This is a genomic window from Pararoseomonas baculiformis (assembly GCF_017813395.1).
Taxonomy (GTDB): Bacteria; Pseudomonadota; Alphaproteobacteria; order Acetobacterales; family Acetobacteraceae; genus Roseomonas; species Roseomonas baculiformis.
The window spans coordinates 279,789-458,340 of record NZ_JAGIZB010000001.1 but is presented as its reverse complement, the minus strand read 5'-3'; the positions used below and the strand labels follow the sequence as shown (position 1 = coordinate 458,340).

The window sequence follows — 178,552 nt, the reverse complement described above, 5'->3', positions numbered from 1 at the left end:
ACAGCGAGGTTGATACACCCGATCCCATCCCGAACTCGGCCGTGAAACACCCCAGCGCCCATGGTACTGCGTCTTAAGACGCGGGAGAGTCGGTCGGCGCCAGGCCACCAGACCAGATCTGTACACGACAAACACAAAACCCGCTCAGCCCTACAAAGGCCGAGCGGGTTTTCGCGTGAGAGGAAAGGACGCGCTGAGGCGGACTGAAACGGCGTGCTCATCTCTGTCTCGTGATCCGCACCCTCATATGTTATGAACCTAGAGGGCGGTGCGGGCTGGGGCGTCGATAATGCAAGCTAAGTTGGCGGATCATGAGTTGCGCGTGGTCCTCCCTCCCGGTGAGATCCGCAAGAGCGGCAATGTCACCGCACAGCCTTTCAGCATCCAGGGTCCGCTCCTGATCACGGTGCGCCGCTTTGGCGACCATCGCGGCTACTTCATGGAAACCTATAGCCGCCCGGATTTTGAGGCGGTGGGTGTTCCCGATAGCTTCGTCCAGGACAACCAGTCTCTCTCCGCTACCCCGGGCACGCTGCGCGGGATGCATTTCCAGCTTCCGCCTCGTGCCCAGGGCAAGCTGGTGCGCGTGCTGCAGGGCACCATCCTCGATATCGTGGTCGATATCCGTCGCGCCTCGCCGAGCTTCGGCCAGCATATCGCCTGCCAGCTTTCCTCCGATTCGGGCGAGCAGTTCTATGTGCCCGCCGGCTTCGCGCACGGCTTTGTCACGCTCGAGCCGGACACCATCGTCGCCTACAAGGTCACGGACACCTATGCGCCGGAGTGCGACCGCGGCCTGGCCTGGGACGATCCCGACCTGGCGCTTCCCTGGCCCGATCTCCCCGGCGGCCCTGTCCTCTCGGACAAGGATCGCCGCCACCCGCGCCTGCGCGACCTCCCCGACGCTTTCTGAGGCTCCATCCCCATGCGCGTGATCGTCACCGGCGGCGCCGGCTTCATAGGTTCGGCCCTCGTGCGGCTGCTCGTGCTCGAGCTCGGCCATGAGGTGCTGGTGATCGACAAGCTCACCTATGCCGGCGATCGCCGCACCATCGCCGGCTGCGAGGGCCGTCCCGGCTTCTCCTTCCTGCAGGCCGATATCTGCGATGCCGAGCGCATGCGCACCGCCTTCGCCGATTTCGCCCCGGATGCGGTGATGCACCTTGCGGCCGAGAGCCATGTGGACCGCTCCATCGCCTCGGCAGCACCCTTCATCCAGACCAATGTCATGGGCACCTTCAGCCTCCTGGAGGCGGCGCGGAGCCTCGTGGCCACCTATGACGAGGCGCGCCGCAAGGCCTTCCGCTTCCTCCATGTCTCGACCGACGAGGTCTTCGGCTCCCTCGGCCCGACCGGCGTCTTCACCGAGACCACGCCCTATGACCCGCGCTCGCCCTACTCGGCTAGCAAGGCGGGCTCGGACCATCTCGCCCGTGCCTGGCACGAGACCTATGGGCTGCCCACCATCATCACGAACTGCTCGAACAACTACGGCCCCTACCACTTCCCCGAGAAGCTGATCCCGCTGGTCACCCTCAACGCGCTCGAGGGGGTGCCGCTCCCGGTCTATGGGGATGGCAGCAACATCCGCGACTGGCTCTTCGTCGAGGACCATGTCCGCGCCCTCGTCGCCGCCGTGACCAGGGGCAGGGTGGGTGAGACCTACAATATCGGCGGCCGCTCCGAGCGCACGAACCTGCAGGTGGTCCACGCCATCTGCGACACGCTCGACCGCCTCCGCCCCGCGGATCGCCCCCGGCGCGAGCTGATCACCTTCGTCGCCGACCGGCCCGGCCATGACCGCCGCTACGCCATCGACCCGGGCAAGGCCGAGCGCGAGCTGGGCTGGCGCTCCTCGGTCACCTTCGAGCAGGGGATCGAGCGTACCATCCGCTGGTACCTGGAGAACGAGGCCTGGTGGCGCCCGCTGCGCGAGAACAAGTACAGCGGCGAGCGCCTCGGCCTCCTGCCCGAGCCGGCCAAGGGCGCGGCCTGATGCGCATCCTCGTCGCCGGCCGCACGGGCCAGCTCGCCATCGAACTGATGGAACGCCTCCCGCGCGACGGCCACCAGCCCGTCGCCGGGGAAGCCCCGGAGCTGGACCTGACCGACCCCGCCTCGATCGCGCGCGCGGTCGAGGCAGCGGCGCCGGACGTCATCATCAACGCCGCCGCCTACACGGCCGTGGACAGGGCCGAGAGCCAGCGCGACCTCGCCTTCGCCGTGAACGCCACCGGTGCCGGCCTCCTGGCCGAGGCCGCCGCGCGGCGCGGCATCCCCTTCGTCCATGTCTCGACCGACTATGTCTTTCCCGGCGATGGCGGCGCGCCCTATGCCGAGGACGCGCCCACCGGCCCGGTGGGCGTCTATGGCGAATCCAAGCTGGCAGGGGAGAGGGCGGTGATGGCCGCCAATCCCCGCAGCATCATTCTCCGCACCGCCTGGGTTTGCAGCCCGCATGGCGGCAACTTCGTCAAGACGATGCTGCGCCTGGGCCAGGAGCGCGCGCTCGTCTCGGTCGTGAGCGACCAGCAGGGCGCGCCCACCTTCGCGGCCGACCTGGCGGATGCCATCGCCCGCATCCTTCCCCGCCTTGCGGATGCGAAAGCCGGGGATGAAGGCCTTGGCGTCTTCCACCTCACCGGCGCACCCCACACCAGCTGGCACGGCTTCGCCCAGGCGATCTTTGCCGAAGCCGCCGCGCGTGGCCTGAAGACGCCGGAGCTGCGCGCCATCACGACCGCCGAATACCCCACCCCCGCGCGCCGCCCGGCCGACGGACGACTGGATTGCGGCCGCATCGCACGCATCCACGGCATCCAGCCGGCGGACTGGCGCCAATCCCTCTCGCGCTGCCTCGACGCGCTTATCGGGCCGATGGAGAAGACCAGGGCATGAAGGGCATCATCCTCGCCGGCGGCAGTGGCACGCGCCTCTATCCGGCGACCATGGCCGTCTCGAAGCAGCTCCTGCCCGTCTTCGACAAGCCGATGATCTACTACCCGCTCTCCGTCCTCATGCTGGCGGGGATCCGGGACATCCTTCTCATCTCCACCCCGCATGACCTGCCGCTCTTCAGGCGGCTCCTCGGCACCGGCGAGCAGTGGGGCATCCGCCTCACCTATGTGGAGCAGCCCCGCCCGGATGGCCTCGCCCAGGCCTTCATCCTCGGCGAGGAATTCCTGGCCGGCTCCCCCTCCGCCCTCGTGCTGGGGGACAACATCTTCCACGGCCATGACCTGGACGACCGCATGGCCGAGGCCAAGGTGGAGGGCCCCGGCGCCTCCGTCTTCGCCTACCGCGTGGCCGATCCCGAGCGCTACGGCGTGGTGGAGTTCGACGAGGCCCAGCGGGCCGTCTCGCTGGAGGAGAAGCCAAGGTCACCGCGCTCGGACTGGGCCGTCACCGGACTCTACTTCTATGACGGACGCGCCTCCGCGCTCTCCCGCTCCCTCAAGCCCTCCCCCCGCGGGGAACTCGAGATCACCGACCTCAACCGCCTCTACATGGAGGAGGGTTCGCTCCGCGTGATCCGCCTCGGCCGCGGCTATGCCTGGCTCGACACCGGCACCCATGACAGCCTGCTGGAGGCTGGCGAGTATGTCCGCGCCATCGAGAAGCGCACGGGCATGAAGATCGCCTCGCCCGAGGAAATCGCCTGGCGCCAGGGCTTCATCGACGATGCCGCCCTGCGCGGCCTCGCCGCGAAGCAGAACAAGAGCGGCTATGGCCAGTATCTGGAAAACCTCATCGGCCAGGGATGAGGGCCACGATCGGCGCACGGCCTCGCTTGACCTGCATGCAGGACTGTATGCAGGCTGGCGGGGGCCATGAACGACTCCTCCCCTCGATCCGCGGACCGTGTGCATGAGCAGGTGAAGGCCATGGCCGTCACCTATCGCCTGCGCCCGGCCGAGCGGATCAACGAAGTGGAGCTGGCCCGCCAGCTCGGCGTCAGCCGCACGCCCCTGCGGGAGGCGCTGAACCGTCTCGCGGCCGAAGGTTTCCTGACCACCGAGCCGAATCGCGGCTACACCGTGCGTCCGCTGGACCCCGCGCGCGTCCTCACCCTCTACGAGTACCGGGCGATGCTGGAGACCGCCGCCCTCCGCCTCGCCTGCGAGCGCGCGGATGATGCGGCGCTCGCCGAACTGGCCGGGTTCGCCGCCCTTAGCCGCGACACGCCGGAAGAGGATACCGAAGCCCTCCGCCTCCTCGCCCTCGACGAAGCCTTCCACGAACGCATCGCCGCGCTTTCCGGCAATGAGGAGATGCTGCGTTCCCTCCGCTCCCTGAACGAGCGGATCCGCTTCATTCGCTGGATCGACATGCGCAAGGGCCGCCGCGCCGCGACGCAGGAGGAGCATGGCCGCATCACCGCCCATCTCCGCGCGCGGGATGCCGAGGCGGCCGCGGCGCTGATGCAGACGCACATCGCCCGCCGCCTGGACCAGATCACCGATACGATCCGCGCCGGCTTCGCGGAGATCTACACAGGCAACGCCCTCGCCGCGCAGGCTCTGGGCGAGGTCGCCTGAACATCGCTCTCAGCCAGAAAGGACACCCCATGCGCGCCGTCTTCGTGGATGCCAGCCCCTCCCTCGGCGCCGTGACGGAGCGGCTGCACCGCGCCACCGACATCCCCGTGCAGGTGAACCAGCAGCCCGACATCACCTCCGAGCAGCTTCCGGCACTGCTGGGCGATGCGCAGATCGCCATCATCGACCACACTCACCTGCCCACGGCCATCGCCAAGCAGTGCAAGGGGCTGAAGCATGTGGTGTTCCTGGGCACCGGCGCGCGCAGCTACATGAACCCGGAGGAGCTGGAGGCCGAGTGCGGCATCCAGGTCCATATCATCAAGGGCTATGGCGACACGGCGGTGGCCGAAATGGCCTTCGCCCTGATGTGGGCCGCAGCCAAGGGCCTGGCCTTCATGGATCGCGGCATCCGCGCCGGAAAGTGGCTGCGCACCGATGGCATGGAACTGACGGGCAAGACCGTGGGCCTCATCGGCTTCGGCGGCATCGGCGCGGAGATGGCGCGGCTCTGCAACGGCGCGGGCATGCGCGTGATCGCCTGGAACCGCACGCCGCGCGCCGCGGAGGGCGTGGAGTTCGTCGAACTCGACACGCTGCTGGCCGAAAGCCATGTCGTCTCGCTGCATCTGCTGCTGAACGACGAGACGCGCGGCTTCCTCTCGGCCGGACGCATCGCGAAGATGCGCAAGGACGCCATCTTCGTGAACACCGCCCGCGGCGCCATCACGGATGAGGCGGCGCTGGCCAAGGCCGTGGAAGCCGGTGCGCTCCGTCATATCGGCCTGGACGTTTATGCCGAGGAGCCGCTGCCCGCCGGCCACTTCCTCTCCAAGGTGGAGAACGCGACGCTGGCTGCCCATTCCGCCTTCCGCACGCCCGAGGCGAGCGACAACCTGATCGAGGCCGCCCTCGAGCATTGCCGCCGCATCGCGCGCGAGGCCTGATCGCCATGGCGCGGCATGTCGCCGTCATCGGCTGCGGCATCGAAGGCGCGGCCAGCGCGGTGGAGCTCCTCCGCGCCGGCCATCGCGTGACGATCATCGAGCCGGCGGAGCCCGGAGGCTCCCAGGCCGCCAGCTTCGGCAATGCGGGCTGGCTGTCCTCCCACTCCGTCCTGCCGCCCAGCGCGCCGGGCCTGTGGAAGAAGGTGCCGGGCTTCCTGCGCGATCCGCTCGGCCCGCTGGCCGTGCGCTGGAGCTACTTCCCCAAGGCGTTGCCCTGGCTGCTCCGCTATATCGCCGCCGGTTCCACCGAGGCGAAGCTTCTCCGCATCGCTCAATCCCTGCGCCCGCTGCTGAAGGACAGCCCCATCCTCCATGCCGCCCTGGCGAAGGAAGCCGGCGTCCCCGAGCTGATCGAACACAAGGGCCTGATGAATGCCTGGCACAGCCGCGCCGGCTTCGAGGCCGAGGCGATGGGCTGGCGTATCCGCCGCCAGGTCGGCATCACCTGGACGGAGCTGGAAGGCGAGGCCCTGCGCGCTGCCGAGCCTGACCTGGACCCTGCCTATACCTTCGCCGTGCTGACGGAGGAGGCGGGCCGTTGCCTTTCCCCGGGCCGCTACGTCGCCGCCCTCGCCGCCCTTGCGCAGCGGAACGGCGCGGAACTCCGCAAGGCCGCCGCGACCGGCTTCCGGCTGGAAGGTGGCAGGCTGAAGGGCGTCACCCTGTCCGACGGCAGCATGCTCGCTTGCGATTCCGCCGTGATCTGCTGCGGCGCCCGCTCCGCGCCGCTCGCCGCCCAGCTGGGCGATCCTGTGCCGCTGGAAACCGAGCGCGGCTACCACGTCATGCTGCACGGGGTGAATGTCGGCCCGCGCCATTCCATCGGTCTCGGCCCGGCCAAGATGGTGGTGAACCCGATGGCCGATGGCCTCCGCGCGGCGGGGCAGGTGGAGATCGCGGGGCTGGAAGGCGCGCCCAACTGGAAGCGCGCCGAGATCCTGCGCGACCACCTGCTGAAAGCCTTCCCCGCCCTGCCGAATCCCTATCCGGCGGACCGCGTCACCACCTGGCTCGGCCATCGCCCGAGCACGCCGGACGGCATGCCTGTCCTTGCCCCCGCAAGCGGCTGCCCGGATGTGATCCATGCCTTCGGCCATGGTCATGTCGGGCTGGTGGCAGGGCCGCGCACCGGGCGTATCGTGGCCCACCTCCTCTCCGGCCAGGCGCCGGAGATCGATATCGCCCCCTTCGCCCCCACACGCTTCCGCTGAGGCGCCCATGACGGCCATCCCCACCACCTCTCCCCGGCGCGGCGTCGCGAAGGGCGGCAAGGCCATCTATGGCGCGCCGCTCGGCATCCTGATGCTTGAGGCCCGCTTCCCCCGCATCCATGGCGACATGGGCAATGGCGGCACCTGGCCCTTCCCGGTGCTCTACCGCGTGGTGCGCGGCGCGAGCCCGGAGAAGGTGGTGCTGAACGGCGCGAACGGGCTGCTGGATGCCTTCCTGGAGGCGGCCGCCGATCTCGTCTCCCTTGGCGCCGAGGCCATCACCACCAATTGCGGCTTCCTCTCCCTCTTCCAGAAGGAACTGGCCGCGCATGTGTGCGTGCCCGTCGCCACCAGCTCGCTGATGCAGGTGCCATGGGTGCAGGCCATGCTGCCGCCGGGGCAGCGCGTCGGCCTCGTCACCGTCTCCGGCTCCTCCCTCACGCCGAGGCATCTCGAAGCCGTGGGCGTGCCACTCGATATCCCCATGGAGGGCACGGAGAGCGGGCGCGAGTTCTTCCGTGTGCTCATCAAGGCCGAGAAGGACGACATGGATGTCGATCTGGCCGAGCAGGATGTGGTGGAGGCCGCCCAGCGCCTCGTCGCCCGGCATCCGGAGGTAGGCGCCATCGTGCTGGAATGCACGAACATGCCGCCCTATGCCGCAGCCGTGCAGCGCGCCACGGGCCGTCCGGTCTACGACATCTACTCGATGATCACCTATTTCCACGCAGGCATCCGCCCGCGGGACTTCGCCATCCGCTGAAGCCGGGTGCGAGGGGGGTCAGTGCAGGACCCCATTCGGCCCGATGCGGGGGCGCAGCATGGCATGCAGTTCCGTGGGGGACAGGGCTGGAGGCTTCGCCTCACCCCATCGCCGCGCCTCGCCCACGGCCGGCAGCACGGGGCGGATCAGCGCGGACATGGTGGGCCGGCCCTCGGCATCGCGCAGCATCGAGACATAGTTCTGCACCCACACCATGCTGCCATCCGCGCGCACATAGCGTTTCACGATGGTGAATGGCTCGTCCTGCTTCCGTAGGCGGTCCAGCTTCTGCCCATTCCCCGGCCAGTCCTCGTAATGGGTGATGTCATGGATGCCGCGTTCCAGCAGCGCACGCACGTCCAGCCCGAGCAGATCGCACAGCACCCGGTTCACCTGGGTGATGCGGCCGGTTTCGTCAGCCAGAGCCTGTCCGAATGGCTGGTTGATCAAATGTTGCGTTCCGAATCGCGCAACGGACGATCCATTGCGTGAGGCAAGGGTGTGAACGCATGAAACCACGTCAAGTCACCAAGGGAACCCGTGGCGGCGTGCCCGGTTAACCACCGGCGGTCTGATGCGCCAGCGCAGCAGCAGGAGGAGAGCTCATGCCCCGGATCCAGGGCGCGATCGTCGTGATCGCCGGCGCATCCAGCGGCATCGGCCGCGCGACGGCCCAGCGCCTGGCGCGCGAGGGCGCCAGGCTCGTTCTGGCATCCCGCCGGCCGGACACGTTGAGGACGGTGCGCGAGGAATGCGAGCGCCTGGGCGCTGAGACCATCGCCGTGCCCACCGACGTGACCGACCCCGGCGCCCTGCGCGACCTGGCGGAAGCCGCGCTCAGCCGCTTCGGGCGGATCGATGTCTGGATCAACAATGCCGGCGTGGGCGTGGTTGGAACCTTCGAGGAGGTGCCGATCGAATCCCACGCCCAGGTCGTGCGCATCAACCTGCTCGGCCAGGTGAACGGCGCCCACGCCGTGCTGCCCGTTTTCAAGCGCCAGCGCCACGGGGTGATGATCAACACCCTCTCCATCGGCTCCTGGGTGCCCACGCCCTTCGCCGCCTCCTATGGCGCGGCAAAGGCGGGGCTGCGCGGCTTCACAGAGTCCCTGCGGGGTGAGCTTCAGGACTGGCCGGGGATCCATGTCTGCGATCTTTACCCGGCGGTGGTGGACACGCCGGGCCTGCGCCACGCCGCCAACCACAGCGGGCACCGCATCGATGCGGGCGGCCCCATCGCCTCGCCCTTCGAGGTAGCGGAGACGATCGTCTCACTGATCCGCCGCCCCCGCTCGGCGGCGCCGGTCGGCTGGTCCGCCCAGCTGCTCCGCATCGCCGCCACCCTCGCGCCCACCCCGGTTCGCTGGGCAGCAGGGAAGGCGATGAAGAAAGGCCTCTCCAGCGGCCCGAGGGCGGCGCCGACGGAAGGCAATCTCTTCTCCGCTCCCCGCGACCATGGTGTCTATGGTGGCTTCCGGAGCGAGGCAGCCATCCGGATTCCCGCCAAGGCCTGGCTGGCCGCGGCCGGGATCATCGGCTTCTGGTTGGCCCGGAGACGCTGAAAGGACGCCCTTTGGAGATCGACATCCCCGAGATCCGCGCCGAGGTGGAGGCCGCCTTCGCCCGCTATGAGCAGGCCCTGGTCACCAATGACGTGCCGGTCCTGGAGGAACTGTTCCGCGATGCGCCCGAGACCATCCGCTACGGCGCCGCGGAAAACCTCTATGGCATGGAGGAGATCCGCGCCTTCCGCCGCGCACGCCCCGCCATGGGGCTGGAGCGCCGGCTGGAGCGCACGGTGATCACCACCTTTGGCCGCGACTTCGCGGTGGCGAACACCATGTTCCGGCGGGAGAACGCGCCGGGAAGGCTGGGCCGCCAGAGCCAGAGCTGGGTGCGCTTCCCCGAAGGCTGGCGGGTCGTCGCCGCGCATGTGAGCGTGGTCCCGGAATGAACGGGCCGGGGGAGGCGATCCCCCGGCTATCTGTTCCCCACGGCCCGGCGCCTATTCGGCGGCAACGGTCTTCTGCGTCTGCACGCCCAGCCCATCGATCCCCAGGCGCATCACCTGGCCCGGCCGCAGATAGGCGGGGGGCTTCATTCCCATGGCCACGCCGGGCGGCGTGCCCGTGGTGATGATGTCGCCGGGATGCAGGGTGATGAACTGGCTGACATAGGAAACGATGGTCCGCACATCGAAGATCATCGTGCGCGTCGATCCATCCTGCATCCGCCTGCCATCCACCTCCAGCCACATGCCCAGGTCCTGCGGATCCGGCACCTCGTCGGCCGTCACCAGCCAGGGGCCGACGGGACCATAGCCATCCGCGCTCTTGCCTTTGTCCCAGGTGCCGCCGCGCTCCATCTGCCACTCGCGCTCGGACACGTCGTTGCAGATGGCGTAGCCCGCCACATGCTCCAGCGCCGCCTCGGGCGAGACGCGCCGGGCGAGGGTGCCAATGATGATGGCCAGTTCCACCTCCCAATCCGTCTTCCGGCTGTCCGGCGGGATGGCCACGTCGTCATCCGGCCCGGCCAGGGAGTTGAGGGATTTGAGGAAGACGATCGGCTCCTTCGGCACCGCCGCGCCGCTCTCCGCCGCATGGTCGGCATAGTTCAGCCCGATCGCCACGAAGTTGCGCGTGCCCCCGACAGGTGGCCCCAGCCGCATGGTGGGCGAGACCATCGGCAGCTCCTCCGTATTCACCGCCGCCAGCCGCGCGAGGCCTTCGGGGGAGAGCACGTCGCCGGCCAGGTCCGGCACCACGCCCGAAAGGTCGCGGATCACCCCATCCGCATCCAGCAATCCCGGTTTCTCGGCGCCGGGCGCGCCAAATCGCAGCAGCTTCATCGCGTCTGTATCCGTTTTCCTGTCCTGGCCGCCTGTCGCCCCGCCCTCAGGCGAAGCTCTCCTCCAGGAAGACCTGCACGGCCTGGAAGAGCGCGCCCCGGTTGCGCTCCAGCATGATCGAATGCGTGCCCTCGGCCAGCATCACCAGCCGCTTGCCCGGAGAATTGGTGAGGAGCGGGAACAGCGTCGTCGCCATGGAAGGCGGCGTGTCCCGGTCCCATTCGCCCAGCACCAGCAGGGCCGGGACGGTGATCTTCGCGGGGTCGTAGAAGGGCCGCCCGGCATCCCAGTGTTCGCGCAGGTCCTGCAGCACCCCGTTCGGCGCCCGCAGCACGGAAGGAACCTGGCGCGATCCCTCGGGGTCGGTCGCGAAGGTCGCATCGGCCCAGTATTCGTACCAGCCCGGCGGGATGAGGTTGGCCCGCTTGTTGTCCGGCACCCCGTTCATCCAGCGCTCACGCGCCTGGGCGCGCGTGACGGTGCGATAGGCGGGAAGCGGGCCTTCCGGCACCGGCACGGCGCCCCGTTTGTTCGGATCCCGCAGCCAGAGCGGCGCGTAGAGCACCAGCCGGTCCACCAGGGCGGGATTGTCGGCCGCGAAGCGGGAGACGAGGGTCGTGCCCCAGGACCAGCCGATCAGCCCGGTCTTCGCCACCCCGCGCGCCTCGCGGATATGCTTCAGCGCCACGGCGATGTCCGCCACCGCCTGCTCGCCCCGCGTGGGCGGCGGCGACTGGTCCGCGGGCGGACGGGTGGAGCGGCCATAGCCGGTCAGGTCCAGGCTCCACACATCGAAGCCCCGCCCGGCCATGTAGTCCATCCAGGACACGCCCGAGAGAGGCAGGTCGAAGGTGGTGCTGGCCGGGTAGGTGGCGCCATGAACGCAGAGGATGGTGCGGTCCGGCCGGGCCGGCGCCTGCGCCTCCGGCCGCTTGTTCCGCAGGTAGAGCTGCATGCCCGGCTCGCGGCCGGGGATCAGCATCTCGTCCATCACCACCCCGGCGGGCTGGGCACTGGCCGGATGGATGCCGGCGGCGAGGGGCAGCAGCATGGGCGATGCGAGCACGCTACGGCGGGCGATGCGGCCTGGACGGGCCATGTGAGCTCTCCCCTTGTCGTCGCCAGGGCTGGTTCGGCATGGCCGCCCCTGATCGCCCCTGAAGTTACACCCGCCGGGGAGGGGCGGCCAGCAGCCCCCCCGGGCCGGTCGTCACCCTCCCACGGGCGGCTGGACCAGCCGTGGTGCGCCCCGCGGGTTGAGCGGCGCCGCGAGCGGCGTGGTGCCCGGCACGGGCTGGAAGGTCCCCTGGCGTTCCGCCGGCACGGGCGCGCGGGCCAGCATGCGCCACAGGGCGAAGCCCAGCACCAGCCCGGCGATGATGGCGGCATAGGCGAAGAGCCCTGGCGCCCCCAGCACCGACATGGCGGTGGAACCGGCCAGCGGGCCCGCCGTGGCGCCCGCCGAATAGGCCAGCACCAGCCCGCCGCTCGCCGCCACCCGCTCCTGCCGCCCCAGGTGATCGTTGGTATGCGCCACGCAGAGCGGATAGAGCGCGAAGGCGAAGCCGCCGAACAGGGCCGCCGAGGCGAGGAGCGCGCCCTGGCCTTCCCGGGCGAGCAGTGGCACGACCATGGCGGAAGCCGCCAGCGCGGCCAGCGTGCCCGCGATTACCCGCCTCCGGTCGAAGGCATCGGAGAGGCGCCCGAGCGGCCATTGCAGCAGCACGCCGCCGAAGATCACCGCGCTCATGAACAGCGCCGCCCCCTGCGCCTCCAGCCCCGCCGCCGCGCGGGCGAAGACCGGCCCCAGCGCATAGATGGCCCCGAGGATCAGCCCGCTGCCGATCGTGCCCACCAGCCCGAGCGGCGATGCGGCATAGAGGCGCCGCGCGGGCAGGGATGCCACGTCCGGCATGATGGGCGGCGCCTGGCGCGTCAGCGCCACCGGCAGCACGGCCAGCGAGACAAGGATCGAGACGAGCATGAAGACCTGCGGCCGCCCCGGCCCCTCGTCCAGCCCCAGCAGGAACTGTCCCACCGCCTGGCCGGAATAGAGGCAGATCATGTAGGCGGCGAGGATCTTGCCCCGCGTGGCCGGCGTCGCCCGGTCGTTCAGCCAGCTCTCCACGCAGATGAAGATCCCGGCCATGCAGAAGCCCTCCGCCATGCGCAGCGCCGCCCAGGGCAGCGGATGGCCGATGAGCGGATAGGCCAGGGCAAGCGCCGAGACCGCCGAGGCGAAGGCGCCGAAGGCCCTGATATGCCCGGCCCGCGCCACCAGCCTGTAGGCCAGCAGGGATCCCAGGGTGAGCCCGGCGAAATAGGCCGCCATGATCAGGCCCGTGGCGATGCGGGGCGTGCCCAGCGCATCCAGCCGCAGGCTGACCAGCGTGGCCAGCGGCCCGTTGCCCAGCATTACCAGCGCCGCCCCGGCCAGCAGGGCGGCCACGGGGCGCAGGCTTCCCGCAGGCGCCCCGGGCGCGTCCGGCTCCGTCACACCGCCTGCCCGGCCAGCTGCCGGTAGGCGAGGTGGCGCTCATACTGCGCCAGCACATCGGCGATCAGCACCTCGCGCGGCTGGCCCATCATGTCGTAGCCCTGCCCGCCTTCCCGCAGGAAGACCTCCGCCTTGAAGTAGCGGTCCCGGCTGGTGGCATAGGTGCCGCGCTCGAAATAGGCGAAGCTCGGCAGGGCATAGCCGCGGGCGCGGATGCCGTAGCGGAACTCATCGGGCGTGCCCGGCATGGCCGCGAGGCCGACGCGGTCCTCCTCACGCCGCATCGCGGTGTCCACCCCGCGACGCCGGAGCTCCTCGCACACCGCTTCCAGCGAAGGCGCCACCACCTCCGCGAGATAGCGCTGCACCTCGGCCCGGGATGGGTGGTGCAGGATGGAGTGCAGCTGCCCCTGCCAGCCCTGGTCCGGCGCGATCCGCGCGGGGGAGGCGTGCTGTACGCTCTGGCGCAGCGCTTCGGTCCGCAACGCCTTCAACAACCCGTAGCAGATGACGAGCATCACCACGGTGAAGGGCAGGGCGCTGGCGATGGTCGCGGTCTGCAGGCTTTGCAGCCCCCCGGCCGAGAGAAGCACCGCCGCGACCAGGCCCGAGAGCAGCGCCCAGAACACGCGCCGCCAGACCGGTGTCTCCTCCGAGCCGCCCGAGGTGATCGTGTCGATCACCAGCGCCGCGGAGTCGGCCGAGGTCACGAAGAAGGTCACCACCAGCAGCGTCGCGAGGGCCGAGGTGAGGGTGGCGAAGGGGAACTGCTCCAGGAAGGCGAAGAGGGCGAGTGGCACGCTGTTCGCCACCGCTTCCGAGACCGCCGTGGTGGCGCCGGTGAGCTGGAGCGAGATGGCGGTGTTCCCGAACACCGTCATCCAGAGAAAGGTGAAGCCGGTGGGGACGAAGAGCACGCCCAGCACGAATTCGCGGATGGTGCGCCCGCGCGAGATACGCGCGATGAACATGCCCACGAAGGGCGACCAGGAGATCCACCAGGCCCAGTAAAACAGCGTCCAGCCCGCGATCCAGTCATTCGGCTCATAGGCATAGAGCATGAAGGTGCGCTCGAAGAACCGGTCGATATAGCCGCCGGTGTTCTGCACCAGCGCCTGCAGCAGGAACACGGTCGGGCCCGCCACCGCGACGAAGACGAGCAGGATCGCGGCGACGGCCATGTTGAACTCGCTGATGCGGCGGATGCCGGCATCCAGCCCCATCATCACGGAAATCGTGGCGACGCCGGTGATCGCGGCGATCAGCAGCACCTGGACCAGCAGCGTGCTGGGAAGGCCGGTCAGGTGGTTCAGCCCTGCATTGATCTGCAGCACCCCCAGGCCGAGCGAGGTGGCCACGCCGAAGATGGTGCCCAGCACGGCGAAGATGTCGATCGCCTGCCCGATGGGGCCATGAATGCGGTCCCCGATCAGCGGGTAAAGCGCGGAGCGGATGGTCAGCGGCAGGCCATGCCGGAAGCCGAAATAGGCGAGCGAAAGGCCGATCACCGCATAGATCGCCCAGGCGTGTATGCCCCAGTGGAAGAAGGTGATGCGCATCGCGGCGCGCGCCGCTTCCACCGTCCCGCCGTCGCCGATCGGCGGGGTGGTGAAGTGCATCACCGGCTCGGCCACGCCGAAGAAGACCAGCCCGATGCCCATGCCCGCGCTGAACAGCATGGCAAACCATGAGCCGTAGCTGAAATCCGGTTCCGAGTGATTGGGCCCGAGCCGCACCTGGCCATGGCTGCTCAGGGCGAGATAGAGCACGAACACCACGAAGACGGCGACGGAGAGCAGGTAGAACCAGCCCAGGCGGCTGAGGATCCAGCTCTGGGCCGCGGTGAAGATCCGGCCCACCGTCTCGGGCGCGATGACCCCGAACGTCACGATGATGGCAATCAGCACCGCCGAGAGGATGAAGACCGGGCCCAGGGCCCGCGAACCGGCGCTCCGCGCGGCTGGTGATGGGTCGGACATACGTGTTCCACTTCGAGATAAAATCACCCCGCGACCCGGTGCATGACCGGGGCGGGGCGGTGGAGCCGGCGGGCCTGATGGCCCTTTCATGCCAGGGCAACGCAGCAGGCGCGGTTTTGTTGATGTGCCCTTCGGAACGTTGCGTGCCGGTTTCCGCAGGAGCCCTGCGCGGAGCGGAACCGTGCTCCCCCCGGCCATGCATGGCTGGAAAGGGCGGGCTGCGGTTACATTCCCTTCATGATCGAGGAAGCACAGCGGCGGAGCCCCTGGTGGGCGGAAATGCGGGCCACGCTGATCCTCGCCTGGCCGATGGCGCTCACCAATCTCTCGCAGATGGCGCTGCTGGCCACGGATGCCGCCTTCCTGGGCCATCTCTCCACCGAGGCGCTGGCGGCCGCCACGCTCTCCGGCACGCTGTACTGGACCATGCTGGCGCCGGGCTTCGGCTTTTCCTTCGCGGCGGCGGCCATGCTGGCGCAGGAACGGGGGCGGCGGGTGGGCCATGTGCGGGCGATGCGGCGCACGCTGCGCGCCGGCGGCTGGGCCGCCCTGCTGGCGGCCCTGCCGGGCATGGTGCTTCTCTGGCACGGCGGCGCGGTGCTGCGGGCCCTGGGGCAGGAGCCCGGCCTGGCGATCCATGCCCAGGAATTCCTGCGCTTCGTGCTCTGGGGCATTTTCCCCTTCTGCCTGTTTCTCACGCTGCGCGGCTTCATGGCGGCGATGGAGCGGCCCTGGCCGCCCCTGCTCATCGGCGTGCTGGCGGTGCCGCTGAACGCGCTGCTGGACTGGGTTTTCATCTTCGGCCATCTCGGCGCCCCCGCCCTGGGCGTGCAGGGGGCCGGCATCGCCAGCGCCGGGGCCAATCTCTTCATGGTGGTTGCCCTGGCCCTGTTCATTCTCCGGGACAGGAAGCTGCGGCGCTACCGCGTCTTCGGGCGCTTCTGGCGGTTGGAGGCGGGGCGGCTGCTGCGGGTACTGCGGCTCGGCCTGCCCGTCGCGGCCCAGATGCTGCTGGAAATTGGTCTGTTCAGCGCGGTGGGCCTCGTCATGGGGCCCTTCGGGGCGCAGGCGGTAGCGGCCCATGCGATCGCCCTGCAGATCGCCAGCACCACCTTCGCCATCCCGCTCGGCCTTTCCCAGGCAGCCACGGCCCGTGTGGGCCTGGCCATCGGCGCGGCCCGCCCCAGGGCGGCCTGGCGCGCGGGCTGGACGGCCATCGGGCTCTCCACCCTCTTCATGGGGCCGATGGCGGCGATGATGCTCCTGGCTCCCGGGGCGCTCACCCGCATTTTCCTGGACCCCATGGCCCCCGGGGCGCCCGAGACCGCCGCCCTGGCCGGCACGCTGCTCCTCTTCGCCGGCCTGTTCCAGCTGAGCGACGGCGTGCAGGTGGTGGCGGCCGGCGCGTTGCGCGGGCTGCATGACACGCAGGTTCCCATGGTGATTGCCGGCCTGGGCTACTGGGCGCTTGGCTTCACCGCCGCGCTGATCCTCGCGCATCCCCTGGGCTTCGGCCCGGCAGGGATCTGGGCCGGGCTGGTGATCGGGCTGGGCGGGGTGGCGGCGGCCCTGACCTGGCGCTGGGCCCGGCTCTCACGGCGCGGCGGCTTGACGGCCGGCCGCCGCCTTGCCCCCATCCCTGCATGAGCACCGCCCCGATCTGGAAGAAGACCGCCACGCCGGAGGAGCTGAACGCCCGCTCCGGCGATACCGCGCATGGCCATCTGGGCCTGCGTTTCACCGAGATCGGGCCGGATTATCTCCGCGCCACCATGCCGGTGGATCATCGCCACGTGCAGCCCTGGCGCGTGCTGCATGGCGGCATCTCCACCGTGATCTCGGAAACCCTGGGCAGCACCGCCTCCTTCCTCGCGGTGCCCGAGGGGTTCCGCGTCGTGGGCATCGAGATCAACGCCAACCACTTCGCAGCGGTGCCGGAGGGGGAAACGGTCACGGCCGAGTGCCGCCCCTTCCACACCGGCCGGACCACCCAGGTCTGGCAGACCGAGATCCGCCGGGCGAATGGCCGCCTGGCCTGCGTCTCCCGCCTCACCTGCGCCGTGCTGCCGGAATAGGGCCGGGACAGGGGCGGCGAGGGGCGAGGCGATCCGGTGGCGATCAGCGCCATCATCGCGAACCTCCCCATCCCCGGCTTCGTCCTGCCGCGGCTGCCCCAACCACCAGGGGCCCCCTTCCGTAACCCCGCGTATCGCGGGCATGCGCCCGGGAAACCCTGGCGCGGGCCGGATGCTTCCTGCGGCGTCACCGGCGAAGCCGCTGACGATGGAGGTCCCACGATGCACAAGCCCACGCTCCTGGCCGCAGCCCTGGCCCTGACCAGCGCCGCCGGCATGGCCCTGGCACAGCCCGCCCCCGGCACATCCACCGCGCCGACGCCCCCGGCGAACCAGGCCCAGACCCAGCCTACGGCGCAGGGCCAGGCCCAGCCCACAACGCAGGGCCAGACCCAGGCCCAGCCGTCCGCCGCGGCCACCCCCTCGCAGTCCGGGCCTGGCCAGCGTGGGCCGGGCGCCGAAGGCGGCGGGTCCGGCATGGTGGATGGACGTGGCCCCGGTTCCGAGGGGCGTGGCCCGCGCATGAGGGAGGGGAGCGTTCCAGGGCCTGACGGCCACGCCCCCTGGATGATGGGCCCCTATGCCTATCAACACGGGGGCATGATGCATCCCCATCACCGCCCGCCCCGCCCCTCCCGCGCGGCCAGCTTCCATGTGGAGAGCGGCAACTCCGAGGTGCATGTCCGCTGCGCCGAGGGCGAGCCGACCCGCGCCTGCGTCGATGCCGCCATCGTGCTGCTCGACAAGCTGGCGACCATGCCGGCCCGCTGAGGTCGGGCCCCGGGCTCAGCCAGGGGCCGGGCATCTCCCGGCCCCTGCTTGCGTCATCGTGATCCCGTCGCAGGGCAAGCCGGCAAGGCGGGGATGCTAGGGCAGGCAGGCGCAGCGGAACCGCCCGCTGCCGGAACCGGAGGACGATCCGATCCGCCTGCTCCCGATCCTCGCAGCCCTGCTGGCTGCCAGCCCCGCCATGTCTCAGGCCCAGCACCAGGCCGGGGCACAGCCTGCCCCGGATGGCATCCAGTGGGAGGATGGAAAGCCCAGCCTGCGTCTGGGGGCCTTCACCCTGGAGCCCCTGGTGCGGCTTGATGCGGATGCCGGTTCCTTCTTCGGCCAGGACCGCACGGGAGGCTATCGCAGCGGCGTCAATCTCCGCCGCGGGCGCCTGGGGCTGGAAGCCGGGCTGGGGGAGGATTTCACCGCCCGCTTCATCTGGGAATTCGGCGGTTCCAGCCCGAACGACTACAACAACATCTACGAGGCACAGCTCGCCTATACGGGGCTGGGCTGGGGCACCATCCGCATCGGCGCCTTCCAGCCACAGCACCTGCCCGAATATGCCGGATCTTCCTTCGACCTGCCCTTCATGGAACGGGCCGCCATCTCCAACATCGCGGCCAGCCTGGCGAGTGGCAGCACGCGGCTGGCAGCCGGGCTTGAGGCGCGTGGTGGCTTCGGGGAAGGGGGGGCGCGGTGGAATGCCAGCGCCTATCTCACGGGCGGCGTCGCCTCCACCCCGCATGACCACCGGCAGCGCGGCGTCGCCGGCCGCGCCGTGGCGCTGCTGCCGGAATGGTCCGGCCTGCAGCTGCAGGTCGGGCTGAACGGCGCGGCCCAGTTCCACCCTGGCACCAGCCCGGGGCCGGAAAGCATCCGCCTGCGGGACTACCCCGAGCTGCGCATCGATTCCCGCCGCTTCCTGGACAGCGGCACCATCCGCGCCGGCAGCGCCTGGGCCGCAGGCCCCGAGCTCGCTGGCCGGATGGGGCCGCTCTATGTCGAGGCCCTGTGGCAGCGCGTGGAAGTGGATGCGGCCACCGGCCCCGCCCGCCGATACGAGGGCTGGTATGCCGAAGCGGCCTTCCCACTCCTCGGCAAGCCCCGCGAGCGCTCGGACGAAACCGGCATCTGGAAGCGCCCCAAGCCCGATGGCGGTATGGGTGGGTTGGAACTGGCCGCCCGCTACAGCGTCGCGGATCTGAGGGACGGGGACGGCGGCGCCCGGCAGGATATCTGGACCATCGGCCTGACCTGGTTCCCGACCGACAAGCTGCGCTTCGGGATCCAGTACGAGAATGGCCGCACGAAGCTGGCGGATGGAAACCGCGACTTCCAGGCCGTCGGGCTTCGCGCGGCCTTCAATCTCTGATGCCGGGTTCCCGGAGTGGGTCCTGCCCTCTCCGGACCTCACCCGCCAGGGGCCCTGCCGCGCGGCGCGGAAGGGCCCGGCTCAGCAGCCGCCGGGAATGGCTTCCAGCGTTTCCAGCCGCCCGTTCACCGAGAACTCGCCGAAATCCATGTTCAGCTCGTCCGCCACGCCGTTGGCGTAGTAGCGCAGCCCCACCTCGTAATCCGGGGATGAGGCGCCGCCGCCATTGCTGTCCTTGCCGAAGAAGGCGATCCGCATGCGGCCGCTTTCCTGGTTGGCCAGCAGCGGGAAGCGCGCCTTGGCGTCCGCATCCCGGCCCCATTGGGAGAGGATGGTGGTGCTGTCCTGCGCCCCGTCATCGCTGGTGCCGTCCATCAGGGGCACGTTGAGGATCCGCTGGTTGGCCCGCGCGGCCTCGATGGCGCGGATGGTGTGCGCCATGGGCAGCAGCGTGCCCGCCGGCAGGGTTTCCTGCGAGGGGCGGGGGTTTTCATAGGTGGCCGTGCCGGAGCCATCGGGCTGCAGCACCGCCTCGCCGGAGACGCGGTTGCTGACCGCCCCCGCCGTCATCTGGGTGAGGGAGAAGCGCAGCCGGCGCCCGTCCTTGCTTTCCCAGGTGGAGTAGTCCGAGGCGGTTTCGAGCGTCTGCCCGTCCCGGTCCTGCAGGCGCATGGTCAGGCGCTGGCGGCTGGCCCAGCCATCACAGGCGTCCAGCACCTCGAAGAGCATCGCGCCCTCGGCCCGCGCCACGTCCGAATTGTCCCGCGCCTTGTCGAAGCTCAGGCGATAGGCGGCGCGGTGCGCCACCATGTCCTGGGCGCCGGGCAGGGCGGCCGGGGCCTGGCTGGCCACCGGGGCGGTAGGCTGGGCGGGGGCCGGCCCGGCAAGGGCCAGGGCCGCGCCCAGGGTGAAGGTTGCAGCGAGGAAGGAGCGCAGGCGCATCGAGGAGCCTTTCCGGTTCGCCTTCTGACTTAGGCGTTCTTCGGCGCTGTTGCACCCTTCGCCGCATCCTTCGCGGGCGGAAGGTCCGGCTTGATGTGCAGTTCCTTCCAGCGGCCGGGCTCCACGGTGCTCGGCGCCCCCATCATCAGGTCCTCGCCCTGCTGGTTCATAGGGTACATGTTGACCTCGCGCAGGTTCGGCTCCTCGGCCAGGAGCATCACGATCCGGTCGATGCCGGCCGCCATGCCGCCATGCGGGGGGGCGCCGTAGCGGAAGGCGTTCAGCATGCCGCCGAACCGCTCCTCCACCGCGCTTTCCGGGTAACCCGCCATGCCGAAGGCCTTCACCATGATTTCGGCCTTGTGGTTGCGGATGGCGCCCGAGGCCATTTCATAGCCGTTGCAGACGATGTCGTACTGGAAGGCCGGGATGGTCAGCGGGTCCTGGCTCTCCAGCGCCGCCATCTCGCCCTGGGGCATGGAGAAGGGGTTGTGGGAGAAGTCGATCTGCCCCGTCTCCTCGTTCAGCTCGAACATCGGGAAATCGACGATCCAGCAGAAGCGGAACACGTCCTTCTCGATCAGTTCCAGTTCCTGGCCGATGCGGGTGCGGACGGTGCCGGCGAACTTCGCGGCCTCATCCACCTTGCCGGCCGCGAAGAACACCGCATCCCCTGGCCCGATGCCGCAGGCGGCGCGGATGGCCTCCACCCGCTCCGGCTCCAGGTTCTTGGCGATCGGGCCCTTCGCGCCCTCGGCGTCGAAGGCGATGTAGCCCAGGCCCCCGGCACCCTGGGCCCGCGCCCACTCGTTCAGCTTGTCGAAGAAACCGCGCGGCTTGCCGCCCGCGCCCGGGGCCGGGATGGCGCGCACCACGCCACCCGAAGCCGCGATCCTGGCGAAGAGCCCGAAGCCGGAGCCGGCGAACTGCTCCGTCACGTCCCGGATGATCAGCGGGTTGCGGAGATCCGGCTTGTCCGAGCCATAGTCCAGCATTGCCTGGGCATAGGGGATGCGGCGCCAGGGGCCCTCATCCATCCCGCGCCCCGCGGCGAAGGCCTCGAAGGTGCCGCGCATGACGGGCTCCATGGTCTGGAACACGTCCTCCTGCGTGACGAAGCTCATCTCCACGTCGAGCTGGTAGAACATCAGCGTGCGGTCGGCCCGGCCCGCCTCGTCGCGGAAGCAGGGGGCGATTTGGAAGTAGCGGTCGAAGCCCGCCACCATGGTCAGCTGCTTGAACTGCTGCGGCGCCTGGGGCAGCGCGTAGAATTTGCCGGGGTGCAGGCGGGCGGGGACGAGGAAGTCGCGGGCTCCTTCCGGCGAGCTGCTGGTCAGGATCGGTGTCTGGAACTCGTTGAACCCGGCGGAGATCATCCGCTCCCGGATGTCATGGATGACCCTGGCGCGAAGGATCATGTTCCGCTGCAGGCGCTCGCGCCGCAGGTCGAGGAAGCGGTAGCGCAGCCGCATCTCCTCCGGCGCGTCGTCATCGGTGGCCACCTGGAAGGGCAGGACATCGGCGGCGGACTGCACCACCAGTTCGCGCACGCGCAGCTCGATCTCGCCCGTGGCCAGGCGCGGGTTCACGGTGGAGGGCTCGCGCGCCACCACCTCGCCGGTCACCGTGATCACGCTCTCCGGCCGCACGCCATCGGCGGCCGCGAAGACCTCGGAACCCTGCGGGATCACGCACTGGGTCAGGCCGTAATGGTCGCGCAGATCGATGAAGAGCAGGCCGCCATGGTCCCGCTTGCGGTGCACCCAGCCGGAAAGCCGGACGGTCTGGCCGGCATCGGCGGCGCGGAGGGCGCCACAGGTATGGGTGCGATAGGCGTGCATGGGGCAGGGAACCTGAACTGGCTTTGGGGTCTGGGAATGCGTTCGGGGCGGCAAGAGGGGCAGGCAGCCTCCCCCTGTCAACCCCGGAGCAGCACCCGCCCCAGGCCTCAGGCCCGCCCGGCCGTATCCACCAGCAGCAGCGGGTCCACCTTCAGCTTCGCCAGGGCCCGGCGCCACTTCGCGTCCTGGTCCTCCTCGGTGAAGAGGATGGCCTCGTCCGGGGAGACGGATAGCCAGGCGTTATGGGCGATCTCGCTTTCCAGCTGGCCCGGGCCCCAGCCGGCATAACCCAGGGCCAGCAAGCCCTGGCGCGGACCCTCGCCGCTGGCGATGGCCTTCAGGATGTCCACGCTGGCCGTGAGGGCGAAGCCGCCCTCGATGGTCAGGCTGCCCTCGCTGGACCAGTCCTGGGTATGCAGGACGAATCCCCGGCCGCCCTCCACGGGCCCGCCGGCATGCAGCCGGATCCGGCGCTGGGGCGGGATGGGGGTGACGTCCAGCTGCTTCAGCAGCTCGTCGAAGGTCAGGTTCTCGATGGCGCGGTTCAGCACGATGCCCATCGCGCCCTCGGGCGAGTGGGCGCAGAGGCAGATCACGCTTCGGGCGAAGCGCGGGTCCTCCATGCTGGGCATGGCGATCAGGATCTGGCCGCCGAGCCAGCCCTCCTCCGCCGGGCCGGGCTTGGCCATGCGGGAAAGCTGGATGGGAGGGGCCTGCTCCTCCTGATCATCCATCTCCTCGAACTCGTCCTCATCCTCGATCGGGGGCGGGGGAGCCTTGTCCTTCGTGCGCCGGGTCATGACCGGAAGATGGCGGCAGGGAAGGGGTGCTGCAACCCGCTTGTGCCGCATTGCGCAGCCGCGTGTTGACAGGAAGGGGAAACGGGCGCCGAAACTGCCCCCCTGTTCCTGAGGACCCCCATGCCTATCCAGACCGGCGACGCCATTCCCTCCACCAAGATCATGCAGGCCACCCCGGAAGGCCCGAAGGAGGTGGACACCGCCACCCTCCTCGGCAGTGGGACCGTGGTGCTCTTCGGCGTGCCGGGGGCCTTCACCCCCACCTGCTCCGCCCGCCACCTGCCCGGCTTCGTCCAGCAGGCCGCGGCGCTGAAGGCCAAGGGCGTGGACACCGTGGCCTGCGTCTCGGTGAACGACGCCTTCGTCATGGCGGCCTGGGGCCGTGACCAGGGCGTGCAGGACGAGTTGCTGCTGCTGGCCGATGGCTCCGGCGCCTTCATCAAGGCCCTGGGCCTGGAAATGGACCTGACCGCCCGCGGCATGGGCGTGCGTTCCCAGCGCTTCGCCCTGGTCGCGAAGGACGGGAAGGTGAGCTACCTGGGCGTGGAGCAGCCGGGCGCCTTCGAGGTGAGCAGCGCCGAGGCCGTGTTGGCCAAGCTATGAACAACCCCGCCAACTGGGGCCTCTTCGCCTGGCAGGCGGGCTGGGTCTTCACCCTGCGAAGCCTGGACCTGATGGCCCGCCCCGATAGTTCCGGGGCGGAGCTGGCCCGGATGGCGATCGAGAAGCAGAAGGCCTTCGCGGATGGCTGGATCGCGGCCGGACATGCCGCGATGCGGGGCGAAAGCCCGGCCGCGGTGATGGAGGCGGCGGCCAAGCCGGCCCGCCGCCGCGTTTCCGCCAACCTGCGGACGCTGCGCCGCAAGGGTTGAGGCGCAACCCGCCCTCGGTGCCCGGCGCTTCATCGGCTCCGGCACACAAGGAGCGGCGGGATGGTCCTTCAGGGCAAGCGGGCCTTCATCACGGGCGCGGATTCCGGCATCGGGCAGGCCATCGCGGTGGCCTTCGCCCGGGCGGGGGCGGACCTCGCCATCACCTTCCACACGGATGAGGCGGGCGCGGGCGAAACCGCCCGGCGTATCGAATCCGCGGGCCGGCGAGCCTTCACCACCCGGCTGGACGTGATGGATTCCCGTGCGGTCGATGCGGCCTTCGATGCTGCCCGCAGCGCGCTGGGCGGGCTGGACATCCTGGTGAACAATGCCGGCAAGGGCATGGGTGGCAAGAAGCCCGTGGCCGAGCTGGCGGATGAGGATGCGGAAGTGGTGATCCGCACCAACCTCTTCGGCCCGCTCTGGTGCTGCCGCGCCTTCCTGCGCGGCAACCCGCCGGAGGGCAGCAAGATCATCAACATCACCTCCGTCGCCCAGCACCTGCCGACGGATGAGAGCGCGCCCTATGGCATGTCCAAGGCCGGGCTGGGCTCGCTGGTCCGCAGCCTTTCGGTGGAGCTGGCACCGAGGAAGATCAACGTTGTGGGCATCGCTCCCGGTCTGATCCAGACCCCCATGACCCAGGAGCGGCTGGACGACCCCGCCAAGCGCGAGGCCTCCTTCAAGGAAATCCCCTGGCACCGCGCCGGCCAGCCAGAGGAGATCGCCAAGCTGGCGCTGTTCCTGGCCAGCCCCGATGCCGAATACATCACCGGCCAGACCGTGGTGATGGATGGCGGGCTGACGATGAACTGGGGCGGGGCCTAGATGGCCCCGCCGAGGCATCAGGCCTTGACGACGCCGCGATAACGGTAGCGGTCGCTCATCGGGCCGGTATCCAGCCCCGTTACCGCGGCGCGGGTGACAGAGTTCTCGATCAGCTGGAAAAGCATCACGAAGGGGCTCTCGCGCTGGCTCTCGCGCTGCAGCTCCTCATACATCGCGGTCCGCTTCGCGGCGTCGGTTTCCTTTCGCGCCGCCAGGGTGCGGGCGCTCAGCTCGGGGATCGGCCAGCTCGCCCGCCAGGCGAGCGTCTTGTTCCGGGCATCCTCACCATTGTCGGTGTTGATGAGGAAGGCCTCGGCATTGGTGTTCGGATCGAAATAGTCGCTGCCCCACTGCACCAGCGCGATCTCGTGCTGGCGCGCGCGGGTGCGGCTGACCACCTGCCGGCTGTCGCCGGGATTCATCCGCAGGCGGATGCCGATCTGCGCGAGATTGGCCTGGATGGCCTGGGCGATGTCCATGAAGGGCGCCTCGGCCGTGAAGTCGAAGCTGGCCTCGAAGCCCTCGGCCAGGCCAGCCTTGGCCATCAGCGCCCGCGCGGCCGCCAGGTCCTGCCGGAAGGGCGTGTCGGCCAGCGCGCCGGGCAGGCCCTGCGGCAGGAAGCTCTGGTTGATCGCGTAGGTGGTGGGCACGATGTTCCGGCGAATGCCCTCGTAGTCCACCGCCATCTTGATGGCCTGCCGCACCTCCGGCCGGGCGAATGCCTGCACCTTCTGGCTCAGGGACAGGTACATCACGCTCGCCCGCCGCTGGGCGTGCAGCCTGTAGCGCGAATCCTCCGAAACCTGCCGGATCTGCTCCGCCCCGAGATTACGGACGATGTCGAAATCCCCGCGCTGGAGGCCGAGGAGCTGCACGGAAGGATCAGCCACGTGGCGGATGATGACGCGACGTGTCGCGGGCGCCTCGGTGGCGTGAGGGTTCGCCTCCATGACGATGCTCTCATTCGCCCGCCAGGCGCGCAGCATATAGGGGCCGGAGCCGGCCGTATTGGCCTTGAGCCAGGCATTGCCGAGGTCATCGCCCCGGGCATTGCCCATGGCCGCCGCCTTCTCGATCACGCTGCCGACCACGGCGGACAGGCAGAAGAGCAGGAAGCTGGGCGCCGTCGGCTCGGCGGTCTCGAGGACCAGGGTGCGCGGATCGGTCGCGCGGATCCGCTCGGCCACGTTGTCCCGGGTGAAGCCGAACTGGTTGATGATGAAGGCGGGCGACTTGTTGAGGATCACCGCGCGCTGGAGCGACCAGGCGGCGTCCTCCGCGGTGACGGGCTTGCCGGAGGCAAAGCGTGGGCCGTCCTTCATCCGGAAGGTGAAGCGCCGGCTGTCATCCGACACGGCCCAGCTCTCGGCCAGCTCCCCGGTCAGGCGGGCCGGGTCGTTGTTCGGCGTGGTCACCAGCTTCTGGTAAACATTGCCGCAGATCTCGGCCCCGCTCCATTCGAAGCTCTCACCGGGATCGACGCTGGTCAGGTCGCTGATCTGCTTGGCAACGACCAGGACGCCGGCGGGGGTCTGCGCGAAGGCGGGACCGGCCTGGTGCAGCGCCGCGCCGACGGCGGAGGCTTGCAGGACGGCACGTCGGGTCAGCGGCATTTTATGATCTCTCCCGGAACGACAGGGGATAGTAGCGGCCGGCAGGGTGGGGGCAAGCGCGCAAGGCTCGCCCCTTCCGCGTCAGCGCAGCGGCGAATCCGCCGGCACGCCCTCGGGCAGCTGGCTGCCGCTGCGCCAGCGATGCGTGCCGGAGCCATAGGCGACGATCTTGCCGTCCGGCCCGCGCACCTCGGTGCTGGTGAAGAAGATGTTGCGGCCGGCGGTGACCACCCGGCCCTCCGCCGTGATGCGCCCCTCTGTCACCTGGCCGGTGAAGCGGGTGTTCAGATCCAGCGTCACGCCGCGCCGGACATTGCCGGGCACGGTGCAGAACATCCCGGCATAGGCGCCGGCCTGGTCCACCAGGGCGAGCAGCACGCCGCCATGCAGGACGCCGCTGCGGTTGAAGTGCTTGCGCTCCACCACCAGGGCCAGGCGCGCGAAGCCGTCGCGCCATTCATCCACGGTGATGCCGAGAAGGTCGTGAAAAGGGGCGGTGTCTTCCATGGCCCCGTGCGTATCGCGGTTCAGGCGATCTGCAAATCCTGCAGCGCCGCTTCCAGCTCCTGAAAGCTGGGCATATAGGCGGAAGGGGCCATCTTCCGCCCGGTTTCCACGGAAACCTGCGGCGCGTTGCCGTGCAGATGCGCCACCAGCACGGCGCGGATCACCTCGAAATACTTGGTTTCCTCATCCACCACCCCCTTCAGCCGGGCGGCCATGGGGCCCATCACGCCATAGGCCAGCAGCACCCCCAGGAAGGTGCCCACCAGCGCGCCGCCGATCATGCCGCCCAGCACGGTGGGTGGCTGGTCGATGGAGGCCATGGTCTTGATCACCCCCAGCACCGCCGCGACGATCCCCAGCGCAGGCAGCGCATCCGCCATGCTCTGCATCGCGTGGGAGGGGTGCATCTCCTCCTCCTTCAGCTTCTTCAGCTCCCGCGCCATCACATCCTCGATCTGGTGCGGGTCATCGGCATTCATGCCGACCATCCGCAGGTAGTCGCAGATCATCGCCACGGCGTGGTGGTTGGCCTTGATCTTCGGGAACTTGTTGAAGGCCGGGCTGTCCTCCGGCTTCTCGATATGCGCTTCCAGCGCCATGGCGCCCTTGGTCTGCACCAGCCGCACGAACCAGTAGAGCAGCGACAGCATCTCCACGTAGTCGGACTTGTGGTAGCGCGCGCCCTTGAAGATCTTCCCGAAGCCGGCGAGCGTGTGCTTCACGTCATGCATCGAGTTGGACATGACGAAGGCGCCGACCGCCGCGCCACCAATCATCAGCCCTTCCAGCGGCAGGGCGTGCAGGATGATGTCGAACTTGCCTCCGGCCAAGGTGTAGCCGCCGAAGACCGTGACCATCATCAGGACGAAGCCGATGACCGTGGTCACGGTGCCGGGTTCTCCCGCAGCAGCAGCACGGAGACGCGGCGGTTGGCGGCGTTCTGCGGGTTCTCGGGCATCAGCGGCTCGCGCCCGGCCAGGCCAGTGACGCTGCGGATGCGCGCTTCCGCCACGCCGCCCTCGGTCAGGAGGCGCCGCGTGGCATTGGCGCGCTCGGCCGAGAGATCCCAGTTGGAGCGTGCCCCCGGGCGGAAGGGGGTGGCATCGGTATGGCCGGTGATGGCCACGGCATGCGGCACGCGGTTGATCACCGCCGCGACCTTGGCCAGCAGCGCGCGGAGCTTTTCCGATGGCGCATTGCCGCCCAGGGCGAACATGGGTTCTCGTTCCCCGTCCAGCAGCTGTATGCGCAAGCCCTCGGGCACCTGCTCCACCCGGAGCTGGCGTGCCAGATCGGCCAGGGTGGGGTCTTCCCGCACCGCGGCCCGGATCTGCTCGGCCATGCGGTCCATTGCGTCGCGCTCGCGCCGTGCCAGCTCCTCCCGCAGCGCCTCGGCGGAGGCCTGGGCGAGCCCTGCCTGGTTCTCGCCGGGGCCAGTGCCGGGGGGTGCGTGCTGCGCCATCAGCCGCGCGGGGGTGGCGATCTCGTCATCCCCCTTGGGCCCCTCCCGCCGCTCCACCGGGCTGGCGGGGCTGTCGCTGTCATCCTCCTCCAGGTCGAAGATGACGGGGCGCGGGCCGGTCTCCACACGCATGGAGGAGGCATTGGAGGCGAGCTGGCCCGATTCGTTCGGCGTGCGACCGCCGAAGGGCTGGCCGGAGCCGCTGGCGCGCTGGCCCATGACATTGGTCGGGTTGAAGTAGTCGGCCAGGCCGCGGCGCTGCTCCTCCGTGGTGGCGTTCAGCAGCCACATCAGGAGGAAGAAGGCCATCATCGCCGTGACGAAATCGGCATAGGCGACCTTCCAGGCGCCGCCATGATGGCCGCCTTCCCCGCCCTCCTCCTTCCGGATGACGATGGTCGTGCCTTCGCCCCTGCCTCTCGCCACGGCCCCGCACCCGCTGCCCGGGTGCAGGGTGACTCCGGGACGTTAAGGCGCGGTTGATGCCGCGCCCTCAGCCGCGGGGAAGGCAGGCCTCGGCCAGCAGGCGGAAGGCGGCGGCGCGGTGGCTGATGGCGTGCTTCCGGGCCGGATCCATCTCGGCGAAGCTCTGGGCCTCGCCGGCGGGCACGAAGATCGGGTCGTAGCCGAAGCCCTTCTCCCCGCGCGGTGGCCAGACCCATTCGCCATGGGCCTCGCCCAGGAAGGCCTCCACATGCCCATCCGGCCAGGCCAGGGCGAGGGCGCAGGAGAACCAGGCCTTCCGGTCCGGCGAATGCCGGGCCAGCCGCTCCACCTTCGCCATCGCGGCGGCATAGTCCCGGGTGCCATCCGGCTGCTCCGCCCAATCGGCGGTATGGACGCCTGGCGCGCCGTCCAGGGCTGCGACGGAGAAGCCGGAATCATCGGCCATGGAGACCATCCCGCTCGCGCGGGCGGCGGCCAGCGCCTTCAGCGTGGCATTGCCGATGAAGCTGGTCTCGGTCTCCTCCGGCACGGGCAAGCCCAGCTCGCCCGCCGTCACCACCTCGATCCCGTGCCCGGCGAGCAGCGCGGCATTCTCCCGCGCCTTGCCCGCATTATGGGTGGCAAGGCAGAGGCGCTTCTCCGCCAGCAGCCGGCGTGTCACAGCCCCACCGCCACGCGCTGGGCCGCGAAGAGCTCCGCCGTGCCCTTGCGGGCCAGGGCGAGAAGGCCTGTCAGCTCCGCCTCGGAGAAGGGCGCGCCCTCGGCTGTGGCCTGGATCTCCACGATCCCGCCGGTGCCGGTCATGACGAAATTGCCATCCGTATGGGCGCTGCTGTCCTCGGCATAGTCGAGGTCGAGCACCGGCTTGCCCTGGTGGATCCCGCAGGAAATGGCGGCCACCTGGTCCCGCAGCGGGTTGGTGGACATGATGTTGGAGCGCATGCAGTGCTGCAGGGCCAGGTGCAGCGCCACCCAGGCGCCGGTGATGGCGGCGCAGCGCGTGCCGCCATCGGCCGTCAGCACGTCGCAATCCAGCACGATGGACACCTCGCCCATCGCCTTCAGGTCGGTCACGGCGCGGAGCGACCGGCCGATCAGGCGCTGGATTTCCTGGGTGCGGCCGGACTGCTTTCCGCGCGCCGCCTCGCGGTCGCCGCGCGTATGGGTGGCGCGGGGCAGCATGCCGTATTCGGCGGTGACCCAGCCCTGGCCCTTGCCGCGCAGGAAGGGGGGCACACGTCCCTCGACGCTGGCGGTGCAGAGAACCTCGGTCACGCCCATGCGGATGAGGCAGGAGCCCTCCGCGTGGCGGGCGAAGCCCGGCTCGAGCTTCAGCTCCCGGAGCTGGTCGGCGGCGCGCCCTGAGGGGCGAGCCCAGGCGGGGATGTCGGACATTCGGCGGGCCTCTCCTGGCAGGGAGGCGGGAGGAACACGCCCTGCGCAGCCCCTGTCAACGCCACCTCCGCCGCGCCGAGATCGGTGGGCGGCAGCCAAAGGGTCAGCATGGTGGCCCACGCCCCGGCGGAGGGAAGCCCGCGGCCGCCCCCGTTCCTCTCGCTCCCGCTCCTGTCCCGCGTGTCGCCCATGGCGCCCTCCGGCATACAGGCCCCTATTGGGCAGCCCCGCCTGAGACAGAAGAATGTCCCGGCTGTGACGGAATGTGGCAGCACGAGCTTGCGATCTGCTGAATGAAATCGGCTGCAAGTTGTTGTTTGCCGCGGCGTGGTGCGGATAAGCCACGGGAAGCCTTCGCCATGGATACGCTGCGTTGACGCTGCCCGGACCGCTCCCTAGCTTCTAGGGTCCAGAACCGTCACGGAGTGCAGGCACCGAATGGGCGCCCAGCCCAACCAGCGACCCGGCATCATTCCCCCCAAGGCCAGCCCGGCCGGCGTTTCCCTGCCTGGCCTTGACAGCCGCAGCGCGTCCATCCTTCGCCAGGTGGTGGAACTCTATGTCGAGACCGGGGAGCCTGTCGGCAGCCGCACCCTGTCCCGCCGCCTGCCGCTCTCCCTTTCTCCCGCCACGATCCGCAACGCCATGGCGGATCTGGAGGAGGCAGGGCTGCTCTACGCGCCCCACACCTCCGCCGGCCGCCTGCCGACCGAGCGCGGGCTTCGCCTCTTCGTGGACGGGCTGCTGGAATTCGGCGACCTGACCGAGGATGAGCGCGAGGCGATCGCCATCCGCTGCGCCGCCTCCGGCCGCTCCATGCAGGACACGCTGGCGGAGGCGGGGCAAATGCTGTCTGGCCTGGCCGGCGCCGCGGGCCTCGTGGTCGCGCCCCATGCGGAATCCAACATCCGCCATATCGAGTTCGTCGCCCTCGGCCCCGGCCGCGCGCTGGTGGTGCTGGTGGGCGACCGCGGGCAGGTGGAGAACCGCATCATCGAGGTGCCGCCCGGCCTGCCTGCCGGCGCGCTGGCCCAGGCGGGCAACTACCTCAACGCCCGGCTGAACGGCCGCACGCTGGACGACACGAGAAGCCTCGTCGAGGCCGAGATCGCGGCCAACCGCACGGCGCTGGACACGCTGACCAACCAGGTGGTCCAGTCCGGCCTCGCCACCTGGGCGGGCGGGGGAGGGGGCTCGCTCATCCTGCGCGGCCAGTCCCGCCTGCTGCAGAACCTGGACCAGGCGGCGCGGGTGGCGGAGATCCAGTCCCTCTTCGACCGGCTGGAGGCGCAGGAGACGATGCTGCGCCTGCTGGAACTGGCTCAGCGCGGCCAGGGCGTGCAGATCTTCATCGGCGCCGAAAGCGGCGTGTTCGACACTGCCGGGCTGTCGATGGTGGTGGCGCCCTTCCGCAACGGGCAGGAGAAGATCGTCGGCGCCATCGGGGTGATCGGGCCGACGCGGATCAACTACGGGCGCGTGATCCCGGTGGTGGATTACACGGCCCAGGTGATCGGGCGGATGCTGGGCTAGGGCCCTCGCGGGCGGAGGCCACGCCTCCTCCCGCCTGGGCGCCGTCCCCTTGCCGCGTCACATGGTTCCAGCAAGCCGTTCCGCCACCGGCTTCCATTTCTGGCGCTCGGCCGTCATGAACGCGGCGAAGGCCTCGGGCGTCATGGTCTCGACATCCATCGTCTGGTCGCGCATCCGCGCGGCCAGCCCCGGATCCCGCAGGGCCTTCTGCAGCGCGCCGGACATCCGGGCCACCACTGGATCCGGCAGGCCGGCCGGGCCCACCACGCCGTACCAGGCCGTGGCCGAGAAATTGACCAGCCCCGCCTCGTGCATGGTCGGGACATCCGGCAGGGCCGCCAGCCGCGTGGAACCCATGGTCGCGATGGGGGTGATCCGCCCCTCCCGCATCATGTTCGCCCCCGAACCGGTGGTGACCAGAAGCTCAAGCTGCCCGCCCAGCAGGTCGCGCAGGGCCGGGGCGCCGCCGCGATAGGGCACATGGGTCAGGCTGATGCCGGTCACCTCCTGCAGCAGCTCCCCCGCGAGGTGCTGGGTGGTGCCACTTCCCGCGCTGCCATAGTTCAGCCGGCCTGGCGCGGCCCGCGCAGCGTCCAGAACCTGGTCCAGCCGCGTCCAGCCGAGATCCTTCCGCGCCGCCAGGATGTTGGGCGAATGGGCGGCGAAGCCGATCGGCGTGAAATCCTTCAGCGGGTCGAAGGTGAGGGAGCGGAACAGGATGGGGTGGTAGGTCATCGGCCCCGTGCTGCAGAGCAGGAAGGTGTGGCCATCGGTTGCCCGCGCCACCTGCTCCGTGCCGATATTGCCGGCGGCGCCCGTGCGGTTCTCCACCACCACGGTCTGGCCAAGCTCGGGCCCCATCATCTGCGCCAGGTCGCGGGCGAGCTGGTCCGCCGCGCCGCCCGGCGCGAAGGTGGCGATCAGGCGGACAGGGCGGTTCGGCCATTCCTGCGCCAGGGCGGATCGCCTCGTCGCGGGCAGGGCGAGCAGCCCGGCACCTGCCAGGACATGCCGACGATTGAGCATCAGGTCGTCTCCTCCAGCACGGCGCCGCTGAGCAGGCCGGCGCGCAACGCATCGCCCGCCCCGCGGGCCGGATCCTCCATCGCGGAGAGCAGCGCCGCCGCCCCCTCCGCCATCCCGCCGCCATGGACCAGGCAGTCCTCCGCCTTGGCGAGCAGCTCGGCGCGGCTCAGCGGATCCTCGGCGCCGCCGCGCAGCGCATGCCGGCGCAGGGACAGCACGGGGCCATCCAGGAGCCGCACCGAAACCTCCGCCCAGCGCGGCAGCAGGGCGCCCTCGGCCTCGTCGGCCGTGACGCGGGGGAGGAAGGCCTGCAGCGCCGGCCGCCGCACGGCGGCGTCCGAAAAGGTCGAAAGGCGCGGCGCGCCATCCGCCAGCGCGGCTGCCATCGCGTATTCCATGGAGAACTTGGCATCGAGGCCGGTTGCCGGCCGGTGGTGGATGAGCGGCGCCAGGGCGCCGGGCGAGGCGTGCACATGCACGGCCGCCACATCGGCCAGGCCCAGCCCATGCGCTGCGCGCAGGTCCAGCACCGCGTCCAGCGCGCGGTGGGTGGCGTAGCAGAGCGGGTATTTCTTCACCTCCAGCCCGTGCCGGAGAAGGGCGCCGCCCAGGGCGGGCAGGACCAGCGCGCCGCCGCCAAGGCTTGCGAAGCCCATGGCGCCGTCCAGCGCCTCCGGCGCCGCGTCGAAGCCCAGCTGGGCCAGGCGCGCGGCGCGCAGCCCGGCAAGGTTGGCGTTCCCGGCCTGCACCGACTTCGCCATGGTCCCGAAGCTGGCGCGCGTGCCCGCCGCCTGGGTGACGGCCAGGCCGATCGCATGCGCCGTGCAGATGGCGTCGAGCCGCAGGAGCCGGGCGCAGGCCGCCGCGGCGCCGATCGCGCCGATCGTTGCCGTGCTGTGCCAGCCCTTCGCGTAATGCGGCGCGGCCATGGACACCGACAGCGCGGCGATCACCTCGAAGCCCGCGGCATAGGCGATGGTGACGTCCTCGACCGACAGCGCCTCCGCCTCGGCCAGGGCGAGAAGCGCCGGCAGCATCGCGACCGAGGGGTGGCCGCGCATGACCGAGGTGACGTCGTCGAAATCGAGGACATGGGCGATGACGCCATTCGCCCAGGCTGCCTCCTCCTCCCGCACGCCGGTCGCCTCACCCGCGGCCCAGAGGGTGCAAGGGCCCTTCCCCTGCTGCTTGGCCCGGAGCATGGCGAGGCGCGCGGCCGGTTCGTCCCGCGCGGCGATGCCGACGGCGACGGTGTCGAGGATCGCGCGCGCGACAAGCTCCCGCTCCGCCCGCGTGACCCGGGCCGCATCGAGCCCTGCCACGAAGGCGGCGAGTTGACGCGTGGGCGTGGCCGCCGCGCTCAACGCCGGGCCGCCCCGCTGCCATGCAGGGTGGCAAGCAGCGCCAGGCGGCGCTCCGCAACCATTGTCGGTGTCACCCGAGTCCCCGTTTCCTCTGTGCTGCCTTCCGTTTCCCGGAATGGCGCCGGACATGCGCCAAGCAGTTCTTGACCCCCTGCATGGACCGGGAGTAGCCCTGAGGCAACAAATATCTCATTCGCACTGCGATTTTTGCTGCCCCGGAGGCGCATCGCGCCCCGCGCCGGCCCGGGCGGCACAGGTCCAGGCGGCACAGGAGGAAGCCCGGTCATGCGCCATGCCGCGAAGACGCTCGGCCCAACCACGCAATGCCGGGTGCGGCCGGATGGGGACGCCGTCCCCGATCGCGGCCGGGAGGGCTGATCCGATGAGCGGCTCCATCACCCGGGCGCTCGGCGCCTTCGTCAGCGGCTTGCGGCCCGAGGCCATCCCGGCGGAGGCGGCGTCGGTCGCGCGCACCGGTTTCGTGGATTGCGTGGGCGTGATGATCGCCGGCCGCGACGAACCGGTGGTCGGCATCCTTCGCGACACGCTCGGCGTGGCCGGGCCGAAGGGCGAGGCGGCCCTCACCTTCGGCCCGCTGCGCGCGCCAGCCCCGGAGGCGGCCTGGATCAACGGCACGGCCGCCCATGCGCTCGACTATGATGACGTCGCGCTGCGCGGCCATCCCAGCACCGTGCTGGTGCCCGCGATCCTGGCCGAGGGGGAGGCGCTCGGCGCGACAGGTGCCGAGATGGTCGCGGCCTATGTGGCCGGATACGAGGTGTGGGCGGAGCTGACCGCGCATGACCAGGATTACCATCACGAAAAGGGCTGGCACCCGACAGGTGTGTTCGGCGCGGTCGGTGCCGCCGCCGCCTGCGCCCGGCTTCGCGGGCTGGATGCGGATACGGCCGCGCAGGCCATCGCGCTGGGCGCCTCCCAGAGCGCCGGGCTGGGTGCCAATTTCGGCACGATGACCAAGCCCTTCCATGCCGGGCGGTCGGCCCATGCGGGCGTGATGGCTGCGCGCCTGGCCGGGGCCGGGATGACGGCCTCGCTCGACGCCATCGAGCATCCGCGCGGCTTCCTCTATGCCATCTCGCCGCGTGGCCGCACGCTGAATCTCGATGGCCCGAACCCGGGCTTCGGGAGCGAGTTCCGGATCCTTGAGCACGGGCTGAGCATCAAGAAGTTCCCGATCTGCTACTGCGGCCACCGCGCGACGGACGCGATGCTGGCGCTTGTCGCCCGCCGCCCGATCCGGGCGGAGGACGTGGAGGCGATCGAGGTGGTGATCAGCCGCGCCCATGCCGCCGTGCTGCGCAACGCGCTGCCCCAGACCGGGCTGGAGGCGAAGTTCAGCGCGCAGTTCGACATGGCCTGCGCGCTGATCGCCGGGAAGGTCGGGCTGGTGGAACTGTCCGACGGTTTCGTGCAGCGCCCCGATGTGCAGGCCCTCATGCGGCGCGTCACCGTCATCCCAACCGACGAGGCGGATCCCAACCTGCCCGGCTACGCTCCAGCGGATGTTGTTCGCGTCCGGCTACGCAGCGGCGAGCAGATCGAGGAATCCGTGCGCCGGGCCCGCGGGCACGCGACACTTCCGTTGAGCGATGCCGAGCTGCGGGCGAAGTTCATGGACTGCCTGGCTGCCGCCGGCGAGGGCGCGCGCGCGGAGGCGCTGTTCGAAAGGCTGAACGGCATCGCATCCCTGGGCGCGGCGAAGGAACTGGCCCGCGCTGCCTGACCTGCGGCGCTTTGCGGTTTACAGGCCGGCGATCCGCTTATAACCTTTTCGATATGCGAGAGAATAACTCGCACAGAGAATAAAGCGGGTTGCCGGCGCGGCGGCCCTGGCACCGGGAGAAGAGCTTGTTCCAGCAAAGGCTGCCCGCGACCTGCATCCTGCGGCGTTTCCGATGAGCGGGCCGCTGGCCGGACTTCGCGTGATCGAGGTCGGCGTCGCCATGGCCGGCCCTTTCTGCGCCATGACGCTGGGCGACTTCGGTGCGGAGGTGGTGAAGATCGAGCGCGTGGGCGCGGGCGATGACAGCCGCTCCTGGCCGCCGCATTTCTCCGGCGCCATGGGCTATTATTTCGGCTCGGCGAACCGCAACAAGCGCAGTGTCGCGCTGGACCTCAAATCCGCCGAGGGCGCCGCCGTCGCGCGCCGGCTGATCGCGGGCGCCGATATCCTGGTGGACAATTACCGCATCGGCGCCCTGGCCCGCGCCGGCCTGGACTGGGAAAGCCTGCAGGCCGAGAATCCGCGCCTCATCTACTGCTCCATCAGCGGCTTCGGCGCGAGCGGTCCGCGGGCTGCGGAGCCGGCGAACGATCTTTTCATGCAGGCCTATGCGGGCGGCATGAGCATCACCGGGGAGGAAGGCGGCGGCCCGGTGAAGATGGGCATGTCGGTGGCGGATATCGGTGCCGGGATGCTCGGCACGATCGGCGTGATGATGGCCCTGGAGGCGCGGCACCGGACCGGGCGTGGGCAGCGCGTGGACACCTCGCTGCTCGAAGGCCAGATGTCGATGCTCGCGCATTTCGTGACACGCTATTTCGCCTCCGGCGAGGTGCCGGGCCCGAGCGGCAGCGGCGCCCTCACCAGCCCGACCTACCGGGCCTTCAAGGCGGCTGACGACTGGATCGTCATCTCCGCCTTCAACCAGCGCATGTGGCGCGGCCTCTGCGCGGCGCTGGAGCGGCCGGAATGGGTGGATGACCCGCGCTTCAGCGATGCGGCGCGCCGGGTTGCCAACCGGGCCGAGCTGATCGGGCTGATCGGCGGCGTTGTGGCGACGAAGCCCGTCGCGCAGTGGGAAGTCCTGCTGAAGGCGAACGAGGTTCCGTGCTGCCCGATCAACCGCCTGGACAAGGTGGTGGCCGAGGAACAGGTAGCGGCCCGCGAGATGGTGGCGGAAATCGACCTGCCCGGCCTCGGCGCCATGCGGATGGCGGGGCTGCCGGTGAAGCTCAGCGAGACGCCGGCTGCGATAGCCCTCCCGCCGCCGCGGCTTGGCCAGCACACGGCCGAGGTCATGCGTGCGGTCGGCTATGCCGAGGCGGAGATCGAGGCGCTGGCATCGCGTGGCGTGATCGGCCTCGACGAAGGCTGGCGCGAGGGCGACCTGCCCCGGCAGGCCGGATAGGCGCCAGGGCGGGAATGAACGGGAGGATGGATCCGGAATGCCGCTGCTGACGGACGAGGTGCGAGCCTATATCGGGCGGGAGGGCGAGCCCTTCCTGGCCTGCGACGCCATAGAGCCCGGCGCGGTGCGCCGCTACGCCCAGGCCATCATGGACCCCGACCCTGCCTATGCGTCGGCCGAGGCGGGCGCGCGCTACGGCGGCGCGGTTGCCCCGCCCCTCTATCCCTCCTTCATGTTCCGCACCCCCTTCGGCGCACCGGACGTGCTGACCGAACGCGCGCATGATCCTGACTTCGATGGCATCGTCATGGGCGTGGGCAACGGGTTGCCCGAGCTTCCGCTGCACGGCCTCGCGCTGCTGAACGGCGGGGCGGAGGTGGAGTTCTTCGCCTATGCGCGGCATGGCGAGCGCGTGCTCCAAAAGTCCCGGTATGCCGATATCCAGGAGAAGGAGACGCGGTCAGGCCCGATGCTTCTCGTGATCATCGAAACCGAATTCACGACCGAGGCGGGCCAGCTGCTGCTGCGCGCGCGCAAGACCATCATCCGGCGGTGAGCAGCATGCGCGAGAGACTGGATTTCGAGGACGTCTCCATCGGGGACATGGTCGCCCCGCTCGGCAAGGGGCCCCTCACCACGCCGCATCTGATGCGCTGGTCCGCCGCGATGGAGAACTGGCACAAGATCCATTACGACCAGCCCTTCGCGACGGGGCATGACAAGCTTCCGGGCCTGCTCATCAACGGTTCGCTCAAGCAGCAGTTCATCGCGCAGCTCCTGAAGGAATGGGCGGGGCGCGAGGGCTGGGCCTGGAAGGTCCGGTTCCAGTTCCGGGCGATGAACCTCGCCGGCGAAAGGCTCTCCATCTGGGCGAAGGTGACAGGCAAGCAGGAAACGCCGGATTACGGGCTGGTCGAGCTTGACGTCGGCATCACCAACGAGAACGGCGTTGAATCCACGCCGGGTTCCGCCGTGGTCGCCCTGCCCTATCGGGGGCGCCCGGCCGTTCCCTATCCCTTCGTGCCCCCCACATCCGGTTGAGGCCGCCGGATCCCAGGAACCGGTGAATTCCTTGACCGGCCAGGACCCGCGCGCCTACCGTGATGCCAAGAATAGAGCAGTCGCTCTGCGAATAACGGCGGCAAGGCCGGTGCGCAACGAGGGCCAGGCCTCCTGACCTCCCATAGCGGGAAATGCCATGAACTTCGGATACACGCCTGAACAGGAAGAACTGCGGAGGCAGGTCGAGGCCTTCGTGCAGGAGCATGTCACGCCCGATGTGCTCCGGGACAAGGAAGCGCAGGACGACGTGATGCGCGGGGGAACGGGCGACCCCTTCGGCTCCCATATGCGGGAACTCTACCGCAAGCTTCTTGACCGCGGCTGGCTCGGCATCGCCTATCCGAAGGAATATGGCGGCCAGGGCGGCGACCGCATCAGCCAGTACATCGTCGAGGAGGCCTTCATGCGGGTCGGCCTCAACATCAGCCTCAGCGGCAGCGGCGCGCCGGCGATCATGGCCGCCGGCACCGAGGAGCAGAAGCGCTACTACATCCCCCGGCTCATCAGCCGCGAGATCACCTTCGCCCTTGGCTTTACCGAGCCGCAGGCGGGCGCGGACCTCGCCGGCCTCCGCTGCCGCGCGACACGGGATGGCGACCATTTCGTGATCAACGGCCAGAAGATCTACACAACCTCGGGCCATCTCTCGACGCATATCTACCTGATGGCGCGCACCGACCCCACGCTGCCGAAGCGCGAGGGCCTGTCCATCTTCATTTTCCCGCTGGACACGCCGGGCGTGACCGTGCGCCCGCTCTGGTCCATCCAGAACAATCCCCGCGCGCCGCTGGGCACAACCTATGGCGAGGCGCGGACGAACGAGACCTTCTTCGACAATGTGCGCGTGCATGAGAGCACGCTGCTGGGCGGGGAGAACAAGGGCTGGAAGGTGGCGGCGGACGGGCTGAACCTCGATCGGGTCGGCGCCTTCCGCTACGTCATGTCCGTCCGGCGGGACGAGGATATCGTCAACTGGCTCAAGGAGACGAGGCTCGAGGGGTATGCCGACAACCCCGCGATCCGCGACAAGGTGGCGGAGCTCTGGACCGAGGCGCAGGTTTGCCGCCTGATGACGATGCGCAGCATGTCCATCGTCCAGCGCGGCCGCGATTTCAGCTATGAGGGCGCGGCGGAGAAGGTGTGGGCGCCGGAGCACGGCGTGCGCACCACGGAAGCCATCACGCAGATGCTCGGGCCCTATGCGCAGCTTCTCAGGGGCTCCCCGCATGCGGTGGAGGAGGGCGTCTTCGCGCATAACGTCCTCGGTGCCTTCCAGTCGGGCGTCAATCATGGCGGCGTCCAGATCATGCGGGACCAGGTGGCGCGCCGCGGCCTCGGCATGCCGGGCCCGCGCCGGCAGAAGGCCGCGGGCAACTAGACGCACCGCCCCAGACAGAACGGGATGATGGACCACTGACATGGATGTCCTGCTGACCGACGAACAGGAAATGGTGCGCACATCGGCGCGAAGCTTCCTGGACGGGGAATGCCCGCCGCAGCTCGTGCGTGCCATGGAGGCCGACCCGCTCGGCTATCCCCCCGACCTCTGGCGCAAGGCGGCGGAGCTGGGCTGGCAGGGAATCTCGCTTCCCGAGGCCTATGGCGGTTCCGAAATGCCGCTGGTCTATCTCGGCCTGATCCTGCAGGAGGTCGGCCGCGCCGTCGCGCCGCTTCCGCTGCACAGCACCTGCGTGGCCGCGCTGACGATCGCCGAGGCCGGCACCAGGGCGCAATGCGAGGCCATCCTGCCCGCGGTGGTGGCCGGGGAGCAGGTGCTGACCTGGGCCTTCGCCGAGGAGGATCCGCGTGCACGGCCGGAAGCGGTCACGATGACCGCCACTGCCGAGGGGGGGGACTATGTCCTCTCGGGCCGCAAGATGTTCGTGGACAACTTCGTCGCCGCGGACAAGTGCCTCGTCGTCTGCCGCACGGCGCCGGCGCGCGGCAGCAACGCGGGGCTATCGCTTTTCATCGTGGATACGAAGTCCGACGGCATCTCGCAGACGCCGCTCGTGACGACGGCCAAGGACAAGCAGAGCGAGGTCCTTTTCAACCAGGTCCGTGTTCCCGCCGCGAACATGATCGGGCGCGCGGACGAGGCATGGCCGATCGTCGAGCGCATGCTGGACAGGGCGACGGCCCTGCTCTGCGCCCAGATGCTGGGCGCCGCGCGAAAGGATGCCGAGCTGGCGATCGATTATGCCAAGATGCGCGAGGCCTTCGGCCAGCCGATCGGTGCCTTCCAGTCCATCCAGCATATGTGCGCCGACATGGTCATCTGGATCGATGGCGGCGAGCTACTCACCTGTGAGGCGCTGTGGCGCATGGATGAGGGGCTGCCGCACAGCGTCGAGGTGTCGCAGGCAAAGGCCTTCTGCAACGAGAAGTGCCTGGCCTCGGCGCGCAACGCGCAGATCATCCATGGCGGCATCGGCTTCATGATGGATCTGGACCTGCACCTTTGGTACCGGCGCGTGGCCGCCTGGGGCATGCGGCTCGGCACGACCTATGAGCATCGCGCACGGATCGCGGAAGCGCTGATCGACCGCCCCGGCCATGTCGTTCTCGGCCAGCCCGTTCCGGTGGAGCCGGTGGCCGCGGAGCCCGAGCGGCGCGTGGCCTGAACCGCTTTCCGCGGGGCCGGCGCACAGGCCGGCCCCGCGGCGCGTGTTCCGCGTCAGGTGCGGATATTGGCCTTCTTGATAATCTGGACTAGCTTCGCGACCGAGGTGTCGAAGCTGACCTTGGTCTGGGCCGGGTTCATCGGCTCGGCGGGAACGAATCCCTGCTCCTCCAGCAGCTTCCGCAGTTCGGGCTCGCGCAGCGCCGTCGTCACGGCCTCGTTCAGGCGCTGCAGGCGGTCCGCCGGCACGCCGCTTGGCGCGAACATCACGTTCATGCTCACGCATTCATAGCCCGGCACGCCGGCTTCCTCGATGGTGGGCACGCCGGGCAGCGCGGAAAGATGCTGCGTTCCCGTCAGGCCAAGGGGGCGCAGGCGCCCGGCCTCGATGGCGGGGATGGCGGGCGGGATGGTGCAGAAGCTCATGGCCACGCGCCCGCCCATCACGTCGTTCAGCCCGGGGGCCGTGCCGTTATAGGGGATATGCACGCTTTCGACGCCGGTCAGCATGTTGAACATCTCGGCCGCCAGGTGCCCGGCGCCGCCCACGCCGAAGGAGGCGTAGTTCAGTTCCCCCGGCCGCTGCTTCGCATAGGCGATCAGCTCCTTCACGGTGCGCACAGGAAGCGAGGGGTTCACCACGAGCAGATAGGGCACGATGGTGAGCACCGCCACGGGAACGATGTCGCGGTCCGGGTCATAGGGGGTACGTGTTCCCAGATGCGGCATCAGCGCGAGCTGCGTGCCGCCGGACAGGACCGTGTATCCATCGGGCGTCGCGCGCGCGACATACTCCGTGGCGAGCATGGTGGAAGCGCCTGGCCGGTTCTCCACCACCGTCGGCTGCCCCGTGACCTGCGAGAAGCGCGTCCCGAAGGCCCGCGCCATCAGATCCACCGAACCACCGGGCGTGTAGGGCACGACAAGACGGATCGGGCGGTTGGGGAAGGCCTCCGCCTGCGCCTGGGCTCCTGCGGCATGTCCCAGGCCGGCGAGGCCCGCCAGGGCCACGAGGTTGCGTCGGTTGAGCATGAGGGCGTCCTCTCCTGATGGCCGCGCATCCTTCGATGGATGCTTCGGCGTCTCCCGCCCGCTTTCATTCGCGGGACGAGTAGGCTGTTTGAAATTCAGATTGCCTTGTTTGGTGCGGAGTGTTCAATGGCCTTGCGCGGCCCGTTCCGGCATCAGGGCGGATCCTGCCGCGTCACCGGCTCCAGGCATGCGGCGCAAGAACACGGGGAACACTTCCATGTCCGACCTTCCGAAGCGCGTTCACATCCAGGAGGAGGGACCGCGCGAGGGCTTCCAGATCGAGCCGGGGCCGATCGCGACCGCCGACAAGATCCGCCTGATCGAGGCGCTGGCCGAGACCGGGCTCGACCACATCCAGGTCTGCTCCTTCGTCAGCCCGAAGGTGGTGCCGGGCTGGGCCGACGCCGAGGATACGGTTGCCGGCTTCAGGGCGAAGCCGGGTGTGCGCTACACCGCGCTGTGGTTCAATGAGAGCGGCCTGAACCGCGCGCTGGCCTTCCGCGACAAGCTCACCATCGCCGGATCTATCTCGCTGACGGCGTCCGAGGGCTTCACGAAGAAAAACCTCAACCGTACCCATGCCGAGAACCTCGCGGCCATGCGCAAGCAGACCGCGCTCCACCTCTCCCATGGCGTGCCGGTCCGCCGCATCGGCGTGATGGCGGCCTTCGGCTGCAACTACCAGGGCGACATCACGCCCGCGCAGGTGATCAGCACGCTGGAGGATGGCCTCGCCATCGCCGCCGAGGCCGGGGCCGAGATCACCGATTTCTCGCTGGCGGACACGATGGGCTGGGCCATGCCGGGGCGGATCGAGCGCGTGATCGGCGAGGTGCGCGCACGCTGGCCCGAGAAGAACATCACGCTGCACCTGCACGACACCAGGGGCCTCGCGGTCGCCAATGCTCATGCCGCGCTGAAGATGGGCATCGACCGGTTCGATGCAACCGTCGGCGGCCTGGGCGGCTGCCCCTTCGCCGGGCAGAAGGGGGCGGCAGGCAATATCTGCTCGGAGGAGCTGGTGCTGCTCTGCCACGAGATGGGCATCGAGACCGGGGTGGATCTCGATGCGCTGATCGAGGTCGGGCGCATGGCGGAAGCCATCGTCGGCCACCAGCTGCCGAGCGAGCTGATCCATGCCGGCAGCCTGGACGCCTTCCGCCAGGCTGCCTGAGGAGGGGCCGGGGCGGTGCCCCGGCCCGCCTATTGCGGAACGAGGCCCAGGGCGCGCACGACCTCGATCTTCTCGGCATTGTCGCGCCGCGCCTGGGCGGTGAAGGCTTCCTGCCCGGCATAGAGGATCGGCTCGCCGAGCCGGCCCATCACGGTCCGGAAGGAGCTCTCCTCCGTGCCCTGGCGGCACAGGGTCTCAAGCCGTTCCGTGATCGCGGCCGGCGTGCCACGCGGCACGGTGATGCCGGAGAGGACCGGCTGGAGGGTTGGCAGACCCAGCTCGCGCGTGCTCGGGACATCCGGCGCTGCGGCGCTCCGCTGGTCCCCGAACACGGCGAGCAGGCGCACCGGCTTGCCCCGCGCGCCGCCCACCGTGCCCATGCCGAAATCGAGCCGGCCGCTGAGCATCTCCGGATAGATCGGCGTCTCTCCGCGGAAGGGCACGTCGGTCACGCGCAGCGACAGGCCGCGGACGATGTTGGCGAAGGAGATGTGCCCCAGGCTGTTGGTGCCGAAATGCCCATAGGTCATCGTGTCCGGCCGTGCACGGATGGCCGCGATGAGCTCGGGCATGCTGCGGAAGGGCGATGTCTCCGCCACGCTCACGGCAAGGACGTTCTCGAAGACCTTGCAGACATATTCGAAGGAATCGACCGTGAAGGGCACGCCGCGCACGGTATGGGAAGCGGTGGTGATGGGCGTGATGGGGCCGAAGCCGATGGTGTAGCCGTCGGGCCTTGCGCTGGAGACCGCCTGGGCCCCGACGATGCCGGAGGCACCGTCGCGGTTGATGACCACGAAGCGTCCCTCGGACAGGTCCGACATCGCCTGCGCCAGGGCCCGCCCGATGGTGTCCACCACGCCGCCTGCCTGCCAGGAGACGACCATCTGCACCGGGCGGTCCGGATAGGGCGCGGCGGGCTGCGCCGCCGCCCCGCCACAGGCCGCGACGCAAAGGGCTGTTCCGAGGATCGCCCCCAGGATGTTCTTCATGCGCTTCTCTCCCTTGGCGGGGCCTTAGGGCCCCTTTCATTTGCTTGACGCGCTTCTGCTTACAGATGTCTTCGCGCAGCTCGGCGGGCCGCGCTTCCTTCAGCCCTCTGCCACCACCTCCGACGCGATCAGGGCGGCGATCTCGGCCTCGTCGTAATCCGCCTCGGCCAGGATGGCCCGGCTGTCCCCTCCCACGGCCGGGGCGGGGCGCCGCACCGATCCGGGCGTGGCGGAGAGGCGCGGCGTGACATCCGGCATCACCACCTTGCCCAGCTCCGTGTCCGCCACCGTGCGGAACACCCCGCGCGAAACGACATGCGGATCGGAGGCAAGCTGCGCCGCGTCGTAGATCGGGGCGGCGGTCACGCCTGCCGCGTCCAGCGTCGCCCAGGCCTCCGCTGCGCTGCGCGAGGCGAGCCAGGCGGTGATCGCGGCGTCGAGCGCCTCCACATTCGCCATGCGCGCGCTGTTCGTCTCGAAGCGCGGGTCGCGCTTCATCTCGGGGTGCCCCATCGCGTCGAACAGCTTCTCGGCCATGGACTGCATGGGCGCCGAGATGGTCAGCCAGTTTCCGTCACCCGTACGATAGGTGTTGCGCGGCGCGGCGGAGCTGCCGCGGCTGCCGGTGCGGCCACGCACCGTGCCCGTCAGCCCCTGGAGCAGCGCGTCGGCCCCGAACATTGCGACCATCGGTTCCAGCAGCGAAAGATCGACAACCTGTCCGCGGCCGCCGGCTTCCCGTGCCCGCACCGCCGTGACCGTGGCGAAGGCGCCCATCATTCCCGCGACCATGTCGGCCAGCGGGAAGCTCGGCAGCAGGGGCGGGCGGTCAGCGAAGCCGTTGCGCGAGGCGAAGCCGGACAGGCCCTCGATCAGCGAGCCATAGCCCGGCCGCATCCGGTAGGCGCCCGTTTGCCCGAAGCCCGAGATGCGCAGGATGACGAGATCCGGGTGCCGCTGCAGCAGCAGCTCCGGCCCCAGGCCCCAGCGCTCCAGCGTGCCCGGGCGGAAGCCTTCCACCAGCACATCGGCCCGGGCGATCAGCCGCTCCAGCACCGCGCGCCCCTCGGGGCTGCGCAGGTTCAGCGCGATGCTGCGCTTGTTGCGGCCATAGACCTTCCAATGGGCGCTCACCCCATCGGCGATCCAGGCGCGCAGCGGGTCGCCCGGCCCCGGTTCCTCCACCTTCACCACCTCGGCGCCGAAATCACCGAGCAGCATGGTCAGCACATTGCCGCAGACGAGGCGGGACAGGTCGAGCACCCGAAGCCCCTGGAGAGGGCCCCCTTCCGCCGTCGCGATGGTCCCGGGAAGATCGTTCATCAACCGCCCTATCCTGCGAAGAACGGCTCGGGCACGCCGCGCACGCCCAGCCCGCGCAGCGCGAAGACCGCGCCGGCCAGGGGCTGCCGCGCCCGCTCCACCTCGTTCAGGAAGACGGTGCCGGAGGTGACGTAGAGCACATCGAGATCCGGCCCGCCGAAATTGCACATGGTCGGATGGGAGACGGGCAACCGCACGATGCGGTCCAGCCTTCCTTCCGGATCGAAGCGCCCGACCGCGCCATCCCCGATCAGGGCACACCAGTAATATCCTTCCGCATCGAAGGTGGCGCCGTCCACGCGCCAGGGCAGGCCGGCCGTGGAGAGGAAGACGCGCTTGTTGCTGATCCGCCCGGACTCCATGTCCAGGTCGTAGCGCCACATCGTCTCGCCGCGGCTGTCGCCGAAGATCAGCGTCCGGTCATCCGGGCTGAAGGCCATGCCGTTGGAGACGATGAAGCCCGTATCCATCCGCTCGCAGGAGAAGCCCGGATCGAGCCGGTAGAGCGATCCACCCGGGTTTTCGTCCCCGGGATCGCGAGAGCCGCACCAATAGCGGCCGCGCCGGTCGCAACGGCCGTCGTTCAGGCGGTTCTCCGGCCGGTCGGGCTCGGGATCGAGGACGGGCGTGATCGCGCCGGTTTCCAGGTCGATGGTGGCGAAGCCCTGCTTCAGCCCGGCCAGCACGCCGCCGCCCTGGCGGAAGACATAGGACCCGATATTGCTGGGCATGGGCCAGCGGCGGGCCGTGCCGTCCGTTTCCAGCCGCTGCAGCGAGGGGCGGCGCGTGTCCACCCAGTACAGGCGCTGCTCCACGGGGTGCCACATCGGGCATTCCCCGACGAGGTCGCCGCCCTGGTGTGCCACCTCGATCTCGGGTTGCGGAAGTTTGGGCATGGGCTCGCCTTCCTGGCGCTAGGGGGCGCGGGCCGGCTCGATGCCGGCCTGCCAGGTGGAGGGACGCCCGCCGAAGCCGGCGCTGTCGCGCTTCTCGAGCCAGTAGCCATAGGCTGGCGGGATCGCGGCGAAGGCGTTGCCGACGCCCAGCTTCTGGGCGGCGTCGAGCGACCAGTTCGGGTTGTGCAGCATCTCGCGCCCGATCGCGACGAGATCCGCGCTGCCCTGCTGCAGGATCGCTTCGGCCTGGTCGGCATGCACGATCAGCCCAACCGCCATGCTGGCGATCCCGGCCTCGGCCCGCACGCGGGCGGCATGGGGCACCTGGTAGCCATAGCCCGGCCGGTCCGCCGGATCGACGATGGAGCGGGGCGTCATGCCGCCCGAGCTGCAATCGATCACATCCACCCCCTTGGCGCGCAGCACGCGGCAGAGGGCCACCGTCTCCTCGATCGAGCCGCCATCCTCATCGATGGCGGAGACGCGGAAGAACAGGGGTTTCTCGGCCGGCCAGTGGCGGCGCACCTCCTCCACCACCTCCACCGCGAAGCGCATCCGGTTCTCAGGGCTGCCGCCATATCGGTCCTCCCGCCGGTTGGCGGCGGGGGACAGGAACTGGTGCAGCAGGTATCCATGGGCGCCATGCACCTCCAGCACGTCGAAGCCGGCGCGGTGGGCACGGCTGGCGGCGGCGCCCCAGCACGCGACCATGTCCTGGATCTCGGGGATGCTCAGGGCGCGCGGGACCGCGGCGGCGGGGCTGGCCGCGATGGCGCTGGGCGCCACGAGCTCCCACTCCGCCCCGTCGTCCAGCCCGGGGTGGCTGGCCAGGGGGGCGCGCCCTTCCCAGGGCACGGAGTTGCGGGCCTTGCGGCCGGAATGGCCGAGCTGCAGTCCGATTGCCGCGCCATGCCCTTTGACGAAGCGGGTGATCCGCTCCAGCCCGGGGATGAACTCATCCTTCCAGAGCCCGGGATCGCGCGGCGTGGTGCAGCCGCGCGGATCCACCTTGGTCGATTCCATGAAGACCAGCCCGGTGCCGCCGGCGGCGAACTTCCCCAGGTGCATCAGGTGCCAATCCGTGACATGGCCCCGCTCGGCGGCATAGGTCAGCATGGGGGAGAGGACGATCCGGTTCCGCAGCGTGAGGCCACGCAGCGCAAGCGGCTCGAAGAGCAGGGGGGCCTGCGGCATGGGCGTGATCTTTCCTCCCGCCCTTCCCGCCGCCTGGGCGCGGCACGGAGGAAGGGACAATCCAGCTCTTTTTTATTCGCTGTGCGAATGCTATAGTCGCTTGCTGCGATGTTAGCCACGCGATCGGCCGGGCGTAAACCGTCCCGCGCCACATTCCCGATCCGGAGACCCCGTTCTTGGCCCGCACCAAAGCCGCCCCTCCCCAGGCCGACGAAGCCAAGGACCGCCAGTTCGTCACGGCCCTGGCGCGCGGGCTGCAACTTCTCCAATGCTTCACGCCCGACCAGCCCGAGCTGAGCGGCTCCGACCTGGCGCGGATGACGAAGCTTCCCCAGCCGACCGTCTGGCGTCTCTGCCACACGATGCTGGAGATGGGCGTGCTCGTGACGGTGGCGGGTGAGAAGCTGCGCCCCGGCCTCGCGGCACTTCGGCTGGGCCACAGCGCCATTGCCGGGCTCGGCATCGCGGAGGTGGCGCGGCCGCATCTTCAGGAACTCGCCGATGCCTTCGAGGGCGCCGGCGGCCTCGCGGCGCGCGACGGCGTGGACATGGTCATGCTGCAGCGCTGCGAGAGCAACAACCGCCTGCTGTTGAATCTTCGCGTGGGCTCGCGCGTGCCGCTTTCCAGCTCGGCACTGGGCTGGGCCTGGCTGGCCGGCGTGTCGGACGAGGAGCGCGCCCGCGCCATCGCCGAAATGGAAGCAAAGGACGGGCCGCGCTGGGAGAAGGCGCGGGCCGGCTTCGCGCAGGCCCTGGCCGAGTACCGGGCGCGCGGCTTCATCATCAACAACGGGGTGCTGCACAAGGGCTACAACACCGCGGCCGCACCGCTGCTGGGGCCGGACGGCTCGGTGCCCTACGCCATCAACTGCGGTTCCGCCTCGGTGACCCTGAGCGTGGCACGGCTGCGATCCGATGTGGGGCCACGCCTGGCGGAGCTTGCGGAAGCGTTGCGGCACGCGCTGACCCGGCAGGAGATGAAATCGCAGTCGCGCCTGCTCATGTCCTGAAGTGGTGATCCCGGGCCAGGGCGCCAGCCATGGCCCGGGGCACTCAATCCTCCACCGTGCCACGGAGAGGCGGGGCGTCGCGCTTCGCGCCCGGCTTGATCTCGGAAGCCTCCTTCACCGGCACCGTGGCATGGTGGCCGGCCGGCCCGTGGGAGGCTTCGTCCGCGTGGTCCGGGTTCTTGTAGTCCTGCGGATCCAGGCCCGGCCCGGAATCGTCGCCATTGTCATCGCGCAGCGGATCATGCTGCCCGACGCTGGAGGGGCGGGCATTCTTCGTCTCCGTGCCCCAGTTCTCCAAATCCCCGGGAACCCTGCTCTTGCGATCCTCGGCCATGCTCACCTCCTCCATCTCTCCCGGAGGGAACGCCCCGGGAGGGGAGGGGTTGTCCCCGCCACCGGTCAGGCGGCCGGGGCAGGCTCCGCCGTGAGGGCCGTGAGGACCGCGCCGCGCAGGCTGTCCAGCTTGCGCTCGTTCTCCACCTTCAGGCCGAAGAGATCCTTCACGTAGAAGACGTCCACCGCCCGCACGCCATAGGTGGTGACATGGGCGGAGGCGATCTGCACGCCCTGGGCGGATATGGCGGCCGTCACGTCATGCAGCAGCCCCGGGCGGTCGCGGCCATTCACCTCGATCACGGTGTGGGTGTTGCTCGCGTGGTTGTCGATGACCACGCGGGGCGGCACCGTCACGGCGCGAAGCCGGGCGGGCTCGCGCTTCACCTTGCGGATCTCGTCCATGATCCGCATCCGGCCCGAGAGCGCCTGCTCCACCATCACCGAGAGCCGGGCGAGGCGGTGCGGGGCGTCCAGCGCGCCGCCGGCCGCGTCCTGCACCCAGAAGGTGTCCAGCGCCATGCCGTTGGTCATGGTATGGATGCGGGCATCCACGATGCTGGCCCCGGCCACGGCGAGCGCGCCCGCGATATGGCTGAACAGCCCGGGATGGTCGGCCGTGTACACCGTCACCTCCGTCACCGCCCGGTCCTCCAGCACCTCGGTGCGGACGGTCAGCGGCGCGCCGGTCGCCTCCGCCTCCCGGATCATGGAGGCGTGGCGGGCATGGGTTTCCGGGTCGAAGGAAAGCCAGTAGCCCGGGTAGCCCAGGCCGAGAAAATGGTCGATCTCCGCCTGAGGGCGGCCCTGCAGCGCGGCCGAGGCCGCCTCCCGCGCGCGGGCCACGCGCACGTCGCGCTCGGGCACGGAAAGCCCGCCGGCCAGCACCTCGGCCACGCGCCAGTAGATCTCGCGCAGCAGGGTGGCCTTCCAGCCGTTCCAGACCTTGGGCCCGACGGCGCGCATGTCGCAGACCGTCAGCACCAGCAGCAGGCGCAGCCGCTCGGGCGATTGCACCACCTCGGCCAGGTCCAGGATGGTCTTGGGATCGTCGATGTCGCGCTTGAAGGCGGTCTGGCTGACCAGCAGGTGGTTCAGCACCAGCCAGGAGACGGTCTCGGTCTCCTCGGGCGAAAGGCCGAGGCGGGGGCAGAGCTCCTGGGCGATCCCGGCGCCCAGCTCCGAATGGTCGCCGCCCCGTCCCTTGGCGATGTCATGCAGCAGCACGGCGGCATAGAGGGCGCGGCGTGATTGCAGCTGCCCCACCAGCTCCGAGGCCACGGGGGCGATGGTGTCCAGCTCCCCCCGCTCCAGCGCGTTGAGCACGCCCACCGCCTCGATCGTGTGCTCCTCCACGGTGAAGACGTGATAGGTGTCGAACTGCATCAGCCCGACGATGCGGGCCCATTCCGGGATGAGGCTGGAGAGCACCCCGGCCTCGTTCAGGGCGCGCAGCCAGCGGGCGCTCTGCTTGCCGGCCAGGATATCGAGGAAGAGGGTGTTCGCGGCCGCCTGGCCGCGCAGGCGCGTGGCGTAGCGCGCATTGCGGATGAGGGCGCGCAGGCCGAGCGGATGGATCTCCAGCCCCCGGTCGCGCGCGAAGCGCATGATGCGCAGCATCACCGCCGGGTCGGCCGCGATGTCATGGTCCGGGGCGAAGAGGATCTTGCCATCCGCCAGGGTCAGCCCGGCCTGGCGCATCGCCTCGTCCGCGGCGGGCTGCAGGGCGGGCATGCCCAGCGCCGCCCGCTCGATCGCCGGCTCCAGCAGGCGCTTCAGCCGCACCACCTCGCGCGCGGTGAGGAAGAGGTGCTTCATGAAGCGCTCCACCCCGTCCTGCTTGCCATGGCGGGTGTAGCCCATGCGGGCGCCGACCACGGGCTGCAGGTCGAAGGTCAGGCGCTCCTCGGCCCGGCCGGTGACATAGTGGAGGTGGAAGCGGACGGACCAGAGGAAGGACCAGGCGCGGCGGAAGGCGCGGGCCTCCTGCGCCGTCAGCAGCCCGCCGCCCGGGCTCTCGGGCCCGACCATCTGCCACATCTTCTCGACGCCGAAGGCATAGCGGGCCAACCAGTACATGGTCTGCAGGTCCCGCAGCCCGCCGCGCCCCTCCTTGATATGGGGCTCGACCAGATAGGGGCTGTCCCCGTAGCGGGCATGGCGCAGGCCGCGCTCGATCTGCTTGGCGTGCAGGAACTGGCCCAGGCCCCATTCCTGGCGGGCGGCGGTGAAGGCGTCCTCGAAGCGGGCATAGACGCCCTGGTCGCCCTCCAGGAAGCGGGCATCCAGCAGGGCGGTCTGGACCGTGGTGTCGGACCTTGCGTCCTCGATGCATTCAGCGACTGAGCGGGTGGCATGCCCGACCTTCACCCCGAGATCCCAGAGCAGGTAGAGCATGAACTCCACCGCCCGGCGCCCGGCCGCGTCCAGCGGCGCGTCGGAGACGAAAAGAAGGTCGATATCCGAATAGGGCGCCAGCGTGCCGCGGCCATAGCCGCCCGTGGCCGCGAGGGCGAAGGCGGGGGCCGGCCCTGGCCCGGCGGTGGCGGCCAGGCTGTAGCGGAGGATGGTGGCGATCAGCCCGTCCATCTCGCTGGCCAGGGCACGCGCGGCCACGAGGCCCGGCAGGTTCTCCTGCTCGAACCGTTCCTGCATCCCGCCCTGGATGCGGCTGAGATGACGGCGCAGCAGCCCCAGGGCCGCGTCGCGGGGGGGAGGCGGGGCGGAATGCAGCCCCTCGAGCCCCGGTAACGTCGTGGCCGGGGCTTCGGCGGCGCCGAGGCCAGCAGTGTTCATTCGACGGAAGATAAGGAGTCGCGCTGCGGCGCAACAGCCATCCCGTGACCCGTAAGCATGGATTTCAGCCGGTAGAGGGCTTCCAGCGCCTCGCGTGGCGCCATCGCATCAGGGTCCAGGGCTTCCAGCGCCTCCCGCAGGGGATCTGGGTCCGGCTCCGGGCGGGCGGGGGAAGGACCGGGGGCGTGATTCCGGGCCGGGGCGGCGGCGAAGAGAGGAAGCTCGCCGGAGAGCGGGTCCAGCCCCCGGGCGCGTTCCTCCAGCGAGGCCAGCACCGCCTCTGCCCGCCCCACCACATCCCGGGGCACGCCGGCAAGGCGGGCGACATGCAGCCCCCAGGACCGTTCCGAGGCGCCGGGGCCGACCAGGTGCTGGAACACCACCTGCCCCCGGTGCTCCCGCACCTTCATGGCGGCGGGGGCGAGTTCCGGCAGCTTCCCGGCCAGCGCCGTCAGCTCGTGGAAATGGGTCGCGAAGAGGGTGCGGGAGCGAAGCCGGTCATGCAGCGCCTCCAGCACCGCCCAGGCGATGGCGAGGCCGTCCCAGGTGGCGGTGCCGCGCCCGACCTCGTCCAGCACCACGAAGGAGCGGGGGCCGGCCTGGTTCAGCACGGCCGCCGTCTCGCTCATCTCCACCATGAAGGTGGAGCGGCCGCCGGCGATGTCGTCCGCCGTGCCGACGCGCGAGAAGAGCCGGTCCACCAGCCCGATGCGTGCCGATTCGGCCGGCACGTAGAGCCCGGCCTGGGCGAGGACGACCATAAGGGCGTTCTGGCGGAGATAGGTGGACTTGCCGGCCATGTTCGGGCCGGTGAGGAGGCAGAGGCGGCGGCCCGGGGAGAGATCGGCGTCGTTCGGCACGAAGGCGGGGCCGCGGTTCCGGCGCAGCGCGGCCTCCACCACGGGGTGGCGGCCCTGGGCGATGCAGAAATCCGGGCGATCCGGCATGTCCGGCCGGCACCAGCCGCCGGAGGCCGCCAGCTCGGCCGAGGCGGCATGGACATCGATCTCTGCCACGGCCCGTGCCGCCGCGGCGATGGCGGGCGCGGCGTCCAGGCAGAGCTTGCGGAGATGGCGGATCACCAGCGCCTCCCGGCGCGAGGCCTCGTCACGCGCCTGGGAAAGCCTGCGGTCGAGATCCGTCAGCGCGCCGCAGGTGAAGCGGTGGGCACTGGCCATGGATTGCCGGTGCACCGGGGCCATGGGGCCGGGGGCGGGCTTCTGCCGTAGCAGGATCTCGCCGGCCGCCGCCGGAACCTCGGCCAGGAAGCCGAGCTGCTGGTGGTGGCGGATCTTCAGGCTGGCGACGCCCCAGGCCTGGGCCAGATCCATCTGCAGCGCCAGGATGGCGCCGCGCGCATCGTCCCGCAGGCGGCGGAGCGCATCCAGCTCCCCGTCATAGCCGGGGCCGACCACACCGCCATCCTCCAGCCTGGCTGGCAGCTCCCCGGCCAAGGCGCGGTCGAGCTCGGCGCGGGGGGAGTTCCCCGGCACCAGGGCCTGGCCTGCTGCCACCAGGAGGGGCGGGATGGGAGGCACGCCCGCAGCGTCCCGCAAGGCGGCCTGCATGGCCTCGGCGCGGGCGAGGCCGTCGCGCAGGCTGGCGAGGTCGCGCGGGAAGAAGCGCTCGACGGAAAGGCGGCCCAGGGCGCGGGCCATGTCCGGGGCACCCTTCAGCGAATCCCGCAGCGCGGCGCGCACCGAGCCGGCGGCGAGGAGAAACGCCACCGCATCATGCCGGGCGGCGATCGGGGCGGCCTCGGCCAGGGGGCTGGCGAGGCGGGCGGCCAGTTCCCGGGCCCCGGCGGCGGTCAGCGTCCGGTCCACGGCGCCCAGCAGGCAGTCCTTGCCGCCGCGCTCGGCCTTCAGGATCTCCAGGCTGCGGCGCGTGGCCGCATCCATCCGCAAGGTGCCCTCGCCTCCGCGCGCCTCGGGCGGGGCCAGGCGGGGGAGGGTGCCGCCCGAGGCGCCGCGCACATAGTCCAGCGCCATGGCCAGCGCATTGGCCTCGCCCTCGGTGAAGCTGCCGAAGGCGGAAAGGCTCGCCACACCCCAGGCCTCGGCGGCCAGCCTTGCGCCGTCCCGCGGCGGGGCGGCCTCGCGCACCAGCCCGCCCAGCGGGGTCAGCGCATCGCCGGCGGCCAGGGATCCAGGCGCCACCACCTCGGCCGGGTCCAGCCGGGCGAGAAGGGCGCCGAGTTCGGCCGCCGCCACGCTTTCCGTGCAGACATGGCCGGTGGAGACATCCAGCCAGGCGGCGCCGACCCGCTCCGCCCCCTCGGGCGCCAGGGCCAGCAGCCAGGAGGGGCGGGCGCCCTCCAGCAGCGCCTCCTCCGTGACCGTGGCGGGGGTGACGATGCGCACCACCTCCCGCCGCACGGCCGGCGCCTTGCGGGCCTTGGCGGCCTCGGGTGTCTCCATCTGCTCGCAGATGGCCACCCGGAAGCCACGGCGGATGAGGCGGGCGAGGTAGGCTTCCATGGCATGCACGGGCACGCCGGCCATGGGCACGGGCTGGCCCTGGTGTTCCCCCCGGTGGGAGACGGCGAGGCCCAGCGCCTCCCCGGCCGTCGTGGCATCGCCGAAGAACAGTTCGAAGAAATCGCCCATGCGGAAGAAGAGCAGGGCATCGGGATGCGCCTGCTTGGCGGCGAACCACTGGGCCAGTGCAGGGGTCGCGCCGGCCGGATTCGGGATGGGGGCGCTGGGGATCGGCGGGACGGAGTCCATGGGAGGACTCCTAGGTTGGGGCGCGGGATCGGTCCAGCAGGCCCTGGCCACGCCCCTCGCAAAGCTTGCGGCCTGTGGCACCCGGAGGGCAGGCTTCGTCCAAAGGCCCGGCGAGGGGGCACCGAGAGGAGATGTTCGGGATGAATCGGCGAAGCCTGCTTCGCGCCGGTGCCGGCGTGGCGTTGATGGGTGGAACGGGTGGCCTGGCCGCCCCGGCGCTGGGCCAGGACATGCGCGCGCGCACGCTGCGCTTCGTGCCCCAGGCGAACCTGACCAGCCTGGACCCGGTCTGGACCACCGCCACCGTCACCAGCAACCACGGCTACTACGTGTTCGACACGCTCTATGCCGTGGATGCCCGGAACCGCCCCCAGCCGCAGATGGCCGAGGGACATGAGGTGCTGGATGACGGCCGCCGCTGGCGCTTCCGCCTGCGGGAGGGGCTGCGCTTCCATGACGGGGAGCCGGTGCGGGCGGCGGATTGCGTGGCCAGCATCAAGCGCTGGTCGGTGCGCGACCCCTTCGGCCAGCTCATGGCCCGCCGGGTGGAGGAGTGGCGGGTGATCGACGACCGCAGCTTCGAGGCGCGGCTGAGCCGGCCCTTCCCGCTGATGCTGGATGCGCTGGCCAAGCCCGATGCCAGCGTCTGCTTCATGATGCCGGAACGCTTGGCCGCGACGGAATCGACGCGGGCGGTGACGGAGATGGTCGGCTCCGGCCCCTATCGCTTCCTGCCCGGCGAGTACAATTCCGGCTCCCGCGTGGTGTATGAGAAGTTCGACGGCTACGTGCCGCGCCAGGAACCGCCGGAGCGTGCCTCGGGCGGCAAGGTCGCGCATATGCAGCGGATCGAGTGGCACGTGATCCCCGATGCCTCCACCGCCGCGGCGGCGCTGAACAATGGCGAGGTGGACTGGTGGGAGCGCCCGCTGTCCGACCTGCGCCCGATGCTGGCCCGCAACCGCGAGATCCGGCAGGAGATCCTGGATGTGGAGGGCCGCATGGCCCTGATGCGGCTGAACTGCCTGCAGCCGCCCTTCAATGACGTGCGGCTGCGCCAGGCCGTGCGGCTCTCGGCGATCCAGGAGAACTACATGCGCGCGGCCCAGGGGGATGACACCTCCGTCTGGACCGATACGCGCAGCCTCTTCCCCAAGCGCACCCCCTACTACAAGGATCATCCGGACCTGATGCCCGGCAGCCTGGACGCGGCCCGGGCGGCGCTGCGGGAGGCGGGCTATGCGAACCAGAAGGTCGTCATCATCAATCCCACGGATTTCCCGGATATCGGCCCGCTGGGCCAGGTGACGAACGACGCGCTGCGCCGGATCGGGATGAATGTGGAACTGGCCGAGAGCGACTGGGGCACGGTGATCCAGCGCCGCAACTCGCGCGAACCCGTGGAGAGGGGCGGCTGGAGCATCTTCCACACCACCGGCACCTCCAACACCTATGGCAGCCCTGCGATGTCGCCGCTGATCCGCGGCCAGGGCGAGGCCGGCTGGTTCGGCTGGTGGAAGAGCGACAAGGCCGAGGCGCTGACGGCGGAGTGGCTGGATGCCCCGGACGAGGCGGGCCGTGCCCGGGCCGCGGAGGCGCTGAACCGGCTGGCGCTGGAGGAGGTCTCCACCGTGCCGCTGGGCCAGTTCACCATCCGCACGGCCTTCCGGCGGGACCTGACCGGGCTGCTGGAGGGCAGCACGCCCTATCCCTGGAGCGTCCGGCGGAGCTGAGGAAGCGGCGGGGCGGCTTCGTCCCGCAGCGCAGCTTCCGCAGTGCAGCATGCAAAAATCTCGCCGGGTTCATTCCCGTGCGGACAACGGCACGCTAAATGCGGCGGTCCTGGCGCCCAGGAATGAGTTGGACAGCGGGAGATTGACGATGGACGACGCGCGCCGCACCGGATCCGGGGATTCCCGCACCGCCCGCATCACCCGTGAGGAAGCGCTGGCGCTCCACGCCGAGGGCAAGCCCGGCAAGCTGGAGATACGCCTCACCAAGCCGCTCGCCACGGCGCGCGACCTGTCCCTCGCCTACTCGCCAGGCGTGGCCGAGCCCTGCCTGGAAATCCACCGGGACCCGTCGCTCGCCTATGACTACACGGCCAAGGGCAACATGGTGGCCGTGATCTCCAACGGCACGGCGGTGCTCGGCCTCGGCGATCTCGGCGCGGTGGCCGGCAAGCCGGTGATGGAGGGGAAGGCGGCGCTGTTCAAGCGCTTCGCCGACGTGGATTCCATCGACCTCTGCGTCGATGCCTATGACGTGGACGAGTTCGTGAACTGCGTCCGCTTTCTCGGCCCCTCCTTCGGCGGCATCAACCTGGAGGACATCAAGGCCCCAGAATGCTTCGTGATCGAGCAGCGCCTGCGCGAGATCATGGACATCCCGGTCTTCCATGACGACCAGCACGGCACGGCGATCGTCGCCGCGGCGGGGCTCATCAATGCCTGCCATCTCACAGGCCGCGACCTGAAGACCACGAAGCTTGTCATCAACGGCGCGGGCTCGGCCGCCATCGCCTGCGCCGAGCTGCTGCGCGCCATGGGGATGCGGCCGCAGAACATCATCATGTGCGACACCAAGGGCGTGCTCTACCGCGGCCGGGTGGAGGGCATGAACCAGTGGAAATCCGCCCATGCCGCGGAGACCGAGGTCCGCACCCTGACCGAGGCGCTGCGCGGTGCGGACGCCTTCTTCGGCCTTTCGAAGAAAGGCGCGGTGACGCAGGAGATGGTGAAGGCGATGGCGGACCAGCCCATCATCTTCGCCATGGCCAACCCGGACCCGGAGATCACCCCGGACGAGGCGAAGGCCGCGCGCCCGGACTGCATCGTGGCCACCGGGCGCTCCGACTACCCGAACCAGGTGAACAACGTCCTCGGCTTTCCCTTCATCTTCCGCGGGGCGCTGGATGTGCGCGCCACCACCATCAACGAGGCGATGAAGATCGCGGCCGCCGAGGCGCTGGCGATGCTGGCGCGGGAGGACGTGCCGGAGGAGGTGGCGGGGGCCGGCGGTGGCGCCGGGCTGCGCTTCGGCCCCGAATACATCATCCCCCATGCCTTCGACCCGCGGCTGATCTCCCGCGTGTCTCCCGCCGTGGCGAAGGCGGCGATGGAAAGCGGCGTCGCCCGCAAGCCGATGACCGACCTGCAGCAATATGCCCGGTCGCTCGCGCAGAAGCTGGACGCGGCCGGCGGCGCGCTGGAGGCGATCACCGAGCGCGTGCGCCAGAACCCGCGCCGCGTCGTCTTCGCCGAGGGCGAGGAGGAGAAGACGATCCGCGCCGCGATCGCCTTCCGCAACGCCGGCTATGGCACGCCCATCCTGGTCGGTCGCGAGGACCGGATCACGGCGACGGTGGCCGCGCTCGGCGTGCCGCTGCCGGATGGCATCGAGCTCCACAACGCCGCGCGGTCCGACAGCAACCGGCGCTATGCGGAATACCTCTATGCCCGGAAGCAGCGCGAGGGCTTCCTGTTCCGCGATGCGCAGCGCGCGGTGAACCTGGACCGCAACATCTTCGCCGCCTGCATGGTGGCGATGGGCGATGCGGATGCGATGATCACCGGCACCACCCGCTCCTACGCGGCCAGCCTGAAGCAGATCAGCCTGGCCATCGACCCGGCCCCGGCATCGGATGGCGGCAAGGGCGTGCTCTTCGGGCTGACGATGCTGCTGACCCGCCGCGTGGGCACGGTGCTGCTGGCCGATACCGCCATCCATGAGCGCCCGGATCCCGAGACCCTGGCCGAAATCGCGGTGCAATCCGCCGCCCAGGCCCGCCGCCTCGGCCTGGAGCCGCGCGTGGCCTTCCTCTCCTTCTCCAGTTTCGGGGACCCGCGCGGCAGCGTGATCCCCAAGACGGTGCGGGACGCGGTGGAGCTGCTGGATGCGCGCGGTGATGTGGGCTTCGAGTATGAGGGCGAGATGGCGGCCGATGTCGCGCTCGACCCCAGCCTGCAAAGCCTCTACCCGTTCTGCCGCCTCACCGGCCCGGCCAATGTGCTTGTCATGCCGGGGCTGCACGCGGCCCATATACTGTCCAAGGCCATCCCCCGCCTGACCAGCGCCCCCGCCATCGGGCCGCTGCTCATGGGGCTTTCCAAGCCGGCGCAGATCCTCTCGATCGCGGCCGGGGTGAACAACATCCTGGATATGGCCTGCCTCGCGGCCCATGACTCTTTGGTGAAGTAGCGCTTTCGGCACAGGGGGAGGAGGGAACTCCTCCTCCCCCGTCGCCTCAAGCTGCGCCTACTGCCGCCGGAGTACCAATTCCGCGCCCCGGCGCTGCTCGGCGGTGAGGGAGGCATAGTAGTCGGCCACTTGGACGACCTTGGCGGCCTCCTCGTCGATCCCGGGGCGGCGCCGCTTCCATGCCGCCTCTATCGCGTCATAGGCGGTTGATTGGTCCTCAATGGCCTTGGTGAACGCATCCGCCGAAGACATGCTACCGACGAACTGCGCAATCAGCGTGCCCACCGTGAGCACCGCGCCCGCTATGCGCTGCCCGTGCCCAATGCGCCAAGCAACTGCGCGCCCTGCACCCCGAAGGCGCGCCTTCTCCGCCGCCTGAGTATCGCGGTCGTTCTGCCTCACCCACGCGCCGGCGGTTTTGGTTTGGGAGCCGACCCGCTCCTCGGACCTCCACCGCCTCAGCCAATTTGGTCATCAAGGCAGCGGCAGCATGGGCCCCAGCGGTCATCTGACTCTCGAAGCGGGACCGGAAGACGGCTTCGGTCACTTGGCTCACAATCGCCATCCGCCCTCCCTCCTGTGCTGTCCGCAGGTTTGCCCTGTGCGTCGGAGGATTCCAGGATGAACGCTTCCTAGGGAGGCTCCGCCGTGCGCTACGCCGTTCTTCTCACTCTGTTAAGCCTTGCAGCATGCGCGACGGCCAATATCGAACAGTCCACTCGGAACGAAATAGCTGTAATCACAAGTGCCCCGGAAGGGCGCATCAACTGGACCGCAAGCGTCCGGGTGCGGCCGCAGCAAGTTCTTGTTCCGTCTCGAGCGGATGGACAGGAAGAATTCTGCTCCACTAGCCCGGTGCTGTTCCAGCACAACGGACGCCCGCAGCCGCTCTGCTTCCGTGATACCAAGAACAATAGCCGCTTCAATCAGGCCTTCTTCCCTTGGCAGGGCCGGCGGGGAAGCGAGCTCACCGTCGATATCCCGTACATGCTGCAACCGTTTCCCTGCGTGTCCTGTCGCCCTCCAGCGGTTGATCTGACCCGAGTGAGTAGCCCGCAAGTTCTTGCCGAACACTCGATCGCCCCGCCAGAGCTCAGACCCTTCGTTCAGCTCGCACTCAGCGGCTCGCCCGACGTGGACGCCGCTATCGCTCGCTCAACGCGGGCCGATCCTGCGCGGACGAAGGCCATCGTGGACTTGGCTACCAGGGAAGTCCGGGATCGCCGGGCTGTGGCGATCTGCAGTTCGCAGAACCCCGGCGGAGGCGCCGCAATGCTCGGGCTCATAGGCGCCATTGCGACGATCGCTGGCAGCCGTTCAGAGGAAGCCTGCATGGACGAGTATCTTCGCACAGGCGTCATGCCGATCCCGCCGGCACCACCGCCTGAGATGCCGCCTATGTAGATTTGCGCTGGCCTTGACCGAAATGACCAGTGCCGGGCTGTCCACCGGCTTCCCGGCCCGGCGTGCGGTCTTCCTCTCTCCGGGACCCTCGAAGGCGGTGCCTTCGACCCATTATGTCTCTGCGTGTTGGAGCGGTTCGGCTGGCTCTGTGCCCCCGATCCATGAACGGAGGCACCTGCAGGGCAGGATCGGGAATCAGGGAACCTCTGTTCCACCGTATCCGTGCCAGCCCGACGGGATTCCAAAAGCCTCAAGTCCACTCCTGGAACCGCCGGGACCGCCGGGTCAGCGGCCCTTCTCGATGATGAAGCCGATCGAGGTGGAGACCAGCCCCTGGATCGAAAGCCGCAGATGCGGCGCTTCCGGAATGGCCAGGGGTGAATCATTGCCCGGATAGGGCGGCAGGTCCACGAACTGGTCCAGGATGCCCGTGCCGGTGTCGTAGTCCATCGGCAGCATGCGGTGCCCTGCCTGGGCCAGGCGCGTGCCCAGTTCCTCGATATGGTGGCGCTGGAAGAGGACGGTGACGCCTTCCTCAAGGGTGGGGCCGGTCGGGCTCATGTTGAACTCGGTGGTGTGCACCGCCACCCCGCCGGGGCGCAGGCACTTCATGGATTCCACCACGAAGTCGAGGCCCTGCCGGATGGAGCCGCAATGCTCCAGCGAGCAGATGGACCAGAGGAAGTCGAAGCCCCCGTGCAGGTCCTCGGGGATGGTGTTCATGTCCACGGCGCGCATGGAGACGCGCTCGTTGAAGGTGTCGAGGTCGATCAGCCCAGGCTTGAAGATGGTTTCCACCCGGCCGCCATGCTGGTCGGTCTCGATCCAGTTCCGGGCGCGCAGGTCGTTGGCATCGATATCGGTCGCCAGGATTTCGGCGCCCCGCGCGGCCAGGAAGCTCGGCAGCCATTCCGCGCCCACCGCGAAGCCCAGGCCCCGGCGCCCCGGGGCCATCATGCCGCGCTCATGCAACGCCTGCAGCGCGTAGCAATCCTCCCAGACCTTGCGGTGGTACATGGGGATAAAGCCGATCTGCCCGCACCAGTGGCGGAGCCAGTGGCTCTCGATATCCTCCTGCCGGCAGAGCCGGCCGCCGAAGCCGGTTTCCACAGGCTCGGGGGGCAGGGGAGCCAGGTGGCCGGCCAGCCCGGCCTCGTAGAGGCGGCTGGCGAGGGCGGAGCCCATCACCTTCGTGTTCCAGCCCGCCAGCTCCGCGTTGCGCTCGGCGGCGCGGGAGGCGAGCTCGAGCGATTGCAGCTTGCCCAGGATGTGAAAGGGCGAGGTGCGTCGCAGGCCGCGCGCCACGGAACGGAAGCGACTGAGCAAGGGCGTCTGGTTCCCAAGGTGGTTGAGCCGCCACGCAACGGGGGCGGGGCGGGCCGATACGCTACCTAACGGGCTGCCCGGCGCGTGGCCACCCCGGGGCGCGGCCCCGGCGGATCACGCTCCGCACAGGTGTTTCGTTCAGCTGTCCAGCCGGATGCCCAGTTCCCGGATCAGCGGGCGCCATTCCGTATTCTCCCGCTGCACGAAGGCGGCGAACTCGGCCGGGGAGTAGTTGGCCCGCTCGATCCCCAGCGTGGTGAAGCGCGCCTGGATTTCGTCGGACGCAATGGCGCGCGCCAGCTCCGCCGAAAGCCGCGCGATCACCGGTGCCGGCGTGCCGGCGGGCACGGATACGCCCTGCCAGCCATAGGCGATGGCATTGGCATGGCCGAGCTCCCGCGTCGTCGGCACATCCGGGCTGGTGGGGGAGCGTGCCTCGCTCAGCACGCAGAGGGCGCGCACCTTTCCGTCCCGGATGAAGGCGGTGCCGGTGGCGCAATCGATCATCACGCTGTCCACCGTGCCGGCCAGCAGGTCCTGCATGGCTGCCGGGCCGCCGCGATAGGGCACATGCGTCGCGTCGAATCCCGCGCGGCGCTTGAACATCTCCATGGCCAGGTGGTGCGGGGAGGCGACGGCGGGCGAGCCATAGGTCGGCGCCCGCGTCCTGGAGGCGGCGATATAGCCGGCCAGGTCGGTGATCGGGCTGTCCGCCCGCACCACAAGGAAGAGCGGGAAACGGCCGATGAAGCCCACCCCGGCCAGGTCCTTGTCCGGGTCATAGGGCAGGCGCGCATAGAGGGCGGGGTTGTAGACGAGGATGCCGTTGTCGACATGAAGCAGCGTGTAGCCATCGGCGGGCGCGCGGGCGACGGCTTCGCTTGCCACCACGGCGCCGCCGCCGGGGCGGTTTTCCACCACCACATTCTGCCCGAGCCGCGGGCCGACCTGCCCCGCGATCATCCGCCCGAAAAGGTCCGAGGCGCCGCCCGGCGGATAGCCGATCACCAGGCGCAGCGGACGCTCCGGCCAATTGCCCTGCGCACCCGCCAGGGAGGGGGTGAAGGAGGCGGCGCCAAGGCCTAGGGCCCCGCGCGCGAGGCCGCGTCGCGTCAGCATTCGGTGATTTCCCCAATGGATCGGTCCCCCATCATGGGGCAGGGACCCCGCCGCGCCAATCACGGGCAAGGCGGCGTTTCGCGCCCTGGCCATGGCGGCCTCCCGGCCCGGCATCAGGGCAGGGGCAGGATGGCCCGCAGGATGAGCAGCCAGACCGGCAGGGTGGCCACGGCCAGCAGATGCTGGAGCGTGGTCATGGCCGCCATGATGGGCGCGTCGCCGCCCATCATCCGCGCCATCACATAGGCGGTGGAGGCGGTGGGCAGCGCCATGAAGAGGGTGGCGATCGCCGTGGGCAGCGCGTCCAGCCCGAACAGGGTGCAGAAGGCGAGGGTCAGTGCCGGCATGGCCAGCAGCTTCCAGGCGGCGGTGGCGCCCTGCAGCGTGATCCTGTCCCGAACGGATTCCGCGCCCAGGGCGGCCCCCACCGCCAGCAGGCCCAGCGCGACCGATGCCTGGCCGAGGATGCGGGCCAGCGGCGCCACCCCCGGGGGCAGCCCACCCAGGGCCGAGATGGCGAAGCCCGCGGCGCAGCCGATGATGAGCGGGTTCAGCGCCATCTGGCGCAGCATGGCCAGGGGCCTGGGCCGTGCCCGCCCACCGCCCATGGCGAAGACGAAGGTGATGATGACCTGCACGCAGGGAACGATCAGCCCGGTGGCCACCGCCGCCAGCCCGTTCCCCGCCATGCCGAACACCGCCCCTGCGATGGCGAAGCCCAGCAGGTTGTTGAAGCGAATCCCGGCCTGCAGCACGGAGGTGGCGGCCGGGTGCGCCTGGCCGAACCCCCGGGCCAGCAGCAGCGAGGCCCCGGTGCCGATGAGCAGGGTGATCCAGAGGGCCGCCGCCATCCCGCCCACGGGCAGGCTGCCGAGATCCACCGCGCTGATCGAGGAGGCGAGCAGACAGGGCAGCAGGACCCAGAAGACCAGCTTCTCGATCCCCGCCCAGACCGCATCCTCCCGCAGCAGCCGCCGCTTCAGGAAGGCGCCGAGCGCGATCATCCCGAAGGCGGGCAGGAAGGCGTCCAGCCAGGGGCCCATTGGGGTTAGGTCTGGTCCTCGGCCGGTGCGGAGCGGGCCAGACCGCCAAAGGCGTCCAGCAGCCGGCCACGCCACGCATGAATGGGGTCATCCGGCGTCAGCACGGGAAAGGCGGAGACGCAGCGCGCCCATTGCAGCGGCCCGAAGACGATGTAGTCCGCCGCGCCTGCCGTGAGGCCGGAGAGCCAGGGCCGCTCGCGCAGCACCATGCGCAGCGGGTGAAGGTCGCGCCGGAAGGCCTCCACGGCGCGGTCCCGGTCCGCGGTCAGTTCGGAAAGCGGCTTGCCGAAGCGGGCCTCCCGCGTGCGGATGAAATACTCCGCATCCGCGGGCGCCAGATGGGCCGGGATGTCGGAGACGATCAGGCGTACCAGGCCCGGCATCATCACCGCGTCGGACCAGGTGTTCACGAAGCGGGCCAGGGCGCGCCCGCCTTCGCCGCCGAACAGGCTGGGTGCGCCGGGCCAGTGGTCCTCAAGATATTCGAGGATCCTCCAGCTCTCATGCACCATCTGATCCCCGTGGCGCAGCACGGGCACCTTGTCCGTGCCCGCATCGGCGATGGCGTCCTTCTCGGTGAAGCGCCAGGGGCGCGTCTCGTGCGGGATGCCCTTATGGGCGAGCGCCATGCGCACCCGCCAGCAATAGGGGGAGAAGCGGCGGCTCGGATCGGCGCCGCAGAGGTCATGGAGGATCACGGCCATGGCACCTATGCTGCGCCCGGAATCACGCGGGGGGAAGCGCATGGGTGCGGATGGGTTGCTGGCGCTCGACCAGGGCACGACCTCGACCCGGGCCATCCTGTTCGATGCGGCACTGCATCCGCGCGCGGCGCATCAGGTGGAACTGCCCCAGCACTTCCCCGCGCCCGGCCGGGTGGAGCATGCGGCGGAGGACCTGGTGGCCCATTCCATCGCCTGCCTGCGCGGCGCGATGGAGCGGGGCGGGGCGGAGGCGGCGGGGATCGCCGGAATCGGAATCACCAACCAGCGCGAGACGACCTTGGTCTGGGACCGGGCCACGGGCCGCGCGGTGCACCGCGCCATCGTCTGGCAGGACCGGCGCAGCGCCGGGATCTGCGAGCGCCTGCGGGCCGAGGGGCTGGAGACACTGCTGACCGAGCGCACCGGGCTGCTGGCCGATCCGTATTTCTCCGCCACAAAGCTGATCTGGATGCTGGAGGAGATTCCGGGGCTGCGGGCCCGCGCGGAACGGGGAGAGCTGGCCTTCGGCACGGTGGACAGCTTCCTGCTCTGGCACCTCACCGGCGGGCGCGTGCATGCGACCGAGGCCACCAATGCCGCCCGCACCATGCTCTACGACATTCGCCGGGGCGAGTGGGACGAGGAGATCCTGCGGGCCCTGGACATCCCCCGTGCCCTGCTGCCGGAGCTGCGGGATTGCGCGGCGGAGTTCGGCACGACCGATCCCGCGCTGTTCGGCGCCGCCATTCCGATCCGCGGCATGGCGGGGGACCAGCAGGCGGCCACGCTGGGCCAGGCCTGCTTCCGGCCCGGCATGGCGAAATCCACCTATGGCACCGGCTGCTTCATGCTGCTGAACACGGGCGATACGCCCGTGCGCTCCAGCCACCGGCTGCTCACCACCGTGGCCTGGCAGATCGGCGGGGCCCGCACCTATGCGCTGGAAGGGGCGATCTTCGTCGCCGGCGCCGCCGTGCAATGGCTGCGGGACGGGCTGGGCATCATCCACAGCGCCGCCGAGGCCGGGGAGCTGGCCGCCCGCGCCGACCCGGATTCGGGAGTGGTGATGGTGCCCGCCTTCACCGGGCTGGGCGCGCCGCACTGGGATGCCGGGGCCCGCGGCGCGATCCTGGGCCTCACCCGCGGGGCAGGCGCCGCCGAGATCGCCCGTGCCGCGCTGGAAAGCGTGGCCTGGCAGACCCGCGACCTGCTGGACGCCATGCGCGCGGACTGGCCCGGCATGGGCGAGACCGTGCTGCGCGTGGATGGCGGCATGACCGCCAGCGACTGGACGATGCGCTTCCTGGCGGATGCGCTGCAATGCCCGGTGGACGTGCCGGCCGTGGCCGAGACCACGGCGCTGGGCGCTGCCTATCTGGCGGGCCTCCAGGCCGGGCTCCTGCCGCCGCCCGGCGACAACGCCACCCATTGGCGCCGCCGCGTGCGCTTCGAGCCGGACATGCCGGCGGTGGAGGCGAATCGGCGGCACGAGGCCTGGCGCGCGGCGGTGGGACGCGTTCTGGGCTGATCGCGCATTCCGGGGGGAAGCACCGCTTCCACCCGGACCCTGGCGGGCCCCTCAGATCCCCTTGGCGTTCAGATACACCGCGTAGAGCGACCTTGCCCCGGTGATGAAGAGCCGGTTCTTCTTCACCCCGCCGAAGCAGAGATTGGCCGCGCGCTCCGGCAGGTCGATATGGCCGATCGGGGCGCCCGCCTTGTTGAACACGCGCACGCCATCCTGCTCGGCATTGCCCATGCCCCAGCCGCACCAGAGATTGCCGTCCTCATCCACGCGGAAGCCGTCCGGCGTGCCGCCGGGCTCGGCGGTGATGAAGTCGCGGCGCTTGGAAAGGCGGCCGTTTCCGTCCACGTCATAGGCGAGGATCTTGCGCGGATTGGTGCGGCTCTCGACGATGTAGAGAATGGCTTCGTCCGGGCTGAAAGCCAGGCCATTCGGGCCCTCGATACCGTCGGCCGCCAGCTCGATCGTGCCGCGCGCGGGATCCACGCGATAGACGTTCTGCGGCAGTTCCTGCTCGGCGCGCTCGCCCTCGTTGTCGCTCAGGATGCCGAAGGCGGGGTCGGTGAACCAGATCGTGCCGTCGGACTTCACCACGAGGTCGTTGGGGGAGTTGAGGCGCTTGCCTTCGAAGCGGTCGGCGATCGTGGTGATGCGGCCGTCATGCTCGGTGCGGGTGACGCGGCGCGTCAGGTGCTCGCAGGTGACGAGCCGCCCCTCGCGGTCCCGGTAGTTGCCGTTCGCATTGTTCGACGGAGAACGGAAGATGGTGGTGGCGCCGCTCGCCTCGTCATAGCGCAGCATGCGGTCGCCCGGCACGTCGGACCAGATGAGGCAGCGGTGGTCGCCGAACCACACCGGGCCTTCGCCCCAACGCGTGCCGCCGGCCAGCTTCTGCACGGGGCCGTTCATCAGGCGGTAACGGGCGAAGGAAGGATCGAGATCCCGCAGCCGCGGGTCAGGATAGCGGGCGGAGGGAACCCAGGGAGCCTCGTTGTCATGGGGAGAATGCGGCGGCGGGATGTCCATGCTGCGAAGGCTGGTCTGTCGCGCAACCTCCCGCAAGCCCCTCACGTTGCAGAGCCACGAGACATCATGGAGACAAGGCGATGCGTGGTATCCTGCTGTGGCTCATCGGCATTCCCATCCCCATCATCATCCTGCTCTGGCTGTTCGGCGTTCTGGGCTGACGCCGCGCCGCAGGAATCGGCAGCCGCGGGGCGCCCGCCCGACAGGCGGCACCCTCGCGCCGTGAAGAATGGAAGCTGCTCCGGCCATCCGGGGCAGCTTTTCATTTGGCGTTGGCGCCGGCCGGTCCGGGCCGGTGGGGTGCGGCTGCCCGGAAAACGTCCGGCAGGCCCGCCCCGGAACTTCGTTCGCTTCGGAACACTGGCTGGTACGCACGGAATCCCGATGACAGGGGGAATACCGCCCCCCGGTCTTTTCGGGTTCATTGGAGGGCATCATGGACGCCCCCGCCCGCACCATCCCGCAAAGCCCCCGCGCCGAGGCCACGCGCCAGCGCATCCTGGATGCCGCGCTGACGGAATTCGCCACCCATGGCCTGGCCGGGGCGCGGGTGGACGAGATCGCGGCGCGGGCCGGTGCCAACAAGCGGATGCTCTACGCCTATTTCGGCAACAAGGAGGATCTGTGGGTGGCGGTGCTGGAAACCGCCTATGCGCATAAGCGCACCGAGGAAAGGGCGCTGCAGGTGCATGACCTGCCGCCCGCCGAGGCCATGGCCCGGCTGGTGCGCTTCAACCTGCGCTACACTGCCCGCCACCCGGAATTCGTGGCCCTGCTGAACCAGGAGAACCTGCACCGCGCCGCCTACCTTGCGCGGAGCGAGAGCGTGCCCGCCCTTTATTCCCCGCTTCTGGAAACGCTGCGCGAGGTGCTGCGGCGCGGTGCGGCCGAAGGAGTGTTCCGGCAGGGCGTGGATCCCATGCAGGCCTATATCACCGTGGTTTCCCTTGGCCACTTCTACATATCGAACATGCATACCCTCTCCGCGATCTTCGGGGCGGGGCTGGACGCGGAGGCGGCGATCGAGGCGCGGGAGGCGCATTCGGTGGAGGTGGTGCTCGGCTGGCTTCGCCCTTGACTTCACCAACCCGGCCGCGCTTAGGTAACCGCGCAGTTACCTAAACGATGTCCGGGGAGGATCGCGCGAATGGCGCAGCGGCGTATCGGCCTGATCATGCATGGCGTGACCGGCCGGATGGGAATGAACCAGCACCTCATCCGCTCCATCGCGGCCATCCGGAAGGAAGGAGGCGTTGCCCTGCCGAACGGGGACCGGATCATGCCGGACCCGGTGATCGTCGGCCGCAACAAGGAAAAGCTGGAGGCGCTGGCCAAGGCGCATGGCATCGACCGGGTGAGCACCGACCTGGAGGCCTGCCTGGCCAATCCGGACGACACGATCTTCTTCGACGCCGCCACCACGCAGATGCGGGCCGAGCTGATCCGGAAGGCGATCGGCGCCGGCAAGCACATCTATTGCGAGAAGCCGACCGCCGAGAACCTGGAGGACGCGTTGGAGCTGGTGCGCGTGGCCAAGGCCGCCGGCATCAAGCATGGCGTGGTTCAGGACAAGCTGTTCCTGCCCGGGCTGCGCAAGATGAAAATGGTGATCGACAGCGGCTTCCTCGGGAAGATCCTGAGTGTGCGCGGCGAGTTCGGCTACTGGGTCTTCGAGGGCGACCTACAGCCCACCCAGCGCCCGAGCTGGAACTACAAGAAGAACGAGGGCGGCGGCATCATCCTCGATATGCTCTGCCACTGGCGCTACGTGCTGGACAACACCTTCGGAGAGACGAAGTCCGTCTCCTGCCTTGGCGCCACGCATATCCCTGTCCGCTACGACGAGCAGGGCAAGCCCTACAATGCCGATACGGATGACGCGGCCTACGCCACCTTCGAACTGGAAGGCGGCATCGTCGCGCAGATCAACTCCTCCTGGACCACGCGTGTCAGGCGCGACGACCTCGTCACCTTCCATGTGGACGGCACGCATGGTTCCGCCGTCTGCGGCCTGACGGATTGCTGGACGCAGAGCCGCGTGAACACGCCCAAGCCGGTGTGGAACCCGGATGTGCCGCAGACCATCAACTTCTTCGAGGGCTGGCAGAAGGTGCCGGACACCCAGCCCTATCCGAACGGCTTCCGCGTCCAGTGGGAGGAGTTCCTGAAATATGTGGTGGGCGAGCGCGCCGACTATCCCTGGGACCTGATGGCCGGCGCCAAGGGCGTGCAGCTGGCCGAGGCCGGGCTGAAGTCCTGGGCGGAGCGCCGCTGGATCGACCTTCCGAAGCTGGAGGCCTGACATGGCCACCATCACCCTGCCCACCGCATCGGGCGCGCTGGAGAGCTACACCACCGGCGCCCCCGGCAAGTTCGCCGTGGCGAAGCCGCCCTATCCGCGCATCGCCTATGCCGCCGCGCATGTGGTGGCCGATCCGCTGGCCGAGCACGACCCCTGGCTGGATGTGAGGATCGACTGGGACCGCACCATCGCCTTCCGCCGCCATCTCTGGTCGCTCGGCCTGGGCGTGGCGGAAGCGATGGACACGGCGCAGCGCGGCATGGGGCTGGACTGGAACGGGGCGCAGGAGCTGATCCGGCGCTCCCTGGACGCCGCGAAGGACTTTCCCAACGCCTTCATGGCCAGCGGCGCCGGCACGGACCACCTGGCACCCGGCCCTGACGTGACGGTGGACGACGTCATCCGCGCCTATGAGGAGCAGTGCGAGGCGGTGGAGGGAATGGGCGGCCGCATCATCCTCATGGCCTCCCGCGCGCTGGCCAAGGCCGCCAGCTCGCCGGAGGACTATGTGCGGGTCTATGACCGCGTGCTCTCCGGCGTGAAGGAACCGGTGATCATCCACTGGCTCGGGGAGATGTTCGACCCGGCGCTGGAGGGCTACTGGGGCCACCAGGATCACATGAAGGCCATGGAGGTGGCGCTGGAGGTCATCGCCAGCCATGCCGACAAGGTCGATGGCGTGAAGATCTCGTTGCTGGACGACCAGAAGGAAGTCTCCATGCGGCGCCGCCTGCCCAAGGGCGTGCGCATGTACACGGGCGACGACTTCAACTACGCCGAGCTGATCGCGGGCGATGCCGAAGGGCATTCGGACGCTCTGCTCGGCATTTTCGATCCGATCGCCCCGGCGGTGGGCGGGGCGCTGGCGGCACTCTCGCGCAACGACCTCTCCACCTTCCACGAGATCCTGGCGCCGACGGTTCCGCTCTCCCGCCACATCTTCAAGGCGCCCACGCGCTTCTACAAGACGGGCGTGGTGTTCATGGCCTGGCTGAACGGGCACCAGGACCATTTCGTGATGGTGGGCGGGCAGCAATCCACACGCTCCATCCAGCACTTCGCCGAGCTGTTCCGGCTGGCCGACAAGGCGGGGCTGCTCTCCGATCCGGACCGGGCGGTGACGCGGATGAAGGCGCTGCTGGCCGTGCACGGGGTGGCATGATGGGCGCCCCGGGTCCCCTCAGCCTCAACACCGTCACGGTGAAGGAGCGCTGGGGACTGCGCGAATGCATCGAGGGATGCGCGCGCCACGGCATCCCCGGCATTTCCCCCTGGCGCGACGTGCTGCAGGCCATGGGCGTGCAGCAGGCGGCGCGCGCCATCCGGGATGCGGGGCTTTCCGTGTCCGGTCTCTGCCGCGGCGGCATGTTCCCGGCCGCGGATGAAGCCGGGCGTGCAGCCGCGATCGATGACAACCGCCGCGCCATCGAGGAAGCCCATGCGATCGGCGCCGCCTGCCTGGTCATGGTCTGTGGCGGGCTGCCGCCGGGATCGAAGGATCTGGAAGGCGCCCGCGCCATGGTGCGGGATGGGCTCCACGCCATCATGGCGGATGCGCGCGCGGCCGGCGTGACCATCGCGCTGGAGCCGCTGCATCCCATGACCTGCGCGGATCGCAGCGTGCTCTCCACCACTGCCCAGGCGCTCGATCTCTGCGACGAGTTGGGCGAGGGCAGCGGGGTGGCGCTGGATGTCTATCATGTCTGGTGGGATCCGGCGCTGCGGGAGCAGGTCGCGCGCGCGGGCGGGCGTATCGCGGCGTTCCATGTCTGCGACTGGCTCGTTCCCACCACCGACACGGTTTTTGATCGTGGGCTGCCGGGCGAGGGCGCGATCGACATTCCCGGCATCCGCGCGATGGTCGAAGCTCAGGGATATCGCGGCCATACGGAGGTGGAGATCCTTTCCCGCCGCTGGTGGGCCGCCGATCCGGATGAGGTGCTGCAGGAGATCAAGCGGAGACACGCCACCGCCTGCTGACACCGGATGAAGAACACGGAGGGAAACACAAGAATGAACATGAACCGACGCTCGCTTCTCGGCGGCGCCGTGGCCCTGGCCGCGGCGCCCGCCGCCGTTCCTGCTTTCGCGCAGGGCTGGACGCCCACGCGGCCGATCCGCTTCGTCATACCCTTCGCGGCCGGCGGCGCCACGGATGTGGTGGCGCGCGTGCTGGCCGAACGCATGGGCGAACGGCTTGGCCAGCCTATCGTCGTCGAGAACCGTGCGGGCTCCGGCGGCAATATCGGGGTGGAGAACGTGGTGCGTTCCCCCGCCGATGGAACCGTGATCCTGATGGGCACCACGGGCACGCTGACCATCAACCAGCATCTCTATGGCAGCATGGGCTTCGACCCCGTGAAGGATCTCGCGCCTGTCGGCATGGCCTTCGCCACCGATCATGTGCTGATCGTGAGCGACAAGGTGCCGGCCCGCACGGCGCAGGAATTCCTGAGCTGGCTGCGTGAGAACCCGGGCAAGGCGAGCTTCGGCTCGGCGGGCTCCGGTTCCTCCACCCATATGGTCGCGGAGCTGTTCCGCGCCGCGGCGAAGGTGGATGTGACGCATGTGCCCTATCGCGGCAGCGCCCCGGCGTTGAACGACCTGGTGGCGGGCAATGTGCAGTTCATGCTGGACCAGCTTCCCTCCGCCATCGGGCAGATCCAGGGCGGGCGCGTGCGGGCCCTGGCCACCACCGGGCCGCGCCGCACCTCCCAGCTGCCGGATGTGCCCACTATGAAGGAGATCGGCCTTCCGGACGCGGAGGCGACCTCCTGGGGCGCGGTGATGGCGCCCGCCGGCACGCCCGCCCCGGTGGTCGCGCGGCTGAACGCCGTGCTGAACGAGGCGCTGGCCGATCCGAAGATCCAGGAGCGCCTGAAGGCCGCCGGTGCGGATGCCGTCTCCTCCTCCCCGGAGGAGCTGCAGCGGAAGATAGCGCAGGAGGTGGAGACCTGGGGCCGCGTGGTGCGGGACGCCAGGATCACGGTGAACTAGCGCCTATCGCGCATATCCCCCGATCGCGCGCCGGACGGCATCCTCCCGCCCGGCGCGCGTCACCTCCCAGAGCGGATTGTCCACGGCCAGGCGCTGCCCGCCATCGCGCTGCACGGGCCGGATCAGCGCCGTGCCATGCCCGCGCGAATCCGCGCCGAACAGGTTCAGCGGCACGCGCAGATAGATGCCCTTGTCGAAGGATCCCTCGCCGAAGCGCGCGAAGGGAACATTGGTGAAGGTGGCGAAGCCGCCCACCTCGATGCCGCTGTCGAAGCGGCGCCCGATCTCAACCGTGCCGCCCCAATCCCCCGCCAGATAGCGCCCGGCGCGCAGGATGCCGTAGAGATTCCAGACGGGCAGTTCCGCGTAGAGCGAGACATGCCCCGTGGCCACGCCATAGCCGCGGAAGCCGAACAGCCCATCCGTCGCCCGCTGCTGCACGAGGTTCAGGTCCAGGCCGAGGGCGAAGCCGCGATCCACCGGGCGCCACAGCAGCTCGGAGGAGACGCCGCCGAACATCGGCTCCAGCAGCCCCGCCGTGGCACGGGCGAAGACATCCGGCGCGAGATTCCAGACCCGCTCGCCATAGAGGCCCGGGATCGAGGTCTTCCCGTCCCGCGCATAGGCGGCATAGTCGCTCCGCACGCGCGGCAGCACGCTGTCCGAGGGAAGGCCGCGCTCCAGATTGCCGAACAGCGCCTGCTGCACTGCACCGGCGGCGCTGAAGCCCTCCCCGAAATCCACCCGCCCGCCCAGCGCCACCGCGCCCTGGTAGCGCAGAGTGCGGGAGGGATCGCCGAGCTGCAGGTTCAGCCGGGGCTCCAGCAGCCATTCCGCATGGGGGCCGGGCTCGGTGAAGGCATCGGGCGGCAGCGGGCCGCGCGCGGGGAACAGGGTGGTGGCGCCCCAGGCTTCCTCCACGCTGCCCCAGGGCGTGGCCACTGCCTCCAGCGCGCGGCGCGGCACCATCAGGGCGCCCATCTCCGCCCCGGCCTGCCACCAGGAAAGGCGGATCGCCTCCACCTCCGGCGGCAGGATGCCGTTCACCGCCCGCATCACGCGGGAGGAGAGCTGGGGCAGGCCGCGGAAGCCGCCATCGGCCACGGCGATCCGCGCCTCCGCCCCGCGCTCCTCATAGGCCAGCGGGCGCAGGCCAGCCCCCCGCAACGCGGCGAAGGCGGCCCGTGCACGCTCATCGGGATCGCCGCCGCCGCGCCGGGCGGGCATGGGTGGCAGGGGCCGCAGGGGCGGGGCGGAAGGCGGATTCGCCGGATCCATGCGCAACGAGAGCCGGGCGAGCAGATCCGTGCCATGCACGAAGCCGATGGAGGCATCGATGTGCTCGCCGGACCATTGCAGCCCGAGATTCACCGGGCTGCGCGCCCGCCCCAGCAGGGGGCCGCGCCGCGCGGGGTAGCCGCCGCGCTCGTCCCGCAGCGCATCGCCGGACCACTCGATCCTGGCGCGCAGCCCGTCCAGCGCGCCCCAGGGCGTGTCCATGGAAGGCACCGCGTATTCGGCCCCGCCGAAAACGGCCACCTCTTCGCCCCGGAAGAAGTCCGCGCGCAGCGTGCCGCCGCTTCCCACCTCACGCGGGCGGGTCCGGAACGCGTCCGAGAGGTGGGTGAGCGGGTTCGCGAAGTCGCCCCGCGTGCCCAACCTGCCGAAGCCGAGGCCCAGCGAGACGTCCAGCGGCCCCCAGCGGCGCGATGCCACCAGGTACTCGCCCGCGTGGATTCCCGTGCCGATCACGTCCTGCAGCCCGATGGCCAGGGCAGGGGTCCAGCGCCCTTCCTCCAGCAGCCGCAGCTTCAGATCCAGGGCGCGGTCGGTCGTGCTGCCGCGGCCCGCGGTGGCGTTCAGGCGCTCGGTCAGGCGGAAGGTGGTTTCCAGGAAGGGCAGGGGCTGGAAATTGACGAACCAGAACCGGCGCTGCCGGCGCCATGTGCCGCCCGCCTCCAGCGTCCCATCCTCGCGGAAGCGGGCGTTGCGGGTTTCCAGCAGCCCGATCCCGCCAAAATCGCCCCCCGTGGCCGGCACCTCCTCCGCATGCCCAGGCGAGGCAAGGAGCAGCAACAGGGCGAGCCACGCGGCGCGCTTCATGGCAGGGCAGGGTAACTCACGATTTCGTGAGGTTATTGGGCACGGCTTCCCGCGAAAGGCAAGCCGTCCGCCCACGCTTTTCCCGCGGGATGGACACCGGCCAGGACCGATCCCAGGATCGCGCCATGACCTTCTCGCTTCTCGGGCGCTGCGCGCGTACCGGCCAGATCGGCGCGGCCGGCGCCACCTCGGATATTGGGGTCGGGGCGCGGATCCAGCATATCGCGGCCGGGGTGGGAGCGGTGCTGACCCAGCACCGCACCGATCCACGGCTGGGGCCGCGCGGCGTGGCGCTGTTGCGCAGCGGGTGCGGGGCGGCGGAAACGGTCGCGGCCCTGGTGGCCTCCACCCCGCATGAAGGATGGCGCCAGCTGGCCGCGCTGGATGCGCGGGGCCGCACCGCGCATCACCATGGCGCGCGGGTGAAGGCGGAGCGTGCCGATGCCCATGGCCGGGATTGCGTTGCCATCGGCAACATCCTCTCCAGCACCGCCGTGCCCGCCGCCATGGTGCGCGCCTTCGAGGCCGATCCGGATGCGCCGCTGGGTGACCGGCTGGTCGCCGCCCTGCGCGCGGGTGAGGAGGCGGGTGGCGAGCATGGCCCGGTGATCTCGGCCGTGCTGGAGCTGCATGGGGAGCACGACTTCGCCCTGGCCGACCTGCGCGTGGATCGCGCCGCCGATCCTATCGGCGAGCTGGCGGGGCTATGGCGCGACTACGCGCCCAAGATCGACGAATTCGTGCTGCGCGCCACTGATCCGGATCAGGCACGGGGCGGCGCCGCCGGTTCCGTCACGCTGGCCCGGCACGCCAGGTAAGGCGCCGCGCCCGACGGGGAAGGAGGAGGCATGGCGCGGGATATCGCCCGTGCGCCGATGGATGGCGCCATCACCGATGTTCCGGGCATCCGCGTCGGCCATTTCACCGAGACGCGCCGCCCGACCGGCTGCACCGTGGTCCTGGCAGAGGAAGGGGCCACGGCCGGGGTGGATGTGCGCGGCGCGGCGCCGGGCACGCGAGAGACGGATCTGCTCGATCCCGCGAACCTCGTCGACAAGGTGCATGCGGTCCTGCTCTCCGGCGGCTCCGCCTTCGGGCTGGATGCGGCGGGCGGCGTGATGCGCTGGCTGGAGGAGAGGGGGATCGGCTTCCAGGCAGGCCCGGCCTGCGTGCCCATCGTACCGGCGGCCGTGCTGTTCGACCTGTCCCTGGGCGATCATCGCATCCGCCCCGATGCGGCCGCCGGCTACGCCGCCTGCGAGGCGGCCTCGGCGATGCCGCCCGCCATGGGCAGCGTGGGCGCAGGCACGGGCGCCACCGTGGGCAAGCTCTTCGGCCAGGAGCGCGCGATGAAGGGCGGGATCGGCACGGCATCAATGAGGATCGGCGGCATCACACTCGGGGCGATCGTGGCAGTGAACGCGGTGGGCGACGTCCTGGATCCCGATACGGGGGAGATCGTGGCCGGCGCGCGGGACCCGGAAGGACGCCGGCCCATCGGCGCCATGGCCGGCGTCCTGCGCGGGGAGCTGCCGCCTCGCATGCAGCCGGGCATGGCCACGACCATCGGCGTGGTGGCGACCGATGCCGTGCTGACCAAGGCGCAATGCCGGCGCCTGGCCGGCGCGGCGCATGACGGGCTGGCCCGCAGCATCGACCCGATCCACACCCTGCATGATGGCGACACCCTCTTCGCCCTGGCGACGGGAAGGAGCGGGGTGCCGGGAAACATGATGGCCCTGGGCGCCATCGTGCCGCATGTGGTCGCGGCGGCGGTGCTGCGCGGCGTGCGCGCCGCACGTGGCATGGAGCCCGGCCCGCCCGCCGCATCGGAACTCGGATAGGGAAGGGGCGGAAAGCCCTTCCCCTTGGCCATGCGTGACGCCGTTCCGCGGCCCGGCGCGCCCTGTCAGCCCACGACGGATCCCGGATCGCAATTCCCCCCGCAGACCAGCACGCCAACCCGCGCCCCTTCCGGCGGCACCCATGCGCCCGAGAGCAGCGCGGCCAGGGCGGTGGCGCCGCCGGGCTCCGCCACCGCGCGGCAGGCGGTCCAGAGGCGTTGCTGTGCCTCGCGGATTGCCGCGTCCGGAACCAGCACGGCATCGCGGATCACATCGCGTGCGATCGGGTACATCAGCGACCCGACGCGGCGTGCGCCAAGGCTGTCCGCCGCCAGGCCGCCCACGGGCGCGTCCACCGGCCCGCCCGCGCGCAGGGCGTCGTGCAGGGTGGGGCAGCCCTCCGGCTCCACGGCCACCACCCGCATGGCCGTGCCGGCGAACCAGGCGGAGATGCCGCCGATCAGCCCGCCGCCGCCCACCGCCACCAGCAGATGGGTCAGGCCCGGCGAATCGGCCTCGAACTCGCGCCCCACCGTCCCCTGCCCGGCGAGGACCTCCTCCTGATCATAGGCATGGACGGAGACGGCCCCGGTTTCCGCGCGGCGTGCCTCGCTGGCGGCGAAGGCCTCGGCATAGGTGGCGCCACCCTGCACCACCACCGCGCCGGCCTCGCGGATCCGCGCCACCTTCGATGGGGCGGAGATGGCGGGAACATAGATCTCGGCCCGGATGCCCAGCGCACCCGCGGCATGCGCCACCGCTGCGCCGTGATTGCCGCCCGAGGCAGCGATCACGCCCGCCTCGCCCGCACGGGACTGGAGCAGGGCGTTGAAGGCGCCGCGCGCCTTGAAGGAACCGCTGACCTGCATCTGCTCGAGCTTCAGCACCACGTCGCAGGGCGTGCCGAGCGCCTGGACGGGCAGCTGCAGCACGGGCGTGTGCCGGATATGGGGCGCGATGCGGCGGGCGGCTTCTTCGATATGCGGGCGCGTGATCATGCCGCCGGGATGAGCCAGCGAGGCGCGCCTGTCCATGCCCGCCGCGGTCCTGTTTTAAAGACGTGTTCTCACGAAAACGACGCGCCGGACTCTCCCCGCTTCCGCCCCCGCCCGATTTCTGCCACGTTCGGCCGCCTGTCGGGGGTGTCACGATCCAGCCATGCTGCAACACGGCAGTTGTGCCGAACGGGACGGCGCGGGGGTTCTTCTGCTCGGACCGCCGGGCGCCGGGAAGTCCGACCTCCTCCTCCGCCTTACGGGGGAGGGATGGCGGCTCGTGGCCGATGACCAGGTTCTGCTCCGCCGTGAGGGGGAGGCGCTGCGCGCCACGGCCCCTTCCGCGCTGCGCGGCATGATCGAGTTGCGCGGGATCGGCCTCATGGCCGGGCTGGAAGCCGCGGAGGACGCGCCGCTGGTGCTCGCAGTGGATTGCGTCGCGCGGGAAGAGGTGCCCCGCCTGCCCGTGCCGGCTCGTTTCGAGGCGCTGGGCCATGCCCTGCCGCGCATCGCGCTGCACGCGCCCGATGCCTCCGCTCCCCGCAAGCTCGCCCTGGCGCTGGACGCCCTTGCCGGCCGCATCACCTGCCACGCCGGCGCGCTGGAGCGCGCGCCCTGAGCGCCCCGTTCGCCTCGTCGCCCGCGCCGCGCGCGGTGCTCGTGGTCACCGGGCTTTCGGGCGCCGGCAAGTCCTCCGTGCTGCGTGTGCTGGAGGATCTGGGGCACGAGACCGTGGACAACCCGCCGCTTGCCATGCTGGGCGAGCTGATGGCGGGCCCTGGGGGCGGCCCGCTCGCGATCGGCATGGATACGCGCACGCGCGGCTTCGACGCCCATGTGCTGCTGTCCGGGCTGGACGCGTTGCGTGCCCGCGGCGGCGCCGCGCCGGAACTGATCTTCGTGGATGCCTCCGAGGAGGTGCTGCTGCGCCGCTACTCCGAGACGCGCCGCCGCCATCCCCTGGCCCCGGCGGGGGTGCCGGGCGCCGGGGTCGGCGATGGCATCGCGCGGGAGGAGGCGGCCCTGGCCCCGCTGCGCGCGGCGGCGGACTGGGTGATCGACACCTCCGGCCTGCCCCTGCCCGAGCTGCGCCGGATGATCGAGCGCCGCTACGGCCCGGCCGGGCTTGCCGGCCTCTCCGTGACGGTTCAGTCCTTTGGCTACCCGCAAGGCCTGCCGCGGGAGGCGGATCTGGTGCTGGACCTGCGCTTCCTGCGGAACCCGCATTACGACCCGCAGCTCCGCCCCATGACAGGGCGGGACGCCCCGGTGGCCGCCTATATCGAGGAGGATCCCGAGTGGGGCCCATTCTGGGGGCGCATGACGGCGCTGCTGGACCCGCTCTTGCCGGCCTATGAGGCGGGCGGCAAGAAGTACCTGACCGTGGCGCTTGGCTGCACGGGCGGGAAGCATCGCTCCGTCCTGGCTGCCGAGCGCCTGGCCCGGCATTTCGCCCGGAGCGGCTGGCCCGTGGAGCTGCTGCACCGGGAGCTCGGCCTTCGTGAGGCCTTTCACGGCGCCCGACTCAAACCGGCCGCCGCCGCACCCCATATCAGCCCCTGAGCATGACCGAAACAATGCCGGCCGCCCCGCAGGCGGCCCAGACCACCCCCCCTGACAGCCAAATGGCCCAGCCCCGCCCTGCGCGGGCGGCTACTCCGGATCACCGATGATCGGATTCGTCATCGTCACCCATGGGCGCCTGGCCGAGGAACTCCGCCTCGCCATGGAGCATGTCATGGGGCCCCAGAAGCATGTCTCGACGATCTGCATCGGCCCCGAGGATGACCTGGAGGGCCGGCGCGGGGATATCCGTGAGGCCGTGGCCGAGGTGGACCAGGGAGACGGGGTGGTGGTGCTGACCGACATGTTCGGCGGCACCCCCTCCAACCTCGCCGCTTCCATCAAGACCTGCGCGCCCGAGAATTGCTGCGGCCGGCAGGTGGAGGTGGTGGCGGGGGTGAACCTGCCGCTGCTGGTGAAGCTGGCACGTTTGCGGGGGACCGAGCCGCTGGCGGAAGCCGTCAGCCATGCGGTGAATGCGGGGCGGAAATACATGGCCACCGCCGGCGAGCTGCGCGGAGACGGCACCGCGAACGGGGGAGCGAAGCGATGAGCGAGAATACCGCGCCGGCCACCATGGCAGAGAAGCGGGAGGGCGCCCCCATGCCGCTGCGAAAGAGCATCCTGATCCGCAACCAGCGCGGCCTGCATGCCCGCGCCGCCGCGAAGCTGGTGACCCTGGCCGAGAAGCACTGCTCCGCCCTGAGCGTGACCCATGACGGCCAGACCGTGCCCGCCTGCTCGATCATGGGACTGATGATGCTGGGGGCCGGCAAGGGCTCCACCGTCATCCTCGAGGCCGAGGGATGGGATGCGCGCGAGGCGCTGGACGAAGTGGCTGCCCTCATCGAGGCTGGGTTCCACGAGGATTGAGAATGGCCGCCCCGGGTCCTGGCCCGGGGAGGAAGTCGGAATTCGAGGCAGTCACCCGACCCAGCGGCAGGGCTGAGAACCCGCCCAGGCGGTCGGCAGGAGCAGATTGATGAAGACGGAGGCGCCCGGCACACCCCGCGCCGCGGACGGCAAGCAGGCCGAGACGCGCAAGACGGGACGCCGCGCGCGCGAGCTGGTGATCAAGGGGATCCCCATCTCCTCCGGCGTCGCCATCGGGCCGGTCTTCGACACGGATGCGGCGCCGGCCGCGGCGCCGCGCCGCAACATCACCGCCGGCCAGGTGGAGGCCGAGCGCGCCCGCCTGGCGGAAGCCGTCTCCGCCTCCCGCAAGCAGGTGGGCAAGCTGAAGGCCCGCCTCGCCATCCTGCCCGAGGAAGCGCAGGAGGAGCTGGAGCCGCTGCTGGACGCCTATGTGATGATGCTGGGCGAGAGCCGGCTGATCCGCGGCGCCCGCAAGCGCATCGAGGCCGAGCTGCTTTCGGCGGAAACCGCTGTGCAGGATGAGGCGGAGGCGATCGCCAATGCCATCCTGGCCGCCAAGGACGATGACAAGGCCGGGCTGCGCCGCCGCGCGGGCGAGGTGCATGAGATCGCGCGGCGGCTGACGCGCAACCTGACGGAGTCCGGCTTCCGCTCCTTCAAGGACGTGCCCGAGGGCTCGATCCTGATCGCGGAGGAGCTGACGCCGGCGGATGCGGCGCTGCTCGATCCCTCCCGCATCGCCGGTGTGGCGACGGAGGAGGGCGGGGCGGATGGCCACACGGCCATCATGCTGCGCGCCCTGGGCATTCCCAGCGTGCTCGGCCTGCCCGGCCTGACCAATGCCACGGCGCGCGGTGACGAGGCCGTGCTGGATGGCGGGGCCGGCACCATCGTGATCCGCCCGGGCCGGGAGGCGCTGGCCACGGGGCGGGAGGCGATCGCCGCCTATGCGAAGGAGCGCACCCGCCTCGGCAAGCTGCGCCGCCTGCCCTCGGTCACGACCGATGGGGAGGAGATGGAGCTCCAGGCCAATCTGGAGATTCCAGCGGAGCTGCCCCTGATCGCCCAGGCCGGCGCCCAGGGCATCGGGCTGCTGCGCACCGAGTTCCTCTTTATGAACCGTAAGGGCCTGCCCGACGAGGAAGCCCATTACGAGGCGTACCGCCAGATCGTGGAGGGCACGGATGGCGCGGGCGTGACCATCCGCGTGCTGGACTGGGGCGGCGAGAAGGACATGGAGGCGCTGGCCGAAGGGGTGGAACCCTTCCATGCCGGCCCGAATCCCGCGCTGGGCCTGCGCGGCATCCGCATGCTGCTGCGCCGGCCGGAGCTGCTGGAGGTGCAGTTCGCCGCCATCCTGCGCGTGGCCGCCCTAGGACCGGTGCGGGTTCTCCTGCCGATGGTCACCATCCCCGAGGAGGTGCGCGAGGCGCGGGAGATCTATGAGCGCGTGGTCAAGCGCGTGCGCCGCCGCGGCGTGACCCTGCCCGAGAAGCTGCCGGTGCTGGGCGCGATGATCGAGACGCCCGGAGCCGCCCTGGCGGCCGATGCCATCGCGCTGGAGGCGGATTTCTTCGCCATCGGCACCAATGACCTGGCCATGTACACCCTGGCGGTGGACCGGGCGGAGGTGGAGGTTTCCCACCTCTATGACCCGCTGCATCCCGCCGTGCTGCGCCTGATCCAGTTCGCTACCGAGGCCGCGCTGCGGCTGCGGATGCCGGTTTCGGTCTGCGGGGAGATGGCGGGCAATCCCCGGCTGGTGCCGCTGCTCATGGGCCTCGGCCTGCGCAGCCTTTCCATGAATGCCAGCGCCATCCCGCGGGTGAAGCAGATGGTGCGCGCGCTCAACATCGATGACTGCGCCCGCTTCGCCCGGCGGGTGATGGAGCAGAGCGACCCCAAGCGGATCCAGGAACTGGTGATGGGGTTCGTTCCGGGAGAGCGGAGCACGTAGCGGGCACATAAAGATATCTTGATATCATTTGGCCCCTTTTCCCGGGTCGCCTTTGCGTGATACGCGCCTCCCCACCTCCGGAGAGCGACCCCTCATGCCCGATACCCTCCCCCCCAAGACCGACTACGTCGTTGCCGATCTCTCCCTCGCCCAGTGGGGCCGCAAGGAGATCGAGATGGCCGAGGACGAGATGCCCGGCCTGATGGCGACGCGCCGTGAGTACGGCAACAGCCAGCCGCTGAAGGGCGCCCGCATCGCCGGCTGCCTGCACATGACCATCCAGACCGCCGTGCTGATCGAGACGCTGAAGGCGCTTGGCGCCGATGTGCGCTGGTCCTCGTGCAACATCTTCTCCACCCAGGACCATGCCGCCGCCGCCATCGCGGCCACCGGCACCCCGGTCTTCGCGGTGAAGGGCGAGACGCTGGAGGATTACTGGCACTACGTGCAGCGGACCCTGGAATGGGCCGATGGCGGCGAGCCGAACCTGCTGCTGGACGATGGCGGCGACATGACGCTGCTGGTGCATTACGGCCTGCGCGCCGAGCAGGGCGACACCGCCTTCCTCGACAAGGCCACCAATGAGGAAGAGACCGTCTTCTTCGCCCTCATCAAGAAGCTGCTGAGCGAGAAGCCGGGCTGGTTCGCGAAGCTCGCCGCTTCCATCAAGGGCGTGTCGGAGGAGACGACGACGGGCGTGCACCGCCTCTACGCCATGGCGAAGGAGGGCAAGCTGCTCTTCCCCGCCATCAACGTGAATGACAGCGTCACCAAGTCGAAGTTCGACAACCTCTATGGCTGCCGCGAGTCGCTGGTGGATGCCATCCGCCGCGGCACGGACCTGATGATGGCCGGCAAGGTCGCCTGCGTCGCCGGCTTCGGCGATGTCGGCAAGGGCTCCGCCGCCTCGCTCCGCAACGCGGGCTGCCGCGTGATGGTGACGGAGATCGACCCGATCTGCGCGCTGCAGGCGGCGATGGAGGGCTATGAGGTGGTGACGATGGAGGATGCCGCGCCGCAGGCCGACATCTTCGTCACCGCCACGGGAAATGTGGACATCATCACCATCGACCACATGCGCGCCATGAAGAACCGCGCCGTGGTCTGCAACATCGGTCACTTCGACAGCGAGATCCAGGTTTCGGCGCTGCGCAACCTGCAGTGGACGAACATCAAGCCGCAGGTGGACGAGATCCGCTTCCCCGACGGCAAGAAGATCACGCTGCTCTCCGAAGGCCGGCTGGTGAACCTGGGCAATGCCACGGGCCATCCCTCCTTCGTGATGTCCGCCTCCTTCACCAACCAGACGCTGGCGCAGATCGAGCTGTGGACCAATGGCTCGGCCTACGGGAAGCAGGTCTACACCCTGCCGAAGCACCTGGATGAGAAGGTGGCCTTCCTGCACCTGGAGAAGGTGGGCGCGAAGCTGACGAAGCTCTCCCGGCAGCAGGCCGACTATATCGGCGTGCCGCAGCAGGGCCCCTTCAAGGCCGAGCAGTACCGCTACTGAGGCGCCAACGCCCCTCCGGGCAGGAGGGGCACCCGCTTTCCCGCCGTGCAACGGAGCGGTGCAACGGGGCGGCCCATCGGGCCGTCCTTTTGCATTTTGGCCACAACTGTGGCCCACAAACCAAGGCGTTGCCGTGTAGTGTTTCCCCGCTGCATCAACTCTTGCTCGGGAAGACCATGCCGCGCGCATCTGCCGACCGATCCGCCAGCGCCGCCCCGGCGCCCGGGATGAACCCGTTCGGCGCGCCCACCGGCATCCGTCGCTTTGCCTCTCCGGCGGTGAAAGCCGCCCTGAAGCGGCGGGGTGGGCAGCTGCTGGGCATGATCGCCGGCCTGCTCGGCCTGGCGGTACTGGTGGCGCTGGCCAGCCACAACCCGGCCGATCCCTCTCTCTCCACCGCGACGAATCGCGCTCCCACCAACCTGGCCGGCCCCTTCGGCGCCATGGTGTCCGACGTGCTGCTGCAGGGCTTCGGCTGGGCCGGCATCCTGCCCGCCGCCTGCCTGCTGACCTGGGCACTGCGGCTTTCCACCCATCGCGGCCTTGCGCCCTTCGCCGGGCGCCTGGCCGCGCTGCTGGCCGGGCTGCCGCTGCTGGCCGCCGCCCTTTCGGCCAGCCCGCTGCCCTCGCCCTTCCCGGGCGGCACGCCGGGCGGCGCCATGGGCCCGCTGGTGCGGGAAGCAGTGGACGAGACGATCGGCGCCGTCTTCGGCCCGCTGGGCAATGTGCTCGGCAATGCGGCCATCGCCGGCATGGCCGCGGTGGCCGTGGTGCTGGCCCTGGCTGTCCCGCTCTCCTCCTGGCGCCGGGCCGGGGGCGCAGCCGCGCGCCGCAGCCGGGGCATGGCCGGCAACATCCTGCGCCGCCGTGCCGAGGCGCGCGCGCGTGCCGCCGAGGCCCGCCATGCCCGGGACCGCCTGAGCCACCGCCATGAGGAGCCCGAGGCCAGCCCCGGCCGCATGGCCCGGCTGCTCGGCGCGCCCGGCGCCCTGGCCGGGCTGATCCGCCGCCGCGCGGAGCCCTCCCCCCAGCTTTCCGCCCTGCTCCGCGCGGCCGATGCCGCGGCCGAGGAGGCGCCCGCCCCGCGCCCTGCGCCGAAGCGCACCCCCCGGCCCGCGCCGGAAGCCCCGCGCGCCGAGGAGGAGCGTGCGGATGCCCCGCGCATCGCCGACCGCGTGCTGCCCGCCCGTCGCCTTCCGATCAGCGAGACGGTGAAGAAGGGCGATGATGGCAAGTTCCGCCTGCCGCCGCTCTCGCTGCTCGCCCCCGCGCCGCCGCGCCGCGATTCCGGCCCTTCGCGCGAGGCGCTGGAGGAGAATGCGCGGCTGCTGGAATCCGTGCTGGACGACTACGGCGTGCGCGGCCGGATCGTGGATATCCGCCCCGGTCCCGTCGTCACGCTCTATGAGCTGGAGCCGGCGCCGGGCACCAAGTCGGCCCGCGTCATCGGCCTGGCGGATGATATCGCGCGCAGCATGTCCGTGCTCGCCGTGCGTATCGCCACCGTGCCCGGCCGCAACGTGATCGGCATCGAGATGCCGAACGCCAAGCGCGAGATGGTCTACTTCTCCGAGATGATGGAGGCGGAGGACTGGTCCCGGAACTCGGGCAAGCTGCCGCTCGCGCTCGGCAAGGATATTGGCGGCGCGCCTGTCGTGGCCGATCTCGCCCGCATGCCGCATCTGCTGATCGCGGGTACCACCGGTTCGGGCAAGTCGGTCGGGATCAACACCATGATCCTGTCGCTGCTCTACCGCTTCGGGCCGGATGAGTGCCGCTTCATCATGATCGACCCGAAGATGCTGGAGCTCTCGGTCTATGACCGTATCCCGCATCTGCTCGCGCCCGTGGTGACGGAACCGCCCAAGGCGATCGGCGCGCTGAAATGGACGGTCCGCGAGATGGAGCGCCGCTACAAGGCGATGAGCCAGCTCGGCGTCCGCAACATCGGCGGCTACAACGAGAAGGTCACCGCCGCCGCCACGCGCGGCGACCAGCTGACGCGCCGCGTGCAGACCGGCTTCGATCCCGAGACGGGCAAGCCGGTCTTCGAGGACCAGCCGCTGAACCTGCAGGCCCTGCCCATGATCGTCGTCGTCATCGACGAGATGGCGGACCTGATGATCGTCGCGGGCAAGGAGATCGAGGCGGCCGTGCAGCGCCTGGCGCAGATGGCGCGCGCCGCGGGCATCCACGTGATCATGGCCACGCAGCGCCCCTCGGTGGATGTCATCACCGGCACCATCAAGGCGAATTTCCCGACGCGCATCTCCTTCGCGGTGACGAGCAAGATCGACAGCCGCACCATCCTGGGCGAGCAGGGCGCGGAGCAGCTGCTGGGCCAGGGCGACATGCTGCATATGGCCGGCGGCGGCCGCGTGAACCGCGTCCACGGCCCCTTCGTCTCCGACGAGGAGGTGGAGCGCGTGGTGGACTTCCTGCGGGAGCAGGGGGAGCCTGCCTATATCGAGGAGGTCACGGAAACCGAGGACGAGGAGGAGGGCGGCTCCATGCCGGCCTTCGATGGCGGCGGCGAGAAGGGCCTCTACGAGCAGGCCGTTGCGCTCGTCACGCGCGAGGGCAAGGCGAGCACCAGCTTCGTCCAGCGCCACCTCAACATCGGCTACAACCGCGCCGCCAAGCTGATCGAGCAGATGGAGCGCGAGGGCGTGGTGGGCCCGGCCAACCATGTCGGCAAGCGCGAGGTGCTCGCGCGCGCCAGCGTCGATGACTGAGCAGCACCGCTTCGCCCCCTCCGGCGGCATCCCGAATTCAGGATGGCCGCTGGTGGTCTGGCGTGGCGTGCTGACCGCCGGTGCGGAGGCCATCACGGCGCATTTCGCCGGGCATGGCTGGTCCAACGCATGGACCAACGGCGTCTTTCCCTTTCATCACTTCCACAGCATCGCGCATGAGGCGCTGGGCGTGTCCCAGGGCGCGGCGCGCATCCGCTTCGGCGGGCCGGAGGGGCGCAGCATCACTCTTCGTGCCGGCGATGCGGTGGTGATCCCGGCCGGTATCGGCCACTGCCGCGAATGGGCCAGCGAGGACTTCGAACTGGTCGGCGCTTATCCGGGCGGTGCGGAATACGATATCTGCCGCGGCGATCCCGCCGAGCTGGAGGAGGTGAGGGCAAGGATCGCGGCCGTGCCGCCGCCGCCCTGCAACCCGGTTGACGGAAAACCCATGCCGGGCTGGACGTGATGCACCGCACCGCCTCGCGCAAATGTCAGATGCTCCGGCGGCATGCCGGCATCGCAGCCTCGCGCCACCCCGCGCGTTCCTGCCGAGCTTGGATTAACCTCGGTGTATTCCCAAATGGCTTCCTCCCGGGCGGCTGGTCGCCCACCGTCCAGGTTTGAAGACAGGATGATGTCAGCCTTCGTTCGGCCGTCCCTCGGCCGAGAGACTGCTCTGCCCCGTGTCATGGCCGAGCTACGAGGCCGTTTCAGCGCCCTGCCTGTGGATCACGGTCCGGTCCCGCCGGATGCGCTGACGGTCGCCTCCTACAATGTCCACAAATGCGTCGGCCTGGATAAGCGCTTTGACCCCTCGCGCATCGCCGATGTGATCGCCGAACTCGGCGCCGACATCCTGGCGCTGCAGGAGGCGGATCGGCGCTTCGGGCGCCGGGTCGGGCTGCTGGACATGGTCGGCATCGAGCGCCGCACGGGGCTGCGGCTGGTGCCGCTTTCCGTCATCCCGCAGGGCCATGGCTGGCACGGCAACGCCCTGCTCGTGCGCGGCGGCCATGCCGTCCGGGTCCGGCGCCTGGCCCTGCCGGGTGGGGAGCCGCGCGGCGCGGCGGTGGTGGACCTGGAATTCCCGGCCGGGCCGCTGCGCGTGGTGGCCGCCCATTTCGGCCTTTTGCGGCGCCACCGCTCCCAGCAGGTGGAGGCCATCCTTGGTTCCATCGCCGAGGATGACCACATCCCCACCGTGATGCTCGGCGACCTGAACGAATGGCGCCCGGGCCGCCGCTCCTCCCTGCGGGGGCTGGAGGGCAGCTTCGGCACGGCCCGGCCCGGCCCGGCGACCTTCCCAAGCCGGATGCCGGTCTTCTCGCTCGACCGGATCCTGGGCCGCCCGCACAACCTGGTGCGGGCGCTGGAGGCGCACGATACACCGCTTTCGCGTATCGCCTCCGACCATCTTCCCCTGAAGGCGAGGCTGGACCTCGCGGCCGCCTTCGGGGAGGCGAGGCCGCCCGCCTCCTTGGCCGACGCCGCCTGATGGCGCGCTTCCCCGATCCGGGCAGGGAGGCGGGCTTGATGCTCGCGGACCTCCCGGCGAGGGCTGGGGCTCAGGCCGGGCAGGGCAGCGCCGTCGCGCTCATGACCAGCGGGCTGGCGGCCTTCGCCGCGCGCGTGCAGGCCGCACGGGCCGCCACCGCCAGCCTTGACCTGCAATACTACATCTGGCGCGACGACCTGACCGGCCGCCTGCTGGCGCGCGAGGTGATGCGGGTGGCCGATCGTGGCGTGCGCGTGCGCGTCCTGCTGGACGACATGTATGCCATCGGCCGCGAACGGGTGCTGACGGCCATGGACGCGCATCCCAACATCGAGGTGCGCCTGTTCAACGCAACGACCTGGCGTCGCTTCGGCCAGCTCGGCCTGCTGCTGGAGATCGCATTCGGCGGCTGGCACCTGAACCGCCGCATGCACAACAAGGCCTGGATCGCCGATGGCCAGCTGGCCATCTGCGGCGGCCGCAATATCGGGGACGAGTATTTCGACGCGTCCGGGGAGTTCAACTTCCGTGACCTGGACCTGGCTATCTGCGGCGAGGCCGCGGCTTCCGCCCAGCACATCTTCGAGCGCTACTGGAACCACCGCCTGGCCCGGCCGGTCACCGAGGTTTCCCAGCTGCCGCGCCGGCGGAACGGGCTGCGCGGACTGACGGCGAGGCTGGAAGCCGCCTGGCGCGCGCCCGAGGCCAAGCCCCTGTTCGAGGAGCTTCGCGCCGATGCCGATGTGGCGGAGGTGCTGAAAGGCGACCCCTCCCGCCGCTCATCGGTGGGGCCGCATGACATCCAGGTGCTCGCCGATCCGCCTGAGAAGGCCCTGGGCCTCGCGCCCGAGGCCGACTGCCTGGCCACCACCATCCTCGCGGTGCTGCGGACGGCGCGGCAGGAGGCGCTGCTCATCTCCCCCTATTTCGTGCCGGGTGCCGAGGGGGCCGCCCTGCTGGAGGATCTGGCACGTCGGGGCGTGCGGATCTCGGTCGTCACCAACTCCCTGGCCGCCACCGATGTCGTCGCGGTCCATGGCGGATATGCCCGCTACCGGGAGCGGCTGCTGGAGGCCGGGGTGGAGCTGCATGAGCTGAAGCCCTCCGGCGAGGAAGGGGCGAGCGTCTTCGGCTCCCGCGGTGCCAGCCTGCACACCAAGGCGCTGGTGGTGGATTGCGAGACCGCCTTCGTCGGCTCCTTCAACCTCGATCCCCGCTCCGTGATGCTGAACACGGAGATGGGGACCTTCGTCCACCACCCCGAGATCGCGCGGCAGCTCTGCGCCGAGCATGGGCGGCTGGCCGAACCGGCACGGAGCTGGCGGGTGACGCGCAGCGGGTCGGGCCTGGCCTGGACCGCCGAGGTGGGCGGGGCGGAGGTCACCCGTCATGTGGAGCCGGACGCCTCCGTCTCGCGCCGCATCCTGGCCAGGCTGGTGGGGATGCTGCCCCTGGAGTCCCAGCTCTGACAGGGCTTTGAGCGGACCTGCCCTTGTGATGCCGCCGTGCCGGGCCCTTTTGTGGACGGCCTGCTGACCGGAGGGCCCATGCGCCGCCTGTTCCCCGCCTTGATCCCTGGCCTTGCCCTGGCGGCCCTGTCCAGCGGCGCCCTTGCCCAGAACCGCCCGGCCACCTTCCCCACCCGGGACGTGACCGTGGAGTACCGGGTGCTCGGCAATGCCTCCCCGCAGACGCCCAGGGAGTTCACCGTGGCGGCCCTGGCCTCGGAGGGGCGGCTGCGGGTGGAATCCCCCTCCATGCCCGCCTGGGCGCTGGCGGACCGCCGCACCGGGCGGACGGAGATGGTGATGGACTCCATGCGCGTGGTGACCCCCAGCCCGATCCGCCAGGAGGAAGCCATGCGCTATCTGCGCCTGGCGGAGAACACCCGGCTGACGCGCCTGGGCCAGGCCAGCCAGGCCGGCCAGAGCTGCACGAACTACCGCTGGGAGGAGAGGGGCCAGCGCGGCACCGCCTGCCTGACGGCGGATGGCGTGCTGCTGCGCGGCGTGAACGAGCGGGGCGAGGGGGTGGAGGCCACGCGGGTGCAATACACCCGCCACGACCCCGCGCGCTTCCGCGTTCCCGAGGGCTATCGCCGCGTCGATCTCGGCGACATGGCCCGGAGCCTCGGGCTGGGGCTGCCGCGCCGCTAGGCCACCCGGGGGCGGCCCGACGGCGGCCTGCTCAGCCGAAGAATACCTTTATGAAAACCAGCAGGAGCACCACTGCGACGATCCCCCAGACGGTGGCCTTGGTGAACATGGCCCAGCCGGTCTGGCGCTCGGCGATGATGTCCTTGGACTTCACCTCAACATAGTCGATGTGCTGCTCGGCCTCGGCCATGGGGTCCACCTCGTGATGGGCCGCACCGAAAGAGGGCGGCGTCCTGTCAGGTCGTTTCTGTAGGCAGCGCCGCGAGAGCGGGCAAGGGGTTGGCGAAGGCGCCCTCGGCCATCGGCACATCCAGCGCCACGCGCCCCCCCTCCAGCCGCGCGGCGCCGGAGGCCACCCAGGCCAGGGCGGCCGGGTAGAGGCGGTGCTCCTGCCCGAGGACGCGGCCCGCGAGGGCAGCTTCGTCATCCCCGGGCAGCACGGGTACGGCGGCCTGGGCGATCACCGGCCCTTCATCCACGCCCGGCGTCACGAAATGGACCGTGCAGCCATGCAGCCGCACCCCGGCTGCCAGGGCCCGGGCATGGGTATCCAGCCCGGGGAAGGCAGGCAGGAGGCTGGGATGGATGTTCAGCATCCGCCCGGCCCAGGCCGAGACGAAGCCCTCGGTCAGCACGCGCATGAAGCCGGCAAGCGCGATCAGCCCGATCCCCGCCTCGTCCAGCCTCGCCTGCATGGCGGCCTCGAACCCCGCGCGGTCCTTTCCGAAGGGGCGGCTTTCGACCACGGCTGTCGGGATCCCGGCCTCCCGCGCCCGCTCCAGCCCGGCGGCATCCGCCTTGTTGGAGAGGACGAGCGCGAGTTCCGCCGGGTAGTCCGGATGGCGTGCCGCCGCGATCAGCGCCCCCAGATTGCTGCCGCGGCCCGAGATGAGGACCGCGACGCGCCGCTTCAGTTGGGCCATGCGGCGGAAAGGCCTTCCATCCTCACCTCGGCCTCGTCCTTGCCTTCGCCCTTCGCGGCCTCGATGCGGCCGATGCGGTGGGCGGTTTCGCCGTGCTCCTTCAGCATGGCGATGGCGGCATCCGCCTTCCCGGCCTCCACCACCAGGCACATGCCGATGCCGCAGTTGAAGACGCGCAGCATCTCCTCCGGCTCCACCCCGCCGGTGCGGGCCAGCCAGCCGAAGACCGGGGGCACGGGCCAGGCCTTCGCATCCACCACCGCCACCGTGTTCCCGGGCAGCACGCGCGGCAGGTTGCCCGGCAGGCCGCCGCCGGTGATATGCGCGGCCGCCTTGATCAGCCCGGCGCGGTGCAGCGCCAGGACCGGCTTCACATAGATGCGGGTGGGCTCCAGCAGCGCCTCGCCCAGGGTCTTGCCCTCGGCGAAGGGGGCGGGGCCGGTCAGCGCGGCCTTCCCGGCCTCCACGATGCGGCGCACCAGGGAATAGCCGTTGGAATGCACGCCGGAAGCGCCGAGGCCCAGCACCACGTCGCCCGCGCCCACATCGCCAGCCGGGAGCAGCGCGCCGCGCTCGGCCGCGCCCACGGAGAAGCCGGCCAGGTCGTAGTCGCCCTTGTGGTACATGCCGGGCATCTCCGCGGTCTCGCCGCCCACCAGGGCGCAGCCGGCCTGCCGGCAACCCTCGGCGATGCCGGAGACCACATCGGCCGCCTGGGCCACGTCCAGCGCCCCGGTTGCGAAGTAGTCGAGGAAGAAGAGCGGCTCGGCGCCCTGCACCACCAGGTCGTTCACGCACATGGCCACGAGGTCGATCCCCACGGTGCCGTGGTGGTTGGCATCGATCGCGAGGCGCAGCTTGGTGCCCACCCCATCCGTGGAGGAGACGAGGACGGGGTCCTGGAAGCCGGCCGCCTTCAGGTCGAACAGCGCGCCGAAACCTCCGAGCCCCCCCATGGTTCCCTTGCGGTCCGTGGAGCGAGCGAGGGGCTTGATCCGGTCCACCAGCGCGTCACCGGCCTCGATGTCCACCCCGGCGTCGCGGTAGGTCAGTCTGGTCATGGCGGTCCTTGATCGGCTATCCCCAGGGGCGAACCAGCTTGTGGTCCACGGGGAGCGGCTTATGCCCGAAACAGACGGTCGCGGAACCCTTCATGTCCGGTGTTCCGGTGCAATCCACCCGCCGAAGGGGGGTGCGATTCGCCGCCCGGCGACAGCCCGCGCGATCCTGGGCGCGGTGATGGGGCTGGCCCTGCTGGCGGCGCCCTCCTTCGCCCTGGCCCAGGATGATCCGGCGGTGCAGCGGGGCGTCCCGGCCGAGGCCACGGCCGCCAATGCGGTGCTGGCGAAGGAGCGGGCGATCGCGAATGCCCAGCGCCTGGCCTACCAGCGCTACGCGGCCGCCACGGGGGCGAATCCGAATGCCTCGGCCGCCCAGATCGAGTCCATGGTCTCCAGCATGGTGGTGGAGCAGGAGCGCTCCACGCTGAACGGCTATTCCGGCCGCTACACCATCCGCTTCCGTGGCGGCTCCTCCGGTGGGGGCGGTGGTGGCGGTGGCGGTGGCGGTGGCGGCGGCACCTCCACGGCAAGCGCGCCTCCTCCCTCCTCTTCCGGCGCTTTCTCCGGCCCGTCCGGCGCGCCGGCCAGCCTGCCCCTGGCCTCCTATGTCGAGGCCGGGACGAGCTTCCGCTCCTTGGGAGAGTGGCTGGCCCTGCGCCGCCAACTCCTGGCCCAGCCTTCCGTGGGCAGCGTGGACATCCTGGCCATCTCCATCGATGGCGCGCGTCTGCGCCTGGGCCTGCGCAACACGCCGGGCGTGGCGGCGCAGGAACTGGCGGGCGGCGGTGTGATCCTGGCGCCAAGCCAGCCGCCCGGCCCGGACGGGCTGCCTGTGCCCGGCGCCGGCCCGGCCTGGCGCGTCGGTCTTACCGGAGGGGCGTGACACGGCCGGTGACCCAGCGCCCATTCCGGAGCCCCGCCCCGGGCCGGGGGACGGCGAGGCGGCCCGGGCCGCAGAAAGCGCGCTCCTCACCCTGCCGAACATCATCACCCTCGCGCGGCTCTGCGCCGTGCCCGCGGTGGTGTGGCTGGTGATCCAGCGCCGGCTGGACATCGCCTTCCTGCTCTTCGTCGGGGCCGGGATATCGGATGCCGTGGATGGATGGCTGGCGCGGGTGCGCAACGCCCGCTCCTTCATCGGCGCCGTGCTGGACCCTGTGGCGGACAAGGCGCTGCTCGTCTCGGTCTACGTGACCCTGGCCATCATCGGGGTGCTGCCGGACTGGCTGGCCATTCTCGTCGTGTTCCGGGACCTGCTGATCGTGGGCGGGCTGCTCCTGCTCGCGCTCATGGGGCTGCGCCCGGCGATCCAGCCGCTCTTCATCTCCAAGCTGAACACCGTGGCCCAGATCACCCTGGCCGGGGTGGCGCTGATGCTGGCCGGGTTCCAGCTGGAGGCGGGCTGGCTGCTGGCGGCGCTGATCGCCGCCGTCACCGCCACCACCATCGCCTCCGGCCTTGCCTATGTACGGGACGCGGCCCGCGCCCTGCCGAAATGAGCGGCCTGCCCACCCCGCTTCCGCGCCCCGAGCTCCCCCGCTCCCCCGGTCCGCGCAACGCCACCAGGGCGCAGCGGCTGGGCCTGGTCTTCGGGCTGCTCTCGGCGGCCATTTTCTGCCTCTGGTTCTTCTCCGCCATCCTCACGCCCTTCGTGCTGGCGATCTGCGTGGCCTATTTCCTCGATCCCCTGGCCGCCCGCCTGGCACGGATCGGGGTGCCGCGCTGGCTGGGGGCGGGGCTGCTGGTGGCAGGGCTGATGGCGCTGGCGCTTCTCGCGCTGCTGCTGCTCTACCCGCTGCTCATCTCCCAGATCGGCACGCTGCTCGCCCGCCTGCCGGCCTATGTCAGCCGCATCGGCGCCACGCTGCAGGACGCGCTGGCCGCGGCCGAGGAGCGGATGAAGCCCATGGTGCTGGACCCGCGGCTGAAGGACCTCGCGGTCTCGCAGCTCGGCTCCATCCTCGTCTGGCTCGGCACCTCGGCCACGCGGCTGATCGGGGGCGGCTACGCGCTGTTCAACGTCTTCACCTTCGCCGTGGTCACGCCGATCGTCGGTTTCTACCTGCTGCGGGACTGGCCGCGGATCATCGCCCGGATCGAAACCTGGCTGCCGCGCCGCAACGCCGCCGTCCTGCGCCAGCTGGCGCATGACACGGACCGCGTGCTCTCCGCTTGGCTGCGCGGGCAGCTTCTCTGCTGCGCGATGCTGGCCGTCTACTACGCCCTCGTCCTCTCGGCGGTGGGGCTGGAACTGGGGCTGCTGGTCGGGCTGCTGGCGGGGCTGTTCACCTTCATCCCCTATGTCGGCTCCATGACGGGAATGGCCACCGCCATCCTGCTGGCCATCGGCCAGTTCGGGAACTGGCGGGACGTGGCCATGGTGGTGGGCGTCTTCCTCACCGGCCAGATCGTGGAGGGCTACATCATCTATCCCCGCCTGCTGGGGGACCGGGTGGAGCTCCACGCGGTCTGGGTGATCTTCGCCCTTTTCGCCGGCGGGGTGGCCTTCGGCTTCCTCGGCGTGCTGCTGGCCGTGCCGATCGCGGCGGCCATCGGGGTGCTGGCGCGGTACTGGCTCCGCCGCTACCTCGAAAGCCCGCTCTATCTAGACCCGCCCCGGACAGGGGGCTGACCAGCCATGCCCCGCCAGCTCGCCTTGCCGCTGCTTCCGCGCGCCGAGGCGGAACTCGATCCGATTCCGGATTCGTCCAACGCCGTGGCCCGCACCTGGCTTGGCGATCCGGGAAGCTGGCCTGCGGGGCGGCTGGTCCTGCATGGGCCGGAGGGCAGCGGGAAATCCGCCTTCCTGGCCCAGGCCGCGCGCCGACTAGGCCTGCGCCGCCTCTCCGGCCCCCATCTGCGCGGCGTGCCGGATGGCGCGCCGACGGCGCTGGACGACGCCGATTGCGCGGCCGAGGAGCCGGCGCTGTTCCACCTCATCAATGCCTGCGCCGCCGGCGGGCATCTATTGCTGATGGCAGGGCGGGAGCCGCCCTCGCGCTGGGAGGCGCGGCTGCCCGATCTGGCCAGCCGCCTGCGCGCCACGGCCGCCGCCCCGCTGGCCCAGCCCACCGATGCCCTGCTGCGCGCCCTGCTGGCCCGGCATTTCGCCCGCCGCCAGCTGCGCGTGGAGCCGGCGATCCAGGATTGGCTGCTCGCCCGTCTCCCCCGGGAGGCGGCGGTGCTGGCCGAGGCCGCGGCCCGGCTGGACCGGGCGGCCCTGGCCGATGGCGGCCGCGTCACCCGTGCCCTGGCCCGCAGCAGCCTGGCCGGGCTGATCGATGGCAGCGGCACCGGCGCCCCGGATGAGGAAGGCTGGGAAACTTCCGGTGACGATTCCGTGGCAAGTGTGGGGATAGCCTCCGCTTCCATGGGCACCCTGCTGTAGCTTCCCGCCATGGACGCGAAGACAGAATCCACCCTGCCGGAACCCGGAACCCCCAGGAGCGATTCGCCCGAGGCACCCCGGCTGCGCATGGCCGCACGCCAGGCCACCCCGCGCCCGGCCCGGGCCGGGTCGCGGCCTGCCCGGGCCACAACCCTCGCCCCGCCCAGCGCCGAGGCAGCACCGGAGCCGCCCCCGCCGGAGCTTCCCCCGATGGAACCCTCGCCGCCCCCGTCGCCCCAGGGCAACCCGCTGATGAGCGAGACCGGACGCTTCATCAACCGGGAGCTCTCCTGGCTCGCCTTCAACGAGCGCGTGCTGGAGGAGGCCGCCAACCCGGCCCATCCGCTGCTGGAGCGGCTGCGCTTCGTCGCCATCTCCTCCTCGAACCTGGACGAGTTCTACTCGGTGCGCGTGGCCGGGCTGATGGGGCAGGAGCGGGCGGGCATCACCGCCATCTCGCCCGATGGCCTCAGCCCCGCCCAGCAGCTCTCCGCCATCCATGACCGGGCGGGGCGCCTGCTCACCCGCCAGCAGCAGGCCTGGCTCGACCTGCGCGGCAGGCTGGCCGAGGAGGGGATCCATGTCAGCGACACCTCCGAGCTGTCGGAGGCTGACCGCGAATGGCTCGCCGCCTGGTTCATGGACCGGATCTTCCCGGTGCTCACGCCACTGGCGGTGGACCCGGCGCATCCCTTTCCCTTCCTGCCGAATCTTGCCCTCTGCCTCATCATGAAGCTGGTGCGGGAGGAGGATGGCGGGACCATGCGCGCCATCCTGCCCCTGCCGCCGCAGCTGGACCGCTTCATCCGCCTGCCCCCGGCCTCTGCCCCCCGCCCGGATGGCGGGCGGGAACCGGCGCGCTTCGTGCTGCTGGAGGAGGTGATCCTCCTCAATCTCCGCCGCGTCTTCCCCGGCTACATCCTGGCCGAGCGCGGGCTGTTCCGCCTGATCCGCGACACCGACGTGGAGTTCGAGGAGGAGGCGGAGGATCTCGTCCGCTCCTATGAATCCGCGCTGAAGCGCCGCCGCCGCGGGCGTGCCATCCGCCTCTCCGTCATCGCCAACACGCCGGTGGATATGGTGGACCTAGTGGCGGAGGAGCTGGACGCGCCGCGGGCGGAGATCTTCACCCTGGACGGGCTGCTGGGCCTATCGGACCTGACGCAGCTCATCCTGGACGACAGGCCCGACCTGCTCTTCAAGCCCTACACCCCGCGCTTCCCGGAACGCATCCTCGATTTCGGCGGGGATTGCTTCGCGGCGATCCGGGCGAAGGACATCATCGTCCACCACCCCTACGAATCCTTCGACGTGGTGGTGCAGTTCCTTCGCCAGGCGGCGCGGGACCCGGCGGTGGTGGCGATCAAGCAGACCCTCTACCGCACCAGCCGCGACAGCCCGATCGCGCGCGCGCTGATCGAGGCCGCCGAGGCCGGCAAGTCCGTCACCGCCATGGTGGAGCTGAAGGCGCGCTTCGACGAGGAGCGCAACATCGCCCTCGCGCGGGAGCTGGAGGCGGCGGGCGTGCAGGTGGTCTACGGCTTCGTGGACCTGAAGACCCACGCCAAGGTCTCGCTGGTCGTGCGGCGCGAAGGGGGCGGGATGCGCTCCTACGCGCATTTCGGGACCGGCAACTACCACCCCGTCACCGCGCGCATCTACACGGACCTCTCCTTCTTCACCGCCGATCCCGGACTGACACGCGATGGCGCGCGGCTGTTCAACTACATGACCGGCTATGCGCGGCCGGAGGCGATGGAGAGCCTGGCCTTCGCCCCGCTCACCATTCGCCCCGCGCTGATGGGGCTGATCGAGCAGGAGATCATCAATGCGCGGGAAGGGCGGCCCTCCGGCATCTGGCTGAAGATGAACTCCCTGGTGGACGAGACGCTGATCGACGCCCTCTACCGGGCCAGCCAGGCCGGGGTGAAGGTGGATTGCATCGTGCGCGGCATCTGCTGCCTGCGTCCGGGGGTGAAGGGGCTTTCGGACAACATCCGGGTGAAGTCCATCGTCGGGCGCTTCCTGGAGCACTCGCGCATCTGCGCCTTCGCCAACGGCCACCGCCTGCCCAGCCGCCGCGCGCGCGTGTTCCTCAGCAGCGCGGACTGGATGGCGCGCAACATGGACTGGCGGGTGGAGACCCTGGTGCCGGTGGAGAACCCCACCGTGCACGCCCAGGTGCTGGACCAGATCATGGTGGTGAACCTGAAGGACCGCGACCAGTCCTGGGAACTGCACCCGGACGGCACCTACCGCCGCGTGGAGCCGGGGCCGCAACCTCTATCGGCCCATGAGTATTTCATGACAAACCCCTCCCTCTCCGGCCGGGGCAGCGCCCTCCATCGCGCCCCGCGCAGCCGCGCGCCCGCGCGGCGCCGCCCGGACCGCGTGGCACAGGACTGAGACATTTGGACTTTCCCGACGGATATGCGCCCATCCCCCCCGGGGGGAACCTGGCCCTGCCACGTTCGGGAGTGGTCGATCTCGGATCCAATTCCGTCCGCCTCGTGATCTTCGAGGGACGCGGGCGTAACCCCGTGACCATCTTCAACGAGAAGGCGGTGCTGGGGCTGGGGCGCGGACTGCAAGCCACCGGCCGGCTGAACGCGGTGGCGGTGGAGGGGGCGCTCACCATCATGGGCCGCTACCTGGCCATCGCGCGGGCCATGCATGCCGATCCGCTGGAGGTGCTGGCCACGGCGGCGATGCGCGATGCCGCCAATGGCCCGGCCTTCGCCGAGGCGCTGCGGGCGCGCCTGCCCGGCGTGCCGCTCCGCATCCTCTCTGGGGTGGAGGAGGCGGCGATGTCCGCCGATGGCGTGCTGCTCGGCGTGCCCGGGGCCGATGGCATACTGGGCGATATCGGCGGCGGCAGCCTGGAACTGGTGGACCTGGCCAATGGGCGCCCCACCGATTCCGTCAGCCTGCCGTTGGGCGTGATCCGGCTCAACGAACGCTCGGGCGGGGATCCCACGCGGGCGCGGGGCATCGCGGAGGAGGCGCTTTCCGACGTGCGCTGGCTCTCCCGCGGGCGGGACCGGGACCTCTATCTCGTCGGCGGCGCCTGGCGCGCCCTTGCCAAGGTGCACATCACCCAGACCGGCTATCCCCTCTCCATCGTGCATCACTATGTCCTCCGGCGGGAGGAGGCGCGGGACCTCTGCGCCGCCGTGATCGCCGCCGGGGACAGGGCCGGTCGCCTGCCCGGCGCGCCTTCCAAGCGCGCGGCGGACCTTCCCTACGCCGCCGTCGTGATGCGCCGCCTGCTGCGGCAGACCGGGGCGCGGCGCGTGGTCTTCTCCGCCAACGGGCTGCGGGAGGGCTGGTATTCCCGCCTGCTGCTGGGCGCCGTGCGCAACCAGGACCCGCTGCTGGCCGCCGGCGCCGATCTCTCCGCCCGCTTCGGGCGCGACCCGGCCATGGCCGAGGCGCTGGTGAACTGGACCGCGCCGCTCTTCCCCGATGAGGCGCCAGCGGAGGCCGCGCTGCGCCAGGCCGCCTGCCAGCTCTCCGACACGGGCAGCCACGACCATCCGGACTACCGCGCGGAGCAGGCCTTCCTGCGCGTGCTGCGCCAGCCCGGGGTGGGGCTGGACCACCATGCCCGCGCCTTCCTCGCCCTGGCCACCGCGCTCCGCTACGACGCGGGGGACTCCGTCATGCTGGAGCCCGCGCGGCGTCTTCTCGGCCCCACGGCGCAGCAGCGGGCCGAGCGAATCGGGGCCGCGCTGCGCCTGGCCTACACGCTTTCGGGCGGCACGCCGGCCCTGCTGGCCGGCACCTCCCTCATTCCGCGCGGCGGCCGGCTGATCCTGCGGCTGGTGGAAGGCAGCGGCGTCTTTGCCGGGGAAAGCGTGCAACGCCGCGTGGACAGCCTGGCCGCGGCCATGGGGCTCGAAGCCATGGTGGAGGTCGCGCCACAGGGCTGAGGCGCACGCAGGCAACAAGGCTTGGCGCGGGCGCTGGCGCGCGGCCCGCGGCCGGTGCAGTTTGTTCCTGATGCCCGAACGGCTCGCCAGCAGCACGAATCATGGCCAGGGCCTGGCAAGGCTTGCCGGGCCGGGCATCCGTGCGCGCCTTGTCCTGCTCGTGCTGGCCACTGTCCTGCCCGTGCTCGGCTTCGCCGGCCTCGTCCTCTGGCGCTTCGCCGAGGCACAACGGGATCTGGTGGAGCAATCGGTCCTCACCCGGGCCGAGGGCGTGGCGCGGGCGATCGATGCCGAATTCGCCTCCCTCACCTCCGCGCTCCGGGCCGTCGGCGTCACCACCGCCTTCCAGTCCGGCGACCTGGAGGGCGTCCATCGCCATCTCGTGGCCGTGGCGGGGGACCTTCGGGGATACCTGTCCCTGCGGGATGCGGAGGGGCACCTGCTCCTGCACACCGCCTTCCCCTTCGGCCATCCACTCGCCGCGGTGCCGCGCCCCGATTGGGCCATGCCGAAGGAGGGCGCGCCGGAGGAGCCGCAGGTGATCGACCTGTTCGGCGGCACCCGCACCGGCTCGCCGATCTATGGCGTGTCCCTTCCCGTGCGGGACGCCGCCGGGCGCCGCTACCTGCTCGGCGCCGGGATGCGGGCGGACCGCCTGTCGGAGCGCCTGGCCGGGGAGGTGCGGGAGCCCGGCTGGTCCGCGATGGTGGTGGACCGGAACCAGCGGATCGTGGCCCGCGCGCCCGTTATCCCGGACCTGGTGGGCCGCCAGGCAGGCGCGCGCTTCCGCCAGGAGCCGCATGGGATTCAGCGCGGGCGGACTGTCGAGGGCGTGCCGGCGGTGATCGCCCATGCGGAAACGAGCACCGGCTGGACCATCGGCACCAGCCTGGAAGCCGAGGTGGTGGACGCCCCCGTGCGCCAGGCCGTCTGGGCACTGCTTGGCGTGGGCGCGCTGCTGCTGGCATGTGCGCTGCTGCTGGCCCTATGGGCCGCCGCGCGAATCGCGCGCGCCACCCGCACCCTGTCGGCCGCCGCCGTGGCGCTGGGGCAGGGGGAAGCTGTTCCAGCCGTCCGGACGGCGGTGCGGGAGGTGGACCTGGTCGGCGATGCCCTGTCCCGCGCCGCTTCCGCCCTTGCCGTGCGGGACGCGGCCCTGCGTGAGCGCGAGGCACAGCTCGCGCAGACGCAGCGCCTGGCGCGGGTGGGGGGCTTTGAGATCGTCGTCACCTATGATGCCGAGGGGCGCCCGGCCTTCCACAATCATCGCTCGCCCGAATACCTCGCCTTGCATGGGCTGAAGCCTGAGGCGGCGGAGGAGCCGCATGGCGCATGGCTCCGCCGCATCCACCCGGAGGACCGGGCCCGCGTCTCGACCCATTTCGCCGCCTCGGTGGAGGGAACAGGCACGGATTACGTCTCCGAATACCGCGTGATGACGCCGGCCGGCGAGATGCGCTGGATTTCCGCCCTGGCTGAGATCGAGCGGGACGCCACGGGTAGGGCCACGCGGCTCCGGGGCGTGCATGTGGATGTCTCCGCCCTCCGCCGGACGGAGGCGGAGCTGGCGGAGAACCAGGCCGCGCTCGCGGCGGCGGAGGAGCGGCTCCGGCTCGCCCTCTCGGCCGGTGGGCTGGTCGCCTTCGACCTGGACCTGACGACGGGCCAGGCCGTGTACTCGCCCGGGCATTTCGAGCTGCTGGGCCTGCCCGAGCCGCCCGACCTCCGGAGCGACGTGGGCATCTGGAAGGCCGCGATGCACCCGGACGACCAGCCCATCACGCCGGAGGACTGGGAACGGGTGGTGGCGGAGGGGCGCTCGGTGACGCTGGAACACCGGCTCATCACCCCAAGAGGCGTGCGCTGGATCTCGATCAATGGCCGCGCCATGCCCGGCACCGGTCGCTTCGTCGGCGTCTATGCCGATATCACGGAGCGCCGGGCCGCCCAGGCGCTTCTGGAAACCCGCGTGGCCGAGGCGGTGGCAGCGGCGGAAAGCGCCCAGGCCCAGCTTGCCCAGGCGCAGAAGATGGAGGCGCTGGGGCAGCTGACGGGCGGCGTGGCGCATGACTTCAACAACCTTCTGCAGGTCGTGGCCTCCGGCGCCGCCCTGCTGGCCAAGCGCCCGGCCCTGGCCGAGGACCGCAGCGCGCGCCGCCTGCTGGATGGGGTGGCTGGCGCGGCCGAACGCGGCGCGGCGCTGACCCGCCGCATGCTGGCCTTCGCGCGGCGGCAGGAGCTGCGGATGGAGGCGGTGGATTCCGCCGTGCTGATCGGCTCGATGCGGGATCTCCTGGCACGCAGCCTGGGCCCGGCGACGCCGCTCGACATCGACCTGCCGGATGGGCTTTGGGCGGCCCATGCCGATCCGAACCAGCTTGAGCTCGCCCTGCTGAATCTCTGCGTCAATGCGCGGGATGCCATGCCGCCGGACCGCTTCCCACAGGGGCGCGTGCGCATCGGCGCCCGCAATGCGCCCGCAGGCCCGCGGGAGGGCAGCCCGGGAGCCGGGGACCCACCCCCCGTGAGGGATTGCCTGGTCATCACCGTGACGGACCAGGGGGCGGGCATGGATGCCGAAACCCTGGCCCGGGCCACCGAGCCCTTCTTCACCACCAAGGGGGTGGGCCGGGGCACCGGGCTCGGCCTGTCGATGGTGCATGGGCTCTGCGCGCAATCCGGCGGGGCGCTGCGGCTGATCAGCGCCCCGGGCGAGGGCACCGTGGCCGAGATCTGGCTCCCCCGGGCCGAGCCCGGGGAGGAGCCTGCCCCGGCGCAGCCCGGCGGGGCCGTGGTCGCGGGCCCTGCGCGGCGCCTGCGGGTGTTGGTGGTGGATGATGATCCGCTGGTGCTGGCCAGCAGCGTGGCCCTTCTCGTCGATCTCGGCCATTCGACGCGGGAGGCGGATTCGGCCGGCGCGGCGCTGGCCTTGCTGCAGCAGGGAAGGTGGGCGGACCTGGTGCTGACGGACCATGCCATGCCGGGCATGACGGGCATGGAGTTGGCGGCGCGGATCGCCACCCTCTGCCCCGGCCTGCCGGTGATCCTCGCCTCGGGCTATGCGGACCTGCCGGCCGGCATGGCACCGGATCTACCCCGGCTGGACAAGCCTTTCGGGCGGGAGGCGCTGGCGGCCGCACTGGCACGGATGTTCCCGGCCGGGGAAGCGGCGGAGGCCGCCTCGCCCGGTTGAAGGCGGAGTCCCGAAAACGTCACCATGGCCGCGCCATGGCCGGGCGCGTTCCGGGAATCAGGGCCATCCGGGCTGCCTTGCCAGGGCGTGAACGCGCCTCACGCCTTGTTGCAGCGCGCAATGCTTGGCCCCGCGCCCTGGGGCTGCGATCCCCTGTGGCGAAAATCGACGAAGCCGGAGCCGGGAACCATGACCGACGACCACCGTTCCTCGCCGATGCGTCCCATCAGCCTCTACCACCTCAACCCCCTTCTGCTCGGCCCGCTTTCCGGCTGGGGCACGGAGCTGGAGCGGATCGCCGCACTCGGCTTCCACGGCGTCTGCATGCCGCCGCCCCTTTCACCCGGACGGTCCGGCGACCTGATGGAGGTGGCGGATCATGACCGCCCCCATCCGCTGCTGGAGGCCGGCACGGATGGCACCGCCGCCATCGCCGCCATCGCCACGGCCTGCCGCGCGGCGGGGCTGGAGCTCTGGCTGGATTTCGCCCCGCAGCACGTGGCGGCGGATGGAGCGCTGCCCGCGTCCCGGCCCGACTGGTTCCTGCGCCCGGATGCAGCCCTGCCCGATCCGCGCGGCGGCCCCGTGCCGCTGGGGATGCTGCGGCTGGATCTTTCGGCGGAAGGGCCTCTGGATTTCTGGGAAAGCCGCCTGCGTGACTGGGTGGCAGCCGGGGTTTCGGGCTTCCGCGCCCTGCGCCCGGGCGAGGTGCCGGCACCGGTCTGGGGCCGCCTGATCGCGGCCGTGCCGGAGGCCGGCTTCATCGCGTGGAACACCGGCATGCCCTGGCATGAGGCGGCGGCGCTCCGCGGGGCGGGCTTCGGCTGGCTGGCTTCCTCCCTGGCCTGGTGGAATGGGCGCGATCCCTGGTTCATGGAGGAATGCCAGGCACTTGGCGCACCGCTGATGGGCTTCCCGGAAGTGCCATTCGGCACCCGTGCCGCCATGGATGAAGGGGATGAGGCCGCGCGTGCGCGCTCGGCCAGCCTGTCCCTGCACCTGGCCGCCACGCTGTGCGACGCGCTGCTGGTCCCCCAGGGCTTCGAATACGGCGCCCGCCGCCCCTCCGATCCTTCCCAGGGCAGGCCCGGCGACTGGGCCTGGGTGCATGAGAACGCGCCCTATGACCTCTCGGACGAGATCCGGGAGGCGAATGCGCTGCTGAAGCGGCTTGCCCCGCTGGCGGGGGCGGGGATGCGCCCGCTGACCGGCGCGGGCGCGCCGGTGCTGGCCGTGCTGCGCACGGCGGATGATCCGCGCGTGGCCAGCGCCGCGACGCTGGTGATCGCCAACCCGGATCGCCGCGCCTCGGCCAGCCTTGCGCCGGAAACGGTGCTGCCGGGCATTGGTGGCGGGCCCGGTCCCTTCCGGGGGGCCGATGGCGCGGAGATGTTCACCCCCGGCACCTCCATCCTTCTCTCCCCCGGCGAGGTGAGGGTGCTGGAGGGCGGGCGCCCGGAGCCGGTGGTCCGTCCCGCCGCCACGCGCATGCCACCCGAGCAGGGCGTGCTGATCCCGCGCATCGGGATCGAGGCCGTGACGCCGCTGGTGGATGGCGGCCGCTTCCCCGCGAAGCGCATCATGGGCGAGGTGGTGACGGTGGAGGCCGATATCGTCGCCGACACCCATGCCACCTTCGGTGTCGCGCTGCTCTGGCGCCCCGCGGACGAGAAGAACTGGCGCGAGGTGCGGATGCAGCCCCTCGGCAATGACCGCTGGACCGCGAGCTTCCCGCTGGAGCGGATGGGCCGCTACCTCTATGCCGTGGAGGCCTGGCTGGACGTCTTCGCCGGCTATCGCGACGAGCTGTCGAAGAAGCACGCGGCCGGCGTGAACGTGACGCTGGAGCTGGAGGAAGGCCGGCGGCACGTGGTGAAGGCCGCGGCCCGCCCAGGCCTTGCGCGCAAGGGGTTGCTGGCGCTGTGCAAGGCGCTGGAGACGGCGGAGGAGGCGGAGCGGCTGACCATGCTGCTCGCGCCCGAGACGGCGCGGCTGATGGCCGTGGCGGACAACCGCCCGCATCGCGTTCGGCAGAGCCCGGTGGCCGGGATCGAGTCCGAGCGCATCCAGGCGCGCTTCGCCAGCTGGTACGAGCTGTTCCCGCGCAGCCAGTCGGGCGACGAGAACCGCCACGGCACGCTGGACGACGTGATCGCGAAGCTGCCGCGCGTGAAGGCGATGGGCTTCGACGTGCTCTACTTCCCGCCCATTCATCCGATTGGGCGGAAGAACCGGAAGGGGCGCAACAACACGCTGACCCCCGGGCCCGAGGATGTGGGCAGCCCCTATGCCATCGGCTCGGATGAGGGCGGGCATGACGCGCTGCACCCGGCCCTGGGCACGATGGATGATTTCCGCCGCCTGGTGGCGGCTGCCTCCGAGCATGGGCTGGAGCTGGCGCTGGACTTCGCCATCCAGTGCTCCCCCGATCATCCCTGGCTGCGCGAGCACCCGGAATGGTTCGACTGGCGCCCGGATGGCACGATCAAATACGCCGAGAACCCGCCGAAGAAATACGAGGACATCGTCAATGTCGACTTCTACGCGGAGGGCGCGAAGCCTTCCCTGTGGGTCGCGCTGTACCAATCCGTGAAGTTCTGGGTGGAGCAGGGGGTGAAGACCTTCCGGGTGGACAACCCCCACACCAAGCCGCTGCCCTTCTGGGAATGGATGATCGGCACCATCCAGGCCGACCACCCCGACGTGATCTTCCTTTCGGAGGCCTTCACGCGGCCGAAGGTGATGTACCGGCTGGCGAAGAGCGGCTTCAGCCAGTCCTATACCTACTTCACCTGGCGCGAGACGAAGAAGGAGATGGCGGAATACCTGACGGAGTTGAGCACCACGGCGCCGCGCGACTTCTTCCGCCCGCATTTCTTCGTCAACACGCCCGACATCAACCCGCGGCACCTGCAGACCGGCGGCCGGCCGATGCATCTCTCGCGCGCCGCGCTGGCCGCGACCCTCTCCGGCCTCTGGGGCGTCTATCAGGGCTTCGAGCTCTGCGAGGCGACGCCGCTGCCGGGCAAGGAGGAGTATCTGGACAGCGAGAAGTACCAGATCCGCGCCTGGCCGGACCGCCGGCCCGGTGACATCGTGGACGAGGTGACGCGGCTGAACATGATCCGCCGCGCCAACCCCGCGCTGCAGACCCATCTCGGCGTCACCTTCCTGCCGGCCTGGAACGACAACATCCTTTTCTACGAGAAGGCAACCGAGGACCGGTCCAATGTCTTGCTGATTGCGGTGAGCATGGATCCCTCCCAGCTGCAGGAGGCCGGCTTCGAGCTGCCGCTGTGGCGCTGGGGCCTGCCGGACCATGCGGGGCTAGAAGCCGAGGACCTGATGCGCGGCCAGCGCTTCGCCTGGCACGGCAAGACCCAGCACATGCGCCTCGACCCCGCCGACCTGCCCTTCGCCATCTGGCGCGTGCGCCCCCTCGGCGCCTGAGACGAGACCGGAAGATGCCCGACGACGTTCTGCCGAACCACCAGCCCGACCCCCGCGACCCGCAATGGTACCGGGATGCGGTGATCTACCAGCTGCATGTGAAGTCCTTCTTCGATTCCAACGATGACGGCGTTGGCGATTTTCCCGGGCTGATCGCGAAGCTGGACTACATCGCGGAGCTGGGTGTCGATACGCTCTGGCTGCTGCCCTTCTATCCCAGCCCGCGGCGGGACGATGGCTACGACATCGCCGAGTACACGGGCGTGCATTCGGACTACGGCACGACCGAGGATGCGAAGCGCTTCATCGAGGAGGCGCATCGGCGCGGGCTGCGCGTCATCACCGAGCTGGTCATCAACCACACCAGCGCCGAGCATCCCTGGTTCCAGGCCGCGCGCAACGCGCCGAAGGATTCGCCGGAGCGCAACATCTATGTCTGGTCCGACACGGACCAGATCTACCGGGGCACGCGCATCATCTTCCTGGACACAGAGAAATCCAACTGGACCTGGGACCCGGTGGCGGGCCAGTACTACTGGCACCGCTTCTTCTCCCACCAGCCGGACCTGAACTTCGACAATCCGGAGGTGGTGGAGCGCGTGCTCAACGTCATGCGCTTCTGGCTGGATGCCGGGGTGGACGGGCTGCGCCTTGACGCCGTGCCCTACCTGATCGAGCGCGACGGGACCAACAACGAGAACCTGCCCGAGACGCATGATGTCCTGAAGCTCATCCGCGGCGAACTGGAGCGCGGCTATGCCGGCGCCGGCAAGATGCTGCTGGCCGAGGCCAATATGTGGCCCGAGGACACGCAGCAGTATTTCGGGGAGGGCGACGAATGCCACATGGCGTTCCACTTCCCGCTGATGCCGCGCATGTACATGGCGATCGCGCAGGAGGACCGCTTCCCGATCACGGATATCCTGCGCCAGACGCCCGACATCCCCGAGGGCTGCCAATGGGCGATCTTCCTGCGGAACCATGACGAGCTGACGCTGGAGATGGTGACCGACAAGGAGCGGGACTATCTCTGGAACACCTATGCCGCCGATCGCCGGGCACGCATCAACCTCGGCATCCGCCGGCGCCTGGCGCCGCTGCTGGAGCGGGACCGCCGCCGCATCGAGCTGATGAACGGCCTGCTGATGTCCATGCCCGGCACGCCCGTGATCTACTACGGCGACGAGCTCGGCATGGGCGACAACATCTATCTTGGCGACCGCGACGGCGTGCGCACGCCCATGCAATGGTCGCCCGACCGCAATGGCGGCTTCAGCAAGGCCGACCCGGCCGGGCTGGTTCTGCCGACGATCCAGGACCCGCTCTACGGCTTCCAGGCCGTGAATGTGGAGGCGCAGGCGCGGGACGCGCATTCGCTGCTGAACTGGACGCGGCGCATGCTGGCGACCCGCAAGCGCAGCCAGGCCTTCGGGCGCGGCACGATGCGGCTTCTCTATCCGGGCAACCGCAAGGTGCTGGCCTATCTGCGCGAGATGGGCGACGAGGCCATCCTCTGCGTCTTCAACCTTTCCCGCTCGGCCCAGGCGGTGGAGCTGGACCTCTCCGACATGGCGGGGCGCGTGCCGGTGGAGATGCTGGGCGGCACGGCGTTCCCGGCGATCGGGCAATTAACCTATTTGCTCACGCTCCCGCCCTATGGGTTCTACTGGTTCGTCCTCGCAACCGAGCAGGCGCTGCCGCCCTGGCATGTGAAGGCACCCGAACCCTTGCCCGACCTCCGCACCATCGTCTTCCCCACCACGGCGACCGCCATGGGCCCCGCCCAGCGCGCCGAGATCGAGCGCGAGGTGCTGCCGGCCTGGCTGCCCAAGCGCCGCTGGTTCGCCTCGAAGGACGAGCGCCTGGAGGGCGTCAGCCTGCGGGCCATCGCACCGATCCCCGGCGGCCAGTACACGCTGCTGGCCGAGGTGGAGGTGCAGCTTCCCGGCCGCACCGAGCGCTACTGCATGCCGCTGGCAGGCATGGGCGAGGATGAGAGCACGGGACCCCTGGCCCATCAGCTTGCCCTTTCCCGCGTGCGGCAGGGGCGCCAGGTGGGCTATCTGACCGACGCCTTCGCCTCCGACCATTTCGTGCACCGCGTGCTGCGCGCCCTGCGCGAGGGCGCGGTCGCCGAGACGGAGGACGGGCCCGTCCTCTTCATCGGCGGGGAGCGCATGGCCGCGCTGGAGCTGGGCGAAGCGCCCGCGGTGCGCCGCCTTCCGGGCGAGCAGTCCAACTCCTCCATCATCGTCGGTGAGGAAGTGGTGCTGAAGATCCTGCGCAAGCTGGTGCAGGGTATCCACCCGGAAGCGGAGATGACGCGCCACCTGACCGATGCGGGCTACACCAACATCGCCCCGCTGCGGGGCGAGGTGGTGCGCCAGGGTAGGGATGGCGTGCCCGTGACGCTGATGCTGCTGCAGGGCTTCGTCCGCAACCAGGGCGATGGCTGGGGCTGGACGCTGGACTGGCTGTCCCGCGCGGCGGACCAGACGGATGACGAGCATGGCGACGCGCTCTCCGGCTATCTCTCCTTCATCGCCGCCCTCGGGCGCCGGCTGGGCGAGCTGCATGCCGTGCTGGCGCGGCCCAGCGACGACCCCGCCTTCACCCCCGAGGTGGCCGGGGAGGCCGCCCGCACCGCCTGGGCCGAGGGCGCGATCGCGCAGCTCGACCCGGCGCTGGACCTGCTGGAGAAGGCCGAGCTGGAAGGCGAGGACAAGGCCCTGGCCGAGGCCCTGCTCTTCAACCGCAACGCGCTGAAGGCAGCCGCGCGGCGCCTGGCCCAATCCGCCGATGGCGCGCTGATGACGCGCGTGCATGGCGACTTCCATCTGGGCCAGGTGCTGGTGGCGCAGGGCGATGCCGTGATCGTGGACTTCGAGGGCGAGCCCGCGCGCACGCTGGAGGAGCGCCGCGCCAAGGGCAGCCCGCTGCGCGACGTGGCCGGGCTGCTGCGCAGCCTGGACTATGCCGCCGCCGCCGCGGCCGGCGCCCTGAGCACCGCCCCGCAGGAGCGGCGCGAGGCGCTGCTGGCGCGCTTCCGCGCGGAGGCATCGGAAGCCTTCATGGCCGCCTATCGCGAGGTGGAGGAGGCATCCCCGAACCAGTGGGCGCCGGAGGCGACGCGCGACGCGCTGCTCGACCTCTTCCTGCTGGAGAAGGCATCCTATGAGGTGCGTTACGAGGCCGCGAACCGCCCGGCCTGGCTTCCCATCCCGCTGCGCGGCCTGTCCGCGCTGGCCGACCGACTGGTGAAGGCATGAACGACGCGATCCAGGCGATCACTGAGGGCCGCCACGGCGATCCCTTCGCCGTGCTCGGGCTCCATGAAGGCATCCTCCGCACCTTCCAGCCCGGCGCGACCGGGGTGGAGGCGGTGCCGCGCGGCGGTGCGCCCGTGCCGCTGCGCCAGGTGCATGACCAGGGCATGTGGGAGGGCGAGGTGTCCTCCCCCTACGCGCTGCGCATCCACTGGCCCGGCGGCGTGCAGGAGACGGAGGATCCCTATTCCTTCGGACCGCTGCTCGGCGACATGGACATCTATCTTTTCGGCGAGGGCCGGCACCACGAGATGGGCCGGGTCTTCGGTGCCCATGCGATGGATCTGGAGGGCGTGCCCGGCGTGCGCTTCGCCGTCTGGGCCCCGAATGCGCGCCGCGTCTCCGTGGTGGGCGGGTTCAATTCCTGGGACGGGCGGCGCCACCCGATGCGGCTGCGGGGCAGCTCCGGCATCTGGGAGCTGTTCATCCCGCGCCTTGGCCCGGGCGAGCACTACAAGTACGAGATCCTTGGCCCGCATGGCGGCGTGCTGCCGCTGAAGGCCGATCCGATCGCGGCCCAGGCGGAACTGGCGCCCGGCACGGCGTCCATCGTGGCGAAGCCGGCGGCGCATCCCTGGAACGACGCCGCCTGGATGGCGCGGCGCACCGGGCTGCAATCGCCCGGGGCGCCGATCGCGATCTACGAGGTGCACCCGACCTCCTGGTGGCATGCCGAGAACGGCGCGGCGCCGGATTGGGACGGGTTGGCCGCGCGGCTGATCCCCTATGTGCAGGGCATGGGCTTCACGCATGTGGAGCTGCTGCCGATCATGGAGCACCCCTTCGGTGGCTCCTGGGGCTACCAGCCGCTCGGGCTGTTCGCGCCCACCGCGCGCTTTGGCACGCCGGAGGGTTTCTCCCGCTTCGTGGACCGCTGCCACGAGGCCGGGATCGGCGTGATCCTGGACTGGGTGCCGGCGCATTTCCCGTCCGACCCGCATGGCCTTGGCCAGTTCGACGGGACGTCGCTGTATGAGCATGCCGATCCGCGCGAGGGGTTCCACAAGGACTGGAACACGCTGATCTACAATTTCGGGCGTACCGAGGTGCGCGGCTTCCTCATCGCCTCCGCGCTGCACTGGCTCGAGCACTACCATGTGGACGGGCTGCGCGTGGATGCCGTGGCCTCCATGCTCTACCGCGACTACTCCCGCAGTGCCGGCGAGTGGATCCCGAACCAGTATGGCGGGCGCGAGAACCTGGAGGCCGTGGCTTTCATCCGCGAGCTGAACGAGGTGGTGCGCGAGCGCTGCCCCGGCGCGATCATGGTGGCGGAGGAGAGCACGGCTTGGCCCGGCGTCTCCGCGCCCGTTTCCGAAGGTGGCCTGGGCTTCCACTACAAGTGGAACATGGGCTGGATGCACGACACCCTGCACTACATGCAGGAGGATCCGGTCAACCGGCGCTGGCACCATGGCCAGATGACCTTCGGGCTGATCTACGCCTTCTCCGAGAAGTTCATGCTGCCGCTCTCCCATGACGAGGTGGTGCACGGGAAGGGATCGCTGCTGCGGAAGATGCCGGGGGATGACTGGCAGCGGCACGCCAATCTTCGTGCCTATCTCGGCTTCATGTGGACCCATCCGGGCAAGAAGCTGCTCTTCATGGGCATCGAGCTCGCCCAGCCCACGGAATGGAACCACGACGCGGCCCTGCCCTGGCACCTGCTGGACCAGCCGCGCCACCGCGGCATGCAGGCCCTGGTGCGGGACCTGAACGGCGCCTACCGCCAGCTTCCCGCCCTGCACGAGAAGGACGCCGATCCCTCCGGCTTCGCCTGGGTGGTGGGGGATGACGCGGCCAACAGCGTCTATGCCTTCCTCCGCTTCGGGGCGGATGGGCGCCCGGCCCTGGTGGTGTGCAACTTGACCCCCGTGCCGCGCGAAGGCTACCGCATCGGGGTGCCCTGGGGCGGCTGGTGGAGGGAGGTCCTCAATACCGATGCTGGCGTCTATGGCGGTTCCGGCATAGGGAATGCGGGCGGCGTGGATGCGCAGGACGAGCCATCCCATGGCTATCCGCATTCGCTGTCCCTGACGCTGCCGCCCCTGGCTACCCTCATCTTCACGCCATGAAGGATCCCCCGGACCCATGCCAGTAGCGCCCGCCCGCCTTGAGCCCGGCAGACCCTATCCGCTGGGCGCGACATGGGATGGGCTGGGGGTGAACTTCGCTGTCTTCTCCGCCCATGCGGAGAGGATCGAGCTCTGCCTGTTCAATGCGAATGGGCGGCGGGAAACCACGCGCTACGACCTGCCGGAATGCACGGACGAGGTGTGGCACGGCTACCTGCCGGATGCCCGGCCGGGAACGGTCTATGGCTACCGCGTCCATGGCCCCTATGATCCCAACAAGGGCCATCGCTTCAACCCGACCAAGCTGCTGCTCGACCCCTATGCGAAGCAGCTGGTCGGCAACATCACTTGGTCGGACGCCCTGTTCGGCTACCGCGTGGGTGGCGCGCGGGCCGACCTGACCATGGACCGGCGCGACAGCGCGGCCGCCATGCCCAAGGGGGTGGTGGTGGATGACCGGGCCTTCGAATGGGGGCGCGACCGCCCGCTGGAACGGCCCTGGTCCGATACCATCATCTACGAGGCCCATCTGAAGGGCCTGACCCGCCTGCATGATGAGGTGCCCGGCCCCATCCGCGGCAGCTTCCAGGCCCTGGGCCACCCGGCGGTGATCGAGCACCTGCAGAAGATCGGCGTCACGGCGGTGGAGCTGCTGCCCATCCATGCTTTCCTGCAGGACCGCTTCCTGGTGGAGAAGGGGCTGACCAACTACTGGGGCTATTCCACCCTTTCCTTCTTCGCGCCCGAGCCCGGCTACCTCGCCACCGGCGAACTGAACGAGGCCCGCGCGGCCATCCGGCGCCTGCACGATGCCGGCATCGAGGTGCTCCTGGACGTGGTGTACAACCACACCTGCGAGGGATCGGAGATGGGCCCCACCCTTTCCTGGCGCGGCTTCGACAACGCTTCCTACTACCGCCTGCTGCCAGATAATCCACGTCATTGCATCAATGACACGGGAACCGGCAACACGGTGAACATGTCGCATCCGCGCGTGATCCAGATGGTGATGGACAGCCTGCGCTACTGGGTCGAGACCTTCCATGTGGACGGGTTCCGCTTCGACCTGGGCAGCGTCCTCGGCCGTGAGCCCACCGGCTTCGATCCCGGCTCGGGCTTCTTCGACGCGCTGCGGCAGGACCCCGTGCTCTCGCGCAGCAAGCTCATTTCCGAACCCTGGGATATCGGCCCGGGCGGCTACCAGCTGGGCAACCACCCGCCCGGCTTCGCCGAATGGAACGACAAGTTCCGCGACGGCGTGCGCCGCTTCTGGAAGGGCGACGAGGGCATGCGCTCCGACCTCGCCGCGCGCCTCACCGGCTCGGCCGAGCTGTTCGACCGGCGCCGCCGCCAGCCCTGGGCCAGCGTGAACTACATCGCCAGCCATGACGGCTTCACGCTCGAGGACATCGTCTCCTACGACCATCGCCATAACGAGGTGAATGGCGAGGACAACCGCGACGGCCACGGCGAGAACTACAGCCACAACTGGGGTGAGGAAGGGGAGGCGGATGACCCCGCCATCCTCGAAACCCGCATGCGGCTGAAGCGCGCGATGCTGGCCACGGTCTTCTTCTCCGCCGGCACACCCATGCTGCTGGCGGGCGACGAGCTGGACCGCACCCAGCGCGGCAACAACAACGCCTATTGCCAGGACAACGAGATCTCCTGGATCGACTGGAAGCGCGGCTCCACCCCTGCGGCCGAGGCGCTGACGCGTTTCACCGGAAGGCTGGCCCGGCTGCGCCATCGCTTCGCCCCGCTCCGCCCGCCGCGCTTCCCGCATGGCCGGTCCGAGCCGGTGCCGGGCCTCTACGACACGCAATGGTTCGGCCAGGACGGCCAGCCCATCTCCTCCGAGGCCTGGCGCGACCCAATCTCCAAGACCTTCGCCATGCTGCGCGCCGACACGGCCCCGGGTGGCGCGGTGGACACGGTGCTGCTGATGGTGAACGCCGACAGCGCGGACCAGCCCTTCACCCTGCCGACCACGGTGCAGAACTGGACCCTGGTGCTGGACAGCGCCGAGCCCGAAGCGGAGGAACGGCCGCTGAAAAAAGACGAAACGGCCGTAACCGTTGGCGCCCGCTCCGTCGTTCTTCTCTGGAGCCGCCTGGGGCGAGAGGGGGAGAATTCGGGATGACGACGCTATGGGGGCCGCTGCTGCATGAGGGGGGAGCGACATTCCGCCTCTGGGCTCCTTCCTCCGAAGGCGTGACGCTGGAGGTGGAAGGGCTGGACCCCATCCCCATGAAAGCCATGGGGGAGGGCTGGTACGCGGCGGATGCGCCGGCCCGGCCGGGCGCCCGCTACCGCTTCCGCACATCGCCGGACCTGCTGGTTCCTGATCCGGCATCCCGCGCCCAGGCCGAGGATGTGCATGGCGCATCGGTGCTGGTGGATCACGGCGCCTATCGCTGGCGCGACGGTGACTGGCGCGGCCGACCCTGGCACGAGACGGTGCTCTACGAGCTGCATGTGGGCGCCTGCGGCGGCTACAACGGCGTGAAGGCGCTGCTGCCCCGGCTAAGGGATCTCGGCGTCACCGCGGTGGAGCTGATGCCGCTGGCCGCTTTCCCGGGCGGCCGCAACTGGGGCTATGACGGTGTGCAGCCCTTCGCCCCCGATCCCTCCTACGGCACGGTGGAGGAGCTGAAGGCCCTGGTGGACGAGGCCCATTCGCTCGGCCTGTCGGTTTTCGTCGATTGCGTCTTCAACCATTTCGGGCCGGACGGCGCCTATCTCCACGCCTATGCCAAGCCCTTCTTCGACGAGGGAATCCACACGCCCTGGGGCGCCGCCATCGATTTCAAGAAGCCGGCGGTGCGCGCCTATTTCGAGGAATGCGCGCTGATGTGGCTGCGCGACTACCATATCGACGGGCTGCGCCTGGATGCCGTGCACGCCATTTCCGAGCAGCCCTGGCTCGACACCCTGGCCCGCCGCCTGCGCAAGGAGGTGACGGAACGCGAGGTGCACCTGGTCCTGGAGAACGAGGGCAACACCGCCTCCAAGCTCACGCCCGGTCTTTACGACGCGCAATGGAACGACGACGGCCACAACACGCTCCACCCGCTGCTGACGGGCGAGCGCGAGGGCTATTACGAGGACTTCGCCGATGACGGGGCGAAGAAGCTCGCCCGCGTGCTGGGGGAGGGCTTCCTCTTCCAGGGCGAGGAGATGCCGCATCTCCACCGCCCGCGCGGCGAGCCTTCGAAGCACCTGCCGCCCACCGCCTTCGTGCTCTTCCTGCAGAATCACGACCAGGTCGGCAACCGCGCCATGGGCGAGCGGCTGGACGCGCTGGCCCCGGCCGAGGCCATGCGCGCGGCCAATGCCCTGCTGCTGCTCTGCCCGCAGATCCCCATGCTGTTCATGGGCGAGGAATGGGGCGCCACCGCGCCCTTCCTTTTCTTCACCGGCTTCAGGGATCCGGAGCTGGCCAAGGCCGTGCGCGAGGGCCGGCGCAAGGAGTTCGCCCACTTCAAGGCCTTCCAGGACGAGGAGGCGCGGAAGCGCATCCCCGATCCGAACGATCCGGCCACCTTCGAACGCTCCCGCCCCGATTTCAATGAGGCGGAGCGGCCGCCGCATGACGCCATCCTCGCCCATCACAGGGCGCTTCTGGCCATCCGCCATGCCGAGATCATCCCGCGGCTGAAAGGTGCCATGGCCGAAGGCGCGGAGCCCGCCGGCCCCGCCGCCGTGGTCGCGCGCTGGCGAATGGGTGATGGCTCGCGGCTCACCATCGCGGCGAATCTTGGCCCCGAACCAGCACAGGTTAAGGCGGAAGGCGCCAGGGTGTTGTTCGAGAGCGTGCCCGGCTCCGCGGCCGCGCTCTCCCACGCGAACCTTCCCGAATACACCACTGTTGTCCTGTTGGATCCGGCCTGATGAGTGACCACGAACTGCGCGAACTCGCCCAGGCCGCCGGCATCGCGGTGACATGGCGGGACGTGAATGACCGCGAGCACACGGTCAGCCCCGAGGCGATGCGGGCCATTCTCGCCGCCCTGGAACTGCCCGCAGGCAGCGAGGCGGAGATCCGCGGAAGCCGGGAGAGGCTGCGGGATGCCGAGCGTGGCCTGCCCCCGCTCTGCACCGCCATCCAGCACCAGCCCATCCTCCTCGGACTGCAAGGCGAGCCGGAGTACCGGCTGCGCCTGGAAGGCGGCGAACTGCGGGAAGGGCGCGCCTGGCAGCAGGATGGTCTCTGCACGCTGCCCGCCATGCGGGAGACCGGCTACCACCGGCTGGAGATTGCCGGGCAGGAGACGGTCCTCGCGGTCTGCCCGCAGCGCTGCCATGGCGTGGACGCCGCCGCGCGCCCCTGGGGGCTGGCGGTGCAGCTCTACTCGCCGCACCGGCGCGGCGATGGGGGCATCGGCGATTTCACCGGCCTGGCGCAGCTGGCCCGCGGCGCGGCGCGGCACGGGGCGGATGCGCTCGGCATCTCGCCCGTGCACGCGCAGTTCTCGGCGGATCCCGAGCGCTTCTCGCCCTATGCGCCATCCTCGCGCCTGTTCCTGAACGTGCTCCATGCCGATCCCGCCGCGCTGGGCGAGGACGCGCTGCGGGCGGCGCTCTCCACGACCGGGCTGGGTGAGGAGTTTGCCCGGCTTGAGGGGCTCGACCTCGTCGAATGGCCGGCCGCGGCCAGGCTGCGCCTGCGCCTGTTCCGCGCCATCTTCGACCGCTGGCCCGGCGACCCCGGCTTCGACCGCTTCCGTGCGGAGGGCGGCGAGGCGCTGGAGAGCCATGCGCGGTTCGAGGCGCTGCACGCGCATTTCTATGGCCGCGATTCCGGCCAGTGGCACTGGAAGGACTGGCCCGAGGAATACCGGCGCCCCGATGCACCGGGCGTTGCCCGCTTCGCGCAGGAGCATGAGCGGGAGGTCGCCTTCCACGCCTTCCTGCAATGGGTGGCCGATCGCGGCCTCGGCGCCGCGCAGGCGGCCTTCCGGGACGCTGGCGCCAGCATCGGGCTGATTGCCGATCTCGCCGTGGGAACGGATGGCGGCGGCAGCCATGGCTGGTCGCGCCAGGGGCAGATCCTCTCCGGCGTGGGCGTGGGCGCGCCGCCCGACATCTTCTCGCCGCTGGGCCAGTCCTGGGGCATCGCTGCCTTCTCCCCGCGCGGCCTGCGCGAGGGAGGCTATTCCGCCTTTCTCGAAATGCTGCGCGCGGCCATGCGCCATGCCGGCGGCGTGCGGATCGACCACGCCATGGGCCTCGCCCGCCTCTGGCTCGTGCCGAACGGCCAGGACGCGACCCAGGGCGCGTATCTGCACTTCCCGGTCATGGACATGCTGCGCCTCGTCGCGCTGGAATCGCAGCGGCACGGCGCGATCGTGGTGGGGGAGGATCTGGGCACCCTGCCCGAGGGCTTCCGCGAGCGGCTGGACGAAACCAACCTCATGGGCCTGCGCGTCCTCTATTTCGAGCAGGACAAGCAGCGCCGCTTCACCCCGCCTTCCCGGTGGTCGCCCGGCGCGGTGGCCGTGACCACCACCCATGACCTGCCCACCGTCGCCGGCTGGTGGAAGGGGCGGGACATCGAATGGCGCGCGAAGCTCGGCCTGCTGGGCGAGGGCAATGACGGCCGCGAGCAGCGCGAGGAGCGCGCGCGCGACCGCGCCAATCTCTGGGACGCCATGCGCGCCACCGGCGCCGCCGAGGGCGACATGCCGGGCGAAGGGGAGGGGGCGCGGGTCGCCACCGCCGCCGCGCGCCATGTGGCCAGCGCCGCCTGCGCCCTGGCCCTGCTGCCATTGGAGGATGCCCTGGCGCTGGAGGAGGCGCCGAACCTGCCCGGCACCACCGAGGGCCACCCGAACTGGCGCCGCCGCCTGCCCGGTGAAGCCGGAACGATGCTCGACGAGCCGGAAACCGCAGCCCGCCTGGACGCTTTCGCACAGGCCCGCCGCTCACCCCCCAGTTGATGGTCCCCTGATGCCCGCACCTGCGACCCCGCGCGCCACCGCCCGGCTGCAATTCCACAAGGACTTCCCGCTGGATGCCGCGGTGCCGCTGGTGCCGTATTTCGCGAAGCTGGGCATCAGCCATCTCTATGCCTCGCCCCTGCTGAAGGCGCGGCCCGGCTCCACCCACGGCTATGACATCGTGGACCCGGACCGCATCAACCCCGAGCTGGGCGGGGAGGAGGCGCTGGAACGGCTGGTCGCCGCGCTGCGCGCCCATGACATGGGGCTGATCCTGGACATCGTGCCCAACCACATGGGCGTGGGCGGCGCCGACAATGGCTGGTGGCTGGACGTGCTGGAATGGGGGGCGAAATCCCCCTTCGCCCGCTTCTTCGACATTGACTGGAACCCGCCCGATCCCGGGCTGACGGACCGCATGCTCGCGCCCTTCCTCGGCGCGCCCTATGGCACCGTGCTGGAATCCGGCGACCTCGCGCTGCATTTCGAGCCCGAGAGCGGCAAGATCTACGCGCAATACTTCGAGCACCGCTTCCCGCTCGCCCCGCGCAGCTACGCCATGTTGCTCTCGGCGACGCAGGAGCCTCAGCTGGCGGGGCTCGCCCAGGTCTTCCGCGCGCTGGACGTGGATGGTGACCGGGACGCGATCCGCGCCGCGGCGGGCCTCGCGCTCGACATGCTGGCGCAGCACGCCAAGGCGCCCGAGGGCCGCGCGCAGGTCGATTCCGTGATCGCCGCGCACGACCCCAGGACCGAGGAAGGCCGCGCCCGGCTTCACGCGCTGCTGGAGGTGCAGAACTACCGCCTGGCCTGGTGGCGCGCGGCGACCGACGAGATCAACTGGCGCCGCTTCTTCGACGTCACCTCCCTCGGCGGGCTGCAGGTGGAGCGCCCGCAGGTCTTCGAGGCGACGCATCGCCTCATCCTGAAGCTCTATGCCGATGGGCTGATCGACGGCGTGCGCGTGGACCATGTGGATGGCCTGGCCGATCCGCGCGGCTATTGCCGCAAGCTGCGCCGGCGCCTGGAGGGACTGACCGCGCGCCGCCCCGCCCATGTGCCCAAGGGCAAGCCGCTGCTGCTGATCGAGAAGATCCTGGCCCCGCATGAGAAGCTGCGGCGCGACTGGATGGTGGATGGCACCACCGGCTACAACTTCATGGACGAGGTCTCTGGCGTCCTGCACGACCCGGCGGGCGCCGAGCCCCTGGCCGCCACCTGGCATGCCATGACCGGCCGCCCCGCCGCCTTCGAGGAGGAGGCGCGCGAGGCGCGGCGCCAGATCCTGCGCTACAACCTCGCCTCGGAGCTGAACGGCACCTCCTACGCGCTGCGGCGCATTGCCATGCGCGACCTCGCCACACGCGACTTCACCCTCACGGCCATTCGCCGCGCGCTGACCGAGGTGCTGGTGCATTTCCCGGCCTATCGCTCCTATCTCGGCATCGCCGGGCGCAGCGAGGCGGATCGCCGCCTGCTGGACTGGGCCATGGCCGGCGCGCGCCGCACCATCCGCGAAACCGACCGGCCGCTGCTGGAACTGCTGGATTCCTGGCTGGGCGGCGATCCGCCGCGCGGCCTGCCCCATGGCCAGCGGCGGGAGCGCCAGCGCGCGGCCATCCGCTTCCAGCAGCTCTCCGCCCCGGTCGCCGCCAAGTCGGTGGAGGACACCTCCTTCTACCGCTATGGCCGCCTGATCTCGCGCAACGAGGTCGGGTCCGAGCCGTCGCACTTCGCCGAGACGCCGGCCGCCTTCCACGCGGATTGCCGCGAGCGCGCGAAATACTTCCCGCGCGAGATGCTGGCCACCGCCACCCATGACCACAAGCGCGGCGAGGACACGCGCGCGCGGCTGGCCGTGATCTCGGAACTGCCCGACGAATGGGCGGCGACGCTGACGCGCTGGACGCGGCTGAACAGCGTGCTGAAGAAGGAGGTGGATGGCGAGCCCGCGCCGGATGCCACCGACGAGATCATGCTCTACCAGTCCCTGATCGGCGCCTGGCCGCTGGAGCTGGAACCCTCCGATGAGGAAGGGGTGGAGGTGCTGGTGAAGCGCCTCGCCGCCTGGCAGGAGAAGGCGCTGCGCGAGGGCAAGCGCCGTTCCGAATGGGCGGTGCCGAACGAACCCTATGAGGCCGCCTGCCGCGAGTTCCTGACGGCCATGCTGGCGAATGACCGGCCCTCCCGCCTGCGGGAGGAGGTGGCGGCGCTGGTCCGGCGCCTCTCCCCGGCCGGTGCGGCCAACGGGCTGGCGCAGACGCTGATCCGCTGCACCGCGCCGGGCATCCCCGACCTCTACCAGGGCACCGAGTTCTGGGACTTCTCCCTGGTGGATCCGGATAACCGCCGCCCCGTGGACTTCGAGGCGCGCAAGGCCGCACTGGAGGCCGGGGAGGCGCCAGCCGGGCTGTTGCCGCATTGGAAGGATGGGCGGGTCAAGGCGGCGGTCATCGCCCATGCCCTGGCCCTGCGGACCCGCCAACCCGAGCTTTTCGCCGAAGGCGAGTACATCCCGCTGGAGGCGGAGGGCGAGATGGCGCAGCACGTGCTTGCCTTCGCGCGCCGCTGCCGCGACACGGCGAGCATCACCGTGGTCACGCGCCTGCCATCCCGGTTGCTGGGCGATGCGGCGGATCCGTTGCCGCCGGCCGCGGCCTGGGCCGGAACCGCGCTGGTGCTCCCGCCCGTGCTCGCGGGCCTGTCCTTCCGGGATGCGTTGGGCGGAGACGGAACCGCCAGCGGGGAGCGGCTGGAGGTCGCGGATCTCCTCAGACAGCTTCCGGTTGCATTGCTCGCCACGGATTGAACGGCCCGGCCCTCGCCTTTCGTGCCCATCTTTGCTGGATGGGGTTTAAGCCTGGGCGTGGAGCCACCGGAAAAGCCGTGTTGCCTGACGATGTCCCCACTGCCGTGCGCCCCAGCTGGGCCGAGCAGCGCCTGGCACTGGCGCTGGAGGCCTCGGGTATTGCCGGCGCCTGGGACTGGGACGCCGAGACGGATCTGATCCATGGCGATGCCAGGGCCTGCACCCTGCACGGCATCGACCCCGCGACAGGCGAGCGAGGCGCACCGGGGCCGGAGCTGCTGGTGCATGTGGTGCCGGAGGACCGGCCCGCGCTGGACCGCGCCCTTGCCTCCGCCCTGGCCGGGCGCGCGCCGCTGAACATCACCTACCGCGTCTGGCCGCCGGGCGGGGATGTGATCTGGGTGCTGCTGCGCGGCCGCGTGCTGCGCGATGCCACGGGCATGGCGCAGCGCTTGGCCGGCGTCGCGCTGGACATCTCGGAGCAGAAGGACAAGGAGGCGGCGCTGCGCGAGAGCGAGGCGCGCTTCCGGACCATTGCCGACACCATGCCCCAGGCGGTCTGGTCCACCCGCCCGGACGGCCACCATGATTACTATAACCGCCGCTGGTATGAGCTGACCGGCACGGGAGATGGCGACACGGACGGGGTGGACTGGGAAAAAGTGGTCCACGCCGATGACCGTGCCACCACCTGGGAACGCTGGCGCCAGGCCCTGGCCACAGGGAAGCTCTATGAGGTCGAGTACCGCCTGCGCATGGCTGATGGAAGCTGGCGCTGGTTCCTCGGCCGTGCCCTGCCGGTTCGGGATGCGCGCGGGCGCATCACCCGCTGGTTCGGCACCTGCACCGACATCCATGATCTCCGCCGCGTGGCGGAGGAGCGGGAAGTCCTCAGCCATGAGCTGAGCCACCGTATCAAGAACATCTTCTCCGTCATCGCCTCCCTCGTCTCGCTGACCGCGCGGGGCCATCCGGAGGCCGGCGAGTTCGCGGGGGAGCTGCGCGGCCGGATCAACGCCCTGGCGCGCGCGCATGAATTCGCACGCCCGCACAGCGATGGGAGCCGGCCCGAGCGCGGCGGCACCACGCTCTTCCATTTCCTGGCCGATCTTCTCTCCCCCTATGACCCGAGCCCGGGCGGGGAGAAGCGCATCACCATCTCCGGCGACGACCAGACCTTCGACGACGCCGCCGCGACCCCCCTGGCCCTGCTCTTCCATGAGCTGGCTACCAATGCCGCGAAATACGGGGCCCTGTCCCGGCCGGGAGGGCGGGTGGCCATCCAGGTGCTGAAGGAGGGTGAGGAACTGCTGCTCCGCTGGCGCGAGCGGGGTGGGCCCGAGGTGCAGGGGCCGCCGGAGCATGAGGGTTTCGGAACCCGGTTGGCGATGATCAGCGTCCAGGGCCAGCTGGGCGGCAAGGTGACGCGGGTCTGGCCACCGGAAGGGCTGGAGCTAGAAGCCCGCCTCCCGCCCGGCGCGCTCGAACGTCGGAGCAGGGCCCGCCAGCAGGCGTAGCTCCGGAGGGGGCATCACCTCCCGGCCCTCGCGGAGGGAGGTGGCGAAGCGAACGGCCTGCGCCAGCGTCGCCTCCGAATAGGGCTTGGCCAGGATTCCGACAGGGCCGCGCACCCCGGGCCCGACCTGGCGGGGATTGGCGGTCAGGTAGATCACGGTCACGTTCCAGTCGCGTGCCAGGCGCTCGCCCAGGCTGGGCCCGGTCGGGCCATCGCGCAGGTTCAGGTCCACCAGGGCGAGATCGACCCCTTCCAGCACCGCGGCCATCGCCTCGGCTGAATCGGCGGCGGTCGCCACCACCTCATGGCCCAACCCCTCGAGGCAGAAGGTGAGGTCGAGGGCGATCAGTGCCTCGTCCTCAACGATCAGCACGCGCTGCGACATGTGACGTATCTGGCCCACCCAAGCTCAGCGGGGAAAACCGAAGCGGCTTCCAGCGGTTTCCCTGCCTTGCACCGCTCACCCGCATTGTGACCCGGATCTGTCACGGGGTGATGCGGGACAGCACCACCTCCCGCTCGTCCCGGTCCTCCAGCTCGCGCGTGACGGGTACGCGAAACCGCGCCACGGCCTCTAGCCCGTCCCGCGGGACATAGGCGCGTCCGGGATCGGCCAGGATGACCTCCGCTCCGGCGGCGGCCAGGCCGCGCAGCCAGGGCAGGATGTGGCTGGTCATCGGCGCTTCGTAGCAGACATCCCCGGCCAGCACTGTGTCCCAACGATTGGGGGCGCCCACCACATCCCCGGGCACCTCCACGATGGAGACGCCGTTCAGCCGGGCATTCAGCCGGGTGGCGGCATGGGCGAGGGGGTCGATCTCCGCCGCCTCCACGAAGGTGGCGCCCGCCCTTGCGGCCGCAATGGCCGCCAGCCCGCCGCCCGCCGCGAAATCCAGCACACGTTTGCCCGCGACCAGGGAAGGGGTGTCCAGAATCCAGCGCGCCAGGGCCTGGCTGCCGGGCCAGGCGAAGGCCCAGAAGGGCGGCTCGATCCCCTGCTCTCCCAGCCAGGCCTCGGTCGCCTGCCAGATCGGCGTGATCTCGGTGGCCAGATAGAGCGGGATTTCGGGCACCAGGGCTGGGCGGGCGATGGTCGCGTGGGCGGCGATGAAGGCCTCCGCCTCCTCCCCGTCCCTCACAGCCGCCCCATCAGGAAAGCCAGGGCCACCAGCAGCCCCGCATCGCGGTTGGACCTGAAGATCCGCAGGCACAGGCCGGGGGCGTGTATGTCCAGCCGGTGGACCTGCCAGGAGAAATGCGCGGCGGGCAGGAGCAGCCCGGCGAGGAAGGCCGGGTTCAGCCCCGCCATCCAGCCCGCCAGGGCCAGCAGGAGGATGCACAGGGCGAAGGCGCCCCCCAGGAAGGGCCGCGTCCGTTCCCCCAGCGTCAGGGCGGAGGAGCGGATACCCACCAGCGCGTCATCCTCGCGGTCCTGGTGGGCGTAGATCGTGTCATAGGCGAGGGTCCAGGCGAAGCCGGCGGCCCAGAGGAGCAGGGCCGGGGCCTCCAGCGCCCCGGTGGCGGCCGCCCAGCCCATGGGCGCCGCCCAGGTGAAGACCACGCCCAGCACCGCCTGGGGCCAGTCCGTGACCCGCTTGGCCAGGGGATAGAGGATGATCGGCAGCAGGGAGGCGACCCCAAGCCAGATCGCCGCCGCGGGGAGCTGGACCAGGATCGCCAGCCCGACCACCAGCAGCCCCGCCAGGAAGCCCAGGGCCTGTTTGGGGGAGACGGCGCCGGAGGCCAGGGGGCGGCCGCGCGTGCGTTCCACCTGCCGGTCCAGGTCCCGGTCCCAAAGGTCATTCACCACGCAGCCCGCGCCGCGCATCACCACGGCCCCCACCCCGAAGAGGAAGGTAAGCCAGATCCCCCTTTCCCAGGAGGGCGCCGCGGCGGCGAAGGCCCATAGGCCGGGAAGGAAGAGCAGCCAGGAGCCGATCGGCCGGTCCAGCCGCATCAGCAGCGCATAGGGCACCAGCGCGGCCGGCAGCCAGGCGGAGAGGCCTTCGCGGCGTATATCGGTGTAAGGAGCCACGCCCTTCCTGTCCGACGGATCAAAGCCCGTGTCCATCCCGCGCCTCTACACCGAACACGACCTGGCCGAGGGCGAGGCCATTTCCGCCGCGCCGGGGCAGGGCCGCTATCTCGGCTCGGTCATGCGAAAGAAGGAGGGAGACGAAATCCTTCTCTTCAACGGGCGTGACGGAGAATGGAAGGCGCGTGTCACCGCGATCCGGAAGGATGATGCCACCTTCACCCCCGAGGAGCGGCGCCGCGCGCAGACCATTGCTTCCGGCCCCGTGCTTCTCGTCGCCGCCCTGAAGCGCGAGGCGATGGAATGGGTGGTGGAGAAGGTGACGGAACTTGGCGTGCGCGCGATCCACCCTGTGCTGACCACCCGCGCCGTGCCGGACCGGGTGAACCGCGCCCGCCTCTTCCTCATCGCGCGGGAGGCGGCCGAGCAATGCGAAAGGCTGGACGTGCCGGAGATCGCCGAGGCCGTCCCACTCTATAACGCCCTCGGTGCCTGGGACGGATCGCCCCTGGCCGTGGCGGCCGAACGGCGCAGGGCGGTGCCGCTGGCGCAGTTGCCGCCGGGCCCCATGCCTGCGCTTCTCATTGGGCCGGAAGGCGGGTTCACGGGACCGGAACTTGACGCCCTGGCACGGCATCCCTTTGTTGCAATGGTCAGCCTCGGCCCCCGAATCCTCCGGGCGGAGACGGCGGCGGTCTCGGCGCTCGCGGTGTTGCAGGCGACCCGCGGCGATTGGGCCCACCAGACGGACGAGTAGAAAACAGCATGTCCAATCCCGGCGAGGCCGATCTCACGCCCATCCACTCCATGCGTGACCTGGCCGGGTGGTTCGCCGCCGGCAGCAAGCCGCGGGACCAGTGGCGCGTCGGCACGGAACACGAGAAGATCGGTTTCTACCGCCAGGGCTTCGGCCCGCCGCCCTATGCGCCCAACGGCATCTGCGCCCTGCTGGACGGCTTGGCCGAGCGCGGCTGGGAGCGGATCGAGGACAATGGCAAGCTCATTGGCCTGAAGCGCGGCATGGCCAGCGTGAGCCTGGAGCCGGGCGGCCAGTTCGAGCTTTCCGGCGCGCCGTTCGCCACCATCGGGGAAACCGAGGCGGAGCTGGACGACCACCTGCGCGACCTGCACGCCGTGGCCGAGCCGCTGGGCATCGGTTTCGCGGGCCTCGGCTTCCACCCCATCGCGACGCGCGAGGCGATGCCCTGGATGCCCAAGAGCCGCTACGCGATCATGCGCGAATACATGCCGCGCGTGGGCGACATGGGCCTGGACATGATGCTGCGCACGGCCACGGTGCAGGCCAATCTCGACTTCGGCGACGAGGCGGATATGGTGGAGAAGCTGCGCATCTCCCTCGCGTTGCAGCCGCTGGCCACCGCGCTTTTCGCCAACTCGCCCTTCCGCGAAGGCGCGGCGACGGAGTACCGCACGCTGCGCGGCCATGTCTGGACCCGCACGGATCCGGACCGCACCGGCATCCCCGCCGTGGCCTTCGAGGATGGCTTCGGCTTCGAGCGCTTCGCGGACTGGGTGCTGGACGTGCCCATGTATTTCGTGATGCGCGAGGGCCGCTTCGTGGATGCCACCGGCACCACCTTCCGCGACTTCATGGCGCGCGGGCTGCCCAAGGACCCGGCCATCCGCGCCACCATGGGTGACTGGGCAGACCATGTGACCACGGTGTTCACCGATGTCCGCCTGAAGCGATTCCTGGAGATGCGCGGCGCGGATATGGGTTCCGCCGCCATGGTCTCCGCCCTGCCTGCCTTCTGGGTGGGACTGCTCTATGACGACGCCGCGCAGAAGGCGGCGGCGGCACTGGTCCGCAACTGGTCCGTGGCGCAGATGCAGGCGCTGCGCGCCGCGGTGCCGAAGCAGGCCCTCGATGCAGAGATCGGCGGCGTCGCGCTGCGCGAAGTGGCGCAGGAGGTTCTCGCCATTTCGCGCGATGGCCTGCGCGCCCGCGGCCATGGCGAGGAACGCTTCCTCGCGCCGCTGGAGCGCATCGCGGCCTCGGGCGAAACCCAGGCGGATCACTGGCTGCGGCGGAACGCCGAGTGGGGAGGCGATGTGTCGCGGGTCTTCGAGGAAGCGGCGATCTGACCCGCTGGCAGGGGGAGCGCCGCTCTCCCTGCATCCCCGGGGATCACCCCCGCCCCTCAGCCGCGACATTCTCCACCGCCGAGCGCGTCTCGTCCGCCAGGCGCGAGAGGTCGATCATCGTCACGGTGATCTCCTCCGCCGCCGTGGCATTGGACTGGCCGATCTGCGTCAGCACCTGCACGCGGCCGGCGATGCTGGTAACCGTGGCCTCCTGCTGTTCCATGGCGATGGCGGTGGCGCCGGAAAGCCGCGCGCTCTCGCCCACCAGCCGCTCCAGCTCGTCCATGGCGGTGCCCACGGCGGCCGCGCCCTGGCGGCCTTCGCGCGCGCGCGTGCCGGCCTGCACGACGACATCGGCGATTTCCTGCGCCAGGTTCTCGGTGTTCACGGCCAGGGCGCGCACCTCCTCCGCCACCACCGCCAGCCCGCGCCCATGCTCGCCGGCGCGGGCCGCCTCGATGGCGGCGTTGATGGCCAGGATGTTGGTCTGGGTCGCGATGCGGCCGATATGGCCGGCGATGCGCGTCACGCGCTCGGTGTCGTCGCCCACCGCGTCCACCAGTTCCACCAGCGCGCCGATCTTGGCCAGGCTATCGGCCAGGAGCCTGCGCGCGGCCTCGGTCTGGTCATGCGAGTTCTGGGTGATGCGCCCGACCTCGCGGATGGCGTCGCTGCTGTGGTCCAGCGCGGTGGCCAGCCCGTTCAGCTCCGCCAGCTGCGTCATCGCGCCGTCCGAGATCTGCCCGATGGCGTGGGAGGCCTGGGTGGTGGCGATGGCGGTGCGGCGCGCACCATGCAGCGCCTGCTCCCCCAGGCGGCGGGTGGTGAGGAGGTTGTCGCGGAACACCAGCAGCGCCCGCGCCATCTCGCCCACCTGGTCCCGGCGATCCGTGGCGGGGATCTCGGCCTCGGCCTGCCCATGGGCCAGCCGCTCCATCGCGCGGGCCACCTGCGCAAGCGGCCGCGCCGTCGACCGCACAAGCACGAGCCATGTCAGGAACAACCCTAGCAGCCCCAGGGCGAGGCCGGCCAGGTTCACCCAGCGCCCACGCTCTGAAAGCGCCCGCGCGCGAGCCAGGTTTTCCCCCGCTTCCTCGCGCACCAGGCGCCGCGCCTCGCCCACCAGGCTGCTGAAGGTCACGGCGCGCACGCGCCAGGCATCATTCAGCGCGGCGTAGCGGTCCCGCTGCTCGGTGGCGAAGGCGGCCTGCATCTCCCGGCCCAGCGCGGGCATGCGCGCCATCATGTCGCGCGTGGTGGAGACCAGCAGAGGATCCAGCCTCTCGCCCACGCGCGCGATCAGCTCGTCATAGGCGGTGTTGAGCAGCTCCACCTCGCGCGTCACGCGGCGCGCGGCCACGGCGGGCCGCACCTCGCCGAGGATGACGTTGCCGAGGAAGCCGCTGAAGGAGAACAGGCGGCCGGCGAAGTCGTCCACCGCCTCGGTATGGCCGCGCTGGCGGATGCCCAGCTCGTCGATGATCGCGGCCTGCCGGGTGCCGATCAGTGTCGATCCGCCCGAGAGGAAGCCGAGGACGAGCAGCATCAGGAGGAGAATGCCCGCCGCGCGCGTGCTGATGCGCCCGGTCCAGCGGGTGCGGCGCCCGTCCTCAGCGCGCATGGGCCTGGATCCCCAGGGCGGGAGCGAGGGTGCTGTTCCAGATATTGGCGCAATCCGGCCCGCAGCGGTCGATCCAGCGCGGCAGCACCATCCAGAGCAGCAAGCCCCGCCGCCGCGCCTCATCCTCGCGCGACATGGGGACGAGGGTGAGGTTGCCGCGCCGGCCCGTGCAGTCCGGCGCGCCGGTGGCGCAGCGCATCCCCTCCACCGTCTCCTCCTCCGCGCCCTTCCAGACCGCCGCTTCCAGCTCGCCCAGCCCGGCCCGGATGCTGCCGCGGATCTCCTCCGGCAGGGCGGCCCAGGCGGCGCGGTTGGCGCCGAACATCGAGACGCCCCAGCTCAGCGCCATGTCGTGGATATGCGTCGCCACCTCCTGCAGCCCGATGGCATTGCCCGAGAGAGCGCCTGTCACCGCGCATTCCACCGCGCCCTCCCGCATGGCGGGCACGATGCCGGCGAAGGGGATGGTCACGGGGGTGGCGCCGATCGCCTCGAATATCTCGGCCTGTCCCAGCGAGGAGGTGCGGATCCGCCGCCCGGCGAGATCCGCCAGCCCCGTGAAGGGCCGGCGGCACCAGGTGACCTGGGCGGGATAGGTGTAGATGGCGAGCAACTCGATCCCGTAGCGCTCCGCCAGCAGGCGCTGCAGGTGCGGGCGGTAGAGCTGCACCGTGCGCCGCAGGGTCGCGATGTCCGGGTTCTGCAGGGGCAGGTCCAGCGCCTGGAACTCGGGTTCCTCCGCCGCCGCCTGGGCCAGGAGGATGGTGCCGAAGGGAACTGTGCCACGCTGGAGCAGCTGCAGCATGTCCTCCGGCTTCAGCCCGGAACGGTCGGACGGCGTGACCTCCGCCACCGCCCGCCCGCCCGTGATCCCGGGCAGCCGGTCGCGCCAGAAGGGTTCCTCGTAGCGCAGGAACTGGGAAACGCCGGCCAGCCCGCCCACCACGCGAAGCCGCAGCGGCTCCTGCGCCATGGCGGGGGCGGCAAGCAGGCTGAGAAGCGCGGCACCGGCCAGCCGCGCCGCGCCGCGCAACCACCCGCGCGCGTGACGGGGAAGACGACCGGGCATCGGCATCCTATCACATGCAGGAAGCGGCCGAATCCTTGCGCCGCCCGGCATCCTATCCCGCGGCGCGGAAGCGCCGCCAGGGCCTAGGGCCCGGCCGGGTCTTCCAGCCGCCGCGCCATGTAGACGCGGCGCAGCCCGTTCTCCTCGCGCCGCTCCGTCTCGGTGAAGCCGGCCCTGGCATAGATCGCGCGGTTCCGCTCCATCCGCTCATTCGTCAGCAGGCGAAGCTCCTGCAGGCCGCGCCGCCGCGCCTCCGCTTCGCAGAAGGCAAGCAGGGCCTGGCCGGTGCCCCGGCCATGCAGAGCCGGGTCCACGGCCAGGTTCTCGATCCAGAGGTGATCGGCCCGGTCCTCGATCACCGCCAGCGCGACGATCCGCCCCTCCCGTTCCATCACATGCGCCTGCCCGTGCTCGATGCGATAGGCGAAGTCATCATCCATCGGCGCCGGGCGGCGCCCGAGCAGCGGGATGTAATGGGCATAGGCGCGCTCGGTGAGTGCACGGATGGTTTCGGCCTCACCGGCCCTTGCAAGGCGCATTCCGCTCATCCCGCCAAGACCAGGGCGATCCCGCCCGCCCCGGAGATCCCCAATATGGCCCAGCGCAGCCGGGGTCCATGCAGCCAGCGCCGCGCGGGGCCGGACAGCGCCGCGCCCAGCGCGATCCCGGGCAGCAGCGCCAGGGCCAGCCACAGCTCCTGCCAGCCCAGCCGCCCCGCCGGCACCGCGGCGGCAAGGATGGCGCCATAGGCCACCAGCCAGAACAGCCCGAGGAAGCCGCGCACGGCCTGGGCTGGCAGATGGGCGACCACCAGGCCCATCAGCGGCCCGTGCACGCCGGAGATCCCACCCATCACGCCGGAGACGGCCGCGGCCCCGGCCAGCATCGGCCGGGTGGGGCGCAGCCGGGGCATGGCCAGGGCCAGCGCGACCGCCAGCAGCACGATGACGCCATAGCCCCGCCGCGTGGCGATCCCGGGAAGCAGGATGGCCAGGGCCATGCCCCCGGCCGTGCCAAGCACCACGCCCAGAAGGGCAGGGGCGAGCATGCCCGGCGGCACGGCGCCGGAATCCACCCGCCACTGGCCCAGCATCATGGGAAGGCCGGAGAGAACGAACGGCACCGGCACAAGCCGGGGATCGATGGCCGCGAGGAGCGGCACGCCCACCAGCCCGAGCCCCAGCCCCGCCGAGAGCTGCACCACCGTGGCCAGCGCCATGGCCAGCCCGGCAAGGATCAGCTCCGCAACATCCACCGGAGCTAGACGGCGGTGCCGCCGATGGTCAGCCCGGTCATCTTCAGCGTCGGCTGGCCCACGCCCACCGGCACGCCCTGGCCCTGCTTGCCGCAGGTGCCGATGCCCGCATCCAGCGACATGTCGTTGCCGATCATCGAGACCTGGGTGAGGGCGCTCGGCCCGTCGCCGATCAGGGTCGCGCCCTTCACCGGCGCGCCGATCTTCCCGTCCTCGATCATGTAGGCCTCGCTGGCGGAGAAGACGAACTTGCCCGAGGTGATGTCCACCTGCCCGCCGCCGAAGTTCACGGCATAGATGCCGCGCTTCACGCTGCGCATGATTTCCTCCGGCGCGTGGTCCCCGCCCATCATCACCGTGTTGGTCATGCGCGGCATGGGGGCGTGGGCATGGCTCTGCCGGCGTCCGTTGCCCGTGGGGGCCACGCCCATCAGCCGGGCATTCTGCCGGTCCTGGATGAAGCCGGTGAGGATGCCGTCCTCGATCATCACGGTACGGCCGGAGGGCGTGCCCTCGTCATCCACGGTCAGGGAGCCCCGGCGGTCCGGGATGGTGCCGTCATCCACCACGGTCACGCCCTTCGAGGCAACGCGCTGCCCCATCAGCCCGGCGAAGGCGCTGGTGCCCTTGCGGTTGAAATCACCTTCCAGCCCATGGCCGATCGCCTCGTGCAGCAGGATGCCCGGCCAGCCCGGGCCGAGCACCACCTCCATCTCGCCGGCCGGGGCCGGGATGCTGTCCAGGTTCAGCACGGCCTGTCGCAGCGCCTCATCCACGGCGGCCTTCCAGCTCTCCCCACCCAGCAGCCGGTCATAGGCGTAGCGGCCACCCAGGCCATGGCTGCCGCTCTCGCGCCGCCCGTCGCGCTCCACCACCACATTCACGTTCAACCGCACCAGCGGGCGCAGATCCGCCACCTCGCGCCCATCGGCGCGCATGATCCGCACCGCCTGCCATTCGCCGACCAGCGAGGCCATCACCTGCACCACACGCGGGTCGCGCCCCCGGGCATAGGCGTCGATCTCGGCCAGAAGCGCCGTCTTGGCGGCGAATTCCATCGCATGCAGCGGGTTGGCGGCATCATAGAGCCGCGCATTGGTCGCGCGCGGCGGCTCGGCCACGCGGATGCTGCCCTCGCCCGGCAGGCCGCGCACGGCTTCGGCGGCGCGCTTCAGGGCCGGCGCCGTGATCTCCCCGGCATGGGCATAGGCGGCGGCCGCGCCGCGCACGGCGCGCAGCCCGAAGCCGCGCATGGTGTCGAAGCTGGCGGAGCGGATGCGGCCATCCTCCAGGCTCAGCATCTCGCTCTCGCGGTATTCCAGGAACAGCTCCCCGTCCTCGGCGCCCGAAAGCGCCCCGGCGGTGATGCGGCCGGCCTCGCCGGCATCCAGTTCGCGGAAGAACAGGCGGGCGGTGACGTCTAGCGGCGTGCCATTGCTGGTGAATGGGGTCATGCCGTCATCTCCTCTGCCGGCGGCAGGACGAGCCGCGCGGTGGTACCCTTGCCGGGCATGCTGTCGAGGGTCAGCTCCATTCCCATCGCCCCCGCCAGGGCACGGGCCAGGTAGAGGCCCAGGCCGGAGCCGGGATAACGGCGGGAGAGCCCTCCCTCGAGCTGGGTAAAGGCCTCGAAGGCGCGCGGGATGTCCTCGGGCGCCATGCCGATGCCGGTATCCGCGATCTCGACCACGGCGGGTCGGCCCGCGCCGTCCGGCATATGGACCGTCAGCGTCACCTCGCCACCCTCGGGGGTGAACTTCATGGCGTTGGAGAGCAGCGCGTCCAGCACCTGGCGCAGGCGCTGCTCATCCGCGCGCACGCGGGGCAGGGTTTCCGGCACGGTCACGGTGAAGTGGATCTGCGCCTCCTTCGCCAGCTTCCGCGCGCGGGCGCCGGCGTTGCGCAACGACTGCGCGGGGTCGAAGAGGTTGCCGCGCAAGGACAGGGCATCGGCCTCGATGCGCGTTGCCTCCAGCAGCCCCTCGACGAGAGCGAGAAGCTGGCGTCCGGCCGCTATGACCTCCTGCGCGTGGTCGCGGATCACCTCGGGCTTGTTCGCCTCCAGAATGGCCTCGGAGAAGCCGATCACCGCATGTAGCGGGGTGCGCAGCTCATGCGTCATCGTCGCCAGGAAGGAGGACTTGGCGCGGGAGGCCGCCTCGGCCGCGTCGCGCGCCGCCTCCAGCTCGCTCCGGATCCGCCGCTCCTCCGTGACGTCGCGATAGGTGCGGATGAACCCACCATCCGGCGTCCGGTCGGTCCGCACCTCCAGCACCGAGCCATCTGGCCGCTGGCGGGCATAGAGGCCGCCCCTGTGCAGGGGCTCGTCCCCCCGTGCGGCAACGAAGGACTCGATATCCCCAACCGAGCCGAACTCCTGCGCATCGATCTGCTCCGCGCGCAGCTCCAGCAGGTGGCGGCCCGGCCGCATCGCGTCCCCGAGCCCGGTCAGCCGCCCGGCAAGGCCGTTGGAGGCGATCAGGTAACCCTGCGAATCGAACAGGGCGACGCCGTGCGGCTGGTTGTCCAGCATCGCCTGCAGCGTCGTCGCGCGCCGCTGCGCCTCGGCCTCGGCCTGCGCGCGGGCCGTTACATCGGTAATGACGACCACCAGCCCGCCGCCCGCCGGGGGAACCACGCGGACCGAAACCACCCTGCCATTCGGCCGGGTGCGCGTCCGCTCATAGGGCCGGGCGTCGTCGAAATCCTGCTGCAGCCGAGCCAGCGTATCCGCCGCCGGCTCGCCATACTCGCCCTGGGCGATGCGCCGCATCACGATGTCCCGGTGGTGCTCGCCCACCTCCACCGGGGAGTCCGCCATGATCTCCTGGTAGGCGGCATTGACCAGGCGCACGCGCCGGTCCGGACCATAGACGCAGACCCCGTGCGGCAGCGCCGCCAGCACGCCGTCCAGAAGCTCCGCCCGGTCCTGCGACGCCCTCTCGGCATCGCGCAGGGCGGTCACGTCGTGCAGCTCCGTCAGCACCCCGCCCTCGGCCATGGGGCGAGCGCGGACCGAGACGATGGTCCCGTTGGAACCATGGTAGGAAAAGAGCGCCGTCTCCCGCTCGCCAAGCTGGGGGAGCATCGCGCGCGTCTCGGGCGGCATTCCGGCGAGCTCGCCAACCTCCTCCAGATGCCCGAACAGCTCGCTGCGCGGCATCCCGGGCCGGAGTACGTCCTCCCGCGCCCCTGTCAGCTCGCGATAGGCGCGGTTGAAATAGGCCACCCGCTTCTCGCGGTCGCTCACCAGCACGCCGGTGTCGAGGCGCTCCAGGATGGTTTCCAGCAGCGCCGCATGCGGGATGACATCCGCCTCGGTGCGCCAGGAACCCGTGACGTCCATGGAATAGCCGACCCAGCCGCCATCCGGCAGAGGCACGCTGCCCATCTCGTGCCAGCGGCCGGCGGTGTTGCGCGTCAGGTGTCGCTGCGGAAGGTCGCCGCAGAGCGAAGCCGCCAGCGCGCCGGTATCCCGCTTCGCCACGCCGTAATGGCCGGCCCGGGCGAGCAACGCGATCACCTCGGCCCGGGAGGTGCCCGGCGGCAGAGGCGCGGCATCCCGGCCGGCCTGTTTCCACAGCGCCGCATTGGCATAGACCAGCCTTGCCTCGCGGTCATAGACCGCGATGCCCATCGGCAGCGCACCCAGCGCCGCGTGAAGAAGCGCGTCGGTGTCCGAAGGGTCGGTCAAGCCCGTTGTTCCGCGCGCGGCCGCCGCAACGCATGCAGCAGCGCCAGCGCGGCCGCGAGCACGCCCACCGCCACGGCCTGGTGGAGCGTTCCCAGCCAGACCGGGACGGCGTTCAGCAGGGTGGCGACCCCCAGCGCATATTGCAGCATCACCACTCCCAGGAAGACGATAGCCGTGGCCCGCGCCGGCCCTGCGGGCAGGCGCCGCAGCGCAACCCATCCCAGCGCGATGGCCGCCACCCCCGAAAGGGTGGCCAGCAGCCGGTGATTAAACTGCACCGTCGCCACATCCGCCACCAGGGCATGCAGGAAGGATCCCTGGCCGCCATAGCCCGCCGGCACCAGTCGGCCATCCATCAGCGGGAAGGTGTTGTAGTCGAGCCCGGCCTTGATGCCCGCGACGAAGCCGCCGGCGAGCATGGCCAGCACCACCAGCCCCGCCGTGGCATGGGCCAGGGGCCGCAGGGCGGCGGCCTCGGGCGGGGCATCGCGATGCGGGCGCAGCAGGGTCAGCGCCGTCCAGACGAGCATGCCGAACAGCAGCAGGGCGAGGCCGAGATGGATGACCAGCCGCCAGGGGGAGACGGCGGTGCGGTCCGCCTCGAAGCCCGAAGCAACCATGAACCAGCCCACCGCGCCCTGCAGCCCGCCCAGCGCCAGCAACAGGAGGAGCCGGCCGCGATAGCCCTGCGGGATGCGCCCGCGCAGCCAGAACCAGGCCAGGCCGGCGGCATAGGCCAGCCCGATCATCCTTCCCCAGAAGCGGTGGATCCATTCCAGCCAGAAAATGCCCTTGAAGCCTTCCAGCCCGAAGCCGCGGTTGACCAGCTCGTATTGCGGGATGGTCCGGTAGAGGTCGTAGAGGCGCTTCCACTCCGCCTCGCTCATCGGCGGCAGCATCCCGCGGAGCGGCGCCCATTCCATGATGGAGAGGCCCGAGCCGGTGAGCCGCGTCGCACCGCCGATGGCCACCATCGCCCAGACCATGGCCGCCACGGCCAGCAGCCAATAGGCAACGGCGAACGGGCGCGCGGCCGGTGCAGCGGCGGTGCTGAGATACGGGGCCTGGGCGTCGAAGGGCATGGGAACCGGCAAATGGGGTGTGAACAGGTCTTGCAGCAACCGCAGGGAAGTATGGTCCGCCATGCGGGGCAAGGGTGCACCGCAGAGATGGCCCCGGGCGGCGAGGCGACCAGGGGGCGGGGCGCCGCCATGCTGGACGCGTCACGCGCCCCCTGCTACCCCCCGCCGCCGCATGTCCCCGCCCGCCACTTCCCCCGGCAACCCCGCCGAGGGCACCACTCCGCCGGGTCACCCGGCCATCAGCGTCGTGGTGCCGGTGCGGAACGAGGCGCCGAACATCGCCTCCCTGGTGGCCGAGATCGGCGCCGCCCTCGCCGGCGTGCCGCATGAGATCATCTATGTCGATGACGGCTCCACGGACGGCACGGCCGGGGCCGTGCGTGGTGCCGCGGCCTCGGCCCCGGTGCGCCTGCTGCGGCATGCCGTCTCCTGCGGGCAATCCGCCGCCATCGTCACGGGCATCCGCGCCGCCCGCGCGCCCTGGATCGCGACGCTCGACGGAGACGGACAGAACGATCCGGCGGATATCCCCCGCCTCTGGGAACGGGCACGGGCGGAAGGGGCCGACACGCTCGTGGCGGGCTGGCGCACCACCCGCAAGGACACGGCCACCAAGCGCTTCACCAGCCGTATCGCCAACCGCGTGCGCGCCCGGCTGCTGGGCGATGCCACGCCCGACACGGGCTGCGGGCTGAAGGTCTTCCCGCGGGACCTCTTCCTCGCCCTCCCTCATTTCGACCACATGCACCGCTTCCTTCCGGCCCTGGTGCTGCGTGGCGGCGGGCGGGTGGTGAGCGAGCCGGTGGGCCACCGCCCGCGCATGCGCGGCGTGTCCAACTACGGCACGCTGGACCGGCTGGCAGTGGGGATAGTGGACCTGCTGGGCATAATGTGGCTGCAGCGCCGCTGGAAGCGCCCGCGCCTGCTGCCCGATAGCGCGAATGCGCCGTGACCGCCGTGGCCAGCGACAAGCGCGAGGGTGATCCCGGCCTGAACCCGGGGCCCAGCCGCACCTCCCCCGCCCTGGCCGCCGCCGGGCGGATGGCGCTGCTGGCAGCGGGGCTGGGCCTGGCCGGCTGGATCATCCGCACCATCGGCCTGGCGCCGGGTGGCGAGACCGGGATGGGCTGGGTGGATCATTGGATCCGCGGCCAGGGCCTCTGGGGCGAGGCCGTGTTCCTCGCGATCGGCTGCGCGGCCACGGCGGCGGGCATGCCCCGCCAGGCCGTGGCCTTCCTCGGCGGCTACGCCTTCGGGGCGGGGCTGGGGACCGTGCTGGCGCTGGTGGCGCAGAGCCTGGGCTGCGCGCTGTCCTTCGGCTGGGCCCGGCTGGTCGGGCGGGACTGGGCGGCGCGGCGGCTGGAAGGCCGCTTCGGCCGGCGCCTCCGCCCGTTGCATGACCGGCTGGTGGCCAGCCCCTTCGGCGCCACCCTGGCCCTGCGCCTGCTTCCGGTGGGCAACAACCTGGCCCTGAATCTCCTGGCCGGGCTCTCCGGCCTGCGCCTGGCCCCGTTCCTGGCGGCCTCGGCGGTCGGCTACCTGCCGCAGACCCTCGTTTTCTCGCTTCTCGGGGATGGGGTGGCGGTGGACCGGACAGCCCAGATCATCCTCGGCGGGGCGCTGTTCCTCGTCTCCGTCGCGCTCGGCATCTGGCTGCTGCGCCGGGAACCGCCCGCCGCCTGAAGGGCGGCCCCCTTCTTCCGAACCAGCGCCCCATGATGCCACCAGGCAACATGGGACGGTCCGTCGTGCCCGCCCTCCGGCTTCGGGGTTGAGGTCGGGGAAGCCTGTCTCTAACCATGGACATGATTTCGCCATCTTTGCCCTGATTTCGCCCCAATCAAGTCATGACGAAGCTAGCTCCCTCGACCCTGGCCCTGGCGGCCCTTCTTCTCCTTGGTTTCGCCGGGTCGGGTTCGGCTGAGGAGACGACCATCGGCGCGCGCTTTCCAGGCCCCAAGCCTGGCCAGGGTGTGGATTCCGCTAAGTCTCTCAGCCTGGGTTGGGACAGCCCGGACAAGGGCTTCTGGATCTCCGGCGAAGCGCCCGGGCCCGAGCTGGATGCCTCGGGCCGGATCATCGCTGGCAGCGGCACCGGCACGGCGGGAATGCGGTACAAGACCTTCGAGGGGGACGGCTTCTCCCTCACCACCATCCCGACCCTGCAGGCCGAGGCGGCCTGGGATGCGGATGGGATCCGCCATTCCTTCGGCGCCGCCTTGTTCGAGGAACTCACCCTTCTCCTGCCCGCAGGGCTGCAGTTCCGCGCCCGGACCGGGATCGGCGACCGCACCGGCCTTTCGGCACCCGGCGCGCCGGATGGGCTGGTCTTTCACGGCGAAGCCGGGCTGTCCGGCAGCCTGTCCGGAACAGGGGTCGCCAGCACCCGTTTCGACCTGCGCCTCACCTCCACCAGCTCCCTCGGCCGGGCCGGGGACAAGGCCGGTCCCCATTGCGAACTGAAGCTGGACCTGACCCGAAAGGGCCAGGCACCGCTCAACATCACCGCCTCCTGCCCCGGCGCGCCCGGAGAGGGATGGGTGACGCTGCATATCGGAGGACGTTTCTGAGGACGCCGGACGCTCTGCTAAGGTCCGGCGTCACCGCGCATGGACGGCGCGGCACGGCGGAGGCGCCAAGGAGAGGACATGCAGCCCCACCCCGCGACGCCGCAGACCCTGCGGGAAATCCGCCGGCAACTCCCGGAGCCCGCGCTCAACCTGGAACCTCCGGTGGAGGCGCTCCGGGCGGAGATCACCCCCGTCGGGGTCTTCTTCGTCCGCAACAACGGAACACTGCCCGACGTGGCGGAATCGGAAGGGCCGGGCTGGACCCTTTCGGTCGAGGGGCTGGTCAGCCGTCCTTTCCGGATTTCCCTGGCGGAGCTGCGGGAACGCTTCGAGGTGGTGGAGCTGGTATCCGTCCTTGAATGTGCCGGGAATGGCCGTGCCTCCATCGCTCCGGCCGTGGATGGGCTCCCCTGGGGCCCCGGCGCGGTGGGCTGTGCGCGCTGGACCGGCTTCCGCTTGGCCGACCTCCTCGCCGCGGCGGGAGCGGACAGCGGTGCCGTCTATCTGGGCTTCGAGGGCGCGGACCACGCGATTGGCAAGCCAGGGGTGCAGGCGCTTTCCCGCGGCCTGCCCATGGCCAAGGCCCTGGCGCCCGAGACGCTGCTCGCCTTCGCCATGAACGGCGCGCCCCTGGCGCGGGAGCATGGCTTCCCGTTGCGGGTGGTCGCGCCCGGCTTCCCCGGCTCCGCCTGGCAGAAATGGCTCACCCGCATCCTCGTCCTGGACCGCGAGCATGACGGGGCCAAGATGACCGGGCTGGACTACCGCATGCCCCGCCACCCCCTCTCGCCCGGCGATCCGCTGGACCCCGCCGCCTTCGAGGTGATCACGGACATGCCCGTGAAAAGCCTGGTCACCGAGCCCTCCGCCGGCTTCCAGGCCACCGGTCCCCTCTCCGTGGCCGGCTTCGCCTGGAGCGGCCATGTTCCGGTCGCGATGGTCGAGGTTTCCGCCGATGGCGGCAGCAGCTGGCACCCGGCGCAGCTTGAGGCGGGGGAGGGGCCATGGGCCTGGCGGCGCTTCCGGGCCGGGGGCCTTACCCCACCGCCCGGCCCGGTGGAACTGCTCGCGCGCGCGACCGACCGGCAGGGCCGCGCCCAGCCCCTGCTCCCGGCCTGGAACCCACGCGGCTACCTGAACAATGCGGTGCACCGCGTGGCGGGAACGCTTCTGCCCGGGGGCGCCTGAAGGCCGGCTTCAACGCAGGCCGAGGAAGCCGAGCAGCCGTGAGACCTGCTCCCGCAGGTCCCACAAGCCCGGTGCCTCGGGATGTGGGCCGCCGCCGGGCTGGCGGGCGCGCAACCGGGCCAGCGCGGCGGGGGTTTCGGAAAGGCGCAGCCCGACGGGTTCCCGGATCACCTGGGATTCGGGCAGCAGGAAGCCGGTGATCCGCACCAGCACCCGCTCCGCCCCCGGCAGCTCGGCCGCCGCGCGCTCCAGATCGCCCTCGCGCGGGGCGCAGACCACGGAACGGCCCTCCAGCCCGCAGGGCATCTCGAAATAGCGGTTCGGGGGGAAGCGCAACTCCGCCGTTCCGGTGAGGGCCAGCACCCCGCGCGCCGAGCCCTCCAGGGTCAGGTTCCGCGCCGCGACCACGGGCACCAGTCTTCCGCCGCGCTCCTCCACCTCCAGCGCCAGCGGGGCCAGCCAGCCCTGGGCCGGGGCCAGGGGCTGCTGGTGCAGCATCCGGCAGCCGGCCTGGTCGGTCATCGGGTCCTCGCTGCAGGTGATGAGCCAGGAACCGATGATCTCCGGCCCGGTGGCGGGCTGGGCGAGGGCAGGGCCGGTCAGCAGGCCGGCGAGAAGGAGGGCGACAGGGCGCATCATGGTCCCCATCTTCGCATGGCCGCGGGGCCCCGGTCCCGCGCGATCATGTAACCGGCCGAAAGGACCCCCGATGCAGCATGCCACCCTGCCCGATGGCACCAGGGTCCCCGTCCTCGGCCAGGGCACCTGGCACATGGGCGAGCGCGGGGCGGACCGGCGGGCAGAGGCGGAGGCGCTGCGCCTCGGCCTCGATCTCGGCCTCACCCTCATCGACACGGCCGAGATGTATGCCGATGGCGGGGCCGAGGAGGTGGTGCGGGAGGCCATCGCCGGACGGCGCGGGGAGGTATTCCTCGTCAGCAAGGTCTATCCCCAGAACGCCTCCCGCGCCCGCATGGCCCGGAGCTGCGAGGCGAGCCTGCGCCGCATGGGGGTGGAGTCGATCGACCTCTATCTCCTGCACTGGCGCGGCGGGGTGCCGCTGGCCGAGACGGTGGAGGCGTTCGGACGGCTGGTGGAGGCCGGGAAGATCCGCCGATGGGGCGTTTCCAACCTGGATGTGGACGACCTGGAGGAGCTGGGCGCGGCCCTTCCGGACTGCCAGACGGACCAGGTGCTCTACAACCTCGAGGCCCGCGGCCCGGAGCATGACCTGCTGCCATTCTGCGCCGACCACCGCATGCCCGTGATGGCCTACTCGCCGGTGGGGCAGGGCGGGCGGATGCTGCGGAACCCCGCGCTGCGCGCGGTGGCGGCGCGCCACGGCACCGGTGCCGCGGCCATCGCCCTGGCCTTCACCCTGCGCCGCCCGGGGATCATCGCCATCCCCAAGGCCGGGAACCCGGCGCATCTCCGGGAGAATGCGGCGGCGCGGGACCTGGTGCTGACGGAGCAGGACCTGGCCGAGCTGGACCAGGCCTTCCCGCCGCCGCGGCGTAAGCTGCCGCTGGCCATGCTTTGAACGCCGGCGGGAGGCGACCTGCTTCGCCCGCCCTAGGCGCCCTGGGAGGCAGCCCTGGGGAAGATACCCAGGCTGCGGAATGCCTCCATCAGCTCCGGCGTGCGGAAGGGCTTGCGCAGGAAGCGCTCCTTCGGGCCGAAATGCCGGTTGTTCCCATGGGCGGGACGGCCGGTGAGATAGATGACCGGAAGTCCCGGATGCCGCTCCTGCGCCACCCGCGCGGCCTCGAACCCGTTCAGCCCTGGGCCGAGATCGATGTCGGTCAGCAGAAGGCTGCAGCGATCATTCGCGTCGATGCGGGCGAGCGCATCATCCGCCGTGGCGGCGGGACAAACGGCGAATCCCTCCTCCTCGATAAGGTCGGTGAGAATGTCGCGGACGAGATCATCGTCCTCGAGCACCACCACCTCGCAAGCTTCCTCAACCCCGGTCATCGCTGAACCTCCGGCCCGGATAACGCCCGGGACCAGGAAGTGTTGTGCATTCGCACATAACATAAGCTGCTTGATTTGGCCCCTGGCCCGGGCCTGTCAACGGACGGGGCATTTCCCGTCCGGCGCTGCCTGTCTTGCCTGCGGCGCCCGCAGGCGCTCTGCTCCGCGCCGGAGAAGAGGGGATTCAGCATGGGCAGCAAACCACCGTTGCGGGTGGCCGTGGCCGGCCTGGGCGCCGTAGGGATGGCGGTGGTGGCGGCCCTGGAAGCCGGGCTGCCCGGCTGCGAGTTGGCCGCCGTCTCCGCCCGCGACATGGAGGCCGCCAGGGCCCGGCTGCCCCGCCCCGTGCCCGTGCTGCCGGTGGAGGAGCTGGAGCCGCTGGCCGACATCGTGGTGGAAGCCGCCCCCGCCGCGCTGCTGCCCGCCATCGCGGAGCCCTTCCTGCGCGCGGGCAAGGGCGTCGTGGTGCTCAGCGCCGGCGCCCTGCTGCGGAACGAAGGGCTGATCGACCTGGCCCGTGCCCATGGCGGCCAGATCACCGTGCCCACCGGCGCGCTGCTCGGGCTCGATGCCGTCTCGGCGGCCGCGGAGGGCGTGATCCACTCGGTGCGGATGGTCACGCGCAAGCCCGTGCGCGGGCTCGTCGGCGCGCCCTACCTGGTGGAGAACAGGATCGCCATCGAGGACATCAAGGAGCCGCTGCGCATCTTCAAGGGCACCCCGCGGGAGGCCGCGGTGGGCTTCCCGGCGAACCTGAACGTGGCCGTGGCGCTTTCCCTCGCCGGTATCGGGCCGGACCGGACGGAACTGGAGATCTGGGCCGATCCCACGGTGAACCGGAACATGCACCACATCGAGGTGGACGCGGATTCCGCCAGCTTCTCCATGGCGATCGAGAACATCCCGAGCGAGAATCCGAAGACCGGCCGCATCACCGCGCTCTCGGTCGTCGCCTGCCTCCGCAAGATGGGCGCCCCGCTCCGCGTGGGCACCTGAAGCGATGAAGGCCCGGGGCCGCCCCTAGCCCCGGAAGCGCCCGAGGAAGGCGACCACCTCCTGAAGGCTGGGGGGTGCCCGCAGCACGGCCCAGCGATCCCGCAGGAAGGCGAGATAGGCCTGGCCCAGCGCCATGGTCAGCCCATAGGCGACGGCGGCGTTCACCGCGCCGCCCGCCACGCTGCCCAGGCCGGGGATGAACTTCAGCAGGGTGCCGATGGCGCGTGCCGCCACGCGCCCGCCCATGCCGGCCGCGGCGGGGCCCAGCAGGGCGGCGGTCACGGCCTTCAGCGGCATCTCCTCCGCGGGCGTGCCCATGCGCACCGTGACATCCACGATCATCTTCGCCTGCACCCCGAAGATCAGCGCGGCGTCGGCGAAGGGGATGGGGGTCGCGGCCAGGGCGGCGGCGACCTTGGCATGCGCGTTCACCGCCGCCTCGGCCTCCGCGATCTTCGGCGCCAGGGAGACAAGGTTGGCCGCCGCCGCCGCGGCCCGCCGGCCTTCCGGCAGGGCGGCCACGGTTGCCTCCACCAGCGCCTCCAGCCCGCGCGCTTCCACCCTTGCCCCGCTGGGGAACAGGCGCGGCGCGGCCACCACGCGCAGCACGGCCCGCGCCTCGGGGATCAGGGAACGCACGGAATCGGACAGCCGGTCCTCCCCCCAGGCCTTGGTCAGCACCACGATCACCGGCACGCCCTGGGCGGCCAGAAGCCGGGCCAGGTCGATATCGGCGGGCTCCACCCGCTCCCCGGCGGCATCGATGCAGAGCCAGGCCAGGTGAAGCCGGTCCTCCTCAGCCAAGCTGGCCAGGCGGGCCAGCTCCGCCTCCACGGCCTCCCGCGTCTCGCGATAGGCGCCGGGCTCCAGTCCCCGCGTATCGGCCAGGCGGAGCGGCGCGCAGGGATGGCAGTACCAAGTGGCGGCGGTGGAGACCGGGGCGCCTTCCCCCGCCTGCGCCACCACCCGGCCAAAAACCGCGTTCACCAGCGTGCTCTTCCCCGCGCCGGAACGGCCGGCGAGCAGGACGTTGCAGCGCTGCATCCCTGCAAGCCGCTCCTCCACGCCCGGCACCACGCCCACGGCCTCGTCCAGCAGGGTGGTGCCGCGCCCCAGCAGCCGCCCGACCCAGCTTCCCCGCCGCGGCGCCGGCCGGGTGAAGCCGCGCGCGATGGGGGAGGTGTCGCCCAGGGCGGAGAGCTTGCGCACGCGCAGCGCCGTCAGCAGCGCGGGCAGGGCATGGGGCACGTCCGCTCCTTCGACGAGGAGCGGCCGCAGGGCCCTGGCCAGCGACAGCGGCTCCGCATCGGGCAGGCCCGCGATGGCGGCGATCTCCGCCCGCTCCGCCCGGGTGCAGAGCAGCAACAGGGGCAGCGGATCGCCGCCCGCCACCGCGTGGCGGGCATGGTCCAGCGCCATTTCGATCGGGTCTGGCTTGACCGGCTTGCGGAACATCGGGAGGACTCTGCCAGCATGGCCGCCCCCGTCCAACCCGCCGAGCCGCCGCGCCTCGGCCCTGTGTCACCCGAGGGTGACAGCGCCTCCCTCATCGCCGCCCTCCTGGCCGGGAGCGAGGCGGAGCTGGCGGCCGAGCTGGAGCCGGCGGTGGAGGCCTTCATCGGCAATGCCGTGTTCCGCTACATCGCGGAGGAGGCCCTGGTCGCCATCAGCGTGACGGCGATCTTCTTCGTGCTGGCCTTCATCGCGCCCTACCTGCCCAGCATCACCTGGGCACTGATGGCGGCGCTGGCCGTCCTGCTCTGGTACCTCGTGCATTTCGCCCGAGGGATCATCTCCACCTGGCCCCTGCTGCGGGCGCTTGTGCTGCTGCGGGGCGCACCGGTCTTCCGCTTCGCGCTCTTCGTCCTCGCGCGTTACGCCATCACGATGCTGGAGACGAAGATGGAGGAAATCGGCCGCGCCGCCTCCTTCGTCCCGCGCTTCGGGCTGCGGCTGGCGCGGGTGGTTTACCAGGATGACCGGGACCGCGTGGCACTCGCCCTGGCCGATGCGCTGAGCAAGCCCGTCCGGCGGGAGATCCTCTGGACCGCCGCCCTGGGCCTCTTGCCCATGCTGGTGGTGATGTTCGGCTTCCGCTCCGCCCTGATGTGGAAGGCCGGGCTCTACGGCGTGGCCCATATGGCCTGGTACGAGCTGCTGCTGCTGCCCTTCCGGGGTGGGCTCTAGGGCGGAGCCCCGTGGGGGGGCTGGCCGGAGCGCCGGTTCCCTCCCGGCAGCAGGGCGATGGAGTGTTCGAGCAGAGCTTCCACCCCATGCGCCGGGATCAGCACCGCGCCATCCTCCCCCAGCAGCGGGCGCGTGTTCACGGCCAGGACGGGGGGATCGCCCATGGCTTCGGCGATCCGGGCGCGCAGCCCGGCATGAGCCCCGGGCCCCGGCTCGGCATGGGTGAGCACGACCAGGGCGGGAATGCCCTCCCGCCGCAGCGCCCCGGCCAGGGCGGACAGCGTGCCCGGGCCGCCGAAGGCCCGGCCCGTCTCGGCATTCAGCACCAGCCAGGCGAGATGCGGCCGCCGCGCCGGGCCGAGCGCCCCCAGCACGGCGCCGAGCCGCTCCACCTGCGCGGCGCTTTCCGCAGCCTCCAGCCCGCGCGTGTCCCCCAGGACGATGGGCAGGCCGGAATCCCGGCCATGCCAGCTGGTTTCCCCTGTCACCGGCGCGCCGGCGCCGGAAAGCGCCGTGTCCTCGCCCAGGATGGCATTCACCAGCGCGCTCTTGCCCGCGCCGGTGGGCCCCAGCAGCAGGATGCGCCCGCGGCCGGCCGCCCAGTCCGGCGCGGCCTCCCTGGAACGGAAAAGGCCCGGGATGGCGCCGCGAAGCGCCCCCCAGGCCCGGTCCAGAAGCCCCATCGGCCTCGTACCCTCCGCCCTAGTTGAAGGTGATGGGCGGTGCCTCCTCGCCCATGTCGGGCATGGGCACCTCGATCCGCACGCTGGCCGGGTCCACGCCCGTGCCCTTGTCCAGCCAGTAGGTCACGCTTTCCGGCCAGAAGATCACGATGGCCACGATGATCAGCTGCAGGCAGACCCAGGGAATGGCGCCCCAGTAGATCTGGCTGGTGCGCACCTCCGCCGGCGCCACGCTGCGCAGGTAGAACAGCGCGAAGCCGAAGGGCGGGTGCATGAAGCTGGTCTGCAGGTTCACGCAGAGCAGGACGCCGAACCACACCGTGTCGATCCCAAGCTTCTGCGCCACCGGCCCGAGCAGCGGGACGACGATGAAGGCGATCTCGAAGAAGTCGAGGAAGAAGGCGAGGAAGAAGACGAAGACGTTGACGAAGATCAGGAAGCCCGTCTGCCCGCCGGGCAGGGAGGTGAGCATGTGCTCGATCCAGATACCGCCATCCACGCCCTGGAACACCAGGGAGAAGACCGTGGCGCCGAGCAGCAGGAAGACCACCATGGCCGTGATGCGGGCGGTGTTCGCCATCGCCTCGCGCAGCAGGGCATAGGTGAAGCGGCCGTTCACGATGGCCAGCAGGATGGCGCCCATCGCCCCCATGGCGCCCGCCTCGGTCGGCGTGGCCAGGCCGAGGAAGATGGTGCCGAGCACGAGGAACATCAGCACCGCGGAGGGCACCATGCCCCGCAGCACCTTCCAGTAGAGCGTCCAACCGCGCTGGGTCCGCGCCTCGGGCGGTAGCGGGGGCACCTTGTGCGGCGCGAAGATCGCGACGCCCAGGATGAACAGGACGAAGATCGAGACCTGCAGGATCGAGGGCCCGATCGCGCCCGCATACATATCGCCGACCGAGCGGCCGAGCTGGTCGCCCAGGATGATCAGCACGAGGGAGGGCGGGATGAGCTGCGCGATGGTGCCGGAGGCCGCGATCACGCCGGTGGCGATCCTCTGGTCGTAGCCGTAGCGCAGCATGATCGGCAGCGAGATCATGCCCATGGCGATGACCGAGGCCGCCACCGTGCCGGTGATGGCGCCGAGCACGGCGCCCACCAGCACCACCGCGATGGCCAGGCCGCCCGGCATCTTGCCGAAAAGCTGCCCCGTGCCCTCCAGCAGGTCTTCGGCCAGCCCGCAGCGCTCAAGGATGGCGCCCATCAGGGTGAAGAAGGGAATGGCCAGCAGCAGGTCGTTCGACAGCACCCCGAAGACCCGCAGCGGCAGGTTCGAGAGGAAGGCCATCGTGAAGTAGCCGAGCTCGATCGAGATGAAGCCGAAGAACAGCCCCACCGCCGCGAGGCTGAAGGCCACGGGAAAGCCGACCAGCAGGAAGACCACCAGCCCCGCGAACATCAGCGGCGGCATGTATTCGACGTTCATGTCTGCGCGTATCCGTCCTGGCTGGCCGCTACTGGACCGGCTTTTCGTAGGTGAGCACGACCTCTGCATCGGCCCCGATGCCGCGCAGCAGGGCGATGCGCTTGATCAGCTCCGACAGCCCCTGCAGCGAGACCAGCAGGAAGCCCAGCGGCAGCACCAGCTTCACCGGCCAGCGGATCAGGCCACCCGCATTCTGGCTTGCCTCGTTGCGGACGAAGCTGTCCATGAAGAAGGGCCAGGTCATCCAGACCAGCAGGATCATGGCCGGGAAGAGGAAGAGCAGGATGCCCAGCACATCCACCCAGAGCCGGCCACGGTCGGACAGGTTGCCGTAGATCAGGTCCACGCGGACATGGCCGTTGCGGTTGAGGGTATAGGATGCGCCCAGCATCACCACCCCGGCGAAGAGGTACCACTGCACCTCCAGCCAGGCATTGGAGGACCATGAGGCCGCGTAGCGCGAAACCGCGTTGCCCGCGCTGATGACGCAGGCCGCGAGCACCATCCACTCCGCGGCTTTTCCGAACACGGTGTTGATGCCGTCGATGAACCGGCTCAGGGCAAGAAGCGGCCTCATGGTTTCTCCGTTCAGCGCCGGGGCTGGGCAGCCTGCTGCTGCTCCTGCGCCTGCATCAGGTAGACGAAGCTGTCATAGGAATTCTCGGCCACCCGGAACCACTGCAGCTGGGTGTCGCGGAAGGCCTTGAAGTGGTCGTACACCTTCTTGAACCGCGGGTTCGCGGCCGCCGTCTCGTCATACAGCTCGAAGGTGGCGCGGTAGCAGGCCTGCATCACCTCGCGCGGGAAGGCGCGGAGCTGGGTGCCGGCGGCCACCAGGCGGCGCAGCGCCTGCGGGTTCTGCGTGTCGTATTTCGCGATGGTCTCGATCGTCGCGTCGCGGCAGGCGCTGGTCAGCGCTTCCTTGTAGAGCGGGGGAAGCTCGTCATACTTCGCCTTGTTGATGTGGAGCGAGAGGTTCAGCGCGCCCTCCCACCAGCCCGGGTAGTAGTAGTAAGGGGCGACGCGATTGAAGCCGAGCTTCTCGTCGTCATAGGGCCCGATCCACTCCGCGGCGTCGATCGTGCCGCGCTCCAGCGCCGGGTAGATGTCGCCGCCCGCGATCTGCTGCGGCACGGCCCCCAGCTTCTGGATGACATTGCCCGCGAAGCCGCCGATGCGGAACTTCAGCCCCTGCAGGTCCTGGACCGTGCGGATCTCCTTGCGGAACCAGCCACCCATCTGGGCGCCCGTGTTGCCGGCCTGCAGGGAGACGATGTTGTAGCCTTCGAAGAACTCGCGCAGCACCTCATGCCCGCCACCGGCATTCAGCCAGGCGTTCAGCTGGCGGAAATTCATGCCGAAGGGCACCGTGCCGTCGAAGGCGAAGGTGGGGTCCTTGCCCACGAAGTAGTAGGAGGCGGTGTGGGCGCACTCCACCGTGCCCTGCTGGACCGCATCCACCGTGCCGAAGGCCGGCACGATCTCGCCGGCGGCGAAGACGCGGATCTGGAACCTGCCGTCGGTCAGGGCGGCGACACGCTTGGCCACGTGCTCGCCCGCGCCATAGATCGTATCCAGGCTCTTGGGAAAGGAGGAGGCGCAGCGCCAGCGAAGCTCCGGCGCGGACTGGGCAATGGCGGGGGCGGCAAGCGTGGTGGCCGCGGCGGCCGCCAAGGGCGCGCCTGCGACGAAGCGGCGTCTGTTCATCGGATGTTCGGCTCCCATCATGCCCGTTTGGTGCGGGCATCCCACCCGCCATTAATCCCCCGGGGCGCCCCTGCCTAGCCGTGATCGCGGGTACGAGAGGGGCGCCCGTGTTACGCTCTGTCCATGCAGCCTTCTCCATCACCTGGCCCCGTCATCCCGATCCTGCGGATGTTCGATATCCCGGCCACACGGGGCTTCTACCTGGATTTCCTGGGCTTCACCTGGGACTGGGAGCACCGCTTCGCCCCGGACCTGCCGCTCTACGCGCAGGTTTCGCTGGGTGGCACGGCGCTGCACCTTTCCCAGCATCATGGCGACGCCACGCCCGGCTCTGGCCTGCTCTTCATGATCCAGGGGATCGAGGGCTTCCACGCCGCTCTTATCGGCAGGCGCTACGGCTTCGCCCGCCCGGCGCTGGAGGATGCGCCCTGGGGCGCCCGCATTCTCCGGGTTCAGGATCCCGCCGGAAACCGGCTGACATTCAATGAACCGCGCTGAGGCGGCATTCATCCTTCGTTCACAGGCGATCCGGAATGCTGGGCAGGCCGGAAGACCCGGCATCCCCTCAGGACGAGACCGGAACGCCGATGCCTCCTCTCAACCCCCCGCCCGCAGCGCCCCGGATGCTGCGGCCCATCCAGTCCGCCGCCCTGCTGGAGGGGCCAGCGGGCATTACCTTGCATCTTCACGGACCGGATGGGGCGATGACCCAGGTGCCGCTCACCCTGGCCGCCCTGCGGGAGATCGCCGCCCTGGCCGGCGCCGCGGCCGCGGCCCATTCCGAGCCGAGGCCCTGCCCCTGAGCCAGCGCATGCGGGGGAGAGGTGCTGAGAGGCGAAGGGCCGCTCAGCCCAGGAGCGCCGCCACATGCTCTGCCAGTTCCGCCTGGCGGTATGGCTTGTGCAGCACGGGGATATCCGCCGCCAGCGCGGTCAGCTCGGCATAGCCGGTCACCAGCAGGATCGGCAGCCCCGGCCGCAAGACCCGCGCCCGTTCCGACAGCTCCGCGCCGGTCATGCGCGGCATGGCGAAATCCACCACCATCAGCTGCACAGAGGGATCGCCCTCCAGGACCCGCAGCGCCGCCGGCCCGTCCTCGGCCTCGACCGTGTCATGCCCCAGATCCGAGAGGAAGCCGGCCGTCACCTCGCGCACGGTCGCGTCGTCATCCACCACCAGCACCCGCACGGACTCCCGCGCCAGCGGGGCATCGTGGGGCTCCACCCGGTCGCGCACCACCTCGCCATGGCCGGCCGGCAGGTAGAGGTGAACCTGCGTGCCCTGGTCCGGCACGCTTTCGATCGTCAGGCCACCGCCGGATTGCCGCACCAGCCCATAGACCATGGGTAGGCCCAGCCCCGTGCCCTTGCCCACTTCCTTGGTGGTGAAGAAGGGCTCGAACACCCGGGCCAGCACCTCGGGCGTCATGCCCGTGCCCGTATCCGCGACCGAGACCCGGACATAGCTGCCCGCGGCCAGATCCGGCACCGCCTGCTCATCCACCGTCACATCCGCCGTGGACAGGGTGATGGTGCCACCCCCCGGCATGGCATCCCGCGCATTGATGCAGAGATTGAGCAGGGCCAGTTCCAGCTGCCCGGGATCGACCATCGCCGTGCCCGGATTCGCCCCCAGCTCCCGCCGCACCATCACCATGCCGCCCAGGGTGCGCGCCAGGAGGTCGCCCATGCCGAGGATCAGCTGGTTCACCGCCACGGCCCGCAGCGCCAGCTCGTTCTGCCGGGAGAAGGCGAGCAGGCGCCGGGTGAGCGCGGATCCCCGCTCCGCCGCCATGGCGGCGTTGCGCATCAGGCGGCGCAGCCCGGCCTCTTCCCCGCCCACCCGCCGCTCGGCCAGCTGCAGGCTGCCGAGGATGGCGGTGAGAAGATTGTTGAAGTCATGCGCCACGCCGCCCGCCATGGTGCCCAGCGCCTGCATCTTGTCCGCCTGGCGCAGCCTGGCCTCCATCTGCCGCGCCTCGGTCACGTCGCGCGCGATGGTCACCAGCACGCCGCCGCCCAGTGGAACGCGGCTCACCTGCATCCAGCGCGTGCCGCCCTCCGGCCCCTCCCGTTCCTCAAGGTCGGAAACCGCGCCCTCGGCCAGGACGCCGCGCTCCGCCCGCGCCAGCCTGGCCGCGGCGCGGGGGGGCAGGAACTCGGATTCGCGGCGGCCGATGCAGTCGGTGATGGTCGAGCCCAGGGATCTCGCCTTGGCGGCGTTCAGGCGCAGGAAGCGCCCTTCCGCATCCTTGAAGGAGAGCTCGTCCGGCAGGTTGTCCAGCAGGCCGCGCAGCAGGGCGCGCTCGGTTTCCAGCGCGCGGCGCAGGGCGTGGCGGTCCCGGGCCGCCGTCACCATGGCCAGCAGCCCCGCCGGTTCCCAGGGCTTCGCGGCATAGCCCGCGATACGCCCGCGGTTCAGCGCACCCACCACGGCATCCAGCTCGGCATAGCCGGTGAGCAGCAGCGCCTCGGCATCCGAATAAGCCCGCGCGCGCTCGAGGAAGGCATCGCCCGTCAGCCCCGGCATGCGCTGGTCCGACAGGATGACCGCCGGGCACAGCCCCGCCGCGAGGAGCGACAGCGCCTCCTCCGGGCGGGTGGTCGCCACCACCTCGAAGCTGTCCTCCAGCAGGTCCGTCAGTGCCGTGAGGATTTCCGCCTCGTCATCGACGAGGAGGATCACCGCCTGCTCGGACGCCGCCTGGGCCGCAGTCCTCTCCATTTCCGTGCTCACGATCACGCCGCGGCCTCCATCGGCACGCGGATGGTGAAGCGGGCGCCACCGCCGCCATCCTCCCAGCGAGCATCATCCACCGCGATGCTGCCGTGATGCGCCTCCACCACGGCATAGGCAATGGAGAGGCCAAGGCCGGTGCCGGAGCCGACAGGCTTCGTGGTGAAGAACGGCTCGAAAATTCGGGCGCGGATCGTCTCGGGCACGCCGGGCCCGGAATCCGAAACCTCGATCACGTAATCCGCCCCCTCGGCACGGGTGGCGACGCGGATCCGCCCCTCCCCATGGATCGCGTCGGCGGCGTTGCCGATGATGTTCATCACCACCTGATTCAGCAGGGCCGGGGAGCAGCGCAGCGCGCGCGGCGCCGAAAGGTCCCTCTCCACCACGATCCGGTCGGAAAGCTTGTGGGTCAACAGCACGATGACCGTGTCGATCGCCTCCGGCACGTCCACCTCCTGGGCCGTGCCCTCCTCCAGCCGGGAGAACTTGCGGAGGTTCAGCACGAGCTCCTGGATCCGCCGCAGGCCAAGGCTCATCGAATCGGCGCGCGCCATTGCCTTCGCCACCGCTCGGGTGGCGTCCGGGTCCGTGGCCACGCGCGGCGCCACCTGGCCGAGCAGGCGCATCACCGTGCCCTGATGCGCCAGGATGAAGGCCAGAGGGTTGTTGATCTCATGCGCGATGCCTGCCACGAGCTCGCCCAGAGAGGCCATCTTCGCGGCCTGCACCAGCTTGCCCTGCGTGTCCCGCAGGGCCTTGTTGGTGGATTCCAGCTCGGTGTTCGCGCGCTCCAGCGCGCCGGCCAGGGCGGCGCGGGCCTCGGCGGAAGCGGCCTCGGCCCGGGCGCGCTCCACCTCCCGCAGCTTCTCCCGCAGCGCCCCTTCGATGCGCCGGTTCTCCTCCCGCAGCAGCTTGCGGCGGACCAGGGCGCGCACCCGCAGCCTGATGGCTTCCGCCCCGGCCTCGGCCGGCAGCACGTCGTCGGCCCCGGCCTCGAAGGCGGCGGTGGGGCTCGCCCGGCTGCCTTCCAGTGCAACGATCCGGAAATCCGCCCGCTCCCCCGTGGCGCTGGAGCGAAGGGCATCCAGCCGGCGGCACAGGCTCAGCCCTTCCGGCCCCAGCCCCGCCAGGTTCACCAGCACCCCGTCCCAGGATTCTCCGCTCATCTCGGCGGCCGGTCGGGCGGCGGCGGCCTCGGCCCCGGCGCTGCCCACCGCCTCCACGCTGTCGCCATCCCCGGCCAGCAGGGTGGAGAGCCAGAGCCGGTGGGTCGGGCTGTCATCCACCAGGAGCAGGCGGGCGCGGCGGAAGCCCGTGCCCGGTGAATCGGGCATCGCCCCGTCGTCATCCGCGCTCCGCCGCAGCAGGGCCCGCAGGCGGAGGAGGATCAGCTCCCGTCCGGAGGATTTCGGGGCATAGGCGTCGGCACCGCTTTCCAGCCCCTGCCGCTCCAGGTCCTGGCCGGGCGCGCTGCCGCCGGCATCCGTCAGCATCAGCACCGGAAGGGCCCTGGCGCGGACGTTCAGGCGGATCCGGCGGACCAGCTCGTCACCGTTCATGCCGGGCAGGTGGTAATCGGCGATCACCAGGTCGGGCAGGGGGCCATTCAGCCCGTCCAGCGCGGCCTCGGCCGTGGCGGCGCGGGAGACGGCGAAGCCCTCGGCCTCCAGCATGCGGCGGAGCTGAAGAGCCTGGGTTTCGGAATCCTCGACCAGCAGGATCCGGGGCGCCCCGCCGGTCGCCTCTTCCTGCCAGCCCGTCCTGGCGGCGTTCAGCTCGGCCTCCGTGCTCAACTCGCTTCCGTCCCCAGGGCCTTCAGCAGCCTCGGCCCGATCAGATCCAGCGGCAGCAGGGCCGAGACCCCGCCCATCCGCACCGCGGCCGCCGGCATGCCATAGACCACGGCGCTCGTCTCATCCTCGGCCAGGGTCAGCCCGCCCGCCGCATGCAGGGCGGTGAGGCCGCGCGCGCCATCCTCCCCCATCCCCGTCAGCAGGATGCCCATGCCCCGGGGCCCCAGATGCCGCGCCATGGACTGGAACAGCACATCCGCGGCCGGCCGCTGCCCGCCCACCGGCGGCGCCTCGCTCACCTGCATCAGCCCGCCGGCGGTGATCCCGAGATGCCGGTCGCCGGGGGCCACATAGACATGCCCGGGGCGCGGCATCATGCGGTCCTTCGCGATCTCCACCTGCGGCGCCACCAGCCCGTTCAGCCAGGCGGCGAAGCCTTCCATGAAGGGGGCGCCCATATGCTGCACCACCAGCACCGGGACCGGGACAGCGGGCGGGAGTGCGCCCAGCACCCGGGCCAGGGCCGGCGGCCCGCCCGTGGAAGCCGCGACGCCCACAAGAGCCGGACGGCCGACGGCGCGGCCGGCCATGGGGCGGGGGGCGGGGGGCGCCGGTGGGGCCGCGGAGGCGCGGCGCCGGATCACCGGCACCTGGCTCATGATGTAGAGCTGGGTGCAGATCGACTCCGCCACCTGCTCCCACCCTTCCCGCGCCGGGCCGAAGGGCTTCTCCACCACGGTCAGCGCCCCGGCGCGCAGGGCGTTCATGGAGATGCGGAAGCCGCGTTCCTCCACCGCGTCGGCGATGACGACGATGGGCGTCGGGCGCTCCGCCATGATCCGGCGCGTCGCCTCCAGCCCGTCCATGCCGGGCAGGCGGATATCCATGGAGATGACATCGGGCCGCACCCGCTCCAGCTCCGCCAGCGCCTCCTCGGCCGAGGAGACGGCGGCGGCGAGCTGCAGGCGCGGATCGCGGGAGACGATATGCGCCAGCAGCTGCCGCACCACGGCGCTGTCCTCGACGATCATCACGCGGACGGGGCTGTTCAATGGACCAGGCTCAGATCAGCTGTCCGATCGCGGCCAGCAGCGCCTGCTGGTCGAAACCCTGCTTCGTCAGATAGGCACTCGCGCCCAGCTCCATGCCCCGCTGCACGTCGCCCGGGCTGTCGCGGGAGGTCATCAGGATCACCGGCAGTCCCGAAAGCGCGGGATCGGCCCGGATCGCCTCCACAAGGCCGAATCCATCCATGCGCGGCATTTCGACGTCCGCGAGCACCAGGTCAACCGAAGCACCCGGTTCCCGCAGAGAGTTGAGGGCCTCCACCCCATCCACGGCAAGGGTCACGCGGTATCCGCCGGCTTCCAGGATACTGCGTTCCAGCGTGCGCGTCGTGATCGAATCATCCACCACCAGGACATGGCGCTGCCGGCGCTCGGGCGGGACCGGGCGTGCCGCGCCCGGGGCAGGGCGCAGCGATTCGCGCATCCCGCGATCCAGTATGCCATCGGGGCGCAGAACCAGCGCCACCGCATCCCCTTCCAGCAGCGCGGCGCCGGAAACCAGGGCGGCATCCAGCCCGGGCGAATCCACCTCCGTCACGATCAGGCTGCGCGCGTCGCGCAGGGCCGAAACGGTGAGCGCGAGCCGGACTGCCCCGCGCGCGAGCAGCACGGCGGCAACCGGCCCCTCCACCGGTTCCTCGGCCCGGCCGAGCAGGGTGGCCAGCCCTATCACGGGCACCACCATCTCCGCCCCGGCCTGCGCCAGCCTTGCCACGGGCCGCCCCTCGGCGGTGGAGAGATCCGCCGGATCCAGGCGCAGCATCGGCCCCACCGTGACCAGCCCGTGCCCGCCCGGCAGGCCGAAGACCTGTCCCCCCGCCTCCACCAGCAGGACGGGCCGGCGGCCGGTGGAGGGCGGCAGGGCGATCACCACCTCCGCCCCGCCTTCGGCGCGCCGGCGCAGGGCGGCGCCCCCATGCAGCGCCATCGCGGCCTCGGCCACCACCGAAAGCCCCATGCCGCGCCCGGAGAGATGATCCACCGACGCCGCGGTGGAGAAGCCGGGCTCGAAGACCAGGCCGAGAAGCTGGTCGGGCGAGGGCGGGACGGCGCCCGGCGCCCGGGGGGCCAGCAGCCCCTGGCGAACAGCCGTCGCCTCGATCGCATCCAGATCCGGCCCCGGGCCATTGTCCCAGGCCGTGACCGTCAGCCCTCCCTCGGTGGCGGTGACGCGCAGCCCGATCTCCGCGCGGCGCCCGTCCCGCGGGGCGCCATGGCCCAGCGCGTTGCGGAGGAGATGCAGCACGGGGTCCTTCAGGGCCTGCAGCACGCGGCGCTCGGCCTGGGTCTCCATGCCTTCGAAGCGCAGCGTCACCTCGCGCCCGGCCTCCCGCGCCATTTCCCTGACAGCGCCGGCCAGCGGGCCGAGCACGCTGCTGGCGGGCACCAGGGCGATGGCCTCCACCTCCTCGCGCAGCGCCATCGCCGCGCGCTCCAGCGCGGCCTCGTCGGCGCGGGTCTGCCGGGACAGGCCGCCCACGCGGCGCGACACCTCGCCCAGCGCCGCCTCGAAGCCGCGCAGGCGGGGTGCCAGCCCGGCATCGGCGGGAAGCTGGGCGCGCAACCCCTCCCATCCCCGGCGAAGGGCGCGCAGCTCCGCCTCCACCCCACGCAGCCCGGCGGCGGTGGAATCCTGGCGCTGGATCAGCGCCCTGACACCATAGAGTGCGGCCGAAAGCCGCTCGATCCGCGCCGTCTCCACGCGCAGATAGCCATCGGGCGCCGTGGGAGCCGTAGGGAGTGGCGCCTGGGTGGGCGGCGATGCCGGCACAGGGTCGGCCGGGGCGGAGGCGGCCATGTCCTTCGCCGGTGCCGCGCCTGGCGGAGCCGGGGGGGCGCCAAGCGCGGCCAGCACCGCGTCCACCGGCGGGGCGGGCTCCCCTGCCGCCATGGCGGTGGCCTGGCCCTCGATCGCGTCCAGCCCCCGGTGCAGCAGCGCCAGGCGTTGCGGCGAAAGCCGGGCCGCCCCGCCGCCCGCCGCATCCATTTCCCCGGCCAGCAGTGCCTCCACCGCGTGGGCGAGGGCTTCCAGCCCAGGCAGGTCCACCGCGCGGGCCGCGCCCTTCAGCGAATGCGCGCGGCGGAACACCTCCCGCAGCACCGCTGGCTCGAGCATGACGCCGCCCTGCTCATCCTCGGCCGCGAGCGCGTCCCGGATGGCGGCCAGGTGCTCGCGATGCTCGGCGGCGAAGGCGGCCAGCAGCTCCGCGCGGAAATCGGACACGCGTCGCGCCCCCGGATCAGATGCGGTACCGGTCCGCCAGACGCACCAGGCCCTGGCTCAGCCCGGCCATGTTGGCGGCCGCCTGGTCCAGCTGCCGCGTGCCGGCGGCGGTCTGCTGGCTGGCCTGGCGGATATTGGCCAGCGCGCCCATCACCTGCTCGATGCCCAGCTGCTGCTGGTTCGTGCTGGCGACGATCTGCTGGAAGGTCTGCACCGCCTCCTGCACGCGGGCCGTGATCTCGCGGATGGTCTCCTGGCTCATCGCCGTGCGCTCGCGCCCGGCCACCGCGCGCTTCACCGCCTCTTCCGTCAGCATGACGGAGGAATTGATGCCCCGCTGGATGTCGCCCAGATTGGCGCGCACCTGCGCGGTGGCCTCCTTCGCCTGGTCCGCGAGGGACTTCAGCTCGGCCGCCACCACCGAGAAGCTGCGCCCGGCCTCGCCAGCCGCCGCCGCCTCGATCGCCGCGTTCAGCGCCAGCAGGTGACTGCGCTCGGAGATGTCGTTCACCGTCGCGGTGATCTCGCCGATCGCCTGGGTCTTCTCGCTCAGCGCGATGATGTTCTCGGCCACGCGTTCCGCCTGCTCGCGGATGGAATCCATCGCGCGGACCGTCTCCTCCACCGCGCGCAGCCCGTTGTCGCTGGTGCGGACCGTCGCCTGGGCGGCGGCGATCACCTCCTGCGCGCGCTTGCCGATCTGGGCGCCGGAATGGGTGATCTCGTCCACCGTCGCGGCGGTCTCCTGCACGGCGGCCAGCTGCTCCTCCACGCTCGCCGCCTGCTCCTGCGTGCTGGCGCGGATCTCGGCGGTCGCGGCATCCAGCTGCTGCGTCGCGTCGCGGCTCTGGCGGGCCAAGTCGCGCAGCCCCTCCACCATGGCGTTCAGCGTCGCGCCCAGCCGGCCGAACTCGTCATTCCCCTCGCGTGCCGGGGTGCCCGCCAGCTCGCCACGGCCGATCCGCTGCACGAACTCCATCAGCGTCTCCAGCGGCTGAGCGATGGCGCGGCGGACGAGAAGGGAAACCAGGACAGCGAGCAGCACCGCGATCCCCATGCCGACCAGGATCAGCGTGCGCGCCTTGTCGGCGATACCCTCCACCCGTTCCTGCCCGATGTTGGAGAGCCGCTCGATCGCGGCGTCCACGCGGTCCAGCGCCGCATCCAGTTCCCTGGCGCTGGCCATCACGCCGGGCTCGGCGTTCAGCACGGCGGCCACGTCATCCAGGGCCATGAAGCGGAGCTTCGTCTCCACGCGGTCGCGGTGGCGCGCCAGGGCATTGGTCACGTCGTTCAGCGAAACCACCACGCGCTGCCAGGCGTCGCGGCGCTCGGTGGCGATGGACTGGGCCGAGAAGGTCTGCGCCGTGCTGGATACCTCGCTCATCAGCGTGGACATGCGGTCATTGGCGCGCTGCCACTCGGCCAGCGGCACGGGGTCCGTCACCAGCTCCGGCGCGGCGCGGCGGCCGAGATAGGTGATCATCATGCGTGCCCGCACGTCGCGCATTTCGCTCTGCCCGGTCCGCACGGCCGCGAGCTGCCGCGCCACCGAGACGTCGCGCGTCGCGACCGTGCGGCTGGCGCTCCGCACCGTCTCGAACTGGTCCAGGCTCCAGAGGCCGAGGGCAATGGTCAGCAGCGTCAGCGTCACGAAGCCCAGCAGGGCGCGGTTGGTGATGGACACGCGAATCAGGCTCCCGGAGTGGAGGAATAGGGCGTGGAGGAATGGGGCGTGGAGGAATGGGGCGAAGGAACGGAGGGCGCGGCATAGGGCCGCAGCAGGCCCTCGATGTCGATCACCGCCAACAGGGTTCCCCGGCCGAGCAGCACCGCATGGAAGGCGATGCCGGCGAGGACGGGCGGAGCCCGGTCGGGGGGAAGGGGCAGGGGCGAGGCCGCGGAGAGGACGCGGCCCACCCGCAGGGCGAGGCGCCGGGCGGGGGGCATTCCGGGAAGCGGCCGCAGCAGCACGTCATGCCCGCCCGCCTCGCCCTGGGCGGCGACACCCAGCAGCGTGGCGAGGTCCAGCACCGTGTGCAGCCGCCCGGCCCGGGCACGGAGGCCGAGCACCTCCGGCGGGCTGCCCGGCAGGGGGCAGGGCGGCTCGGCGGGCAGCACCTCGGCCGCGCGCACCAGGGGCAGGCCGAAGCTCTCCTCGCCCACGGCCAGCAGCAGCACCGGATCGGACAGGGCGGGGCCGGGCGTGCCGCGGCGGGCCAGCCGTTCCGTCCGTTCCTCGATCAGGCGGGTGGCCCGGTCCTCGCCGATGGCGCCGATGATCCCGGGATCGGGCAGGAAGCGCAGCGCCATCAGCGCAGCCCCCCGGCCGGGCCGAGATGGTGGCGCGCCAGGCCGAGCAGCGTCTCCGCAGTCATTCCGTCGCCCTCCTCCAACACGGTGCCGCCGGGCAGGGCCTGTGCGAGGCGGGCGGCGTTGGCGATGCTGCGCCGCGCCGCCTCCGCCGCGCCCCGGTCCAGCAGAAGCAGGCCGAGCTGGTAGTGCGCCGCCACGAAGCCGCTGTCGAGGTAGAGCGCCCGGCGCAGGGCCGCCTCGGCCCCGGCCAGGTCGCCCAGGGCGCGCGACACCAGCCCGTCCAGCATCTGCATCCGGGCATGGGTGGGATGGTCGCGCAGCCCCTCCCGCAGGGTGGCCCGGGCCGCATCCAGCGCACCCGAATCCGCCTCGGCCCGCGCGCGGTCCAGAAGGGGAAGCGGCTCCCCCGGGGCTTCGGGGGCAGGTTGGGGGGTGGCCCTGGGCGCCGGGCTGGCGGCGGGCGGCACCGGCAGGGGTTGCCAGGACCAGGGCGAGGGGGCCGCCGCTGCCGGGGCTGGTGCCGGCAGCTGTGTCCAGGCGGCGGGCGGCGCGTCGGCTTGCTCCGCCACCCCGACCTCCGGGTTTGGCAGGGGGCGCCAGGCCGTCGTGCTCGCCAGGGTGACGGGCTGCAGGAAGGCATTGAAGCTCGGATCCGGCTCCGCATGGCCGAGCAGCAGCCAGCCATCCGGTGCCAGCCGTTCCCCAAGCGCCCGGACGAGGCGCGGGACCAGCGCGCGGTCGAAATAGATCAGCACGTTGCGGCAGAGGATGAGGTCGAAGCCCGTCATGCTCAGCGGCAGCGTGCCATCCAGCAAACCCAGCAGGTTCTGCCGCTCGAACCGCGTGGTGCCGCGATGTTCGGGGCGCAGCTGCCAGGCCTGGTTGCCCGCCACGGGCAGGAAGTCCCGCATGCGCCCGTCCAGGTCCATCCCGCGCAGCGCCCACGGGCTGAACCGCGCCGCCCGCGCCGCGTCCAGCGCCGCCTCGCTGATGTCGGTGCCCAGGATGCTGATGCTCCACTCCCGGTGCGCGGGGCCGAGGAGGCGGCGCAGCAGGATGGCCACCGAATAGGGCTCGGCCCCTGTGGAGCAGCCGGCCGACCAGATGCGCAGCCGCCGCGGACCGGCCCGGCGGGCAATCAGCCCGGGCAGGATGGTATCGCGCAGCGCCGCGAACTGACCGGCATCGCGGAAGAAGAAGGTCTCGCCGATGGTGATCGTGGATTCGAGGGCGGCCCACTCGGCCTCCCCATCCGCCGGGTGGCGCAGCAGGGCGGCATAGCCTGCCGCATTTCCCGCGCCGCTGGCCCGGATCCGGCCGCGCAGCCTTTCCCAGAGGGCGGTGTCCTTGTCCGCGTAATAGGCATGCCCGGTGCGGGCGACGATGAGGCGCTTCAACTCGGCGAAGGCAGGGTCCGCCAGGGGTGGCTGGGCCGGAAGATCGAGGGGTGCGGCGCGGCCGCCCGCATTGCGGCCGCCCCCGCTCATGATGCGTCCCCGGCTGCCTCCCAGCGCGCCAGCCGCTCCTGCGCCTGGCGGGACAGCGAATCGAGGATGGTGGCTTCCTGCGCCAGGAACAGCCGGATGGGGTCGAGCAGATGCGCCACCCGCCCCCCGGCCTCGACCGCGCCGGCGACCACATCCCCGATCGAAAGCCCTTCCTCCGCCGGGCGCAGAGGCAGGCCGGCGGGCGCCACATCGGCCACGCGGTCCACCAGCAGGGCCACGGGACCGGCCAGCCCGTCCGGGCGTTCCAGCAGGATCAGGTGGCGGTAGGGATGCGGCTCCCCGGGCGGGACGCCGAGCAGCCGCGCCAGTTCCACCACCGGCACGGCGGTGCCGCCCAGGTTGAGGAAGCCTGCCATCGGTGCCGGCAGGCCCGGGGGCGTGTCCAGCCGGGGCAGGGGCAGCAGGGCGCGCACGGCCTCCCGCGGGAGGGCGCAGGCCAGAGATCCCAGGGCGAAGAGCACCACCGGCCCTGCCGCGGGTTCCGCGGAGGCGTCAGGCGCGGGCGGCGCAGCCATCAGGTGCCTCGCCAGGCCTCAGGCCCGGCGGCCGCGCCGGGACGGCGCCGAGGGGCGGGTGGAGGCGGGCAGGGGCGCGGCCCCGGCCGGGCGCCCGGCATCGAAGCCGAGGAACCCGATTTCCGGCCGCGGCATGCCGCCATCCCCGGCGAAAAGCCGGGCCCGCGCGGTGGTTGCCGTGCCGGTGCTGACGGACCCGGCCGGCAGCTCCCCGCCCCGCGGCGGGTCGCTGAGGAGGCCTGAGGGACGCGCGGGCGGCTCCTGCGGCGGTAGCAGGGCGCTTTCGGCAGGGGCCGCGGGGGCGGCATCGCGGCCGGGGCGGCCACGGCGGGCGGCAGGCGGCGGCGCAGGCTCGGCGGGCGCCATGGTGGGCCCGGTGCCGGTGCTGCCGCGCGTGGAGAGAAGATAGAAGACGATCTCGTTGCGCCCCTGGTCCACCGCCGCATCGACCGGGGTGAGGCCGAGCTGGTTGCGGGCGTTCAGGTCCGCGCCGCGCGCCACCGCATCCCGGGCCGCGGCCATGTCGCCGCGGTTGATGGCGTCGAACAGCGCTTCGTTGGGGCGGAGGTTCACCGAGGGCGTCTCGGCCGGAATCGGCTCGGCCGCGCGGCGGTTGGCCAGGCCCGGCAGCGCGGGCGGCGGGGGGCGGCTGGCCGGGCCGGCGCTGGGCGGCGGCGCGTTGCGCCCGATTCCGGTGCCCTGTGCCAGGGCGCCGGGGGCAAGGGCGGGGCCGGCCAGCATCGGGCCGGCCAGGAGGAGGGCGAGGGGGAGGCGGCGCATGGCGCCCAGGCTATACCCCCAGCGCGAGGCGGCCACCACTCCCCGCCGCGAAGCGCCCCCGCAAGCTTTTGTCAGGCGCCCATCTCAGGAACCCATCTCAGGCGCCGTTCTCAGGCGCAGCCCTGGCCGCGATAGACATAGCTGGCCACCCGCCCCTCGCGCAGGGCGAAGGTCACGTCGCACTGCACGGGCGCATAGGCCGTGGTGGAGAAGCCGCCATAGAAGCCCCGGCTATACGGACCCCAGGGACCCCAGGGGCCGCCGATGAATCCCCCGGGCACGGCCACGGTGCGGTTCTCCTCGTATTGCAGGAATTTCTGGCCGCCGGTCTCGTAGCTGCGGGTGGGCACGCCCAGGCTGGAGACGAGTTCAAGCTCAGACCGCCCGATATAGGTGGCCAGCCGCTCATCCAGGCTTGGCCCGATCGCGCAGGCGGCCAGGGCGAGGAGGGGGAGGAGGGGGAGGGCGCGTCGCATGCCCTTCATCTGGGATCGGCGCAGCAGCGGCGGAAGATGGCCGTTCACGGTTTCGGCCCATCGGATGGCGGCACCGACCCGAAGGCGCGAGCAGGATTTCGCGCAACGGCACGGCATGGGCGCCTCCGCCATGCCTGCCCGAAGCCATGGGCCGGTCCTTCCCCCCAAGGGCGGCACGGGCCACCATCCCCGGCACCCATCGAACAGGACTCGCCGCCTTGCCCGATCCCGCCCTCCTCGAACGCCTGCGCGCCGCCGTGGACAAGAACTTCGAGGCCGAGACCGCCTTCCTGGCCGATCTCGTCCGCTTCCCCAGCCTGCGCGGGCGCGAGGCGCCGCTGCAGGACTGGTTCGCGCGCCAGATGGCGGGGCGCGGCTACCAGGTGGACCGCTACACCCTGGCCGATGTGGGGCTGGAGAACCACGAGAAGGCCGCGCCCATGGTGGATGTGGACCCCGCCGGCTCCGTGCAGGTGGTGGCCGCGAAGCGGGCGCGGAATCCGGAGGGCCGCAGCCTGATCGTCCAGGGGCATATCGACGTGGTGCCGGAAGGCCCGGTGGAGATGTGGACCCACCCGCCCTATGGCGGCGTGGTGCGGGATGGCTGGCTCTATGGCCGCGGCGCGAATGACATGAAGGCCGGCGTGGCCGCCATGGTCTTCGCCATGGATGCGCTGCGCGACGCGGGCCTGACGCCCAAGGGCGACATCTACCTCCAGACCGTGACGGAGGAGGAGAGCACGGGCAATGGCGCCCTCTCCACCCTGCTGCGCGGCTACCGGGCCGATGCCTGCCTCATCCCCGAACCCACGGCGGGCAGCATCACCCGCGCCCATACGGGCACGCTGTGGTTCCGCCTGCGCGTGCGCGGCGTGCCCGTGCATGTGGCGGTGGCCGATACGGGCACCAATGCCATCCTTTCCGTCATGCACCTGATCCAGGCGCTGCAGCAGCACACGGTGGCGCTCAACGAGAGGGCGAAGGCGGATCCCAACTTCTCGGCCGTGAAGAACCCGATCAAGTTCAACCCCGGCATCATCCGCGGCGGCGACTGGGCGTCCTCCACCCCCGCCTGGTGCGAGGTGGATTGCCGCATCGGCCTCACCCCCTCCATGGAGGTGTCCGAGGTGATGCGCGGCGTGGAGCAGGCGGTGGAGGCGGCGCGTGCCGGGGATGCCTTCCTGGCCAACAACCCGCCCGAGATCACCTGGCACGGCTTCCAGGCCGATGGCTACGTGCTGCAGCCCGGCAGCGAGGCGGAGCGCGTGCTGGCCGAGGCGCACCAGGCCGCCTTCGGCGCGCCCATGGAGGAACGCCTTTCCACCGCCGTGAACGACACGCGCTATTACGGCCGCTACTACGCCATGCCCGCCCTCTGCTACGGCCCGGGCGGCGAGGGCAACCACGGCTTCGACGAGCGGACCAATCTGGAACTGCTGAAGAAAACGACCCTCTCCATGGCCGGCTTCATCGCCGATTGGTGCGGGGTGGAATAGGCCGGGCGCGGCGTCCCTCAGCCCCGGCCGGTGATCCGGCCGGGCGCCTCGTCGCCGGACATCCCGCCCGCGCCGAGGCCGGCCTCGCGCCCCGTCAGGTGGTCGCCTTTGCCAGTACCGGTCCCGGCATCGCCCTTGCCGCGATCGGCGGCTGAGGGACCATGCGCCGAGCCGGTATCCGCGATGCCCGGGCCGGCATCATCCGCCGGCACGGGGGCCGGGCCGATGCGCGGCGGGCTGTCCGTCATGCTCGCGCCGATGCCGGGGTGATGCGCATCCGCGCTTCCCGCGCCTCCGAGAGGGCCGGCAGCACCGCCCGCCGCCCCCGAGCCCTCGCGCAGGGTCGTCCCGACCCCACCGGACAGGCTGGCGGCACCATCGCCACCGAACTGCCCGCCCAGCACCCCCGATACCGGCATCTGCGGCGGCGTGGATGCATCCTGGTCCGCGCCGGCCGATGCCGCGCCGCCGGAACCGTCCCCTTCGGCCGCGATCTCCCGGCAGGCCTGTGCCCAGTGTTCCTCCTGCCGGCCCTCGGGCCGCCCCTCCCGTTCCCAGATTTCATGGGCACGGCGCCGAATGCGTTCCTCGTCCGGCATGGCTCGCTCCCTGGCTCCAGCGGAACGGATAGAACGCCGGACGGCTCCATCCGTTCCCTGGTGCCGCGGGCCCGGCCCGTGCTGGCGCCGCCCTGGTCAGGCCCTCGCGGGAACCGGGGCCGCGCTCCGTATCGCGTCCAGCGCCGCCTCGTATTCATGGCGCAGCCGCGCGATCAGCGCCGCCGCGGGCTGCACCCGGTCGATCGCGCCGATGCCCTGGCCCGAGCCCCAGACATCCTTCCAGGGCTTCACGCGGTTGGAGGAGAAGTTGATCTGCGAGGGATCGGGCCGCGGCAGGTTCTCCGGGTCCAGCCCCGCATTGCGGATGGACGGGCGCAGGTAGTTGCCGAGAACGCCCGTGAAGAGATCGCTGTAGATGATGTCACCCGCCATGCCCTCGACGATCATCGCCTTGTAGGCCTCGGCGGCGCGCGCCTCCTCCGTCGCGATGAAGGCGCTGCCGATATAGGCGACATCCGCGCCCATGACCTGGGCCGCCAGGATGGAACGGCCCGTGGCGATGGAGCCGGAGAGCGCGATCGGCCCGTCGAACCAGCTGCGCGTCTCCTGCACCAGCGCGAAGGGCGAGATGCTGCCGGCATGGCCTCCCGCGCCGGCGGCGACGAGGATGAGGCCATCCGCCCCCTTCTCCACCGCCTTGCGCGCGAAGGTCTGGTTGATCACGTCATGCATGACGTAGCCGCCATAGGCATGCACGGCCTCGTTCACATCCGGCCTTGCGCCGAGCGAGGTGATGATCAGCGGCACGCGGTACTTCGCGCAAAGCGCGAGGTCGTGGTCCAGCCGGTCATTCGATCGGTGGACGATCAGGTTGATGGCGAAGGGCGCCGAGGGACGATCCGGGTGGCGCGCGTCATGCGCGTCCAGCCGCTCCCGGATCTCCGCCAGCCAGTCCTCCAGCTGCTCCGCCGGGCGGGCGTTGAGGGATGGCATGCTGCCCATGATCCCCGCAGTGCATTGCGCGACGACCAGATCCGGCACCGAGATGATGAAGAGCGGGGAGCCGATCACCGGCAGCGAGAGCCGCTGCCGCAACAGGTCGCGCAGGCTCATGGGCGTTCCTCCGAATCGCGTTTGCCGGACCCTACCGCCCCTCCCGCCGCCAGGCGATCACCGCAACGCCCAGCACCAGCAGCAGCGCCATCCAGGGCGGCAGCAGCGGCAGGGCGGAAATGCCGGTCACGGTGTGGTCCTCGCGCCGCACCAGCCCGATCCAGCCCGGCCCGGCCGCATCGCGCCCCATGGACACGCGGCGGAGATCGGGCAGCGCCGAACCATCCCCGATCCAGCGCGCCGTGCCGCCCGAGGAATCCACCGCCGGCTGCACACGGCCGGGATCGGCGCGCAGATCGGCGATCTCCGGCGGGTTGGCGGCCTCGGCCGCGGCGAAGGCGGTGCGCGTGCCGTCCGTGGCGGACCAGACTCCCGCGCGCGTGGCCGGCAGCTCCACCACGGCCCGCCCGCCCTCGCGCCGCTCCGGCGTGTGGCGGGATGTGGTGCCATCCGGCGCGGTGACCGCGATCTCCGGCGGCGGCGCGTCGGCGATGCTGCGGCGCGTGACGGTCAGGCGCCCCTGGGCGATGGAAGCGGTCAGGTCCTCCTCCTCCAGCTCCGGCTCGCGCATCAGCCAATGGGCGATCCGGCGCAGCAGCTCGGCCTGGGGCCCGCCGCCATCATGCCCGCGCGACCAGAGCCAGATCTGGTCCGAGAGGAGCAGCGCCACGCGGCCTTCGCCCACGCGGTCCAGCAGCAGCAGGGGGTTGCCGTCCGGCCCGTTCATGATGTTGGCGCCGCCGATCGGCTCGGTGCGCAGCATGCGGTACCACCGCCCCCAGCTTGCCTGGGCGGCGGCATTCGCGTTGGCGCCGGCCAGCCCCTCCGTCACCGGATGGCGCAGCCCGGTGTCGCTCACCTGGGCGCGGAAGGCGGCCTCCAGCAGGGCCTGGTTGCCCAGCAGCGGCCGCGCCGGCAGCACCTGCCCCAGCGGCGTGTTGGCGAGGGAGGCCGGGCCGGTGAATTCCGGCCCGACCGACATCAGCAGCGCGCCGCCCTGCCGCACATGGTCCGCGATGTTGCGCAGGTATTGCGGTGGCAGGATCCCGCGGTTGGAGAAGCGGTCGAAGACGATCAGGTCGAAGTCGCGCAGCTTCTGCTGGAACAGCTCGCGCACGGGGAAGGCGATCAGCGCCAGCTCGTTCAAGGGCGTCAGGTCGTCCTTCTCCGGAGGGCGGAGAATGGTGAAGTGGACGAGATCGACATTCGGGTCCGCCTTCAGCAGCCGCCGCCAGGTGCGCTCGCCCGCATGGGGCTCCCCCGAGACCAGCAGCACGCGCAGCCGGTCCCGCACGCCGTTCACCGTGACGATGGCGCTGTTGTTGACGGTGCTGACCTCGCCCGGGCGTTCCTCGGCGGTGATCTCCACCACGCTCGGCCCGCCACGTTCGATCGGCAGGGCGATGCGGTGCTCGCGGCCGGGAACCACGCTTTCCGTGCGCGGCGCGCCGCCATCCCGGCGGATGGAAAGCCGCACGGGCGCGCCGGCATTGGCGACGCCGAGATCCTCGACCACCACCCGCATCTCGACGCCGCGCCCGACGATGCCGAAGCCCGGCGCCTCGATCACGCGGAGCCGCCGGTCCACCTCGCCGGCGCGGCCGGGCAGCAGCAGGTGCAGCGGGGCATCGGCGGCGAAGCCGGGCGGCACGTCATGCACCTGCCCGTCGCTGAGGGCGATGATGCCCGCCAGCCGCGCGCGCGGGATATCGGCCAGCCCGCGCTCGATGGCGGTGAAGAGCCGCGTGCCCTGGCTGCCGCCTTCCTCCGCCGTCACGGTGCGCAGCTCGAGATCCGGCAGCCGCCCCGCCCGTGCCTCGATCTGCGCGCGCGCGGCGGCGATGGCGGCCTCGCGCCCGGCCACGCTGGTGGAGGCGCTGCCATCCACCGCGAGCAGCGCGATGTCGGGCCGCATCTCGCGCGTCTGCTGCACCAGGCGCGGATTGGCGATGGCGCCGAGGATCAGCAGGAAGGCCAGTGCCCGCCACCCGGCGCCGCGCGCACGGCGCCAGAGCGCCGGCGCCAGCGCCAGCACCGCGATGACGGCCAGCGCCGCCACCAGCCAGTGCGGCAGGATGGGCGCGAGGTCGATGGAGGAGAAGGACTGGACCATCAGTTCCCCAGGCGCTCCAGGATGGCCGGCACATGCACCTGGTCACCCTTGTAGTTGCCGGTCAGCGCGTAGATCACGAGGTTCACGCCGAAGCGGTAGGCCAGGGTCCGCTGCCGCGCGCCCCCGGGCATGACCGCGTACGGGTTGTTCCCGCGCGCATCCACGGCCCAGGCCGAGGCCCAGTCATGCCCGCCGACGATAACGGGCGAGACGCTGTCATTCGCCCGGTCCGTGTCCCGCGCCACCCAGACCGGGCCGCCGGCATACCGGCCGGGCAGGTCGGGCAGCAGGTAGAAGGCGCGCTTCAGCACATGGTCTTCCGGCACCGTGGCGAGAGGCGGCACCTGCAGGTTCCGTGTCAGCCGCCGCAGCGCGGCATCGGCGCCGAGCGAGACGCCCTCGCCGGAACCCTCGTTGCGCGTGTCGAAGAGGATGATGCCGCCGTTGCGCATGAAGGCGTTCAGCGCCGCGACGGCCTCCCCGGAGGGGTCCGCTGCGTCGGGTAGCACCACCCAGTAGAGCAGCGGGTAGAAGGAGAGGTCGTCCTGTCCCGGGCGCAGCGCCACGGGCTCGGCCAGCCCGGCTGCGGTGCGGCGGTTCACATAGTCCGAGAGCCCCACCAGCCCCTGGCGGGATACCTCGTCCGCCTGCGGATTGCCGGTGACGACATAGGCCAGCCGCGTGGCCAGCGCCGCCGCGCCTTCGGGCAGGCCCGGCTGGGCCGGGGCGGGGGCGGGCAGCAGCAGCACGAGGGCGACCACCGCGGCGCGCGCGCGCAGCCCCAGGCCGCGGCTCTGCAAGGAGAGCAGCAGATCCGCGGCCAGAAGCAGCAGCGCCGCGGCCAGCAGCCAGGGGCCGAGGTCCCGCTCCGCCGGCACGCCGCCGATCCGCGTCTCCCGCGCGCCGGATGGGCTGGGGGCAGCGGGAAGCAGTTCCGGCAGGTGGGCGGAAAGGTTCAGCGCGCGCCGCTCCCCGCCCTCGCCGGGGGTGCCGTACCAGCCCGGCGGATGGCGCGGGCCGGGGGAGGTGGCATCCAGCCGCGCCGCCTGGATCGGGCCGGCGGCGGGCGGCGGCGCGCCAAGGCGGCCGAAGCCGTCCAGCGTCTCCAGCGGGGCGAGCGGCGCCTCGCCCTCGCTGCCCACCACGCCGGAGGAGAGCGCGACGATCCGCCGGAGCATGTCGATATACAGGCCCGATAGCGGCAGGTCCGACCAATCCGCATTGGCCGTGACATGGAACAGCACGATCCTGCCCTGGCCGCGATTTTCGAAGGTGACGAGCGGCGTGCCATCCGCCAGCCGCGCCCAGCTCCGCTCCGCCAGCCGCGGCACCGGCTCCGCCAGCACCTGGGTGCTCACCGTCACCTCGGCCGGCGGGGTCAGGCCGGCGAAGGGGCTGTTCTCGGCGAAGGGGGCCAGGTTCTGCGGCCGCTCCCAGGACAGCGCGCTGCCCAGCGCCCGCTCCCCGGCGCGCAGCGGCACCGGCAGCAGGGAATCCCCGCGCTCGGCCAGGCGCGGCCCGGCGAAGCGCAGCAGCAGCCCGCCCTGTTCCACGAAGCGCGCGACGGCCTGGGTCTCCGCCCCCTCGGCCAGCGGGCGGTCCGCCAGCACCAGCACGGCCAGCCGGCGGGAGAGAAGCTGCTCCAGCGTTCCGCGCCGGATCTCGGCGGTGGGGGAGAGGGCGCGGTCCAGGTAGTAGAGCGCGCCGGTCAGCGGCGTATCGGCGGCTTCCTCCTGCGCGGCCAGAAGCCCCACGGGGCGGCGGCGGAAGCGCTCGTCCAGCAGCATCACGCCGGCGGCGCCGGGCGCATCGCCCTCCAGCACCAGCTGGGTGATGCTGTTGCGGATCTCCACGGGCAGTTCCAGCGCGCCTTCCGCGCTGGTGGCACCGGCGGGAAGCGGCAGCACGGCGCGGCCGAGGGTGCGGCCATCCGGCGTCATCGCCAGCACGGCCGCCTCGGCCGCCGGGCCGCCCGGTGCGCGGCGGATCTGCAGCGCCAGGCGGTCCGCCTCCGCCCGCGGCGGCGCCAGCACGCGCGCCCCGCCCGGCACGCCGCGTGCCACCTGAAGGGAACCCTCGTCACCCAGCGCCGCCATCAGCGCGGAGCCGTCATCCCCGCCATGGGAGAGGCCATCCATCACATAGAGGCTCGCAAAGGCCTCGTTCCGCCAGGAACGCAGCGCGGCCAGGGCCGCGGCCCGGTCGGGCGCCCAGGGAAGCGGGCGCAGCGCGGCCAGGCGCGCGCGCGCTTCCTCGGCCGGCATCCAGGCCGTGGGGCGCGGGGCTTCCCCGGTGGCCGAAGGCGCCGTGGCCAGCAGCGCCACGCGGCGGCCGCTGCGCGCGGCGGCATCCAGCGCCGCGCCGGCCGCCGCCATGCGGTCCGGCCAATCAGTGGCGGATGCCCATCCATCATCCACCACCACCAGCAACGGCGCGTCCGCCGCCTCGCCCTGCGCCGCGTTCCAGACAGGCCGCGCGAGGCCGAGGATGATCAGCGCCGCCGCCACCAGCCGCAGCAGCAGCAGCCACCAGGGCGTGCGCGCCGGCGTCTCCTCCACCGCGGGCAGGTCGCGCAGGAAGCGCGCGGGCGGGAAGGATTGCCGCCGGGGCGTGGGGGGCGTGACCCGCAGCAGCCAGTAGAGCGCGGGCAGCGCGGCCAGCGCGACCAGCAGCCAGGGCGCGGCGAAGGACAGGGCGCCCATCAGAAATCCTCCTTCGCCGCCGGAACGCGCGTCATCGCGCCCCCTGCGGCGCCAGCGCCTGCCACAGGGCCATCAACGCGGCTTCCGGCGGATGGTCGGTGCGATGCGACAGCAGGCGGAAGCCGAGAGAGGCGGCCAGCGCCGCAAGCCCGGCGCGATGCGCGGCCATGCGTTCCTCATAAAGTGCGCGGATGCCTTCCACGCGCGGCACCAGCGCCGCCTCGCCACCATCCAGCGGCTCGAAGCGCACGCGCCCGCCATAGGGCAGCGTCTCCTCCGCCGGATCATGCAGGGCAACCAGCGTGCCGCGCATGCCGGCGGCGGCCAGTGGCGCCAGCCGCTCGCGCAACTCCGGGAGGGGGGCGAGAAAATCGCTGAACAGCACGCCGCGCGCGTGGCGCGGCAGCGCCTCATCCGCCGGCGGGCCGGATTGCGCATCCATCCGCATGGCCAGGGCGGGCAGCGCGCCGCGCCCGGATAATCCGCGCCCGCCGCCGAGCAGCCGCACCCGCTCCCCGCCGCGAAGCAGCAAGGAGGAAAGGGCGAGCAGCAGGAGTTCCGCGCGTTCCTTCTTCGTCGGGCGCGTCGTCGCACCGGACCAGTCCATGCCCGGCGATGAATCCCGCCACAGCGCGACGGTCTGCGCGGATTCCCATTCCGTCTCGCGCAAATAGAGGCGGTCCGATTTCGCGCTTTGCCGCCAGTCCACGCGCGCCGCGTCGTCGCCGGGCAGATAGGGGCGGAACTGCCAGAAGGCGTCGCCCTGGCCGGAGCGGCGGCGGCCATGCACGCCCTGCATCACCGTCGCGGCCACGCGCTCGGCGGCAACCACCAGGGGCGGAAGCCGTGCGGCGGCGAGTTCCGCGCGAAGGGGGAGCGGCGCGCCCGCGGCGCCGCGCTCAGCCAAGATCGGCCTTCAGCGCGCCGATCACCTCGCCCAGCCGCACGCCATCCGCGCGCGCGGCGAAGCCCAGCGCCATGCGGTGGCGCAGGATGGGCTCGGCCAGCGCGATCACATCCTCCACGCTGGGGGAGAGGCGGCCGTCGAGCACGGCCCTCGCACGCGTGGCCAGCATCAGCGCCTGGGCGGCGCGCGGGCCGGGGCCCCAGGCTAGGTGCTGCTTCACGGCCGGCAGCGTGGCCGTATCCGGCCGCGCGCCGCGCACCAGGCGCAGGATGGCGTCCAGCACCGCCTCGCCCACCGGCAGGCGGCGGATGAGGTTCTGCGCCGCGATCAGTTCATCCGCGCGCAGCGCCGCCTCGGGGCGTGCCTCGGTGGCGCCGGTGGTTGCCAGCAGCATGGCGCGCTCGGCCGCCTCGTCCGGGTAGCCGATCTCGATCTCCAGCAGGAAGCGGTCCAGCTGCGCCTCGGGGAGGGGATAGGTGCCCTCCTGCTCGATCGGGTTCTGGGTGGCCAGCACATGGAAGGGGGCGGGCAGGTCCAGAACCTCTCCCCCCACGGCCACGCGCCGTTCCTGCATGGCCTGCAGAAGGGCGGATTGCGTGCGCGGGGAGGCGCGGTTGATCTCGTCCGCCATCAGCAGCTGGCAGAAGACCGGGCCGCGCAGGAAGCGGAAGGCGCGGCGCCCGCCCTCGCCCTCCTCCAGCACTTCGGAGCCCAGGATGTCGCTGGGCATCAGGTCCGGCGTGAACTGAACGCGGCGGGCATCCAGCCCCATCACCGTGCCCAGCGTCTCCACCAGCTTCGTCTTGCCTAGGCCGGGCACGCCCACCAGTAGCATGTGCCCGCCGGCCAGAAGGGTGACGAGCGCCTGCTCCACCACATCCTCCTGCCCCAGGATCACCCGCCCCACCGCGGCCCGTACCCGGGCCAGCCGGGTGGAAAGCGCCTCGGCCTCGGATAGCAGCCTTTCTGCATCACCTGCCGCTTCCGTGACGCTGGGCACTTCAACCATGCGTGGCCCCTTTCCATATTGCCGGTGGGTAACACCCGGACCGGCACCTGCCTCCCCACAAATGGAGGCGTGTTGGATGATCGGCGAGGGTAGGGCTCTTCGATGGCGCGGAGGAAGTCACATGGCGCTGGGGATGCATGACGTTACAGACGGCGGGAAACCAGTTTTGCCCTTGATGACCGGGAATGTGGTGCGCCAGCCCCGCACCATTTGCGGCGACTTTCACATGCGGATCGCCCGCGACGGCACCTGGTACTACCAGGGCAGCCCGATCGGCCGGAAGGAGCTGGTCTGCCTCTTCGCCTCCGTGCTGAAGCGGGAGGCGGATGGCAGCTACTGGCTTGAAACCCCTGTCGAACGCGGCCGGATCGAGGTGGAGGACGCGCCCTTCGTGGCGGTGGAGCTGAACTGGGGCCATTGCTGCGGCGAAGGCGCCTGCGACGCCGGGGACCGCAAGCGTGCCGCCCGGCAGTGCCTCACCTTCCGGACCAATATCGGCGAGTTGGTGAGCGCCGACGAGAACCATCCGATCCGGGTGGAGATCGACCCCATCACCCGTGAACCCCGCCCTTATGTCACGGTCCGCCCCGGGCTGGAGGCCCGGATCAGCCGCCCCGTGTTTTACGAGCTCGTCGCCCTCGCCCAGCCCGAGACGGTGGATGGGCGCGAGGTGATGGGTGTCTGGAGCCAGGGCGTGTTCTTCATCATCGACGACAGCCCCGCCGAGGATGATGATCCCGTCGAGGAATTCGACGACGAGCTGGCGTGACCGACAGCCTTCCGGCGTTTCTCCCGCCCTCCCTCGGCCCTGCCGAGGTGGAGGAGCGCCTCGCCGACCCCAAACGCCTCGCCCGCGCCGCGGCGGATGTGCAGCCCCCGGAAGGCGCCCGCCGCTCCGCCGTGCTGGTGCCGATCCTGCTGCATGAGGCGCCGGGCATCCTGCTCACGCTCCGTGCCGCCACGCTGTCCGCCCATGCCGGTCAGGTCGCCTTCCCCGGGGGCCGGATCGAGCCCGGCGAAACCCCGGAGTCCGCCGCCCTGCGCGAGGCGGCGGAAGAGGTTGGCCTCGACCCCCGCCTGCCCCGCATCGCCGGCCGCCTGCCCGCCATGGTCACCGGCACTGGCTTCCATGTGATCCCCGTGGTGGCCCTGCTGGACCCCCCCGTCACCCTCACCCCCGCGCCCGCCGAGGTGGCGGAGGTGTTCGAGTACCCGCTGGCCCGGCTGCTGGACCCCGCCGCACCCGAAAGGCGCAGCGGCGTGTTCGGCGGGCGGAACCGCGAGTACTGGCAATGGCCGCACGAAACCCAGACCATCTGGGGCGCCACTGCCGCGATGCTGCGGAGCCTGGCCCTGGCGCTGCGGGACTGATCCGCCAGGCGCTGGCTGCCCCAGAGGCACCCGCCGGAGCAAGCTCGCCCCGGAAGCTGCCAGCCCTACCCGGGAGCAGCGCTTGCCCGGCAGAGCAACAAACCACTCCGCAGATTTGAACGGACGGCCGCGCAGGCGCCGCTATCCACCACCAGCCCGAAGGCGCCGGGGTCGGCGGCCCGTTCCGGCTGGGTCGGGTCCATCAGCAGCAGGATGGGCCGCCCGGAATGCAGGAGCCTGCGTGTTTCCTCCCATTGGCGGGTTCCGGGGGTGAGGCCCACGAGCCCGACATAGACCGGGTCCTTCCCTCGAAGCAGGGGCAGGACGAAGGCCATGGGATGGTTCGTGGTGGCCACCACGGCGTTGTCGGGCAGGACTGGCGCCTCCAACTCCACCACGCGCTGGCCGTACTGGCGCAGGCGGCCCCAGTTCTGCTTCTCCGAAACCGCCGTGACGAGCACGGCGAGGCCAAGGAAGGCGGGCAGGAAGTGCCGCCAGCGCGCCTGGCCCAGGGCCATGGCGGTGGCGAGCAGGACCAGGCCGGTAAGGGCTTCCAGCACCAGGATGTAGCGCAGGATGGAGAACTGGGCCTCCCAGAGCGCGAAGGCGATGGTGGCGAAGGCCAGGAGCAGCACGGTGCCGGGCGGAAGCCACCAGGGGCGGCGCGACAGCCAGGCCCAGGCGGCGCGCAGCAGGACAGCCAGCACCGCCAGCCAGGCCAGGGCGAAGCGCGGATCGGCCACGCCGGTCTCGGCCACCACGAAGGGGCGGCCGCGCAGCCAGAAGAAGGGATAGGCCATCGCTTCCAGCGCGCTGCGGGGAAGGAAGCGCCTGTCCTCGCCGGACTCGAGGGGTGCCCAGGGCGACTGGAAGATGTGGTTCATCAGCGGGTGGACCGGGTTGCCGAAGCGCTGCCACATGGCCCAGCCCCACCAGCCCCAGCCCGCCGCGAAGGCGATGGCCCAGCCCAGGCAGAAGCACAGGCCACCCGCCAGGGCGTTTCGCCAGCCCATGCCGGCCGAGAAGGCCGCGGCGACCAGGGCAAGGGTGAGGGCGGGGGCGAAGAGGGCCGCGGTCAGCTTCAGCGCGGCGGCGAAGCCCAGGCAGAGCCCCGCCAGCAGGGCAAAGCCCGCCCAGCGCCCTGGGCGGGGCGGGGTTTCCAGCGCACGGAAGGGGCCGAGAAGGCCACCGGCGACCAGCACCGCGATGGGAATGTCCCCATAGGTGGTCCCGATTTCCGACCAGACCGTGCTGCCGGACATTCCGAACAGCATGGCGATGCCGGCCGCGGCGGCCGGGTTTGTTGGAAGCGGCTCCCCGCCATGGGCCAGGCCGCGCAGGAAGCTGGCGCAAAGCTCGAAGACGAGGAAGGCGAGCAGCCCGAAGGGCAACCCGGCAAGGAAGGCCACCAGCCGCGGCCATTCCGGCAGCCAGGACACGGCCAGGAGATAATAGGGAAGGTCGATCAGCGGATTGAAGCCGCTCTGGATCCCCGCGGGCATGAGGTCGGTGCCCAGCCGCCCCTCCAGCAGGGCGAAGGGCGCGTAGAGATGATAATTCAGCAGGTCCCAGTTCCGGTCCTGCCCGCGCAGGACGGAGGCGATGCCCGCGACCGCCAGGCAGAGAAGGAGCCGCGTTGCGGGGTGGCGGAGCGTCGCGGTCCTGGGGATGGGTGTCATGCTCGGCTGTCTTGCGGGGCGCGCCGTCTTCGTCGGGGAGGGGAGGGTGGTCAAGCCATCCCGCCCTGCCGCCACGGCATTGGTCGCCCCTACCGGCGGGGCCATGCCGGCGGCATATAGGCCGGGCATGCCCTATCTCATCGAGGCGGTCCTCTTCCTCTCGCCCTTCGCCCTCTACGCGCTCTGGCTGCGCCTGAATCCCGGCCGGGCGGTGGCGGCGCATCTGATCGCGCTGGCCCTGCTGGGGCTGGTGATCGCGATCGGCGGGGCGGTCTGGTACGGGCTTGCGCGCGGGATGGACCCCAAGGCGGCCTATGTGCCGCCACGCGTGACGGCGGATGGGATCGTGCCCGGCCATGTGGAACCCTCCCGCCGGCCTGGCGCCTGGCCGCCGGCACCGCTGCCCGCCCCGCCCCCGCCGCATCAGGGGGCACAACCCCGGTGAACGATCCCCCCATTGCCCGGATCGCCCCGCCCGCCTTCCTGGCCGATCCGGCGCCGGCCGCCGTGCTGGCCACCCTGCCCGGCGCGCGCGCGGTCGGTGGCGCGGTGCGGGATGCGCTGGCCTGCCGGCCCGTGGCCGATGTGGATGTGGCCGCGCCCTTTCCGCCCGGGGAGATTGCGGCCCGCTTGACCGCCGCCGGGCTGCGCGTGCATGAAACCGGGCTCTCCCATGGCACGGTCACCGCCGTGCTGCATGGTCAGCCCGTGGAGGTGACCAGCCTGCGGCGGGACCTGGTGACGGATGGTCGCCACGCCCTGGTCGAATGGACCACCGACTGGCGGGAGGATGCCGCCCGGCGGGATTTCACCATCAATGCCCTCTCGCTCTCGGCCGAGGGCGATCTCTGGGACTATTTCGGCGGGCTGGCGGATCTGGAGGCGGGGCGGGTGCGCTTCGTGGGCGACCCGGCAACGCGTCTGGTGGAGGACCACCTCCGCGCCCTCCGCTATTTCCGCTTCCAGGCCCGCTACGGGCGCGGGGAGCCCGATCCGGCGGCGGTGGCGGCCGTCCGGGATGCGGTCGGGCATCTCTCCCGGCTTTCGGTCGAGCGGGTGTGGATGGAGATCAAGCGCCTCCTGGCCGCCCCTGAACCATCCGGCGCGGTGGCGCTGATGCAGGAGACGGGGGTGCTGCCGGCCATCCTCGGGCCGGACTCCCTCGGCGCCGCGAAGCATTTGCGGGCGCTGGCGGAGATCGGCGCGCCGGCGGACCCGATGCTGCGCTTCGACGCGCTGCTCACCCATGGCACGGCCGAGGCCGCGCGGCGGCTCAAGGCCTCGAACGAGGAGGTGCAGCGCCTGGTCGCCCGCTACCGCGCGGGGCATGACATCCTGCCTATCCAGCCCGAGATCGCGGCGGGCGGGCCGGATGACGACGCGCTGCGCCGCCTGCTGGCGGACCAGCCGGCGGAGCGGCTGCTGGATGCGGCCTGGCTGCGCCAGGGGGTGAACCGCGCCTGGGGCTGGCAGGGGCCGGATGACGCGGCGTGGGAGCGCTTCCGCGCCCGGATCGCCGCCATGCCGGTGCCGGTCTTCCCCCTGCAGGGCCGGGATGCCATCGCCCTGGGCGTGAAGCCCGGGCCGGAGATGGGGCGGCTTCTGGCGGAGACGCGCCGCTGGTGGCTGGAGGGCGGCTGCACGGCCGATGCGGAGGCCTGCCGTTCCCGATTGGCAGAGTTGATGAGGGACATTCACGGGAAGATGCTTCCCGGCGATCAACCCGGCGGGTTACGGGTTGGTCATACCTGAATCGGAGACTCCGCCTTGTCCAACCTCGCTGTCTGGGCGCCCCGCGTGCTCTCCGTGCTGCGCATCGTCGCGGCTCTGATCTTCCTCCTGCACGGCACGCAGAAGCTCTTCGGCTTCCCGGCCCCGCCCGCCTCCGGCCTGCCGCCGGCGATGTCGCTGTTCTGGATCGGCGCGATCCTGGAACTGGTGGGCGGCCTGCTTCTCATGATCGGCGCCTTCACCCGGCCGGTGGCCTTCATCCTCTCGGGCGAGATGGCCGTGGCCTACTGGATGTTCCACGCGCCGCGGAACCTCTACCCCACCCTGAACGGGGGAGACGCCTCGATCCTCTACTGCTTCGTCTTCCTCTACCTTGTCTTCGCCGGCCCGGGCCCCTGGAGCGTGGACGCGGCCCGCAACAAGGCCTGACGGCGGGGCCGGGGAGGGCCCCTTTCCCTCCCCGGCCAGGCGTTGCCCCTGGCCATGGGCGGAGGGTGGGAGTAACCGCCCGCGCATGGCCTCCTCCTCCAGGGCTCGTCGCCTTGATCCCGACACCACCCGCGCCCTCGTCGCCCGCCTCTGGCGCGAGGAGGTGCGGCACCATCCTCGCCGTATCCTTCTCGCCCTTCTCTGCACCGGTCTCGTCGCCGGGCTCACCGCCCTCTATCCGGTGGTGATCCAGCAGGCCTTCGATCTCTTCGCGGCAAATGACGGGCGCATCGTCTGGGCCATCCCGCCGGCCATCATTCTCCTCACTGCGGCCAAGGCGCTGGCGCAATACGGCCAGGCCGTCTCCATCCAGTCCACCGTGCTGCGCGTGATCGAGGGGCTGCAGAACCGGCTGTTCCGCGCCCTGACCCGCGCCGATTTCGCGATGGTGTCCAGGGATGCCCCGGCCCGCCACGCCGCGCGCTTCACCGCCGATGCGGCCGCCATCCGGGAGGCGCTGACCAAGGCCATCAACGCCATCGCCGATGTGCTGACGGTGGTGGGACTCGTCGCCTCCATGGTCTGGCTGGACTGGCAGATGTCGCTGGTGGCGGCGCTGCTCTATCCGGTGGCGGTGGTGCCCATCCTGCGCCTGGGCAAGCGCATCCGCCGCGCTTCGGGCGGGATGCAGGAACGGGTCGGCGAGGCTGCGGCCTCCCTGACCGAGAGCTTCGCGGCGGCCCGCGTGGTCCGCTCCTACCGGCTGGAGGAGGCGGAGGAGGGCCGCGCCGCGCGCCTTTTCGCCAATCTGCGCGCCAGCCTTCTCTCCATCGCCCGCACCCGTGCCAGCCTGGACCCGATGCTGGAGGCGATCGGCGGCGTGGCCGTGGCCGCCATCCTCGCCATCGTCGGCTGGCGCGTCTCCCAGGGGGAGGGGACGGTGGGCGAGTTCACGGGCTTCGTTGCCGCGCTGCTCATCGCCGCCCGCCCCGTGCGCGCCCTGGGCAGCCTGAACGCCGCGCTGCAGGAAGGGCTGGCGGGGCTGGCCCGCGTGAACGCGGTGATCGACGCGCCGCGCCACATCGCCAGCCCGCCCGGCGCGCCTGCCCTGCCCGCGGGCGAGGGACGCGTGGCCTTCGAGGATGTCCATTTCTCCTATGAGGAGGACCGCAGCGCCCTGCATGGCGTGAGCTTCGTCGCCGAGCCCGGCCGCACCCTCGCCCTGGTCGGGCCCTCCGGCGCGGGCAAGTCCACCGCGCTGGCCCTGGTGCCGCGCCTCTATGACGCGACCTCCGGCCGGGTGACGCTGGATGGGGTGGATGTGCGGAGCGTTTCCCTGGAATCGCTGCGCGACGCCATCGCCTATGTCGGCCAGGACGCGACGGTGTTCGACGACACCGCCTTCGCCAACATCGCCTGCGGCCGCCCCGGCGCCACGCGGCAGCAGGTGGAGGAGGCCGCCCGGGCCGCCGCCGCACATGCGTTCATCACCGCCCTGCCGCAGGGCTACGACACCGTGCTTGGCCCCGGTGGCGCCAGGCTTTCCGGAGGGCAGCGGCAGCGCATCTCCCTCGCCCGCGCGCTGCTGCGGAACCCGCGCGTGCTCCTGCTGGATGAGGCGACGAGCGCGCTGGACACGGCGAGCGAAGCCGCGGTGCAGACGGCCCTGGCGACGCTGCGCGCCGGCCGCACCACGCTGGTGGTGGCGCATCGCCTTTCCACCGTGCGGGACGCCGATCTGATCGTGGTGATGGATGCCGGCCGCGTGGCCGAATCCGGCACGCATGAGGCACTTCTGGAGCGTGGCGGGCTGTATTCCGGGCTGGTGCGGGCGCAGGCCTTCGCGGCGGCCTGAGCCGCGCTACCCGGCCCGGCGGTGAAAGCGGGTTTCCATGCCGCGGCGCCGGCCCTCCTGGTAGTCGGGCTCCAGCTCCGCGGGCCCATAGAACAGGGGCGGGCGCCCGGCTTCAGCGTCCAGATAACCGGCCCGCCAGGCCAGCGCCTGGGGGCTTGGCCGGTGCGGAAGGTCATCCGGCACCACGGGCTGGTCCAGCACGCGGTGGACCTCCTTCTCGATCGCCAGAGCGATGCGAACCATGGCGTGCACATCCTCCTCCGCCGCCGTCTCGTTCCGGGGATTGGCCAGCCAGGCGGCCATGAGCTGCGTGGCGGCCTGGGCCAGCTGGGAGGCCCTCCGTACCGGGCGGGAGCCGGTGGGAAGGCCTTCCCCTCCGGCTGCGGGGCTGGAGGGCAGGGTGAACCAGCGGATATCGGCCGAATTCATCCGCGGCGCTCCTTTCATTGCGCGCCGCGGCTGGGCTGGCCGGTCGGCGTGAGCTGAGGAGCCCCTTTTGGGCATGAAGCCGGCGGCGCTCCGCCAGGTCGGCGCGCGATCTGGCGCGGTTCGAATCTTTGCGCGCAAGTTGTTAGAATAATATCACAAATGAAACAAGCAGGGTGCCTTCCCGGGTCTTGTGCCCGGCCTCGCCTTTCCTGCCGCATGGCGCATAAAGGCATCCGGGATTCGAGGGATGCAGCGATGCACGGGCGCGCCGTCATCATCCGGGCCGCGGCGCTGCGGCCCCGGCCCTGGCCGAACGGCCTGGGCACAACCCGCGACGTGGCGGAGGGAGAGGGCTGGCTGATCAGCATCGCCGATCTCGGGGGCGAGGCGGCCTTCTCCCATTTCGGGGGGACCGACCGGGTTTTCACCCTCATCGGGGGCGCTGGCGCGACCTTGACCCTGGACGGGGAAACGCAGATCCCGTGCCGCCCCTTCGTACCGGCCTGCTTTCCCGGCGACCGGCCGGCGCATTACCGGCCTGGTGGCGGCCCGGCCCGCGCCTTCAATGTCTTCGCCGAAAGGGCGCGCTGCGCCCCATGGGTGGCGGTTCAGTCGGTCGCGGCCGGGCATGGGCTGGAAGTGGCGGAGGCGACGACGGCGGTGCACTGCGCCGAAGGGGTGCTGGAGGCCGGGGATGCGCGGCTGGAGGCCGGGGACACGATCCTTCACCCCGGGGCCACCCGGTTCCGGGCCGCTGGAGGGGCCGCGCTGGCTATCCTCGTGGCGCTGCGGCCCGCATCGCAGGGCGGGTAAGCCCTGCCCGGGGGCCGGTTGCCGCGGCGCTATTCCCGCCGCAGCACCCCATCCACCAGCCGGTCCGCCCAGGGGCGGCTCTGGAAGGCAGCGCGCAGCCCTGCCTCGTCATATTCGTCCCGAACCCAGTCCAGGAAGGGCATCCGCCCCTCGGCCTGGCGCGCATAGAGGCGGAAGAAGGCGTCCAGGATCCCGGTGCGGGAGGCGCTTACATGGCCATGGCGCCAATGCAGCTGGTTCAGTGCCTCCGCGCTCGTCCCGCCTTCCAGCAGCAGCAGGATGCCCGCCGCCAGCCCCGTGCGGTCCGCCCCGGACTTGCAGTGGAGCAGGGCGGGTTCGGCCATCTCCCGGAAGATCCCGGCCAAGCGGAGAATCCGGTCCCGGTGTGGGGCGCCGCGGCTCTCGAAAGGGGCGTCGATGTGATCGAGCCCGAGGCGCTGCGCCTCGGCCCGGGACAGGGCATCGGAACCACAATCGGCGCGCTGGCCGCGGAGGTTGATGACCGTCCTCAGCCCGAAGCGCCCGGCCGCATGGCGCAGCTGCCAGGGGGAGGGGTGGTTGGAACGATAGATCCGCCCCGGCACCACCACGCCCCAGTTCCGCCAGCCCTGGCGAAGGATGGCGTGGTCCACGAAAAGGCTGTTCACCAGGGCGGACCGGCGTCCGGCGGGGGTCGTCAGGTCCTGCGGCATGGCGGGGGAGATAGGGTGGGGAGGGGGGAAAGGGCAACGGCGTGGGAAACATCCCTTCCCGCCGTGGCGTTAAGCCCCCTCTAGTGAAGAGGAGGCCCGCCAATGTCCAAAGCCCATTTGCCCCC

The 178,552-nt window shown here is 71.0% G+C and carries 154 protein-coding genes and 1 rRNA gene (1 of these 155 running past the window's edge); 84 read left to right on the top strand and 71 right to left on the bottom strand.

Translation table 11 applies throughout. The features are described 5' to 3' along the window. The 9 genes from rrf to J8J14_RS02025 form a co-directional block, all read left to right on the top strand. Positions 1–105, top strand: a 5S ribosomal RNA gene (gene rrf / locus J8J14_RS02065); the annotation flags it as partial. Positions 106–322: 217 nt separating this feature from the next. Then, positions 323–913 carry a dTDP-4-dehydrorhamnose 3,5-epimerase gene (rfbC, locus tag J8J14_RS02060; protein WP_342452365.1) on the top strand — a complete coding sequence of 197 codons (591 nt, stop codon included), beginning with the start codon at positions 323–325 and terminating at the stop codon, positions 911–913. 12 nt (positions 914–925) lie between these two features. After that, a complete protein-coding gene (gene rfbB / locus J8J14_RS02055; protein WP_209377723.1) occupies positions 926–1,996 on the top strand; it encodes a dTDP-glucose 4,6-dehydratase in 1,071 nt (356 codons plus the stop codon). Next, positions 1,996–2,898, top strand: a complete 903-nt coding sequence (rfbD, locus tag J8J14_RS02050; protein WP_209377722.1) for a dTDP-4-dehydrorhamnose reductase — start codon at positions 1,996–1,998, stop codon at positions 2,896–2,898. Before rfbB ends, rfbD begins: the two co-directional genes overlap by 1 nt. Next, positions 2,895–3,764, top strand: a complete 870-nt coding sequence (gene rfbA / locus J8J14_RS02045) for a glucose-1-phosphate thymidylyltransferase RfbA (protein ID WP_209377721.1) — start codon at positions 2,895–2,897, stop codon at positions 3,762–3,764. Before rfbD ends, rfbA begins: the two co-directional genes overlap by 4 nt. Positions 3,765–3,830: 66 nt before the next feature. Beyond that, positions 3,831–4,538 (top strand): GntR family transcriptional regulator, encoded by a 708-nt coding sequence (locus J8J14_RS02040; protein WP_209377720.1) that lies wholly within the window; start codon positions 3,831–3,833, stop codon positions 4,536–4,538. A 29-nt stretch (positions 4,539–4,567) separates the two neighbouring features. Continuing rightward, the gene (locus J8J14_RS02035) at positions 4,568–5,485 is read left to right on the top strand and encodes an NAD(P)-dependent oxidoreductase (protein WP_209377719.1); all 918 of its coding nucleotides are present in this window, start codon (positions 4,568–4,570) and stop codon (positions 5,483–5,485) included. A gap of 5 nt (positions 5,486–5,490) precedes the next feature. Next, positions 5,491–6,756 carry an NAD(P)/FAD-dependent oxidoreductase gene (locus tag J8J14_RS02030; RefSeq protein WP_209377718.1) on the top strand — a complete coding sequence of 422 codons (1,266 nt, stop codon included), beginning with the start codon at positions 5,491–5,493 and terminating at the stop codon, positions 6,754–6,756. Positions 6,757–6,763: 7 nt separating this feature from the next. Beyond that, entirely contained in the window at positions 6,764–7,519 is a 756-nt protein-coding gene (locus tag J8J14_RS02025; protein WP_209377717.1) for an aspartate/glutamate racemase family protein, read from the top strand. 18 nt (positions 7,520–7,537) lie between these two features. On the opposite strand, the gene J8J14_RS02020 is transcribed toward J8J14_RS02025, so the two are convergent. Then, positions 7,538–7,969, bottom strand: coding sequence for a PAS domain S-box protein (locus J8J14_RS02020; protein ID WP_209377716.1), 432 nt, complete (start codon positions 7,967–7,969; stop codon positions 7,538–7,540). A 155-nt stretch (positions 7,970–8,124) separates the two neighbouring features. Here J8J14_RS02020 and J8J14_RS02015 point away from each other — a divergent pair, with 155 nt between their 5' ends. Together J8J14_RS02015 and hpxZ are read left to right on the top strand one after the other, a co-directional pair. Further along, positions 8,125–9,081 (top strand): SDR family oxidoreductase, encoded by a 957-nt coding sequence (locus J8J14_RS02015; protein ID WP_209377715.1) that lies wholly within the window; start codon positions 8,125–8,127, stop codon positions 9,079–9,081. 11 nt (positions 9,082–9,092) lie between these two features. Then, positions 9,093–9,473, top strand: coding sequence for an oxalurate catabolism protein HpxZ (hpxZ, locus tag J8J14_RS02010; protein ID WP_245215250.1), 381 nt, complete (start codon positions 9,093–9,095; stop codon positions 9,471–9,473). 51 nt (positions 9,474–9,524) lie between these two features. Here the strand turns inward: hpxZ and J8J14_RS02005 are convergent, their stop codons facing one another. The 4 genes from J8J14_RS02005 to J8J14_RS01990 all read right to left on the bottom strand — a co-directional run bounded on the left by J8J14_RS02005 (position 9,525) and on the right by J8J14_RS01990 (position 14,846). Next, entirely contained in the window at positions 9,525–10,370 is an 846-nt protein-coding gene (locus tag J8J14_RS02005; protein ID WP_209377714.1) for a fumarylacetoacetate hydrolase family protein, read from the bottom strand. Between the two features lie 46 nt (positions 10,371–10,416). Beyond that, positions 10,417–11,469: an alpha/beta hydrolase gene (locus J8J14_RS02000; protein ID WP_245215249.1), complete on the bottom strand. Its 1,053-nt coding sequence runs from the start codon at positions 11,467–11,469 to the stop codon at positions 10,417–10,419. Between the two features lie 111 nt (positions 11,470–11,580). Continuing rightward, complete coding sequence (locus tag J8J14_RS01995; protein ID WP_342452364.1) at positions 11,581–12,867, bottom strand: MFS transporter; 1,287 nt, start codon at positions 12,865–12,867, stop codon at positions 11,581–11,583. Next, positions 12,864–14,846: a BCCT family transporter gene (locus tag J8J14_RS01990; protein WP_209377713.1), complete on the bottom strand. Its 1,983-nt coding sequence runs from the start codon at positions 14,844–14,846 to the stop codon at positions 12,864–12,866. The genes J8J14_RS01995 and J8J14_RS01990 overlap by 4 nt, the downstream gene beginning before the upstream one ends. Positions 14,847–15,083: 237 nt before the next feature. Here J8J14_RS01990 and J8J14_RS01985 point away from each other — a divergent pair, with 237 nt between their 5' ends. From J8J14_RS01985 to J8J14_RS01970, 4 genes are all read left to right on the top strand, one after another. Continuing rightward, complete coding sequence (locus J8J14_RS01985) at positions 15,084–16,493, top strand: MATE family efflux transporter (RefSeq protein ID WP_245215248.1); 1,410 nt, start codon at positions 15,084–15,086, stop codon at positions 16,491–16,493. Beyond that, complete coding sequence (locus tag J8J14_RS01980) at positions 16,490–16,921, top strand: hotdog fold thioesterase (protein WP_209377712.1); 432 nt, start codon at positions 16,490–16,492, stop codon at positions 16,919–16,921. Before J8J14_RS01985 ends, J8J14_RS01980 begins: the two co-directional genes overlap by 4 nt. Before the next feature lie 222 nt (positions 16,922–17,143). Further along, entirely contained in the window at positions 17,144–17,692 is a 549-nt protein-coding gene (locus tag J8J14_RS01975) for a hypothetical protein (RefSeq protein WP_209377711.1), read from the top strand. A 199-nt stretch (positions 17,693–17,891) separates the two neighbouring features. After that, the gene (locus tag J8J14_RS01970; RefSeq protein ID WP_209377710.1) at positions 17,892–19,070 is read left to right on the top strand and encodes an OprO/OprP family phosphate-selective porin; all 1,179 of its coding nucleotides are present in this window, start codon (positions 17,892–17,894) and stop codon (positions 19,068–19,070) included. Positions 19,071–19,151: 81 nt separating this feature from the next. On the opposite strand, the gene J8J14_RS01965 is transcribed toward J8J14_RS01970, so the two are convergent. From J8J14_RS01965 to J8J14_RS01955, 3 genes are all read right to left on the bottom strand, one after another. Then, positions 19,152–20,012: a cell envelope integrity EipB family protein gene (locus tag J8J14_RS01965; protein ID WP_209377709.1), complete on the bottom strand. Its 861-nt coding sequence runs from the start codon at positions 20,010–20,012 to the stop codon at positions 19,152–19,154. A gap of 29 nt (positions 20,013–20,041) precedes the next feature. Further along, positions 20,042–21,853, bottom strand: a complete 1,812-nt coding sequence (gene aspS, locus J8J14_RS01960; protein ID WP_209377708.1) for an aspartate--tRNA ligase — start codon at positions 21,851–21,853, stop codon at positions 20,042–20,044. A 107-nt stretch (positions 21,854–21,960) separates the two neighbouring features. Further along, positions 21,961–22,653: a YqgE/AlgH family protein gene (locus tag J8J14_RS01955; RefSeq protein ID WP_456307501.1), complete on the bottom strand. Its 693-nt coding sequence runs from the start codon at positions 22,651–22,653 to the stop codon at positions 21,961–21,963. A 120-nt stretch (positions 22,654–22,773) separates the two neighbouring features. Here J8J14_RS01955 and J8J14_RS01950 point away from each other — a divergent pair, with 120 nt between their 5' ends. Genes J8J14_RS01950 through J8J14_RS01940 form a run of 3 tightly spaced genes read left to right on the top strand, consistent with a single transcriptional unit; the run spans position 22,774 to position 24,353 of the window. After that, entirely contained in the window at positions 22,774–23,256 is a 483-nt protein-coding gene (locus J8J14_RS01950; protein ID WP_209377707.1) for a peroxiredoxin, read from the top strand. Then, positions 23,253–23,525 carry a hypothetical protein gene (locus J8J14_RS01945; protein WP_209377706.1) on the top strand — a complete coding sequence of 91 codons (273 nt, stop codon included), beginning with the start codon at positions 23,253–23,255 and terminating at the stop codon, positions 23,523–23,525. Before J8J14_RS01950 ends, J8J14_RS01945 begins: the two co-directional genes overlap by 4 nt. A 60-nt stretch (positions 23,526–23,585) precedes the next feature. After that, complete coding sequence (locus J8J14_RS01940) at positions 23,586–24,353, top strand: SDR family NAD(P)-dependent oxidoreductase (RefSeq protein WP_209377705.1); 768 nt, start codon at positions 23,586–23,588, stop codon at positions 24,351–24,353. A gap of 17 nt (positions 24,354–24,370) precedes the next feature. Here the strand turns inward: J8J14_RS01940 and J8J14_RS01935 are convergent, their stop codons facing one another. The 6 genes from J8J14_RS01935 to rph form a co-directional block, all read right to left on the bottom strand. Next, positions 24,371–25,966, bottom strand: coding sequence for an ABC transporter substrate-binding protein (locus J8J14_RS01935; RefSeq protein WP_209377704.1), 1,596 nt, complete (start codon positions 25,964–25,966; stop codon positions 24,371–24,373). An 81-nt stretch (positions 25,967–26,047) separates the two neighbouring features. Beyond that, on the bottom strand, positions 26,048–26,473 hold the full coding sequence (locus J8J14_RS01930; RefSeq protein WP_209377703.1) for a PaaI family thioesterase: 426 nt from the start codon (positions 26,471–26,473) through the stop codon (positions 26,048–26,050). A 20-nt stretch (positions 26,474–26,493) separates the two neighbouring features. Then, positions 26,494–27,360 (bottom strand): flagellar motor stator protein MotA, encoded by an 867-nt coding sequence (motA, locus tag J8J14_RS01925; protein ID WP_209377702.1) that lies wholly within the window; start codon positions 27,358–27,360, stop codon positions 26,494–26,496. Beyond that, entirely contained in the window at positions 27,357–28,361 is a 1,005-nt protein-coding gene (locus J8J14_RS01920; RefSeq protein WP_209377701.1) for a flagellar motor protein MotB, read from the bottom strand. The genes motA and J8J14_RS01920 overlap by 4 nt, the downstream gene beginning before the upstream one ends. A gap of 67 nt (positions 28,362–28,428) precedes the next feature. Further along, positions 28,429–29,043, bottom strand: coding sequence for a non-canonical purine NTP pyrophosphatase (locus J8J14_RS01915; protein ID WP_209377700.1), 615 nt, complete (start codon positions 29,041–29,043; stop codon positions 28,429–28,431). Continuing rightward, a complete protein-coding gene (gene rph, locus J8J14_RS01910) occupies positions 29,040–29,777 on the bottom strand; it encodes a ribonuclease PH (protein WP_209377699.1) in 738 nt (245 codons plus the stop codon). Before rph ends, J8J14_RS01915 begins: the two co-directional genes overlap by 4 nt. A 438-nt stretch (positions 29,778–30,215) precedes the next feature. Here rph and hrcA point away from each other — a divergent pair, with 438 nt between their 5' ends. After that, positions 30,216–31,310, top strand: coding sequence for a heat-inducible transcriptional repressor HrcA (gene hrcA / locus J8J14_RS01905; protein ID WP_209377698.1), 1,095 nt, complete (start codon positions 30,216–30,218; stop codon positions 31,308–31,310). A gap of 57 nt (positions 31,311–31,367) precedes the next feature. Here hrcA and J8J14_RS01900 read toward each other — a convergent pair whose 3' ends face one another. After that, on the bottom strand, positions 31,368–32,336 hold the full coding sequence (locus J8J14_RS01900) for a Bug family tripartite tricarboxylate transporter substrate binding protein (protein WP_209377697.1): 969 nt from the start codon (positions 32,334–32,336) through the stop codon (positions 31,368–31,370). Then, positions 32,336–33,700 carry an MmgE/PrpD family protein gene (locus J8J14_RS01895; RefSeq protein ID WP_209377696.1) on the bottom strand — a complete coding sequence of 455 codons (1,365 nt, stop codon included), beginning with the start codon at positions 33,698–33,700 and terminating at the stop codon, positions 32,336–32,338. Before J8J14_RS01895 ends, J8J14_RS01900 begins: the two co-directional genes overlap by 1 nt. 382 nt (positions 33,701–34,082) lie before the next feature. On the opposite strand from J8J14_RS01895, the gene J8J14_RS01890 reads away from it, so the two are divergent. The 6 genes from J8J14_RS01890 (at position 34,083) to J8J14_RS01865 (ending at position 40,538) form a co-directional block, all read left to right on the top strand. After that, entirely contained in the window at positions 34,083–35,444 is a 1,362-nt protein-coding gene (locus J8J14_RS01890; RefSeq protein WP_209377695.1) for an MmgE/PrpD family protein, read from the top strand. Between the two features lie 172 nt (positions 35,445–35,616). After that, positions 35,617–36,852, top strand: a complete 1,236-nt coding sequence (locus J8J14_RS01885) for a CaiB/BaiF CoA transferase family protein (RefSeq protein ID WP_209377694.1) — start codon at positions 35,617–35,619, stop codon at positions 36,850–36,852. A gap of 37 nt (positions 36,853–36,889) precedes the next feature. Then, complete coding sequence (locus tag J8J14_RS01880; protein ID WP_209377693.1) at positions 36,890–37,408, top strand: FAS1-like dehydratase domain-containing protein; 519 nt, start codon at positions 36,890–36,892, stop codon at positions 37,406–37,408. Between the two features lie 5 nt (positions 37,409–37,413). After that, positions 37,414–37,893, top strand: coding sequence for a hotdog family protein (locus J8J14_RS01875; protein ID WP_209377692.1), 480 nt, complete (start codon positions 37,414–37,416; stop codon positions 37,891–37,893). A gap of 157 nt (positions 37,894–38,050) precedes the next feature. Then, complete coding sequence (locus J8J14_RS01870; RefSeq protein WP_209377691.1) at positions 38,051–39,292, top strand: acyl-CoA dehydrogenase family protein; 1,242 nt, start codon at positions 38,051–38,053, stop codon at positions 39,290–39,292. Positions 39,293–39,332: 40 nt separating this feature from the next. Beyond that, the gene (locus tag J8J14_RS01865) at positions 39,333–40,538 is read left to right on the top strand and encodes an acyl-CoA dehydrogenase family protein (RefSeq protein WP_209377690.1); all 1,206 of its coding nucleotides are present in this window, start codon (positions 39,333–39,335) and stop codon (positions 40,536–40,538) included. Positions 40,539–40,591: 53 nt separating this feature from the next. Here the strand turns inward: J8J14_RS01865 and J8J14_RS01860 are convergent, their stop codons facing one another. Next, the gene (locus J8J14_RS01860) at positions 40,592–41,569 is read right to left on the bottom strand and encodes a Bug family tripartite tricarboxylate transporter substrate binding protein (protein WP_209377689.1); all 978 of its coding nucleotides are present in this window, start codon (positions 41,567–41,569) and stop codon (positions 40,592–40,594) included. Positions 41,570–41,786: 217 nt separating this feature from the next. On the opposite strand from J8J14_RS01860, the gene J8J14_RS01855 reads away from it, so the two are divergent. Beyond that, entirely contained in the window at positions 41,787–42,743 is a 957-nt protein-coding gene (locus J8J14_RS01855; protein WP_209377688.1) for a hydroxymethylglutaryl-CoA lyase, read from the top strand. 29 nt (positions 42,744–42,772) lie between these two features. Here J8J14_RS01855 and J8J14_RS01850 read toward each other — a convergent pair whose 3' ends face one another. The 4 genes from J8J14_RS01850 to J8J14_RS01835 all read right to left on the bottom strand — a co-directional run bounded on the left by J8J14_RS01850 (position 42,773) and on the right by J8J14_RS01835 (position 47,148). Then, the gene (locus J8J14_RS01850; protein WP_209377687.1) at positions 42,773–43,735 is read right to left on the bottom strand and encodes a tripartite tricarboxylate transporter substrate binding protein; all 963 of its coding nucleotides are present in this window, start codon (positions 43,733–43,735) and stop codon (positions 42,773–42,775) included. A gap of 99 nt (positions 43,736–43,834) precedes the next feature. Then, positions 43,835–45,058, bottom strand: a complete 1,224-nt coding sequence (locus J8J14_RS01845; RefSeq protein ID WP_209377686.1) for a CaiB/BaiF CoA transferase family protein — start codon at positions 45,056–45,058, stop codon at positions 43,835–43,837. Positions 45,059–45,066: 8 nt separating this feature from the next. Beyond that, the gene (locus J8J14_RS01840; protein ID WP_209377685.1) at positions 45,067–45,954 is read right to left on the bottom strand and encodes an SMP-30/gluconolactonase/LRE family protein; all 888 of its coding nucleotides are present in this window, start codon (positions 45,952–45,954) and stop codon (positions 45,067–45,069) included. A gap of 18 nt (positions 45,955–45,972) precedes the next feature. Continuing rightward, on the bottom strand, positions 45,973–47,148 hold the full coding sequence (locus J8J14_RS01835; protein WP_209377684.1) for an NADH:flavin oxidoreductase/NADH oxidase: 1,176 nt from the start codon (positions 47,146–47,148) through the stop codon (positions 45,973–45,975). A 176-nt stretch (positions 47,149–47,324) separates the two neighbouring features. Here J8J14_RS01835 and J8J14_RS01830 point away from each other — a divergent pair, with 176 nt between their 5' ends. Further along, entirely contained in the window at positions 47,325–48,158 is an 834-nt protein-coding gene (locus J8J14_RS01830; protein ID WP_209377683.1) for an IclR family transcriptional regulator, read from the top strand. A gap of 43 nt (positions 48,159–48,201) precedes the next feature. Here J8J14_RS01830 and J8J14_RS01825 read toward each other — a convergent pair whose 3' ends face one another. The 3 genes from J8J14_RS01825 to mutS all read right to left on the bottom strand — a co-directional run bounded on the left by J8J14_RS01825 (position 48,202) and on the right by mutS (position 54,016). Beyond that, positions 48,202–48,492 carry a hypothetical protein gene (locus J8J14_RS01825; RefSeq protein WP_209377682.1) on the bottom strand — a complete coding sequence of 97 codons (291 nt, stop codon included), beginning with the start codon at positions 48,490–48,492 and terminating at the stop codon, positions 48,202–48,204. Between the two features lie 65 nt (positions 48,493–48,557). Continuing rightward, the gene (locus tag J8J14_RS01820; protein WP_209377681.1) at positions 48,558–51,287 is read right to left on the bottom strand and encodes a [protein-PII] uridylyltransferase; all 2,730 of its coding nucleotides are present in this window, start codon (positions 51,285–51,287) and stop codon (positions 48,558–48,560) included. Continuing rightward, positions 51,284–54,016, bottom strand: coding sequence for a DNA mismatch repair protein MutS (mutS, locus tag J8J14_RS01815; RefSeq protein WP_209377680.1), 2,733 nt, complete (start codon positions 54,014–54,016; stop codon positions 51,284–51,286). Before mutS ends, J8J14_RS01820 begins: the two co-directional genes overlap by 4 nt. A 140-nt stretch (positions 54,017–54,156) precedes the next feature. Here mutS and J8J14_RS01810 point away from each other — a divergent pair, with 140 nt between their 5' ends. Both J8J14_RS01810 and J8J14_RS01805 read left to right on the top strand, forming a co-directional pair. Then, the gene (locus J8J14_RS01810; RefSeq protein ID WP_209377679.1) at positions 54,157–55,749 is read left to right on the top strand and encodes an ABC transporter substrate-binding protein; all 1,593 of its coding nucleotides are present in this window, start codon (positions 54,157–54,159) and stop codon (positions 55,747–55,749) included. Positions 55,750–55,897: 148 nt separating this feature from the next. Then, positions 55,898–58,216 (top strand): NADP-dependent malic enzyme, encoded by a 2,319-nt coding sequence (locus J8J14_RS01805; protein ID WP_209377678.1) that lies wholly within the window; start codon positions 55,898–55,900, stop codon positions 58,214–58,216. A 57-nt stretch (positions 58,217–58,273) separates the two neighbouring features. Here J8J14_RS01805 and J8J14_RS01800 read toward each other — a convergent pair whose 3' ends face one another. Next, on the bottom strand, positions 58,274–58,618 hold the full coding sequence (locus J8J14_RS01800) for a hypothetical protein (RefSeq protein ID WP_209377677.1): 345 nt from the start codon (positions 58,616–58,618) through the stop codon (positions 58,274–58,276). 246 nt (positions 58,619–58,864) lie between these two features. On the opposite strand from J8J14_RS01800, the gene J8J14_RS01795 reads away from it, so the two are divergent. Next, entirely contained in the window at positions 58,865–59,620 is a 756-nt protein-coding gene (locus J8J14_RS01795) for a hypothetical protein (protein ID WP_209377676.1), read from the top strand. A 285-nt stretch (positions 59,621–59,905) separates the two neighbouring features. Here J8J14_RS01795 and J8J14_RS01790 read toward each other — a convergent pair whose 3' ends face one another. From J8J14_RS01790 to J8J14_RS01775, 4 genes are all read right to left on the bottom strand, one after another. Beyond that, the gene (locus J8J14_RS01790) at positions 59,906–60,946 is read right to left on the bottom strand and encodes a class I SAM-dependent methyltransferase (RefSeq protein WP_245215247.1); all 1,041 of its coding nucleotides are present in this window, start codon (positions 60,944–60,946) and stop codon (positions 59,906–59,908) included. Between the two features lie 138 nt (positions 60,947–61,084). Further along, on the bottom strand, positions 61,085–62,065 hold the full coding sequence (locus tag J8J14_RS01785) for a Bug family tripartite tricarboxylate transporter substrate binding protein (protein ID WP_209377675.1): 981 nt from the start codon (positions 62,063–62,065) through the stop codon (positions 61,085–61,087). Between the two features lie 113 nt (positions 62,066–62,178). After that, on the bottom strand, positions 62,179–63,108 hold the full coding sequence (locus J8J14_RS01780; RefSeq protein ID WP_209377674.1) for an AEC family transporter: 930 nt from the start codon (positions 63,106–63,108) through the stop codon (positions 62,179–62,181). Positions 63,109–63,113: 5 nt separating this feature from the next. After that, positions 63,114–63,812: a glutathione S-transferase family protein gene (locus tag J8J14_RS01775; RefSeq protein ID WP_209377673.1), complete on the bottom strand. Its 699-nt coding sequence runs from the start codon at positions 63,810–63,812 to the stop codon at positions 63,114–63,116. Between J8J14_RS01775 and glpK the strand changes: the two genes are divergently transcribed. Then, positions 63,811–65,340 (top strand): glycerol kinase GlpK, encoded by a 1,530-nt coding sequence (gene glpK / locus J8J14_RS01770; protein WP_245215246.1) that lies wholly within the window; start codon positions 63,811–63,813, stop codon positions 65,338–65,340. The genes J8J14_RS01775 and glpK overlap by 2 nt on opposite strands. Before the next feature lie 51 nt (positions 65,341–65,391). Here the strand turns inward: glpK and J8J14_RS01765 are convergent, their stop codons facing one another. Next, positions 65,392–66,363, bottom strand: coding sequence for an SMP-30/gluconolactonase/LRE family protein (locus tag J8J14_RS01765; RefSeq protein WP_209377672.1), 972 nt, complete (start codon positions 66,361–66,363; stop codon positions 65,392–65,394). 436 nt (positions 66,364–66,799) lie between these two features. Between J8J14_RS01765 and J8J14_RS01760 the strand changes: the two genes are divergently transcribed. From J8J14_RS01760 to J8J14_RS01740, 5 genes are all read left to right on the top strand, one after another. Further along, positions 66,800–67,441 (top strand): TetR family transcriptional regulator, encoded by a 642-nt coding sequence (locus J8J14_RS01760; RefSeq protein WP_209377671.1) that lies wholly within the window; start codon positions 66,800–66,802, stop codon positions 67,439–67,441. Positions 67,442–67,510: 69 nt separating this feature from the next. Continuing rightward, positions 67,511–68,665: a Gfo/Idh/MocA family protein gene (locus tag J8J14_RS01755; protein WP_209377670.1), complete on the top strand. Its 1,155-nt coding sequence runs from the start codon at positions 67,511–67,513 to the stop codon at positions 68,663–68,665. Between the two features lies 1 nt (position 68,666). Further along, positions 68,667–69,827 (top strand): dihydrodipicolinate synthase family protein, encoded by a 1,161-nt coding sequence (locus tag J8J14_RS01750; protein ID WP_209377669.1) that lies wholly within the window; start codon positions 68,667–68,669, stop codon positions 69,825–69,827. Continuing rightward, positions 69,824–70,645: a sugar phosphate isomerase/epimerase family protein gene (locus J8J14_RS01745; RefSeq protein ID WP_245215245.1), complete on the top strand. Its 822-nt coding sequence runs from the start codon at positions 69,824–69,826 to the stop codon at positions 70,643–70,645. Before J8J14_RS01750 ends, J8J14_RS01745 begins: the two co-directional genes overlap by 4 nt. A 33-nt stretch (positions 70,646–70,678) precedes the next feature. Further along, positions 70,679–71,662 carry a Bug family tripartite tricarboxylate transporter substrate binding protein gene (locus J8J14_RS01740; protein ID WP_209377668.1) on the top strand — a complete coding sequence of 328 codons (984 nt, stop codon included), beginning with the start codon at positions 70,679–70,681 and terminating at the stop codon, positions 71,660–71,662. Between the two features lie 3 nt (positions 71,663–71,665). Here J8J14_RS01740 and J8J14_RS01735 read toward each other — a convergent pair whose 3' ends face one another. Next, entirely contained in the window at positions 71,666–73,765 is a 2,100-nt protein-coding gene (locus J8J14_RS01735; RefSeq protein WP_209377667.1) for a YjbH domain-containing protein, read from the bottom strand. Positions 73,766–73,890: 125 nt separating this feature from the next. Between J8J14_RS01735 and J8J14_RS01730 the strand changes: the two genes are divergently transcribed. Next, positions 73,891–74,583 carry a DUF1028 domain-containing protein gene (locus J8J14_RS01730; RefSeq protein WP_209377666.1) on the top strand — a complete coding sequence of 231 codons (693 nt, stop codon included), beginning with the start codon at positions 73,891–73,893 and terminating at the stop codon, positions 74,581–74,583. A gap of 30 nt (positions 74,584–74,613) precedes the next feature. Then, the gene (locus J8J14_RS01725; RefSeq protein ID WP_209377665.1) at positions 74,614–75,609 is read left to right on the top strand and encodes a P1 family peptidase; all 996 of its coding nucleotides are present in this window, start codon (positions 74,614–74,616) and stop codon (positions 75,607–75,609) included. A gap of 65 nt (positions 75,610–75,674) precedes the next feature. Here the strand turns inward: J8J14_RS01725 and J8J14_RS01720 are convergent, their stop codons facing one another. After that, positions 75,675–76,643 carry a threonine/serine dehydratase gene (locus J8J14_RS01720; protein WP_245215244.1) on the bottom strand — a complete coding sequence of 323 codons (969 nt, stop codon included), beginning with the start codon at positions 76,641–76,643 and terminating at the stop codon, positions 75,675–75,677. A 124-nt stretch (positions 76,644–76,767) separates the two neighbouring features. Here J8J14_RS01720 and J8J14_RS01715 point away from each other — a divergent pair, with 124 nt between their 5' ends. The 11 genes from J8J14_RS01715 (at position 76,768) to J8J14_RS01665 (ending at position 88,899) form a co-directional block, all read left to right on the top strand. Beyond that, positions 76,768–77,223, top strand: coding sequence for an HPr kinase/phosphorylase (locus J8J14_RS01715; protein ID WP_209377664.1), 456 nt, complete (start codon positions 76,768–76,770; stop codon positions 77,221–77,223). Positions 77,224–77,258: 35 nt separating this feature from the next. Then, positions 77,259–78,167, top strand: coding sequence for an RNase adapter RapZ (gene rapZ / locus J8J14_RS01710; protein ID WP_342452363.1), 909 nt, complete (start codon positions 77,259–77,261; stop codon positions 78,165–78,167). 106 nt (positions 78,168–78,273) lie between these two features. Beyond that, complete coding sequence (locus tag J8J14_RS01705) at positions 78,274–78,720, top strand: PTS sugar transporter subunit IIA (protein WP_209377663.1); 447 nt, start codon at positions 78,274–78,276, stop codon at positions 78,718–78,720. Then, entirely contained in the window at positions 78,717–79,040 is a 324-nt protein-coding gene (locus J8J14_RS01700; protein ID WP_245215243.1) for an HPr family phosphocarrier protein, read from the top strand. The genes J8J14_RS01705 and J8J14_RS01700 overlap by 4 nt, the downstream gene beginning before the upstream one ends. Before the next feature lie 109 nt (positions 79,041–79,149). Continuing rightward, positions 79,150–81,000, top strand: coding sequence for a phosphoenolpyruvate--protein phosphotransferase (gene ptsP / locus J8J14_RS01695; RefSeq protein ID WP_209377662.1), 1,851 nt, complete (start codon positions 79,150–79,152; stop codon positions 80,998–81,000). Positions 81,001–81,094: 94 nt separating this feature from the next. Further along, on the top strand, positions 81,095–82,510 hold the full coding sequence (ahcY, locus tag J8J14_RS01690) for an adenosylhomocysteinase (protein WP_209377661.1): 1,416 nt from the start codon (positions 81,095–81,097) through the stop codon (positions 82,508–82,510). Between the two features lie 227 nt (positions 82,511–82,737). Further along, positions 82,738–85,245, top strand: a complete 2,508-nt coding sequence (locus tag J8J14_RS01685; protein ID WP_245215242.1) for an FtsK/SpoIIIE family DNA translocase — start codon at positions 82,738–82,740, stop codon at positions 85,243–85,245. Continuing rightward, positions 85,238–85,714: a cupin gene (locus J8J14_RS01680; RefSeq protein ID WP_209377659.1), complete on the top strand. Its 477-nt coding sequence runs from the start codon at positions 85,238–85,240 to the stop codon at positions 85,712–85,714. The genes J8J14_RS01685 and J8J14_RS01680 overlap by 8 nt, the downstream gene beginning before the upstream one ends. 222 nt (positions 85,715–85,936) lie before the next feature. After that, the gene (locus J8J14_RS01675) at positions 85,937–86,743 is read left to right on the top strand and encodes an endonuclease/exonuclease/phosphatase family protein (protein WP_209377658.1); all 807 of its coding nucleotides are present in this window, start codon (positions 85,937–85,939) and stop codon (positions 86,741–86,743) included. A gap of 38 nt (positions 86,744–86,781) precedes the next feature. Further along, complete coding sequence (locus tag J8J14_RS01670; RefSeq protein ID WP_245215241.1) at positions 86,782–88,212, top strand: phospholipase D family protein; 1,431 nt, start codon at positions 86,782–86,784, stop codon at positions 88,210–88,212. 78 nt (positions 88,213–88,290) lie between these two features. Then, a complete protein-coding gene (locus tag J8J14_RS01665; RefSeq protein ID WP_209377656.1) occupies positions 88,291–88,899 on the top strand; it encodes a hypothetical protein in 609 nt (202 codons plus the stop codon). 31 nt (positions 88,900–88,930) lie between these two features. On the opposite strand, the gene J8J14_RS01660 is transcribed toward J8J14_RS01665, so the two are convergent. From J8J14_RS01660 to purM, 3 genes are read right to left on the bottom strand one after another with little or no spacing between them, the layout of a single operon-like run. Beyond that, the gene (locus tag J8J14_RS01660; protein ID WP_209377655.1) at positions 88,931–89,089 is read right to left on the bottom strand and encodes an aa3-type cytochrome c oxidase subunit IV; all 159 of its coding nucleotides are present in this window, start codon (positions 89,087–89,089) and stop codon (positions 88,931–88,933) included. A 46-nt stretch (positions 89,090–89,135) separates the two neighbouring features. Continuing rightward, on the bottom strand, positions 89,136–89,822 hold the full coding sequence (purN, locus tag J8J14_RS01655) for a phosphoribosylglycinamide formyltransferase (protein WP_209377654.1): 687 nt from the start codon (positions 89,820–89,822) through the stop codon (positions 89,136–89,138). Continuing rightward, positions 89,810–90,883, bottom strand: coding sequence for a phosphoribosylformylglycinamidine cyclo-ligase (purM, locus tag J8J14_RS01650; RefSeq protein ID WP_209377653.1), 1,074 nt, complete (start codon positions 90,881–90,883; stop codon positions 89,810–89,812). The genes purN and purM overlap by 13 nt, the downstream gene beginning before the upstream one ends. Before the next feature lie 61 nt (positions 90,884–90,944). Here purM and J8J14_RS01645 point away from each other — a divergent pair, with 61 nt between their 5' ends. The 15 genes from J8J14_RS01645 to J8J14_RS01575 all read left to right on the top strand — a co-directional run bounded on the left by J8J14_RS01645 (position 90,945) and on the right by J8J14_RS01575 (position 120,515). After that, a complete protein-coding gene (locus tag J8J14_RS01645) occupies positions 90,945–91,766 on the top strand; it encodes a hypothetical protein (protein ID WP_209377652.1) in 822 nt (273 codons plus the stop codon). A gap of 22 nt (positions 91,767–91,788) precedes the next feature. Then, on the top strand, positions 91,789–92,382 hold the full coding sequence (locus J8J14_RS01640; RefSeq protein WP_209377774.1) for a CDP-alcohol phosphatidyltransferase family protein: 594 nt from the start codon (positions 91,789–91,791) through the stop codon (positions 92,380–92,382). Then, the gene (locus tag J8J14_RS01635) at positions 92,379–93,515 is read left to right on the top strand and encodes an AI-2E family transporter (protein ID WP_209377651.1); all 1,137 of its coding nucleotides are present in this window, start codon (positions 92,379–92,381) and stop codon (positions 93,513–93,515) included. The genes J8J14_RS01640 and J8J14_RS01635 overlap by 4 nt, the downstream gene beginning before the upstream one ends. A 6-nt stretch (positions 93,516–93,521) precedes the next feature. Next, positions 93,522–94,271 carry a P-loop NTPase family protein gene (locus tag J8J14_RS01630; protein WP_209377650.1) on the top strand — a complete coding sequence of 250 codons (750 nt, stop codon included), beginning with the start codon at positions 93,522–93,524 and terminating at the stop codon, positions 94,269–94,271. 210 nt (positions 94,272–94,481) lie between these two features. After that, positions 94,482–96,677, top strand: a complete 2,196-nt coding sequence (locus J8J14_RS01625) for an RNA degradosome polyphosphate kinase (RefSeq protein ID WP_209377773.1) — start codon at positions 94,482–94,484, stop codon at positions 96,675–96,677. Between the two features lie 5 nt (positions 96,678–96,682). Continuing rightward, the gene (locus J8J14_RS01620; protein ID WP_245215240.1) at positions 96,683–98,203 is read left to right on the top strand and encodes a Ppx/GppA family phosphatase; all 1,521 of its coding nucleotides are present in this window, start codon (positions 96,683–96,685) and stop codon (positions 98,201–98,203) included. Positions 98,204–98,273: 70 nt separating this feature from the next. Beyond that, positions 98,274–101,396, top strand: coding sequence for a PAS domain-containing protein (locus J8J14_RS01615; RefSeq protein ID WP_209377649.1), 3,123 nt, complete (start codon positions 98,274–98,276; stop codon positions 101,394–101,396). 189 nt (positions 101,397–101,585) lie between these two features. After that, positions 101,586–104,846, top strand: a complete 3,261-nt coding sequence (locus J8J14_RS01610) for a maltotransferase domain-containing protein (protein WP_245215239.1) — start codon at positions 101,586–101,588, stop codon at positions 104,844–104,846. Between the two features lie 14 nt (positions 104,847–104,860). Continuing rightward, positions 104,861–108,115: a maltose alpha-D-glucosyltransferase gene (treS, locus tag J8J14_RS01605; protein ID WP_209377648.1), complete on the top strand. Its 3,255-nt coding sequence runs from the start codon at positions 104,861–104,863 to the stop codon at positions 108,113–108,115. Further along, positions 108,112–110,247 (top strand): 1,4-alpha-glucan branching protein GlgB, encoded by a 2,136-nt coding sequence (glgB, locus tag J8J14_RS01600; RefSeq protein ID WP_209377647.1) that lies wholly within the window; start codon positions 108,112–108,114, stop codon positions 110,245–110,247. The genes treS and glgB overlap by 4 nt, the downstream gene beginning before the upstream one ends. A gap of 16 nt (positions 110,248–110,263) precedes the next feature. Continuing rightward, a complete protein-coding gene (gene glgX, locus J8J14_RS01595) occupies positions 110,264–112,390 on the top strand; it encodes a glycogen debranching protein GlgX (protein WP_209377646.1) in 2,127 nt (708 codons plus the stop codon). Beyond that, on the top strand, positions 112,387–114,141 hold the full coding sequence (gene treZ / locus J8J14_RS01590; RefSeq protein ID WP_209377645.1) for a malto-oligosyltrehalose trehalohydrolase: 1,755 nt from the start codon (positions 112,387–112,389) through the stop codon (positions 114,139–114,141). Before glgX ends, treZ begins: the two co-directional genes overlap by 4 nt. After that, the gene (malQ, locus tag J8J14_RS01585; protein ID WP_209377644.1) at positions 114,141–116,189 is read left to right on the top strand and encodes a 4-alpha-glucanotransferase; all 2,049 of its coding nucleotides are present in this window, start codon (positions 114,141–114,143) and stop codon (positions 116,187–116,189) included. Before treZ ends, malQ begins: the two co-directional genes overlap by 1 nt. A 10-nt stretch (positions 116,190–116,199) precedes the next feature. Beyond that, positions 116,200–118,998: a malto-oligosyltrehalose synthase gene (treY, locus tag J8J14_RS01580; protein WP_209377643.1), complete on the top strand. Its 2,799-nt coding sequence runs from the start codon at positions 116,200–116,202 to the stop codon at positions 118,996–118,998. Between the two features lie 80 nt (positions 118,999–119,078). Further along, the gene (locus J8J14_RS01575) at positions 119,079–120,515 is read left to right on the top strand and encodes a sensor histidine kinase (RefSeq protein ID WP_209377642.1); all 1,437 of its coding nucleotides are present in this window, start codon (positions 119,079–119,081) and stop codon (positions 120,513–120,515) included. Here the strand turns inward: J8J14_RS01575 and J8J14_RS01570 are convergent. The 3 genes from J8J14_RS01570 to ubiA all read right to left on the bottom strand — a co-directional run bounded on the left by J8J14_RS01570 (position 120,453) and on the right by ubiA (position 122,585). Continuing rightward, the gene (locus tag J8J14_RS01570; RefSeq protein ID WP_209377641.1) at positions 120,453–120,899 is read right to left on the bottom strand and encodes a response regulator; all 447 of its coding nucleotides are present in this window, start codon (positions 120,897–120,899) and stop codon (positions 120,453–120,455) included. The genes J8J14_RS01575 and J8J14_RS01570 overlap by 63 nt on opposite strands. A gap of 100 nt (positions 120,900–120,999) precedes the next feature. After that, positions 121,000–121,653, bottom strand: a complete 654-nt coding sequence (locus tag J8J14_RS01565) for a class I SAM-dependent methyltransferase (RefSeq protein ID WP_209377640.1) — start codon at positions 121,651–121,653, stop codon at positions 121,000–121,002. Then, entirely contained in the window at positions 121,650–122,585 is a 936-nt protein-coding gene (gene ubiA / locus J8J14_RS01560; RefSeq protein WP_209377639.1) for a 4-hydroxybenzoate octaprenyltransferase, read from the bottom strand. Before ubiA ends, J8J14_RS01565 begins: the two co-directional genes overlap by 4 nt. Between ubiA and J8J14_RS01555 the strand changes: the two genes are divergently transcribed. Both J8J14_RS01555 and J8J14_RS01550 read left to right on the top strand, forming a co-directional pair. Beyond that, a complete protein-coding gene (locus tag J8J14_RS01555) occupies positions 122,578–123,306 on the top strand; it encodes a 16S rRNA (uracil(1498)-N(3))-methyltransferase (RefSeq protein ID WP_209377638.1) in 729 nt (242 codons plus the stop codon). The genes ubiA and J8J14_RS01555 overlap by 8 nt on opposite strands. 8 nt (positions 123,307–123,314) lie before the next feature. Then, entirely contained in the window at positions 123,315–124,655 is a 1,341-nt protein-coding gene (locus tag J8J14_RS01550; protein WP_209377637.1) for a glutamate--cysteine ligase, read from the top strand. A 43-nt stretch (positions 124,656–124,698) separates the two neighbouring features. Here J8J14_RS01550 and J8J14_RS01545 read toward each other — a convergent pair whose 3' ends face one another. From J8J14_RS01545 to J8J14_RS01515, 7 genes are all read right to left on the bottom strand, one after another. Next, on the bottom strand, positions 124,699–126,276 hold the full coding sequence (locus J8J14_RS01545) for a methyl-accepting chemotaxis protein (protein ID WP_209377636.1): 1,578 nt from the start codon (positions 126,274–126,276) through the stop codon (positions 124,699–124,701). Further along, on the bottom strand, positions 126,266–127,345 hold the full coding sequence (locus J8J14_RS01540; RefSeq protein ID WP_245215238.1) for a TRAP transporter substrate-binding protein: 1,080 nt from the start codon (positions 127,343–127,345) through the stop codon (positions 126,266–126,268). The genes J8J14_RS01545 and J8J14_RS01540 overlap by 11 nt, the downstream gene beginning before the upstream one ends. An 83-nt stretch (positions 127,346–127,428) precedes the next feature. Next, positions 127,429–127,884 (bottom strand): GNAT family N-acetyltransferase, encoded by a 456-nt coding sequence (locus J8J14_RS01535; RefSeq protein WP_245215237.1) that lies wholly within the window; start codon positions 127,882–127,884, stop codon positions 127,429–127,431. Positions 127,885–127,889: 5 nt separating this feature from the next. Beyond that, complete coding sequence (locus J8J14_RS01530; protein ID WP_209377633.1) at positions 127,890–128,600, bottom strand: TSUP family transporter; 711 nt, start codon at positions 128,598–128,600, stop codon at positions 127,890–127,892. Between the two features lie 5 nt (positions 128,601–128,605). Beyond that, positions 128,606–130,054: a metalloprotease TldD gene (gene tldD, locus J8J14_RS01525; RefSeq protein ID WP_209377632.1), complete on the bottom strand. Its 1,449-nt coding sequence runs from the start codon at positions 130,052–130,054 to the stop codon at positions 128,606–128,608. Beyond that, the gene (locus J8J14_RS01520) at positions 130,051–132,294 is read right to left on the bottom strand and encodes a sensor histidine kinase (protein WP_209377631.1); all 2,244 of its coding nucleotides are present in this window, start codon (positions 132,292–132,294) and stop codon (positions 130,051–130,053) included. Before J8J14_RS01520 ends, tldD begins: the two co-directional genes overlap by 4 nt. Then, positions 132,291–133,376: a COX15/CtaA family protein gene (locus J8J14_RS01515; protein ID WP_209377630.1), complete on the bottom strand. Its 1,086-nt coding sequence runs from the start codon at positions 133,374–133,376 to the stop codon at positions 132,291–132,293. Before J8J14_RS01515 ends, J8J14_RS01520 begins: the two co-directional genes overlap by 4 nt. Positions 133,377–133,548: 172 nt before the next feature. Here J8J14_RS01515 and J8J14_RS01510 point away from each other — a divergent pair, with 172 nt between their 5' ends. The 4 genes from J8J14_RS01510 to J8J14_RS01495 all read left to right on the top strand — a co-directional run bounded on the left by J8J14_RS01510 (position 133,549) and on the right by J8J14_RS01495 (position 137,134). Continuing rightward, entirely contained in the window at positions 133,549–134,328 is a 780-nt protein-coding gene (locus J8J14_RS01510) for a glycosyltransferase family 2 protein (protein ID WP_209377629.1), read from the top strand. Next, positions 134,325–135,059 carry a TVP38/TMEM64 family protein gene (locus J8J14_RS01505; RefSeq protein WP_342452362.1) on the top strand — a complete coding sequence of 245 codons (735 nt, stop codon included), beginning with the start codon at positions 134,325–134,327 and terminating at the stop codon, positions 135,057–135,059. The genes J8J14_RS01510 and J8J14_RS01505 overlap by 4 nt, the downstream gene beginning before the upstream one ends. Positions 135,060–135,223: 164 nt before the next feature. Beyond that, positions 135,224–135,946, top strand: coding sequence for a hypothetical protein (locus J8J14_RS01500; RefSeq protein ID WP_209377628.1), 723 nt, complete (start codon positions 135,224–135,226; stop codon positions 135,944–135,946). A 78-nt stretch (positions 135,947–136,024) separates the two neighbouring features. Beyond that, entirely contained in the window at positions 136,025–137,134 is a 1,110-nt protein-coding gene (locus J8J14_RS01495; RefSeq protein WP_209377627.1) for a sulfite oxidase, read from the top strand. Between the two features lie 9 nt (positions 137,135–137,143). Here the strand turns inward: J8J14_RS01495 and J8J14_RS01490 are convergent, their stop codons facing one another. Continuing rightward, a complete protein-coding gene (locus J8J14_RS01490; RefSeq protein WP_209377626.1) occupies positions 137,144–137,773 on the bottom strand; it encodes a hypothetical protein in 630 nt (209 codons plus the stop codon). A 70-nt stretch (positions 137,774–137,843) separates the two neighbouring features. Between J8J14_RS01490 and J8J14_RS01485 the strand changes: the two genes are divergently transcribed. Next, positions 137,844–138,674, top strand: coding sequence for an aldo/keto reductase (locus J8J14_RS01485; protein WP_209377625.1), 831 nt, complete (start codon positions 137,844–137,846; stop codon positions 138,672–138,674). A gap of 32 nt (positions 138,675–138,706) precedes the next feature. On the opposite strand, the gene J8J14_RS01480 is transcribed toward J8J14_RS01485, so the two are convergent. Beyond that, entirely contained in the window at positions 138,707–139,108 is a 402-nt protein-coding gene (locus J8J14_RS01480; RefSeq protein ID WP_209377624.1) for a response regulator, read from the bottom strand. 189 nt (positions 139,109–139,297) lie between these two features. Between J8J14_RS01480 and J8J14_RS01475 the strand changes: the two genes are divergently transcribed. After that, the gene (locus J8J14_RS01475; protein WP_209377623.1) at positions 139,298–140,104 is read left to right on the top strand and encodes an aspartate dehydrogenase; all 807 of its coding nucleotides are present in this window, start codon (positions 139,298–139,300) and stop codon (positions 140,102–140,104) included. A 24-nt stretch (positions 140,105–140,128) separates the two neighbouring features. On the opposite strand, the gene J8J14_RS01470 is transcribed toward J8J14_RS01475, so the two are convergent. Beyond that, positions 140,129–141,559, bottom strand: coding sequence for a GTPase (locus J8J14_RS01470; RefSeq protein WP_209377622.1), 1,431 nt, complete (start codon positions 141,557–141,559; stop codon positions 140,129–140,131). 18 nt (positions 141,560–141,577) lie between these two features. Here J8J14_RS01470 and J8J14_RS01465 point away from each other — a divergent pair, with 18 nt between their 5' ends. Continuing rightward, positions 141,578–142,291 (top strand): hypothetical protein, encoded by a 714-nt coding sequence (locus J8J14_RS01465; RefSeq protein WP_209377621.1) that lies wholly within the window; start codon positions 141,578–141,580, stop codon positions 142,289–142,291. Here the strand turns inward: J8J14_RS01465 and J8J14_RS01460 are convergent. From J8J14_RS01460 to J8J14_RS01445, 4 genes are read right to left on the bottom strand one after another with little or no spacing between them, the layout of a single operon-like run. Beyond that, complete coding sequence (locus J8J14_RS01460) at positions 142,288–142,974, bottom strand: GTPase (protein WP_209377620.1); 687 nt, start codon at positions 142,972–142,974, stop codon at positions 142,288–142,290. The genes J8J14_RS01465 and J8J14_RS01460 overlap by 4 nt on opposite strands. Before the next feature lie 19 nt (positions 142,975–142,993). Next, complete coding sequence (locus J8J14_RS01455; RefSeq protein ID WP_209377619.1) at positions 142,994–144,403, bottom strand: TRAP transporter large permease; 1,410 nt, start codon at positions 144,401–144,403, stop codon at positions 142,994–142,996. A gap of 28 nt (positions 144,404–144,431) precedes the next feature. Next, a complete protein-coding gene (locus J8J14_RS01450) occupies positions 144,432–144,980 on the bottom strand; it encodes a TRAP transporter small permease subunit (RefSeq protein ID WP_209377618.1) in 549 nt (182 codons plus the stop codon). Between the two features lie 11 nt (positions 144,981–144,991). Continuing rightward, a complete protein-coding gene (locus tag J8J14_RS01445) occupies positions 144,992–146,110 on the bottom strand; it encodes a TRAP transporter substrate-binding protein (RefSeq protein WP_209377617.1) in 1,119 nt (372 codons plus the stop codon). Between the two features lie 123 nt (positions 146,111–146,233). Here J8J14_RS01445 and J8J14_RS01440 point away from each other — a divergent pair, with 123 nt between their 5' ends. Together J8J14_RS01440 and J8J14_RS01435 are read left to right on the top strand one after the other, a co-directional pair. Continuing rightward, positions 146,234–146,608, top strand: coding sequence for a glyoxalase superfamily protein (locus J8J14_RS01440; RefSeq protein ID WP_280842804.1), 375 nt, complete (start codon positions 146,234–146,236; stop codon positions 146,606–146,608). A gap of 89 nt (positions 146,609–146,697) precedes the next feature. Continuing rightward, positions 146,698–146,913: a hypothetical protein gene (locus tag J8J14_RS01435; protein ID WP_209377615.1), complete on the top strand. Its 216-nt coding sequence runs from the start codon at positions 146,698–146,700 to the stop codon at positions 146,911–146,913. Between the two features lie 43 nt (positions 146,914–146,956). On the opposite strand, the gene J8J14_RS01430 is transcribed toward J8J14_RS01435, so the two are convergent. The 10 genes from J8J14_RS01430 to J8J14_RS01385 form a co-directional block, all read right to left on the bottom strand. Next, complete coding sequence (locus J8J14_RS01430) at positions 146,957–148,852, bottom strand: response regulator (protein ID WP_342452361.1); 1,896 nt, start codon at positions 148,850–148,852, stop codon at positions 146,957–146,959. Next, on the bottom strand, positions 148,849–150,642 hold the full coding sequence (locus J8J14_RS01425) for an ATP-binding protein (RefSeq protein ID WP_245215236.1): 1,794 nt from the start codon (positions 150,640–150,642) through the stop codon (positions 148,849–148,851). The genes J8J14_RS01430 and J8J14_RS01425 overlap by 4 nt, the downstream gene beginning before the upstream one ends. Then, complete coding sequence (gene cheB / locus J8J14_RS01420) at positions 150,639–151,694, bottom strand: chemotaxis-specific protein-glutamate methyltransferase CheB (protein ID WP_342452360.1); 1,056 nt, start codon at positions 151,692–151,694, stop codon at positions 150,639–150,641. Before cheB ends, J8J14_RS01425 begins: the two co-directional genes overlap by 4 nt. 10 nt (positions 151,695–151,704) lie before the next feature. Further along, positions 151,705–153,933, bottom strand: a complete 2,229-nt coding sequence (locus tag J8J14_RS01415) for a hybrid sensor histidine kinase/response regulator (protein WP_209377614.1) — start codon at positions 153,931–153,933, stop codon at positions 151,705–151,707. 16 nt (positions 153,934–153,949) lie between these two features. Then, positions 153,950–155,620, bottom strand: coding sequence for a methyl-accepting chemotaxis protein (locus J8J14_RS01410; RefSeq protein ID WP_209377613.1), 1,671 nt, complete (start codon positions 155,618–155,620; stop codon positions 153,950–153,952). 5 nt (positions 155,621–155,625) lie between these two features. Further along, positions 155,626–156,246, bottom strand: coding sequence for a chemotaxis protein CheW (locus J8J14_RS01405; protein ID WP_209377612.1), 621 nt, complete (start codon positions 156,244–156,246; stop codon positions 155,626–155,628). Continuing rightward, a complete protein-coding gene (locus J8J14_RS01400) occupies positions 156,246–157,736 on the bottom strand; it encodes a CheR family methyltransferase (protein ID WP_209377611.1) in 1,491 nt (496 codons plus the stop codon). The genes J8J14_RS01405 and J8J14_RS01400 overlap by 1 nt, the downstream gene beginning before the upstream one ends. Further along, positions 157,733–158,272, bottom strand: a complete 540-nt coding sequence (locus tag J8J14_RS01395; RefSeq protein ID WP_209377610.1) for a chemotaxis protein CheW — start codon at positions 158,270–158,272, stop codon at positions 157,733–157,735. The genes J8J14_RS01400 and J8J14_RS01395 overlap by 4 nt, the downstream gene beginning before the upstream one ends. 18 nt (positions 158,273–158,290) lie before the next feature. Continuing rightward, positions 158,291–159,052: an ankyrin repeat domain-containing protein gene (locus J8J14_RS01390; RefSeq protein ID WP_209377609.1), complete on the bottom strand. Its 762-nt coding sequence runs from the start codon at positions 159,050–159,052 to the stop codon at positions 158,291–158,293. 110 nt (positions 159,053–159,162) lie between these two features. After that, complete coding sequence (locus J8J14_RS01385; RefSeq protein WP_209377608.1) at positions 159,163–159,528, bottom strand: hypothetical protein; 366 nt, start codon at positions 159,526–159,528, stop codon at positions 159,163–159,165. Positions 159,529–159,746: 218 nt separating this feature from the next. Here J8J14_RS01385 and J8J14_RS01380 point away from each other — a divergent pair, with 218 nt between their 5' ends. Next, positions 159,747–161,024: an ArgE/DapE family deacylase gene (locus tag J8J14_RS01380; protein ID WP_209377607.1), complete on the top strand. Its 1,278-nt coding sequence runs from the start codon at positions 159,747–159,749 to the stop codon at positions 161,022–161,024. Positions 161,025–161,041: 17 nt separating this feature from the next. On the opposite strand, the gene J8J14_RS25340 is transcribed toward J8J14_RS01380, so the two are convergent. The 6 genes from J8J14_RS25340 to J8J14_RS01350 form a co-directional block, all read right to left on the bottom strand. After that, entirely contained in the window at positions 161,042–161,623 is a 582-nt protein-coding gene (locus J8J14_RS25340) for a DUF2934 domain-containing protein (protein WP_280842803.1), read from the bottom strand. A 96-nt stretch (positions 161,624–161,719) separates the two neighbouring features. After that, entirely contained in the window at positions 161,720–162,697 is a 978-nt protein-coding gene (locus J8J14_RS01370) for an NAD(P)H-dependent flavin oxidoreductase (RefSeq protein ID WP_209377606.1), read from the bottom strand. Between the two features lie 31 nt (positions 162,698–162,728). Next, a complete protein-coding gene (locus J8J14_RS01365) occupies positions 162,729–164,810 on the bottom strand; it encodes a hypothetical protein (protein WP_209377605.1) in 2,082 nt (693 codons plus the stop codon). Beyond that, positions 164,810–167,512: a DUF4159 domain-containing protein gene (locus tag J8J14_RS01360; protein WP_245215235.1), complete on the bottom strand. Its 2,703-nt coding sequence runs from the start codon at positions 167,510–167,512 to the stop codon at positions 164,810–164,812. The genes J8J14_RS01365 and J8J14_RS01360 overlap by 1 nt, the downstream gene beginning before the upstream one ends. A gap of 31 nt (positions 167,513–167,543) precedes the next feature. Continuing rightward, positions 167,544–168,419 carry a DUF58 domain-containing protein gene (locus tag J8J14_RS01355; RefSeq protein ID WP_245215234.1) on the bottom strand — a complete coding sequence of 292 codons (876 nt, stop codon included), beginning with the start codon at positions 168,417–168,419 and terminating at the stop codon, positions 167,544–167,546. Then, positions 168,412–169,428, bottom strand: a complete 1,017-nt coding sequence (locus tag J8J14_RS01350) for an AAA family ATPase (protein ID WP_209377604.1) — start codon at positions 169,426–169,428, stop codon at positions 168,412–168,414. The genes J8J14_RS01355 and J8J14_RS01350 overlap by 8 nt, the downstream gene beginning before the upstream one ends. Before the next feature lie 175 nt (positions 169,429–169,603). Between J8J14_RS01350 and J8J14_RS01345 the strand changes: the two genes are divergently transcribed. Next, positions 169,604–170,197: a DUF1285 domain-containing protein gene (locus tag J8J14_RS01345; RefSeq protein ID WP_245215285.1), complete on the top strand. Its 594-nt coding sequence runs from the start codon at positions 169,604–169,606 to the stop codon at positions 170,195–170,197. Further along, on the top strand, positions 170,194–170,799 hold the full coding sequence (locus tag J8J14_RS01340; protein WP_209377603.1) for a CoA pyrophosphatase: 606 nt from the start codon (positions 170,194–170,196) through the stop codon (positions 170,797–170,799). The genes J8J14_RS01345 and J8J14_RS01340 overlap by 4 nt, the downstream gene beginning before the upstream one ends. A gap of 65 nt (positions 170,800–170,864) precedes the next feature. On the opposite strand, the gene J8J14_RS01335 is transcribed toward J8J14_RS01340, so the two are convergent. Next, positions 170,865–172,478, bottom strand: a complete 1,614-nt coding sequence (locus tag J8J14_RS01335; protein ID WP_209377602.1) for a hypothetical protein — start codon at positions 172,476–172,478, stop codon at positions 170,865–170,867. Between J8J14_RS01335 and J8J14_RS01330 the strand changes: the two genes are divergently transcribed. The 4 genes from J8J14_RS01330 to J8J14_RS01315 all read left to right on the top strand — a co-directional run bounded on the left by J8J14_RS01330 (position 172,477) and on the right by J8J14_RS01315 (position 176,493). Continuing rightward, complete coding sequence (locus J8J14_RS01330) at positions 172,477–172,923, top strand: hypothetical protein (RefSeq protein WP_209377601.1); 447 nt, start codon at positions 172,477–172,479, stop codon at positions 172,921–172,923. The genes J8J14_RS01335 and J8J14_RS01330 overlap by 2 nt on opposite strands. Next, a complete protein-coding gene (locus tag J8J14_RS01325) occupies positions 172,920–174,230 on the top strand; it encodes a CCA tRNA nucleotidyltransferase (protein ID WP_209377600.1) in 1,311 nt (436 codons plus the stop codon). The genes J8J14_RS01330 and J8J14_RS01325 overlap by 4 nt, the downstream gene beginning before the upstream one ends. A gap of 15 nt (positions 174,231–174,245) precedes the next feature. After that, complete coding sequence (locus tag J8J14_RS01320) at positions 174,246–174,638, top strand: DoxX family protein (RefSeq protein WP_245215233.1); 393 nt, start codon at positions 174,246–174,248, stop codon at positions 174,636–174,638. Positions 174,639–174,723: 85 nt separating this feature from the next. Further along, on the top strand, positions 174,724–176,493 hold the full coding sequence (locus J8J14_RS01315; protein ID WP_209377599.1) for an ABC transporter ATP-binding protein: 1,770 nt from the start codon (positions 174,724–174,726) through the stop codon (positions 176,491–176,493). A gap of 6 nt (positions 176,494–176,499) precedes the next feature. Here the strand turns inward: J8J14_RS01315 and J8J14_RS01310 are convergent, their stop codons facing one another. Then, the gene (locus J8J14_RS01310) at positions 176,500–176,922 is read right to left on the bottom strand and encodes a hypothetical protein (RefSeq protein ID WP_209377598.1); all 423 of its coding nucleotides are present in this window, start codon (positions 176,920–176,922) and stop codon (positions 176,500–176,502) included. A 255-nt stretch (positions 176,923–177,177) separates the two neighbouring features. Between J8J14_RS01310 and J8J14_RS01305 the strand changes: the two genes are divergently transcribed. Beyond that, on the top strand, positions 177,178–177,735 hold the full coding sequence (locus J8J14_RS01305) for a HutD/Ves family protein (protein ID WP_209377597.1): 558 nt from the start codon (positions 177,178–177,180) through the stop codon (positions 177,733–177,735). A gap of 29 nt (positions 177,736–177,764) precedes the next feature. Here J8J14_RS01305 and J8J14_RS01300 read toward each other — a convergent pair whose 3' ends face one another. Beyond that, positions 177,765–178,427: a tyrosine-protein phosphatase gene (locus J8J14_RS01300; protein WP_209377596.1), complete on the bottom strand. Its 663-nt coding sequence runs from the start codon at positions 178,425–178,427 to the stop codon at positions 177,765–177,767. A 102-nt stretch (positions 178,428–178,529) separates the two neighbouring features. On the opposite strand from J8J14_RS01300, the gene J8J14_RS01295 reads away from it, so the two are divergent. Continuing rightward, on the top strand, positions 178,530–178,552 hold the 5' end (the start) of the coding sequence (locus tag J8J14_RS01295) for a hypothetical protein (RefSeq protein WP_209377595.1). The gene runs 181 nt beyond the window's last position; only the first 23 of its 204 coding nucleotides appear in the window; it begins with the start codon at positions 178,530–178,532; the stop codon falls past the right edge of the window.

Bases quoted from the DNA above. Each gene is read 5' to 3' on its own strand.
- rfbB (WP_209377723.1), top strand. From the start codon at position 926: ATGCGCGTGATCGTCACCGGCGGCGCCGGCTTCATAGGTTCGGCCCTC.
- rfbD (WP_209377722.1), top strand. From the start codon at position 1,996: ATGCGCATCCTCGTCGCCGGCCGCACGGGCCAGCTCGCCATCGAACTG.
- rfbA (WP_209377721.1), top strand. From the start codon at position 2,895: ATGAAGGGCATCATCCTCGCCGGCGGCAGTGGCACGCGCCTCTATCCG.
- J8J14_RS02040 (WP_209377720.1), top strand. From the start codon at position 3,831: ATGAACGACTCCTCCCCTCGATCCGCGGACCGTGTGCATGAGCAGGTG.
- J8J14_RS02035 (WP_209377719.1), top strand. From the start codon at position 4,568: ATGCGCGCCGTCTTCGTGGATGCCAGCCCCTCCCTCGGCGCCGTGACG.
- J8J14_RS02030 (WP_209377718.1), top strand. From the start codon at position 5,491: ATGGCGCGGCATGTCGCCGTCATCGGCTGCGGCATCGAAGGCGCGGCC.
- J8J14_RS02025 (WP_209377717.1), top strand. From the start codon at position 6,764: ATGACGGCCATCCCCACCACCTCTCCCCGGCGCGGCGTCGCGAAGGGC.
- J8J14_RS02015 (WP_209377715.1), top strand. From the start codon at position 8,125: ATGCCCCGGATCCAGGGCGCGATCGTCGTGATCGCCGGCGCATCCAGC.
- J8J14_RS02005 (WP_209377714.1), bottom strand. From the start codon at position 10,370: ATGAAGCTGCTGCGATTTGGCGCGCCCGGCGCCGAGAAACCGGGATTG.
- J8J14_RS02000 (WP_245215249.1), bottom strand. From the start codon at position 11,469: ATGGCCCGTCCAGGCCGCATCGCCCGCCGTAGCGTGCTCGCATCGCCC.
- J8J14_RS01990 (WP_209377713.1), bottom strand. From the start codon at position 14,846: ATGTCCGACCCATCACCAGCCGCGCGGAGCGCCGGTTCGCGGGCCCTG.
- J8J14_RS01985 (WP_245215248.1), top strand. From the start codon at position 15,084: ATGATCGAGGAAGCACAGCGGCGGAGCCCCTGGTGGGCGGAAATGCGG.
- J8J14_RS01980 (WP_209377712.1), top strand. From the start codon at position 16,490: ATGAGCACCGCCCCGATCTGGAAGAAGACCGCCACGCCGGAGGAGCTG.
- J8J14_RS01975 (WP_209377711.1), top strand. From the start codon at position 17,144: ATGCACAAGCCCACGCTCCTGGCCGCAGCCCTGGCCCTGACCAGCGCC.
- J8J14_RS01970 (WP_209377710.1), top strand. From the start codon at position 17,892: ATGTCTCAGGCCCAGCACCAGGCCGGGGCACAGCCTGCCCCGGATGGC.
- J8J14_RS01965 (WP_209377709.1), bottom strand. From the start codon at position 20,012: ATGCGCCTGCGCTCCTTCCTCGCTGCAACCTTCACCCTGGGCGCGGCC.
- aspS (WP_209377708.1), bottom strand. From the start codon at position 21,853: ATGCACGCCTATCGCACCCATACCTGTGGCGCCCTCCGCGCCGCCGAT.
- J8J14_RS01955 (WP_456307501.1), bottom strand. From the start codon at position 22,653: ATGACCCGGCGCACGAAGGACAAGGCTCCCCCGCCCCCGATCGAGGAT.
- J8J14_RS01950 (WP_209377707.1), top strand. From the start codon at position 22,774: ATGCCTATCCAGACCGGCGACGCCATTCCCTCCACCAAGATCATGCAG.
- J8J14_RS01945 (WP_209377706.1), top strand. From the start codon at position 23,253: ATGAACAACCCCGCCAACTGGGGCCTCTTCGCCTGGCAGGCGGGCTGG.
- J8J14_RS01940 (WP_209377705.1), top strand. From the start codon at position 23,586: ATGGTCCTTCAGGGCAAGCGGGCCTTCATCACGGGCGCGGATTCCGGC.
- J8J14_RS01935 (WP_209377704.1), bottom strand. From the start codon at position 25,966: ATGCCGCTGACCCGACGTGCCGTCCTGCAAGCCTCCGCCGTCGGCGCG.
- J8J14_RS01930 (WP_209377703.1), bottom strand. From the start codon at position 26,473: ATGGAAGACACCGCCCCTTTTCACGACCTTCTCGGCATCACCGTGGAT.
- rph (WP_209377699.1), bottom strand. From the start codon at position 29,777: ATGTCCGACATCCCCGCCTGGGCTCGCCCCTCAGGGCGCGCCGCCGAC.
- hrcA (WP_209377698.1), top strand. From the start codon at position 30,216: ATGGGCGCCCAGCCCAACCAGCGACCCGGCATCATTCCCCCCAAGGCC.
- J8J14_RS01900 (WP_209377697.1), bottom strand. From the start codon at position 32,336: ATGCTCAATCGTCGGCATGTCCTGGCAGGTGCCGGGCTGCTCGCCCTG.
- J8J14_RS01890 (WP_209377695.1), top strand. From the start codon at position 34,083: ATGAGCGGCTCCATCACCCGGGCGCTCGGCGCCTTCGTCAGCGGCTTG.
- J8J14_RS01885 (WP_209377694.1), top strand. From the start codon at position 35,617: ATGAGCGGGCCGCTGGCCGGACTTCGCGTGATCGAGGTCGGCGTCGCC.
- J8J14_RS01880 (WP_209377693.1), top strand. From the start codon at position 36,890: ATGCCGCTGCTGACGGACGAGGTGCGAGCCTATATCGGGCGGGAGGGC.
- J8J14_RS01875 (WP_209377692.1), top strand. From the start codon at position 37,414: ATGCGCGAGAGACTGGATTTCGAGGACGTCTCCATCGGGGACATGGTC.
- J8J14_RS01870 (WP_209377691.1), top strand. From the start codon at position 38,051: ATGAACTTCGGATACACGCCTGAACAGGAAGAACTGCGGAGGCAGGTC.
- J8J14_RS01865 (WP_209377690.1), top strand. From the start codon at position 39,333: ATGGATGTCCTGCTGACCGACGAACAGGAAATGGTGCGCACATCGGCG.
- J8J14_RS01860 (WP_209377689.1), bottom strand. From the start codon at position 41,569: ATGCTCAACCGACGCAACCTCGTGGCCCTGGCGGGCCTCGCCGGCCTG.
- J8J14_RS01855 (WP_209377688.1), top strand. From the start codon at position 41,787: ATGTCCGACCTTCCGAAGCGCGTTCACATCCAGGAGGAGGGACCGCGC.
- J8J14_RS01850 (WP_209377687.1), bottom strand. From the start codon at position 43,735: ATGAAGAACATCCTGGGGGCGATCCTCGGAACAGCCCTTTGCGTCGCG.
- J8J14_RS01845 (WP_209377686.1), bottom strand. From the start codon at position 45,058: ATGAACGATCTTCCCGGGACCATCGCGACGGCGGAAGGGGGCCCTCTC.
- J8J14_RS01840 (WP_209377685.1), bottom strand. From the start codon at position 45,954: ATGCCCAAACTTCCGCAACCCGAGATCGAGGTGGCACACCAGGGCGGC.
- J8J14_RS01835 (WP_209377684.1), bottom strand. From the start codon at position 47,148: ATGCCGCAGGCCCCCCTGCTCTTCGAGCCGCTTGCGCTGCGTGGCCTC.
- J8J14_RS01825 (WP_209377682.1), bottom strand. From the start codon at position 48,492: ATGGCCGAGGATCGCAAGAGCAGGGTTCCCGGGGATTTGGAGAACTGG.
- J8J14_RS01820 (WP_209377681.1), bottom strand. From the start codon at position 51,287: ATGAACACTGCTGGCCTCGGCGCCGCCGAAGCCCCGGCCACGACGTTA.
- mutS (WP_209377680.1), bottom strand. From the start codon at position 54,016: ATGGACTCCGTCCCGCCGATCCCCAGCGCCCCCATCCCGAATCCGGCC.
- J8J14_RS01810 (WP_209377679.1), top strand. From the start codon at position 54,157: ATGAATCGGCGAAGCCTGCTTCGCGCCGGTGCCGGCGTGGCGTTGATG.
- J8J14_RS01805 (WP_209377678.1), top strand. From the start codon at position 55,898: ATGGACGACGCGCGCCGCACCGGATCCGGGGATTCCCGCACCGCCCGC.
- J8J14_RS01785 (WP_209377675.1), bottom strand. From the start codon at position 62,065: ATGCTGACGCGACGCGGCCTCGCGCGCGGGGCCCTAGGCCTTGGCGCC.
- J8J14_RS01780 (WP_209377674.1), bottom strand. From the start codon at position 63,108: ATGGGCCCCTGGCTGGACGCCTTCCTGCCCGCCTTCGGGATGATCGCG.
- glpK (WP_245215246.1), top strand. From the start codon at position 63,811: ATGGCACCTATGCTGCGCCCGGAATCACGCGGGGGGAAGCGCATGGGT.
- J8J14_RS01775 (WP_209377673.1), bottom strand. From the start codon at position 63,812: ATGGCCGTGATCCTCCATGACCTCTGCGGCGCCGATCCGAGCCGCCGC.
- J8J14_RS01765 (WP_209377672.1), bottom strand. From the start codon at position 66,363: ATGGACATCCCGCCGCCGCATTCTCCCCATGACAACGAGGCTCCCTGG.
- J8J14_RS01760 (WP_209377671.1), top strand. From the start codon at position 66,800: ATGGACGCCCCCGCCCGCACCATCCCGCAAAGCCCCCGCGCCGAGGCC.
- J8J14_RS01755 (WP_209377670.1), top strand. From the start codon at position 67,511: ATGGCGCAGCGGCGTATCGGCCTGATCATGCATGGCGTGACCGGCCGG.
- J8J14_RS01750 (WP_209377669.1), top strand. From the start codon at position 68,667: ATGGCCACCATCACCCTGCCCACCGCATCGGGCGCGCTGGAGAGCTAC.
- J8J14_RS01745 (WP_245215245.1), top strand. From the start codon at position 69,824: ATGATGGGCGCCCCGGGTCCCCTCAGCCTCAACACCGTCACGGTGAAG.
- J8J14_RS01740 (WP_209377668.1), top strand. From the start codon at position 70,679: ATGAACATGAACCGACGCTCGCTTCTCGGCGGCGCCGTGGCCCTGGCC.
- J8J14_RS01735 (WP_209377667.1), bottom strand. From the start codon at position 73,765: ATGAAGCGCGCCGCGTGGCTCGCCCTGTTGCTGCTCCTTGCCTCGCCT.
- J8J14_RS01730 (WP_209377666.1), top strand. From the start codon at position 73,891: ATGACCTTCTCGCTTCTCGGGCGCTGCGCGCGTACCGGCCAGATCGGC.
- J8J14_RS01725 (WP_209377665.1), top strand. From the start codon at position 74,614: ATGGCGCGGGATATCGCCCGTGCGCCGATGGATGGCGCCATCACCGAT.
- J8J14_RS01720 (WP_245215244.1), bottom strand. From the start codon at position 76,643: ATGGACAGGCGCGCCTCGCTGGCTCATCCCGGCGGCATGATCACGCGC.
- J8J14_RS01715 (WP_209377664.1), top strand. From the start codon at position 76,768: ATGCTGCAACACGGCAGTTGTGCCGAACGGGACGGCGCGGGGGTTCTT.
- J8J14_RS01705 (WP_209377663.1), top strand. From the start codon at position 78,274: ATGATCGGATTCGTCATCGTCACCCATGGGCGCCTGGCCGAGGAACTC.
- J8J14_RS01700 (WP_245215243.1), top strand. From the start codon at position 78,717: ATGAGCGAGAATACCGCGCCGGCCACCATGGCAGAGAAGCGGGAGGGC.
- ptsP (WP_209377662.1), top strand. From the start codon at position 79,150: ATGAAGACGGAGGCGCCCGGCACACCCCGCGCCGCGGACGGCAAGCAG.
- ahcY (WP_209377661.1), top strand. From the start codon at position 81,095: ATGCCCGATACCCTCCCCCCCAAGACCGACTACGTCGTTGCCGATCTC.
- J8J14_RS01685 (WP_245215242.1), top strand. From the start codon at position 82,738: ATGAACCCGTTCGGCGCGCCCACCGGCATCCGTCGCTTTGCCTCTCCG.
- J8J14_RS01680 (WP_209377659.1), top strand. From the start codon at position 85,238: ATGACTGAGCAGCACCGCTTCGCCCCCTCCGGCGGCATCCCGAATTCA.
- J8J14_RS01675 (WP_209377658.1), top strand. From the start codon at position 85,937: ATGGCCGAGCTACGAGGCCGTTTCAGCGCCCTGCCTGTGGATCACGGT.
- J8J14_RS01670 (WP_245215241.1), top strand. From the start codon at position 86,782: ATGCTCGCGGACCTCCCGGCGAGGGCTGGGGCTCAGGCCGGGCAGGGC.
- J8J14_RS01665 (WP_209377656.1), top strand. From the start codon at position 88,291: ATGCGCCGCCTGTTCCCCGCCTTGATCCCTGGCCTTGCCCTGGCGGCC.
- J8J14_RS01660 (WP_209377655.1), bottom strand. From the start codon at position 89,089: ATGGCCGAGGCCGAGCAGCACATCGACTATGTTGAGGTGAAGTCCAAG.
- purN (WP_209377654.1), bottom strand. From the start codon at position 89,822: ATGGCCCAACTGAAGCGGCGCGTCGCGGTCCTCATCTCGGGCCGCGGC.
- purM (WP_209377653.1), bottom strand. From the start codon at position 90,883: ATGACCAGACTGACCTACCGCGACGCCGGGGTGGACATCGAGGCCGGT.
- J8J14_RS01645 (WP_209377652.1), top strand. From the start codon at position 90,945: ATGCCCGAAACAGACGGTCGCGGAACCCTTCATGTCCGGTGTTCCGGT.
- J8J14_RS01635 (WP_209377651.1), top strand. From the start codon at position 92,379: ATGAGCGGCCTGCCCACCCCGCTTCCGCGCCCCGAGCTCCCCCGCTCC.
- J8J14_RS01630 (WP_209377650.1), top strand. From the start codon at position 93,522: ATGCCCCGCCAGCTCGCCTTGCCGCTGCTTCCGCGCGCCGAGGCGGAA.
- J8J14_RS01625 (WP_209377773.1), top strand. From the start codon at position 94,482: ATGGAACCCTCGCCGCCCCCGTCGCCCCAGGGCAACCCGCTGATGAGC.
- J8J14_RS01615 (WP_209377649.1), top strand. From the start codon at position 98,274: ATGCCCGAACGGCTCGCCAGCAGCACGAATCATGGCCAGGGCCTGGCA.
- J8J14_RS01610 (WP_245215239.1), top strand. From the start codon at position 101,586: ATGACCGACGACCACCGTTCCTCGCCGATGCGTCCCATCAGCCTCTAC.
- treS (WP_209377648.1), top strand. From the start codon at position 104,861: ATGCCCGACGACGTTCTGCCGAACCACCAGCCCGACCCCCGCGACCCG.
- glgB (WP_209377647.1), top strand. From the start codon at position 108,112: ATGAACGACGCGATCCAGGCGATCACTGAGGGCCGCCACGGCGATCCC.
- glgX (WP_209377646.1), top strand. From the start codon at position 110,264: ATGCCAGTAGCGCCCGCCCGCCTTGAGCCCGGCAGACCCTATCCGCTG.
- treZ (WP_209377645.1), top strand. From the start codon at position 112,387: ATGACGACGCTATGGGGGCCGCTGCTGCATGAGGGGGGAGCGACATTC.
- malQ (WP_209377644.1), top strand. From the start codon at position 114,141: ATGAGTGACCACGAACTGCGCGAACTCGCCCAGGCCGCCGGCATCGCG.
- treY (WP_209377643.1), top strand. From the start codon at position 116,200: ATGCCCGCACCTGCGACCCCGCGCGCCACCGCCCGGCTGCAATTCCAC.
- J8J14_RS01570 (WP_209377641.1), bottom strand. From the start codon at position 120,899: ATGTCGCAGCGCGTGCTGATCGTTGAGGACGAGGCACTGATCGCCCTC.
- ubiA (WP_209377639.1), bottom strand. From the start codon at position 122,585: ATGGACACGGGCTTTGATCCGTCGGACAGGAAGGGCGTGGCTCCTTAC.
- J8J14_RS01550 (WP_209377637.1), top strand. From the start codon at position 123,315: ATGTCCAATCCCGGCGAGGCCGATCTCACGCCCATCCACTCCATGCGT.
- J8J14_RS01545 (WP_209377636.1), bottom strand. From the start codon at position 126,276: ATGCGCGCTGAGGACGGGCGCCGCACCCGCTGGACCGGGCGCATCAGC.
- J8J14_RS01540 (WP_245215238.1), bottom strand. From the start codon at position 127,345: ATGCCCGGTCGTCTTCCCCGTCACGCGCGCGGGTGGTTGCGCGGCGCG.
- J8J14_RS01535 (WP_245215237.1), bottom strand. From the start codon at position 127,884: ATGCGCCTTGCAAGGGCCGGTGAGGCCGAAACCATCCGTGCACTCACC.
- tldD (WP_209377632.1), bottom strand. From the start codon at position 130,054: ATGACCCCATTCACCAGCAATGGCACGCCGCTAGACGTCACCGCCCGC.
- J8J14_RS01515 (WP_209377630.1), bottom strand. From the start codon at position 133,376: ATGCCCTTCGACGCCCAGGCCCCGTATCTCAGCACCGCCGCTGCACCG.
- J8J14_RS01510 (WP_209377629.1), top strand. From the start codon at position 133,549: ATGTCCCCGCCCGCCACTTCCCCCGGCAACCCCGCCGAGGGCACCACT.
- J8J14_RS01500 (WP_209377628.1), top strand. From the start codon at position 135,224: ATGACGAAGCTAGCTCCCTCGACCCTGGCCCTGGCGGCCCTTCTTCTC.
- J8J14_RS01495 (WP_209377627.1), top strand. From the start codon at position 136,025: ATGCAGCCCCACCCCGCGACGCCGCAGACCCTGCGGGAAATCCGCCGG.
- J8J14_RS01490 (WP_209377626.1), bottom strand. From the start codon at position 137,773: ATGATGCGCCCTGTCGCCCTCCTTCTCGCCGGCCTGCTGACCGGCCCT.
- J8J14_RS01485 (WP_209377625.1), top strand. From the start codon at position 137,844: ATGCAGCATGCCACCCTGCCCGATGGCACCAGGGTCCCCGTCCTCGGC.
- J8J14_RS01480 (WP_209377624.1), bottom strand. From the start codon at position 139,108: ATGACCGGGGTTGAGGAAGCTTGCGAGGTGGTGGTGCTCGAGGACGAT.
- J8J14_RS01475 (WP_209377623.1), top strand. From the start codon at position 139,298: ATGGGCAGCAAACCACCGTTGCGGGTGGCCGTGGCCGGCCTGGGCGCC.
- J8J14_RS01470 (WP_209377622.1), bottom strand. From the start codon at position 141,559: ATGTTCCGCAAGCCGGTCAAGCCAGACCCGATCGAAATGGCGCTGGAC.
- J8J14_RS01465 (WP_209377621.1), top strand. From the start codon at position 141,578: ATGGCCGCCCCCGTCCAACCCGCCGAGCCGCCGCGCCTCGGCCCTGTG.
- J8J14_RS01460 (WP_209377620.1), bottom strand. From the start codon at position 142,974: ATGGGGCTTCTGGACCGGGCCTGGGGGGCGCTTCGCGGCGCCATCCCG.
- J8J14_RS01455 (WP_209377619.1), bottom strand. From the start codon at position 144,403: ATGAACGTCGAATACATGCCGCCGCTGATGTTCGCGGGGCTGGTGGTC.
- J8J14_RS01450 (WP_209377618.1), bottom strand. From the start codon at position 144,980: ATGAGGCCGCTTCTTGCCCTGAGCCGGTTCATCGACGGCATCAACACC.
- J8J14_RS01445 (WP_209377617.1), bottom strand. From the start codon at position 146,110: ATGAACAGACGCCGCTTCGTCGCAGGCGCGCCCTTGGCGGCCGCCGCG.
- J8J14_RS01440 (WP_280842804.1), top strand. From the start codon at position 146,234: ATGCAGCCTTCTCCATCACCTGGCCCCGTCATCCCGATCCTGCGGATG.
- J8J14_RS01435 (WP_209377615.1), top strand. From the start codon at position 146,698: ATGCCTCCTCTCAACCCCCCGCCCGCAGCGCCCCGGATGCTGCGGCCC.
- J8J14_RS01405 (WP_209377612.1), bottom strand. From the start codon at position 156,246: ATGGCGCTGCGCTTCCTGCCCGATCCCGGGATCATCGGCGCCATCGGC.
- J8J14_RS01400 (WP_209377611.1), bottom strand. From the start codon at position 157,736: ATGAGCGGGGGCGGCCGCAATGCGGGCGGCCGCGCCGCACCCCTCGAT.
- J8J14_RS01395 (WP_209377610.1), bottom strand. From the start codon at position 158,272: ATGGCTGCGCCGCCCGCGCCTGACGCCTCCGCGGAACCCGCGGCAGGG.
- J8J14_RS01390 (WP_209377609.1), bottom strand. From the start codon at position 159,052: ATGCGCCGCCTCCCCCTCGCCCTCCTCCTGGCCGGCCCGATGCTGGCC.
- J8J14_RS01385 (WP_209377608.1), bottom strand. From the start codon at position 159,528: ATGCGACGCGCCCTCCCCCTCCTCCCCCTCCTCGCCCTGGCCGCCTGC.
- J8J14_RS25340 (WP_280842803.1), bottom strand. From the start codon at position 161,623: ATGCCGGACGAGGAACGCATTCGGCGCCGTGCCCATGAAATCTGGGAA.
- J8J14_RS01370 (WP_209377606.1), bottom strand. From the start codon at position 162,697: ATGAGCCTGCGCGACCTGTTGCGGCAGCGGCTCTCGCTGCCGGTGATC.
- J8J14_RS01365 (WP_209377605.1), bottom strand. From the start codon at position 164,810: ATGGTCCAGTCCTTCTCCTCCATCGACCTCGCGCCCATCCTGCCGCAC.
- J8J14_RS01360 (WP_245215235.1), bottom strand. From the start codon at position 167,512: ATGGGCGCCCTGTCCTTCGCCGCGCCCTGGCTGCTGGTCGCGCTGGCC.
- J8J14_RS01350 (WP_209377604.1), bottom strand. From the start codon at position 169,428: ATGGTTGAAGTGCCCAGCGTCACGGAAGCGGCAGGTGATGCAGAAAGG.
- J8J14_RS01345 (WP_245215285.1), top strand. From the start codon at position 169,604: ATGACCGGGAATGTGGTGCGCCAGCCCCGCACCATTTGCGGCGACTTT.
- J8J14_RS01330 (WP_209377601.1), top strand. From the start codon at position 172,477: ATGCTCGGCTGTCTTGCGGGGCGCGCCGTCTTCGTCGGGGAGGGGAGG.
- J8J14_RS01335 (WP_209377602.1), bottom strand. From the start codon at position 172,478: ATGACACCCATCCCCAGGACCGCGACGCTCCGCCACCCCGCAACGCGG.
- J8J14_RS01315 (WP_209377599.1), top strand. From the start codon at position 174,724: ATGGCCTCCTCCTCCAGGGCTCGTCGCCTTGATCCCGACACCACCCGC.
- J8J14_RS01310 (WP_209377598.1), bottom strand. From the start codon at position 176,922: ATGAATTCGGCCGATATCCGCTGGTTCACCCTGCCCTCCAGCCCCGCA.
- J8J14_RS01305 (WP_209377597.1), top strand. From the start codon at position 177,178: ATGCACGGGCGCGCCGTCATCATCCGGGCCGCGGCGCTGCGGCCCCGG.
- J8J14_RS01300 (WP_209377596.1), bottom strand. From the start codon at position 178,427: ATGCCGCAGGACCTGACGACCCCCGCCGGACGCCGGTCCGCCCTGGTG.